At 37.6% G+C, this 230,686-nt stretch carries 183 protein-coding genes, 8 tRNA genes, 3 rRNA genes and 1 riboswitch (2 of these 195 only partly in view); of the genes, 107 read left to right on the forward strand and 87 right to left on the reverse strand.

The genetic code is table 11. The annotated features are described in order from the left end of the window. The 5 genes from OK18_RS12215 to OK18_RS12235 all read left to right on the forward strand — a co-directional run. A protein-coding gene (locus OK18_RS12215) for an efflux RND transporter periplasmic adaptor subunit (protein ID WP_050022410.1) crosses the window boundary here: on the forward strand, positions 1-720 show its 3' portion. It extends 363 nt beyond the left edge of the window; only the last 720 of its 1,083 coding nucleotides appear in the window; its start codon lies beyond the left edge, outside the window; its stop codon occupies positions 718-720. Between the two features lie 21 nt (positions 721-741). Next, entirely contained in the window at positions 742-3,933 is a 3,192-nt protein-coding gene (locus OK18_RS12220; RefSeq protein ID WP_053328166.1) for an efflux RND transporter permease subunit, read from the forward strand. Further along, on the forward strand, positions 3,905-5,362 hold the full coding sequence (locus OK18_RS12225; RefSeq protein ID WP_053328167.1) for a TolC family protein: 1,458 nt from the start codon (positions 3,905-3,907) through the stop codon (positions 5,360-5,362). The genes OK18_RS12220 and OK18_RS12225 overlap by 29 nt, the downstream gene beginning before the upstream one ends. A 215-nt stretch (positions 5,363-5,577) precedes the next feature. Next, entirely contained in the window at positions 5,578-7,110 is a 1,533-nt protein-coding gene (locus OK18_RS12230) for a M20/M25/M40 family metallo-hydrolase (RefSeq protein ID WP_053328168.1), read from the forward strand. A gap of 131 nt (positions 7,111-7,241) precedes the next feature. Further along, positions 7,242-7,937: a hypothetical protein gene (locus tag OK18_RS12235; RefSeq protein WP_050022408.1), complete on the forward strand. Its 696-nt coding sequence runs from the start codon at positions 7,242-7,244 to the stop codon at positions 7,935-7,937. A gap of 250 nt (positions 7,938-8,187) precedes the next feature. Here OK18_RS12235 and OK18_RS12240 read toward each other — a convergent pair whose 3' ends face one another. The 3 genes from OK18_RS12240 to OK18_RS12250 form a co-directional block, all read right to left on the reverse strand. Next, positions 8,188-8,991: a DUF2490 domain-containing protein gene (locus OK18_RS12240; RefSeq protein WP_082129186.1), complete on the reverse strand. Its 804-nt coding sequence runs from the start codon at positions 8,989-8,991 to the stop codon at positions 8,188-8,190. 810 nt (positions 8,992-9,801) lie between these two features. Next, positions 9,802-9,888, reverse strand: a tRNA-Ser gene (locus tag OK18_RS12245). Between the two features lie 55 nt (positions 9,889-9,943). Beyond that, a complete protein-coding gene (locus OK18_RS12250) occupies positions 9,944-10,960 on the reverse strand; it encodes an asparaginase (protein WP_050022406.1) in 1,017 nt (338 codons plus the stop codon). A gap of 159 nt (positions 10,961-11,119) precedes the next feature. On the opposite strand from OK18_RS12250, the gene OK18_RS12255 reads away from it, so the two are divergent. Continuing rightward, on the forward strand, positions 11,120-11,800 hold the full coding sequence (locus OK18_RS12255; protein WP_128572520.1) for a TrmH family RNA methyltransferase: 681 nt from the start codon (positions 11,120-11,122) through the stop codon (positions 11,798-11,800). A 68-nt stretch (positions 11,801-11,868) separates the two neighbouring features. On the opposite strand, the gene OK18_RS12260 is transcribed toward OK18_RS12255, so the two are convergent. Continuing rightward, complete coding sequence (locus OK18_RS12260) at positions 11,869-12,564, reverse strand: RsmE family RNA methyltransferase (RefSeq protein WP_053328170.1); 696 nt, start codon at positions 12,562-12,564, stop codon at positions 11,869-11,871. A gap of 177 nt (positions 12,565-12,741) precedes the next feature. Continuing rightward, complete coding sequence (tsaD, locus tag OK18_RS12265; RefSeq protein WP_053328171.1) at positions 12,742-13,758, reverse strand: tRNA (adenosine(37)-N6)-threonylcarbamoyltransferase complex transferase subunit TsaD; 1,017 nt, start codon at positions 13,756-13,758, stop codon at positions 12,742-12,744. A gap of 4 nt (positions 13,759-13,762) precedes the next feature. Between tsaD and OK18_RS12270 the strand changes: the two genes are divergently transcribed. The 3 genes from OK18_RS12270 (at position 13,763) to OK18_RS12280 (ending at position 19,605) form a co-directional block, all read left to right on the forward strand. Beyond that, positions 13,763-18,553 carry a translocation/assembly module TamB domain-containing protein gene (locus OK18_RS12270; protein ID WP_053328172.1) on the forward strand — a complete coding sequence of 1,597 codons (4,791 nt, stop codon included), beginning with the start codon at positions 13,763-13,765 and terminating at the stop codon, positions 18,551-18,553. A 134-nt stretch (positions 18,554-18,687) separates the two neighbouring features. Beyond that, entirely contained in the window at positions 18,688-19,158 is a 471-nt protein-coding gene (locus tag OK18_RS12275; protein WP_034682046.1) for an Lrp/AsnC family transcriptional regulator, read from the forward strand. A gap of 69 nt (positions 19,159-19,227) precedes the next feature. Next, positions 19,228-19,605 (forward strand): hypothetical protein, encoded by a 378-nt coding sequence (locus tag OK18_RS12280; protein ID WP_053328173.1) that lies wholly within the window; start codon positions 19,228-19,230, stop codon positions 19,603-19,605. A gap of 126 nt (positions 19,606-19,731) precedes the next feature. Here OK18_RS12280 and OK18_RS12285 read toward each other — a convergent pair whose 3' ends face one another. The 4 genes from OK18_RS12285 to OK18_RS12300 form a co-directional block, all read right to left on the reverse strand. Further along, complete coding sequence (locus OK18_RS12285; protein WP_050022402.1) at positions 19,732-20,679, reverse strand: transketolase family protein; 948 nt, start codon at positions 20,677-20,679, stop codon at positions 19,732-19,734. Positions 20,680-20,689: 10 nt separating this feature from the next. Beyond that, positions 20,690-21,820, reverse strand: coding sequence for a hypothetical protein (locus tag OK18_RS12290; protein ID WP_156173278.1), 1,131 nt, complete (start codon positions 21,818-21,820; stop codon positions 20,690-20,692). A gap of 31 nt (positions 21,821-21,851) precedes the next feature. Beyond that, positions 21,852-22,706 (reverse strand): transketolase, encoded by an 855-nt coding sequence (locus OK18_RS12295; RefSeq protein WP_262483586.1) that lies wholly within the window; start codon positions 22,704-22,706, stop codon positions 21,852-21,854. Positions 22,707-22,813: 107 nt separating this feature from the next. Beyond that, positions 22,814-23,335, reverse strand: a complete 522-nt coding sequence (locus OK18_RS12300; protein WP_050022398.1) for a hypothetical protein — start codon at positions 23,333-23,335, stop codon at positions 22,814-22,816. 208 nt (positions 23,336-23,543) lie between these two features. On the opposite strand from OK18_RS12300, the gene OK18_RS12305 reads away from it, so the two are divergent. Then, on the forward strand, positions 23,544-25,772 hold the full coding sequence (locus tag OK18_RS12305) for a reprolysin-like metallopeptidase (protein WP_053328175.1): 2,229 nt from the start codon (positions 23,544-23,546) through the stop codon (positions 25,770-25,772). Between the two features lie 84 nt (positions 25,773-25,856). On the opposite strand, the gene OK18_RS12310 is transcribed toward OK18_RS12305, so the two are convergent. The 14 genes from OK18_RS12310 to OK18_RS12375 all read right to left on the reverse strand — a co-directional run bounded on the left by OK18_RS12310 (position 25,857) and on the right by OK18_RS12375 (position 39,716). Further along, positions 25,857-27,416 carry a sodium:solute symporter gene (locus OK18_RS12310; protein WP_053328176.1) on the reverse strand — a complete coding sequence of 520 codons (1,560 nt, stop codon included), beginning with the start codon at positions 27,414-27,416 and terminating at the stop codon, positions 25,857-25,859. Between the two features lie 112 nt (positions 27,417-27,528). Beyond that, positions 27,529-27,816 (reverse strand): GNAT family N-acetyltransferase, encoded by a 288-nt coding sequence (locus tag OK18_RS12315; RefSeq protein ID WP_228377600.1) that lies wholly within the window; start codon positions 27,814-27,816, stop codon positions 27,529-27,531. A 2-nt stretch (positions 27,817-27,818) separates the two neighbouring features. Next, positions 27,819-28,214, reverse strand: a complete 396-nt coding sequence (locus OK18_RS12320) for an OsmC family protein (RefSeq protein ID WP_050022394.1) — start codon at positions 28,212-28,214, stop codon at positions 27,819-27,821. Then, positions 28,214-28,432, reverse strand: coding sequence for a (4Fe-4S)-binding protein (locus OK18_RS12325; protein ID WP_050022393.1), 219 nt, complete (start codon positions 28,430-28,432; stop codon positions 28,214-28,216). Before OK18_RS12325 ends, OK18_RS12320 begins: the two co-directional genes overlap by 1 nt. Position 28,433: 1 nt before the next feature. Continuing rightward, a complete protein-coding gene (locus OK18_RS12330) occupies positions 28,434-29,012 on the reverse strand; it encodes a TMEM175 family protein (RefSeq protein ID WP_050022392.1) in 579 nt (192 codons plus the stop codon). Next, positions 29,005-29,541: an NADPH-dependent FMN reductase gene (locus OK18_RS12335; RefSeq protein WP_050022391.1), complete on the reverse strand. Its 537-nt coding sequence runs from the start codon at positions 29,539-29,541 to the stop codon at positions 29,005-29,007. The genes OK18_RS12330 and OK18_RS12335 overlap by 8 nt, the downstream gene beginning before the upstream one ends. A gap of 24 nt (positions 29,542-29,565) precedes the next feature. Further along, a complete protein-coding gene (locus tag OK18_RS12340; protein ID WP_053328177.1) occupies positions 29,566-30,462 on the reverse strand; it encodes a pirin family protein in 897 nt (298 codons plus the stop codon). A gap of 47 nt (positions 30,463-30,509) precedes the next feature. Then, positions 30,510-30,821, reverse strand: coding sequence for a GNAT family N-acetyltransferase (locus OK18_RS12345; RefSeq protein ID WP_053328178.1), 312 nt, complete (start codon positions 30,819-30,821; stop codon positions 30,510-30,512). 205 nt (positions 30,822-31,026) lie between these two features. Beyond that, entirely contained in the window at positions 31,027-31,902 is an 876-nt protein-coding gene (locus tag OK18_RS12350; protein ID WP_053328179.1) for a pirin family protein, read from the reverse strand. A 202-nt stretch (positions 31,903-32,104) separates the two neighbouring features. Then, positions 32,105-33,508 carry an MFS transporter gene (locus tag OK18_RS12355; RefSeq protein WP_053328180.1) on the reverse strand — a complete coding sequence of 468 codons (1,404 nt, stop codon included), beginning with the start codon at positions 33,506-33,508 and terminating at the stop codon, positions 32,105-32,107. A gap of 137 nt (positions 33,509-33,645) precedes the next feature. Next, a complete protein-coding gene (locus OK18_RS12360; RefSeq protein WP_228377601.1) occupies positions 33,646-34,488 on the reverse strand; it encodes a hypothetical protein in 843 nt (280 codons plus the stop codon). Positions 34,489-34,671: 183 nt separating this feature from the next. Then, entirely contained in the window at positions 34,672-36,339 is a 1,668-nt protein-coding gene (gene asnB / locus OK18_RS12365; RefSeq protein WP_053328181.1) for an asparagine synthase B, read from the reverse strand. A gap of 320 nt (positions 36,340-36,659) precedes the next feature. Continuing rightward, positions 36,660-38,327 (reverse strand): GLPGLI family protein, encoded by a 1,668-nt coding sequence (locus tag OK18_RS12370; RefSeq protein WP_053328182.1) that lies wholly within the window; start codon positions 38,325-38,327, stop codon positions 36,660-36,662. A gap of 183 nt (positions 38,328-38,510) precedes the next feature. Further along, a complete protein-coding gene (locus OK18_RS12375) occupies positions 38,511-39,716 on the reverse strand; it encodes an RsmB/NOP family class I SAM-dependent RNA methyltransferase (protein WP_053328183.1) in 1,206 nt (401 codons plus the stop codon). Positions 39,717-39,961: 245 nt separating this feature from the next. Here OK18_RS12375 and OK18_RS12380 point away from each other — a divergent pair, with 245 nt between their 5' ends. After that, on the forward strand, positions 39,962-40,306 hold the full coding sequence (locus OK18_RS12380; RefSeq protein WP_050022388.1) for a zinc ribbon domain-containing protein YjdM: 345 nt from the start codon (positions 39,962-39,964) through the stop codon (positions 40,304-40,306). A 308-nt stretch (positions 40,307-40,614) separates the two neighbouring features. Here the strand turns inward: OK18_RS12380 and OK18_RS12385 are convergent, their stop codons facing one another. Further along, positions 40,615-41,550 (reverse strand): sulfate/molybdate ABC transporter ATP-binding protein, encoded by a 936-nt coding sequence (locus OK18_RS12385; RefSeq protein ID WP_050022387.1) that lies wholly within the window; start codon positions 41,548-41,550, stop codon positions 40,615-40,617. A 75-nt stretch (positions 41,551-41,625) separates the two neighbouring features. On the opposite strand from OK18_RS12385, the gene OK18_RS12390 reads away from it, so the two are divergent. Continuing rightward, positions 41,626-42,285 (forward strand): YceI family protein, encoded by a 660-nt coding sequence (locus OK18_RS12390; protein WP_053328184.1) that lies wholly within the window; start codon positions 41,626-41,628, stop codon positions 42,283-42,285. A gap of 132 nt (positions 42,286-42,417) precedes the next feature. Beyond that, complete coding sequence (gene pheS / locus OK18_RS12395; protein WP_050022385.1) at positions 42,418-43,428, forward strand: phenylalanine--tRNA ligase subunit alpha; 1,011 nt, start codon at positions 42,418-42,420, stop codon at positions 43,426-43,428. Between the two features lie 265 nt (positions 43,429-43,693). Here the strand turns inward: pheS and OK18_RS12400 are convergent, their stop codons facing one another. Next, positions 43,694-44,464, reverse strand: coding sequence for a DUF3108 domain-containing protein (locus tag OK18_RS12400; RefSeq protein WP_050022384.1), 771 nt, complete (start codon positions 44,462-44,464; stop codon positions 43,694-43,696). A gap of 151 nt (positions 44,465-44,615) precedes the next feature. Between OK18_RS12400 and OK18_RS12405 the strand changes: the two genes are divergently transcribed. Beyond that, a complete protein-coding gene (locus OK18_RS12405; RefSeq protein WP_053328185.1) occupies positions 44,616-45,671 on the forward strand; it encodes an NAD(P)/FAD-dependent oxidoreductase in 1,056 nt (351 codons plus the stop codon). Positions 45,672-45,683: 12 nt separating this feature from the next. Then, positions 45,684-46,013 carry a 2Fe-2S iron-sulfur cluster-binding family protein gene (locus OK18_RS12410; RefSeq protein ID WP_050022382.1) on the forward strand — a complete coding sequence of 110 codons (330 nt, stop codon included), beginning with the start codon at positions 45,684-45,686 and terminating at the stop codon, positions 46,011-46,013. A gap of 67 nt (positions 46,014-46,080) precedes the next feature. Here the strand turns inward: OK18_RS12410 and OK18_RS12415 are convergent, their stop codons facing one another. From OK18_RS12415 to OK18_RS12435, 5 genes are all read right to left on the reverse strand, one after another. Further along, positions 46,081-48,231: a prolyl oligopeptidase family serine peptidase gene (locus OK18_RS12415; RefSeq protein ID WP_053328186.1), complete on the reverse strand. Its 2,151-nt coding sequence runs from the start codon at positions 48,229-48,231 to the stop codon at positions 46,081-46,083. Positions 48,232-48,346: 115 nt separating this feature from the next. After that, on the reverse strand, positions 48,347-48,928 hold the full coding sequence (locus OK18_RS12420; RefSeq protein WP_053328187.1) for an LOG family protein: 582 nt from the start codon (positions 48,926-48,928) through the stop codon (positions 48,347-48,349). 73 nt (positions 48,929-49,001) lie between these two features. Beyond that, the gene (locus OK18_RS12425) at positions 49,002-50,444 is read right to left on the reverse strand and encodes an aminoacyl-histidine dipeptidase (RefSeq protein WP_053328188.1); all 1,443 of its coding nucleotides are present in this window, start codon (positions 50,442-50,444) and stop codon (positions 49,002-49,004) included. A 145-nt stretch (positions 50,445-50,589) separates the two neighbouring features. Then, complete coding sequence (locus OK18_RS12430; protein WP_053328189.1) at positions 50,590-51,081, reverse strand: hypothetical protein; 492 nt, start codon at positions 51,079-51,081, stop codon at positions 50,590-50,592. A gap of 21 nt (positions 51,082-51,102) precedes the next feature. After that, positions 51,103-51,708, reverse strand: a complete 606-nt coding sequence (locus OK18_RS12435) for an LURP-one-related/scramblase family protein (RefSeq protein ID WP_053328190.1) — start codon at positions 51,706-51,708, stop codon at positions 51,103-51,105. A gap of 251 nt (positions 51,709-51,959) precedes the next feature. Between OK18_RS12435 and recR the strand changes: the two genes are divergently transcribed. Together recR and OK18_RS12445 are read left to right on the forward strand one after the other, a co-directional pair. Beyond that, the gene (gene recR, locus OK18_RS12440; RefSeq protein WP_050022377.1) at positions 51,960-52,571 is read left to right on the forward strand and encodes a recombination mediator RecR; all 612 of its coding nucleotides are present in this window, start codon (positions 51,960-51,962) and stop codon (positions 52,569-52,571) included. Between the two features lies 1 nt (position 52,572). After that, positions 52,573-53,406, forward strand: coding sequence for a glycosyltransferase family 2 protein (locus tag OK18_RS12445; protein WP_053328191.1), 834 nt, complete (start codon positions 52,573-52,575; stop codon positions 53,404-53,406). A gap of 88 nt (positions 53,407-53,494) precedes the next feature. On the opposite strand, the gene secG is transcribed toward OK18_RS12445, so the two are convergent. The 3 genes from secG to OK18_RS12460 all read right to left on the reverse strand — a co-directional run bounded on the left by secG (position 53,495) and on the right by OK18_RS12460 (position 57,402). Beyond that, complete coding sequence (gene secG, locus OK18_RS12450; RefSeq protein WP_050022375.1) at positions 53,495-53,857, reverse strand: preprotein translocase subunit SecG; 363 nt, start codon at positions 53,855-53,857, stop codon at positions 53,495-53,497. 192 nt (positions 53,858-54,049) lie between these two features. Next, the gene (locus OK18_RS12455) at positions 54,050-56,080 is read right to left on the reverse strand and encodes a M16 family metallopeptidase (RefSeq protein WP_053328192.1); all 2,031 of its coding nucleotides are present in this window, start codon (positions 56,078-56,080) and stop codon (positions 54,050-54,052) included. An 8-nt stretch (positions 56,081-56,088) separates the two neighbouring features. After that, on the reverse strand, positions 56,089-57,402 hold the full coding sequence (locus OK18_RS12460; protein WP_050022373.1) for a M16 family metallopeptidase: 1,314 nt from the start codon (positions 57,400-57,402) through the stop codon (positions 56,089-56,091). A 265-nt stretch (positions 57,403-57,667) separates the two neighbouring features. Here OK18_RS12460 and OK18_RS12465 point away from each other — a divergent pair, with 265 nt between their 5' ends. Together OK18_RS12465 and OK18_RS12470 are read left to right on the forward strand one after the other, a co-directional pair. Continuing rightward, positions 57,668-59,998 (forward strand): ATP-dependent helicase, encoded by a 2,331-nt coding sequence (locus tag OK18_RS12465; protein WP_053328193.1) that lies wholly within the window; start codon positions 57,668-57,670, stop codon positions 59,996-59,998. A gap of 216 nt (positions 59,999-60,214) precedes the next feature. Further along, positions 60,215-62,956 (forward strand): TonB-dependent receptor plug domain-containing protein, encoded by a 2,742-nt coding sequence (locus tag OK18_RS12470; RefSeq protein ID WP_228377602.1) that lies wholly within the window; start codon positions 60,215-60,217, stop codon positions 62,954-62,956. Between the two features lie 116 nt (positions 62,957-63,072). On the opposite strand, the gene tenA is transcribed toward OK18_RS12470, so the two are convergent. From tenA to OK18_RS12510, 8 genes are all read right to left on the reverse strand, one after another. Further along, positions 63,073-63,723 carry a thiaminase II gene (tenA, locus tag OK18_RS12475; RefSeq protein WP_053328195.1) on the reverse strand — a complete coding sequence of 217 codons (651 nt, stop codon included), beginning with the start codon at positions 63,721-63,723 and terminating at the stop codon, positions 63,073-63,075. Next, entirely contained in the window at positions 63,710-64,543 is an 834-nt protein-coding gene (thiD, locus tag OK18_RS12480) for a bifunctional hydroxymethylpyrimidine kinase/phosphomethylpyrimidine kinase (RefSeq protein WP_053328196.1), read from the reverse strand. Before thiD ends, tenA begins: the two co-directional genes overlap by 14 nt. Next, positions 64,540-65,175, reverse strand: coding sequence for a thiamine phosphate synthase (thiE, locus tag OK18_RS12485; RefSeq protein ID WP_050022528.1), 636 nt, complete (start codon positions 65,173-65,175; stop codon positions 64,540-64,542). Before thiE ends, thiD begins: the two co-directional genes overlap by 4 nt. Continuing rightward, positions 65,172-65,969: a hydroxyethylthiazole kinase gene (thiM, locus tag OK18_RS12490; protein ID WP_174441957.1), complete on the reverse strand. Its 798-nt coding sequence runs from the start codon at positions 65,967-65,969 to the stop codon at positions 65,172-65,174. Before thiM ends, thiE begins: the two co-directional genes overlap by 4 nt. Positions 65,970-66,028: 59 nt before the next feature. Then, positions 66,029-66,121, reverse strand: a riboswitch (TPP riboswitch). Between the two features lie 50 nt (positions 66,122-66,171). Then, complete coding sequence (locus OK18_RS12495) at positions 66,172-68,013, reverse strand: carbon starvation CstA family protein (protein WP_174441958.1); 1,842 nt, start codon at positions 68,011-68,013, stop codon at positions 66,172-66,174. A 198-nt stretch (positions 68,014-68,211) separates the two neighbouring features. Continuing rightward, a complete protein-coding gene (locus OK18_RS12500) occupies positions 68,212-69,243 on the reverse strand; it encodes an alpha/beta hydrolase (protein WP_053328197.1) in 1,032 nt (343 codons plus the stop codon). A gap of 21 nt (positions 69,244-69,264) precedes the next feature. Then, entirely contained in the window at positions 69,265-69,648 is a 384-nt protein-coding gene (locus OK18_RS12505; RefSeq protein ID WP_050022526.1) for a DUF3037 domain-containing protein, read from the reverse strand. After that, positions 69,635-70,408, reverse strand: coding sequence for a HipA family kinase (locus OK18_RS12510; protein WP_050022525.1), 774 nt, complete (start codon positions 70,406-70,408; stop codon positions 69,635-69,637). Before OK18_RS12510 ends, OK18_RS12505 begins: the two co-directional genes overlap by 14 nt. Positions 70,409-70,480: 72 nt before the next feature. Between OK18_RS12510 and OK18_RS12515 the strand changes: the two genes are divergently transcribed. After that, positions 70,481-71,320, forward strand: a complete 840-nt coding sequence (locus OK18_RS12515; RefSeq protein ID WP_053328198.1) for an alpha/beta hydrolase family protein — start codon at positions 70,481-70,483, stop codon at positions 71,318-71,320. Positions 71,321-71,390: 70 nt separating this feature from the next. Further along, positions 71,391-71,915 (forward strand): hypothetical protein, encoded by a 525-nt coding sequence (locus OK18_RS12520; protein ID WP_053328199.1) that lies wholly within the window; start codon positions 71,391-71,393, stop codon positions 71,913-71,915. Positions 71,916-71,952: 37 nt separating this feature from the next. Here OK18_RS12520 and OK18_RS12525 read toward each other — a convergent pair whose 3' ends face one another. From OK18_RS12525 to OK18_RS12560, 8 genes are all read right to left on the reverse strand, one after another. After that, positions 71,953-72,777: a flavin reductase family protein gene (locus tag OK18_RS12525; protein ID WP_053328200.1), complete on the reverse strand. Its 825-nt coding sequence runs from the start codon at positions 72,775-72,777 to the stop codon at positions 71,953-71,955. 84 nt (positions 72,778-72,861) lie between these two features. Beyond that, a complete protein-coding gene (locus OK18_RS12530) occupies positions 72,862-73,185 on the reverse strand; it encodes a GxxExxY protein (protein ID WP_228377603.1) in 324 nt (107 codons plus the stop codon). A 187-nt stretch (positions 73,186-73,372) separates the two neighbouring features. Continuing rightward, positions 73,373-74,620 (reverse strand): fumarylacetoacetase, encoded by a 1,248-nt coding sequence (fahA, locus tag OK18_RS12535; protein ID WP_053328201.1) that lies wholly within the window; start codon positions 74,618-74,620, stop codon positions 73,373-73,375. A gap of 54 nt (positions 74,621-74,674) precedes the next feature. Next, positions 74,675-75,136 (reverse strand): hypothetical protein, encoded by a 462-nt coding sequence (locus OK18_RS12540; protein WP_053329361.1) that lies wholly within the window; start codon positions 75,134-75,136, stop codon positions 74,675-74,677. A 70-nt stretch (positions 75,137-75,206) separates the two neighbouring features. Then, positions 75,207-76,337: a 4-hydroxyphenylpyruvate dioxygenase gene (hppD, locus tag OK18_RS12545; RefSeq protein ID WP_053328202.1), complete on the reverse strand. Its 1,131-nt coding sequence runs from the start codon at positions 76,335-76,337 to the stop codon at positions 75,207-75,209. A 236-nt stretch (positions 76,338-76,573) separates the two neighbouring features. Then, positions 76,574-77,365, reverse strand: a complete 792-nt coding sequence (locus tag OK18_RS12550; RefSeq protein WP_053328203.1) for a hypothetical protein — start codon at positions 77,363-77,365, stop codon at positions 76,574-76,576. A 131-nt stretch (positions 77,366-77,496) separates the two neighbouring features. Next, positions 77,497-78,771: an acetyl-CoA hydrolase/transferase family protein gene (locus OK18_RS12555; RefSeq protein ID WP_050022520.1), complete on the reverse strand. Its 1,275-nt coding sequence runs from the start codon at positions 78,769-78,771 to the stop codon at positions 77,497-77,499. Positions 78,772-78,835: 64 nt separating this feature from the next. Beyond that, on the reverse strand, positions 78,836-79,987 hold the full coding sequence (locus OK18_RS12560) for a homogentisate 1,2-dioxygenase (protein WP_053328204.1): 1,152 nt from the start codon (positions 79,985-79,987) through the stop codon (positions 78,836-78,838). 122 nt (positions 79,988-80,109) lie between these two features. Between OK18_RS12560 and OK18_RS12565 the strand changes: the two genes are divergently transcribed. Together OK18_RS12565 and OK18_RS12570 are read left to right on the forward strand one after the other, a co-directional pair. Continuing rightward, on the forward strand, positions 80,110-82,179 hold the full coding sequence (locus OK18_RS12565) for a TonB-dependent receptor plug domain-containing protein (RefSeq protein ID WP_053328205.1): 2,070 nt from the start codon (positions 80,110-80,112) through the stop codon (positions 82,177-82,179). A 74-nt stretch (positions 82,180-82,253) separates the two neighbouring features. Beyond that, a complete protein-coding gene (locus tag OK18_RS12570; protein WP_228377604.1) occupies positions 82,254-82,637 on the forward strand; it encodes a thioredoxin family protein in 384 nt (127 codons plus the stop codon). A gap of 164 nt (positions 82,638-82,801) precedes the next feature. On the opposite strand, the gene OK18_RS12575 is transcribed toward OK18_RS12570, so the two are convergent. Then, positions 82,802-83,791 carry an NADP-dependent oxidoreductase gene (locus OK18_RS12575; protein ID WP_053328206.1) on the reverse strand — a complete coding sequence of 330 codons (990 nt, stop codon included), beginning with the start codon at positions 83,789-83,791 and terminating at the stop codon, positions 82,802-82,804. 91 nt (positions 83,792-83,882) lie between these two features. Here OK18_RS12575 and OK18_RS12580 point away from each other — a divergent pair, with 91 nt between their 5' ends. Beyond that, a complete protein-coding gene (locus tag OK18_RS12580; RefSeq protein ID WP_053329362.1) occupies positions 83,883-84,260 on the forward strand; it encodes a winged helix-turn-helix transcriptional regulator in 378 nt (125 codons plus the stop codon). A gap of 72 nt (positions 84,261-84,332) precedes the next feature. On the opposite strand, the gene OK18_RS12585 is transcribed toward OK18_RS12580, so the two are convergent. Further along, positions 84,333-84,698, reverse strand: coding sequence for a DUF1304 domain-containing protein (locus OK18_RS12585; protein WP_053328207.1), 366 nt, complete (start codon positions 84,696-84,698; stop codon positions 84,333-84,335). 64 nt (positions 84,699-84,762) lie between these two features. On the opposite strand from OK18_RS12585, the gene OK18_RS12590 reads away from it, so the two are divergent. From OK18_RS12590 to OK18_RS12600, 3 genes are all read left to right on the forward strand, one after another. Then, on the forward strand, positions 84,763-85,335 hold the full coding sequence (locus OK18_RS12590) for a Crp/Fnr family transcriptional regulator (RefSeq protein ID WP_053328208.1): 573 nt from the start codon (positions 84,763-84,765) through the stop codon (positions 85,333-85,335). 63 nt (positions 85,336-85,398) lie between these two features. Next, complete coding sequence (locus tag OK18_RS12595; protein ID WP_053328209.1) at positions 85,399-85,830, forward strand: DoxX family protein; 432 nt, start codon at positions 85,399-85,401, stop codon at positions 85,828-85,830. Positions 85,831-85,837: 7 nt separating this feature from the next. Further along, positions 85,838-86,281 (forward strand): carboxymuconolactone decarboxylase family protein, encoded by a 444-nt coding sequence (locus OK18_RS12600; RefSeq protein WP_050022515.1) that lies wholly within the window; start codon positions 85,838-85,840, stop codon positions 86,279-86,281. A gap of 191 nt (positions 86,282-86,472) precedes the next feature. Here OK18_RS12600 and OK18_RS12605 read toward each other — a convergent pair whose 3' ends face one another. The 5 genes from OK18_RS12605 to OK18_RS12625 form a co-directional block, all read right to left on the reverse strand. Then, complete coding sequence (locus OK18_RS12605) at positions 86,473-86,961, reverse strand: VOC family protein (RefSeq protein ID WP_053328210.1); 489 nt, start codon at positions 86,959-86,961, stop codon at positions 86,473-86,475. 162 nt (positions 86,962-87,123) lie between these two features. Further along, on the reverse strand, positions 87,124-88,107 hold the full coding sequence (locus OK18_RS12610; protein ID WP_050022513.1) for an aldo/keto reductase: 984 nt from the start codon (positions 88,105-88,107) through the stop codon (positions 87,124-87,126). Between the two features lie 97 nt (positions 88,108-88,204). Beyond that, positions 88,205-88,960, reverse strand: a complete 756-nt coding sequence (locus OK18_RS12615; protein ID WP_228377605.1) for a type 1 glutamine amidotransferase domain-containing protein — start codon at positions 88,958-88,960, stop codon at positions 88,205-88,207. Then, positions 88,960-89,250 (reverse strand): putative quinol monooxygenase, encoded by a 291-nt coding sequence (locus OK18_RS12620; RefSeq protein WP_053328211.1) that lies wholly within the window; start codon positions 89,248-89,250, stop codon positions 88,960-88,962. Before OK18_RS12620 ends, OK18_RS12615 begins: the two co-directional genes overlap by 1 nt. Before the next feature lie 89 nt (positions 89,251-89,339). After that, complete coding sequence (locus tag OK18_RS12625; RefSeq protein ID WP_050022511.1) at positions 89,340-89,957, reverse strand: NAD(P)H-dependent oxidoreductase; 618 nt, start codon at positions 89,955-89,957, stop codon at positions 89,340-89,342. Positions 89,958-90,267: 310 nt separating this feature from the next. Between OK18_RS12625 and OK18_RS12630 the strand changes: the two genes are divergently transcribed. Beyond that, positions 90,268-91,167, forward strand: coding sequence for a LysR family transcriptional regulator (locus OK18_RS12630; protein WP_053328212.1), 900 nt, complete (start codon positions 90,268-90,270; stop codon positions 91,165-91,167). On the opposite strand, the gene OK18_RS12635 is transcribed toward OK18_RS12630, so the two are convergent. Then, positions 91,141-91,608, reverse strand: a complete 468-nt coding sequence (locus OK18_RS12635; RefSeq protein ID WP_053328213.1) for a GNAT family N-acetyltransferase — start codon at positions 91,606-91,608, stop codon at positions 91,141-91,143. The two genes, OK18_RS12630 and OK18_RS12635, sit on opposite strands and share 27 nt — an antisense overlap. Further along, the gene (locus OK18_RS12640) at positions 91,608-92,042 is read right to left on the reverse strand and encodes an acetyltransferase (protein ID WP_053328214.1); all 435 of its coding nucleotides are present in this window, start codon (positions 92,040-92,042) and stop codon (positions 91,608-91,610) included. The genes OK18_RS12635 and OK18_RS12640 overlap by 1 nt, the downstream gene beginning before the upstream one ends. Positions 92,043-92,332: 290 nt before the next feature. Here OK18_RS12640 and OK18_RS12645 point away from each other — a divergent pair, with 290 nt between their 5' ends. Both OK18_RS12645 and OK18_RS12650 read left to right on the forward strand, forming a co-directional pair. Continuing rightward, a complete protein-coding gene (locus OK18_RS12645; protein ID WP_053328215.1) occupies positions 92,333-93,208 on the forward strand; it encodes an aldo/keto reductase in 876 nt (291 codons plus the stop codon). Between the two features lie 382 nt (positions 93,209-93,590). Further along, entirely contained in the window at positions 93,591-94,652 is a 1,062-nt protein-coding gene (locus OK18_RS12650) for an NAD(P)H-dependent flavin oxidoreductase (RefSeq protein ID WP_053328216.1), read from the forward strand. Between the two features lie 132 nt (positions 94,653-94,784). Here OK18_RS12650 and OK18_RS12655 read toward each other — a convergent pair whose 3' ends face one another. The 8 genes from OK18_RS12655 to OK18_RS12690 all read right to left on the reverse strand — a co-directional run bounded on the left by OK18_RS12655 (position 94,785) and on the right by OK18_RS12690 (position 102,080). Then, positions 94,785-96,122 (reverse strand): UDP-N-acetylmuramate--L-alanine ligase, encoded by a 1,338-nt coding sequence (locus tag OK18_RS12655; protein ID WP_050022505.1) that lies wholly within the window; start codon positions 96,120-96,122, stop codon positions 94,785-94,787. 5 nt (positions 96,123-96,127) lie between these two features. Next, complete coding sequence (locus OK18_RS12660) at positions 96,128-96,565, reverse strand: hypothetical protein (protein WP_050022504.1); 438 nt, start codon at positions 96,563-96,565, stop codon at positions 96,128-96,130. A 9-nt stretch (positions 96,566-96,574) separates the two neighbouring features. Beyond that, entirely contained in the window at positions 96,575-97,381 is an 807-nt protein-coding gene (locus tag OK18_RS12665; protein WP_050022503.1) for a lysophospholipid acyltransferase family protein, read from the reverse strand. Between the two features lie 27 nt (positions 97,382-97,408). Then, positions 97,409-98,038, reverse strand: a complete 630-nt coding sequence (locus OK18_RS12670; RefSeq protein ID WP_050022502.1) for an NUDIX hydrolase — start codon at positions 98,036-98,038, stop codon at positions 97,409-97,411. Positions 98,039-98,145: 107 nt separating this feature from the next. Further along, positions 98,146-98,649 carry an OsmC family protein gene (locus OK18_RS12675; protein ID WP_050022501.1) on the reverse strand — a complete coding sequence of 168 codons (504 nt, stop codon included), beginning with the start codon at positions 98,647-98,649 and terminating at the stop codon, positions 98,146-98,148. Between the two features lie 245 nt (positions 98,650-98,894). Continuing rightward, positions 98,895-100,454, reverse strand: a complete 1,560-nt coding sequence (locus OK18_RS12680; RefSeq protein WP_053328218.1) for an Rne/Rng family ribonuclease — start codon at positions 100,452-100,454, stop codon at positions 98,895-98,897. Between the two features lie 366 nt (positions 100,455-100,820). Beyond that, positions 100,821-101,111 carry an HU family DNA-binding protein gene (locus OK18_RS12685; protein WP_002984212.1) on the reverse strand — a complete coding sequence of 97 codons (291 nt, stop codon included), beginning with the start codon at positions 101,109-101,111 and terminating at the stop codon, positions 100,821-100,823. Positions 101,112-101,408: 297 nt separating this feature from the next. After that, positions 101,409-102,080, reverse strand: a complete 672-nt coding sequence (locus OK18_RS12690) for a response regulator transcription factor (protein WP_053328219.1) — start codon at positions 102,078-102,080, stop codon at positions 101,409-101,411. Positions 102,081-102,260: 180 nt separating this feature from the next. Here OK18_RS12690 and tssO point away from each other — a divergent pair, with 180 nt between their 5' ends. The 14 genes from tssO to polA all read left to right on the forward strand — a co-directional run bounded on the left by tssO (position 102,261) and on the right by polA (position 122,201). Then, positions 102,261-102,797, forward strand: a complete 537-nt coding sequence (tssO, locus tag OK18_RS12695) for a type VI secretion system TssO (RefSeq protein ID WP_053328220.1) — start codon at positions 102,261-102,263, stop codon at positions 102,795-102,797. A gap of 12 nt (positions 102,798-102,809) precedes the next feature. Beyond that, positions 102,810-103,334 carry a type VI secretion system transmembrane protein TssO gene (locus OK18_RS12700; protein ID WP_050022500.1) on the forward strand — a complete coding sequence of 175 codons (525 nt, stop codon included), beginning with the start codon at positions 102,810-102,812 and terminating at the stop codon, positions 103,332-103,334. 53 nt (positions 103,335-103,387) lie between these two features. Continuing rightward, on the forward strand, positions 103,388-104,299 hold the full coding sequence (locus OK18_RS12705; RefSeq protein WP_050022499.1) for a PKD domain-containing protein: 912 nt from the start codon (positions 103,388-103,390) through the stop codon (positions 104,297-104,299). Between the two features lie 47 nt (positions 104,300-104,346). Then, on the forward strand, positions 104,347-106,752 hold the full coding sequence (gene tssR / locus OK18_RS12710) for a type VI secretion system protein TssR domain-containing protein (RefSeq protein WP_050022498.1): 2,406 nt from the start codon (positions 104,347-104,349) through the stop codon (positions 106,750-106,752). A gap of 494 nt (positions 106,753-107,246) precedes the next feature. Continuing rightward, entirely contained in the window at positions 107,247-107,654 is a 408-nt protein-coding gene (tssD, locus tag OK18_RS12715; RefSeq protein ID WP_050022497.1) for a type VI secretion system tube protein TssD, read from the forward strand. Between the two features lie 384 nt (positions 107,655-108,038). Then, complete coding sequence (locus OK18_RS12720; protein WP_053328221.1) at positions 108,039-110,534, forward strand: ATP-dependent Clp protease ATP-binding subunit; 2,496 nt, start codon at positions 108,039-108,041, stop codon at positions 110,532-110,534. Between the two features lie 72 nt (positions 110,535-110,606). After that, positions 110,607-111,470, forward strand: coding sequence for a lytic transglycosylase domain-containing protein (locus OK18_RS12725; protein ID WP_053328222.1), 864 nt, complete (start codon positions 110,607-110,609; stop codon positions 111,468-111,470). A 393-nt stretch (positions 111,471-111,863) separates the two neighbouring features. Next, positions 111,864-112,277 (forward strand): type VI secretion system tube protein TssD, encoded by a 414-nt coding sequence (tssD, locus tag OK18_RS12730; RefSeq protein WP_053328223.1) that lies wholly within the window; start codon positions 111,864-111,866, stop codon positions 112,275-112,277. A gap of 210 nt (positions 112,278-112,487) precedes the next feature. Beyond that, positions 112,488-114,671, forward strand: a complete 2,184-nt coding sequence (locus OK18_RS12735; protein WP_053328224.1) for a type VI secretion system Vgr family protein — start codon at positions 112,488-112,490, stop codon at positions 114,669-114,671. Positions 114,672-114,746: 75 nt separating this feature from the next. After that, complete coding sequence (locus OK18_RS12740) at positions 114,747-115,811, forward strand: LysM peptidoglycan-binding domain-containing protein (protein WP_053328225.1); 1,065 nt, start codon at positions 114,747-114,749, stop codon at positions 115,809-115,811. Between the two features lie 31 nt (positions 115,812-115,842). Continuing rightward, on the forward strand, positions 115,843-116,820 hold the full coding sequence (locus tag OK18_RS12745) for a hypothetical protein (protein WP_156173279.1): 978 nt from the start codon (positions 115,843-115,845) through the stop codon (positions 116,818-116,820). Next, positions 116,813-118,096, forward strand: coding sequence for a hypothetical protein (locus tag OK18_RS12750; protein ID WP_053328227.1), 1,284 nt, complete (start codon positions 116,813-116,815; stop codon positions 118,094-118,096). Before OK18_RS12745 ends, OK18_RS12750 begins: the two co-directional genes overlap by 8 nt. Positions 118,097-118,435: 339 nt before the next feature. Continuing rightward, entirely contained in the window at positions 118,436-118,849 is a 414-nt protein-coding gene (tssD, locus tag OK18_RS12755) for a type VI secretion system tube protein TssD (RefSeq protein WP_053328228.1), read from the forward strand. A 517-nt stretch (positions 118,850-119,366) separates the two neighbouring features. Then, positions 119,367-122,201, forward strand: coding sequence for a DNA polymerase I (polA, locus tag OK18_RS12760; protein ID WP_053328229.1), 2,835 nt, complete (start codon positions 119,367-119,369; stop codon positions 122,199-122,201). 75 nt (positions 122,202-122,276) lie between these two features. Here polA and OK18_RS12765 read toward each other — a convergent pair whose 3' ends face one another. Together OK18_RS12765 and OK18_RS12775 are read right to left on the reverse strand one after the other, a co-directional pair. Then, positions 122,277-123,002 carry a hypothetical protein gene (locus tag OK18_RS12765; RefSeq protein WP_053328230.1) on the reverse strand — a complete coding sequence of 242 codons (726 nt, stop codon included), beginning with the start codon at positions 123,000-123,002 and terminating at the stop codon, positions 122,277-122,279. A 551-nt stretch (positions 123,003-123,553) separates the two neighbouring features. Next, the gene (locus tag OK18_RS12775; protein WP_053328232.1) at positions 123,554-123,952 is read right to left on the reverse strand and encodes an immunity 22 family protein; all 399 of its coding nucleotides are present in this window, start codon (positions 123,950-123,952) and stop codon (positions 123,554-123,556) included. A 190-nt stretch (positions 123,953-124,142) separates the two neighbouring features. On the opposite strand from OK18_RS12775, the gene OK18_RS12780 reads away from it, so the two are divergent. Then, on the forward strand, positions 124,143-124,790 hold the full coding sequence (locus tag OK18_RS12780; protein WP_050022486.1) for an MgtC/SapB family protein: 648 nt from the start codon (positions 124,143-124,145) through the stop codon (positions 124,788-124,790). A 37-nt stretch (positions 124,791-124,827) separates the two neighbouring features. On the opposite strand, the gene OK18_RS12785 is transcribed toward OK18_RS12780, so the two are convergent. Beyond that, positions 124,828-125,316, reverse strand: coding sequence for a copper resistance protein NlpE (locus tag OK18_RS12785; RefSeq protein WP_228377606.1), 489 nt, complete (start codon positions 125,314-125,316; stop codon positions 124,828-124,830). A gap of 285 nt (positions 125,317-125,601) precedes the next feature. Here OK18_RS12785 and OK18_RS12790 point away from each other — a divergent pair, with 285 nt between their 5' ends. After that, positions 125,602-127,740 (forward strand): S46 family peptidase, encoded by a 2,139-nt coding sequence (locus OK18_RS12790; RefSeq protein WP_082129187.1) that lies wholly within the window; start codon positions 125,602-125,604, stop codon positions 127,738-127,740. 57 nt (positions 127,741-127,797) lie between these two features. Here the strand turns inward: OK18_RS12790 and OK18_RS12795 are convergent, their stop codons facing one another. Then, complete coding sequence (locus tag OK18_RS12795; RefSeq protein WP_053329365.1) at positions 127,798-130,665, reverse strand: M16 family metallopeptidase; 2,868 nt, start codon at positions 130,663-130,665, stop codon at positions 127,798-127,800. A gap of 892 nt (positions 130,666-131,557) precedes the next feature. On the opposite strand from OK18_RS12795, the gene OK18_RS12805 reads away from it, so the two are divergent. The 13 genes from OK18_RS12805 (at position 131,558) to OK18_RS12865 (ending at position 148,630) form a co-directional block, all read left to right on the forward strand. Then, positions 131,558-133,074, forward strand: a 16S ribosomal RNA gene (locus OK18_RS12805). A 205-nt stretch (positions 133,075-133,279) separates the two neighbouring features. Beyond that, positions 133,280-133,353, forward strand: a tRNA-Ile gene (locus tag OK18_RS12810). 83 nt (positions 133,354-133,436) lie between these two features. Further along, positions 133,437-133,510, forward strand: a tRNA-Ala gene (locus tag OK18_RS12815). Positions 133,511-133,665: 155 nt separating this feature from the next. Beyond that, a 23S ribosomal RNA gene (locus tag OK18_RS12820) occupies positions 133,666-136,421 on the forward strand. 184 nt (positions 136,422-136,605) lie between these two features. After that, positions 136,606-136,713, forward strand: a 5S ribosomal RNA gene (rrf, locus tag OK18_RS12825). The 16S, 23S and 5S rRNA genes sit together here with 2 tRNA genes alongside, the layout of an rRNA operon. A 553-nt stretch (positions 136,714-137,266) precedes the next feature. Next, positions 137,267-138,592: a sigma-54-dependent transcriptional regulator gene (locus OK18_RS12830; protein WP_053328234.1), complete on the forward strand. Its 1,326-nt coding sequence runs from the start codon at positions 137,267-137,269 to the stop codon at positions 138,590-138,592. A 435-nt stretch (positions 138,593-139,027) separates the two neighbouring features. Further along, positions 139,028-140,722 (forward strand): potassium-transporting ATPase subunit KdpA, encoded by a 1,695-nt coding sequence (kdpA, locus tag OK18_RS12835; protein ID WP_053328235.1) that lies wholly within the window; start codon positions 139,028-139,030, stop codon positions 140,720-140,722. Positions 140,723-140,898: 176 nt separating this feature from the next. Beyond that, on the forward strand, positions 140,899-142,938 hold the full coding sequence (gene kdpB, locus OK18_RS12840; RefSeq protein ID WP_050022598.1) for a potassium-transporting ATPase subunit KdpB: 2,040 nt from the start codon (positions 140,899-140,901) through the stop codon (positions 142,936-142,938). An 11-nt stretch (positions 142,939-142,949) separates the two neighbouring features. Next, complete coding sequence (gene kdpC, locus OK18_RS12845; RefSeq protein WP_053328236.1) at positions 142,950-143,507, forward strand: K(+)-transporting ATPase subunit C; 558 nt, start codon at positions 142,950-142,952, stop codon at positions 143,505-143,507. A gap of 92 nt (positions 143,508-143,599) precedes the next feature. Beyond that, positions 143,600-144,661 carry a porin gene (locus OK18_RS12850; RefSeq protein WP_082129188.1) on the forward strand — a complete coding sequence of 354 codons (1,062 nt, stop codon included), beginning with the start codon at positions 143,600-143,602 and terminating at the stop codon, positions 144,659-144,661. 295 nt (positions 144,662-144,956) lie between these two features. Further along, positions 144,957-146,066, forward strand: a complete 1,110-nt coding sequence (locus tag OK18_RS12855) for a histidine kinase (protein ID WP_050022592.1) — start codon at positions 144,957-144,959, stop codon at positions 146,064-146,066. A gap of 92 nt (positions 146,067-146,158) precedes the next feature. Next, entirely contained in the window at positions 146,159-147,874 is a 1,716-nt protein-coding gene (locus tag OK18_RS12860) for an ATP-binding protein (protein ID WP_053328238.1), read from the forward strand. Between the two features lie 291 nt (positions 147,875-148,165). Then, positions 148,166-148,630 (forward strand): hypothetical protein, encoded by a 465-nt coding sequence (locus OK18_RS12865; protein WP_156173280.1) that lies wholly within the window; start codon positions 148,166-148,168, stop codon positions 148,628-148,630. Positions 148,631-148,720: 90 nt separating this feature from the next. Here OK18_RS12865 and OK18_RS12870 read toward each other — a convergent pair whose 3' ends face one another. Beyond that, positions 148,721-151,345 carry a DUF7619 domain-containing protein gene (locus tag OK18_RS12870; RefSeq protein ID WP_053328240.1) on the reverse strand — a complete coding sequence of 875 codons (2,625 nt, stop codon included), beginning with the start codon at positions 151,343-151,345 and terminating at the stop codon, positions 148,721-148,723. A gap of 225 nt (positions 151,346-151,570) precedes the next feature. Beyond that, complete coding sequence (gene ligA / locus OK18_RS12875) at positions 151,571-153,577, reverse strand: NAD-dependent DNA ligase LigA (protein WP_053328241.1); 2,007 nt, start codon at positions 153,575-153,577, stop codon at positions 151,571-151,573. A gap of 432 nt (positions 153,578-154,009) precedes the next feature. Here ligA and OK18_RS12880 point away from each other — a divergent pair, with 432 nt between their 5' ends. From OK18_RS12880 to OK18_RS12945, 14 genes are all read left to right on the forward strand, one after another. Continuing rightward, a complete protein-coding gene (locus OK18_RS12880) occupies positions 154,010-157,099 on the forward strand; it encodes a TonB-dependent receptor (RefSeq protein ID WP_053328242.1) in 3,090 nt (1,029 codons plus the stop codon). A gap of 260 nt (positions 157,100-157,359) precedes the next feature. Continuing rightward, complete coding sequence (locus tag OK18_RS12885; RefSeq protein ID WP_053328243.1) at positions 157,360-158,106, forward strand: glycerophosphodiester phosphodiesterase family protein; 747 nt, start codon at positions 157,360-157,362, stop codon at positions 158,104-158,106. Positions 158,107-158,284: 178 nt separating this feature from the next. Further along, the gene (locus OK18_RS12890; RefSeq protein ID WP_050022584.1) at positions 158,285-158,497 is read left to right on the forward strand and encodes a hypervirulence associated TUDOR domain-containing protein; all 213 of its coding nucleotides are present in this window, start codon (positions 158,285-158,287) and stop codon (positions 158,495-158,497) included. 238 nt (positions 158,498-158,735) lie between these two features. Then, positions 158,736-161,708, forward strand: coding sequence for a SusC/RagA family TonB-linked outer membrane protein (locus OK18_RS12895; protein ID WP_053328244.1), 2,973 nt, complete (start codon positions 158,736-158,738; stop codon positions 161,706-161,708). Between the two features lie 11 nt (positions 161,709-161,719). Next, positions 161,720-163,165: a SusD/RagB family nutrient-binding outer membrane lipoprotein gene (locus OK18_RS12900; protein WP_050022583.1), complete on the forward strand. Its 1,446-nt coding sequence runs from the start codon at positions 161,720-161,722 to the stop codon at positions 163,163-163,165. Between the two features lie 46 nt (positions 163,166-163,211). After that, positions 163,212-164,777, forward strand: a complete 1,566-nt coding sequence (locus OK18_RS12905; protein WP_082129189.1) for a calcineurin-like phosphoesterase C-terminal domain-containing protein — start codon at positions 163,212-163,214, stop codon at positions 164,775-164,777. 189 nt (positions 164,778-164,966) lie between these two features. Further along, positions 164,967-165,680 carry a 3-ketoacyl-ACP reductase gene (locus OK18_RS12910; protein ID WP_050022581.1) on the forward strand — a complete coding sequence of 238 codons (714 nt, stop codon included), beginning with the start codon at positions 164,967-164,969 and terminating at the stop codon, positions 165,678-165,680. Between the two features lie 464 nt (positions 165,681-166,144). Beyond that, positions 166,145-166,972, forward strand: coding sequence for a 50S ribosomal protein L11 methyltransferase (gene prmA, locus OK18_RS12915; protein WP_050022580.1), 828 nt, complete (start codon positions 166,145-166,147; stop codon positions 166,970-166,972). An 8-nt stretch (positions 166,973-166,980) separates the two neighbouring features. Then, on the forward strand, positions 166,981-167,823 hold the full coding sequence (locus OK18_RS12920) for an SH3 domain-containing protein (RefSeq protein ID WP_228377607.1): 843 nt from the start codon (positions 166,981-166,983) through the stop codon (positions 167,821-167,823). Between the two features lie 307 nt (positions 167,824-168,130). Then, positions 168,131-168,634, forward strand: coding sequence for a hypothetical protein (locus OK18_RS12925; RefSeq protein ID WP_050022579.1), 504 nt, complete (start codon positions 168,131-168,133; stop codon positions 168,632-168,634). A gap of 51 nt (positions 168,635-168,685) precedes the next feature. Next, positions 168,686-175,675, forward strand: coding sequence for an RHS repeat-associated core domain-containing protein (locus OK18_RS12930; protein ID WP_053328246.1), 6,990 nt, complete (start codon positions 168,686-168,688; stop codon positions 175,673-175,675). Further along, positions 175,644-176,426 carry a hypothetical protein gene (locus OK18_RS12935; protein ID WP_128572538.1) on the forward strand — a complete coding sequence of 261 codons (783 nt, stop codon included), beginning with the start codon at positions 175,644-175,646 and terminating at the stop codon, positions 176,424-176,426. Before OK18_RS12930 ends, OK18_RS12935 begins: the two co-directional genes overlap by 32 nt. Before the next feature lie 539 nt (positions 176,427-176,965). Then, positions 176,966-177,709, forward strand: a complete 744-nt coding sequence (locus tag OK18_RS12940) for a LytR/AlgR family response regulator transcription factor (protein WP_053328247.1) — start codon at positions 176,966-176,968, stop codon at positions 177,707-177,709. Further along, positions 177,710-179,629, forward strand: a complete 1,920-nt coding sequence (locus tag OK18_RS12945; protein WP_053328248.1) for a histidine kinase — start codon at positions 177,710-177,712, stop codon at positions 179,627-179,629. A 781-nt stretch (positions 179,630-180,410) separates the two neighbouring features. Here the strand turns inward: OK18_RS12945 and OK18_RS12950 are convergent. Beyond that, positions 180,411-180,484, reverse strand: a tRNA-Arg gene (locus OK18_RS12950). Positions 180,485-180,502: 18 nt separating this feature from the next. Next, positions 180,503-180,577: transfer RNA gene (locus OK18_RS12955), tRNA-Pro, on the reverse strand. A 432-nt stretch (positions 180,578-181,009) separates the two neighbouring features. Here OK18_RS12955 and OK18_RS12960 point away from each other — a divergent pair. From OK18_RS12960 to OK18_RS12995, 8 genes are all read left to right on the forward strand, one after another. Further along, on the forward strand, positions 181,010-182,641 hold the full coding sequence (locus OK18_RS12960) for a M1 family metallopeptidase (RefSeq protein WP_053328249.1): 1,632 nt from the start codon (positions 181,010-181,012) through the stop codon (positions 182,639-182,641). 100 nt (positions 182,642-182,741) lie between these two features. Then, complete coding sequence (locus OK18_RS12965; protein WP_228377608.1) at positions 182,742-183,263, forward strand: thermonuclease family protein; 522 nt, start codon at positions 182,742-182,744, stop codon at positions 183,261-183,263. Positions 183,264-183,447: 184 nt separating this feature from the next. After that, the gene (locus OK18_RS12970; RefSeq protein WP_053328250.1) at positions 183,448-184,035 is read left to right on the forward strand and encodes a Crp/Fnr family transcriptional regulator; all 588 of its coding nucleotides are present in this window, start codon (positions 183,448-183,450) and stop codon (positions 184,033-184,035) included. Positions 184,036-184,089: 54 nt separating this feature from the next. Then, positions 184,090-184,773, forward strand: coding sequence for an MBL fold metallo-hydrolase (locus OK18_RS12975; RefSeq protein ID WP_053328251.1), 684 nt, complete (start codon positions 184,090-184,092; stop codon positions 184,771-184,773). 401 nt (positions 184,774-185,174) lie between these two features. Further along, positions 185,175-186,122 (forward strand): NAD-dependent epimerase/dehydratase family protein, encoded by a 948-nt coding sequence (locus tag OK18_RS12980; RefSeq protein ID WP_053328252.1) that lies wholly within the window; start codon positions 185,175-185,177, stop codon positions 186,120-186,122. A gap of 31 nt (positions 186,123-186,153) precedes the next feature. After that, positions 186,154-187,065, forward strand: a complete 912-nt coding sequence (locus OK18_RS12985) for a helix-turn-helix domain-containing protein (protein ID WP_174441959.1) — start codon at positions 186,154-186,156, stop codon at positions 187,063-187,065. A gap of 117 nt (positions 187,066-187,182) precedes the next feature. Beyond that, positions 187,183-187,869, forward strand: a complete 687-nt coding sequence (locus tag OK18_RS12990; protein ID WP_228377609.1) for a type 1 glutamine amidotransferase domain-containing protein — start codon at positions 187,183-187,185, stop codon at positions 187,867-187,869. 59 nt (positions 187,870-187,928) lie between these two features. After that, a complete protein-coding gene (locus tag OK18_RS12995; protein WP_053328255.1) occupies positions 187,929-188,912 on the forward strand; it encodes an alpha/beta hydrolase in 984 nt (327 codons plus the stop codon). 417 nt (positions 188,913-189,329) lie between these two features. On the opposite strand, the gene OK18_RS13000 is transcribed toward OK18_RS12995, so the two are convergent. The 3 genes from OK18_RS13000 to OK18_RS13010 all read right to left on the reverse strand — a co-directional run bounded on the left by OK18_RS13000 (position 189,330) and on the right by OK18_RS13010 (position 189,618). After that, a tRNA-Arg gene (locus tag OK18_RS13000) sits at positions 189,330-189,403 on the reverse strand. A 40-nt stretch (positions 189,404-189,443) separates the two neighbouring features. Continuing rightward, a tRNA-Pro gene (locus OK18_RS13005) sits at positions 189,444-189,518 on the reverse strand. A gap of 15 nt (positions 189,519-189,533) precedes the next feature. Further along, positions 189,534-189,618 (reverse strand) — tRNA-Ser (locus OK18_RS13010). A gap of 136 nt (positions 189,619-189,754) precedes the next feature. On the opposite strand from OK18_RS13010, the gene OK18_RS13015 reads away from it, so the two are divergent. The 4 genes from OK18_RS13015 to OK18_RS13030 all read left to right on the forward strand — a co-directional run bounded on the left by OK18_RS13015 (position 189,755) and on the right by OK18_RS13030 (position 194,342). After that, the gene (locus OK18_RS13015; protein WP_053328256.1) at positions 189,755-190,780 is read left to right on the forward strand and encodes an N-acetylmuramoyl-L-alanine amidase; all 1,026 of its coding nucleotides are present in this window, start codon (positions 189,755-189,757) and stop codon (positions 190,778-190,780) included. Between the two features lie 73 nt (positions 190,781-190,853). Further along, entirely contained in the window at positions 190,854-192,254 is a 1,401-nt protein-coding gene (gene aspA / locus OK18_RS13020; RefSeq protein WP_053328257.1) for an aspartate ammonia-lyase, read from the forward strand. A gap of 78 nt (positions 192,255-192,332) precedes the next feature. Further along, entirely contained in the window at positions 192,333-193,187 is an 855-nt protein-coding gene (locus OK18_RS13025) for a glycosyltransferase (protein ID WP_053328258.1), read from the forward strand. Positions 193,188-193,295: 108 nt separating this feature from the next. After that, positions 193,296-194,342: a hypothetical protein gene (locus tag OK18_RS13030; protein WP_053329367.1), complete on the forward strand. Its 1,047-nt coding sequence runs from the start codon at positions 193,296-193,298 to the stop codon at positions 194,340-194,342. An 80-nt stretch (positions 194,343-194,422) separates the two neighbouring features. Here the strand turns inward: OK18_RS13030 and OK18_RS13035 are convergent, their stop codons facing one another. The 3 genes from OK18_RS13035 to OK18_RS13045 form a co-directional block, all read right to left on the reverse strand. Next, positions 194,423-195,901, reverse strand: a complete 1,479-nt coding sequence (locus OK18_RS13035; protein WP_053328259.1) for a lipopolysaccharide biosynthesis protein — start codon at positions 195,899-195,901, stop codon at positions 194,423-194,425. 9 nt (positions 195,902-195,910) lie between these two features. Continuing rightward, positions 195,911-196,705, reverse strand: a complete 795-nt coding sequence (locus OK18_RS13040) for an FkbM family methyltransferase (RefSeq protein ID WP_053328260.1) — start codon at positions 196,703-196,705, stop codon at positions 195,911-195,913. Between the two features lie 535 nt (positions 196,706-197,240). Beyond that, positions 197,241-197,909 (reverse strand): DUF2461 domain-containing protein, encoded by a 669-nt coding sequence (locus tag OK18_RS13045; protein ID WP_053328261.1) that lies wholly within the window; start codon positions 197,907-197,909, stop codon positions 197,241-197,243. A 347-nt stretch (positions 197,910-198,256) separates the two neighbouring features. Between OK18_RS13045 and OK18_RS13050 the strand changes: the two genes are divergently transcribed. The 17 genes from OK18_RS13050 (at position 198,257) to OK18_RS13135 (ending at position 219,031) form a co-directional block, all read left to right on the forward strand. Then, positions 198,257-199,942 (forward strand): DEAD/DEAH box helicase, encoded by a 1,686-nt coding sequence (locus tag OK18_RS13050; protein WP_050021960.1) that lies wholly within the window; start codon positions 198,257-198,259, stop codon positions 199,940-199,942. 151 nt (positions 199,943-200,093) lie between these two features. Next, positions 200,094-200,732: a DUF47 domain-containing protein gene (locus tag OK18_RS13055; protein WP_002981301.1), complete on the forward strand. Its 639-nt coding sequence runs from the start codon at positions 200,094-200,096 to the stop codon at positions 200,730-200,732. A 17-nt stretch (positions 200,733-200,749) separates the two neighbouring features. Continuing rightward, on the forward strand, positions 200,750-201,892 hold the full coding sequence (locus OK18_RS13060; protein WP_053328262.1) for an inorganic phosphate transporter: 1,143 nt from the start codon (positions 200,750-200,752) through the stop codon (positions 201,890-201,892). A gap of 432 nt (positions 201,893-202,324) precedes the next feature. Beyond that, on the forward strand, positions 202,325-203,161 hold the full coding sequence (locus OK18_RS21555; protein ID WP_050021962.1) for a hypothetical protein: 837 nt from the start codon (positions 202,325-202,327) through the stop codon (positions 203,159-203,161). A 6-nt stretch (positions 203,162-203,167) separates the two neighbouring features. After that, a complete protein-coding gene (locus OK18_RS13070) occupies positions 203,168-203,653 on the forward strand; it encodes a hypothetical protein (RefSeq protein WP_053328263.1) in 486 nt (161 codons plus the stop codon). Between the two features lie 107 nt (positions 203,654-203,760). Further along, positions 203,761-210,486, forward strand: a complete 6,726-nt coding sequence (locus OK18_RS13075) for an FG-GAP-like repeat-containing protein (RefSeq protein ID WP_082129191.1) — start codon at positions 203,761-203,763, stop codon at positions 210,484-210,486. A 20-nt stretch (positions 210,487-210,506) separates the two neighbouring features. Beyond that, positions 210,507-210,764, forward strand: a complete 258-nt coding sequence (locus OK18_RS13080; RefSeq protein ID WP_053329368.1) for a hypothetical protein — start codon at positions 210,507-210,509, stop codon at positions 210,762-210,764. An 8-nt stretch (positions 210,765-210,772) separates the two neighbouring features. After that, entirely contained in the window at positions 210,773-211,069 is a 297-nt protein-coding gene (locus OK18_RS13085) for a hypothetical protein (protein WP_053328265.1), read from the forward strand. Positions 211,070-211,181: 112 nt separating this feature from the next. Then, positions 211,182-211,511, forward strand: a complete 330-nt coding sequence (locus tag OK18_RS13090; protein WP_167336363.1) for a hypothetical protein — start codon at positions 211,182-211,184, stop codon at positions 211,509-211,511. 36 nt (positions 211,512-211,547) lie between these two features. Then, complete coding sequence (locus tag OK18_RS13095; RefSeq protein ID WP_156173283.1) at positions 211,548-212,294, forward strand: hypothetical protein; 747 nt, start codon at positions 211,548-211,550, stop codon at positions 212,292-212,294. A 574-nt stretch (positions 212,295-212,868) separates the two neighbouring features. Continuing rightward, a complete protein-coding gene (locus OK18_RS13105) occupies positions 212,869-213,435 on the forward strand; it encodes a hypothetical protein (RefSeq protein WP_156173284.1) in 567 nt (188 codons plus the stop codon). A 5-nt stretch (positions 213,436-213,440) separates the two neighbouring features. Continuing rightward, entirely contained in the window at positions 213,441-213,797 is a 357-nt protein-coding gene (locus tag OK18_RS13110) for a hypothetical protein (protein WP_053328270.1), read from the forward strand. A 735-nt stretch (positions 213,798-214,532) separates the two neighbouring features. Next, positions 214,533-215,504 carry a polyprenyl synthetase family protein gene (locus OK18_RS13115; protein WP_053328271.1) on the forward strand — a complete coding sequence of 324 codons (972 nt, stop codon included), beginning with the start codon at positions 214,533-214,535 and terminating at the stop codon, positions 215,502-215,504. A 71-nt stretch (positions 215,505-215,575) separates the two neighbouring features. Continuing rightward, complete coding sequence (locus OK18_RS13120; protein WP_053328272.1) at positions 215,576-216,535, forward strand: GSCFA domain-containing protein; 960 nt, start codon at positions 215,576-215,578, stop codon at positions 216,533-216,535. Next, on the forward strand, positions 216,528-217,067 hold the full coding sequence (locus OK18_RS13125; RefSeq protein ID WP_053328273.1) for a DUF4269 domain-containing protein: 540 nt from the start codon (positions 216,528-216,530) through the stop codon (positions 217,065-217,067). The genes OK18_RS13120 and OK18_RS13125 overlap by 8 nt, the downstream gene beginning before the upstream one ends. Continuing rightward, a complete protein-coding gene (locus OK18_RS13130; RefSeq protein WP_053328274.1) occupies positions 217,060-217,827 on the forward strand; it encodes a TatD family hydrolase in 768 nt (255 codons plus the stop codon). The genes OK18_RS13125 and OK18_RS13130 overlap by 8 nt, the downstream gene beginning before the upstream one ends. 67 nt (positions 217,828-217,894) lie before the next feature. Then, complete coding sequence (locus tag OK18_RS13135) at positions 217,895-219,031, forward strand: hypothetical protein (protein WP_156173285.1); 1,137 nt, start codon at positions 217,895-217,897, stop codon at positions 219,029-219,031. A 37-nt stretch (positions 219,032-219,068) separates the two neighbouring features. Here the strand turns inward: OK18_RS13135 and OK18_RS13140 are convergent, their stop codons facing one another. The 6 genes from OK18_RS13140 to OK18_RS13165 form a co-directional block, all read right to left on the reverse strand. Then, on the reverse strand, positions 219,069-220,373 hold the full coding sequence (locus OK18_RS13140) for a DEAD/DEAH box helicase (RefSeq protein WP_050021979.1): 1,305 nt from the start codon (positions 220,371-220,373) through the stop codon (positions 219,069-219,071). Between the two features lie 123 nt (positions 220,374-220,496). Beyond that, entirely contained in the window at positions 220,497-221,120 is a 624-nt protein-coding gene (locus OK18_RS13145) for a porin family protein (protein WP_053328276.1), read from the reverse strand. Between the two features lie 97 nt (positions 221,121-221,217). After that, entirely contained in the window at positions 221,218-221,706 is a 489-nt protein-coding gene (locus OK18_RS13150; RefSeq protein WP_053328277.1) for a DUF6438 domain-containing protein, read from the reverse strand. A 107-nt stretch (positions 221,707-221,813) separates the two neighbouring features. After that, positions 221,814-222,797 carry a GTPase ObgE gene (obgE, locus tag OK18_RS13155; RefSeq protein ID WP_050021981.1) on the reverse strand — a complete coding sequence of 328 codons (984 nt, stop codon included), beginning with the start codon at positions 222,795-222,797 and terminating at the stop codon, positions 221,814-221,816. A 79-nt stretch (positions 222,798-222,876) separates the two neighbouring features. Next, positions 222,877-223,455: an adenylate kinase gene (locus tag OK18_RS13160; protein WP_050021982.1), complete on the reverse strand. Its 579-nt coding sequence runs from the start codon at positions 223,453-223,455 to the stop codon at positions 222,877-222,879. Positions 223,456-223,603: 148 nt separating this feature from the next. Then, positions 223,604-224,158, reverse strand: coding sequence for a phosphoribosyltransferase (locus tag OK18_RS13165; protein ID WP_050021983.1), 555 nt, complete (start codon positions 224,156-224,158; stop codon positions 223,604-223,606). A gap of 196 nt (positions 224,159-224,354) precedes the next feature. Between OK18_RS13165 and OK18_RS13170 the strand changes: the two genes are divergently transcribed. Then, positions 224,355-225,944, forward strand: coding sequence for an ABC-F family ATP-binding cassette domain-containing protein (locus tag OK18_RS13170; RefSeq protein ID WP_053328278.1), 1,590 nt, complete (start codon positions 224,355-224,357; stop codon positions 225,942-225,944). Between the two features lie 79 nt (positions 225,945-226,023). Here the strand turns inward: OK18_RS13170 and OK18_RS13175 are convergent, their stop codons facing one another. Beyond that, complete coding sequence (locus OK18_RS13175) at positions 226,024-226,962, reverse strand: alpha/beta fold hydrolase (RefSeq protein WP_053329369.1); 939 nt, start codon at positions 226,960-226,962, stop codon at positions 226,024-226,026. 264 nt (positions 226,963-227,226) lie between these two features. Between OK18_RS13175 and OK18_RS13180 the strand changes: the two genes are divergently transcribed. The 4 genes from OK18_RS13180 to OK18_RS13195 all read left to right on the forward strand — a co-directional run. Next, positions 227,227-228,513, forward strand: coding sequence for an adenylosuccinate synthase (locus OK18_RS13180; RefSeq protein ID WP_053328279.1), 1,287 nt, complete (start codon positions 227,227-227,229; stop codon positions 228,511-228,513). Between the two features lie 175 nt (positions 228,514-228,688). Further along, a complete protein-coding gene (locus tag OK18_RS13185) occupies positions 228,689-228,976 on the forward strand; it encodes a hypothetical protein (protein ID WP_050021984.1) in 288 nt (95 codons plus the stop codon). Between the two features lie 358 nt (positions 228,977-229,334). Beyond that, positions 229,335-230,186, forward strand: coding sequence for a hypothetical protein (locus tag OK18_RS13190; RefSeq protein ID WP_050021985.1), 852 nt, complete (start codon positions 229,335-229,337; stop codon positions 230,184-230,186). 164 nt (positions 230,187-230,350) lie between these two features. Continuing rightward, positions 230,351-230,686, forward strand: the beginning of a protein-coding gene (locus OK18_RS13195) for a ParA family protein (protein ID WP_053328280.1). 438 nt of this gene lie beyond the right edge of the window; only the first 336 of its 774 coding nucleotides appear in the window; its start codon is at positions 230,351-230,353; its stop codon lies off the right edge, out of view.

Genomic DNA, 230,686 nt, shown 5'->3' on the forward strand with positions numbered 1-230,686 from the left:
ATCGTGTCTAAAAATGAAAAGGCAATGGCGAAAGCCAAATTAGACGCCGCGAATGCAGAAATGAAACTGGCTCAGATTCACTTGTCGTTTACAGATATCAAAGCTCCGTTTTCAGGAATTATCAATAGAATTCCTTTGAAACTGGGAAGCCTGGTAGATGAGGGAGATCTGCTTACTTCTCTTTCTGACAATACCAGTATTTACACTTATTTCAATGTCTCGGAACCGGAATATCTGAGCTACCAGACCCATGCTGCAGACAGAGGAAGTAATGAGGTGTCACTGATTACGGCCAATGGGGAAACCTATTCTCAAAAAGGAATCATTCAAACCATTGAAGGTGAATTTGATAATGAAACCGGGAATATTGCTTTCAGAGCCAAATTTCCTAATCCCGATAAACTTCTTAGAAATGGGGAAACAGGAAAAGTACAAATGGCAATGCCGGTTCATAATGCCCTCATTATTCCGCAAAAAGCTACGTACGAAATCCAGGATCAGAAATATGTATTTGTTATAGACAAAAACGGAACAGCAAAATCCAGAAATATTAAAATTGCCTATGAGCTTCCCGACCTGTATGTGGTTGGGTCAGGACTTTCGAAAGGAGACCGGATTCTTTTGGAAGGAGTTCAGAAAGTAAAAGACGATCAAAAAATAAAAACAAAGTTTCAGGATCCTGAAAAGGTTCTTCAATCATTGAAATTAAAAGCAGAGTAGTATACTCAAAAATGAAACAGTATGTTTAAGAAATTCATTCGCAGACCTGTTCTGTCTATTGTAATCTCATTGATTATTGTATTTTTAGGAGTTTTGTCGCTAGTTAAATTACCGGTGACTCAATTCCCGTCCATTTCTCCGCCTAAAGTAAATATTACGGCAGAATATCCCGGGGCAAACAATGAGCTTTTGATTAAATCCGTTGTTATTCCATTGGAGAGGGGGCTGAACGGGGTGCCGGGTATGAAATATATGACTTCGGATGCCGGAAATGATGGTGAAGCGTCTATTCAGATTGTATTTGACTTGGGAACCGACCCCAATGTAGCTGCAGTAAATGTGCAGAACCGGGTATCTTCAGTCGTGAATAAACTACCTCCCCTGGTAGTACGGGAAGGGGTAAAGATTACCCGTGAAGAACCCAATATGTTGATGTACATTAACCTGTACAGTGATGATCCTAAAGCCGATCAGAAGTTCCTTTTCAACTACGCGGATATTAATGTGATGTCCGAATTGCGAAGGGTGAGTGGTGTAGGCTTTGCCGATATCCTGGGTACGCGGGAATATGCCATGCGGATCTGGCTTAAGCCGGATAGACTTACGGCTTATAATATTTCAGCTGATGAAGTCATGGAATCCCTGAATGAGCAGAGTTTGGAAGCATCTCCCGGTAAAACAGGTGAGAGTTCCGGAAAACGTTCACAGTCTTTCGAATATGTATTAAAATATCCGGGACGTTTCAATAATGAAAAAGATTACGGAAATATTATCCTGAAGGCAAAGCCGGATGGAGAATCTGTGAGGCTGAAAGATGTGGCTGATATAGAATTCGGAAGTTCCATGTATGATATTTATTCCACATTGAACGGAAAGCCTTCCGCTGCGATAACAGTAAAACAGTCATACGGATCTAATGCAAGTGATGTTATCAAAAATGTGAAAGCATTGATGAAGGATCTTGAAAAAAATAATTTCCCGAAAGGAATGCATTACGATATCAGCTATGACGTTTCAAGATTCCTGGATGCTTCCATGGAAAAAGTAATACATACTTTGTTTGAGGCCTTCGTTTTAGTTGCAATAGTGGTGTTCCTGTTCCTGGGAGACTGGCGTTCCACTTTAATTCCTGCCTTGGCGGTTCCGGTTTCACTAGTGGGTACATTTGCTGTAATGTCAGCCTTTGGAATTACCCTGAATATGATTTCCCTCTTTGCTTTGGTAATGGCGATCGGGGTTGTGGTAGATGATGCGATTGTAGTCATTGAAGCCGTTCATGCCAAAATGGAAGAAAAGCATCTTTCACCATTGAAAGCAACGGAAGAAGCAATGCATGAGATCAGCGGGGCTATTATCGCTATTACACTGGTCATGGCATCCGTATTTATTCCGATTGCATTTATGTCTGGTCCTGTTGGTGTGTTTTACCGTCAGTTCTCTATTACAATGGCTTCATCCATTATTTTATCAGGAGTAGTGGCACTTACATTGACACCGGCATTATGTGCCTTGATCTTGAAAAACAATCATGGTAAACCTAAAAAGAAAACTCCGGTTACCCTCTTCCTTGATAAATTCAATAACCTGTTTACAAAAGGAGCTGGCAGATACGAAAAATTGCTGAATAAAACAGTGACGAAAAAAACAATAACATTACCGTTATTGCTGGCATTTTGTGCCTGTACATTCTTTCTGAGTAATTCCCTGCCTTCAGGATTTATTCCGGCAGAAGACCAGGGAATGATTTATGCAATTATCCAGACACCACCGGGATCTACATTGGAAAGAACAAACCAGATCGCCAGGGAACTTTTAAGAGAGTCTGAAGATATTGACGGTGTACAGTCTGTTTCTTCACTGGCAGGATACGAGATTCTGACCGAAGGTACCGGATCCAACTCCGGAACCTGTCTGATCAACCTTAAGAGCTGGGAAGACCGCAAGGAATCTGCTGCGGAAATTATTGAAAAACTGGAAGAAAAGGCTAAAAATATTCCGGGAGCAAATATTGAATTCTTCCAGCCTCCTTCCGTACCGGGATATGGTGCTGCCGGAGGTTTTGAGCTTCGCCTGCTGGATAAAGCCGGAAGCGGGGATTACCATAAAATGGAGCAGGTAAGCAACGACTTTGTGAAGGAGCTGAAAAAACGTCCGGAACTGGGATCGGCATTTACGTTTTATTCTGCAAGTTTCCCACAATATATGCTTAAAATAGATAACGATCTTGCAGAGCAGAAAGGAGTAACAATTGAAAAGGCAATGGATAACCTGTCTACCCTCATTGGTTCCAATTATGAAACGAGTTTTATCCGTTTCGACAGACCCTATAAAGTGATTGTTCAGGCAGGCCCTCAATACCGCGCCTTACCATCTGACCTGTTGAAATTATATGTGAAAAATGATAAAGACCAGATGGTTCCGTATTCAGATTTTATGAGATTGGAAAAGGTATACGGATTATCGGAAATTACCAGACACAATATGTATAACTCTGCAGAGGTGAGCGGAACTCCGGCACCGGGATACAGTAGCGGTCAGGCTATCAAGGCTATCCAGGAAGTTGCAGATAAAACACTTCCGAGAGGTTTTGGTATCGACTGGGCCGGGATTTCCAAAGATGAAGTAAGCCGTGGAAATGAAGCGGTTTTTATCTTCCTGGTGTGTCTGGGTTTTGTCTATCTGATCCTTTCTGCCCAATATGAGAGCTTTATTCTTCCGTTGCCGGTTATTTTATCTCTTCCGGTAGGTATTTTCGGGGCGTTTTTATGTTTAAAACTTTTAGGATTGGAGAATAACATCTATGCACAGGTAGCAATGGTGATGCTGATCGGTCTCTTAGGTAAAAATGCCGTATTGATTGTAGAGTTTGCCGTTCAGAAAAAAGCTGAAGAAGGAATACCGGTAGCAAAAGCCGCTATTGAAGGAGCTGCTATCCGTTTCCGTCCGATTCTGATGACCTCATTTGCTTTTATTGCGGGACTGATTCCGCTGGTTATTGCAACAGGCCCGGGAGCTGTCGGTAACAGGACAATTGGTACTGCGGCGGCAGGAGGGATGCTGATAGGAACCATTTTCGGGTTGATGATTATCCCCGGATTGTACTACATCTTCGGAACGATTGCCGATAAGTCCAGATTGGCAAGATATGAAGAAGAGAATCCTTTAACAGAACAAACAGAACCTTATGAACACGATGGAAAATTCGAAGACTAGAAATATAATAACCGCCATTGCCTTATCACTTGTTTTAGCAAGTTGTAAGGCGCCGATGGCGACCGTCATAAAAGACGAGGTAAAAGAAAATATACCTCAGAATTTCAATCAGGAAGAGCAGGCTGATGAGAATAACAACAGTGGGACTACTCCCTGGAGACAGTTTTTTACCGATCCTAATCTTGTAAGCCTTATTGAAATTGCCCTGAAAAACAACCAGGAGCTTTTGATTACTCTTCAGGAAATAGAAATTGCAAAAAGTGGCGTTTTAGCCAAAAAAGGAAAACTGAGCCCTAGTGTTTCTGCGGGAATCGGAGCCGGGCTAAAGAAAGCAGGACGCTATACCAGTGAAGGAGCAGGGGATGCCAGTACGGAAATGGAGCCGGGGAAAAAGATTCCGGATCCACTGGGAAATTTTGAAGCAGGCTTAAATACCAGCTGGGAAATTGATATCTGGAAAAAGCTAAGGACAGAAAAAGAATCCGCAGTAGCCCATTACCTTTCAACAGTAGAAGGGAAAAATTTTGTATTGTCTAACCTTATCGAAGAAGTTGCTGATCATTACTACGAACTGTTGGCGCTGGATAATCAGCTTGATATTATACAACAATACATCAAGCTCCAGCAAAGAGCCCTGGAAATATCAAAAATCCAGAAGGAAGCTGCAGCTGCAACAGAACTGGCTGTGAAAAAATTTGAAGCCGAGCTGGCCAAGTCAAAGGCTTCGGAATATACGATCCGCCAGGAAATTGTAGAAAAAGAGAATGAAATCAATGCATTGCTGGGAAGATATCCGCAGCCGATTGCCAGAACTAAGGAAAGTTTTATTTCAACAATCCCTCAGACAATATATACAGGGATCCCATCACAATTATTGGCTAACCGGCCGGATATCAAACGGGCAGAACTGGAACTGAAATCTTCAAAACTGGATGTGGAAGCTGCAAGAAAAGAGTTTTATCCTTCCCTTGAAATTTCAGCAACGTTGGGGTTGGAGGCTTTTAAGCCTTCATATCTCGTTAAAATGCCCGAATCTATTGCTTACAATATGGTTGGGGAATTAGCAGGGCCACTTATCAATAAAAGTGCAATAAAAGCTAACTTTCAAACAGCTGATGCCAAGCAAATTCAGGCGCTCTATGAGTATGATAAAACTATTTTGAATGCTTATCTGGATGTAGCTAACCTGATGTCGAAAATTAAAAATATAGATCAGTATTATCAATTGAAATCTCAGGAAACAAAAGCGCTGGATCAATCTATTGATATTGCCAACCAATTGTTCCGGAACTCCAGGGCGGATTATCTTGAAGTGCTTTTAAACCAAAGAGATGCACTGGATGCCAAAATGGAGCTGATAGAAGCTAAGCAGAAACAGCTGAGCACAGTAGTTGATATCTACAAAAGCTTAGGTGGTGGCTGGAAATAAAACATCATAATTCAATCAATAAACAGTTAATGTTTGAGGGTTCATTCTTAGGAGTGGGCCCTTTTTTATTGGAGCAGTATGATGTCTGTCTCATAAAAGCGGTGTCTTTTTTCACCAGAATTACAGTTTCGTCTTTATTGTACGTAAAATAAATTGTTAAAGACTAAATACTTTGCTATATTTATAGAATCAAAGTATCACAAAATTAGCCGATCATGAAAAAAATTCTCTTAGTCATTTTGGGGATTATTGTTATTCTTGCTGCAATATTGCTCATTAAAACCTATACTTATCCCTTTAAGAAGAATATGGCTGATGCAGGAGAAGGATGGAAGCCTGTAAAAAATGATTCTGCAATACTGCGGCTTTCGGGGGGAATAAAGATTCCTACAGTCTCTACAGGAAGTTTGGGAGAATTTGATTATGCACCTTTTGCCCGGTTTAAAGAATATTTAAAAATATCTTATCCATTGGTATATCAGCATGCGGAAAATGTAGAAGTAAATCAATATGGCCTGGTATTCAGGCTCAAAGGAAGTAATCCCGCACTTGAACCCATCTTGTTTCTTGCGCACATGGATGTGGTTCCTCCCGGTGATGCCGATATCAAAAATAAAGAAGACAATATTTTTAAACCGGATGATACACCTTTGTCTCCTGTTACAAAAGTTGCAGAAGATTGGGATTATGCTCCGTTTTCGGGAGCTGTAGCGAATGGCAGGATTTATGGCAGGGGAGCAATTGATATGAAAGGAATGCTTTTCTCTTTGATGGAATCTATGAATAATCTGATCAGAAACAAACAAATTCAGCAACGTGATATTTATCTGGCATTTGGGTTTGATGAAGAGGTTGGAGGACAAAAAGGAGCCATGCAGATTGCCGGTTATTTTAAAAAGAAAGGATTGAAGTTTGATGCTGTTTATGATGAAGGAGGATTGATTATGCGAAAAGGCAATGTAGCAGGAATAGATTCAGATGTTGCTGTAGTAGGCTGTGCTGAAAAAGGCTTTCTTTCAGCAAAAATAAAAGTGAAAGGTCTTGGCGGGCATTCTTCCATGCCTCCTATGGAAAGTGCAATCGGGAAAGCAGCGGTTATTATGAAGCGGCTTGAAGATGATCAGATGAAGCCTATGATAACCCCTTTGATTAAAGAGTTTTTCGATAATATTGGTGGTGCAATGCCTTTTACGAGCAGGCTCGCAATTGCCAATCAATGGCTTTTAAGACCACTGTTGCTATCAAAACTAACTAAAAATAATACCACTAACGCCCTGGTGCGCACCACTACTGCTCTAACGATGATGAAAGGAAGTGATGGGACAAACGTGCTTTCTCCTGAAGTGGAATTTGTAGTGAATTTCCGATTGCTTCCCGGAAATACGGTAAAAGATGTCAGGGAACATATTGCCAGAGCTACCAAAGGTTTTGATGTTGAGGTGGAAGAAATCGATAATACAAGAGAAGCTTCCGGTATTTCCCCAACCCATACAAAAGCTTTTAAAATGATAGAAGCAGGCGTTAAGGAAATTCATCCCGGGGCAATTGTTACTCCTTATCTTACAATGGCAGGTACTGATGCCGGCAAATATGAGATTGTAAGTAAAAATGTATACAGGTTTATGCCTATTAAAATTACTAGCGCAGAACAGCAAAGTATCCATAGCACAAACGAATATCTTAGTATAGAAAACTATATGAAGATGATCCACTACTTTGAATATATCATGAAGAACTATGATAAATAGCTTTCAGCTTTGTGGGCAAATGGGTGAAAGACGTAATATGGATACTTTTTACATTAATACATAAAAAAAAATAACACGTCAAGTTTTGTCGCATTACGGTAATAGCTTTGTCTCATCAAAATTACAGAGCTATGGAATTGCCATTTTACTTAAACTTTAAAGACTTTGAAAACCATTATTATGACAATCTTGAAAAATGGTTTGAAGAATATTATAATACAAGCGAAACAGATTATCTGAAAGCTCTTGCTGATTTATACAGCCCTTATCTCTATTATAATTTTATAGAAGATAAGTTGAAGGCAGATGCTTTTATCGAAATTAAAGACTGTTTTTTTCCTTATCATGATAAGATAGGAATCTCTTTCTGTTCTCATTGCGAAAAAGGGGATGCGCCTCAAAAAGGCTTAAATCAGGTATTTGAATTTAAAAATATCTCAATGATGGAGTATGCACAGCATATCCTCGATAAAATCAATAAATACTGCTCGAAAAATCAGAATGCTCTGGATGGTAGTAAAAATATCCTTGATTATATCAATAATTATGATATTGTCACATCGATGGATGGAGTGGGATATTGTATCAGTTATAATCGCCATCAGAAGGTAATCCCTTTTTTGAAAGCTTATTTACCCTATTATGGGCAAACCGTGAATATGGCGATATACAGGGACTTTATTTTCTCTATTGCGGATATTGCTGAATTTATTGACCAGAAACTTAAAGCAATGCATGCATTTGAACACTCTATATATTGTCAGTCAAAAGCTGAAGCTAAATTCAAAGTGCAGATGAGCCGACAGTTTTTGACGCTATGTAACTAAATTTATTGACCAGAAACTTAAAGCAATGCATGCATTTGAACACTCTATATATTGTCAGTTAAAAGCTGAAGCTAAATTCAAAGTGCAGATGAGCCGACAGTTTTTGACGCTATGTAACTAAAATTTTACACCAAACATTCATAACTTAACTATATTGTAAGAAGACCTTGGGTTTTCTAAACCAATTCCGGCCAGTAATGGCCGGAATTTTTCTATTGAATGATTTTTAAAAATGTTTAAAAATTGAGAACTATTGTTTTTTGTAAGGAATATTCCAGATCAAATCTGCCGCCAGATAGTGTACTCCTCCCTTATGAATACTTTTGCTATCCCGGATAAGATCATCCATATATCCTATATCTACAGTGAAAGGAGAATTGGGAATAGTAAACATATAATAAGCAGCAATACGCATTTCACGGTAACCGAAAGCAGTCCATTGAGAATCAGGTTCGTTAAGGTGGCTGATGGAAAATAATGCTTCAGCACTTAATGCCAGCTTCTGATTATTAACAGGCGATACATTGTAGGTAATCTGACTTTTAATGCGGGTCCTGAATTGGAAATCTTCCTCAACCTGGTGGAAATCCGCATCAAAAAACTTCCTGAACTCCTGACGTACCGTATTTTTTAATTTCCATTTTCTTCCAAGATCAAAAGTATAGGCATACCTGCCATAAACCCTGAACTCCTGTTCCGTACTTTCTTTATTGTAGGGCGCTGAACTTTCGTATTGTGGCTGTCTCCGGTAACTGATTGCATAGCTGTATTGCTGATGAGGTGCGAAGGAATGGTAAACTTCGTGGTTGAGAACAAAGATTGCCTGTTTTGAAAATAAATTATCATTATCCGGGCTGCTTTTACGGCCAATGGCAATATAGCTTAATGCTTGCTTTTTTCCCAGGGAATCCAGCTGGCGCTTCACTCCAAAAGCCGACCAGAATGCGGTGCTGGCATCTCCCAGACCAGGCGGGCTGATCTGTGCTTTTACAAGACTCCCCAAACACCCTGTTATACTTAATAGGATAAGGACTTTTTTAATACCAGACATCATGAAAACTGTTTTATTATTAATGTTAATGTTTGCGAAATCATAAGGTTAGATAAAGTGCCGGTGATACGCAGAACATATATTTTGTCAAAACAAAATTATAAGGCTTTATGAATAGAATGTTTATTCAAAAATCCTCAATACTGTTTAAAAACAAGACAAAATAAGGGTTTGATTTAGGAAAGATTTGGGAATAACAATAATTATTAAGAAAAGATTTGAGTTTATTCAATCTCAATTTTTCTCTTTGACATTGGAAGAAAGAAATAAAGTATTTGATCTGAAATTAAACGCTATTTGATAAGTTAGATCGTTTATTAACGAGGATTTGAAATAAGAATAGATTGAAAGTATGTTTATATCGGATCAGGAGCAAAAGTTGGGGACATAATAAATTGGGTCTGGATATAAAAAATTCTGTTCATTATTGATGAGCGCCAAAATTATTGAGATCGTTTTTCACGCAAAGTTTTAAAAAAATAATGTTCTATTTCAAGTAGGCAAAGAAGGCATTATAGCTGCTGACTAAGCGCATGCAAAGTGTTCGCTTCATCAGAAGCGATTAAAAATCGATCATTTCTTAGCTTACTTAAAATAAAGAGTATCAAAAAGAAACCTTTACGTGAATTTTAAAAATTAAATAGATCTAAATGTTATAAGACCACAACTTTTGCGTTTGATCCCTTTTTTTAATGACCTTATCAAATGGAAACTTTGATGATCCCCCCAAAAACAAAAAAACCTGTAATTCCTAATGAATACAGGTTTTTTGTGTTATAGACCATTTTGAAAGCTTCTGGCTTTCGGTCTTCGCAGAAAGGAAGGGATTCGAACCCTCGATACAGTTACCCGTATACTACCTTTCCAGGGTAGCTCCTTCAACCACTCGGACACCTTTCTTTTTGAGATTGCAAAAATAGTATATTTTCTTTAATATGCAAATTATTATTGCAATTTAATCTGTAATTTCTCCACAGAGGCTTTTGGTGAAGTGTTCAGCAAAGCTTCCCGGATAATTAGGGTTGTCTATTAAGTGCATCGCTTTGGTAATAGCCGTTTCAGCAGTCATATCCCTGCCGCTGATTGCTCCTATTCTGGAGAAAATATTGCTGTTTTCATATTTTCCAAACGATATTCCTCCTGAAATACACTGGCTTACTACTACAATTTCAGTTCCGTTATTTCTGATTTCCTGAAGGGTTTCCTGAGTTCTTTCACTACTGAAAATGGTTCCGGAGCCGAAAACCTGCAAAATAAGGACCTTCATTTTCGGGATTTCCCTGAAATGGCTCAGGTGCATACCCGGGAAAATTCTCCAGAATAAAATATCTTCGGAAATATGTTCATCAACATGAAATTCTATAGTAGGATCGCAGCGGAAGAGATTATCTTTAATAATATTCAGATGGACTCCGGATTGCCCGAGAATAGGATAGTTCGGACTGGCATATGCATCAAAATATTCTGCAGAATATTTCAAGGTTCTGTTTCCTCTCAGCAGTTTGTATTCAAAATAAATAGCAACTTCCTGGATAACGGCTTCATCATTTTCATAAAGACTCGCATAATAAAGACTCGTCAACAAGTTTTCCTTAGCGTCTGTCCTCAGATCACCGATCGGAAGCTGGGAACCGGTCATAATTACAGGCTTCCTTAGTCCTTTTAACATGAAACTCAGCGCAGATGCGGTATAAGACATGGTATCTGTTCCGTGAAGGATCAGAAAGCCATCGTAATCATTATAATTTTTGTAGATATAATTGGCTATGATTTTCCATTCTTCAGGCCCCATATCGGAAGAGTCCAGTGGTTTTGCAAAAGGATGCACAAAAACTTCACATTCCATCAGTTTCATTTCAGGCATCTTTTCGAATATATTACCAAAATCGAAAGCGCGGAGACTTCCGGTTTCATAATCTTTTTCCATTCCGATGGTTCCACCGGTATAGATGAGCAGGACTTTTCGCTTCATGTATTATTTTTGATTAGAATTAGAGCCCGTATAGGATTCATAGCCCAAAATTACGTTAATTTGCAAAGATTTGAAAATGAATAAAACGCTTAGAGTAAAATTTTATAAAAATAAAGTGCTATGATAAGTGTTGATCTGGCTATGGAAAAAAATAACTCAATGAAGATGAAAGGTTTAGTACAAACTTTTGAATATTTAAAACAATTTTTAACAGAAGAAAGGCTGGCAAAAATCGAACATTTTTCCCGGGAAAGTTCTGATTTTGTGCTTCCGGTTGTAGAGGATATTTATCAGTTTCGGAATGCCGCAGCAATTGTACGCTCTGTCGAAGCTTGTGGTTTTCATAAAGTGGTGGCTTTACAGGAAGAGTATAGTTTTGAACCCAACCTTCGCGTAACAAAAGGTGCAGATACCTGGGTGGAAGTTGAAAAGCTTCCCCGTAGTATGGAATCTTTTCAGAAGATTAAAGACAGAGGCTATAAAATTGTAGCTGTTTCCCTCGAAAATAATGCTAAAATGCTGCCTGATTATGAAATTACTGAGCCTATAGCTTTGGTTTTTGGAACCGAAATGGAAGGAGTTTCACAGGAGATCCTCGACTTTGCAGATGAGACGCTGGCAATTCCCATGTATGGCTTTACCCGAAGCTTTAATGTTTCTGTGGCCGCTTCAATCTGTATGTATGAACTGAAGCAAAAGCTGATAAAATCCGATATTGATTATAAATTAAATGAAGAAAAGCTTGTAAGGATGAAAATCCTTTGGGCAGTGAATTCAATAAGAAGCGGACAGCAGATTTTTGACAAATATCTTAAAGAAAACAGTATCGACTGGAAATAAATAAAAAGAAAGGAAGCTTTGTCAGCCTCCTTTCTTCAGCTGGATATTTTTTCTGCTTCCTATTCTGATCAGACCATATTATAATAATTCCACGCTGCTACGAAAACTCCGGCTGTTTCTGTTCTTAACCTTTGATTTCCTAAAGATACAGCCCGAATTTTATTTTCTGCGAGAAAAGAAATCTCCTTTTCGGAAAAATCTCCCTCAGGACCAATTAAAAAAGTAATTTGCTCCATTTCAGGAATGTTCTTAAGTTCCATTCTCTCTAAATTTTCATGACAGTGGGCTACAAAAGTACTTTCGGGATTGGCATTCTTTAAGAAGTCCGATAGTTTTACTATGTCATGGATGACCGGAAAATGAAATCTCAGGCTTTGTTTTGAAGCTGCAATAGCCTGTTTTCTGATCTTGTCAATATTCAGATTTTTGCGTTCCGTTTTTTCAGTTGAGATAATGCTGATTTCAGAAATGCCCATCTCTACTGCCTTTTCTACAAAAAACTCAATGCGGTCTATATTTTTGGTAGGGGCTATGGCAATATGTAATTTTGGATTGAATTCCTCTAAGTTTTCTTTAACCTCCGCCACCTCCATGCCGGCTTTTTTCCCTTCTATAACCAATCTTCCTGATGCAAGTCTCCCTTTTCCATCCGTCACATGAATATCTTCTCCCGATTTCATGCGAAGTACTTTCACGATGTGCTGCTGCTCTTCATCGTTGATGATCACTTTATTTCCGTTGATTTCTCCGTAGAATAATTTCATAATATTGGCAAACTGGTAAAAGGCAACATCGTAAAATAGGAGTGATGTAATGAGGCCTTTTAATATTTAAGTTTATTTAAACCGTTAAGTTGATTTGAAATGCTAATAAAAAAAAATGATAACTTCAATACAGCTAAAATTAGGGAAAGACATTATTTGCCCTTTAGCAATTTTGCCTTATAAATCATATTTCGCTGTCGCGGTTGTCCTCAGATCTGTAAATTCTCCTCTCTCGAATTTCAGTTGCGCTACCATGGCAATCATAGCGGCATTATCTGTTGTATATTCAAATTTTGGGATATAGATGTTCCAGCCCAGTTTTTCTTTGTTGTCTTCCATTGCTTTCCTTAATGCAGAATTTGCGGAGACTCCTCCGGCAATGGCTACTTCTCTGATGCTGAGTTCCTGTGCAGCCTTTTCAAGCTTTTTCATTAAAATTTCTATGATGCATTTTTGTACAGAGGCACAGAGGTCGTTCAGGTTTTCTTTGATGAAATCAGGATTTTTTCTGACTTCTTTCTGGATGAAATATAATACTGAAGTTTTGATGCCACTGAAAGAATAATCGTAGTTTTCTAATTTCGGTTTATTGAATGTAAAAGCATCAGGATTTCCCTCTCTGGCAAGTTTGTCGATAATAGGACCGGCAGGATAATCCAGGTCAAAAATCTTCCCGATTTTATCAAAAGCTTCACCGGCAGCATCGTCGATTGTTTTTCCGATAATTTCCATATCAAAATAATCTTTTACAAGAACAATCATGGTATGTCCTCCACTTACGGTAAGGCATAAAAAAGGAAACTTGGGCGGCACAGGATTTGCATCTTCGATGAAATGGGCTAAAATATGGGCTTGAAGGTGATTAACTTCAATTAAAGGAACATTAAGGCTCATTGCCAATGACTTAGCAAATGATGTTCCTACGAGAAGTGATCCCAAAAGTCCGGGTCCACGTGTAAATCCTATAGCTGAGATTGCATTTTGTTGTATATTTGCTTTAGTAAAAGATTTTTCAACAACGGGAATTATATTTTGTTGATGGGCTCGTGAAGCCAGTTCAGGGACTACACCGCCATATTCCTTATGGATGGCCTGGTTTGCGGCAATGTTCGAAAGAATAGAATTCCCCTTGATGATAGCTGCTGAGGTGTCGTCGCAAGACGATTCAATACCTAAAATTATAGAGTCGCTCATAATAATGGCAAAGTTAGAGAATAATAACGAGAATGAGAATAAAAAATCAGTAGCTGAAAACCTAGGGGATCAGGTACAAAAAACTGTTGAGAATGTTGAGGGAAAAGTCCGGGAAACAGTAAAGGAGGCTTCTGAACTGGCTTCAGATGCCATTCATCATCCTGTAGAAACGGCTGAGGAATTTGGAAAACAGGCAATGAAAGATGTGGTAAGCTACACCTGGTGGGCGAAGCTTCTTTTGATTCTCTTTTGGCTTGGGATTATTCTTGTAGGTGGTGTCCTGATTGCCATTAATCTTCCGGTGACCAAGCAATGGGCAGCAGACCAGGCTCTTAAAATCGTTAACCAGGATTTTAAGGCAGACTTTTCTACAGAAAGTGTAGATGTAAACTATTTTGGGGATGTTACTATAAAAGGGCTGAAAGTTAAAGATTATAAAGGCTTTGATTTTATAAAAGCCCGTGAATTCCGTGCTGATTCAGATTGGATTTCCCTTGCGGTAAATGCTATTTCCGGAAATAGTAATTCTTTAAGCTTCAATGCCCTTACGCTTGTGAATGCTGATATTAAAGTAATCACCTATAAGGGAGACAGTATTGCCAATTTTATAAGATTCACCCAGCTTTTCGATAACGGAAAGAAAAGAGATCCGAATAAGCCTCCTTTTCAATTGGACTCGAGGGTACAGATTATTGATTCCAAAGTATCGATTGTAAACGAGAATTCTCCGGGAGAGGCCGGAAAATGGCTTGTTGCAACCGGATTTAACTTAAAAGCTCCCAACGTAAAAGTTAATGGTCCGAATGTTTCTGCATTGATTAATAATATGTCCTTCGTTACTTCCAGATGGGGAAAATCTCACTTTGTAGACACATTTTCAACGGAACTTTCCTTAACACATCAATTTTTATCATTAAAAGATCTTACTTTAAATACAGACCACACTTTACTTCAGGGAGATATTAAATTCAATCTTCATGACGGTTCATGGTCTGACTTTGCTGATAAGGTACGTTGGGATATGAATATTAAGCAGGGAAGCCAGATGAGTGGGTATGATATCAGCTATTTTGTAACCAATTGGGATAATATTAAACCTTTCAACCTGTCAGGGAAAATGACAGGGCCTTTAAATAAATTCCATCTTGAAAACTTTCTGATCAGAAATCCGGATGTTAATATTGCTACCAAAACCATGAAAGTTGACAATCTGTTGAAAGGACACTTTTCTATTGAAACAAAAGATCTTTCTACAGACTTTACTTATAAAGATTTAAAGGCGATGATGCCTACCTTTATTTCCAGTAAAATGAAAAACTTTGCAGATGATTTCGGGAAGTTAAAATACAACGGAACGGCGAAAGTAGACCCGAATCAGGTTTATGTAGAAAGCGGAAACTTATTGACAGGGATCGGCCAGGCAAAAATCTCTAAGCTTTCTCTTACGGGTTATAGCACTGCAATGCCTAAGTATACTGGGTATCTTGAGGTAAAGGATCTTAATACTTCTGTGATTACCAAAAATAAAACAGTAGGGCTAATTTCCGGTAAGTTCGATCTGAATGGACAGAGCTTTGATGTTAATACCATGCGTCTTACTACGAAATCCCAGATTGCCAGCATTGAAATCATGGATAAGGTAATTAATAATCTTTACCTGGACGGGTTGCTGGATCACAAAAAATATAACGGGCTTATTACTGTCAATGATGAGCAGGCTAAAGCCAATGTTAAAGGGCTTATTGATTTCAGTACCTCTAAAATTGCGATGGATGTGAATGCTGATGTCAGTTACCTGAACATGAATTATTTTACCGGTAAACCGGGCAATCAGATTGTAAGCGGGCAGGTTGTGGGGAAGATGTCCATGTCATCCATTAATGACCTGATATTAGATGTTGATGCCAATAATCTTAATTTTGCTACAGCTACTCAAAAATACACTATTCCTAACGCCAGGCTAAAGACTTTTGTAGATGCAGGAGGAAGAGTAATTGATGTGGATGCTCCGGGAGCTGCCACAGGAAAGATATCCGGAAGATATAGCCTGGCTGATCTTGCCGGAATGGTGGAAAACGGAGTTGGAAAAATACTGGTAGGCCCGCCCCCAAGAAAACTGTACAGAGGACAGAATTTTACTTTGAATTTTGATGTGCAGCAAGGCTTGGTCAATTATTTTCTGCCTGATCTGAGGCTTCCTAAAGGAGCTAAGGTGGAAGGAGAGTATAACGGGGATTCCAATAATCTGATCCTGAATCTTGATGCAGCCGCATTAAAGTATATCATGACCAAAGAAGATGAAATTACAGATGCCGATAAAGCTTTAGCGAGTTCTAATCCCGACTATAAAGTTAATGACAGGAAGAATATCAGCCGGGATAGTGCTCTGATTGACAGTGTTAAAGTAAGAATTAATACTGCCAGCCTAAATCAGCAGCTGTATGCGAAAATATCCAGGCTGGAGTACAATAAAAATGTGATTAAAGATTTCGAACTTAAAGGAAATAACGAAAACAGCACAACCCTGCATTTATCAACTGTATTTAAACATGGAAGTCCTGCGGATGAATCTGAGGATAAACTTAAAGAATATGCAATTAATGTGGATCAGTCTACCAATGCTCAGGGTGATTATGTCTTTAAATTTGAACCTACTGAAGTAAAATTCAACGAGGTGACCTGGGCTATAGATACAAGCCCGGAGCTTAATCATTCTATTACATATCAAAAGAAAACAGGAGATTTTGATATCAGAAATTTACGGATTTACTCAGATAAAAGCGCCTTATTTATTAAAGAAGCCCAATTTAAATCAGCCAAAGATTTTTATGTAGATGCCGATATCAATGATTTTTCTATAGAAAAACTTCTGGAAATGCAATCCGGAGGAAACGGAATGGATATACAGGGCCTTGCCAATGGAAGTGTAAAAATCAAAATGGATAAGAGCACTTTGCAGCCTTTGGTAGACCTTACCATTGATGATATTAAGATGAATGGCAATGATATGGGGGATATTACCATATCTGCTACCAACGGATTCTCGTTAAATGTTTATGATATTGATATCAAAGTACATTCAGCAGGAGCGCTGGGAAATAATTCACTGGATGTGACCGGTACAGTAAATAACAATACTTCTTCTCCTGATATAGATCTGACTGCCCAGATGCGTGACTTTGACCTGGCATTTACACAACAGTTTGTACAATCTATTTTCGGGAACATGAGAGGAAAGGCAACGGGAGATCTTAAAATCAACGGGAAGCTCAAAAACCTTGATTATAACGGAGATATTGCTTTAAAAGATTTTGGTTTAAAATTATTGTTTACAGGAGTAGATTATTCATTTGATGATACAGTCATTCAATTAACCAAAGGGCTTGCGATTCTCAACAACATTGAAGTGCATGATGGAAGATCAAACTCCAAAGGAAATATTTCCGGGGCAATCCAGTTTGAGACGTTATCTTCTATGGGGGTATCCCTGGTAATGAGGGCTGATAACCTGCTAATGCTGAATACAACTCAGAAAGATTACGATTTGTTCTGGGGAAGAGTCTACGGACAGGGAGATCTTTATGTGGACGGTCCGGTTTCAGGCCTAAGCATTACCACTCCTAATATGAAGGCGCTTAACGGAAGTACATTTACTTTCAATTCCAGTTCTACCTCTAATGTTGAAGAGTTTAAAATGCTGAGGTTCCTGAAAGAAGGAAAAGATGGTTTGGTAACGCTGGAAGAGAAGAAAAAAACAGGGGCCAATATGAATGTCGACTTTAACCTGGCGGTAGATAAAGGAACTACCGTGAATGTACTGGTGGGTGATGATGTGGGGAATATCACAGTAAAAGGTACTGCTGATCCTTTGAAATTCCAGATGAACAGACAGGGAAATATTGCAATGAACGGAACCTATAAAGTAGATAACGGAACATTTGTCTCTAAAGCCATCCTTAATAAAACATTCCAGATTGAGAAGAATAGTAGTATCAGATGGGATGGGGATGCTATGAAACCTGCGTTGGATATTAATGCCAATTATGTAAGAATGGTTTCCAACGTGGGAGAATATCTGAGTATGGGTAAACTACAACCGATCAGTATTTTGCTGCAAGCCCACATCAGTCAGTCGTTGGTAGACCCAAAGATTGATCTTGACGTGACCGCTTTAGATGTTTCCAGCCAGGTAAGAGAAACACTGGCTGCTAAAATGAGCCAGGAAGGAGAAAAGGTTCTTCAGTTCGGATCAGTTCTCCTGCTGAGTACCTTCAATGTATCCAATAGCGGAGGGGTAGATGTGAATGTGGGTAACGTGGCAGAATCATCCGGATACAATATGCTTCTGAAACAATTGGGGTCCGTTTTGAATACCATGAGTAATGAATTCCAGATCGACCTGAATTATGTGAAAGGAGATCAGAACTCAAGTATAGGAGACAGGGCCAATGCCGGAGTGAGTGTAGCCCTTTCGCCGAGAATTAATATAAAAACCGGGCTGGGAATTCCTTTGTCCAAAACTGACAATACCCAGAACAATTATCTTTCAGGGGAAGGTTCTGTAGAGTATGACCTTTCTAAAAAGAATGACGGCTCCCTTGTTATAAGGGCCTATTCCAAGCCTACCAATATCGGGATGGTAAGTACAAACGGTTCTGCTAATCAGGCGTATGGAGGGGGGATTGTGTGGAGTAAAAGCTTTAATTCTTTATTTAAAAAGAAGAAAAAAGATAAAAAAGCTTCTGACAATAAAACGGAAATAAAAACAGATTCTACAAAATCGAATGGTAAATAATCGTAATATTTTAATGATTTTTATCATCTGTGTTAATTATTGTTAATATTTGATATAATTTTTTTAGTTAAATTATTTTTTATAAATTTGCAAAAAATACATAGATTTTTTAAGAAAATTGTAATTTAACTAATATGAACTATCAACTGGACGAAATAGACAAGAAGATTCTTGATTTCTTAGTAGAAAACACAAGAATGCCTTTTACTGAAATTGCAAAGCAGATGGATGTTTCTGCTGGAACAATTCACGTAAGAGTGAAAAAGATGGAAGATGCAGGTATTATTTTGGGATCATCTCTTAACATCGATTATGGTAAGCTGGACTATCACTTTACAGCTTTCATCGGAATTCTTTTGACAAAATCAAACCGTACTCAGGAAGTATTGAAAGAATTGTCAACTATTCCTAACGTAATCGAGGCTAGCGTTATTTCCGGGAAATATAATATTTTCTGTAAAGTAAGAGCTAAGAATACAGATGATGCTAAAAGAATTATTTATCAGATCGATGATATTCAGGATGTAATGAGAACTGAAAGTATGATTTCTATGGAAGAGTACCTAAGCGATAAAAACAGACTGATCAACGCTATCTCTATTTAATTCAAATTTTAAACGAATAATTATAAAAGAACTTATGAAATCTCTCATAAGTTCTTTATTTTTGTACCTATGGAAGAATACAGCTATTTTGACGAAGATCCGAAGAAAGGATGGGGTTTTGTATTGGCCTTTGCTGCTTTGATGTTATTTACCATAATGGGATTAGGAATTGACGTGGATGAATATTTGCAGCATGAATACCTGGATATTCCAAGATGGTATTTTTATATTATCTTTTCTATTGATCTGCTGATGATGATAGGATTGGTGTTGATGTTTTTCTACAGGAAAATCGGAATCTTTATGTTTCCGGTTCTTCTGGTACTGCATTTCTTTATGCATAACTATTATCTGTCAACATTTCTGTACACCGATGTCACCAATCTTTTCCTGTTTACAGGATTCGGAATGCTTGCCATCATTCCCAAATGGAAGTTTTTTAAATAAGCAAATTTTAAAGCCCACAAGGGAGCATTACCGGTTATTTTAATAAATTCCGGAAGTTCCTTTAAGATAAAAAACTACGGCTGGTTCGAAGAACCAGCCGTAGTTTTATGTAGATTTATAATTGTCTTAGTTAGCTAAAACCCTTTTTACAGCTTCTTTTACAGCTGCAGCATCAATTTTATATTTCTTCATAAGTTCAGCAGGCGTTGCAGATTCTCCGAAAGTATCATTTACCGCTACGAATTCCTGTCTTGTAGGTCTTCTTCTTGCCAGCATTCCGGCAATGGATTCTCCTAAACCTCCAAGGTAGTTGTGCTCCTCAGCCGTTACAATTTTACCGGTTTTTTCAACAGATTTTAAGATGATTTCCTCATCCAATGGTTTGATGGTGTGAATATTGATCACTTCGCAGGAAATTCCTTCTTTTTCAAGCTCGTCAGCTGCTACAAGAGACTCCCATACAAGGTGTCCGGTTGCAACAATCGTTACGTCGGTACCTTCCTGCAACATAATTCCTTTTCCGATTTCGAAAGGCATATCTTCAGGCATGAATACAGGAACAGTAGGCCTTCCGAATCTTAAATATACAGGACCTTCAAAATCTGCAATAGCAATAGTAGCTGCTTTTGTCTGGTTGTAGTCACAAGGATTGATAACAGTCATTCCCGGAAGCATTTTCATCATACCGATGTCTTCCAAAACCTGGTGAGTAGCTCCATCTTCCCCTAAGGTAAGGCCGGCATGAGACGCACATATTTTTACATTCTTTCCGGAATAAGCAATAGACTGACGAATCTGGTCATACACCCTTGAGGTAGAGAAGTTAGCAAAAGTTCCGGTGAAAGGGATCTTTCCCGTAATGCTAAGACCTGCTGCAAGTCCCATCATGTTGGCTTCAGCAATACCCACCTGGAAGAATCTTTCCGGAGCTTTTTCAATGAATTTCTCCATTTTTAAAGAACCGATAAGGTCTGCACATAATGCTACTACATTGGGATTTTTATCAGCGAGCTCAGCTAATCCGGCTCCGAATCCTGAACGAGTATCCTTTTTTTCTGTATATGTATATTTCATTTTTATTTTTTTAATCGAGATTTTTTAAATAATTGTTTAATTTCTTTTTATCAGAAGCATCAAGTTTTTCATGAATTTCGTTAAGGTAGAGTACCTCACGTCGTATTTCATCTAACGTAATTTTGATTCCCACTGTATGGTAGTTGGATTGTGTAAGGTACATATCACATATTTGCCCCACATAATTTTTTAAATGCCCCTGTAATTCTTTATGATTGAACTTGGGAAGTTCTTTCTCAAAATTTTTACAATGTTGAGGTAATCCCTTCCAGAGTTTAACATTAGACAGAGTATGAATAGCCAGATTTCCATCCTCCTGGTGATTTTTTTTATATTCGGATGCATAGTCCGGGATATAGATGTAATCATCAGAATCTGATACCACGGTAGAATCTGCAGCCACTACAGCCGAGTCTGCCCTATTATTATACTCATCCTGTTGTTTTTTGTAGGCAATCATTATTGAATCATGCTTTCTTTGCTGATCCGTGATGATCTTTTTATGATCAATAAGAACAAAGTCTTTAGAATCCGAAACAGATTTCAACACAAGATATTCTTTATCATAATCCTTTTCCGGGGCCAGTTTTAAAATCAACCCTTTCAAGCTGCTTTTTTCAAGTTTGGGAATACTAAGATACTGTTTCAGCAAGCCGTTAAAAACAGTGAAGCTGTTATAGGGAGAGGCTTCATCAATACAAACTTTCAGAAAATCATTTTCACGCGTAAAAGTTTCTTTCTTTGATCTGAAATTAATAAGATAATGAGTACAAGGCATACCCAATACTGTTTCCCTGGTATTCAGTTTTTTGGATTCTAAAGCATAATCATCTTCTGAATAAGCGGATGATACTGCACCAAAGAAATAGCTTCCTGCCCCATATCCACTAAGGCGGTTGTTCATTTCCATACCTACAGGGCTTGTGGCCAAAGCATCAGTAAAGAAATACATAGGAAAATCCTTAAAACTGACAGTAGAAAGAAATTCATTATTGCTGCTTACATACATTCTTACTAAAGGAGTGGCGGGATTATTGCCTACAACCCGGTAGGTGAACTCTTTTGCAAAAGAGATTCTCTTTTCCTGAGCCATTCCAATAACAAAACTTGTAAGAAGGCAAATAAATATGAACTTTTTCATGAAAATTTAATGGTCTGATTTTTTAAAGATACTAGTAATCAGCAGGGGCTTCTAAATACAATTGTTTGAAAGCTGTTTCCAGTTGCTCGTCGTTAGGAGCTTTTCCGTGCCATGCATGAGATCCCATCATATAATCTACTCCGTAACCCATTTCTGTATGAAGAATAATAGCTACAGGTTTTTCTTTTCCTGTTTCTGCTTTTGCTCTTTCAAGAATACCAATTACTGCTTCCAGGTCATTACCGTTCTTTTCTTCCAAAACAATCCATCCGAATGCCTCAAGTTTGGCATGAAGATCTCCTAAGGTTAATACATCATCAGTATCACCGTCAATCTGGCGTCCGTTGTAATCAATAGTAGAAATAATGTTGTCTACTTTTTTACCGGCAGCATACATTAAAGCTTCCCAGATTTGACCTTCCTGAAGCTCTCCGTCTCCGTGAAGGGAGTACACAAGCGACTTGTCTCCATCCAGTTTTTTTCCCTGAGCAACACCAAGCGCTACAGAAAGTCCTTGTCCAAGAGAACCTGAAGCGATTCTGATTCCCGGAAGACCTTCATGGGTAGTTGGGTGTCCCTGTAATCTCGAATCCAGTTTTCTGAACGTGCTCAGCTCTTCTACCGGAAAGAATCCGAATCTTGCCAGAGTAGAGTAGTACACTGGTGAAATGTGCCCGTTTGATAAATAAAAATGATCTTCATTTTTACCCTCCATGGTAAAAGGAAGATGATAGTTCATCACCTTTCCGTAAAGTGCTGTAAAGAATTCTGTACATCCTAAACTTCCACCCGGGTGTCCTGAATTAACAGCGTGAACCATTCTTAAAATGTCTCTTCTGATCTGCGTAGTAAGAGATTTTAACTCTTCAATACTTTTACTCATTATATCTGATTTATTTGCACGCGAATTTACAATTTTTTAGCGGCTTATGGAAATGCAAAAATCCGGGTTTTAAGACCCGGATTTTGAATGATTGTATTATTTTCTCTTTTTTAACAGCCTTCATTGAGGTAAACAGAAATTTCTGTGACTATATTATTAATAAATTTAAAAGTCAGCTGTGTTCCGGCCTGGCTATCCTCCAGGGTAAAATACCCGGAATCTTTTACAGGTTTCTGCATTTTATCATCCCATTCAGGACGTACGCTGAAGTTAGGATAATTCCGGTAAGCGTTGATAAGGTCATCTCTTGTACTTCCGACCCCTATCCCGCTTTTGGTTTTAAACTTTTTACTGGTGGTAAGCATATAAGTAATCGAGGGTACGCTGGGATTGGCTTCATTAATATAGTTATTAAAAATTTCCACCTGGATAGATTCACCATTGTATTGTACTATATTCTTTTTTTCACCATCTGTAGGCTTTAGCTTTATTCCGGCAATTTTTTCGGCTTCAATTTGCGGCATGAAAACCTTATAGGGCCCGATTCTTAAAGTGGAAACTTCAAAATTTTCCTGGGCATGCATGAGACCGAAAGACAGTGCAAAAATGAAAAAGGAAATAATTTTTTTCATAGTTTTATATTTAATAAGTTATTATGCTTCAAAGATAGTCAGAAAAGATGAATTTTATGAAGAAATCATAATTGCTTTGAATTGGATAATATCCGGATTTTACTATTAATAATTGTATATTTTAAATAAAATTTGCAATTGTTTGTCTTTTAATTCTTTACTTTTTTAAATTTTTCATATCTTTATTTTACAGCTTAATATAATCACTATGAAAATTAAAAAACTATTTTCAGGAATATTCCTCTTATTCTTGTTTTTTGGAAAAGGACAGGATTTTTTTACACCGGTCAGTGAGAGGTCTATTAGAACGGATTCTAAAAACAGAACGGTACAACCCGAAAAGTTCCTTACCTATAAATTGGATGTGGAAAGAATAAGAAATTACTTTGCTTCAGTTCCGGAGTTGGCAGATCATGATTTTAAAAACAATGCACCGGTTATTGTACTTCCTATGCCTGACGGAACAAAAGCAAAATTTAAAATCTGGAAATCCTCAGTAATGGCTCCGAAATTAGCCAGTCAGTTTCCCCAGCTTATTACCTTAACGGGACAGGGAGTGGACGACCGCTATGCTACAGTAAAACTGGATCTGACAGAATTAGGATTTCATGCCCAGATAAAATCCGTGGTGACGGGCGATACCTACATTGATCCTTATGCAAAAACTGATATTAACAATTATATCGTTTATAAAAAAGCTGATCTTATTGATAAAAATCCAAGAACCTGTGGAACGCAGGACGAAGAACATCAATTTGAAAAAAAAAGCGCGCAAAGAAGCGTTACACCAAGCGTAGGAACTCAAATTAGAATTTTCAGACTGGCAGTAGCCTGCACGGGAGAGTATGCAAAGGCAGCTACGGGACTTGCTACACCTACTATTGCACAAACTCTTTCAGCTATTATAACGACCGTAAACAGAGTAAACGGAGTATATGAGCAGGAGGTGGCTTCCAGGCTCATATTGGTAGATAATGAAACCAACGTTATCTTTACCAATTCTGATACCGATCCTTTTACCGGAAATAATAATGCCAATATGTTAATCAATGAAAGCCAGACCCAGATTGATGCTTTGATAGGAAATGCCAATTATGATATAGGACATACATTCAGCACTGGCGGAGGTGGATTAGCCCAATTAGGCTCTATTTGTAACAATGCGAGTAAAGCCAGGGGAATTACCGGTTCATCTAATCCTGTAGGAGATCCTTATGATATTGATTATGTAGCACATGAAGTAGGACACCAGTTTGGAGGCCCTCATACCTTTAATGCGATAACAGGAAACTGTAACGGGAACCGCAGTTCAGCCAATGCTGTAGAACCGGGAAGTGGAATTACCATTATGGCTTACGCGGGAATTTGTGGAGCTACCAATAACCTGGCAGCCAATAGTATTCCTATTTTTCACACCCGTTCATTCCAGTCTATTACGACAAAAGTTCAGTCAACAACATGCCAGGTAACAACGCCTGTTCCTAATACCGCCCCTGTTGTAAATGCAGGAAACAATTATACCATACCAAAAGGTACTCCGTTTAAGCTGACCGGCTCAGCCACTGATGCTGAAAACAACGCACTTACCTATTGCTGGGAGCAGAATGATACCGGTCCTGCCGGAGACTGGAATCTTCCGACTCTGAATGCTCCTTTGTTCAGGTCATTTATGCCTACCACCGTACCTTACAGATATTTTCCGAGACTTACCGATTTAATCGGTACAACCACCCCTAAAGGGGAAATTTTACCATCTTACGGAAGAACTATGGAGTTTAGATTGACAGTAAGAGACAATAATGCCGGCTGTGCCGGGGTTGCCAATGATGATGCTACCATAACGGTTGACGGGAATTCAGGTCCGTTCCAAGTAACAGCACCCGGCTCTGCAGTAAACTGGGCAGGCAACTCATCTCAAACCATTACATGGAACGTAGCGAATACTACCGCTGCTCCCGTAAGTTGTGCCAATGTGAGTATTTTACTTTCCACCGATGGAGGGCTTACATATCCTACCACGATCTTGGCGTCTACTCCCAACGATGGTTCAGAAGTGATCACTATTCCTAATGTGAATACCACACAAGCCAGGATTATGGTGGCCGGAGAGGGAAATGTTTTCTTTAATATTAATCCGGTTAATTTTACCATTAGTCAGGTATTGGCTGTTGATGAAGTAAAAAATAATAAAGACGTATTTGCCATATATCCTAACCCAAGTAAGGGTCTTTTGAATATTAAATTTACCAATTCAAATGAAGTCTATGATATTACAGTGTATGATGTAAGTGGAAAGCTGGTATTCAATCAGCGGAATAATAAGCCGGGGTATGACAGGATAGGATCTTTCAACCTCTCCCAATTGGTGAAAGGAGATTATCTGATCAAGATTAAGTCTGAAAATATAGATAAAACTATAAAATGGATTAAAGAATAGGGTTCAACCCCTCCCTTTACTTAAAAGACCGCTTCCAAACATGAAAGCGGTCTTTTAATTTTAATCTTCTCTTAATGATGTATATTAAACAACCTTTAAATGCTGTTTATCTTTTATCAGCCATAAGCCGATAAATGTCAGCAATCCGTTAAGAACAATCAGTTCTACACCAATCCGGTAGTCTGTATAAGTTGTCACGGCAAGATTGATCAGATACGTAATAACAGGAGCCAGAAGTGTTACTGCAAGAATAGAATGTTTTGTTGAAATCCTGAACCTGGTAAAGATTCCGAAAGCAAAAAGTCCTAAAAGCGGGCCATACGTATAACCGGCAATTTCCATAATAAGATATACAATAGATTTATCATTCAGTGCTTTAAAAACCATGATTAAGATGAAGAAAACAGCTGTAAACGTTAAATGTACCTTCATACGGACGCGTTTTTTTTCTTTTTCTGTTTTGGTTTTATCCTCATTGATATTCAACAGATCTACACAATAAGAACTGGTAACCGCAGTCAAAGCACCATCAGCAGAAGGAAACAGTGCTGAAATTAATCCAATGATAAAAATAATTGAAATAGCCATGGGAAAATATCCCTGAAGAGATAAAGCAGGAAATAAGTCATCCCCCATGATATTTTTAATATTTCCTGAAGCGTCTTTAAATCCGAAAATATGAGCAACCGTTTCAGTGTTTATCGTTCCATACTCAGCTCCGTGTTGTAATGCAAAAAGGTAGAGCAGTCCACCCAGGAATAAGAAAGCAAGATTTACAAAAAGCAATGTTCCTGCAAAAGTCAGCATATTTTTTTTGGAATTTTTAAGGTTGTCAACAGAAATGTTTTTCTGCATCATTTCCTGATCCAGCCCCGTCATGGCAATCGTAATGAAAATTCCTCCTAAGATGGTTTTAAGAAAAAAGGTTTTGGAATTAGGATCAGAATTGATAAAATGGGTATAGTTTTTTTGTTCTAAAATAGTATAAGCCTCACCGAAAGATAAATTCAGGTTGGATAGAATATATACAATACAAGCGACCAGGCTGATAATCATGAACGAAGTTTGCAGCGTATCCGTGATTACGATTGTTTTCACTCCCCCTTCAAAGGTATACAAAAGAACCATCAGTAAAAGAACAAGTGAGGTAACCCAAAACGGAACGCCCAGCCCTTCCAGCAAAAAGATCTGTAAAACATTTACCACCAGATATAATCTCGCCGTTGCACCAATAGCCCTGGAAATGATAAAGAATATAGAGCCTATTTTGTGTGCCTCCACATTAAATCTTTTTCCCAGATAAGTATAAATGGAAGTGAGGTTCATCTTATAATATAGGGGAAGCAATATGGCGGCCACAATAAAATATCCGATAAAAAATCCGATCACCATCATATAATACTCAAATCCTCCATAGATATATTCTGTTCCGGTCATTTTTCCGACCGTTCCGGGAACCGAGATAAAGGTAACTCCACTGAGACTGGTTCCTATCATTCCAAATGCAACGAGCCACCATTTGCTCTTTTTATTGCCGATAAAAAATGATTGATTATCAGAATTTCTGCTGGTGAAATAAGAAATCACCAAAAGACCAATGAAATAGATAAAGACAAATAGCAAAAGGATAGTTCCTGAATTCATGCTGAAATTTTAAATTTTAGCAAATATAGTTTTTTTCTGTTCTGCTGAAAAAGAAAAAAACCTTCCGGAGATCTGCTCTGAAAGGTTTTATATTTTGAGGGTTAAATAAAGGCTAATTCACCAAAACATCCTGAATTGCTGCATCTTTCTGGAAGCTTGCCTTAGCAAACGGACATAAAGGAATGATTTTTTTTCCATTTTTCCGGGCGAAATCTACCGCTGCCAAAAGCATTTCTTTTCCTACACCTTTTCCGTTGTAAGCTTCTTCCACCTCGGTGTGGTCTATAATAAATCTTTCTTCTCCCGCCCAGGTATACGTCATCATGCCTGCACGTCTTCCATCTATGAAAGCTTCAAAACTTCCGTGTTTGTCGTCGTTGTTTTGTTTTACTTCGATCATGTTTATGAGAATTTAGTTAATATTTCTATATCGTTAGTTAATATTTTGTGAACAGGGCATGCATCAGCAATCGTGTGAAGTCTTTTCATCTGCTCATCATCCAGATTTCCATCAAAGGTAATATCCCTTTTAAAGACAGCTCTTTTGGTGAGCGGGTAATTTTCAAGCTCTACCTCTACATTGATGTTTTCTACTTCCCATTCTTTCCTGTCTATATACATTCTTAATGTAGCCGCTGTACAGCTTGCCAGGGAAGTGGCTAAAATTTCAAAGGGATTAAACCCTTTATTCTGACCACCCTTGTCTACCGGCTCATCAGTAATGATTTGATTTTCGCCGGCAGTGACCTCTGTATAATATTTTGTTTTTCCTAAACTTGCTTTTACCGTTACCGCCATTATTTTGTTGTATTGAATGTATAACTTAATGCTCCGGAAGGGCATAGGTCAATTTGTTTTCTGAGTTCTCCGGAGGTTGCATTTTCTGCTTTGATCCAAGGTCTTTCTTTAGGATTGTAGACTTTGGGAAGCGTTTTTACGCAAATAGCCGAATGAATACATTTTTGAGGTTTCCAGATGACTGTGATGTCACCATTGGTATATTCGTGTGTTTCCATATCAATTTTCTTTTAATGATTTTTCGATTCTTTTGTCCGGAATCAGCCATATCAAAGCCACGAGATAATAAAAACCTATGGCAATATAAGGATAAAAAAATGAAGTAGCGATTCCCAGAACATAAAAAATGATCGATATATATTCTTTAAATTTAGAATGTATTGCCTCTTTTAGCTTAGAGTTTTCTCCTTCACAGCGTATGATTACATTTTCCAGGATGGTGTAGGCAATGGCGCTCATAATAAGTCCTATTCCATAAGTGGCAACAGGGTTTTGGGCAAAATGAGAGGTTCCTATCCATTCTGTAGCAATAGGCATCAGGGAAAGCCAGAACAATAAATGAAGGTTGGCCCAAAGAATACTGCCGTTTACTTTTTTCACAGTCTGGAATAAATGATGATGATTGTTCCAATAAATTCCTACGTAAATGAAGCTGAAAATGTACGCCAGGAATCTGGGAAGTATAGGTTGGAGACTTGCCCAGCTGCTGCCCTCCGGAACCTTGAGTTCAAGCACCATGATCGTGATAATGATAGCTAAAACACCATCACTGAACGCTTCTAATCTTCCCTTAGTCATGGGTAATCTGGCTTTTAAAACTTGCTATTTTACTTTTCAGGTCATTCAGCATTTCAGGATTAATTACTCCATTTTCCAGATCAAAATTTTCATAAAATTTCGGAAGTGAAAAAGTTTCTTTAATGTCTGCTGCAAACTGGGGGAAAAATGTTTTGGCAGTGTTCATTACGTTCCCGCCCCCGTAACCTCCAGGAGAAGTGCTCATTAAAAGCATGGGTTTGTTTTGAAAAACTTTTACATTGATCCTTGATGCCCAGTCGAAAATATTTTTAAAAGCGGCGCTGTAAGACCTGTTGTGCTCGGCAAGGGAACAGATGATAACATCGCATTCTTCAATTTCCTTCAGAAACCGGTAAGCTTCATCAGGAAAACCTTTTTTTTCAAGATCTACAGAAAAAACAGGCATTGAAAAATCATTAAGGTCAATAAAATTAAGCTCTTCATTCTGGAAATCCTTCAGGACAAATTTTACCAGTTCCCGGTTAATAGAGGTGGAAGAGGTGCTTCCTGCAAATGCTAATACTTTCATGGTGGTATGATTCTGTACAGGATATTATTTTCTGTTTAAAATAGCTTTGGGAAGGGGAACATATTCCTCTTCATCACCCGGAACCAGAGGGAATGCATCATGATTCTGATCATTCCAGTTTACTTTAGCCTGATCAATGATTTCTTTATCTGAGTTGACAAAATTCCAGAATATAAAGCGTTCCTCATCAAAAGGTTCACCTCCGAAAAGGTATACTGTACCGTTTTCGCTCATGTCAAACTCACACAGTTTAGTATCCTTGGCAATCATCAGTTGTTTGGATCCATAGGAGTTCCCTTCAGTGGTCACCGTTCCATCTAAAACGTACATTGCTGCCTCCCCGTAGAGGTCTTTTCCAATGCTTATTTTCTTAGGCTCTTTTGTTTTAATTTCCAGAAAAAACAGCTTGCTGTGCACTGGTACAGGAGAGGTTCTGCCAAAAGCTTCACCTGCAATAAGCTTATATTGAATGCCGTCTTCCTCCCATACCGGAATCTCATCAGCTTCAACATGGAAAGTAGGCTCCGATTGTTCCAGGTGCTTGGGAAGTCCTACCCAGATCTGGAATCCGTGAAGTCTTTTATCACTGTGTCTTAAATATTCAGGAGTTCTCTCTGAATGTACAACCCCTTTTCCGGCGGTCATCCAATTCACAGCACCCGGTTTTATTTCAACGGCACTTCCGATACTGTCCCTGTGGAAAATAGAGCCTTCCAGCAGGTATGTTAATGTAGACAATCCAATATGGGGATGTGGAGGAACATCAAGATTTTGATAATCCTTTAATTCAGAAGGGCCCATATGATCGATGAAAACAAAAGGTCCTACCGCTCTTTTCTCACGGAAAGGAAGAAGCCTTCCTACCAGGAAATTCCCTATATCTGCTGCTTTCTCCTCTATGATAAGTCCAATATTTGACATAATAAATGACGTATTTTTTAATTTTATTTGAATATTAAGTGATTGATTTAAATTTTATTATAGCCTTCAAATCTTTCATCCACGATACGTTTCCATTCCGGATGCTTCTTAATAAAAGCAAAAACATAAGGACAGAATGGTAAAAGTTTTTTACCGCTCTCTTCTATATAATGTAATGTTTTTTCTACGACTGCGGCTGCTGCTCCAGTTCCTGCCAGCTCCGGTTCAGCTTCCGTGTGAATCAGAGAGACCTGATGCATTGTCTCGCGGTAGTCAATGAATGCATAATGACCGTTAACTTCTATTTCAAATCTTTTATCAGTTTTTACGAGAGGGATGTTTTCAAATTCAGGTTTCATAATTTTTAAGATTAAAAAGTTGTGATATTTAAGGAGTAAAATTTCTATCAGTAATGAAGACTAAACCTTATAGGTTTCAAAAACTATAAGGTTTAGCTCCTGAGATTTATTCTGGTTATTTAGGCATAATAAAATTTACACCTTTGTTAATTATATAAAGTTAATAAAAAAGGAACAATCAAAGATTAAGATAAATTTAATTCTATCAATCTTCAAGGTAACCGAATTTTCCGGTGTTGAAGTCTTCAAATGCCTGCATGATTTCTTCCCGGGAATTCATAACAAAAGGCCCGTGAGGATAGATCGGTTCATTAATAGGCTCTCCACTGATGATCAGGATAATAGCATCTTCTTTTGCCTCAATAGTGAAGGTCTCTCCTTCATTTTTAAACAAAGCGAAATGATCTGTTTTAACGTGTTCTTCTCCATTAATAATAATACTTCCTTCAATCACTAATGCTGCGGTATTAAAGGATGCCGGGAAAGTAAATTCCGCTTTTCCTCCTGCTTTAAGCTTTGCATTCATCATATGAACAGGAGTGAAAGTACTGGCCGGTCCTTTATGACCCTGATATTCTCCTGCGATCACTTCTATTATTCCATTTTCTCCTAAATCTACCCGTTCCATACTGGAGTTTTCAATCGCCTGGTATTTTGGATGGCTCATCTTATCTTTTGCAGGAAGGTTAACCCAAAGCTGAACCATTTGAAAGATTCCTCCTTTTTTTGACCACTCCGTTTCATGATATTCTTTATGAAGAACTCCTTTGGCAGCAGTCATCCATTGTACATCACCTTCTCCTATGATTCCGCCACCACCGGCGCTGTCATGATGTTCTACCTTACCACTGTATGCTATTGTTACTGTTTCAAAACCTCTATGCGGATGAACACCTACACCTCTTGGTGTTTCGGAACCATTAAAATGGAATTTTGAATTATAATCAAGCATAATGAACGGGTCCATTCTTTTCATATCTAATCCATGTACCCCTGGAATAAAATTATGAACTCTAAAACCGTCGCCTACAAAATGTGCAGGTCTTGGAGATACTACGATTTCTACTTTTTTAGTTGCCATAATATTGTTGATTTTATAGATACAAAAATACTATTGCTATATAGGAAAAGCATTGATCTGTGATAAGTTCGTTAAGAGGTGAAGTAAAACAGGTAAGAAGGAAGATGGTAAGTGGACAAGCCTTTTGCCCCCGTTAGGTTGAAGAAAGGTGGATAACAGGCAGGTCAGCAATTTATTATTTGTTCATCTGTCTTTTTCCTGATTATTCGTCCTTCGATTTCATATTCTTCCCATCGGAAATATGGAGTCTTCTAAAAACCAGACCTGATAAAATAGTCAGAATCCCGACGGTGAGAAAAGTATAACGGAAAGCATTGTGAATTTCTCCGTTAATAAGATCTGAATTTTCAAATACTTTCAAAACAATCAATCCGAATGCAATACCAAAACCGATGGCAAGTTGTTGATTGACTGATATCAGTGAATTGCCGCTGCTGGTCTGGAAATTCCGGAGGTCAGCAATGGAAATGGTATTCATGGAGGTAAACTGGATAGAATTGAAGAATCCTAAAACCGCTATGATAGGGACAAACCAATATAAAGAAGTGTGAATATCCGGAATAGCCAATAAGCAGATCAGGGTTCCGATAATGAATGTATTCACCATTAAAGTCTGGCGATATCCGTATTTATCCAGGATTTTGATGACAGAAGATTTTCCGAATATAGCTGTTAGTGCCATAGGAGCAATAATCCAGCCGGAAGTTACCGCAGACTGCTTGTAGGCAATCTGGATCATGAGCGGAAGTAAAAGCGGGACAGAGCTTATTCCTAACCGGGTAGCCAGGTTCCCTACAATTCCTACCCGAAAAGTTCTTACCTGGAAAAGGTTTAATGGGAAAATGGGATTTCCTTCCCGTTTGGCATGCCTGTAATAATAATAGAGAAAGAGAAACCCTAAAATGAATACAAGGAGAACCGGAGTGATATTCTGGATATCCCCGAAAAGTTCGAGTGAAATTGAGAGCAGGAGAGAGGCTGCGGCAAAAATTAAAAAACCTTTCAAATCAAAATCCACATCGGTTGATTTGTAATCAGGCATAAATTTTAAGCCTAAAAGAATTCCTAAAAATCCTATCGGAATATTAATCAGAAATATCCAGTGCCATGAAAGATAATCTACCATATATCCTCCTACTAAAGGCCCCAGTACGGGTCCGATCAGTGCGGGAATAATGGCAAAGTTCATTGCTTTAAGGAGTTCATTTTTATCAAAAGTCTTGATTAAGGCCAATTTACCAACAGGAGTCATTAAACTTCCCCCGACTCCCTGTATTACCCTTGAAATCACCAGGTGGGTGAGGTTCTGGGAAAGAGAGCAGAAAAGTGATCCGAGACTGAATAATACCAGGGAAAATATAAATATTTTTTTGGTTCCGAACCTGTCTGCCAGAAAACCGCTGGCAGGCATGAAAACCGCTAATGTCAGCACGTAGCTGATAATCGCATTCTGCATATTGAGAGGTGACTCATTAAGGTCTTTTGCAATAGAAGGCAAAGAGGTATTCAGGATTGTAGAATCAAGCATCTGCATGAAAATAGCAGTAGCAAGAATCAATGGAAGTATTTTCTTAATGGAAGTTTGTTGTTGGCTGGTATCTGTCATTATATCAAGGCCGGAGCTTTTAAAAATCCCGGGCTTTTTTTGTTTGACGAATGTTTACTTTAAGCTTTTAAATCTTTAGATAAAGAAATCCATATAAAATTAAAAAAGTCCTGCGAAATATCACAGGACTTTTTGATTTATTTTCTTGGCTTTTCTACTCCTTTCCATTCATCACCGGCTTTTCTGTACTGGCTTAGAATAAAAGTTTTGAAATCTTTGGTTTTGTATTCTATATTATCTGTATTCTGTTCAAACGGCATGATGTAGTAGTAATCTACGTCTGTTTTATCAGATTTGTTCCCTTTTTTCACAGAAGGTACATACTTGGAAAATTTATAGTTGGGAAGATATTGTCTTAACCTTGTATAAAATGCTTTGTCCTCTTTTTCGTTAGGAATGATATCAACGATATTCAAATGATCTTTTTTCTTATCGATCCAAAGGTAATACGTTTTTTCTTCCCCTAAATTCCTGTTGACAGAATTGAAGGCGAATAATTCTTTCGGAACCAGTTCTTTGATTTTTTCAGGATCAACCTTAGTATAGTATTGGCCTTTAGAAGGATCAACATAAGTTTCAAGGTTGTACATTAAAACCGAATTATTTTCAAATTTTTTATTTTTAAAATATTGATTTAAAGATAGTTCTGCGGTTGCTCTCAGCTCTTTACTTCTGTCATCCAGCTTTTTCGTTGGGTTCTGAGGATTTACATATTTTACAAATTCATATAAAACAACAGGTTTTATATCCTTAAGGTGGGGATAAGTTTTCAGCTGTTCTGCCATTACAAGCCAGTAATATTGTTGGTAATAGTCATCTTTATCAGCATCTTTCACACTTTTATAGGCTAAAGCAAGCTTTTTTGAATTTAAATATTTACCAAATTTTCCTTGTCCGAAGGCAAAGCTAATGGATAATAAGGCAAATAAAACAGTAAGGTTTCTTCTCATTTTTTTATAATTGATATTTTCGTTTTCCAAATATAATTATTTATTATATATTATTTTTGATTGTCAACGAAATTATGACGATATTATTGTCGTTAATTCAAAAGAAAATCCTGTATTGCTACAGGATTGATAATTATTATTTTAACATTGGATCGCAGAAACATACGAAAGGTAAACCTCAGATCCTGAACGTATCTATTATTCATTTTTCCATTAATAGGATGTTTCATGTACCTTCACTGCTCTTCCACTTGGATCATTCATTTTTTTGAAAGCCTCATCCCATTCCAGTGCAATAGGAGTGGAGCATGCTACCGATGGAACAGACGGAACTGTTGCAGCAGCAGTTTCACTTGGGAAATGCTCCTCAAAAATGCTTCTGTACCGGTATTCTTCTTTATTTTGCGGGGTGTTTACCGGAAACCTGAATCTCGCATTGGCCATCATTTCATCAGAAACTTCTTTTTCAGCAATATCTTTCAGAGTATCGATCCATGAGTAACCTACGCCATCTGAAAACTGTTCTTTTTGTCTCCATGCAATAGAGTCAGGAAGAAGATCTTCAAAAGCTTTTCTCAGTACCCACTTTTCAATCTTTCCTTCGGCGACATTAATCATTTTATCCTTTGGGTTAAGGGACATGGCAATATCCATGAATTCCTTATCTAAAAAAGGAACCCTTCCTTCTATTCCCCAGCTCATGAGCGCCTTGTTGGCCCGTAAACAGTCATACAGGTGAAGTTTTCCGAGTTTTCTTACCGTTTCATCATGAAACTCTTTAGCATCAGGTGCCTTGTGGAAATACAGGTATCCTCCGAATAATTCATCAGAGCCTTCCCCGGATAATACCATTTTGATGCCCATCGATTTGATCACCCTTGCCAGGAGGTACATAGGAGTGGAGGCCCTTATAGTTGTCACATCATATGTTTCCAGATGATAAATAACATCACGGATGGCGTCCAATCCTTCCTGAACAGTGAAATTAACTTCATGGTGAACGGATCCGATGTGCTCTGCTGCTTTTTGGGCGGCTGCAAGGTCAGGGGATCCCACCAGGCCTACCGCAAAACTGTGAAGCCTTGGATACCACGCTTCCTGGGTATCGCCGCTTTCAATCCTCTGTCTTGCAAATTTAGCTGTGATAGCTGATATAACAGACGAATCCAGACCTCCTGAAAGAAGCACGCCATAGGGAACATCACTCATCAGCTGCCTGTGAACAGCATCTTCAAGTCCCTTTCTCAGCTTTGAAATATCGGTTTCATTTTCTTTTACATGATCAAAGCTTTCCCAGTCTCTGGTGTACCATTGCTGAAGCTCACTACCGTCTTTACTGTATAACAGGTGTCCCGGCAAAAATGTTTCAATCTTTTTGCAGACGCCTTCCAGGGCTTTTAATTCGGAAGCAACATAAAAATTCCCGTTCTTGTCCCATCCCTGGTAAAGAGGACAGATTCCCATATGATCACGTGCAATCAGGTACGTGTTATTTTCTGTATCGTATAATGCAAATGCAAAAATGCCATTCAGTTTTTCCACAAAATCTTTTCCATATTTTCTGTAGAGGGACAGAATCACTTCACAGTCTGACTGGGTCTGAAACTCATAATCCGGAAATTCTTCTTTTAATTCCCTGTGGTTGTAGATTTCACCGTTTACGGCTAATACCACCTTTCCGTCTTTTGTAAATAAGGGTTGTTTCCCTGAAGTTGGGTCTACAATGGCGAGCCTTTCATGGGAAAATACTACTTTTTCGTCCTGAAAAACACCGCTCCAATCCGGTCCTCTATGACGGATCTTCTTTGACATTTCCAATACCTGAGGTCTTAATACTTCTGTTTTTTGTTTGGCGTCAAATAAACATACAATTCCACACATTTTTTTATTATTTATGAAACAAAAGTAAAATTGATGTTTAAAAATAACAACAAAAAAAGTTTAAATAAGAAAATTATTAACTTATTTATTTAAAATAAAGAAAAATTTAAAGTATTTGAATAGCTAATCTGTTTTCTGATTAATTTTTTTCACCAGGCTTACATTTTGTATTATCTCTATACGAAATAAAAATGACATATTTATTAATATATGATAATTTATTATACAAATTTTACCCCTTACTTTGTGGCTCGAAATAATTTTTTTTCATCATTTGTGTTTTTACCTTCTTGCAATTCTCATGCAAGAAGGTTTTGTTTTTATTCTATTCCCAACAATGTCCCTGAAACATTCCATGAGCTGAAGCTGGTTCCTTCTGAAGGACCTTGTGGAATTTTAATCTGTATGGTATGTTTTCCGGCCTTCAGGTCTCCAAGAGGAATGAAGTTGGGGTTTGTAACAGTTCCCGGACACCAGTTGGACCTGCTGAGGTCCGATGATGAAAGGCCGTCCTGGAAATTTCCTGAAGCAGGATTATATAAACGGTAAGAACCACAATCTGTTCTCCAAGGCACAAAAGAGAAGACCGGCTTCCCATCCATAAAAATAGAATTGGATTTAGGGACAAACTCATCACCATTTTCCCAACCTCCATGTCCGGTGGTAGTATATCTTAACTGGGCGTTTTTTAAATCTTTCTTTAGGATGAAATCTACCAACAGGCCTTTCTCCTGGCTGAACATGGTGGAGTAGTCCTGTCCGGCCATTTCCATGATATTTAAGGTGTTGAATAAAGGAATAACCGTATTATTTTTATGAACCGCCTGATCACTTTTATGGAGGGTGATCTCAAGACTTACTTTGTGGCCCCCTTTATCATAGTTGCCAATGAAAGTACCTACCCAGAGTTCTTTACCGGATAAAGAAGGCTTTAATTCTGTAATATCTTCTCTATAAGGGCTGATAGTTTGCCAGTTTTTATCTTTTAGCTGGATGTGATTGAACTTCTGGATTCCAAATGCCGTAAAGAACCTCATCATCTCTACAGCCGGATTATAACTTTCTGTGGCAATGACTCCATAATACTGCTTTCCGTTTCCGTTGTCAAAAACAGGAAGCGTTTTGGCCCCTTTTTCCAAACCATCAAAAAATGATTTTTCTTTGTCCTGGGGAATGAAGAATACGGTTCCGGTTCTGTCATAGGCATCTCCATTTGACTGCTGCTTCAATTCGACAAAAATATTTTCCCCTTCCGTAATGACCGGAAACTTGATCTTTTTTAAAATAATGGTTCCGTTAGCATATCTCTTTATAAGATCATCTGATTTTGAAGCATCGGAAAAGTTAATAGTTTCATTTTCAAAAACTTTCAGTGTGGTAAACCTGCTCTTCCAAAGAAGGTCTTTATAGCCAAGCTGATCAGTAGGCTGTATGCTCCCTTTTATGATATTTTCAATCCCTGTATTCTTAATTTTCTTCATGGAGGTAGCAGTAACAAGCGAATTTTTATTTCTTTCCACCTCCAATACCAATCCGAGATTTTGTCCTAATACAGATGGTCCGCCCTGTAATCCAAGATCATGAGTATACCAGATTTCAATCGTATTTGAATTAACTTTGGTCACTGCTTTTTTACAGGTATATCCCAGTATCTTTTTGGTTTCGGAAGTAAATTCAAAATTCTGCTTTCCTATAGATTCGGCATCGGAGGCTGAAATAATATCTCCGGGTTTTAAAAAAGCATAAGAAACAACAGTATTGGATGGTTTTTCCACTTTTGTTAGTTCAAAAGGATAAGGGCTTTTCTGTTCTTTAATAATAGCATTGAGAATAAAATTTTCCTTTTCATTGACCCAAACGATGGTGGAAGGCTGGTCTGAAACCGTTTTTCCGTTATAAGAGCTGGTGTATTGAATTTCATAGGTCTGTGCAGAAATTACACAGAATGAAAAAACTGCAAGAATAAAAAATAGAGTTCTTTTGTACATAATTGATGGATTTGTCTCAAAGTTATAGTAACTTTTCAAAGCTTCAAAACGCTTACTTTCTCAATAGGTAGAGAGTGAAATTGAAATGTTACAAAAAATGTTACAAAAAGTATTTGTTGATGTAAACAAAAAAACTACCCTGGAAAACAGAGCAGTTTTTATAAAGTATTATTAGATCCTGAATTAAGAAATCCTCTCAATCAAAGCCATGTAAAATCCGTCATAACCTTGGCTGGGCATTACTTTTTCATCTTTGATCATTTTGTATCCCGGGTTATTTCTTAAGAATTCTTCTACCTGTTCATTATTTTCAGAGGGTAGGATAGAGCAGGTGGCATATACCATTTTTCCTCCTTTTTTCAGCATTTTGGAATAATCCTGAAGAATTTGCTGCTGCTCCTTTTTGATTCTGTCGATGAAATCCTGATCAATTTTCCATTTACTGTCCGGATTTCTTTTCAATACTCCGAGACCGGAACATGGAGCGTCAATCAGAAGTCTGTCTGCCTTTTCATGAAGACGCTTAATTACTTTGTTATCCGTAATCATACGGGTTTCTATATTGTGGGCTCCGGCTCTCTTGGCGCGGCGTTTCAATTCTGCCAGTTTCCAGTCGAAAATGTCTAAAGCGATGATCTGTCCCTTGTTTTGCATTAATGCAGCTAGGTGAAGTGTTTTTCCTCCGGCACCCGCACAGGCATCTACTACCCGCTGCCCTTCCTTAACATCAAGAAAATATCCGATTTTTTGAGAAGAAGCATCCTGAACTTCAAATAATCCTTCTTTAAAAGCAGTGGTAAGAAAAACGTTCTTTTTTTCTTCCAGCTGAACAGCATCAGGATAATTTTTGATAGGAAAGGAAACTACCCCCTCGTCTGAAAGATCAGAAATCAGTTCTTTTGTTGTAGTTTTCAGTGAATTGGTTCTTAATACTGTAGGAGCCTGCTCGTTTAGTGCAAGCATCTCTTTTTCCCAGCCTGCTCCTAATTCTTTTTCTAAGGTTTCGGCTAGCCATTCTGGAATAGAATGTTCTATCGCTTTCGTAGGAACTGTGTTTTTTTTAAGTTTGGTGAGGATGTCTGCAATTTTGATACCGTCAAACTCTTCAAATTTCTTATAATTGGTCTTGCTCCAAAGAAGATATGCTATGATCAGTTTATAGATATTGTTGGGTTTTACTCCTTCACCCATATAATATTCAAGGCGTTTTTTCCAACGGATGATATTGTAGAAAATCTCAGAAACAACGGCTCTGTCCTGGCTTCCCCATTTTTTATTAGCTTTTAAAAGTCTTTCGATTACTTTATCAGCGTATTTATTTTTCTCGAAAAATGTTTCTTGTAAAGCATCGTGAATTCCGATCGCTAAGTTTCTGTGAATAAGTTCCATAAATTTGCTTCGCTGTTTTGAATCTGCAAAAGTACGACTTTTAATTGAGAGTTGAGAATTTGAACCTGAAGAGTTGAGGGGTAAAAGCGGGTGCGCTTTGAGAAAAATCTTATAACAAGGTTTTAACCGTTTCGAACGATAGTATACCAACATTCTACATCATCAATTTTCGCCCTTTATCATTCGCTTTGTCTCCTTATTGACTCTAACCTCCAAAAAAGCCTACCTTTGTAAAAAATTAAAATATGAGTGATACAGTACTTTGTCCGAAATGCAGTTCAGAATTTACATATCCAAGCGATAATATGATGGTATGTTCCCAGTGTTTCTACGAGTGGAATCCTGAGGAAGCAGCTTCTGAAGCAGCCAATGAAGGAAAAATATTGGATTCAAACGGAAATGAACTCCAGGATGGTGATTCCGTGGTAGTCATTAAAGACCTTCCTGTAAAAGGGGCACCCAAACCGGTAAAAGCAGGAACTAAAGTGAAAAATATCCGTCTAAGACCAGGGAGTGATCACAATATTGATTGCAAAATAGAAGGATTCGGGGCGATGGCTTTAAAATCGGAATTTGTAAAGAAAGCATAGAGGAGCTGGCTTTTAGCTGCCGGCAACTGAATATTTGCCATAAACGCACAAAAAAAGGAAAAAATTGGACAGTGTAATCTTTCAAAAGACTTAATTGCAAGGTTGCTAATGTCCGTCCGAAGGCAGAAAGAGAATTAACCAAAAATTTCCTTATGCTGTGGAAATACAAATGTAAGAAAAAGTTTTATAACAGGTTCTTATGTTTGTATTTTTTTATCCACAAGTTGTTGATAAGTGTTAGATAATGTACAAGTTATAAGAAGAAACTGTAAAATAAAATCGCTTTTCTGTCCTTTGCTTTTTTCGCTTTAAATAAACGAAATAGCAATATTGCCGGTGATTTTCTCATCAGTATACACTATCAGTTCCTTACCCTTTACCCTTACTTTATTCCAGTAATAGTTTCCGGCGAATCTGCTTTCCAGAACTTCCGCTTCCATACCTCCTTCAGTGATTTTTATTTCTTTTGGATAATAGGAAAATTTGGTCAGGCGGAATTCTTCTGTTTCAGCTTCATTGAAGATATTGACTTCTCCGAATAATTTGGCAACATAGGAATTATAGGGTTTCCGGTACGTTTCTTCCGGGCTGTCATTCTGGATGAGCCTGCCATCCTGAAGAATCACAATCTGATCCAGCCATGGCATAATGTCCTGAAGTTCGTGGGTGGATATGATTAACGAAATCCGGTGCTGCTTTACATAACGGAAGAGTCTTTCCCGGAGTTCTATTTTTCTTGGAAAATCCAGGTTACTGAACGGTTCGTCCAGAATAAGTAATTTAGGCAATACGGAAAGAGCCCTTGCAATAGCTACTCTTTGCTGTTGTCCGCCACTTAAATATTTAGGCAATACATTGGCAAATTCCTGAAGTCCTACAACTTCAAGAAGCTCCGTAACGGTCTCTTTTTTTTGGGTTAAATTAATATTAGAAATAAATTTTCCTACATTTTCGGCCACAGTAGCATATGGCATAAGGTCAAAATTCTGTGCCACAAATTTCATATCCGCTTCCCCGGGAACAAGATTTCCCTTAGGTCCCAGAAGCCGGGTCCCGTTAAAGATAATGTCGCCGCTTTCCCAATCCAGAAGACCATAAATCAGACTGAGAAGGGTAGATTTTCCACATCCGCTCTCACCTGCCAGCGCAATGATTTTGCCTTCATCAAACCTGAGATTAAGGTTCTGAAACAGGGGTTTATCCTGCGTGTGAGAGAAAAATAAATTGTTTATTTCTAATAGCATAATACAAATGTAAGGTTTTTATGAAAACATAATTTTTTTTATTATATTAGCGGAAGTAATAAAAATAAATCAAAAATGAGAAAAAAACTGTTTTCGTTAGCTATTCCTGCTTTATTTGCTGCTGTTGTGGTCGTTTCTTGTAAAAAAGACAAACCTCTTACCAGTGAAAGTAATGAGGTAACCACTACTAAAGAAGGTAGCCAGTATACTTTGGATACGCTAAACAGTAAAGTTGAATGGAAAGGATATAAAGTATTTAAATCTGAAAATACAAGCCACTTCGGGACGATCAGATTTGAAAGCGGAGATGTGACGGTGAAAGACGGAAGACTGGAAAGCGGAAAATTCGTTGCTGATATGAATTCACTGACTTCTGTGGATTTAAAAGACAGCCCTGAAGATTTAGGAAAATTAAACGGGCACCTTAAAAGCGGTGATTTCTTTGAAGTAGAAAAATTCCCTACCGCTTCCTATGAGATTACAAAAGTTACTCCTGCTACGGAAGGAGACTACAATACTCTTTTAGATGGTAATTTAACCATTAAAGGAATTACAAAACCGGTTCAGTTCAAAGCTAATGTTTCTGTAAAAGGAGGAGAAGTAAGTGTAGCTACAGAGCCGAAGGACATTAAAAGAGAAGAGTTTGGGGTGAAGTTCCAGGCTCCAGCTGAAAACGGGGTCATTAAAGATGAGGTAACTCTTCAGATCAACGTGAAAGCTTTAGAGAAAAAATAATTTTTTTATTTAAGTGAAATAAGTGATTGAAGTCTGCCTCCCGAAAAAGAGGCAGATTTTTTTATGATGGTTTAGAATAATTATTAAACTTAAAAGTCGTATTTTTGCAAAACATTTTGAAAGGGTAAAATAATGATAGAAAAGATAGAAGAACTACTGATCGAAGTAAACGGCTTCAATGCTACCTCTAAGGAAGATATCGAAAACTTCCGAATCAAGTACAACGGTAAAAAAGGGGTTCTGAATGATTTTTACGAAACATTAAAAGAAATTCCTAACGACCAGAAGAAAGAATTCGGACAGAAGATCAATACTTTGAAACAAGCTGTTGCTGTGAAATTAGAAGATTTGAAAAATGCTTCTGCAACTTCTATTGTCATAGAAAAAGAAGATCTTACCAGACCTGCCTTCCCACTGGAATTGGGTTCAAGACACCCGATCAATCTGGTAAAAAACAGGATTATTGAAATTTTCAAATCCATCGGGTTTGCAGTAGCGGACGGCCCTGAGATTGAAGATGACTGGCATAACTTTACCGCGCTTAACCTTCCGGAATATCACCCGGCAAGGGATATGCAGGATACTTTCTTTATTGAACAGAATCCGGATATCCTGTTGAGAACGCATACCTCTTCCGTACAGACCCGTTATATGGAAGAAAATCAGCCACCTATCAGAATTTTATCTCCGGGAAGAGTGTTCAGGAATGAAGCGATTTCCTCACGTTCTCACTGTATTTTCCATCAGATTGAAGGTCTGTATATTGATGAGAATGTAAGCTTTGCTGATCTGAAGCAGACCATTCAGTTTTTTACCACAGAACTTTTCGGGAAGTCTAAGATCAGAATGAGACCATCTTATTTCCCGTTCACGGAGCCAAGTGCTGAAATTGATGTGTATTGGGGACTTAACTCGGAAACAGACTATAGAATTACCAAAGGAACAGGATGGCTGGAAATTATGGGTTGTGGAATGGTGGATCCTGCCGTTTTGAAAAATGTAAATATTGATGCTGAGAAATATTCAGGATATGCATTCGGAATGGGAATTGAAAGAATTACCATGCTTCTTTACCAGATGAGTGATATCAGGATGTTCTTTGAAAATGACATCAGAACATTAGAACAGTTTAAATCTCTATAAAATAATCAAACCTCCGGAATTCCGGAGGTTTTTTGTTTTTAACTACTGACCTAAGAAACAAAACGTAATTAAAAACTGATTGTATTGAAAAATTTACATGTGTCTTATTTCTTGTTACAGCACTTTGATTAAAAAGATTGCGGCGAAGAAGTGTTCATTAAATGTTTCGCTCTATTGATAAGACAATCTGAATCATAAAAGTATTACACTCAAAATAAAATGCCTGTAAAAAAATTACAGACATTATATGAAAAATTAACTATTATTACTTAGTAAACTTTAAAGGATACTTTACATTTTTAATACCATCAATACTTGCCTTCAGTGATCCAACAGCCAACTCGGCTTTCAGTAACATCGGAATATGATTGGCATCATTGGAAACCCACATGGTAACCCCTTCTTTTTCTTTAAATACTCTTCCGCTTTTTACCGATGGAATGATCTTTAAACAATTGATGGTGCCGAATTTAGTTTTCAGATTTTCGGTTCCTACTACTTTTAACTGGAAGGGAAACATTTCATCATCAATCCATACATTCATATTGATGATGGTACCTACTTTCAGTTCTTCAGGGGTTTTGCTCCTTAAATAGTAAAAGCAGGACAGCATATCCTGGACTCCTTTTACGGATTTGATCACTTTTGAACCATTGGCAGGCTCCTTTTTATCCGTTAATATTAAAGTATTATTATCATGGTTGAAAACGGTTTCAAAATGCTGACGGTAGTTCCCTTCACGTACATTCCGTACATAAAAGCTTGGAAGCCCGGTTTCGATATTAATGAAGCTTTCGTATAAATCTTCTACTTTAAAAAAAGCCTTTACTGCCCCTGTCGTTTGCCCGGTACCTTTAGCATAGAGGTGGGGCACTCCTTTGTAATTGGTTTTCTGGGTGGTAAGATTGGCGGTTCCGGCATTCAGAAATCCGTAATGGATCCTGAAAGTGATTGATTCACCGTCTGCAATATTGCTCAGCTGGGCCGATCCTATAACGAATATAAATATTGCAAAAAGGTTTAAAATTTTCTTCATAATATGACATTTACAAAAATATTGCCAAATTTAAAATCTTAATTGATAGATATTTGACAAATCTCAGGTTTTTATTTAGAATCAATTAAATAGGCTTCGCATTAAAATTAGTAAATTTGCAGTTACATGTATAATTAAATTATCTTAAAGTATGATAACCACTGATATATTGATCATAGGGGCAGGACCTACAGGACTTTTTGCCGTTTTTGAAGCTGGTCTATTAAAAATGAAATGCCATATTATTGACGCACTTCCACAGCCGGGAGGGCAATTGGCAGAACTTTATCCTAAGAAACCTATTTTTGATATTCCGGGATATCCTTCAGTAAATGCCGGAGAGCTGGTAGATAATTTAATGGAACAGATCAAGCAGTTCCAACCTGGTTTTACTTTAGGGGAAACAGCCGTTACTTTAAATAAGGTAGATGATGAGTGGTTTGAAGTAATAACCAACAAAGGAACGGTTCATAGAGCAAAAGCTGTAGCCATTGCAGGTGGTCTGGGTACTTTTGAGCCTAGGAAACCAACGATTGAAAATATCGCTGATTACGAAGAAAAAGGTCTTGAATATTTCGTGAAAGAACCTGAACACTTCAGAAATAAAAGAGTAGTGATTGCAGGAGGTGGAGACTCTGCGCTGGATTGGAGTATTTTCCTTGCCAATGTAGCGAGTGAAGTTACTTTGATTCACAGAAGAAACGAGTTCAGAGGAGCTCTGGACTCAGTGGAAAAAGTTCAGGATCTTAAAAACCAGGGGAAAATCAAATTGATTACTCCGGCTGAGGTAACCGCTATTAAAGGAGACGGTAAGGTAGAAGCCATTACGGTTGAAAAAGATGGTGAGGAAGCATTCGATATTGAAACAGATTACTTTATTCCTTTATTCGGATTGACTCCAAAATTAGGTGATATTGGTAACTGGGGACTGGAAATCGAAAAAAATGCCATTGTAGTGAATAATGCTCTTGATTATCAAACAAACATTGATGGTGTATATGCTATCGGTGATATCAATACATACCCTGGAAAATTGAAATTGATTCTTTGTGGATTCCATGAAGCAACATTGATGTGCCAGAGTGTTTATAACAGGTTAAATCCGGGCAAAAAATTCGTACTGAAATATACAACCGTAAGTGGGGTAGACGGATTTGACGGAAGCCGTAAGGAAGCGGAGAAGGCTGTTGTGAAAAAAATTGACTAATTTTGCAGAATTATGTCAGATATTAATATTAAAATCACCGACAGAGAAGGTGTAACCCACGATGTGATCGCTCCAACGGATATGTCTATGAATCTAATGGAAATTATCCGTTCCTACGAATTGGCAGAAGAAGGTACTATTGGAGTATGTGGAGGAATGGCGATGTGTGCCTCCTGTCAGGTATATGTGATCAATGATCCGGGGCTGGAGCCGATGGGAGCAGAGGAAGATGCCATGCTGGCTGAAGCCTTCCACGTGAAAGATAACAGCAGGCTGGGATGTCAGCTGCACATTGCAGATGAAATGGAAGGACTTGAAGTGGAGATTGCTCCTTATCCTTAGACAATATTTTTTAATCTTAATAAGAAACCCGTCCGGATTATCCGGACGGGTTTTGTTTTTATAGCATTTATTTGTTTGCCGGTTGAAACTTCGGATGTCCTACCTGCCACAAGGCAAAGGCAAAAATATCGGAATATTCTTTGAAGACAACATCCAGGTCGCTTGTGAAATGTCCGTTTTCATAATTCACATACAGCAAAACGGGTTTTCCTGAAGCGGTGCTGTTTTGTAATACCGCTGCAAATTTTGCCGGTTCCCAGGGCGTAATTCTGGAGTCATTCATTCCGGTACGGACAATCACAGCCGGATATTTTACGCCTTTTTTTACCTTACTCTGGGCATCCATTTCGATCAGGTGTTTAGTATCTCCGGGTTCTTTTAAGTTTCCTACTTCCGGAATCTGATTGGCTCCGTTCGCTGAATTCTGAGAACGCAATACATTTGTCATTCCTACTTCGGCAATGGCCACGGCATACAGATCCGGTCTTTCCGTAATGGCTCTTCCGATAAGAACGCCACCCATACTTACCCCGTTACCAATTAACCTGGAAGAAGAAGTATACTTTTGATCAATAAGGTATTCTGAACAAGCAATGAAATCTTTCCAGGTATTAGGCTTTTTAGCTTTCATACCGTCTTTATGCCAGTTTTCACCTTTTTCACCTCCTCCTCTCACGTGGGCAATAGCGAGAACTACTCCTTGTTCCAGTAATACGGACAGCCTGTTTGAAAAGCGTGGTGTGGAAGAGATTCCATACCCTCCATATCCGGTAATATATGCAGGTGTATTGCCATCCATTTTCATGTTTTTAGGGTAAATGATAGAGAGAGGGACCATGGCTCCGTCATGGCTTTTCACTTCTACTTCTTTTACAACATACAGAGCGCTGTAATCCGGATAGCTGGTTTCCCCGTTAAAATTCTTGCTTTTTACAGCTTTACCATTTTCCGGGTTATATTCGTAAAAAGTACCGGGGGTCAGCCAATTGCTGTTATAGCACTGTATATTATCGTTTTCACGGGGGTTAAGAGCACCGGAATTATTAATGCCTTCAGGTAAAGGGACCTTTTTTATCGCCAGGGTTTTAAGATCAATCTGATATTTCTCCTGAGAAATACCATTGTTTAATGCATAGAATAAATAATTTTTAGAATTGTGTATGGAGGTAATTACAGCATTTCCCTCCGGAACAATAATTTTAGCATGATCAAAGTCGGGGTTAGACAGACTGGTTACTCCTATCTTGTAATTCGGTGCATTTTTGTGGCTCAGGAAAAATAACTGATCTCCTTTAATAAAGGTTTGTGTAATATCATCCGAAGCCTTAACAATGGGTTTCCAAGTGATTTTTTTATCTTTCAGAGCAGCGTAAGGCGCATAAAACAGGGGACTCTCTGCTTTGGTAGAGCCGATATTAAGGAGAATGTACTGATAGTCATCAGAAAACTCAATCATTGGGAACTGCTCTGTCAGCATATTAAGTTCGGGGTTCCCTTCCCTTGAAGCCAATTCCACATCTTTATCGGAAGAAGTTCCGATCTGATGCATCATAGCTTTCATTTCTTTCAGGAGCATACTGCTGTTGGGATCTCCGGTACTCATCTTAGTGTAAATAATAGATTTCCCATCAGGGGTAAATTCAAAGTTGAATTCGCTCCACAAAGGGGTAAGCGTATCGTCAAGTATTTTTTTTGTTTTTAAATCTAAAATTTTGAGTTCACAGATTTCACCTCCGGATTTGGAAAGGAGAAGAGCCACTTTGTCCGCCCGGGAGTCTATTGAGAAAAAAGTGATCTGCGCATCTTTTTTATAGGTTTCAGGATCAAAAATCAAGGTTTCTTTTCCTGTAGAAATATCTCTGGTATATAACTTGGAAAGCTTTTCATTTTTTTTGGTTTTCATATAAAAGTAAAGATTCCCCCTTTGTCTTGCATAGCTGTAAGAGTCGCCTCCCATTTCCTGGACCTGCTTCATCCGCTTATAGAGTAGGTCACGGTTGGGAATTTTATCGATGATAGAATGGCTGTAATCTGATTCCGCTTTAAACCATGTCTTTACTTCAGGGCTTTTCAAATCTTCAAGCCATTGGTAGTTATCTGTAATTTTTGTTCCGAAAAAATCATCTGTTGCAGGTTTTTCCGGAGTTTTAGGATAATTATACTGGCCCAAAGCAAGCTGGCTCAAGAGCAGGCCGGTGGATAGGAAAATATATTTCATGGTATTTCTTTTTAGAGTGATAAATTAATCCTGACAAATGTACTAAAACTTAAGCCATCAAATGACAGGTTTATAAAAATAAAGAACATTGATCATTCTATTTCTTTTCCTGTTGTTAAACTTCCTTTCCTGAAATCCATTTTCCAACGGAAGGCGGCTGATAATTTTTCATCTTTTCCAATAGTTCATCAATCGTATCACTGACCAGAAGCATATCTCTGTTTACCTGCTTTAAAAACCCTTTGTCTACCATATGCCGGACCAGCCTGATCAGGTCATCATAAAATCCGTCAATATTCAGAATACCAATGGGCTTTTTATGAAGGCCGAGCTGGGCCCAGGTAATCATTTCAAAAAATTCTTCCAACGTGCCATATCCTCCGGGAAGAACGATGACCCCGTCACACAATTCGTTCATTTTTGTTTTCCGCTCATGCATGGTTTCTACGAGAATAAGCTCTGTCAGATTCTTATGAGCAATTTCTTTGGATTGTAAAAAATAAGGAAGGACTCCTACAACTTTTCCTCCTTCATTCAGTGCGCCGTCTGCAATAGTCCCCATCAGTCCTACATCTGCACCGCCATAGACCAGTTGTATATTTTGTTGAGCTAAAGTTTTACCCAATAAAAAAGCCTGTTCCCTGTAGATATCATCCGATCCGAAACTTGAACCGCAGAATACTGTTATACTTTTCATATGTATATGTTTTTATAAATTAAAATATCCAAAATCACAGGACTTTGGATATTCTATAGAATTGTTTTATTATTTATTTTTGAGGAATATTCGCTAAAATATCCTTCAGGAAGCTCCAGAATTTCTGAGCAGAAGGAATATTCGCTTTTTCATCAGGAGAGTGTGCTCCTCTGATTGTTGGTCCAAAACTTACCATTTCCATTTCCGGATAATTAGCACCGATGATTCCACATTCCAGACCTGCGTGACACGCTACTACATGAGGTTTCTCGCTGAATTTCTCCGTATAGATTTTCTCCATCAATTGAACAATCTCAGAACCTGGTTTTGGTTTCCATCCCGGGTAAGAACCACTGAATTCTACATTCATTCCTGCCAGCTCTGCAACCGATTTCAATTGTTCAGCTGTAGAATATTTAGAAGACTCTACGGAAGATCTTGTAAGGTTCAGGATTGTAAGAGATCCTTCTTTCAATTCAACCCTTGCTACATTGTTGGATGCTTCTACAAGATCCGTTACATCCGGACTCATTCTGTAAACACCGTTATGCAATGCTTTTAAAGTAAGGATTACTTTTCTTGAATCTGTTTCAGAAATCGCCTTGTCGGATGAAGTGGAGTTTTCAATATTGATTTGAAGTCCCGGTTCTACTGAGGCAAATTCTTCCAGGATATCTTTTTTAAGAAGGGTAGCTGTTTCTATAAATTCCTGTGCATTTCTTACGGAAATGATGGCTACGGCTTCTCTTGGAATAGCATTTCTCAATCCACCTCCGTCAATAGAAAGAATTTCAATGTTCTGATTGGCTATACCACTATAAAGCAGTCTTCCCAAAATGATGTTGGAGTTTCCGAATCCTTTGTGGATATCCATTCCGGAATGTCCTCCCTGTAGCCCCTTTACTTCAATTCTTACAACCTGTCCTTTCGGAGCTGCTGTTTCATACTGCTGGGTGATGGTAACATCCACTCCTCCGGCACAGCCTATATCGATTTCATCATCTTCTTCAGTATCCAGGTTCAGTAGGATATCTCCTGTCAGCTGGCCTGGTTTTAAACCTAAAGCTCCGGTCATTCCGGTTTCCTCATCAATAGTGAATAAAGCTTCCAAGGCAGGGTGAGGGATGTCTGAACTTTCAAGGATAGACATAATGGTCGCTACTCCTAATCCGTTATCGGCACCTAGAGTTGTTCCTTTAGCCTTTACCCAATCTCCATCAATTTCCATTTTGATTCCTTCTGTTTCAAAATCAAAATTGACATCATTGTTTTTCTGGCAAACCATATCCAAATGCGATTGTAAAACAACAGACTTACGGTTCTCCATTCCTGCCGTAGCGGGCTTTTTAATAATTACGTTTCCTACTTCATCTACTGAAGTTTCCAGCCCTAAATCTTCACCAAAACCCTTGATGAAAGCAATTACTTTTTCCTCTTTTTTTGATGGTCTCGGAACAGCATTTAATCTGGAGAAATTTTTCCAGATTATTTGCGGTTCTATATTAGATAATTCCATTGAAATTTATTTTTCTCAAATTTACGAAATAAAAAATGCTTCCGTAGGATACAGAAGCATTTTTATGAGCTATAGAAATGCAAAAGGAAGAAATCGTATTGCTTTTCAGCTTTTTTACTTTTTTACCTTTTACAATTTCGCTTGATTAACATCCACATTCTCCGTAGATCGGGGTTGTAACGACAGTACCGTCAGGCCTTTCAATCGTAAGCGTGCCTTCAAATAATAAAGCTTCTTCGTTTTTTATTTTTTTACCCTTTACGGAGATTTTGTAATCATTACTTTCTATTTCTTTGGTCAGTTCCTCATCCACTTCCATGTCACTGGATGAAATAAGGTTCATAGCCAGTCTTTTACCGTCCAGCTTCATATAAGCTGTTTTTCCGGCATCATCTGCATAGATGTATTTTTCCGATTCGAAATCTGCCTTATTTTTAGCAAAATAACATGAGCATTCTTTGATTTCGGAAGGAAAAGGGAAAGTTTCAATAGCAATTTTTCCTGAAGAAAGGTCTGATTTTACAGAATCTTTTACAATTTGTAATGAGTCTGCAGCAGAAGGGCCCGAAAGGGTTTCTTTATCCTTTTTACAGGCTACCAATAGAAATGCTGAAAAGAAAATGATTGCGTATTTCATTGTGTTTGTGATTTTATTTTTTTAACCTCTTGCTCTTTCCAGAAGAGTCATCATTAATAATGAAAGAATGACCAGACTTTCTTCTTCATCATCAATATCAATTAACCGGTCAAGCTGGAATCTTCTTCCGAAGAATGAAGGCATTTTTTTTAATTTAAAATAGGCTTTTCCGTCAATACCTGTTACTGTGTAAGAAGGATTCAGGAAATATCCTGTAAACATTCCGATGATCGGAAGCTCTCCTACAAAGCTATCCCAGAATCTTACCCAGGCACTGTCTTCCTGCACTTTAAACTTCGGTTGATCATTGGCATCAAGAATATCATAGCTTGCTTTCCAGAGAGAACGCATCCCTTTTCTTGCCAGTCTTCCGAAGTTTTTATTGTCGATAAGGTCATTCAAAGAATAAGAAGCATTGAAGTCAATCCACTTATTGGCCCTGATTCTGAAAAGCTCCTTCGACTTGCTCTCGTCATTGAAAACAATAACATCCTCTTTTAATTTAAACATTTTCTGACGTACATAGGCTACATAATTTCCATTTTTATCAGTAATGTTAAAGTCGCTTGCTAATGTAGTGATTTTGAATTTGAAATCCAGAGGATAATTAAGATTGTTAAGTACCATATTAGTTTATTTTTTTCACATTTAATTTAAGCCGCAAATATAGAGGTTTTTTTGTACTTAACAGACAATTCTGTACAGGTTGGTGATGTTAATGTCTACAATTGAGACAAGAGACCAGGAAATAAACGGTAATAAGGATATATAATCGTAAGGTAATCTTTATATTGAAGTCTGAATAATTCTTATGATTATCGTTATAACTCACGATTTATAATTGATAACTCTCAACTTTAATCCTTATTTTTGTCATTATGGATTACCCAAGTAAAGTATTGGCAAAAGCGGTAGATGAAATCTCAGGATTGCCCGGTATCGGTAGAAAAACAGCCTTAAGACTGGCATTGCATCTGCTGAAACAGCCCAATTCCAGGGCAACGAGTCTTGGAAACTCATTGATCAGTCTGGTCAATGAAATAAAATACTGTAAAGAATGTCATAATTTCTCTGATTTTGATATCTGCGAGATTTGCAGCAACGAAAAGAGAAATGGTGAACTGATCTGTATTGTAGAAGATGTAAGAGATGTCATTGCCATTGAAAATACCGGGAAATATACCGGGAAATATTTGATTCTGGGAGGTAAAATTTCTCCGATGGAAGGAGTAGGGCCGGGGCAGCTGAATATTCCGAGTATTGAGAAAAAGTTGAATGAAGGTATTGTCAAGGAATTTATTTTTGCGTTAAGTGCTACTATGGAAGGAGATACTACGGCGTATTATATTTATAAAAAGTTTAAAAATTTCAAGGTTAATTTTTCAAGCATTGCAAGAGGAATTTCGGTAGGGGATGAGCTTGAATATGCTGATGAAATTTCATTAGGAAGGTCTATTATCAACAGGTTGCCGTACAACGAAAAAGACTAATATGAAGCTGTCAGTTATTATCGTTAATTATAATGTTACCCCATTACTCAGAAACTGTCTTTTATCTATTCAGAAATATATACAGGAAGTGGAGTATGAGGTGATTGTAATTGATAATGCTTCTACAGATAGTTCATGGGGAGACCTTATTCCTGAATTTCCGTCTGTACACTTTATGGCTTCCGATACCAACGGAGGATTTTCCAAGGCCAACAATCAAGCAATAAAATCAGCAAAAGGCGAATATCTTTTACTTTTAAATCCTGACACAGAGCTGGAAGGATTTTATATGGACGATCTTCTGGATTTTGCAGATTCCCGGCCCCGTTTTGGATGCCTGGGAGTACGTATGCATGATGCAGAAGGGAATTTCCTGCCGGAGAGCAAACGATCAGTTCCGGATATGTTTAACTCTTTTGAGAAGCTGTTTACCAATTTTAAAAAGAATAATTCAAAATCCTATTACAGAAATGATATTGAGGAAAATGCTGTTGCAGAAGTAGAAGTGGTTACCGGTGCTTTTTTATTGATTAAAAGGGAGGTTTACGAAAAAATAGGCAGATTGGATGAAGCCTATTTTATGTATGGGGAAGATATTGATCTTTGTTATACCCTTCTTCAAAATGGGTATAAAAATTATTACTACGGAAAAGTCTCTCTTCTTCACTTAAAAGGGGAGAGTACGGTAAAAGATGAGGTTTATCTGGAAAGATTTTATGGAGCAATGCAAACCTTTATTGATAAATATTATAAAGGATCAAAGCCCCTGCAATACTCATTTCTGAAAGCAGGCTTAAAGCTAAGGCACCAGATTGAAAAGATAAAACTAAAATAATTGTTGACCAGTATAAGCCAAGATAGGGATTCAATAAAAAAAGCAACTCATTGAGTTGCTTTTTAATGTATAGATAATGATAATCTTCTTACTTTGCCGGTGCAGCAGGGGTCTGTGCCGGAGTTGTCGTTGTAGTTGTACCGGAAGAAGCTGGTGCAGTTTGTTTAGCCGGTGCTTCTTTCTTGGCCGGTTGCGGAGCCGGAGCTACCTGTGATGGTTTTCCTGTGATTACAACGCTTAAAAGGATAAGAACAATGATAGTTCCGCCCAGAGTCCATGTTGCTTTTTCCATGAAATCATTGGTTCTCTGTACCCCGAACTGTGCGGATGATGTTCCGCCAAAAGTACTGGAAAGACCTCCTCCTTTCGGATTTTGAGCCATAACAATGATTACCAGTAAAATACTTGCAATCATAATAAGAACCATCAATAGTGTAAATATAGTATCCATTAATTCTGATATCTTTTTGAATGGGCAAATTTAATCTTTTTTTACTGAACGACAAAAAAAGATGTTGAGAAATATGAATCAACTGTAAAAGTTTAAAAATTAAATAATGATTTTAAGCTAAAATGTTGTGGATAGCTTCGGAAAATAAAAACCATCTCAGAAGTGAGATGGCTTTTATTAAAACATCTGTTTTTATTTAAAATCAGAATCTTTAGCCTCATTAAGCTTATAAGATTGTACGGCCATACTGATATCCATTCCTCCCATATTCTGGATAATGGTGAATGGAAGCTTTACCCCCGAAACATCTTTATAGTCAGCATAGCTTGTCGGGATAGAACCTCCTTCTCCGCCTTTTATTTCTCCTGTTTTTAAGCCTGTTTTCACACTGTAATAATAGGTTTGTTTAGGACCTTTCACTACATATGAATCTTCATTGTTGTATTTTTCAATGCCTGCCAGTTTCAAATCTTTTGAACGGGTAAAAGCTAATTCTGGGAACAGCTCAGGTTCAGTCATATCCGCTTTCTGGCTATCATTCAGAGGGACTTTTTGGCCCTGACCTTCGGCATACCCGTCTTTACCGTCAAAAACAATTTTCTGAACAGTATTCCCCATTACTTTCATCTCCATAAACATTTTACTGCCTTTGGCCTGAATCAGTTTCATCGTCATATCCATATTCTGAACTTTGGTAGTAGCATCCATAGTAATAGACGTTACTTTCTGAACGGCGGCCAAACCTCCTATTGCATTGATATATTTATCAGCAACAGAACCAATAGTGATGTTGGCATCTACTTTTTGAGCAGTGGGTTTACTAACGGGATTAGCCTCTTTATCAAAATATTTTACAGGGTAGCCCAGTTTCTCTAATCCTTCAGAAATATCGGACGCTTTACCGGCAACGAAAATTCTGCTTTGGTTAGGGAGGATGGTGGTTTTTACGGCTTTGGAAACATCTGCTGCTGTTACCTTATCGATAGATTTCAGATAATTGGTGTAAAAATCAGCCGGAAGATCCTGAATTTTTTGGTTCAATGCAAACCTTGCTATGGTTTCAGGCTTTTCCAGGGACATAATAAAAGAACCTTTTAATTTAGCCTTTGCGTTTTCCAATTCTTCAGGTTTTACGGTTGAGATACCGTTAAGTTCGTTCATCAGTTCCTTAATTGCCTTATCGGTAACTTCATTTCTTACGCTTGTTTCAGCGGAGAATTCCGGAGAATATTTGCTGGCACTCATATTGGAATAAGCTCCGTATGTAAACCCGTTTTTCTCTCTAAGGTTCATAAAAAGCCTGGCTTCACCGCCACCACCTAAAATATAATTGGCGATGGTAGCCGGGAAATAATCAGGATCTTTCATCCTGAGGTTATTCAGGTTGCTTACCGATAATACGGATTGTACAGCAGAAGGAACGTCAACTACATTGATTTCTGTTTTGGAAACATTGGAAGCGGGCTCTAACGCTGCAAATTTGGTATTTGATTTTTTCCAGCCCCCGAAAGCTTTTTCCACGAGAGGTTTTACCTGATCAAATTTTACGTCTCCAACAATTACCAGATAAGCATTGTCCGGAGCGTAGTACTTGTTATAAATATTTTGTACATCTGCCAATTGAATTTTATTGATAGATTCAATGGTTTCGAATTCTCCTCTTGAAGTATTCTTACCGTACATCAGGGCATTCGATACTCTTGAAGCAATAGAAGAAGCATTCTTTTCATCAGCTTTTAAGCCTTCAATGGTTCTTTCTTTTGCATTCTGAATTTCTTCCGCAGAGAATTTAGGATTTACAATGGCATCAGCCATCAGTTCCAGTACTTCCGGAAAATATTTTGAAAGTGAATTGGAAGCAGCACCATTCGAACTGAAATTCAGGTTAGCTCCCAGGAAGTCCACCTTTTTATTGAATTCATCCTTGCTTACATTGGTGGTTCCGTTATCAAGCTGGCTTGCCATGATCTCGCTTACCCCGGCAATATCTCCTTCATAGTAAGGAGGTCTGTCCATAGACAGAGTAGTGTTGACTCTTGGAAGTTTGTTGTTTTCCACCACCATTACCGTAAGACCGTTGCTCAGCTGGAATGTTTTGGGTTTTGCAATGTTGATGGCAGGAGTAGGCCCCGGCTTCGGCATTGCATTAAGATCTATTTTCTGTGCAGACAGCATTCCTGCAAATAAAAATGCCGCTGCTATATATGTAAATTGCTTTTTCATTGGTAAAATTATTTTTTCTCAGGAACGTAGTTGATGATGATTCTTTGGTTGGAATTCAAATACTTTTTAGCTGCATTCTGAATGTCCTGTCTCGTGATTGATCTGTAAATATCAATTTCTTTATTGATGAGATTGGTGTCACCCATCAATACATGGTTGGTTGCCAAAGAAGCTGCAATCCCCTGAATGCTGGAATTTTGGTTGACAAACTGGTTCTCAAACTGATTTTGAAGTTTCTGATAATCTTCCTCCGATATCAGGGTAGTCTGCAGTTTTTTGATCTCTGCATCAATATCGGCCTGTAAAGTCTGCTTGGTTGTCTGTCCCATCGGGATGGCGAAGAAAGCAAAAATACTGTAATCTTCAAGCCCCTGATTGAATGCCGCTACCTGAAGTGCTTTTTTCTCCTGGTCTACTAATTTTTTATATAAAACGGAAGATTTACCATTGCTCAGATAAGATGAAAGCATATCCAGAACATAGGCATCTTTTTCTTTATTGGCAGGAGTCCTGTAGGCAAAAACATAGGCAGGAAGCTGAATGTTCGGGTCTGTAGCCGTTACTTCTTTTTCCTGGGTAATCGGAGCATCTTTCGGGAAGTTTTTCGGATACACTGTCCCTTTTGGAATACCACCGTAGTATTCCTGAATCCATTTCTTAGTTTGCTCAGGTTTGATATCGCCTGCTACCACTAAAGTGGCATTATTCGGCACATAAAATTTCTTGTAGAATGCCTGGAATTCTTCAAGTTTTGCAGCATTAAGGTCATCCATGGAACCAATGGTAGGCCAATTATAAGGGTGATTGGTAAACAGGTTTTTCTGAATAGTCGGGAAAAGATTTCCATAAGGCTGGTTATCCATTCTTAGCCTTTTTTCTTCTTTTACCACCTCCCTCTGTGTATCTACCCCAATCTGGTTGATAACGGCATGACGCATCCTTTCGGCTTCCATCCAAAGCCCCAATTGTTCATTGTTCGATGGAAAAGTTTCGTAGTAATACGTTCTGTCGTTAGTGGTATTGGCATTATTTTGTCCTCCGTTTGAAGAAACGATCTTAAACCAGTCACCTCTTTTAATATTAGGAGTTCCTTCAAATAAAAGATGCTCAAAAAAGTGTGCAAAGCCGGTTCTTCCTTTTACTTCATCTTTTGCTCCTACATGGTACATTACTCCTGTTGTAACTACAGGAGCTGAATTGTCCTGATGAAGAATTACATGAAGACCGTTTGGAAGGTCATACTCTTCAAATTTGATTTGCTGCGCATTCAGCATGAGTCCGAAGAAGGCCACGGCTGCAGCAGAAAGAAGTCGTTTTTTCATAAACTTAGAAATTGTTTTGATAAATTAGTAGCAAAAATGCATTAAATGTTACATATATTGTGAAATAAAAGACAGGAAATTAGAAGTTCTGAAACGAAAAGCATTTTTCCGCTCTCTATTTTCGTTTTGATGTTATACTTCAAGTAAAAGCAGCACAGTTTCAGCATTTGAGTACAATTACCAGGCTTTCGGTTTCTAACTTCTGTATGAAAATTTGAAATCTCCCTTGAATACCTTAATTTTGTGTTCCCAAAAAAATTGCAGTATGGACTATCTGAAAGGACTCAATGAATCACAATATGAAGCCGTTACCTCTTTACAGGGGCCTCTCATGGTACTTGCAGGAGCAGGTTCCGGCAAAACACGTGTACTTACCATGCGTATTGCCCATTTGATCAGTAATGGCGTAGATCCTTTCAACATTCTGGCTCTAACCTTTACCAATAAGGCGGCCCGGGAAATGAAAGACCGTATCGCTAAGGTAGTAGGGGATAGCAATGCAAGAAGCCTTTGGATGGGAACTTTTCACTCTGTTTTTGCAAGGATTTTAAGAATAGAAGCCCATTATCTGGGATACCCTTCCAATTTTACCATCTATGACCAGCAGGATGCCCTGAATGTGATTAAAAAGGTTTTAAAAGATATGAATATTGATGCTGATCTTTATAAACCTAAGAAAGTTCAGGCAAGAATTTCAACCTATAAAAACAATCTGATTACCGTTAAAGCCTATTTCAACAATCCTGAACTGATGGAAGCTGATGAAAAGGCCAATATGAAGTTTATCGGCCAGATTTATCAAAGATATGTAGAGGCCTGTTTCAGAAATGGTGCTATGGATTTTGATGACCTATTGTTGAAAACCAATGAGCTGCTGACTCGTTTCCCTGAAGTGCTGGCAAAATATCAGGACCGGTTCAGGTATATCATGGTAGATGAGTACCAGGATACCAACCATTCGCAGTACCTTATTGTGAAGGCATTGGCCTCAAAATTTGAAAATATCTGTGTGGTAGGAGATGACGCCCAGTCTATTTATTCTTTCCGTGGAGCGAATATTTATAATATCCTGAATTTTAAAAAAGATTATCCGGATGCTAAAACAGTATCTTTGGAACAGAATTATCGCTCAACCCAGAATATTGTAAATGCAGCCAATGTGGTGATTGCCAAAAATTTACAGCAATTTAAGAAAAATGTTTTCAGTGATAATGAAGAAGGAGATAAAATCAAAATATACCGTTCCCTTTCCGATGCTGATGAAGCGAATTTTGTTGCCGGAAATATCTGGGAACTTCGCAACAGGGATCAGAGGAAATATAGTGATTTTGCTATTTTATATAGAACGAATTCACAAACCCGGGCTTTTGAAGATGCCTTAAGGCGTAAAAATATACCGTACAAAGTATACGGTGGACTTTCCTTCTACCAAAGGAAAGAAGTGAAGGACCTTATCGGATACCTGCGTCTTTTGATCAATGAAAACGATTCAGAAGCATTGATGAGAATTATCAATTATCCGGCAAGAGGGATTGGAGAAACTACTCAGAACAAACTGATCGTGTTTGCAGATGCACACAATATTTCAGTTTCAAAAGTATTGGATAACCTTCCGATGTATGCCCCACAGCTGGGACTAAATAATGGAGTATTAAACAAACTTAATGATTTCTGGTCCATGATCAAGGCATTCCAGGTGCTGTTGAAAACGGAAACCGCTTACAGTGTTGCTATGGAAGTAGCGAAGCGAAGTGGCCTTATCAAGTTCCTGAAAGATGATCAGACTCCGGAAGGAATTTCCAGGGTAGAAAACGTTCAGGAATTAATGAACTCCATGCAGGGATTCATTGAAGAACAAATGCAGCTGGAAGATGGTGACCCGAGCCTTTCCAATTTCCTGGAAAATATTGCGCTTTCCGCAGATACCCAGGATAAAGATCAGGATGATGACATGGTTTCTTTAATGACCATTCACCTTTCAAAGGGGCTTGAGTTTCCGGTAGTACATCTGGTAGGACTTGAAGAAAACCTTTTCCCGAGCTTTATGAGTTCTGCAACCCGGGAAGATCTGGAAGAAGAAAGACGCCTGTTTTATGTAGCGCTCACAAGAGCTGAGAAACAAGCCTTTTTCTCTTATGCAATTTCTCGTTTTCAGTGGGGAAAAATTACAGATGCGGAACCTTCAAGATTCCTGAGTGAGATTGATGATGAATATATTGAATTCCTTAATCCTGCTATGGAAAAAAGGTTTATTAATAATGCAGGGATCAAATCCAATATTTTTGATGAACATCCTTCTGAAGCAAGAAGCTTTAAAAAAGTTGAGAAAAAGACCATTAACAGGGAAGAACATTCAAAGCCTGCACCGGAACCAAGGAAACTGAAGCCGGTGAGCACGGCAAAAATTATCAACCCCAGTGGAGCCTCTTCACAAGATATTGAAGTGGGTGATAAAGTAAGACATGACCGTTTCGGAATTGGCGAAGTCACTTTTTTGGATGGTACAGATCCACAAAATATCAAAGCAAAAGTAGTTTTCATGCATGAGGGAGAGAAAAACCTAATCCTGAAATATGCAAAACTTACTAAGATTTAGATAAAATTTATTTCATAAACGGATCCAAAGAATTGGATCCGTTTTTTTCTTAAATCTTTATATTTTTAATTTAAAAAAACTTAACTTTAATAAGGGATAGAAAGAAACGATCATAATTTTTTACAAAAACAAAGTCTATTAATTTTGTAGACTAATGAATATATTTTACATTTGCACCTTGTAAAAACATAAATGTTCAATCAAATTTTAAACTATATGAAAAATAAAAAAATTATCCTTTCGGCTTCTGTTTTATTCTTTCTGGGTGCCTTTTCCTATGGACAGGAAAGAGACAGCATCAAAATAAAAAAAGACAGTGTAAAGACCAATAATGTAGAAGAAGTAGTAATATTAGGGTCAAGGGCCGGAGCAAGATCAAAGACTGACAGTCCTGTTCCTGTTGATGTTTTCAATGTAAAAGAATCATCCATCATCCTTCCACAGACCAATATTGGGCAAATCCTGAATGCTGTTGCCCCATCTTTTACCTCAACCATACAAACAAATTCGGATGGAACAGACCATCTGGATCCTGCGCAGCTTAGAGGATTAGGTCCTGATCAGGTATTGGTTTTAGTCAATGGAAAAAGAAGACATACTTCTGCTTTGGTGAATGTAAATGGTACGCCCGGAAGGGGAACAGTAGGAACGGATTTGAATGCTATTCCGTCTTTTGCACTAAACAGGATAGAAGTACTGAGGGATGGAGCAGCTGCACAGTATGGTTCTGATGCCATTGCCGGGGTAATGAACCTGGAGCTTAAAAGGGATACGGGAAAACTGGCCGGGCAAATTAGCTATGGTGGAAACTTAACTCCTGCTGCGAATGACCATACCGGTAATTTTGATGGTCAGAATATTCAGTTAGATTTAAACTACGGTAATAAAATAGGAACAAAAGGCGGCTTTTTTAATATCACCTGGTCTTCCCAGTTCAGAAATCCAACTTCCAGGGCAGGTGCCGAAAGCGGAACAATTTATAATGCATACAATGCTATTGAACAACGTGCTTTGAATGACGGGGTTAATCTTTCTTCTCTATTTAACAATATTAATAATACCCCGAATTCTCAGCAGCTGATTAATTATATACATCAGTATGCTCAGGGAGTTAATTATTTTACGTCTACTTTTCAAAATCAGATCCAGGGAGCTAATACCATCGGAGCGTTACAAGGGCTTTTGGGGGCAGATTTTACTGATCAGGAGTTAGCATACCGGGGGCAGACCAGAAAAGATTTCAACATGCAGGTAGGGCAGTCCAAGCTTAATAACCACCAGCTGTTTATCAATGCTGAAGTTCCAGTCAGCGATAACTGGAAAGTCTATACTTTTGGAGGATATAGTTTAAGACATGGTACTTCAGGAGGATTTTACAGGAAGCCTAACCAGAGCAGAACTTTTACAGGATTATATCCCAACGGCTATTTGCCCCAGATTGGAACTGATATTCAGGACATCTCTCTGGCTGCAGGTATCAAGGGAAAATGGGACGGCTGGAATATTGATTTGAGTAATACTTTCGGACAAAACTCATTCAACTATACTATCAAAAATACCGGCAATACATCTTTACGGTTTGCTTCACCAGGTGAGTTTGATGCCGGCGGTTTAAGATTCACCCAAAACACAATCAACCTGGATTTTTCGAAAAAATATGATGTATGGGAAGGATTAAATGTGGCTTTTGGAGGTGAACACCGTTTTGAAAACTTTAAAATGACACCGGGTGAAGAAGCTTCTTATACGACGTATGATGTTTTCGGGAATGTCTGGAACGGAAACTCCCAGAGACCGACGGATTTCTTTGGAGCAACACTTCCTGGAGGTTCACAGGTGTTTGGTGGTTTCAGACCTGAAAATGCAGTCAATAAAAACAGACAGTCTGTGGCGGCTTACGCAGATGTAGAGTTTAATTTTACCCACTGGCTTTTGGTAGATGCGGCCGCAAGATATGAGAACTACTCTGATTTCGGATCGACATTTAACTACAAGTTAGCATCAAGAGTGAAAGTAGCTCCTGATTTTAATATAAGATTTGCCGGATCTACAGGATTCAGAGCTCCTTCTATTCATCAGATCTATTATAATGTAACCTCTACTTTGTTTACCAATAATCAACTTCTGGAAGTAGGGACCTTTAGTAATGATTCACAAGTCGCCGGATTGCTGGGAATACCAAAATTGAAACAGGAAACTTCAAAATCTGCAAGTGTGGGTTTTACCTATAAAATTCCATCTGTAAATCTGACCTTTACTGCAGACGGATATTTTACGAAAATCGATAACCGGATTATCCTTACAGACCAATTTTTAAAAGCAAATGTACCTGGTGATGCACAGCTGGTCTATGATCAACTGGGCGTGAATGGAGCCCAGTTTTTTACCAATGCTATTGATACGGAAACAAAAGGTCTGGATGTAGTGATTTCACATAATGCCAGATTTTCAGGGGTAAAATTGGACAATAATTTCGCAATTAACCTTAACCAGACCAAGCAGGTAGGGGATATTCACTCTTCAGGACTGTTGCAGTCTCCGCAGCTTGAGAAAGTATATTTTTCTGAAAAGTCCAGAGTATATCTGGAAGAAGCAGTGCCAAGGGTAAAGGCCAGTCTTTCTCATACACTTACCTGGAAAAATGCCAATTTCTATCTTAGAAACACTTATTTCGGAAAGGTAACGGGAGCCGATATTATCGATGTGAATGGTGATGGAGTTATTGATTTTAATGAACATCAGAAAATAGGAGATAAAATTATCACCGATATTTCCGTAGCGTATCAGTTTACCAAAAACGTAGGGCTGACCCTCGGGGTAAATAATTTATTTGATATTTATCCTACTAAGAACCTGCCGGCTTCTACCAATAATGACCAGTTTATCTATTCACGATCTACTTCACAGTTCGGTCAAAACGGGCGATATGTTTTCACCAGACTCAATTTTAATTTTTAATTAAAACGAGACTTATAAAAAACGGAACCTAAAAATGGGTTCCGTTTTTTTTGTTATACTTAGCTTCGTTTAGTACATCACTCTTATACATTCTTTTCAGCGGTTCTGTGAAATATCTATTTCCATTTCTTCAATTCATAAGCAGCTTCCCAGAAATAATACTCCAATCTGGTAGCCATGATAAAAGCTTCCGACATCTTTTCCTTGGTTTCTTGCGTACTGTTTTCAGCTAATCTGTCACATATGGAAATAGCCTGGTCTACCGCTTGGGAAAATTCTTCTCCAGCATACGTGGCAATCCATTTTTCATAGGGATTGTCTACTGTATTCCGGGTTTTGTAAATATAATTTCCTACCTCTCTGTAAATCCAGAAACAAGGAAGTACTGCTGCAACAGCAATTTCTACCGATTCAAGGGCAGCCGTACTCCTCAGAAAATGAATATAATGATGACAGGCAGGTTGTAAAACTCCTTTATCAGTTAGGCCAAAATCTTTAAAATAAGATTCATGCAAAGCATTTTCCACGACAATGGCATTTTCTGCAAACTGCATAAAAGTAAGAACATCCTGAAGATCCGGGATCTTAGCAGCAATTAAAGACAGGCTCCTACCGAAATGTTCCAGGTATAATGAGTCCTGGGCCATGTAAAAACGGAATTTTTCCTGTGGAAGGCTACCATCGGATAATTCTTTGATAAAAGGCATTTCCAGAATAGACTGATACTGGTCTTCTATAGCCAGCCAGTTTTTTTCAGACCATTTCATTTTTAATAAGTTTTTGCGGGTTAAAGAAATGATTAAGTGGACCATTACCTGATCCTGTCTGTACATCCATTCCGTTTTCTATGGCCTGGTAAATATATTGCTGGCCCAAAGAAACAGCATCATATAAAGTTTTCCCCTGGGCGATATACGCGGCTATTGCGGAAGAAAGCGTACAACCGGAGCCATGGGTATTGTTGGTATTCAGTTTTGAAGATTCAAAAGAATGGTAATGTCCATCCTCATCATAAAACAATGAAGTGATGATTGGAGTTTCCTGATGACCGCCTTTTAGAAGGATATTTTTACACCCAAGCTGTTTTATTTTTTTTCCAGCTGTATACAGGTCATCCAGGGATACTACTTTCATATCTGCTAAAATTGCGGCTTCATCCATATTGGGAGTGATAACATCAGCAATAGGAAATAGCTTTTCTGTAATCGCTTTTATGGTTTCTTCTTCAATCAGACGATGGCCGCTCGTTGCAACCATCACCGGATCAAATACAACAGGTATTTTTTTATACCCGGATAAGGTCGAAACAATGGTTTCCACCAGTTGCGGAGTGTGAACCATCCCGATTTTAATGGCATCGGGGACAATATCTTCCAATATGGCTCTGATCTGGTCTTCAACTGCTTCTATGGGAATCGGGTATATTTTTCTTACTCCCCGGGTATTCTGAACGGGTAATGCTGTCAATACTGAAGTGGAAAAACATCCGAGAGCAGAAGTTGTTTTAATATCGGCCTGGATTCCTGCACCTCCGCTTCCGTCAAAGCCTGCAATGGTTAAAACAGATGGATATTTGTATTTTTTCATTTTAAAATCTCATTTTTTAATTCATATGCTGCTTTCTGAGGATCAGCAGCGCTGCATATTGCAGAAACTACAGCAAGACAATCTGCACCTGCGTTGATGACAGCTTTTGCATTTTCAAGATGAATACTGCCGATTGCCACCAAAGGTTTTTCTGTAAGTTGCCTGATTTTGGTAATTCCTTCAAGGCCCCATTCTGTGACCGTATCCGTTTTAGTTCTGGTCTTGAAAACAGGACTGATTCCCAGGTAATCAGATACAGCAGCCTGTTCGTTTTTAAGCTGGGCCAGATATTCAACAGAATAACCAATCATTTTATCCTGAAGATGAGGTCGTTGTCTCAGCTGGGTAGGAGGAGTATCATTATTACCAACATGAATGCCGGCTGCATTTACCTTTTCTGCAACTTCAACACAATCATTAATTATCAATGGAATATTATATTTATGGGTAATTTCAATAAGTTGCTGAGCTTTTCGAAGGAATAGTTCCGTGTTATCATTTTTTTCCCGCAGCTGGATGAGATCTACTCCTCCGAGAATTGCCTGTTCAGCAACGGTCAGAAAATTCTTCCCCATACAGTCGGCTTGTGAAATGACCAGGTATAATTGATAAGGAAAAAAAGCAGTACTCATTTTTGCTCTATTTTTAAATGCGCAGTAAACTCTTCTTCTGTTATATTGTATAATTTATCAATCAGAAGCATTTGCAGACTTCCCGGTCCCGGGCTCTCTTTTGCAGCCAGTTCCCCGGCAATCCCCAATAGACTCATAGCAGATGCCACAGCAAGGGTTTTATCTTCTGCAACACCTGTAAAAGCGCCTATTAATGCAGTAGCAGAGCAGCCTAGCCCTGTTACTTTAGTCATTAGCGGATGTCCGTTTCTAATAAAGAACTGATCTTTTGAATTAAGGATAATATCTGTTTCACCGGATATACAGACAATTGTGTTGTACCGGCCGGCTAATATTTGACCGGCATCAATAGCTTCGTTGCTTTGAGCAGTACTGTCCACACCTTTGGTTACTGTGGTATTGATGTTAGCCAGGGCAATAATTTCAGAAGCATTCCCTCTGATAACAGCAGGGCGATATTGCAAAAGCCGTTGTAAGGTTTGATCACGGAACGAAGTGGCACCGGCACCTACGGGATCCAGAACCCAGGGTTTTTGCATTGTATGAGCTGCTTCGGCAGCGATAAGCATAGATTCAGCCCAGTATTCATCAAGAGTTCCGATATTAATAACTACCGAATGGGCAATATGGGCCATTTCCCTGATTTCAGATCGGGCATGGGCCATAACCGGGGAAGCTCCCACAGCCAAAAGAGCATTGGCGGTATTGTTCATCACTACAAAATTGGTAATGTTGTGAACGAGCGGTGACTTTTGTTTTACAAGCTGGACTTGTTGCCAGAGAGTTTTTTCCATTGTTATCATTTAAAAAAAATAGCTTTAGGAAAAATCCGGAACAAAAGTACATTTACAAGGAATGTAGATTTGCTTTTCCCTACGTCGGTGTAAGCCGTATCAGGTTCGAAGGGACTCTCTCAATTCTTTTCAGAATACCCCTAAAGCAAAACAAATGTATAAAAATTATAACAATGGTAAAAGGAATTTAAAGAAGACCTTACTATCTTTCCACAAGCTCTTTTACCTGTTCACCATAAAAATCGGTTTCCGTAGTCCTGATTTTTAAAAGCTCATACCACTTTCTGAAAGCACCGATAAAGACAATCAACATCAAAACCATTGCGGTAACGGCAAGAGCTGCCAATAAATATTGTTCCTTCGGAATGTAAATGGTCGTTACCTGGATGTAACCAGCCCAAAATGTGATCCCAGCCATGAAGACTCCCGGAATAGCAGCACACAAAGCATATCTGCCCCTGTTCATCCTGATGAGCATCGTAGTGCAAACGATTAGTCCACACGCGGCCAGCAGCTGATTACTGATTCCGAATAACGGCCAGATACTGCTTACATTTCCTGTATACACCAGATATCCCCAGGCAAAAGTGAAAAGAAGACTGCTGATGATAATTCCCGGAATCCAGTTTTTATCATTGAATTTAGGAATAACAGATCCCAGCATTTCCTGTAAAAAAAATCGTCCTACTCTTGTTCCTGCATCTATCGCAGTAAGGATGAATACCGCCTCAAACATGATGGCAAAATTATACCAATAGGCTGTTAACTGATCCATATAAGGAATCTTGTTAAAGATATGAGCCATACCCACAGCCAGGGAAACGGCACCTCCGGTTCTCCCATGCAGATCAATGCCTATTTTTTGCGAGTAATAATCAATATCTACTCCGTGAAGAGCAGGATGAGCAGCAAGGAAAGCATCATAGGATTCTTTAGGAGTATTAATAGCAAAATAATCACCCGGCATTAATGTACAGGCAGCTATTAAAGCCATAAGGGCAACAAAACCTTCTACTAGCATAGCTCCATACCCCACAAAGAGGATTTCTCTCTCTTTATTAAGCATTTTAGGGGTTGTACCCGTAGCAATGACAGCATGAAATCCCGATATGGCACCACACGCAATGACAATGAAGATAAATGGAAGCACAGGACCGCCTATGACTGGACCTCCTCCGTTAATAAATGCTGTAAGGGCAGGCATCTGTATGGTGGGGTGAATAACGATTACTCCTACAGCAAGCATAATGATTGTCCCGATCTTTAAATAGGTTGAAAGATAATCTCTGGGAACAAGCAGCAGCCATACCGGTAATACGGAAGCTAAAAAGCCATATAACGGAATCGCAACTGAAATGGTTTTAATATCCCATGAAAATAAATTGTTCATAGCAGGATTCTGCATCAGGCTATGCCCGCCAATAATCCCGGCAATCAGAAGTATACCTCCCAGAATACTGGCCAATAGGACACTGTTCTTTTTATAACGCATAATCAGGCCCATAATAATGGCAATTGGCATGGTAATGACCACCGTAAACAGCGACCAGGAAGCCTCATGCATGGCATTGATGCAGGCTAATGACAACCCTGCTAATGTGAGAATAAGAATGAACAGAATGGCAAATCCGGCCACAGTACCTGTTGCCTTACCAATTTCTTTTGAAGCAATTGTTGCCAGACTCTGTCCTTTATGTCTTACAGAGGCAAATAAAACCACCATATCATGTACACCGCCTCCCAGAACGCATCCGATCAGGATCCATAAAGCACCGGGAAGATAACCGAACTGAGCAGCTAATACGGGACCTACAAGAGGGCCGGCAGCAGCAATTGCCGCAAAATGATGGCCAAACAGTACATTTTTATTCGTAGCAACATAATCTTTACCGTCTGCAAATTCTACAGCGGGAGTTGTATGCTGATCATTAAGCCGGAGTACTTTATTGGCAATGAAAATTCCGTAAAGACGGTAGGCAATCGCAAAAAGGAGAACAGATGTGAATATCAGCGTTAAAGCATTGATATTATTTAAAAAATCCATATCGTTTGTTTTGGTGATGAATAATTAAAAGGATTGGCTGTATTATTAAAAATAATTTAACATTGCGCCAAGTTAATTATTTTATGCATTAAAACAGTTGATATGTATATCAATTTAGCAAATTTGATACATTGTATAATTGTTTATGATTTATCTGTATGGTTTTTAAGTGTTTATCTGTGGTATTGTGTATACAGATTATTTCTTTTGGGAAATTATAAAATCAACCATTTGATCCGTAAGGTTATCCAGGTAAGCCTTATCAGTTGTATTGAAGCTGTGTACTCCATTATCAACGACAATTAAAGAAGTCTGGATTTTTGCTCTTTTTAATTTCCGGTAGAGCTTTTTTGACTGGCTTAAAGGAACTACTTTATCTTTATTTCCCTGGACAATTAAGGTGGGTACTCCGGCAGAAGTATAGCTGGCAGGAGAGATGGTTTTTAAATATTCAATGGCCCTTTCCTGATCCTTTTTGATATTATAACCGGAAAGTGCTTTTACCAGATTTTGCTGCAGGTTAACAATCTTCTTTGAAATCCGTCCAATCATAAAAACAGGAATTGTGCCTAGTCTTGTATGGAAAAGCTTGTTTAGGTCAACCGGACCGTAATGGTCTATAACGTAGTTTACCTTTGCTGAATAAGAAGAAAGCTCAGGATTTCCTGTAAAAGCTTCATCAGGAGTATAAGCTGCAAGAAGTGACAGGTGCGCTCCGGCAGAAGCCCCGAATAGCCCTATGTTATTGGTGTCAAAATTATATTTTTCCGCATTCTTTCGTACCCATCTTATGGCATCTTTGGTGTCTTCCAACGGGAGTGGGAAGTGGGTGCTGCTATTCAGGAGGGTATAGTTGATGCTGATAACCGCATACTGCCTGGCTATCAGTTTGGCAATAGTTGTTTCCAGATAGTTGTCTGCATATACAATCTTATCACCTTCTACCCATCCTCCTCCGTGAACGTAGATTAAAACAGGGAATTTTTCATTAGAAGCTGTTTTAGGGGCATAAATATCAAGTGAAACAGGAACTCCTTTTTTATTGACTGTATACTCTATATTTTCCGTAACCAATGCTATTTCAGGAAGTAAAGAGCTCTTTATCCGTGGCGCTTCAGGAGCTTGTGAAAAATTTTGTGAAAAAAATAAACTAGAATAGTTTAAAAGAAAAATAAAAAACAAATTTGTAACAAACCTGTAATTTAAAATATTGTTTAGAATTGATTTCATAAAATTTTTTTAAGGAGTGTGTTACTTTACTAACTCCTCAAAAAGCTTACCAAAAGTAGCATTCAGATCTTTGGATTTTCCGGGATGCGGTCTTGAAGTTTGTATTACAGCACTTCTTACAGCCGTAAGCCAGCGGAAACGTTCAGGAATATCCAGCAGAGCAATAGGGCCTCCGTCTCTTTCCCCATTGGCTATTTTCTGAAAGCTTGCCAGGTTCTGGATAATATCTTCATAATCCAGCTTACTGTGCATCAGTTTAAATTTATCCGGACACAGATAAAATTCAACCCGGATGAATTTTTCTTTTTTGGAAAACATTATCAGTCCGATATTGAAAAATTCTTCTCTCTCAACTTTCGGTACCAAGCGTATTACCGCATATTCGTATATTTTATCCTCTTGCATTTTTAGCTTCGTTTACAAAGATTTGAGAATGTTCTAGCCGGGTTTTCATAAACTGAAAATAAATCTCACGGATTTCATCGGGCGTTTCATCAGCGTCATTCCAGTGTAACCAGTCTTCAGGAATTAAATTGACAATTTCCCGGAAAAGATTATCATTCAATACCGTATGGGCAAACTGATCTGCTTCGTCCAGCATTGTGGCTTTTGGAAGAAGTACATGATCCTTCACATATTTGAATGGTGTCTTGGCTGCTGTGTCAAAATTTTGCCATGAATGATGAAAATAGAACGAAGCCCCGTTATCGATGATCCATAGCTCTTTATGCCACATCAGCATATTGGTATTTTTAAAAGTACGGTCAATATTGGTGATAAAAGCATCCAGCCAGACAATTTTTGATGCCAGAAGAGGATCCACACTTACTCCCGGATCATAGGTAATTGATCCGGAAAGGTAATGTAGCCCGAGATTTAAACCTTCTGAAAACTTCAATAGATCCTGGATCTCTTCATCTGCTTCTGTTCTGCCAAAATCTGCATCAAGATTCACAAAAACCAGCTCAGGGATTTTCAGGCCCAGTGCTTCGGCTATTTTTCCTCCTAACAGTTCTGAGATCAGCATTTTTACTCCATGGCCCGCACCACGGAATTTCAGGACATATTTGAAGTCATCATCAGCTTCTGCCAGTGCTGGAAGAGACCCTCCCTCTCTCAGTGGCAGAATGTAACGCATCACGGTTACAGTTCTTAAATTCTGCATGAGGCAAAAATAAGGTTATTTTTTGATAATTTTTTTCATTAATTTCGGTTAAAATTAATTGAGCCTGATATTATGAATCTGACTATTAAAAAGAATATACCTCTTGAAAATCCCGAAACAAAAACATTTTCTGCAGATAGTTTTTATTTGGAGAATGAACAAAAGTTACCATTGGTAATCTTTGTTCACGGATATAAAGGCTATAAAGATTGGGGGGCATGGAATATAATGGGAGAAAAATTGGCAGAAGCAGGTTTTTTCTTTGTGAAGTTCAATTTTTCCCATAACGGGACAACGGTGGAAGATCCTTACCACTTTGCGGATCTTGAAGCATTCGGAAATAATAACTATTCCAGGGAACTCTCAGATCTTGGGGTTGTAATTGATCATTTTATCCGGCATCCGAATGTTGATGAGCAAAAGGTAATTCTGATAGGACACAGCAGGGGAGGGGGAATTTCTATTATTAAAACTTTTGAGGATGAAAGAATCAATGGGCTGATCACTTTAGCCAGTGTAGATACATTGGAGCGTTTTCCTGTGGGGGAGGCTTTTGAAAATTGGAAAAAGAAAGGAGTATATTATGTTCTGAACGGCAGAACCAAACAGGAAATGCCTCATTATTTCCAGTTTTATGAAGATTATGAAAAAAATATACATCGTTTTGATGTGGAAAGAGCGACAGAAATGGCCAAAGCCCATATGCTTATTATTCACGGAACCGGGGATGAAAGTGTAGATCCTAAGCAGGCTGAGCATCTTCATATTCTCAATCCGAATTCAGAATTGTTCTTTGTTGAAAATGCTAATCATACCTTTGGAGCAAAAGAACCCTGGACGGAAAATGAGCTGCCCGGAGACCTGAAACTGGTGACAGAAAAATGTATTGCTTTTATACTTGATAAAATGTAATGGAGGAAGGATTCTGAAATAAAACTATAAAAAATACGTTATTATATCAACCACTATAAAAAAATTAATTATGAAAAAAGTTATGACAGCTGCATTGGCATTATCGTTATTTGCATCGATTATTTCCTGTAAGAAAGAAGTTAAAACCGAAACTTCTGTCACCAGTACGGACTCTTCACATACAACAATGCCCGTGGATTCTTTGGCTGCACCTGCAACAGATTCCGCAACTGTATCATCTCCTGCTGCAACACCCGGAACAACAGATAATATCATCAGTAAAAATGTAGGGAAATATCCTCATGAAATTAAATTCTTTGAAGATAAAAATATAACGGACAGGTTGAAAAAAACAGTAGGTGCCCAGTACGATGAGATGGTCAAATACTTTAATGTGGAAAGCCCTATCACATCGGATAACGGTATCTATAAGTTAAGCGGCTGCAAACAACATGATTGCCCTGGATATTCTACTACAATCTATTATGATGCTAAAAATGATAATCTAAACGTTTCCATAGACAAAAACGGTAAGGTTACTGATTTTGCCGAGAAAGGAAAAATCACCATTTCTGATGCATTAAAAGCTAAATAAATAAAGAAAGAAGCCTGGATTTCAGGCTTCTTTTATTTTATCTTACTGTCAAAAGGGTCCAGGCTTCTTCAATTTTACTTTCAAGAAGTAATTTTTGGGCATCCAAATGAATGCTTTCATCAGCGTGGAAACTTTCGCCGGGTAGTACTTCTGTATTGGCAAGCATTCCCAGATCATTTCCTGTGAACACTTTGCTGTACTTAATGGCATCAGGTAAGAGGTCGAACCCAATTCCTTTGGTTACCAAAGGTTTGGGAACTTCAAAAAGACTGTTTTCATTGCTCCTAGAATACCAGTTACTACCTAAACGTGCCACCATATCCAGTTTTTTCTGATCCAGATTTCCGGATTCATTCAGATACTCTTCCCTGATATGAATCTTCTGAACTTCACAGATGACCAGGTTTCCGGCACCGCCCTGATCTCCCAGTGACTTTACCTCCAATACCTTACACTCAAAGTTTACTGGACACTCTTCTATAAGTTTTGGGCTTACCAGGTCCGCCTCTTTCATGGTCAGTCCGGATTTGATAAATTCGTTTACTCCTGTTTCATATTCTGTAGAAGCCAGAGAAATTTGTTGTACGATCGGAAAATTTACTGTACCGATAACTACTTCCGGAACTTCCAGTACATTTTCCAGAGTATGTTTTGTGGTATTGTCACGCACTCTCCTTGATGGTGAGAAAATCAGGATCGGCGGAACCGTACTGAACATATTGAAAAAACTGAACGGAGATAGATTAATCGCACCATTTTTATCCACTGTAGAAGCCAGGGCAATCGGTCGTGGTGAAATGGCGGTCTGCATAATGGTTTGCAGCTGTACAGAGGTTATTTCGGAGGGGATTACTGTTTTCATATTTTACTTTTTAACACTTAAGTTATTTTAGTTATTTCTGATTACGCTTTATGCAGTACACTTAAGTTCGAAAATCTACGATTTTCATTCTTTTGGAAGTTCTTTAAATATTTTTGATACAAAAGATTCAGTACCTTCATGATAAAGATTTGTAACATTGAAATTGACTAAAATTGAACGGGGTGCTTTTAAAAGATTCATATAATTCATGGTTTGTGCTTTATGGATTTGATGAATTTCAGCCACCGATTTTAATTCTAAAACGATTAATTCCTCAATTAAAAAATCACATTTTACTTTACAATCTATATAATTTCCTTTATAAAAGAATGGGATTTCAAGTTCACTTTGATATTTGAGTCCTAGCAGATTAAATTCTTTCTCTAAACATTGATGGGACTTCTTCATACAAACCCGGGCCTGCAAGCTTATGTACTTCAATACAGGCTCCGATAATTTTGTAAGAAAGATCGTTAATTAATTTTTGAGTAATCATATAAGTAAGAGAATGAAAATCGTAGATTTTCAAAAACTAAAGTGAACTTAATTAATCATATAATACTTAGCTTAAGTAACTAAAGTGTTTAAATTATTGTTAAAGTGTTGGAACAATTTTACCGGATACTTCTCCGAAGCCTACTCTTATGCCGTCTTTTTCAGCCCAGGCTTTCATGGTAACGGTATCGTTGTCTTCGATGAACTTTCTTTCTTCACCGTTGCTTAATGTTATAGGATTTTGCCCTCTCCATGTCAGCTCCAGCATAGATCCGAAAGATTTTGGATCACTTCCTGAAATGGTACCGCTGGCATACATATCACCCACTTCCACGTTACAACCGTTTACGGTGTGATGCGCTAATTGCTGGGTCATATTCCAGTACATGTGTTTGTAGTTGCTTTCGCAGATCAGGTTTTGTTCCCCGTTTTCAGGCTGAATATAGACCTCAAGGTTGATATCATAATTTTTATCGCCTTCAAATTTTAAATAATCGAGAACTTCAGGATCTTGTGCCGGAGAAGCTGTCCTGAAAGGTTCCAGAGCTTCAAGGGTTACAACCCAAGGGGAAATGGATGAGCCAAAATTTTTCGCAAGGAAGGGCCCTAGCGGAACATATTCCCAAGACTGGATATCTCTGGCAGACCAGTCATTGAAAATCACCATTCCGAAGATAGCATCTTCCGCATCTTTTGTAGTGATACTTTCTCCCATCTCTGTATTCTTGTTGATGATGAAAGCCATTTCCAATTCAAAATCCAGCTGCTTACATGGCCCGAATACCGGTTTATCTGCATCAGCAGGTTTCATTTGTCCTTTCGGGCGGTTAATCTCAGTTCCTGAAACGACAATGGAAGATGCTCTTCCGTGATAGCCTACGGGTAAATGTTTCCAGTTGGGCAACAAAGCATTAGCAGGATCGCGGAACATCTTTCCTACATTGGTAGCATGTTCGATGCTGCTGTAAAAATCTGTATAGTTCGGAATATGAACAGGCATCATCATTTTTACCTTGTCCAGGTCATAAAAGGCTTCTTCAATTGTTTTTTGGTCCTTTGACAATATTGAGCCTTCCTGCAATAGTGTTTGTATTTTTGTGCGGACAGCATTGGTAACGGGTTTACCCAGTTCAATGAATTCATTGATGGTATACGCTTCAAAAACGTTATCATCAAGTCCTTCAATATCTTCAAAATAACCAAGATCGTATAGAGTGGCAAGGTCAATAACCTGATCGCCTATTCGTGTGCAGCAGCCGATATATTCTTTGTTAAAAACTGCCACTCCGAATGGAATATTATGTATAGAAAAATCCGAATTTGAGGAATAGTCTACAAATGATTTCATAAGTTTAGATTTAAATTAGATTACTATCATCCTGAGAAATTTCCTCAGGAAGTTTTATTTCGCCGTTTTTGAGTAAGACTCCTCATCAATCCATCTGTCTCTGGTGTTTACGTCTATGAGATACAGAATATTGTCCTGTTTGGTCAATAATAGGGTTTTGGTGACAGGCATCGGAATTTTTTTATTTTCAAGCATATCTGCTCTTAATGAGATAATGTTATTCTTTCTTACAATATCTCCTGTAAAGACATTCGAGCTGCTTTCACCGGTGGCTTTATCATCAAAAACTTCTACATAGGTAGCATTTTTTCCTTTGATGATAATAAAATCTCTTTCCGTATGATCTGCTTCATCTTTAATGAAAATAAATTTTTTGTTGTCAATATTTACACTTTCAAGATGCTGATTGATGCCTTTTCTTTCTTCAAGTCTCCTGAGAATTTCATTTAAAGAACCGTATTGTGCTTTAAGGCCTAATGTTCCAAAGAATAAAATTCCGATAAAAAATTTTCTCATAAGCTGTGTTTTATAAAAAAGTTTTGTCAAGACTTTGCATCCTGACAAAACTTGCTATTTCAATATTAAATTAAAGATTTCCTCTTCTTTCCTGTTCTCTTTCTAATGCCTCGAATAAAGCTTTGAAGTTTCCGGCACCAAAACTTTGCGCGCCATGTCTTTCAATGATTTCGAAGAATAGAGTAGGGCGGTCTTCTACAGGCTTGGTAAAGATCTGTAAAAGATATCCTTCTTCATCATGATCAATAAGTATACCTAACTCTTGTAATTTTTTAAGATCTTCATCAATATGTCCTACTCTTTCAGGAACCATATCGTAATATGCTTCCGGAGGGGCGGAAAGGAATTCTACACCACGTTTTTTTAATTCGCTTACGGTGTGGATAATATCTTTGGTAGCGACAGCAATGTGCTGTACACCTTCACCTTCATAGAAATCTAGGTATTCTTCTACCTGTGATTTCTTTTTACCTTCTGCAGGTTCGTTGATCGGGAATTTTGCATATCCGTTTCCGTTGGACATTACTTTAGACATCAAGGCAGAATATTCAGTATTGATCTGTTTGTCATCAAAAGAAAGGATGTTTACAAATCCCATTACTTTTTCGTACCACTCCACGGTAGGGAGCATTCTGTTCCAGTCTACATTTCCTACGCAATGATCTACGTATAGCAGACCTGCTTCTTCAGGTTGGTAGTCGCTTTCCCATTTTTCATAGCCCGGCATGAAAGCACCGTTATAATTTTTTCTTTCGACAAACATGTGAACGGTTTCTCCATAAGTATAGATTCCGGACATTCTTACTTCACCATGCTCATCAGTTAAAGTGACTGGCTCTAAATACGGTTTCCCGCCTCTTTTAGTAGTTTCTTCGAAAGCTTTATAAGCGTCATCTACCCAAAGAGCCAAAATTTTCACTCCGTCACCATGTTTTTTTACGTGTTCATTGATAGGAGAATCAGATTTAAGTCCGGTAGTTAATACCAATCTGATCTTACCTTGTTGAAGTACATAGGATGCACGATCTCTTACCCCTGTTTCAGGACCTGCATAGGCTACAGATTGAAAACCGAAAGCGGTTTTATAATAATGGGCAGCCTGTTTTGCATTTCCTACATAAAACTCAATATAATCTGTACCGTTGATCGGTAAAAAATTCTCGGCTTGAGCAATTTTTTCGGCAAATGTAAGTGTTGACATATTTTCTTTTTTACTTTTATTTTATTGGTATGCAAAATACGAAAAACTTAGATATAGCGAAAATATTCAGGGATATTCCTTAAATATATTTAACATAAAGTTAAAGAAGAGTTCACTTAAGTATATTTAAGTTTCTTATGTTTAAACAGGGGTACTTACATTTGTAATACAAAAGACAAGTGAAAAAAATATTTCGAACACGAAAGCCGCAGGAATTTCCTGCGGCTTTCTTATCATTATACGTTTTCAATTATTTTGTTTAACCTTCCTGCATCGGGATTATAATTGTCCCAGATCTTCCAGGTATCATTTATTTTACGGATAAAATAAATCTGTGTACTCAATTGGTTGACAAAGTGTTCTTCACCGGTTTCTCCAACTTTGAATAAAAGATTCCAGAATTCCTGTGATTCGAGGATTTTTTTATCCGGTTCGTCAGTTACAATATGAATATCGAAAACCTCATAGTTGGACCGGTTGTTTTTTGTTACCAGTTGGAAATCTTTGTCACATAATTCTTTACTGAACTGTGATACTCTTTCTAAAAATGGAGAATCATCGAATACCAGCTCTTTGAAAAGCTCGGTTTTATGATCGGGAAAGTGCTTACAGAATTCAAAAGCAGTTGCACAGTAATCATACACCATCTGGGTCATAAACGAATTATCATCTGCCTCTTCATCCTCCTGGTTTTTATGCCTTATAAAAAGAATATAATCGTTAAGGTCCTTATACCCCAAAAAAATACAAATCTTGTCTAATGTCTTTAAAAACCTCAGGTCGCTATGCGTTTTGTCCTGATAATCATTTTCAAAGAAACGTTGTAACGTAACATGTGAAATAGTATTACCGATCTCGAATTTTTTTCCTCCTTTTAATTCCTCAGCTTCAGATAATTCTTCTTTAATGATTTCGGAAAGAATAATATAATGGCTTCTCTTCCATTCCTTCACATTCCCCAAAACAGAATTTCTTACTTTTGAATGCTTTACCACCTCTTCCCGTATCGAATTATATATAGTCTTCAATTTCCTTGTTTTTGAATGAGTTTTATCAAAAATACTGCCAAAATGTTAAAGCTTTTTTATCATTTATTTGTCTGGATTAAAATATGCTTTAATTCCCAATAATATAGTAAGAGGATTTTAATAGTTGATTATCAATGTTTAAACCGTTCAAAAGCAGCACGTTCCAGCATTTCCCTGTCATCCGGATGTGCAATACTGATGAGTTCCTGTGCCCTCTGACGCAGATTTTTTCCGTATAGGTAGGCGGTTCCGTATTCAGTGACCACATAATGAATATGTCCTCTTGTGGTAACTACGCCGGCTCCCTGTTTAAGATAAGGAACAATTCTGGAGATTCCTTTTTTGGTTCTGGAGGTAATGGCAATGATGGGCTTTCCGCCTTCTCCTAATGCTGCTCCCCTCATAAAATCCATCTGTCCTCCAATACCGCTGTATTGCATTGTTCCTATAGAATCGGCACAAACCTGACCTGTGAGGTCTATTTCAATGGCAGAATTGATAGCTACCATCTTCTTATTTTTCATAATGTTGATCGGAAAATTAACCTCGCTTACGTCCCTGAACGCAAAGACGGTGTTATCATCCACATAATCATATAATTTTCTGGTTCCGAAACAGAAGCTGGTAATGGTTTTATTGTCGTTATAGCCTTTATACTTGTTGTTGATTACATCATTTTGGATGAGGTCGATCACACCATCACTCAACATTTCGGTATGAATGCCCAGATCTTTGTGGTTATTCAGGCATTTTAAAACGGCATCAGGAATGGTTCCTATTCCCATCTGCAGCGTAGAACGGTCCTCGATAAGTTCAGCTACATTTTTTCCTACAAGCATTTCTTCAGGGCCAACTTTTGATCCGTAATCTACAGTCGGAAGCTCTTCTTCATGCCAGACCAGTTTATGAATTCTGCTGATATGGATCATGCCATCACCGTGGGTTCTGGGCATTCTGGGATTAACGACTGCTACAATGATTTTGGCAGTATCAACTGCTGATCTTGCCACATCCACTGAAGTTCCCAATGTACAGAAACCATGTCTGTCCGGTGGGGAAACAGTTACCAGCGCCACATCCAAAGGAAGAATGTTTTTTCTGAATAAAATCGGGATCTCACTTAAAAAGACAGGCACAAAGTCCCCTCTGTCTGAGTTTACGGCATCGCGCACCGGTGTGGATACAAATAATGAATTGATAAAGAATTTATCTTTGTATTCAGGTTTTGCAATTTCCACATTTCCCTGTTGGGTAATGGAGACCATTTCTACATTATCCAGCCGGTGAGACTGTCTTGCGAGTTCGTCAATCAGGTAGTTTGGGGTGCATGCACTTCCGTGAAAAAATACACGGTTGCCACTTTTTATAGTGTAAATAGCTTCTTCTGCACTAATATAATTGTACATAATGAAATTTTTTATGAAGTAATTTTTATTCCGGTGAATGTTCTTCCATGGTTATATTGTTTTTTTATTCCAGCCAGGAGGTTTTGTAGGAAGGATCTTCTACCTTCATTGCTTCTTCTGTCACTTTTAAAGGGCGGAAAGGGTCTACCATAACGGCATATTCTTCCGTGAATTTTTTCCCGATACTCCTTTCCATAGCACCAGGGTGAGGTCCGTGTACAATTCCGCCAGGATGAAGCGTAAAGTCCATAAGGTCAATGTGGTTACGGCTCATGAAATCTCCTTCGGTATAGAACAATACCTCATCAGAATCAATATTGGAATGGTTGTAAGGAGCAGGAATTGCCAATGGATGATAATCATACATTCTTGCACAGAATGAGCATACAACAAAGTTGTGGCCTTCAAAGTTCTGGTGAACCGGTGGCGGCTGGTGAATTCTTCCCGTAATAGGTTCAAAGTTTTTGATATTGAATTTATAAGGATAAAAATATCCGTCCCAGCCTACAACATCAAAAGGATGTGTTGCATAAATGAAATCTGTGATCTGGTTTTCTTTTTTTACTTTAATTACAAATTCTCCTTTTTCATCTTTAGGTTCTACAAAGGTAGGGGCAATGATGTCTCTTTCGCAGAACGGAGAATGCTCTAAAAGTTGTCCGAATTCATTCCGGTATCTCTTGGGAGTATAGATGGGAGAGTGGCTTTCCAATACAAAGAAAACGGTATCTTCCGATGCCAGTTCTACCTGATAGATAGTGCCTCTGGGAATAATCAGGTAATCACCGGTAACAAATTCCAGGTTTCCAACAAAGGTTTTTAAGATTCCTGTTCCCTGATGAACGAATAAAAGCTCGTCACATTCTGCATTTTTATAGAAATAATCCATCGATTTTCTGGGTTTTGCCAATCCCATTTTAAGGTCATTGTTTACCAAAAGGATTTTGCGGCTGTCCAGAAAGTCATCTTCAGGAGTGACATTCATCCCTTTGAACATTCTTGGAGTGATGTTTTTTTCTACAGCAATTTTAGGTGTTACATCTTTCGGCTGTCCAATCGATTTGATCTGTGTAGGACGGTGAATATGGTATAGCAGAGAAGAGATACCGTGAAAGCCTTCTGTACCAAAAAGCTGTTCATAGTAAAATTGATCTTCCGGAGACTTAAAGATAGTGTGTCTTTTTTGTGGGATGTTTCCCGCTAGATGATATCTCATTTTACTTTTATATGTAGTTTCTCAAATTTAGTCATTTTTCACGAATTGACTGTACCAATATTCTATCATTGTGTTTTGTGTTTCAAAAATAATTGTTAGATTTGTCTAACAATTTTAATTTCATGAAGCGAATATTATTTTCTATTATTTTTTTATCGTCGTATTGTTTTTCACAAGAAACGGATAGTTTACGTCAGAATCTGGATACAAAGCTTGATTCTGCAAGAGTTGTCCCGGAAGACATCAAGACGGGTAATATTGATGATGTGGTGGTTACCGGAACCATAAAACCGGTCAGCAGATCAAAAAGTCCTGTAGCGGTAGAGATCTACAGCCAAAAGTTTTTCCAGAAAAACCCTACTCCGAGTATTTTTGAAGCTATTGCGATGGTGAATGGTGTAAAACCTCAGCTCAACTGTTCGGTTTGTAACACCGGGGATATCCATATCAATGGACTGGAAGGTCCTTATACGATGATTCTGATCGACGGAATGCCCATTGTAAGTTCTCTTTCCACAGTATATGGCTTAAGCGGAATTCCTAATAGCCTGGTGGAAAGAATTGAAGTGGTAAAAGGTCCTGCTTCTTCTATTTATGGCTCGGAAGCTATGGGAGGAGTGATCAATATTATTACCAAAAATGCGCTGACAGCTCCTAAACTGAGTGTTGATCTGATGACAAGTACGTGGGCTGAAAATAATCTTGATCTTTCCACCAAGTTCAATGTAGGGAAAAAAGCCGCGTCATTATTAAGCTTAAATTATTTCAGCTTTCAGGAAAGGGTAGACCAGAATAAAGATAACTTCACGGATGCTGCTTTACAAAGCAGAATTTCTGTTTTCAATAAATGGAATTTTCAGCGAAAAGCTAGCCGGCAGGCAAGTTTCGCGATGAGGTACCTGTATGAAGACCGTTTCGGTGGAGAAATGCAATGGAACAAATCTTTCAGGGGAAGTGATGAAGTGTATGGTGAAAGCATTTATACCAACAGAGCAGAAATTTTCGGATTGTACGAATGGCCAATGAAAGAACATATCGTAACCCAGTTTTCCTATAATTACCATGACCAGAATTCTTTTTATGGAGCCAACCCGTTCAATGCCCTTCAAAAAGTAGCTTTTGTACAGACGTATTGGGATAGAAGCTTTGGTAAGCATGATATGACAGCCGGACTTACTTTTAAAAGAACTTTCTATGATGATAATACCCCCGGAACCTTAGCGGCTGACGGGGTGACCAACGCTCCTATGAAGTCACCGATATGGGGAGCATTTGTCCAGGATCAATGGGAGATTAATGATAAAAATACTTTATTGCTAGGCTACCGGTATGATTATGACAAAGTTCATCATTCCGTACACTCGCCGAGGCTGGCATGGAAATTTTCGCCTAATCCTTACCATACATTGCGTTTCAATTTCGGAACAGGGTTCAGGGTGGTGAATTTATTTACAGAAGACCATGCCGCTTTAACGGGATCGCGTGAAGTGGTGGTAAAATCAGATCTGCAGCCTGAACGATCTGTTAACGGAAACCTGAATTACATTTGGAAAATTCCTGTGGGAACACGTATGCTGCACTTAGATGCTTCTGCATTTTATACCTATTTCAGCAATAAGATTGTAGGCGATTTTGATTCTGACCCCAATAAAATTATTTATGATAACCTTCACGGATACGGTATTTCCAGAGGTGCTTCGTTAAATGTAGATTTTACTTTTCAGTTTCCTTTGAGTGTTAACCTGGGAGTAACCTATCTTGATGTATATCAGAAATACGATAATGAGAATCAAAAAACGCAACAGCTGCATGCGCCAAAGTGGAGCGGTACCTATAATTTAACCTATAAATTTCCTAATAACCTGACTGTTGACTTTACCGGGCAGTTTTACGGACCCATGAGGCTTCCCGTTTTGCCCAATGATTATCGTCCGGAATATTCGCCATTTTATTCACTGGCCAATATCCAGGTTTCAAAGAGTTTCAAATCCGGATTTGAAGTGTATTGCGGTGTGAAAAATTTATTCAACTTTACACCTGAAAATCCTCTGATGAGACCCTTTGACCCGTTTGATAAATACGTTGATGATCCGATCAGCAATCCCAACCACTATACTTTCGATACAGCATATGGTTACGCTCCAATGCAGCGTATCAGAGGATTCCTGGGAGTAAAGTATACACTGAGATGAGAACTTTTGCTTTATTTTTAATGTTAGTGCCTTGTTTTTACCTGTCTCAGATAAAGACAGGCACTTTTTCGGAAATGGAGACTTTGCAGAAAGAAAATTCAAAACCTGTGATTATTCACCTGTACACAGATTGGTGTGCCATCTGCAAAATTGAATTTTTCCGATTGAATAAAGATAAAAACCTGGTCGGAATGATTAATGATCATTTTTATTTTGTCCATTTTGAACCGGAGAAAACGAAGGAGAAAATACATTTCCAGGGGGAGGATTTTTATTATTTATCCAACGGAAATTCCGGGATTCATGAGCTGGCATTGGCTTTATCAAGGAATAAAAATCAACCGGTATATCCGTTATGGATATTTCTGGATAAAAACCGGAACTTAGTTTATTATCAGGAAGGTCAGATGACTCCCGAACAAATGAGGCAAAAACTGTTGGAATTTTTTGCTTTGTAAATATCACCTGCAAAAATACAATGTTTCTTTGATATTCTTTAATTCCACGGCCTTAGCCAAAACTTAAAATTCCATTTATGAATAGACTTTTTTACTGCAGATCTTTGGTAATATCAGATTTTCATATTATCCTGTAACGATGTATTTTGATAATTTGTTCATGTTTAATGTTTCATGACGAGTTTGTGTCCATAAGTCTGATTATTTTTTAGAAGGGCATGGGCCTTTAGAACGGTATCCAGAGAAAGGGTGCCTATTACTTTATGCTGAGGTGGGAGAATGGTTCCTGTTTCGATGAGACTTTTCAGTTCATGTAAACCGTTTTGATAATAATCATATTTTTTAATCATGGTGTAGGTATAATTGGAGATGTTCATGATGAGGGAGCCTTTATTGAAAAGTATTTCATGAGCGTCTGCAGTAAGCAGGGCGGTTACATCTACATAAGTGCCATTGATTTTTAAAGCTTTTGCAACTACTTCTGCCATATAGTTCCCCACCAGATCAACTCCAATATCAAAAAGGCGGTTGTTATTGGCCTTTATAAGAGTTTCAACAAGATTTTCCTGTTTATAATTGATGATTTGGTGATCCTTTACTCCCACATTGAGAAGCATTTGCCTGTTTTCTTCACTTCCTACAGTGACAATGAAATGCTGGATATGATGAGCCAGTAAAATTTTGACAAAAAAGGATCCAACACCTCCGGCTGCACCCGTTATCAGAATGGTTTGTTCCGGTTGCCATTGCAAACGGTGAAAAATCTGTAAAGAAGTAAGCCCTGCAGAAGGAATTGCAGCGGACTGCTCAAAGGAAGTGTTTTTCGGTTTGAGGGAAACAATGGCTTCCGGAACAGAGATGTATTCTGCATAGGTACCATTGCTTCCCATTGAGCCGCTGCCGCAGAATACTTCATCACCGACATTAAATTGAGTAACATCAGTTCCTTTTTCTACAACTATCCCGGATAATTCCCGCCCTAATATGGGAGAACTGATTAATTTTCTTTCCAGCTCATTTTCCAGCATCTGATAATCGATAGGGTTGAAACCACTTGCTTTGATCTGGATTAGTACTTCATTATTGTTGACTTGAGGCTTTTCAGTAAAACCATCTTCAAGCTGAAAATTTTTATTTAAAATTACGGCTTTCATATTGCTATTTTGATGTACAAATGTAAAGTGGAAATAGTTTATATTTGTTACTAGTTAACAATTGGTAACTGGTTACCTTGATGAAACTATTATGGCAAAAATTATTGAAAACGGAACTGAAAGAGAAGCAACCTGCACTGAGGAATTATTCGCAATGCGTGATAGTCTTGATGTGTTGGGCGGAAAATGGAAGTTAATGATTCTGCGGTATTTGACGAACAGAACAGATCAGCAGATTCATTTTAAAAAACTGGAACGTGGAATTGAGGGGATTTCCGCCAAAATGCTGAGTAAAGAACTGAAAGAGCTGGAAATGAATCTTTTGATTACAAGAACAATTCAGGATACAAAACCGATTACAGTTACTTATGCGGTTACTGAATACGGAAAATCGGTGCTTCCGGTAACCGAAACGCTGGTGAACTGGGGATTACTTCATAGAGAGAAGATCAAAGCTTCAATGGGTTAATATAAAATCCTGCACCTTAAAAACGTATCAAAAAAAGTTCGCATCTAAGCGTTTCAGCAAAATTTCGACAAACTATTTCAGTACAACAGCAAGAATAGCCAATATTGCAGGTAATGCCTGAACAAAAAATATTTTCTTGGTAGAGGAAATTGCCCCATAAGTACCAGCCACCGCTACACAGCCTAAGAAGAATAAAGCCACATTGTCCTGCCATTGCGGATCTTTGATCAGAAAAGACCAGATTAGCCCGGCAGCCAGAAAACCATTGTATAATCCCTGATTGGCAGCCAAACCTTTTGTCGGCTTGAACATTTCTGCTGGCAGCGCAGCCTTGAAAACTTCTTTTCCTTTGGTTTCCCATGCAAACATTTCCATCCAGAGAATATACAGGTGTTCCAGTGCAACTACAGCGATCAGAATTTTGGCAATAACTTCCATGATTTACTATTTATGATTGTAAAACTAAAAAAATAAAGTTAAGTTTGAGTATTCAATTCTCAAAATGGATAACTTTAAGGCACATTTAAATAAATTTATTACCGTAACTGATGAAGAATACGTTTCAATTTTTTCATTTTTTGAAGTATCAAAAGTGGAAAAGAAGCAAAATCTGATGCTGGAAGGCGAGATTTGCAGAAATATGTATTTTGTGGTGGAAGGATGTCTTAGAAAATACTTTATTAATGAACGAGGAGTAGAACACACGACCCAGTTTGCGATTGAAAACTGGTGGATTACTGACACGTTCGCCTATGAGAGACAGTTAAAGACGGATTTCAACATTCAGTCTGTAGAAAAATCCACTATCCTTGTCATAGATTTTAAAAGCCAGGAATTATTACTTAAGCAACATCCTGTTATGGAAAAATATTTCAGGATTATTTACCAGAGGGCCTATGCGGCATCTGAAAGGAAACTTCGTTATCTGTCTGAATATTCACGGGAAGAACTGTATGTTCATTTCAGTACGCTTTATCCATGGTTTATTCAGCGGATTCCTCAATATCTTATCGCGTCATTTCTTGGTTTTACTCCGGAATATTTAAGTGAAATCAAGGCAAAATTACGTTCTTAAACCAGTTTAAGTTTTTTACGGACCGGATATCGCAAATTTGTCATGTAATTAAAAGCTAATGCAATGACAGATAAACAAAATCAATTTCCACAGCTGTTTCTAAGATTGGCTCTTTCAGTAACCATACTTTCTGCAGTGGCAGACCGGTTTGGATGGTGGAGCAAAGAAAATTCATCATGGGGGAATATGGCCAGCTTTAAAGAATATACCAGGCAACTGACTTTTTTTTTTCCGGAAAACTTAAGCACTTTTTCAGCATATGCCGCTACTTTTTTGGAAATACTTTTTCCATTGATGCTGATCATAGGATATAAAACTAAGGTAGCAGCGTACGGAACCGGTTTTTTATTATTGATTTTTGCTGTTTCAATGACGCTTGCATCGGGTTTGAAAGCTCCGCTCAATTATTCGGTTTGGGTAGGAAGTGCTTCAGCTTTTTTATTGGCTGTACAACGCCATTATTCTTTTAGTATTGATCAAATAAACCAAAAATAATATCATTATGAGCGCAAGATTAAATATTGCAACAGTAGATTCAGCTGCTTACAAAGCAATGCTGGGATTAGAAGGATATCTTCAGACTATTTCTTTAAATCACATTCAGAAAGAATTAATCAAAATCAGGGCTTCACAGATTAATAAATGTGCATTCTGTCTTGATATGCATACGAAAGATGCCTTAAAATACGGGGAAAATCCTCAAAGAATCTTTATTTTAGATGGTTGGAGAGAAGCGAAAGAATTTTTTACAGAAGATGAGCAGGTACTTTTGGCCATGACAGAAGAAATTACGTTAATCAGCCATGAAGGCCTTACCGAGGAAACATTTCAAAAAGCAAAAGCCATTTTTGACGATAATCAGATCGCGCAGATCATTATGGCTATTGTGACCATTAATGCATGGAACAGGATTGCGATAAGTACCCATACTCCTATCGAAAAATAATGACGAAGGAGGAGAAAATAATATAATGGCTTAAATATGCTATAAAAAGGCTCTTCAACATTGAAAAGCCTTTTTATAGTATTACAGAGCTCAATTAAAACCTCCGTTGGTATTAATTCTAAAAATAAATCTTAATGGGTAATTATTAAGTTTGTTTTTATGAAGGTTGTTTTGGCATTTTTGCTCTTCATTTACGGATTCTTTCTTTTGAATGGTCCTTGAGGAGCTATAATTTCAAGATTGGTTCCATCAGGATCCTGGAAGTAAGCTACAGCAGTTCCATATCCGGATTTTAATCCGTCTGCTTCTTCGAATACGATTGGTTCTCCATCAGGTTCTACACCGATTTCATTTAACCTCTGCATCGCTTCGTCGATATTGTCTACTTCAAAACAAAGGTGCATGGCACTGATCTGGTTATTGGAGTAAGCAGCCTGTTCAGATTCTGGGATGACGTATTCCAGGATATCTAGATTGAGATTATCCAGACGGAGATTGGCAAATTTTATTTTAGTGTCAGTCAGGCCTTGGGTTTTGGCCATTCTTTCTCCACCGATGACATCAATATTGGAAACTTTAGTTCCTGTTAATGCTTCGTAAAAGGCAATAGATTTCTCTAAATTCTTTACAGTAATTCCAACGTGATTAGCACGTGTGAATCCTTTTGTTGTATTTTCCATTGTTTAAATTTTGTAATTACTTTAAATTAACAGACTATAGATTGGCAATACACATAAATGGTTTCTGCATCAACTTTCTTCATAGTCTTGTAATCATTAAAAACAAAAGCTGAAAGTTATCAATCACCTGATAGTACTTCCATCCATCCTCCAGCTTCTATATTAAATCTCGCTTAAAGCAGCATTGATGAAATTCAATTCTTCCTGAGAAAGGTTGATGTCCATTGCTTTTGCATTTTCGATAGCTTGCTGGGCATTTCTTGCCCCTGCCAATACTACTGTAATTGCCGGTTGCAGGGTAGTCCATTTTAATACCAGCTGAGAAAGACTGGCTCCTTTTTCCTGTGCGATAGGTTCAATTTTTTCCAAGAACGTTTTTACTTTATTCAAATCAAATTGAGAAAAATATCCGTTTCTGTGGTCGTTATCCTTTAATTGGGTTTCTCTGAAATATTTACCGGTTAAAAGACCTCTTTCCATAGGGCTGTACACGATGATTCCTGAATTGTTCTCCAAAGAATAAGGAACAAGATCATTTTCGATCGCACGGTTCAGCATGCTGTAAGAAACCTGGTTGCTGGCAAGCTTTAAAGTCCTGTTAGCTTCTTCCATTTGAGACACGCTGTAATTGCTTACTCCTGCTGCACGTATTTTTCCCTGCTGGACCAGTAATTCCATGGCTTCCATTGTTTCGCAGATAGGAGTTGTGCTGTCTGGCCAGTGAAGTTGTAAAAGGTCAATATAATCTGTTCCCAATCTTTGTAAACTTTCCTCAACTTCTTTAATGATGTTTTCTTTGGATGCGAATTTATATACAGGAATTGTTTTTCCCTCATCTTCCGCATCAAAGAAAAATTCTCCTTTTCCGTTGTTGCTTCCATCCCATACCAAACCAAACTTTGTTAACAGCTGGATTTTTGAACGGTCCTTTCCTTTGATAGCTTCACCAATCATTTCCTCGCTCAGCCCGAAACCATAGAATGGTGCGGTATCGATAGAAGTTACTCCATGGTCCAATGATGCGTGAATAGAGTTGATAGAATCCTGCTTTTCATTACCACCCCACATGTTTCCGCCGATAGCAAAAGCACCATGTGTGATTGTCGATAATTCCAAATCTGTATTTCCTAATTTTCTATATTCCATTTTGTTTGTATTGTTATTTATTAAAAAACCCGTCAAATCTTCGATTTGCCACCCCTCCAGAGGAGGTAATTGTTGCATCAATTGACTTTGGGGGCGGTTATTTGTTATTTAATTCCTTTAAAATTGCTTCTCCAACACTCTTTGCTGACTGGGGATTCTGTCCTGTAATCACTCTTTGATCTGCTACCACATGATTTTGCCAAAGCCCTGATTTTTCAAATTCTGCTCCTCTTTCTTTCAGCTTGTCCTCTAATAAAAAAGGAACAACATCTGTTAATTTTACTTCAGCCTCCTCTTCGTTGGTGAAAGCATTGATCTTTTTCCCGTCAACCAGGTATTTCCCATTCTTCAGTTTGATATTCACGAGTCCTGCCGGGCCATGGCATACACCTGCTACTATTCCTCCGTTTTCATAAATTTTTGAGGCGATGTCAGCCAGTTCTTTATTGTCTGCAAAATCCCACATAGCTCCATGACCTCCTGCGTAAAAGATTGCAGAATATTCTTTTGGGTTCACCTGGGATGGCGTCATCGAATGATCAATTCTGTTTTTGTATTCTTTATTTTCCCAGAACTCCTTATTTACAGGATCTTTCAGGTCAAACCCATCTACAGGAGGAGTACCGCCCTTTGGGCTTACAAAGTCAATTTCATAACCTGCTTTGTGAAGGACTTCCCAGGGATGAGAAACTTCTCCGAGGTAATATCCTGTATCTTCGCCTGTACTTCCTTTTTTGTCATGACTGGTTACGACGAATAAAATTTTCTTTTTCATATTCTTTGAATTTTGGGTTTGTGCCTGTACGGATCCTATTGTAAATATGGCAAGCATGAAAAGCGCTAATTTTTTCATTATGAAATAATATGGGTAGTATAAATATGTGGTTTTTCCTGAAGTTTTTCATCTACCAGAGCTCCAAAAGCCTGGATGTAAGGCTGTTGATTATGATACTCCAATCCTTCTTTGCTTTTCCAGATTTCATAGAAAACGAACTGGTTTTTGTCTTCAGTTCCCTGATGAAGGCTGTAAAGTTCACAGGCTTCTTCTTTTCTCGTCTCTTTTACCATATTCTGAAGAACTTCCAATACTTCTGCCTGGTGTTCTTCTTTGGCTTTTATAATGGCTGTAAGGTATATTTTCATTATTAAATAAAATTTTTAATTTTTGTCAAGAAGTTTCTATACGATGCTACCACCTATATATCCGGTGATACCTGTGACCAGTATTTTTTTCATGATGCCAATTCCTGTTTTAATTCTTTTTCAAATACGGATCTCACATGTTCTCTATACAGTTTCATATCACGTTCTATATTGGCATTCTTTTCTACATCATGGAAGTGAAAGCTTTCCATTTTTTCTAAAGAAACAAAAGCGTTCATTCTATGGAAACCAAATAAAGGTCCGTCATCTACACTTCTTTCACTGAAGAATTCACCGGGAAATGTAAAGGCTGTTGCAGGGGCATTCCAGCTTGTGGTAAGCATATATTTTCTTCCACCGAGCATTCCTCCTGTACCGTAATTGATCTCAGGATTGGCAGCATTTCTACCGTCACTCATGTAAATTCCTTTGGCGTGGCCAGCCGTGAAAACTTCATCGATGTATTTTTTCAATCCGTTCGGAAGCTGGAACCACCAGATAGGAGTGTGGTAAATAATATAATCTGCCCAGACAAACTTCTGCACTTCTTCATATTTGTCGTAACTTTCACTTACATTGGTAACCTTTACTTCCAGGTTATCGAATTCTTTAAGAACTGCTAATGTATTTTCTGCAATAGTCTGATTATATTTTCCTCCGGAATGTCCGAAATTTTGTCCGCCGTTGATGATTAATACTTTTTTCATTTTTTTATGATTGTTAAATTTTACTTCGCAAAGTTACGATGACTTATGGTATAATAGAAATAATATAAATTATAATAAAGTATTATAATATTTATAGTTTGTTTGTTGCGATTCAAAAAGTTGCTTGTTGCGGGTCCTATATTTCTTGATTTTCGGTCTGATTTTCTGAGGTATAATCCCCTGAACTATGATGAAGAAATTGTTATTCCTGAATTCATATAATTACCTTATTCGGATTATTATGTAGCTGAAATAATATTAATATTATAATTATTTTGTAATTTTGCATTATAATAGTAATAATTAAGCCATGGTTAATTTAGAATGGTACCGTACTTTTAAAGCAATATATAAAACCGGGACATTGACAGGGGCTGCGGATGCTTTATTTATATCACAGCCGGGAGTAAGCCTGCATCTGAGCTCATTGGAAGCTTATGTAGGGTATAAACTGTTTGACAGAACGGGCAGAAAAATGATCCCGACAGAGCGTGGAAAAGTATTATTCAATGCGGTTGCCGAGCCTATTGCCAAACTTGAAGATGTAGAGAAGAATTTTCAGAAGTCTACCGAGAAACATACTCCTACCATCAGTGTTGGAATGTGTTTTGAGACTTTTCAGACTACATTGGAACAATATGTTTCTACATTGCCTTTTAACCTGATTATCAGTTTCGGAGAATATCCTGAAATGCTGGATCAGCTGGATAAAGGTATATTAGATCTTATTATCACGCCTAAAAAGGGGTCTTCCCCCAATATAGAACATGAAGCTTTCTCTTCGGAGCAAATCATTCTGGTAGGAGGTAATGATGTTGATACTGCGGCTTTCAATAAAATATTGAAAACAAAAGACGCAGAACAGATTGAGAATTGGCTGAAGAATGAAAAATGGTATGGAACTACCGGTGATATGGAGCATCTTTTTCAGTTCTGGACCTTGAATTTTGGACATAAACCGAATTTCCGTCCGAATTATATTGTTCCTAATCTAAATTCTATTATCCGCTGTCTGAAAGGAGGGGCCGGCCTGGCCGTTGTTCCTGATTTTCTATGCAAAAATGAAATCGAAAGCGGTGAAGTAAAACTGATCTGGGAAGGAAAAAGAAAGCTGGAAAATACACTTTATTTCGGGTGCCGGAAAAAGACCAATTACCAAACAGAAATAGACCATATCAAAGATCTATTCCGAAAGGTGATGGGTAAGTAAAATCATGTCTTGCATCTGCAAACCGTTTTCATAAATGGGATCAGGATAATTTTCAATAAAAAAATTTTTACGGATACCTGTTTTCATGAAGCCATTTTTCTCATAAAACCTGATCTGTTGGAAACCTGTATCCGATGTTCCGACAGTCAGGAGTTTATAGTGATTTTCCTTAGCAATTTCTTTTGCTTTATTTATTAATATGCTACCAATACCTTTGCTCCTGTAGCTTTCAATAACAGCAATATTTTTAATTTCCAATTCTGCATCAGAATGTTTGTACAGGGCCATTACAGCAATATCCTGCTGGCTGTCATTGAAAAGATAGATATCGGATTTGAAGATATACCGGTTTATGGCTTCTGTAGTCTCGTCTGCCAATAAAAGTAAACCGTATGGAATCTTTGAATGGGCATCAATTTTTTTTAAGGTGAAATTCTTCATTACAAGCTCATATGAATTAATGGATAATCTTTACCGGAGCCATCTTTTTCCGATCTTCCTGTTTTTTTGAAACCCATTTTTTCATAAAAGCCGATCGCCTGTGGATTTTGTTCGTTAACATCCACTTTGGTAAGCCCTGTTTTCTCTTTCATAAATTGATAAAGTGCTTTTCCATATCCCTTTCCACGGGTATCATTATGAATGAAAAGCATTTCCAGATTATCGTCAGAAACAGAAGCAAACCCTTTAGCCTCATCATTTTCAGTAATTAAATAAACTTCCAGATGGGGAAGATAGTCTTTGGGAATTACTTCTTTGAAATAATTAAAATCCTCTTCAGCAAGAAAATCATGGGTAGCTTTTACTGCCGATTCCCATATTTCCATAATTCTTGGGTAGTCCTCAGCCTTTGCAAGCCTGATATGTTGTGACATGATTTGAAATTTATACAAAAATAGGAAAAATAGGGAATGAACTAGAAGTTACAGCCGTCACAAATATTTTTATTATTTCCTGTTTTTTGGGGAAAACCACAGGGCGCAAGGATGATCATAACGATGAATATTTAGGCAAGAAATTAAAATTTTCAGCAAATATATTTGAGCCATTCGTACTTACATCCAATAACGGTTGTACAAAAACAGTAAAATTGGTAAGCCGGCATTTCAATTTTTTGTCGCAAATTTGTTTAATCACTTTATATTAATAACTAAAATCAAGACTTATGCAAAAGAAAACCTATGCAGGACAGCCTGTGGTCACTTTAAATAATGGAATTGATATTCCGGCGTTAGGATTCGGAGTATGGCAGATGGAAGACCTGCAAGAATGTGAAAAAGCTGTAGTTAAGGCCATACAGACGGGATACAGAATGATTGATACTGCTGCTATTTATCAGAATGAGACCGCGGTAGGAGCAGCTGTAAAAAACAGTGGGGTAGACAGGGATGAGCTGTTTATCACTTCAAAAGTATGGGTTCAGGATCACGGATACGAAAAAACAAAAAGTGCCTTTCAAAGAACCTTGAACAGATTGCAGATGGATTATCTTGATATGTATCTTATTCACTGGCCTTACGGGGATTTTACGGGAACATGGAAAGCTATGGAAGAATTGTATCAGGAAGGACAGATCAAAGCAATCGGGGTTTGTAATTTTACGATGGAGAAGCTGGAAGAATTAAAACTCCATTCAACAGTTGTACCGGTAATCAATCAGATTGAATTACATCCGGTATTCCAACAGAAAGAGCTACAGGTATATAACAGGAAAAATAACATCATCACCCAGCCATGGAGCCCGTTAGGGAACGGCAATGCCAACCTTTTAAATAATACGGAATTGAAAGGGATAGCAGAAAAGCACGGTAAAACTGTTGCGCAGGTGATTTTAAGATGGCATTTACAGGAAGGATTTGTAGTTATCCCCAAATCAGTAACACCGTCAAGAATTGAAGAAAACTTTAATGTATTTGATTTCAGATTGAAAGAAGATGAAATGAATGTTGTCCGTTCTTTAGATACAGGAAAAAGATTATTCTTTGATCCAAAAGATCCGGAATGGGAACAGAAAATGCTAAACTCTGTAGCAGATATTTAAAGCCGATTAAATAACGTCAGTTTGGAATAAGGGTTCTAATTTAATTAGATTTGAAGATGGGAGCTGGAAGATGGAAGTTACGAGGGGGCATAAAGAATAACCACTCGTCTGCTTTTATCTTCTTTACAATAAAATTAATGATGTTGTTGATTGCCGGTAATGATAACTGAAAATAGTTTCCATCCTTTATACTTGTATACTTGCTTCTTAGCCCGGATTCAGTTAAATAATCTCCCGCAGACTTTACAGATAACGATCCGGATTTTGAATCGGTGAAATTTGTGAGATCTGTGGAAATTACTTTTTGTAATGAGGAATATCATACGGGGTTGAAAGTGAAGTGTTTCTTATTTTTTGTACCTTTTAATTAAAATATATTTTTATGTTCTGGCCGGATACAATCAGTAAAAAACTAGGGATAGAATATCCTGTCATTCAGGCTCCCATGTTTGGAGTGAGTACCGTACAGATGGTTGCTGCAGCAACTCGCGCAGGCTGTCTGGGTTCTTTGGCATTGGCAGATCTTTCAGCTGAAGAATCTATTAAGCTGATCAGAGAGACAAGAAAACTAACCGATAAGCCTTTTGCAGCTAATATCTTTGTACATCACATTCCTGAAATAACAGAGCCTTTAAGATTAAAATTTATTAAAACCAGACAATTTTTAAAACAGCTGGCAAAAGACAATGACATTGAAGTAAACTTTCCTGATCTGGAAGACCTTAATGTGAGATCCTATCATGAACTCGTAGATGTGGTCATTAAAGAAAACTGTAAAATTTTAAGCTTTACTTTTGGGAATCTGGATGATCAGAGTATTCAGAAGCTGAAAGAAAACGGGGTAACATTAATTGGTACATGTACTTCTGTAAATGAAGCGCTACTATTAGAAAAATCAGGAATTGATATCATCTGTGTCCAGGGGATAGAAGCCGGCGGTCACAGAGGAACTTTTGATCCGGACCATGTTCTGCAGATTGGAGGATTATCTTTATTATCGCAGGTTTACGATCACGTAAAGGTTCCGCTGATCTATGCTGGTGGAATTTATAACGGGAAAACCCTTCAGGCGGTAAAGGATCTGGGGGCACAGGGATTTCAGGTGGGAAATCTTCTCTTGGCTTCCTGCGAAAGTGCCTTGCAGCCTTTTGAAAAGGAAAGGCTTAAAAAAGCAAAAGAGGACGAAATTATGTTGACGAAAAGCTTCTCAGGCAGATATGCGAGAGGAGTTAAAAACAAATATATTGAAGCAGTTGAAGATTCGGAATATATCTTACCTTACCCTTATCAGAATAAACTGACCAATGCATTGCGTAAAGCTGCCAAATCTAAACAAAATGCAGATTTTGTAGGAATCTGGATAGGACAGTCTTTGCATGATTACAGTGAACTTTCTGCTGAGGAAATTCTGAAAAATCTCATATTTCAGGTAGAGGGAGAATGAAATGAAATTGTAGGATCTTTGGGACTTCAGCAGCTTATTTTTTATGCACCTGATCCTACAATATCCGATAAAATAAAAATTCCTTTCGTAAGTTGAAAGGAATTTTGTTTTATATCAAATTTATAAATTCAATTATTTTGTCAGATCCAGGCCGCCAAAGTTTCCTGAGCTCATCATCAGATAAACGCCATTGGTTTTATCTAGTGTATTCCAATAGGCATGCAGGTCTTCTGCATTGGTGAAAACTTTCAGGTTTTCATTCTTGAATTTTTCTTTAATAAAATCCGGAGATATAGGTTCCATTCTTTTGATTTTTAGGGCATCTTCAGAGTAGAAAACAATTGCTTCATCCAAACCATCCATGGCATGGTCATACTGCTCAAGAAAAGCAGGATTCAGGCTGGAATAGGTGTGGAGCTCAAGGAATCCGTACTTTTTCTCATTCTTAAACTGTTCGTTGAATGCCTTTACAGCTGCTTTTACCTTACTTGGCGCATGGGCAAAGTCTTTATAAAGAGTTCCTTTATCTTCTCTGTCTACTTTTTCAAGACGCTTTGAAGCTCCCTTAAAGCTCATAATGGCTTCGTAAAAATCCTCATCCATGATTCCTAATTGCTGACAGATATGTCTTGCTCCTTCAAGGTTCAACAGATTGTGGGCTCCAAAAACAGAAAGAGGAACATCTCCCATCTCGGTTTTTAAATATACTTTTCCATTGCTTATCTCATATTCCGGAGTTTTGTAAGGGATTTTTCTGAAATAATTTTCAGCATTTTCCACTACTTTTACCACTTCCGGATCTTCTTCGTTATACACCAGAACTCCGCCGGCGGTAATGCTCGCTACAAACTTTCTGAATTGTTCTATATATTCATCAAATGTTTTAAAAACATTGATATGATCCCATGCAATACCGCTCATTAAAGCAATATTGGGCTGGTATAAGAGAAACTTGGAACGCAGATCGATAGGGGAAGAAAGATATTCGTCACCTTCCAATACCATGAAATCATTGTCCTGGGTCAGTTTTACCATACAGTCAAAACCTTCCAGCTGTGCACCCACCATAAAGTCTACATCCTTTTGGTGAAAGTTCAAGACATGAAGGATCATTGAGGTAATGGTCGTTTTACCATGCGAGCCTGCAATTACAACCCGGGTTTTATTTTTGGATTGCTCGTAAAGGAATTCAGGATAAGAGTAAATTTTCAACCCAAGTTCTTTTGCTCTTGCTAATTCAGGATTATCCTGGTGTGCATGCATTCCGAGGATTACCGCATCAATATCCGGAGTGATTTTTTCAGGAAACCAACCCATTTCCTGAGGCAATATTCCTTTTTTCTCCAATCTGGATTTTGAGGGTTCAAAGATCGCATCATCTGAACCTGTAACCTGATATCCTTTATCTTTTAAAGCAATGGCAAGATTGTGCATGGCGCTTCCGCCAATAGCGATGAAGTGGGTTTTCAATGTATTTACTGTTTTTTTACATTAGTATTAATAATCTCCTGGAATGCTCCAAGAATATTATCCCAATTGGTCTGGTAATTGGGAATAATCATGCTGGCATCTGTTTTACTTCCTTCATTAGGACCTTTCTTAACGTTAATAGAAGTAGAAATATTATCGTAAAGTTTTTTATGGTCCTCCTGTATTCTTCTGAAATTATTCTGAGAAAGGACCTGGTCCAGTTTCTTTAAATCTTCATTGGAAATTTTAAAATCCTGTTTGTACTTTTTCCCCTGGCCTTCAAAAGAATAATGTACGTTGTTACCTTTTATAAGAAGATTTTCATATACCGGGGCATAACCACCACTTTTCGAATAGCTGATATCAAAATCCGAATATACTTTTTGGCTATTGCATGAAACTAATACTATGATGGCGAATAAAATTCCTATTATTCTGTTCATAATTTAACTTTAATTATTAGGGTCTTTTTGTTCTAATTTTTTAGCTTTAAGTTCTTCATCATAGGTGTGTAAAACATTGAAATCCTCAGTCTGCTCAATAGCGGTCATAATTTTTAGCAGGATTTCCGGTGCCTTTTCATTATCGTAATCAATATCTAAAGGTGCTTTGAATTCCATGGTAGGCTTTACTCCGGTTACTTTTACACGGAGTCCTTTTTTATCAAAGGCCCTTCTGAATCCGTTTATTTTGATCGGAATTACGATCGGGCGTTGGTTTTTTACTAATTTGGCTGTTCCCCGTCTTCCCTGTGCAAAAGCTGATGTGGTTCCCTGAGGAAAAGTGGCTACCCAGCCATTGTCCAGAGCCTTCATAATATTGTCAACTTCACTCATATCTACCAGTCTGTTGACATTTTTACCTTCTGACCGCCAGGTCCGTTTTACCGTTACCGCTCCTGCAATTTTAAAAATTTTAGGGAGGATTCCCTTATTCATGGTTTCTTCGGCCGCTACATAATAGAAATCGATCTTGGGATTCAGTAAGTAGATCGGATTCTTGATGGTGTTTAAGTATCCGTTATTTACTGCACAGAAAGCATGATACATGGCTGCTACATCTGCAAAGTAGGTTTGATGATTGGATACAAAAAGCACATTGGAATCCGGTAGATCCACAAGATGTTCTGTGCCGGTTATTTTTAGTTTATTAAAGCCATTGAACCTTCTGTAGGATACCAATCCTAAAATAAAAATAACCAACCTTTTTAAAAAATAAGGTGTTCCGAATGCATCGGTGAAAATATTTTTCTTCGCCATCTCTCAATTAAACACGGTAGTGCAAAGTTACATATTTTTCAGCAACTGGCTGAATTCACTTAATATCATTGCTGTGGCTCCCCATATGATATACCCGTTGAAATTAATGACCGGTACTTCTTTACCTCCCGCACTCGGCAGAGCCATGATTTCAGGAGTATCCGACAGGTTCAGGAAGGACGTGACAGGGAATTCAATCACTTCTACCGCTTCAGTTTGCTGAAGGATAAAAAAAGGGTTTTTCGCGGTATATGAAATGTAAGGATATACATAAAAATTGCTTGGCGGGATATATATCGGGGACATCTCCCGGATAATCCTTACATAATGTTTGTCTATCCCAATTTCTTCGGATGTTTCACGGATCGCTGTTTCTGCAAAATCCCGGTCCATTTCCTCACGTTTTCCGCCAGGCAGGGAAATCTGGCCGCTGTGTCTGTCGTGCTCATTAATGGTTCTCTGGATCAAAGGAAAATACCATTCGTTGTCTTTTAAATACAATACGATGTTGACTGCTGCAAATTTTGGATTTTTTGCCAATACCTCTTCATAGGTAAAAACGGGACGATAGGGAGGCGAGAATATTCCGTGGGCATGCTCGCCGGGAAGCTCTATGCTTTTTATTTTTCTCAATAAATCTTTTCCAAAATTTTCCATAGCTCAAATTTAACAATATATCTTGAAGAAACAGGAGTCTTAACATTAATTAACCAATATGGAAAGGGAATCGGAGCATAAATCAGATTTGAATTTAACTGTAGTTTTTAGCGTTTTTCTCGCCGGAGTATACTACTTATGCTTGTTCCCATTTTAATCGTGGGCATATGTTTAATGGAAAAGTTGACAGAGTTGGCAATAAAGCAAAATTGATTGGCTTTGTGATGAAGCTGTTTTGCCTGCTCCATCATAGATTCCTCTGTCACTGTTACCACCGGATGCAGGGTGACCTCAGTGAAATGTCCGCTTCCATCTGCCGTTTCTGCCATTATTCCTGTGGCTTCATCCATATATTCTGTAACAATGACTCCGGCTTCAGAACAAAAATGGAGGTACCAGAGCATATGGCATGAAGATAGTGATGACAAAAACATTTCCTCAGGGTTGTATTTCGTCTTGTCCCCACGAAACGCAGGATCCGATGAGCCTTCAATTGTTGTTTTGTTTTCTACCGAAATGCTGTGGCTTCTTTCATAATCCCTGTATCCGCTGGTACCCTTGCCTTTATTGCCTGTCCACTGAATTGTAGTTTTGTAGTGATGGGTTTTCATAATTATAAAGATAAAAGATAAAAGATAAAAGATAAAAGATCTTGTTGTTAAACAACTATTGTCCTTGTGTATAATCTTAGGATATCAATATCAATAGGGGACGGGCTTTAGCCCGGCCAAATTAAAATAAGCAAAAACCCGGTTTGCTTTAACCAAAACCTATATATACAGTTACATTTTTTATTGAATAATAAGATCGTGTCATAAAAAAACCTTCAGTAAAAACTGAAGGTTTGAATTTTGTCTTAATTAGAGAATTCTATCAATTCTTCTTTTTTGGAATTGTAGATCCTGTATTCTAAATATTTAAAAGAATCCCTTGGTACAATGGTTACCCACTTTTTGTATTTCATAAACCATTTCATCTGGATGCTTTTAATGCCTTTGGTTAGATAGGCTTCAACGAACGGGTGTACGTGCAGATAAATTTTTCCTTTTTCTTTCTGCAGGATATTTCTTAGGGTTTCACCCATCCTTTCCACGATAACAATCGGAGCTACAATTTCTCCGTCTTTGTTCGGGTTTTCTTCTTTGGTTTCGATCTGTTTTTCCGGACGGTTTCTTTGTCTGGTGATCTGGATCAGTCCGAATTTACTTGGAGGAAGTATTTTATGGCGGGCTTTGTCGCGTTTCATTTCCTCTTTCAGGTGTTCGTAAAGATCCCTTCTGTGTTCAGAGTTTGGCATGTCGATGAAATCGATGACGATGATTCCTCCCATATCACGGAGGCGTAGCTGTCTTGCAATCTCTGTAGCTGCCATTTTGTTCACCTTTAGGGCGTGCTCTTTATTGACAGCGGCTCCGGTGGTAATGTTATTCCCGGAGTTGACGTCGATGACGTGTAATGCTTCTGTATGCTCAATGACAAGATAAGCTCCTTTTGAACTTGGAATGTTGACGTGTTTTCCGAAGCTCTGTTTAAGCTGTTTTTCAACATTGTAATATTCCAGGAGTGGAATATGAGAATCATAAAACTGGACAATATTTTTCTTTTCAGGGGCAATTACTTCAATATAATTTTTCATTTCATTAACCATCTGCTCGTCGTCACAGATGATATTTACGAAATCCTGATTAAAATTGTCTCTTAAAATAGCTGAAGCTTTGTCTTCTTCGCTTAAAACTTTAGACGGAACTTTGTTTCTCTGGATGTTTTTGAAAGTGCTTTCCCATTTCTGAATCAGCTGATTCATATCATTGTGAAGGTCGGCTACCTTTTTTCCCTCGGCTACCGTTCTGATAATAACTCCGAAACCTTCAGGCTTAATGCTGTCGATAAGAGTTCTCAGTCTTTCCTTTTCCTCAGTACTTCTGATTTTTTTGGAAATGGAAACCTTATTATCAAAAGGAATTAAAACCAAAAAACGTCCCGTTAATGAAACCTGGGTAGAAATTCTGGGTCCTTTGGTAGAGATAGGTTCTTTGGTAATTTGCAGCAGAACAAGATCGTCTTTTGCAATTACTTTGTCTACCGTTCCGTTTTTGTCTATTTCGGGTTGAATCTCGAAATTTTTTAAGCTTGAAGTGCTTTGTTTTTTAGAAATAGTATCTTTTAAAAACTTTCTGTACGTAAGATATTGAGGCCCCAAATCCTGGTAATGCAGAAATGCATCCTTGTCGTATCCGATATTCACGAAGGCGGCATTCAGATTGGGCGCCAGTTTTTTTACTTTTCCTATAAACAGATCTCCAACTATAAAATCGCTTTTGTCTTCTTGCTCATGAAGTTCACATAGTCTTCCGTCTTCCAGCAGTGCAATCTTTGTAAGATCATCTTCATGCGAAACTATTAGTTCTTTCTTCATTTTGTTATAAGATAAAATTGTTAAGATTATAGGAAACTGGTGTTATTCTTGATTAATTCATCTATTAAATATAAGGAATTAGAATGAAAACCTTTATATGTTTATTAAAATAATATTTGAAATTCTCCACTTTCCGCGGAATCTTATAGTTGCAAACAAAAATATAGTCGGCGAACTTTAAAAAATTAAAACCACCAACTATATCATTATATTGTAAATCTCGATGAGAAGAGATTATTTTTTCTTATGTCTGTTTGCTCTTCTTCTTTTCTTTCTTTTGTGAGTTGCAACCTTGTGTCTTTTTCTTTTCTTTCCGCTTGGCATAATTTTAATTTTTTAGTAACTAGTTAATATTCAGTTAATGTCTTATTTTACTGCAACTTTAGTTTTTACTTTCTCAACAAAAGATTTTGAAGGTTTGAAAGCAGGAATGTTATGAGCAGGAATCTCAATTGCAGTGTTTTTAGAAATATTTCTTCCTGTTTTAGCAGCTCTTGTTTTAATGATAAAAGATCCAAAACCTCTTAGATAAACGTTATCCCCATTATACATAGAAGTTCTGATCTCCTGCATAAAAGCTTCTACAACTTTCTGTGTTTCATTCTTTTCTGTTCCCAACTTATTTGAGATGGTGTTTACCAATTCTGCCTTTGTCATTTCCTTATTTTAATTTTAAATTTTAGGTGTGCAAATTTAGTTAAAAAAATTGAATACTAGCAAATTAGTGGCCAAATATTTTTGTTTAAATAGTTAAGATTGTCATATGTACGCTATATTAAAGCCGGCTGATATTATTTAACAATTTAATAATATAACCCCATAATTCAATAAAAATTCATGGGGTATAGCCCATAAAAAGCCCATTAAACAAGCTTACAGCAATGTTTTTGGCCATAAGTCTGTCTTTCAAAACTTTTCTATACAATAAAATATGAAATTAAAATTCAGAAGATTTTACATACTGGAATTATAGTATCCGTTTTCCACACAAAAACGGATCAGATGAAGTTTGGTTTTCAATCCTAATTTTTCCGTAAGCCTGTTGATATAGGTGTCAATAGTTCTTGTACTTAAATTGAGCTTTTCAGCGATCTCTTTATTGCTGAATCCTTCATAGCAGAATCTCATCAGCTGGATTTCAGCAGAAGAAAGCTCCTCCTGTCCCTTCTTTTGCCTGTCCATGTATTCCTGTACAGCAAGTGGCTGCTGTTCCCATTCCTTGGAATAAGAAGCATAATCAAACTCATCAGAAACAATGCTTCCTTTAATAATGTCTTTGATGATATTGCTCTTTTTCTGGCAGTAATATAGATTAGGTATCCTGGAAAGGATTTCAGCCATATCTTCCTGGTAGGTGCCTGAATAGGTAATTATGGGAGTTTCTGTGTTGTTTTTCCTGATGTATTTAATCGCTTCAATACCACTTAGTACCGGCATGAATAGTTCAATAATGAACACATCCTCCTGCCTTCTGTAGATCCTGTTCACCAGCTCATGGCCGTTATTACAGTCATTCAGAAGCATATAAAAAGGATTTTCCATGAGTGTTTTGATCATTATTTTCTTGAAATAAAAATCGCTGTCAGCTATGGAAAAACGCACAGTATTGGATAATATTTTACTCATTCTTAATATCGATTTGGCGAATGATATTCAAAATTCAGAGGCCTAATTTATGAAAAACTTATGAAAGCTGAAATTAATATTAATTTAATTAGGGTTTTTACGAAACCAGACTGGGGAAAATACGTATTGTGCATAAAATTTTTTTTTTATATTTTCACAGGCCAAACAAATCGCAAATATATGTCTTCGAACAGGGAAAAAAAATTAAACAAATCTGACGTCAGAATGGGCATTTGGAAGTTCATTCTATCTTTTGCCGTCTTGTCGGTAGTCTCTTTTATGTGCCTGTTTTTCTTCTTTAAAAGCTATGATATACAAAGAGAAGGGATCAGCAGAGAAGCAGAGGCTTATAAAGAATTGATGGGACGAAGCGATGTGCTGCGGAATCTTGTTGATGAAATTTACGACAAAATGATTCAGCTTAATATTAATAAGGTGGAAAACGATGTATTCCTCCGGACAAGTATTATGGATAACGTAAGAGATGCTAAAAATATTATGGGAAAAGACAGTACCCAGAATTTTAAGCACTATGCCGTACTGATGAAGCAGATAGAGCCGATGATGACTTTAAAGGCTCAGATCATTGAAGTGGAATACAAAAAGAAAACAGTGAAAAGAGACCTGGATGATTGTATGGGTAAAATAAACAGGGCAAACAGTGAACTCAGAAAAGACCCAACCAGAAATTTCACAGGAAGCAGAAGGAGAAGATAAAAAAGAAAAGATATGCAAGGACAAATCACACTATCTAAAAAGGAAAGGCATTATCAGTTTTTTTATTTAATACTGATGCTGTTGGCAGCCATGATATTTCTTGGAATTATTTTCCTGAAAGGATTTGAATCCCCGTTTTCAGATGAAGATGTAAGAGGTATTCAGAATCTTCAGCAGAAAGCCGAATTCGAGCAACATCAGAAGATTATTTTACCGATCATGGATAGTACCTATGTCAGGATAACCAAACTTAAAGGCGAAGGTCCACAACCTTTTGCAGAAAATAATATCCAGTTGGGCGTGAATGATCTTAACGATTATTTCAACGGAAATAATGTAACTGATATCCGGAAAGATGCCTATCCTCAGATCGCTAAATTTTACAAAATGTATTTTGATGATAAAAAAGTGATTTCTACAACTCTGGAAGACATTAAAATATTTGAGAAACAGGTTGAAGACTGCAGAATCGGGTTTAAAGATAAGCAGAATAAACTCTATGAACGTGAAAATGCTTTAAAAGCAAGAAGTCAGTAACCCATAATGAAAATGCAAGGAACTATATACAAAACACTTCACAATTATTAACTATGAATTATTTTCAAAAGAACAAAAAGAACATTATTATTGGTGTCATCGCAACTTTGCTCATTGCCGCTCTTGTTGCACTGTGGCTGCAGAAAAAAGTGATCCATTCTGCTACTGATATTGTTGGGGTGGTTTATCCGTCTTCATTGGCAGTAGGAGATACACTTTTATTTGAAGATAAAACCCAATTTGCAAAAACCAAGAGATGGAATTTTGGAGATGGTACCACTTCAGATAAAAGCAGTGGTATACACTTCTATAATAAATCCGGTTATTATCAGGTAACTCTCATTGTAGACAATAAGTATACAAAATCTTTCCCGGTAATGGTATCAGAAAGAAGTATCAAGGCTCAAAAAGATACAACTAAAGTGAAAACCACAATTGATGCTCCTATACAAGCAATGCAAAATGAAAATGTACCTTTCCGTGCCGTATCTGAAGCTACGAAGTTTGCCTGGAAATTCGGGGAAACCGGAAATACAGACTCTAAAGATAAATTTACCATTTATTCTTATAAAAAACCGGGTGACTATGTGGTGACTTTATATACTGAAGAAACCCAGGAGCCAATCTACCATCGCATTAAAATTCTGCCAGCTTACGATTCTTTAGCAGAAGAAGAAGTATCAGTAGAAGATTCCTATGCAAAAGTGGATAGCGACTTCAAATACCACTTACAGCAGATTGCCAATGGGAACAGTTTCAATACCCATTACAACTACCTGTTAAGAACCTATCTGTGTAACAATGAAAACACGGTAGTAAAAGTAAATGATAGTAAAGTAAACAATTTTTACATGTATTGCGCAGGTCTTCAGTTTGATAAAAATACTGTGATTCAGACCGTAAAGGTAAATTTAGATGATACACAAAACTGTGTAACTAAAGTAGATATCAATCAAAGTAAATAATATCATCCGGATTTCGGATGCACCAATCATAAAAAAGATAAAATAGGATGAAAAATAAATTTCCTCTAGCAGCATATTATATAGGATTATCAGTATTGTTGACGGGTTGCCAGGTAAAACTGCCATCTAAAAAAACACCCGAACCATCTGTATACGGTAAAATAGATAATTCTCCGGTGGTGAATGGTTTTCCTAAAAAGTCAACCCCATGGATCGTGATTTCAGACCGGTCCAGGAATACCGCTTACCTGGATAAAAATGATGAAAAGTCTTATAAGGAAGTGAAATTTTTGGAACCCCTGATGGTTTTAAAACATAGAGACGGAATGGTAAAAGTTGCAGAATACGTTCCTGATGCTTTAATGAAAAAGGTCTCTTCAAAGTCTGTTAAAACGTATGGCTGGATTCCTGAATCAGACCTTCTCCTATGGAACAATTCTTTAAAAAGCGAAAAAACGGGTTACCCTGTAAGAGTAGCAGTAGTACCAAGTAACAGTGAAGTCATCAAAAGTGCCGAAAGATACTATAAAAATGATTCCATCATGGTGTTTAATTCACCAAGTCTTATCGAAACGGCTAATGTAAAGATTCCTAACGGCCAGATAGTATATGTTTACAAGCAAGCCGAAAATAATAAGAGACTTTTGGTAGGTAAGAAACCATCTGTTGATATAGACAGTATCGGTAAAAGCCTTTACGGATGGGTAAGCTCCAATGTAATCTCTACATGGGGAGAACGTTCTGCCATTAAATTAAAAAATACAACAGGAATTAACGATACCGCATTAGGAATCCATGAAGGGGCTCCGGGAGGATCAGCATCTGACGCTGATAATAAAACGGCTATCCTTCTTACTGATGTCAACAAAAGAAAACCACTGGAAAATATTTACCCGGTAAATTTGACTTTAGAAGAAGCACCAGCTGCCGATACCAAGACTAAATATTTTACCAATATCTTAGACTACAGCAAAAACTTCGTATCCAATGTTTTAGGTGAGCCTATTTACTTTGACCGTTACAGGGAGATTACAGAAAGAGATAAGAATATCAATATTGTTTTTGTATTGGATGTAAGTGCAGCAAATGCTCCTTATGCTCCTATCGTAAAATCATTATTACAGGATTTGCAGCTTAGATTTGAAAAGCCATCCTATTTCAATACGGTAAAATATGGGGCAGTTTTGTATAAAAACAATCCTTGTGGGAACAATACTTCTGTTTCAACATTAAGCACTAACTACAGTAAAATTACCGAGTTTATAGATCAGAAAACCAATGAAATGAACTGTAGCAGCAATAGCGGTTATCAGCCGGTAGGAGAAGCTCTTACTGCAGCCGGAAACCTTCTTTCAAACGTTCCTGATGAAACCAATATTGTTGTAACGGTAGGTACATCTGCCAGCCAGAGCGGTAATATGTATAGTGTGATAAGCTCACTTACCCAGGCACAGGCAAGATTGATCATGTTCCAGACCAGTGCAAGATCTTCTGACAATTATAACGACTTTGTATTGATGGCTGAAAATGTGGTTACCAATACAGCAAAGAATATTGCGGAACTTAAAAAACAAAAGATCATCAACCAAAATGATGTCCTTACAAAAAATAATTTTAGCCTGGTAGAAGGAGATGAAGGATTCTTCTCATTGGATTATCCTAAACAGAGTATGTCACAGGGATTCGTTATTTTCCCTAAAAAAGGTGATATTACAACCCCGGGATTCCTGAAGAAATCAGTAGACAGCCTTATTGCACAGGTTACCTTAGATAACGAAACGGTAGATAAATCATTAAATGAATATTTCCATTCATCCGTAGGAGCAGGAAGAACAGATGTTGATTTGAAATACAAATACCTGTATCCGGGGCTTACCAACCCTGTTTCAGCAGGTATTGCTGCGCAGCTGATCAACTACGGAAATCCGTTCCTGGTAAAAGGATATATCCCGAAAAATCTGAAAGAATATACTCCGGCAATAGAAAAAGGAATCCTTATTTCTGAAGGTGAATACGATAACTTAAAAGCTTTCTATTCCGAAGTATATAGAAATACCCAGGCTGAAAGGGCAGATTTTAACCAGTCTAAAGCCATTAAAGAATATGTAAAACTGCTTAAGAAGTATAACCCAACTATAAAATTCCTGGACAAAGGAGCTCTTTATGAATTACCTATGTTTTATTCGATAGGAATCAGTACAGGGTTTGACCTTTCAGAAGAAGAATTAATGAATAAGTACAAACTTAAAGGCTGGAAGAAGTCTAAAGTTGTCCCTAGGGAAACGGTAAGGAATTATTTCCTTCATTATAAGGAACTTGCAGACAGGATGCTTGCTCACAGAAATAATCCGGCAGTGAAAATTCAGCAGAACGGCCAGACATTCTACTGGCTTAATGAATATTTTACCCCAACAAGGATTCCGACAGAAGCTCCGGAATATACCAAACATTAATCGTTAATTTTTATAATATCCAAAGGCAGAGGTACTATTACTTTTGCCTTTTTTATTGACAACCCGACATTGTATCTCTTAGCTGAATGATGCTCTTGCGGTTTTAAAGAATAAATATTCAGCAAGAACTTTGCGAACACTGTGTCTGAATTTTATCACGCTGCATAAAATTAACAAGTAAAACGAGCTGTCCATTCACAGAATCATTTACCCTGAACAAACCCTGAAGTCCAGCTTTTAAAAATTCCTATTTCTCTTTTGTGTGTAAAATAGCTGTATTTGTTTAAATTTCAGGATGGGTAAAAATCCTTTTATTTAAAAGGGTTATGATGGTATATGTAAATCTATTGTCGTAGAATTACGACATGAAATCGTAGAATTACGACAAAATTTCAGATTTATGTTCAAAAGTTTTTTTTAGAAAAAAAGACCCTATATCTTTGTTTAAACAATCACCGAATCACAAATATTACTAACGACTAAATGTACTCATCATGGCAGAAAGAAATTCAAGAGGAATCTTAAAATTCAATGGAGGAGACGGACAAAAGCTATTGAAACTAAAATATAGCGTTTCCAGATCTACAGACGTTTCAGGACGTGTAGCATCAGACCCTTCTAACGCATTGATTAAGCTTACGGTAGAAGCTACTGAAAAATCTGACATTCTTGAAAGTTTATTGAACGGAAAATACAAACCTACTGTGGGTGAAGTCACTTTCAATAAATCACACGAAGAAGGAACATTAATTACCCTAAGCTGGAAAAACGGATATGTAATCCAACATGAAGTAGACTTTGACGCTATCGACAGCAATAGTATGCTGATCAGTTTCGTGGTGAGCGCAGAAACAATAAACTACGGAACTTCTGAGTATGCAGGGCTTTGGCCAAACAGCTAAACTGTTACACATTATCAACATTCATAACAAAAGACTGTCCTTAGCAAAGACAGTCTTTTTTGCCTGCGATATCACATAAGACAAGATAAGCGGATTATTGATCATGATTCCGTAAATAATAGTATCTTTAAAACAAAAATCCCAATGGATAAAAGTATTTAAAGGAAAGTAAAAAGATGAAAAAGTGCATTATTACTTCTCTAATCGAAGAATTAACTATTTTTATCTCATATGGAATAAAATATTTATTTTTATTGGAATAAAAGAATAAGATTTGATCCCAAACGGTAAAGGAATTAAAGGAATAAAAATGGGACAGATTCTAAATCTGAAAAGAACAGCCAACATCAGAACGCAAATATATTAATATAAGAAAAATTATAAATGGGAGTACTAGTAACCAACGAAACAGTCAAGCAGCTATTTCATATTGCTCAGTCGATAGCAAAAGAAAATTATAACGCTACCTATGGAGGACCACATATTTTACAGGCTTTAATGCACAAAGATATAGGGCTTAACGAGTTTTTGAAAAGCATAGATAAAGATCCCGGCTATTTTTATGAATGGGCAGATGTCCGTATTGAAGAATATCCAAAAACGGCTCATCTTCCGGAAGAAGCAGTACAGGATGAAGCCATAGATACTCTTATAGAAGAAGCCGATGATATTAGGCTGAAACTAGGACTGGATGAGATTACTCCTATCTGTATTTTAACAGCTATCGTGAAACCTCAGGTTGTATTTTCTCTTCAGCAGCTGAAATCTCTTCCTTTAAGAGAGCACGAAATATTCAATCTCTACAGAAAAGATATGCCACTTACGGTATCAGAAAATGGTGATTTTGCATCCTTGTTTTCTAACGGATCAGATTTTACGGATTCTTCTTTTCCATCCCTTAAAAACTATTGTGTGGACCGTACTGCCCAAGCCAGAAAAGGAGAGCTTGAAAATATTATAGGACGTGATAAAGAGCTGAGAATGCTGGTGGAAATCCTTTGCCGCAGAAGCAAACCGAACGTCATTATTATCGGAGAGCCGGGAGTAGGAAAAACTGCCCTGGTAGAAGGCTTCGCTATTGAAATTACAAAGGGAAATGTTCCGGACATGCTTAAAAATGGCACTTTATTAGAATTGGATACCGGTGCCTTACTGGCAGGAACGTCTTACAAAGGAGAAATTGAAGACCGCCTGAAAAAAGTAATCAATGAATGTAAAAAAATTGAAAAAGCCATACTTTTTATTGATGAAATTCACACCTTGTTAGATCCTAAAGGAAGCATTGGAAATGTAGCCAATCTCCTTAAGCCCGAGCTGGCCAGAGGTGAAATTACCGTTATAGGAGCCACTACCCAGGAAGAATACAGGAAAATTATAGAGCCGGAACAGGCATTTAACCGCAGATTTGAAGTCTTAACAGTCAATGAACCGGATGAAAAAACCTGTGTGAAAATGATCGATGTACTTCTTGAAGGATATAAGAAGCATCACGGTATTGAAGTGGAAAAAACAGCACTTCCGGAATGCGTACGCCTGGCCAAAAGATATGCGAAAGGAAAAAAATTACCGGATGCTGCCATTGACCTCCTGGACCGTACGATGGCTGCCATTAAAATGCTGGATGAGCTTTCGGAAAAAGAACTTGAAAGCTGGAAAGAAAGTTATGATACCATTTTAAAAGAAGAATATACAGACAGTAAGGACAAAGCAGATGAACTGATCTGGACTTATAACCTGTTGCGCGATAAAATAAGCCCTATACTATGGGGCTCACTGAGTGAACAGCCTGCCATAGATAATTCTATGCCTGTCGAGCAGATTCAAAAAATTATTGAAGACACCTACGCTGAGCTTTTACAGCATGCAGCCAGGAAAAGAGAGAAAGTAGACAGGCTGGAACTAGCTGCTGTAATGGCTGCCAAAACCAATATCCCAATTGGAAAAATCCAGGCCCAGGAAAAAGAAAAACTCCTGAATATGGAATCTCTTCTGATGAACAGGGTAGTAGGGCAGGATCATGCTTTAAAAATTCTTTCCGATGCTATTGTTGAAAACCGTAGCGGATTGAATAAACCAGGACAGCCAATAGGGTCTTTCTTCCTTCTTGGGCCTACCGGTACCGGAAAAACAGAATTGGCAAAATCTATGGCCGAATTACTGTTTAATGACGAAAAAGCAATGGTGCGTTTCGATATGTCGGAATTTAAAGAAGAGCATTCTGCAGCATTATTGTATGGAGCGCCTCCGGGATACGTCGGGTATGAAGAAGGAGGTATGCTTGTAAATAAAATAAGGCAACAGCCTTATACTGTTGTACTGTTTGATGAGATAGAAAAAGCACATCATTCGGTATTTGATGTATTCCTTCAGATCATGGATGAAGGTAAGGTTCATGATAAATTAGGAAAAGAAGGGGATTTCAGTAACGCCCTGATCCTGTTTACTTCCAATATAGGAAGTGAAGAGATCGTGAAACAGTTTGAAGAAGGAAAAGTTCCTGAATCATCATCTCTGATGCAGATCATGTCCAATTCCGGAAGGTTCAGACCTGAATTTTTAGCAAGGATTACAGAGATTATTCCTTTTGCTCCGATTACAGAATCTATTGCCGAAAGAATTTTCAACATCCAGCTGAAATCACTTCATACCTCACTCACCAGGTTAGGAATGGCATTAAAGATCAGTGACGAGGCAGTGAAAAACCTGGCATTAGGAGGATTCAGCAGCAAATATGGGGCAAGACAGATTTCGGGAGTGATCCGCGCCCAATTAGCAAGACCAATCTCTAAAATGATTGTGAGAGAAGAAGTGAAATCCGGACAGACCATTCATGTAGACTGGAATAAGGAAGAAGAAAAACTGAACTGGAAAGTAGAATAATGGATAAGTGAAAAAAGCAAAAGGCAGCACTGTAGGTTTACTTCTGTCTTTTTGCTTCTTAAATATATTAAAATGAAAACGATTATCAGGAATATTTTTACAGGGGTAATGCTTTTAGGAACTGTAGTCTGGGTAAACGGGCAGTTTCTTTCTGCTTCAGATACTTCGGAAAGCAGTGTGAAAAGATATAAAGGAATTATTAACGCCAATAAAGATCTGGTAGAATTTATTGAACAGCTGCTTCTTCAGAAAGGGCTTCCAAAACATTTAAGAAATCTTGCTTTGATTGAATCTCATTTTAACAAAAATATAACCTCGGGAGCCGGTGCTGTTGGGATCTGGCAGTTGATGACGGCACATGCCAATCAATATGGGCTCACGGAGCAAAATCGTACAGATATTTATAAAAGTACGAAGACAGCTACCATTTCCCTGGCTAATCTTTACAAAAAGTATAACAATTGGGTAACGGTGGTGGCAGCTTATAACTGCGGGGAAGGTAATATAGCCAAAGCAATGCAGACTGCAGGATCCACTCAATATCATGAGTTTTCACAGTATCTTCCTGCGGAAACTATCAATCATGTAAAAAAATACCTGAATGCATGCTATGCAACAGGTGAGCTACAAAGTGTTTTAAATAATTATAACTCTTCAAGAATTAATAAAATCTTTTTCGAAGGAAACAGAAAAACGACAGCAGCAGCACTTGCAGAAACAGAAATCAATGCGGGATTTAATTTAAATGTTGTTGCTGATGAATTAAAAGTAAGTGTTGACGAAATTCTTGCCTGGAATCCGGGGATCGTAGATGAGCTGCAGAAAAAAGGAGAAAGTACACTATACCTGCCTACAGACCTGATGCCTGATTTTCTTTTGAGAAAAAATAAAATTCTTACAAGATCAATTAAAATGGGAGGGAGTTCTCAACAATAAATACCCTAAGAATAATACCATACATCCGGATCCTGAAATACAGAAGTCCGGATTTTTTATGGAGAAAAATTTTTATGAACATATTCTTCGGGTTTAGAGAATTACTAAAGTGTTAAGAAAATCCTAATTTGTAATAATAAATCTTAATATTTCTCATTAAGGTGTAAAATCTCTGTTTTTTTATCAATTTCCTAATGTTTAAAAAACCTTGTATTTCCAGTGATTTAGAGCATGTTGGTAAATCTAATGTCGTAGAATTACGACATAAAGTCGTAGAACTACTACAATTTCTCAATTTTATAATTAAAAGTTTTTTTAGCCAGCGTAGACCCTTTATATTTGCTATACAATCACTGAATCACAAAATATTATTAACGATTAAAATTTACAATCATGGCAGAAAGAAATTCAAGAGGAATCTTAAAATTCAACAACGGGGAAGGACAGAAATTATTAAAAATGAACTACAGCGTATCGAGATCTACAGATGTATCCGGACGTGTAGCATCAGACCCTTCCAATGCATTGATCAAGGTAACGGTAGAAGCTACTGAAAAATCTGATATCCTTGAAAGCTTACTAAACGGAAAATATAAGCCTACAGTAGGAGAAATCACTTTCAACAAATCTCACGAAGAAGGAACACTGATCACTCTGAAATGGGAAAACGGATATGTAATCCAGCACGAAGTAGACTTTGACGCTATTGACAGCAACAGTATGCTGATCAGCTTCGTGGTAAGTGCTGAAACAATTGACTACGGTACTTCTCAGTACGCTGGACTGTGGCCTTCAGCAGGTAAATAAGCCTATTCATCATCTTAGTAAAAATAAAATTGGTACAGAACAGTGCACTCGGAAGAGTATACTGTTCTGTTTTTCCATTTAAGATCGTCATAGAATTTCAGGAATCATTTTTAAATGACCATGTGAAAATAATTGATCCAAAGTCTATATTTTTGATTCTGTATGTTGTAAATATCAGCACTATTAATTATAAACTCAAACACAAGAAGTATGTTTCAAGATGATAAAACAGGAAATCCTGGAAAAGATATAAATACGGAACGGTTGAAAAATACTGCAAAAGAAAATAAAATCCCAAAAGCAGAAGGAAAATTGAATAAGGTGGGGGAAAAAAGCAGGAAAGCAGCTCAAATCAGACAGCAGAGTATACGCGTTGCACAGGGAGCAGATCTGTTTATGAACCAAATGATTGTTCCCAATAATCCTTCCATTGTTGAAAATAAAATGTGGGCCAAACAGCCTACCTCAAAGATACATAATGTAGAATCCATTGCTGAAAGCTTTATTGCAGGGATTAACCGTGTGGTAAAGCTGGATATTATTATTGAAGGAAAAATTATCAGGCATTTCAAGCATTTTAAACTGACTCAAAGTGCTGTAAAGCACCATGAATTTGACCTGATGCTGGCTCATGATACTTTAGGAAATGCGGAAAATCATAACCTTGAAGAAGCACAGGGCTTTTTAGGAAAAAGAATTACAGTAATCTTCAAATACAAGGATCTTGAAAAAGGAGCAGAACGCAATTTTGTAGGAGTCATTACGGAAGTAGGTTTCAGCCAGGAAAAAGGAAGCCTTGGAAATATTATTCTTAAAGGATACAGTCCCACAGTGCTGCTGGATGCGGCGCCTCACATTCAAAGCTTCGGAGGAAGCCAGCCGGTAAGTCTCAACAGCATTGCTGACCAGGTGATCAGGGAAGGACTGGGACAGAATAAATTCGATTTCAGAGTAGATGCCCAGCATGGAAATGTCTCTTATAGCTCCCAATACGAAGAAACACATTATAATTACCTGGCCAGAATGGCGGAAGCCTATGGTGAACAGTTTTATTATGATGGAGAAGTGCTGCATTTCGGAAAGCTCCCGCCACAGGAAAAAGCGATTAAACTTACCTACGGCAGCAGCGTAAGTGATATTGCTGTTAAAATGAAAGCACAACATGTCAATCCGACATTTTATGGATACAACAGCAGCAAAAATGAAAAACTGACAACCGGAAACTCAAAGATCACCCATGCTTCAGATATTGCAAGACGTGCCTACGAAATATCAGAAAAAACCTTTACAACCCCTTCTTTAAGAGTAGCCCCGATAAAAGCTTCATCTTTTATGGACATCGATGCTTCCCAGAAAGGAACGGCCGGAAGTAAAGCTTCAGAAGTTTTCGTTACAGCAGGAACAACAACGGTTCCCTTTTTATATCCCGGATGTACTGCAGATATTGAGATGCGTAAAACAGGAAGCAACCAGACTTCTTATTTTACCAAACTGATGATTATTGAAGTAACCCACGAAGTAGATGCCAGAGGATATTATGATGGCAAATTTGAAGCTATTGCTGCAGATTCAGGTTTTATCCCAAGGCCTGAATTTGAAATGCCAAGAGCTGAAGCTCAATTTGCAAAAGTAATCTCGAATACAGATCCTTTAAACCAAGGGCGTGTTCAGGTACAATTCGATTGGCAAAGCGGACAGGATACATCAGAATTTGTCCGCGTGATGTCACCGGATGCGGGAAGCAGTGATAAAGTCAATAAAAACAGGGGCTTTATGTCTGTTCCTGAAGTAGGGGATCAGGTTATTGTCAACTTTGTACATCAGCATCCGGACCGCCCGTTTGTGATGGGAGGAATGTTCCATGGAAGTATCGGAGGCGGAGGCGGCGTAGGAAATAATATAATGAGCTTTAGCGGGAGAAGTGGTGCCGAACTGAGATACGACAATGGAGCCGGATCTATGAATCTTAAAGATCAGGGTGGAGCCCATATGTTCTTTGACGGTGCCGGAAATGTAGTACACAATGCCAATAATAACAGCAGCAAAACCGTAGGTAATGATAAAACGGATAAAATTGGAAACAACAAGAAGCTCGAAGTAGGATGTGATCATATCGCAGATGTAGGTAATACGCATAAAGTTGAGGTAGGAAAAGGGAAAAGTGTATTTAAAATGGACAATGCCGGAGTTATTGATCTGACCGGAGCACAAAAAATAAGCATAAAAGTAGGCAGCAGCAGCATTGAAATTACAAAAGATACAATAACAGTAAAAGCAGACACCGTAAATATTGAAGGCGTTAGTATTACCAATGTTGGAAAAGCAAAAGGAAATCCGGGAATGGTTGTAGATGGCAATGTTACCATTAAAGGAGGCCAGGTAGACATCAATTAATCGCTTTCAATAACGATCCAGGTTCATAGACTGGAAAATATTTTTAACCATAAATAAAATAATAGAATCCATTGTATGGAATACAGTAAGTACCAGGTAAAAAGAGGAGATACATTAGAATCCATTGCAGAAAAATATCAGATGACCGGAAAAGAGCTGCTGGCTTTTCATAATTCACATTCACCGGTGACTCAGCAGTTTTTTGGAGATTACCTGCCCATTCATATCAATACAGTTATTATACCTCCCCAAAAAAATAAAGAAGAGAAAAGAAATATTGATCATACCGCATTTGAACAAAAAAACAGATACAGAACTGAACAGCTGAATATAACCAGGATTGAAGACGATGTAAAAACCTATTCTCAGCTTAAAAAAGAATATGAAGTAAAAGTAAATTTATCACAACATTGGGTACAGGTTAAGCTTTGTGACTTTTTTTATGAATTTAATCCACCAGGATTGTCACGGGTTTTTGATTTTGTATCTGAAATTGATTATATCAGAAATGACTGTCTGGTGGAAATCGATAAACTTGGAAGGTTCTCTAAAATTGCAGATAAAAATAAATTAAAGAAGAATTGGGAACAGTTTAAAAAGAATAAGCTCAACGAAATTGAATTTGTCAAAGTTATAAAGCAGACTAAGCCCCAGGAATATGTAAAGCTTATTCAGGAAGGGGATTTCCAGTTTTCTGACCAGTATAATGATGAAAAAGATTATAACAGGGATCTGTTTTATCTTACATTATTAGACAGATACCTTTATAATGCGGATGAAAACATGGAAAGAGAAGAATATACCTATCAGTCCCAGCTTTTTCCGGATGTTCTCGTGCCTATGACAGTGAGGTTTGATGTATTGAAAAAAGAAGAAGATCTTGTTACCATAAGAAAAGTCTGGGAAACAGTGCAGTCTGAAGAACTGCTGGAGAAAGTGACCAAAGGCTATGAGAAGTATCACCAGCCTCTCATAAAATATAAATTTTCAGAATACAAACTGGATATGAGAAATCTGTTCACTTATAATCTGAAAACAAGAACCTTAGAAAAAGCAGAACTGTCAATAATTGAAAATATAGAGAATAATATAAAATCTGAATGTATATTTAACCTAAAAAGATTGAATAATGGCGGTTAATAAATTCATATTTCGTGCATACCCTGATTTTTTGAAAAGAACAGTAATTTTAATAGTCGCCATAGCATTATGTGTGCTTCTTTCCTATATCGTTCCGGGATGGGATTATCTGAATACTCATCTGGATTTGCTTGAAAAACATTTCGGGAAAAATGTTCCGGTAAGTATTCTGTTGTTGTTCTATTTATCCCTTTCCTTTATTGTGTATATGGCATTATTCAATAGATTTTCTAAAACTTTCTATATAAGCACAACCAATAATGGTCAGTTTACAATCCATACCGGCGATCAAAATGAGATATTGATTAAAAAGGAGGATTTCCAGTTTACCGGTGAGAAAACTTTCAGGATTAAGAATATTTTGAATTCAACCCTCAGAAAGCATCCCAAAGGAATATCGGTAAAATCTTTTCAGCAATATATAAATGAAACAGGGCCACAACAGGTGTTGGGAAATTCTTTTTCAGGTTCCATACTTCCTATGGCTGTTGTATATACATCCCTGGTGGCAGGGTTCGTGATATATATAGCCTATGCAATTGGTCTCTATAAAATGCTGTTGCCTCATATGGATGCATTGCAGATACTTTTCAGAGCCAGGAGCCCTTTATTGATGATTATGATATCGTTGCCTTTTATGGCTGCTTTCTTTTTGGTAATGTATTATCTGTATCAATGGACTGTATTCAGGAAACACCGGATAAAGATAGATTGGTCAGAAAGCCAGGTAACAGTTTCTGCAGGCAAAAAAAAATATGTGTTTAAAAAAAATGAGGTTAAAACATCTGTTTTCTTTATCAACAGACTTACCCATTTGCCGAAATGGCTTATCGTAGAACAAAAGAAAGGAACACGGTATATGATTTTCAATAAGGATGAAGACCATCAAGCCTTTCAGGACTTCATAGATTCATATGTAAAATATTTTGATATTGATATTGAGAAAGCCACAACTACAGTAGGCTCATCAAGCAGTACATTAATGAAAAAAAAATACACCCATGAGTAAATATCTTCCTCAGGAAACATTTATTGTTTGTTCCCATCAGGTAAACCCTTCACCTGGCAATATTTTAGCAAACCCTAATGTATGGAAGCTGTCTGTAGTCTATAAATCCGAAAAGAAACCACTTTTAACGGAAGCCGATCTGGTCCTTAAAGACGACTTTGAATGTAAATCCAACTGGGGGCAGGCTGTTGGCTGGGGATTCTTTTGGGGAGGTTTGATTACGGGGCTTGCCATTGGCGCTGCAGTAGCATTTTCTGTTATGACTTTTGGAGTAGGAGCTGTCATTATCGGTGTAGTGGCTACAGCTGTTATCGGTACCGGGCTTACATTTGCCCTGAAATCAAATGCTACGAAATGTAACCCTAATCTGGTAGACTGGAAAAATCCGCATCCTTCCGTAGCATTTGAAGGGAAAAAAGCAGTTAATTTATCTTCATTCATGACCTGTTCAATAGGTCCGGGAATTTTGACGCCATTTATAGATGAAGAAGAAGCAAAGTCGGCCGCAAAAAATGTTGCCTTCCGGAATATGGGAGAATTGGGGCTTACAGCTGTTATTTCAGGACTTTTCGGTTTCGGAGTAGGTTTTGCAGCCGGGTCAACAGGAAGTGTTGGAAGTGGATTATTGGCAGGAGGAACTGAAGTTGCAGTGGGAATAGTAGGCGCATATCTCGTGTATCAACCCCTTGCTTATGCAGAAGGAGAAATTATGCAGGGAATATATAGTAGTGATGACAAAAATACTCCTTATGATAAGATGCTGGCTTCCCGCCAGGAAATGTCAAGTCCTTTTACTGTGGATACACCTGACGATCCGTATATAGGAACAGATCAGACGAAAGCCAGCGAGCAGCTGTTGTACCATTCCTATGATAAATACAGACAAAATCAGAATGAAAAGTACATTAAAGAAATTATGAACCTTAAAGGTACCCGGGCAGAACGGGAGGCCAGAATTGCTGAAATAGTTGCTGAAATGAAGAAAACTAAATCAGGAGCTCAGGCGGTGGAGGCAATGAAACGCAAAAATAGCGGGAAAATTCTTCCAAGAGTAAAAACAAGCAATAAAGGTAATAGAGTGATTAACGAGCATAGGGCAGAAACCAATAAAGCAATGAGAGGTGAAGCTTCTAAAGGCTTTGGAGGAATGAGTGGAGTAGGGCTTATACTTCCTTTATTGGTAACTCCTCTTAGTGAATGGACATTTAAAGTATTGGCTGATTCATTTGCCAATCAGTCCGGAGGCGGTTTTTCAATCAATGCAGCACAAAATTAACAGAAATAGACTCCGGGAAAAATTCAAAAACACATTAAAGACCATCCTGGCATGAATTAAAATCTGAACTTAATTTTAACTTAATTGAATGCTTTTATTTAAAATATTTCACGTAAAAGTGCATTAATAAGCTGTTTTTTGTTGTTTTTAAATTTTGGCTAAAATATTTATTAATAAGGAGTTGTGGTTGTAGTCGTAGAATTACGACATGAAATCGTAGAATTACTACAATTTTTCAGATTTATGTTCAAAAGCTTTTTTTTCAAAAACAGTGCGGCTATCTTTGCTATATAATTTTTGAATAACACAATTTATTACTAACGATTAAAATTTACAATCATGGCAGAAAGAAATTCAAGAGGAATCTTAAAATTCAACAACGGGGAAGGACAAAAATTATTAAAAATGAACTACAGCGTATCGAGATCTACAGATGTATCCGGACGTGTAGCATCAGACCCTTCCAATGCATTGATCAAGGTAACGGTAGAAGCTACTGAAAAATCTGATATCCTTGAAAGCTTACTAAACGGAAAATATAAGCCTACAGTAGGAGAAATCACTTTCAACAAATCTCACGAAGAAGGAACACTGATCACTCTGAAATGGGAAAACGGATATGTAATCCAGCACGAAGTAGACTTTGACGCTATTGACAGCAACAGTATGCTGATCAGCTTCGTGGTAAGTGCTGAAACAATTGACTACGGTACTTCTCAGTACGCTGGACTATGGCCTACATCAGGAAAATAAGACCGGTATAACCGAAAAAATAAAACAGTATACTCAGTGGGTATACTGTTTTTGTTTTATTCTGAAGGATACATTTTATTTTGTTACGAAGCTGAAATGTAAACGTTCCTATCCCCAAAGTCCAGAACTCGGATCAGGAGCAAAGTTGGGGACATAATAAATTAGGTCTGAATATAAAAAATTCTGTTCATTATTGATTAGCATCAAATTATTGAGATCGTTTTTCACGTAAAGTTTTAAAAAAATAATGTTCTATTTCAAGTAGGCAAAGAAGGCAGCATAGCTGCTGACTAAGCGCATGCAAAGTCTTCGCTTCATCAGATCGATTAAAAATCTATTCATTTCTTAGCTTACTTAAAATAAAGAGTAATCAAAAAGAAACCTTTACGTGAATTTTAAAATTAATATAGATCTAAATGTTATAAGACCACAACTTTTAGGCCTGATCCCAGAACTCTCCTGATCCAAACTATCAAGATTTATTCCTATTTTATTATCTTTGTTCATTATACAAAATATGGACGCAACACAAGATAAAAGGCTGTTTCTCATCGATGCTTATGCGATGATTTTCAGAGGATATTATGCATTGATCAGAAATCCGAGGTTAACCAGCAAAGGATTAGATACCTCTGCCATCTTTGGATTTACCAATTCTTTAATCGAATTAATCAGAAGAGAAAAGCCTACTCACCTGGCCGTAGTTTTTGATGTGGGACAGGCAAGCGTAAGGACTGAAGATTTTTCGGATTATAAAGCTAACAGAAGCGAAACTCCTGAGGCTATTAAAATTGCTGTTCCATATATTCACAGGATTTTGGAAGCAATGCATATTCCGATTCTGGGAGTTGAAGGGTATGAAGCAGATGATGTAATCGGTACCATTGCATGTAAAGCGGAAAAAGAAGGATATACCACCTACATGGTAACGCCGGATAAGGATTTCGCTCAGCTGGTTACCGACAAAATTAAAATTTACAAGCCAGGCTTGAAGGGCGGTGATATTGAGATTTTAGGAGTAGAAGAGGTAAAGGCAAAATACGAAATCGAAGACCCTAAACAGGTCATTGATTTCCTTGCGATGATGGGAGATGCCGTAGATAATATTCCCGGCCTGGAAGGAGTGGGAGAGAAAACGGCGATGAAGTTCCTTAAAGAATTCGGAAGTATTGAAAACCTGCTGGCCAATACCGATAAATTGAAAGGAAAGCTTAAAGAGAAAGTGGAAGCTTCGGCAGAACGTGGAATCTTATCAAAAAAACTGGCTACTATTATCTGTGACGCTCCTGTAGAATTCCATCAGGAACAATACGATCTCGAAACTCCGGACTTTGAAAAAGTAAAAGAAGTTTTTGAGGAAATTGAATTCAGAAGATTGTACGAAAATCTTTACAGGGCTTTTGCCCCTGCCCCTACAGAAACCATTGTAGTAAGTGAAGTAGAAGTAAAAGAAACCCCGTCCGGTACAGAAATAAAAGGGCAGGTCATGCAGCTTGACCTTTTTGCCAACTTTGAAGAACTGGACCAGGCTACCTCTACAAAATCTACTATTGAACATAATGACCATCTTTACCAGTTTATCAATAATCCAAAGGCTCAGAAAAAATTAGTAGATAACCTGCTGAAACAAAGAGTTGTTTGTTTTGATACAGAAACAACCTCTCTGAATGAGCTGGAGGCAGAGCTGGTAGGAATGAGTTTTTCTTATAAAAAAGGCCTTGCTTATTATATTCCCTTATCAGAAAACAGAGATGAGGTGTTGGAAACATTAGAGATTTTCAGACCGTTTTTTGAGAAAGAAGACCTGCTGAAAGTGGCTCACAATTTAAAATTTGATTATAAAATTTTAAAACAATACGACATCACTGTTAAAGGAGCCATGTTTGATACAATGATTGCCCATTATCTGCTGAACCCTGACGGAAGACACGGAATGGATTATCTTTCAGAAGTATACCTGAACTATAAACCTGTTTCCATTGAAACCATTATCGGGAAAAAAGGAAAGAAACAAGGAAACTTCAGAGATGCAGACCTGAGAACCCAGACAGATTATGCCGCGGAGGATGCGGATATAACTTTCCAGCTGTATGAATTATTTGCGCCACAGCTGAAAAAAGAAAATCTGGAAGAACTTTTCTACAACATAGAAATGCCTTTGATGGAGGTCCTGGCAAAAATGGAGCTGACCGGAATTTCCTTAGATGAAAAATGGCTGGCTCAGGAAAGCATAGACCTTGAAAATGATCTGAGACAATTGGAAGTCAAAATTTTTGAACTTTCAGGAGAAGAGTTTAATATGAACTCCCCAAAACAATTAGGTGAAATCCTGTTTGAGAAAATGCAGCTGGATCCAAAAGCGAAAAAAACTAAAACAGGACAATACGCTACCTCAGAGGATGTTCTTCAGAAACTGGCCTCAAAACATGAGATCATAAAACATATTCTGGAATACAGAACCTATCAGAAATTAAAATCTACTTATGTGGATGCCCTGCCTTCACAGATTGATCAATCCGATAACAGGGTGCATACCAACTTTTCACAGACAACAGCTGCTACAGGACGTCTGGCAAGTGTGAACCCTAATTTACAAAACATTCCGATCAGGACACTGAGAGGGCAGCAGATCCGTGGAGCTTTTGTTTCCGGGGAAGGAAGCAAGATTATTTCAGCCGATTATTCACAGATTGAACTTCGTCTTATTGCTGAAATTTCAGGAGAAGAGAATATGATCAAAGCTTTCCAGGACGGAGAAGATATTCACGCTTCTACGGCTGCAAAATTATTCAAAATTCCTTTGGAAGAAGTTTCCAAAACCCAGAGAAGCCAGGCAAAGACGGTTAATTTTGGAATTATTTATGGACAGGGAGCTTTTGCTTTGGCAGAGCAGACAGGATTATCCCGTACAGAGGCTAAACAAATGATTGAAGCTTACTTTGAAACCTATCCGAAGCTGAAGGAATATATGGCAGAACAGGTGAATAAGGCACGCCAGATGGGATATGTTGAAACTATTCTGGGAAGAAAAAGGCATCTGAAAGATATCAACTCCAATAACTTTGTCGTAAGAGGACATGCAGAAAGAAATGCAGTAAACGCCCCGGTTCAGGGAAGTGCGGCAGATATCGTGAAAATAGCAATGATCAAAATACACAGGGAATTGGAAGAACAGCAGCTAAGAACCAAAATGTTACTTCAGGTACATGACGAATTGGTGTTTGAATCTCCGGTTGATGAAATTGAGGCCGCTTCAGAACTGATTAAAGCCGAAATGGAAAACGCTTTACAAACACAGGTTCCGTTGCTGGTTGAAATCGGGGTGGGGAATAACTGGTTAGAAGCTCATTAATAGAATTACCATAGCATTTACTATATAAGACTTCCGCTGTTACAGGCGGAAGTTTTTATTTATTATTAGTAAATTTTACTCATGGGTTATAGAATCATAAACCTTTCTGATAATGTCATCCGGAGAAGCCTTTTCAAACAGGAAACTTTCTTTTTTTACCTTAAAAGTTTCAGTGGAGGCAGGCATATCTTCTTTCATGGTATTGATGGTTTCCTCTACAACTTTCCCCTTCAATGGCTCATAATATAATGCAGAATGAGACCCGGCGCCCATATTATAGGTTTCAATATAGATAAGGATCAGATTACCGTTTATATATTTGAAGGTACTGAACTGGTTCCCGTAAGGACCAATATCATATAATTTGATATTCAATACTCCTTTTTCAATACTGATATCTTCCGGATCGTGCATTTTATAACCATATTCATTATATTCATCGGGAAGAACAGTTTCGGAGATCTTATCCAGCCGATAGGTTTTATCAGGATTCTTTAAAAGAACCAGCATTTTCCTCTGCGCCAGGGTGTCTGTTTTTTTTCTGAGAACCAAAGCCATATCGGCAAGGCCATCCTGGTTGAGATCGCCCTCAGCGTCATACTGAATTTCGTATTCATTGGAAACAAAATCTGAAGGTTCTTTTCCTGTTTCTGATGCCTTCTGTTGAGTTTTTGAAGGGGCAGACTCTTTTTGTATCGCTTTAGAAGTATTACTTTTTTTGGAATCCGTGGTTTGTTTATCCTTATTACAGGAATAGACAATAAAAAGAGAGGATAGAAGAACAATAATAAAATTTTTCAATGGTATTATCTTTTATAAGGTATAAATCTGGTTTTTATTTCTTTATAATGCAGCAGCAAAAGACATGTACATCCAAGAAGAAGAACCGGAAAAAGGGACTGTGATATTACATAATGGATTTCTGATTCAAAATCATAAGTGCTCCATGCAGATTCCCTATCCACAAAAATAGAATAGTTCATGAAAAACCAGAATAAAATCAATAATAGAAGCTCAGCAATAGTTTTTATAAAAGTCTTTTTAACCGAATAAAATAATGTAAAGATAAGAGATAAAAATACTGATGTAAAGAACGACATCAATACAACCTCTTTAAAAAAGCTACACGTGAGGCATCCGCTCGATATATGATCAGAGAGTCCGCCCATAGACCAATACATCTGTAGCAATGTTATGAAGAAAATAATAGCTATACTCATGGAAAACCTTTTTAAAAACAAAAAGAGTTTTCTGGTTTTAGAAGGGTCTGTATTTTTCAAAATAATTTTAAATTATCAGGTAAAATACCTTGTTATACGCAATTCACCATAACAAGGTACTCTTATCATAGGTTACACCCCGAATTCGATCTCACCGATATAATACAGCTTATTCTCCTCTCCATCTACAGAAACCGGATTGGGAATAACAAATCTGCTGGCAAAAATGATAGCATTAACAGGAGTATCCAGTCCCAGTTCATTAAGTTTTTGTTCAAGTACAGGAAGCCATTGATCTGCATAGGAATACTCTGAAAATTTTTCATAAATTCCCAAACGTTCGTCTTCAAAGCCGTACTCTATAAAATCATCATCAAACCATTTTATATTTTGCGACTCTGCAAATTTTGAAACATACTGATCTTCGGTTTCCTCTTCCAGATAATAGTTTTCATCCTCTTCTACGAAGGCATAAAAGTCTTCTTCATTTTTAAAATACCCCAGCCAGAAGTGTGAAATTTCCTTGTCCATAATGAATTATTAAAATATTTTTTTGATTTTCGACAATATAGGCTACCATTATGGGAGCGTGTCTGCCATAGAAAATGTAATATTACAAAAGTTTTTCCGGTAAACCACTTTTTAAATAGATAAACTGGGCTTCAAAAACGGGTCCACAAATTTTTTTGTTGTAATTTTATTCTAAGTTAAAATTTAAAAGATGGATTTTCTTCAGGATCATTACGTTGTTAAGGACGAACTGCTATTGATTTTCATTTCCGTTATTTTAGGGCTGTTTATTGGTGCAGAGCGCGAATACCGGAATAAATCAGCGGGTTTGCGTACATTTATTCTGGTATGTTTCGGATCTTGTCTGTTTACGATTCTTTCCATTAAAATAGGAGTGGATAATCCTGATCGCCTCGCAGCAAACGTTATTACCGGAATAGGATTTTTGGGGGCAGGAGTCATTTTTAAAGGAGACAATAAAATTGAAGGAATTACAACCGCTACTACAATCTGGGCAACTGCTTCAATAGGTATGGCTGTAGGATCCGGATATGTGTATTTTTCACTTTTGGGAACAGCTTTGGTTCTTTTGGTTTTGAGTGCGCTTACTTACCTTCAACAATTTATAGACAATTACCATAAAATAAGGGATTATCGAATTGCAGTAGAAACATCAGCAGATGTCAGACACTGTGAAGATGTTTTTAAGAATTACCATTTAAAACATTTGATCATCAAACAACAATATACACAAGATAGTTTATCCGTTACCTGGAGGCTTACAGGAAAAAGTATCCACCATGAGGAATTGATGGAATACCTGATGGATGACCCCAGGATTATTGCCTGCCAGTTTTAGAATAGAGCAAAAAAATAAAGGCCGGAGCCTTTATTTTTTATTTTTTCTTTAAAATATATAAATCTTTGTTTGGACCATCAATTTCCTTTCCTTCAGTATCCAGCTGAATAAGAATATTCTCACCAACTTTATATTGAGTAGCGGCATTTTTACCTTTTAAAGTAATGATGCTGCCTGTTTTGTCCCAGGTAAAAGATCCTTTATCTTCATTTTTGGATTTCCTGTCGATATATTCTTCAGTAATCGTGAACGTTTTATCCGTATTTAATGTTAACGAAATTTTGATTCCCGGACAGTCTGCACATGGAATAGTTCCTTCGTATGTTCCATTCCAGTCTAAAGCATTTTCAGAAGTATCACCTAAGGCGCTTGTGGTAGAATGAGTGGCACTGTCTGCCGCTGCGGGCTGAACAGCAGTAGAATCTGTTGCAGATCCGGTAGTTTCAGTTGTTGTTTCTTTTTTAGTACAGGAAGCAAGAAATAAGGCAGCTCCTATTCCAAGGATAAACACTTTGTTTTTCATCATAATAATTAAATGTTTTTATTAATACAAGTAACAACCAGCAAACAAAAATCAAGCCAAAAACGGGGAAAAGATCAGGGTAAACGATTAGGCAAATCTTAGTTTGCATTACCAATGAATGGGTACAGTTTTTTATTCCAATTCTTCCGTATATATGCTGCCGATACCCGAATATTGTAAATATATTTTACTCTGTATAGGAATATAAAAAAGCTTATTCATACTTTTACCTGTGTTTTATGAAGTCTATTCCTATTTTTCTTCGTAAATTGGGGCAAAATTTTGATTATGACAAAAAAGATACTTTTATCTGTATTTCTTTTGCCGGCTGCAATGGCATTTGCACAACAATACGGAGGAATGTGGATTCCTACGGAACTGAATGAAAAGGAAATGAAGGATTTGGGAATGAAAATCTCTGCCAAAGACATTTTCAATACTCAGAAGCCGAGCATAAAAGATGCAGTAGTACAGTTTAATGGCGGATGCACCGCAGAAATCATTTCACCTAAAGGATTACTGTTAACCAACCACCACTGTGGCTATGGACAGATCCAGGCGCATTCTACGGTTCAGAATGACCTTCTTTCCAATGGTTTTTGGGCCAAAAATACAAGTGGTGAGCTTCCAAATCCGGGGGTAAAAGTGGATTTTATTGTAGATATAAAAGAAGTGACCAACCAGATTCTGGAAGGAACAGATAATCTTACAGAACCTGAACTTACCAAAAAAATCAACAATAATATTGAGGTTTATAAGAACTCTCAGAAAATAGAATCTTATCAATCAATCCTGGTAAAGCCTATGTACTATGGAAATAAGTATTATGCTTACACGATTGAAACCTATAAAGACATCCGACTGGTTGGTGCTCCGCCACAAAGCATCGGGAAATTCGGTAGCGATACAGACAACTGGGTTTGGCCGAGGCATACCGGAGATTTTTCTATGTTTAGAATCTATGCAGGAAAAGATAACAAGCCGGCAGAGTATTCAAAAGACAACGTACCTTACGTGCCGAAACATTATCTCCCGGTTTCTATAAAAGATAAAAATGAAAACGATTTTACTTTCGTATTCGGATTTCCGGGAAGAACTACGGAATATCTTCCTTCAGTAGCCGTAGAAAAGATCATGAAAGATATTGATCCTGCCAGAATTGCAGTACGTGATGTTGCCTTAAAAACATTAGACGAAAAAATGCGTGTAGATAATGAAACACGTATTAAATATGCTTCAAAATATGCATCTGTAGCAAATTACTGGAAAAAATGGATTGGAGAAGTGGAAGGATTGAAAAAATCCAACGCTGTTGAGAAAAAAGTAATGTATGAGGGTTCTTTGGTAGCTAAAAATCCAGAGATCAAGACTACTTTAGACCAGCTGAACAAACTCTACAATGATCAGGCTCCTTATGCGTTAAACAATGCTTATTATACAGAAGTGGTAAGAAATGCTGAAACATTAAAACTGGCAGGAGATTACTACGACTTTGTAGCTGCTGTGGAAGCTGGTAGAATGGACGAAAAGGAACTTTCGAAATTAAAAACAAAATTAACTTCTTTCTACAAAGATTACAGCGCAGAGCTTGATGCTAAAGTAACGGCTAAACTATTGGCACTGTACGCCAATAAAACGGCACCACAATTTTTACCGGCAGGATTCAGCAAATACAAAGATGAAAATGCCAATATCCCGGTAGTGGAAGAGATGTCTAAAAACTCAATCGTCACCGGAAGAACAGCAGTAAACGGTGCCGCATTAACGACAGATATTGATAAAGCTTTTTCTAATCAGGACAAATTAATCAAAACATTAAAGAAAGATCCTATTTATCAGTTATATGTTTCCATGAAAGAAACGTATACAAAAACGGCTGATCCGCAATATACTTCCCTTCAGGCAAAAATTGATGCATTGCAGAAGAAGTTTATGGCTCAGCAGATGGCTACCGATAAAGACAGGAAATTCTTCCCGGATGCGAACTCAACACTTCGCGTGACGTACGGAAAAGTAAAAGGATCTACACCAAGGGATGCAGTTTCTTATGGATACCAGACGCACTTAGCCGGTGTAATGGAAAAATATATTCCGGGAGATTATGAATTTGATGTGCCTAAAAAACTGATTGACCTTTATAACAAAAAAGATTTCGGAATCTATAAAGATAAAACCGGTGATGTTCCTGTAGGATTCACTGCAACAAACCACACAACTGGTGGAAATTCAGGAAGTCCGGCTCTTGATGCCAATGGAAACCTGGTGGGACTGAATTTTGACAGACAATGGGAAGGGACTATGAGTGATATTAATTTTGACCCCCGTTTCAGCAGAAATATCATGGTAGATACAAAATATATCTTATTTATCATCGATAAATTTGCCGATTCCAAATGGCTGATTGATGAAATGAAAGTGATCAAGTAAATTACCTGATCTAAAATAAAACCGCTCAGTACAAGCTGCTGAGCGGTTTTTTATTTTTTAATGGCCAAAAATATCTTTCAGGCTTACCTCTTTAAAAGTCCCCATTTTACCCACAGCCTCCATATCGAGGTTCTCTTTTTTCCCGATAATAGCTGTATTAAAATGTACCGATTGAATATTCGTCTTGTAAAACTCTTTGATGTCTTCAAATTTCAAACCTTGAATCTGCTCATAGATATCCTTTCTGAAATCATGCTCAATATTCAGCTTTTTCAGTCTTAAAGTATTAAAGAAAATATTATTTCGGGTAATTCTGGTGGAAGCAATCTGTTTCAGGGCAGCGTTCCTGGCATTCTCAAATTGAATAGGCACTTCTGGAAGCTCATTCATCAGTTCATTCATGGTATCAACGGCAATCATCAGTTTATCAGGCTGTGTTCCTATATAAGTGGTGATATAATCAGGATGTTTTAATTCCGAATTGGCTGCATAAGAAACATATGCGGAATAGGCAAGGCTTTTACTCTCACGGATTTCCTGAAATACAATAGAAGAAAGACCTCTGCCAAAATATTCATTAAACACATTGATTTTACCAAAGTTGGATGGATTTACAGAATAGCCTTTTCCTATTTTGCTCATTTCCATCTGTACCATATCATAATTGATGAAATATACATGGCCGCCGGTTTCAGGTTCCGGATACTTTTTAGGTTCCGGAATCTGAAGACTTTCAGGTTCAATATACTGTTCAATATATCCTTTGAAGTTTTCAAAATTTTTGCCATAGAAAAATATCTGATATGGATATTGGAAGAGCTTCTTCATCCGGTCGGTAAATACTTCAGCCTGGCTATTCTCAAGTTCTTCCTGAGAAATGATATCTGTAAAACGGGAGAACTTACCCAGCTTTGTATAATTCGTTAAGGCAGTCATGATCCGGTTTTTATCATTTTTAACAGCCCGCCGGTTTTCCAGAACGGTATCTACAAACTGATTATAAATTTCCTGGTCAGGTTTTACATCATACATCCAATGCTGGAGAAGTGAAATACCTTTTTCAATATTCTCTTCCAGACCACTTAAAGAGATCAGCAGCTGATCATTGGTTGTTTTAAAATCATTGCTGATCCCGATTTTGAAAAACTCCTTTTTCAAATCTTCAGGAGAAAGCTTATGAGTTCCCAAATATTGAAGTAGCTGGGTAGAGATCCCTAGATCTCTGTCATGATCACTTCCAAATGGAAATATGAAATGCAGTTGTGCAATATCATTATACTTATTTCTGACGAAGCTTATTTTTTTACCTTTAAGAGTATCTGTGGTTATTTCCTTTTGATAATCAATGAATTCCGGCTGTATATCCTCAGTTTTGTCAGCTAAAATCTCTTTCAGAAAATCAGATTGAGTATCCCGGTTGATTTTAACAGGGGTAATGCCTGGATTTTCAACCCTGACCAATTTATCATTTACTCCTTTTTCTTTATTAATTATCACATAATTATCTTTGAAAAAATTTTGGGCAAAACTGATAACGTCTTCCCTGGTAAATCGGGCATATTCTTCCATTTCATTGAGTTCCTGTTCCCAGGTCCTTCCTTTGATATAAGAATCATAAAGAGTTGTAGCCAGCCCCTCAGCGGTCTCAAGACCTTTCATTCTCTGGAGTTTAAAATCATTTATGATAGCGGGTAGCATCCAGTCCGGAAAATCGCCTTTTTTTATAAGTTCAATCTCCTCGAGAACCAGCTCTTTTGCCTCGTCTAAGGTCTGGGTCTCCTTAGGAACGGCAACAATTGAAAAATAGCCATATTGTTTTAATCCTACAGAAAATGCTTGTGCCCAGAGCATTTTTTGGGTCTGGTTGATGTGAAGGTCCAATAATCCTGCTTCACCACGATTACTAAGGATATTGGCAACAATATCTGCAAGCATAGCCTCTCTTGTTCCATAGCTGTCTGTTCTCCAGGCAAGCTGAATCCTTGGTGTAGTAGGACTTTTTACTGTTCTTTTTATAACCTTTGTAATGGGCTTTTCAATAACAGGAGTCTTTTGGGGAAGTTCTTTATAAGGAAGAGTGCCAAAATACTGATCAATTAATTGTATTGTTTTATCAAAATCAAGATCACCAACCAGTACCATTGCATAATTATTAGGAACATAATATTGGTCAAAATATTGATGAATAGCCTTCATAGAAGGGTTCTTAAGATGTTCGGGTTTACCCAGGGTAGTCTGTTGCCCGTTGGGATGAGTAGGAAAAAGAGCATCCATCAGTTCATAATTCACTAACCTTGAATCATTATCCTGTGCCCTGTTGAACTCTTCATATACGGATTCCAACTCCGTATGGAAAAGACGCAGTACAATTTCCGAAAACCTTTCCTTTTCGATTTTCAGCCACTTTTCCAGTTCATTATTCGGAATATTGTTTTTATAAACAGTTTCATCAAACCATGTATGGGCATTGGTTCCGGTAGCTCCCAGAGAAGAAATTGCCTTGTCATATTCATTGGCAATTGCATATTGACTGGCTTCCTGGGAAATTTCATCTATTTTTTTATAGATTTCTTTTTTCTTTTCAGGATCCTGTTCAGCTTTGTGCTCTTCATATAATATGGAAATCTGGTCAAGGAGCTGCTTTTCTTTTTCCCAGTCTTGGGAACCTATTTTAGAAGTTCCCTTGAACATCATATGTTCAAGATAATGGGCCAGTCCTGTATTATCTGCCGGATCATTATTGCTTCCGGTTCTTACCGGAATGAAGGTTTGAATTCTTGGGGCATCAAAATTTTGAGCCAGGAATACTTTCAGTCCGTTTTTCAGAGTATAGATTCTGACGTTATTTTCGTCGTGGGTAATCGTAGTATATTGGTAGTGGTTGATATCAGTGTGAACTGTTTCTTTATATTTCTTGTCAATCATATATAAACTCATTTCATTCTTTACAATTCAGAATGCAATTACAAATGTAAGGAATCGACAAAAATGTTTTCCTCTTTTTATAACTATTACATCTATTATTGTAGTTGAAAGCTTGTATCAAACACGGCGCGTAAATAAAATTGAGTAATGTGCGGGTTATTATAAATAATGTATTATATGTATATTTTGGCTAAAGCCGGTGGAATCTTATGGTTTTTATTGATCCCGGGCTAAAGCCGGGCCTATTGAATAGGTGTATTTATAATATTCTCAAAGCTTAAAAACAATGATTAATTTACCATCCAGTCGTCATTGATAAAAAAAAATTACTCCAACTTTTAATTTTCCAATTGCCCCTTTAAACATTTGTTTATAATTTTTATCGCTAATTGCCAGCCTTTTAGCTTAAAATAGGAATGGAAAATGAATTTTATGTTAACTAGACTTGTTTTGCGTTGTATAAAGTTGTTATCTTTGCCCCACTGAAAACGAGAGAGAGTCAGTAAGCGCAGAAGGGCTTTTAGGTAAGCAAGAACATTATAATACTTCAAAAAGAGACGGACGAAAAAAACTTAAAAACTTTTTGCAAAAAGAGTTGTGGTTTTAAAAAGAGTTTGTATCTTTGCAGTCCGAATAAATCGGAGCGCAGGAGAGGAGTGATTGAGGTTTTGAGAAGAATTAAGGTTACTTAAAAAACTTTAAAATTTTCTTCAGGAACATTTGGTCATTACAAAATAAAGTTTTACTTTTGCACTCGCAAATACGGAGCGGATATAGACAGAAAGATAGCTTCGTTAAAAAGCGGAAGATATAAAGATCATTGACATACAATATAACAACCAAGTAAGGAAAAACTAAAGCGTTAAAAACTTTGAGTGAGTCAGACAAACATACAATGGAGAGTTTGATCCTGGCTCAGGATGAACGCTAGCGGGAGGCCTAACACATGCAAGCCGAGCGGTAGATTGCTTTCGGGCAATTGAGAGCGGCGTACGGGTGCGGAACACGTGTGCAACCTGCCTTTATCTGGGGGATAGCCTTTCGAAAGGAAGATTAATACCCCATAATATAAGAGACGGCATCGTTTTTTATTGAAAACTCCGGTGGATAGAGATGGGCACGCGCAAGATTAGATAGTTGGTGAGGTAACGGCTCACCAAGTCGACGATCTTTAGGGGGCCTGAGAGGGTGATCCCCCACACTGGTACTGAGACACGGACCAGACTCCTACGGGAGGCAGCAGTGAGGAATATTGGACAATGGGTGAAAGCCTGATCCAGCCATCCCGCGTGAAGGACGACGGCCCTATGGGTTGTAAACTTCTTTTGTATAGGGATAAACCTTTCCACGTGTGGAAAGCTGAAGGTACTATACGAATAAGCACCGGCTAACTCCGTGCCAGCAGCCGCGGTAATACGGAGGGTGCAAGCGTTATCCGGATTTATTGGGTTTAAAGGGTCCGTAGGCTGATTTGTAAGTCAGTGGTGAAATCTCACAGCTTAACTGTGAAACTGCCATTGATACTGCAAGTCTTGAGTGTTGTTGAAGTAGCTGGAATAAGTAGTGTAGCGGTGAAATGCATAGATATTACTTAGAACACCAATTGCGAAGGCAGGTTACTAAGCAACAACTGACGCTGATGGACGAAAGCGTGGGGAGCGAACAGGATTAGATACCCTGGTAGTCCACGCCGTAAACGATGCTAACTCGTTTTTGGGATGTAAGTTTCAGAGACTAAGCGAAAGTGATAAGTTAGCCACCTGGGGAGTACGAACGCAAGTTTGAAACTCAAAGGAATTGACGGGGGCCCGCACAAGCGGTGGATTATGTGGTTTAATTCGATGATACGCGAGGAACCTTACCAAGGCTTAAATGGGAAATGACAGGCTTAGAAATAGGCTTTTCTTCGGACATTTTTCAAGGTGCTGCATGGTTGTCGTCAGCTCGTGCCGTGAGGTGTTAGGTTAAGTCCTGCAACGAGCGCAACCCCTGTCACTAGTTGCCATCATTAAGTTGGGGACTCTAGTGAGACTGCCTACGCAAGTAGAGAGGAAGGTGGGGATGACGTCAAATCATCACGGCCCTTACGCCTTGGGCCACACACGTAATACAATGGCCGGTACAGAGGGCAGCTACACAGCGATGTGATGCAAATCTCGAAAGCCGGTCTCAGTTCGGATTGGAGTCTGCAACTCGACTCTATGAAGCTGGAATCGCTAGTAATCGCGCATCAGCCATGGCGCGGTGAATACGTTCCCGGGCCTTGTACACACCGCCCGTCAAGCCATGGAAGTCTGGGGTACCTGAAGTCGGTGACCGTAAAAGGAGCTGCCTAGGGTAAAACAGGTAACTAGGGCTAAGTCGTAACAAGGTAGCCGTACCGGAAGGTGCGGCTGGAACATCTCATTTTAGAGCGTTGAAGAACGTTAAACAAAATTAGTGTCCTAGAGACACAGTACTTACTTAAAGTAAAGCTTTAGTTTTTTGTTTGGTTGGTTATATTATAAATACACAACCCACTAGAAATTAGTAAAGGGATTGGGACAAAGAGGCAAGATAAAAGAAGGAAGCGCAGTCTGATATCTAATATCTGAAATCTGTTAGTCTAACAGACAGTCTCGTAGCTCAGCTGGTTAGAGCGCTACACTGATAATGTAGAGGTCGGCAGTTCGAGCCTGCCCGAGACTACTAATTAAGGCGGCTGGCAAATAGCTTATAGCAGATGGCAAGAAAGCCAAAAGCAAGAAGCAAATCGCTAGAAGCACCTAGAGGGGGAATTAGCTCAGCTGGCTAGAGCGCCTGCCTTGCACGCAGGAGGTCAAGGGTTCGACTCCCTTATTCTCCACATAGTGGATGGTTTAGTTTTAAACAAGCAAATAGAGCCAAAAACAATATTTGCGAATTAAACTTGAAATAGCAATTAAGATCATTGACATTAACGGTAAAGACATCACAAAGAGAAAACCGAGCGCATAAAGCGCTTGAGTAACCAAAAATAGGAAAGAAATCGTTAAGGGCGTATGGCGGATGCCTAGGCTTTCAGAGGCGACGAAGGACGTGGTAAGCTGCGAAAAGCTACGGGGATTGGCACACACGAATTGATCCGTAGATATCCGAATGGGGCAACCCAATACATTGAAGATGTATTACCTCGTAAGAGGGGCAAACCCGGAGAACTGAAACATCTAAGTACCCGGAGGAAAAGAAATCGAAGAGATTCCGTAAGTAGTGGCGAGCGAAAGCGGATTAGCCCAAAAGTCTTTATATATTTAGAAGAATGTTCTGGAAAGAACAGCCATAGACGGTGATAGCCCGGTATTCGAAAGGTATATTTGGATGATAAATGAGTAGGGCGGGACACGTGAAATCCTGTCTGAATATGGGGGGACCATCCTCCAAGGCTAAATACTCCTGAAAGACCGATAGTGAACAAGTACTGTGAAGGAAAGGTGAAAAGCACTTCGAATAGAAGGGTGAAATAGAACCTGAAACCGTACGCCTACAAGCGGTCGGAGCAGCGTAAAGCTGTGACGGCGTGCCTTTTGCATAATGAGCCTACGAGTTAATTTTACTAGCGAGGTTAAGTAATTAAGTTACGGAGCCGGAGCGAAAGCGAGTCTGAATAGGGCGCATAGTTAGTAGGATTAGACGCGAAACCTTGTGATCTACCCATGGGCAGGTTGAAGCTCTGGTAACACAGAGTGGAGGACCGAACCGGTTGACGTTGAAAAGTCTTCGGATGACCTGTGGGTAGGGGTGAAAGGCCAATCAAACTGGGAGATAGCTCGTACTCTCCGAAATGCATTTAGGTGCAGCGTCGCAACAAAGTTTATTAGAGGTAGAGCTACTGATTGGATGCGGGGGTTTCACCGCCTACCAATTCCTGACAAACTCCGAATGCTAATAAATGTTTTGCGGCAGTGAGGGCATGGGTGCTAAGGTCCATGTCCGAGAGGGAAAGAACCCAGACCAACAGCTAAGGTCCCCAAATATATGTTAAGTTGAAGCAACGCGGTTGGACTGCATTGACAGCTAGGATGTTGGCTTGGAAGCAGCCATTCATTTAAAGAGTGCGTAACAGCTCACTAGTCGAGCGGTCCGGCATGGATAATAATCGGGCATAAACATATTACCGAAGCTATGGATTTATATTTTATAATATATCTGGTAGGAGAGCATTCTATTTGCGCCGAAGCAGTACTGTGAGGTATTGTGGAGCGGATAGAAAAGAAAATGTAGGCATAAGTAACGATAAAGGGGGCGAGAAACCCCCTCACCGAAAGACCAAGGCTTCCTCAGCCATGCTAATCAGCTGAGGGTTAGTCGGGACCTAACGCGAACCCGAAAGGGGTAGTGGATGGACACAGGGTTAATATTCCCTGACTTGCTCACGATAAAAGGGGACGGTTGGATGTATCTGCTGGAGACTGACGGAATAGTCAAGGCCTAGCCTTCGGGCGAAGCTGCTGTAGAGTAATCTGATCCAAGAAAAGCCGAAGTGAAGCAACCCGTACCAAAACCGACACAGGTGGTCGAGGAGAGAATCCTAAGGTGCTCGAGTGAGTCGTGGCTAAGGAACTAGGCAAAATAGTCTCGTAACTTCGGAAGAAGAGACGCCTCCCTCCGGGGAGGCCGCAGTGAAGAGGCCCAGGCGACTGTTTATCAAAAACACAGGACTCTGCTAAATCGAAAGATGCTGTATAGGGTCTGACACCTGCCCGGTGCTGGAAGGTTAAGGAAGGTGCTTAGCGTAAGCGAAGGCATTAACTGAAGCCCCAGTAAACGGCGGCCGTAACTATAACGGTCCTAAGGTAGCGAAATTCCTTGTCGGGTAAGTTCCGACCTGCACGAATGGTGTAACGATCTGGGCACTGTCTCAGCCACGAGCTCGGTGAAATTGTAGTATCGGTGAAGATGCCGATTACCCGCAATGGGACGAAAAGACCCTGTGAACCTTTACTATAACTTCGTATTGACTTTGAGTAAGTAATGTGTAGGATAGGTGGGAGGCTTTGAAGCAGGCACGCTAGTGTTTGTGGAGCCGTCGTTGAAATACCACCCTTTACTTACTTGGAGCCTAACTTCCTATGGAAGGACATTGCGTGGTGGGTAGTTTGACTGGGGTGGTCGCCTCCAAAAGAGTAACGGAGGCTTTCAAAGGTACCCTCAGCACGCTTGGTAACCGTGCGTAGAGTGTAATGGCATAAGGGTGCTTGACTGTGAGACCAACAAGTCGATCAGGTGCGAAAGCAGGACATAGTGATCCGGTGGTTCCGTATGGAAGGGCCATCGCTCATAGGATAAAAGGTACTCCGGGGATAACAGGCTAGTCTCCCCCAAGAGCTCACATCGACGGGGAGGTTCGGCACCTCGATGTCGGCTCGTCACATCCTGGGGCTGGAGAAGGTCCCAAGGGTTGGGCTGTTCGCCCATTAAAGTGGCACGCGAGCTGGGTTCAGAACGTCGTGAGACAGTTCGGTCTCTATCTATTGCGGGCGTTAGATGTTTGAGAGGGCTTGATTCTAGTACGAGAGGACCGAATTGAACAAACCTCTGGTGTATCAGTTGTACCGCCAGGTGCACCGCTGAGTAGCTACGTTTGGAAGAGATAAGCACTGAAAGCATATAAGTGCGAAACTCGCCTCAAGATGAGACATCTTTTAAGGGTCGTTGTAGATGACAACGTTGATAGGCTATAGGTGTAAAGGCAGTAATGTCATAGCCGAGTAGTACTAATTACCCGTAGATTTATAGCCTATGGTTGCTATAAAATTATCATATTAAACATATAATAAATGACAAGTACTTTATGCGCAGTAAAGGTTTTGTCTTTGTGAGAGTTTTTATCGCTTAAAACAGATGTCAGATATAAGACATCAGATACCAGACCTTTAAGTCTGAAATCTGAAATCTAAGTTCTGATATCTTATATACCTTCTTTAGGGTGGTTTTAGCGGTGGGGCTCACCTGTTCCCATTCCGAACACAGAAGTTAAGCCCACCAGCGCCGATGGTACTGCTAACGCGGGAGAGTAGGCCGCCGCCAGTTTTTATTTTATTTTAAAAGTCTCATACAGTAATGTGTGAGACTTTTTTTGTTATAGACCCATCCTATCTATATTATATCTATCCCACGCCTATGTACCTGGAACTATCCCTGCACTTATACCGGGTGAAGAGTGAAATGATAGATAACAGATAACAGATAACAGATAACAGATAACAGATCCAGGATAGCGTATAGGTTTTGGCTAAAGCCTGTGGAATTTTATGGTTTTTATTGAGCACGGGCTAAAGCCCGTGGCTATTGAATAGATGTGCTCATCATATCATCTTCTAAACATAAACATTAAAACATATCCCTATATTCCTTGATCTTTTCCCAATCCAAATCTCCACATTCCTCTGTGTCAATCCGTGTAATCCGTGGTGAAATAAAATAGCAATGCTCTTTTCATTATGGGGTTATCACTAATGGCGGGTTTAGCCCGTGGCTAGTGAATATTTACCAGGATTTATCTTTATAAAACAATTTTTTTCTAAGAGCCCATTTACTCAGATAAAATTGATAAGTTTGTATTAGTTTTCCAAAAAGAATTATAATGTCAGGAAATATTCTGATCATCGATGATGAGATCAAACTCCTTAAATTACTAGGAATGATCCTTTCCCAAGAAAATTTTAATGTTAAAGAAGCTTCAACGGCACGTTCAGCAATGACGATGCTGGAGCAGTATGATTTTGATGTCGTTTTAAGTGACGTCCGGCTTCCTGATGCTTTTGGGGTAGAATTGGTAAAGTCAATTAAAACGAAATATCCCCATCTTGAAATTATTCTGATGACTGCGTTTGGAAATATTACAGATGCTGTACAGGCAATGAAAAATGGAGCTTATGACTATCTGGTGAAAGGCGATGATAATGAAAAGATTATTCCGTTGGTATATAAAGCACTGGAAAGGGTGAAGGATAATAAAAGCAAAACGGCTCAGCATATTAATGTAGGGAAAGGTTTTGATCAAATCCTTGGAAATTCTCCTTTGATGCTGCAAGCTAAAAGACTTGCTGAGAAAGTAGCTTTAACAGACGCAGCAGTGCTTTTAACCGGAGAGACGGGCACGGGGAAGGAAGTTTTTGCAAGTGCTATTCATGAAGGGAGTGATAGAAAGAAAAATAATTTTGTTGCCATCAATTGTTCGGCATTCAGTAGGGAAATTCTGGAGAGCGAGCTTTTCGGTCACAAACAAGGTGCTTTTACCGGTGCCTTGAAAGATAAAAAAGGGCTTATAGAGGAAGCCAATGGTGGAACTCTTTTCCTGGATGAAATAGGTGAAATGCCTATAGAACTTCAAGCGAAATTATTGAGGGTTTTAGAAACCAGGGAATTCATTAAAATGGGAGAGACCAAAGTAACAAAATCGGATTTTAGATTGATTGCTGCTACCAACAGAAACTTAGAAGAAGAAATAAAGCAGGGAAATTTCAGAGAAGATTTGTACTTCAGACTGAATGTCTTTGAAATTTCACTTCCACCTTTAAGAGAAAGGAAAGAAGATCTTAAAATATTAGCAAAAAACTTTATTGATTTATTTTCTCATAAATTACATTTATCTTCTGTCCAGGTAATGCCTGATTACTATAAAGCATTGGAGAAGAACGACTGGAAAGGAAATATCCGCGAATTAAGGAATGCTGTAGAGCGTAGCCTTATTCTGATGGATAACAATGTTTTAAGTGAAGAAAGCCTTCCTCATTATTCAGGGAAAGCAATTCCGGAAAGTGACTCTTTAAGTATGAGATCCCTGGAAAAAATTCATATACAAAAAGTATTGCAATACACTAAGGGAAATAAAGCAGAAACCGCCAGATTACTGGAAATTGGTATTGCCACATTATACCGTAAGCTGGAAGAATACGGATTGAAATAAAGATTTTATCATTTTAATAAAGAGCCTATCATTTTGATAGGCTTTTCTGTTTTTATAGAGATTAATTGATGTGTGTAAATCTTTGTTTATCAAATGTTTATGATATTTGTTTCTATAATGGGCCTTCTTTTGGCCTATAGTTTTGAATAAAATATTTAAAAATGACAATTTCAAGAAAAACGTTTAAAAAACGGGAGCATTCCACTTTTAGTCTGCTGATGGTATCCTATGTATTGTTAACCCTTCTAATCTTAATAATAACGATATGATGCTCATAAGTTTGATTCTGCTGTTTGCAGTATTGTTTTGGCTTTTATATAAATCAGTTGAATTTTTTGATAAAATATAATTATGTGGAGTTTATTTTTTCTTTCCATTCTTGCCTTTGTGTACATCTGTTATGTTTTAATGAAACCTGAAAAATTTTAAGCAATCATGAATACAGAGATTTTAGGCATCATAGCCATGTTTGCTATTACGTTAGTGATGGGAATATGTTTAGGTAAATATATTGCTAATGTCTACGGATACAAAAAAACTTTTCCGGATCAGGTTTTTGAAACGATTGAAAAGTTAATTTATAAAATATCGGGTATTAATCCCAACCGCCAGATGAACTGGAAGCAGAATATGTATGCCATGCTGACAATTAACCTGGTTTGGTTTGTTATTGGATTTTTGATCCTGCAGAACCAGTCATGGTTACCTCTGAATCCGGATGGAAATCCCAATATGTCACCGGATTTGGCTTTCAATACAACAATTTCTTTTTTAGTTAATTGCAATCTGCAGCATTATTCCGGAGAAACGGGAGTAAGTTATCTGAGCCAGCTGTATTTGATGTTTTTACAGTTTGTAACTGCAGCGACAGGAATGGCCGCAATGGCGGTACTTTTTAAAGCTTTTAAAGAAAAAACAGCTACGGAATTAGGAAATTTCTATGACTTTTTTACAAGGTCAATGATTAGAATTCTTATCCCTGTAAGTATTATTGTAGCTTTTATTCTTTCTATGAACGGAAGCCCGATGACTTTTGAAGGAAAAGCTCATATGACAACCCTGGAGGGACAAAAAATTGATGTTTCCAGAGGCCCGGTAGCGGCTTTTGTAGCAATCAAGCATCTGGGAACAAATGGAGGCGGTTTTTTTGGAGCAAACTCTGCACATCCGTTTGAAAACCCTAATTATATCACGAATATGACAGAAATGGTCACCCAGATGATCATTCCGTTCGCATTGGTTTTTGCGTTGGGTTTTTATTTGCATAAAAGAAAGCTTTCATGGGTTATTTTTGCTGTAATGACGGTTGGTTTCCTTGCTCTTGCAATTCCTAATATTGTGAATGAAACAGGTGGTAACCCCTTGATTACTCAAATGGGTACAGACAGCAGTCTTGGTGCAATGGAGGGAAAAGAAATCCGTTTCGGAAGTGCAGCGTCAGGATATTGGAGCATTGCCACAACCGTAATTTCTACAGGTTCCGTGAATGCAATGCATGACAGTACGATGCCTCTTTCCGGAATGAATGAGCTTCTGGCAATGATGGTCAACTGCTTTTACGGTGGTTGTGGAGTAGGGATCCTGAACTATTTTATCTTTATCATTCTTGCCGTATTCATCAGTGGGCTAATGGTAGGTAGAACTCCGGAGTTTATGGGAAAAAAGATCGAAGCAAAAGAAATGAAAATTGCAATGATTGTTGCACTATTTCATCCGTTCCTAATTCTTGCAGGAACAGCTTTAACAGCTTATTTACCGGAGTTTGGAGCCAAAACATTGAACAATCCCGGATTCCACGGTTTCAGTGAGATGCTGTATGAGTTTACTTCTTCTTCCGCCAATAACGGATCCGGATTTGAAGGATTGGGAGATAATACCCCATGGTGGAATATTTCAACGGGAATTGTACTGTTGCTATCAAGGTTCATTCCGATTATAGGTCCTGTGGCAATTGCCGGTTTACTGGCACAGAAAAAATATATTCCGGAAAGCTCAGGTACATTAAAAACGGATACTGCTACTTTTGGATTCATGACCCTGGCAGTCATTCTGCTTATCGCAGCTTTATCCTTTTTCCCTGCATTAACGCTTGGTCCTATTGCAGAACAGATACAGTATTTCTCTAAATAATTGTGAATCTTAAAAATTAAAATCAATAATAGACCATTAAGGAAGCTGAAGAGTTCAGAAGCGAGTCTAAAACTTACTGAAACGTTCACTTAAATATTATCCATCTTTATTTCTCATGATTAGCTTGCCTTAATGGTTGTTATTGGTTAATAATGATAAAAACTCTTTCAAAAAAAATGAAAAATCAATCGCAGACATTATTTCAAAGAGATTTGGTAAACGAAGCTATAAAACAGTCCTTCGTAAAACTGAATCCGAAAATTATGTTTAAAAATCCAGTGATGTTTCTGGTAGAGATAGGAACTGTTGTTATGCTTATTGTAAGCTTGTTCAGTTTAACAGGCGACAGATCGCAGGGGGATTTCTCTTATAATTTCTTAGTATTTATTATCTTATTTTTTACTGTCTTATTTGCCAATTTTGCAGAAGCTATTGCAGAAGCCAGAGGGAAAGCGCAGGCAGATACGCTTAGAAAAACCCGTGAGGAAACTCCTGCCAAACTGGTTGTTGAAAACAAACCCGGATTTCAGGTGGAAACTGCTTTGAAAATGTCTGCCGAAATGAAGCTTGGTGATATTTTTCTTTGTGAAGCCGGAGATCAGGTTCCGATGGATGGAGAAATTGTTGAAGGATTGGCAACTATTGATGAATCTGCCATTACCGGGGAAAGTGCACCGGTTATCCGTGAAGCGGGTGGAGATAAAAGTTCTGTAACGGGTGGTACAAAAGTACTTTCAGACAGAATCAAAGTAAAGGTGACCACTAAGCCGGGAGAGTCCTTTCTGGATAAAATGATTGCTCTTGTAGAAGGAGCTTCAAGACAAAAAACCCCCAACGAAATCGCATTAACCATATTATTGGCAGGATTTACCCTGACGTTTATTATTGTTACCCTCACTTTAAAGCCTTTTGCAGACTATGCGCAGACTCCGATTACAATTGCGGCATTTATTTCACTTTTTGTTTGTCTGATTCCCACAACAATCGGAGGGCTGCTTTCTGCAATCGGAATTGCGGGGATGGACAGGGCTTTAAGGGCTAATGTTATTACCAAAAGTGGAAAAGCGGTAGAAACGGCAGGAGATATTGATGTGTTGCTGCTTGATAAAACAGGTACTATTACCATAGGAAACCGTAAAGCGACGCAATTTCACCCTGCGGAAGGAATCAAAATGGAAGACTTTATCAAAGCTTCTGCACTAAGTTCCGTAGCAGATGAAACCCCTGAGGGAAAATCAATTATAGAACTGAGCCAATTAAAACCGGAGGACTTACTTGTACCTGGTCCTACCTATATAGATTTTACAGCAGAAACCAGAACTTCAGGAATTGATTTTGAAGAAACCAGAATCAGGAAAGGCGCATACGACACCATAAAAAAATTAACAGAAAAAACCGGCAATATCTTCCCGCAGGAAACCCAAGATGCCGTAACCAAAATTTCTGAGAATGGCGGAACTCCCTTGGTGGTGGCTGTGAATGAAAAAGTATGGGGAGTAATTGAGCTCCAGGATATCATTAAAACAGGAATTCAGGAACGTTTCCAAAGGCTTAGAAAAATGGGGGTAAAGACGGTAATGGTAACCGGTGATAATCCTTTGACGGCTAAGTTTATCGCAGAAAAGGCAGGGGTAGATGATTTTATTGCAGAAGCAAAACCTGAAGATAAAATGAACTATATCAAAAAAGAGCAACAGGAAGGAAAGCTTGTAGCCATGATGGGAGATGGAACGAATGATGCCCCGGCATTAGCCCAGGCCGATGTAGGAGTAGCAATGAACAGCGGAACACAGGCTGCCAAAGAAGCAGGTAATATGGTGGATCTTGATAATGACCCTACCAAACTGATTGAGATTGTGGAAATCGGGAAACAATTGCTGATGACAAGAGGAACATTAACAACCTTCAGTATTGCTAATGATGTAGCCAAGTATTTTGCTATCATTCCGGCCTTGTTTATTACTTTTATCCCTTCCCTTCAGAAACTGAATATCATGAATCTTCACAGCCCTGAAACAGCTATTTTATCGGCTGTTATTTTCAATGCGGTGATTATTCCCTTCCTTATTCCGTTAGCTTTAAAAGGAGTGGCTTACAAACCCATTGGAGCGAGTGCTTTATTGAGAAGGAATCTTTTGATTTATGGATTGGGAGGGGTGATTGTTCCGTTCATCGGAATTAAAATTATAGACTTACTGATTAGCTTATTCTATTAAAATATAAAGACATGAAAAATCATATTGTTTCAGCATTCAGACTGACTTTGGTAATGCTGGTTGTGGTAAGTGTTTATCTGGGGGTTGTGTACGGAGGCTCTAAAGTATTGCCTACCCAGGGAAATGCAGAAATTATCAATTATAAAGGACAGAAATTCTACACCAATATAGGGCAGGAATTTAAATCTGAAAAATATTTTCACGGTCGTCCTTCTTCCGTCAATTATAATGCTGCGGGAAGCGGGGGAAGTAATAAAGGCCCTGGCAATGAAGAATATCTGGGAACTGTACAAAAGAGAATAGATACGCTAAAATTACTGAATCCGGAAATGGGAAATACTAAAGTACCCGTAGAACTGGTTACGGCAAGTGGCAGCGGACTGGATCCTGATATTTCAGAAGAAGGCGCTTTATATCAGGCAAAAAGAATTGCAAAAGTGAGAAACCTTTCTGTAGACCAGGTTAATAACTTAATTAAAGATCAGACTCAGAAACCGTTTCTAGGCCTTTTCGGACCTTCCAAAGTGAATGTACTAAAGCTTAATATTGCTTTAGATCAATTAAAATAATCTAATAATCCTGAAATAAACCATGTCAAGGTTTCAAACCTTGACATGGTTAATACCTTGCAACTAACGTGAAAAAAATTATTATTATAGGAATGCTATTGGGAACATTTTTCTCGAAAGCACAATCATCAGACTCATTAAAAACAGAGCCTAAATTCACATTTTCGGCTTATGCGGAACTCTTTTATACTTATGATTTTAATGAGCCGGCAGATCATCTCCGCCAGAATTTTTTGTACTCTTACAACAGACATAATGAAGTAAATCTTAATCTGGGACTCATAAAAGCCAATTATCAAAGTGAGAATATTCGGGCCAACCTTGCATTGATGGGTGGAACGTACGCACAGGACAATATGACCGCAGAACAGGAGGCTTTACGGTACATTAACGAAGCGAACGTAGGGATCAAAATATCAAAAAATAAAAACCTATGGATTGATGCCGGTATTATGCCTTCCCATATCGGCTGGGAAAGTGCAATAGGAAAAGATAATATCAATCTGACCAGAAGTTTTGCCGCTGAAAATTCCCCGTATTTTGAAACCGGAGTCAAAGTTTCCTATACTTCAGATAATGGAAAATGGTTTTTAAGCGGGCTTGTTCTCAATGGCTGGCAACGTATTGCCAAACCGGAAGGTAATCAGAGCATTTCCTTCGGACACCAGATCACGTATAAACCGAATGATAAAATTGCGCTGAACAGCAGTTCTTTCATAGGAAATGATAAAGTGAAGACTGAGAAAAAGATGCGGTATTTTCATGATTTATATGGAAACTTCCAGTTGACAGATCAATTTTCTGCCTTATTGGGATTTGATATCGGGGCAGAACAGAAAACGGAAGGAAATGAGCAATACAATATCTGGTATAGCCCGAATGTGCAGGTGAAATACCAGTTTGACAATCAATGGGCCCTGGCGGGAAGATTAGAATATTATAATGATAAGAACGGAGTGATCATCAGTACGAAAAGTCCTAACGGTTTCCAGACTTTCGGATATTCATTGAATGTAGATTATGCGGTATTTAAAAATGTTATTTTTCGTACCGAAGCAAGGGGATTTACTTCTAAGGATACCATTTTTGCGAAAAATGATGTTTTCAGAAAAGGAAACTTCTTTGTAACAACAAGTTTAGCAGTTTGGTTTTAATAAAAATTAAACCGGAAATCAGAATTATAACCACAAAAGTTACAAGCACTTTAGCACACTTAAGTAAGCTGATAATGTTCTGATAAAAGTACACAGAAGGTGAGAATCAAAGGTTTTCAAAAACTTAAGTGATCTTATAATGCAGTTAGTAGTAACTTACAATAACTAAAGTGTTTGTAAAAAAATAATATGTTATAATCTTGAACCTTGCATTGAAAGTGAAAACTTTTCCTACAAAAGTACTAATCTAAGGTTACAGAATGTTTGAAAAAATAATACTAAAAAGTAATAATCAATGTCATCAGCAAAACATTTTCTGGAATTGATCCAGAAATCCCGGAAAGGGAAATTCAAGATTTATATCGGGATGAGTGCAGGCGTAGGGAAAACATTCCGTATGCTTCAGGAGGCGCATTCCCTTTTACGAAATGGCATTGATGTGAAAATCGGCTACATAGAAACTCATGGAAGAGAAGAAACCGAGGCTCTCGTAGAAGGAATACCCGGAATTGAAAGAAAATCGGTCTTCTATAAAGGGAAAAACCTGGAAGAAATGGATCTTCATGCTATTATCAATGAACATCCTGAGGTGGTACTGGTGGATGAACTGGCCCATACCAATATAGAAGGTTCCAAAAATAAGAAAAGGTGGCAGGATGTGTTGGAAATCCTTGATAACGGGATTAATGTAATCAGTGCCATGAATATCCAGCATATTGAAAGTCTGAACGAAGAAGTTAAAAAAATAACGGGAGTGGAAGTGGCGGAAAGAGTACCGGATAAAATTCTGGCTCTTGCCGATGAAGTGGTGAATATAGACCTGACTGCTGATGAGCTGTTAACCCGGTTAAAGGAAGGAAAAATTTATAAAAAAGAAAAGATTCAGACAGCGTTGGGCAATTTCTTTCAGAGCGGTCACATTCTGCAGCTGAGAGAGCTTGCTTTAAAAGAAGTAGCCACCCATGTAGAAAGAAAGGTAGAAACTGAAATCAAAACAGAGAATTTTAAACCCATCAAATTTCTGGCCTGCATCAGCAGTAATGAGAAAATTGCAAAAACGATTATCAGGAAAACAGCCAGATTAGCCAGTTATTACAATAGCCCGTGGACTGTTTTATATATTCAGAAACCTTCTGAAAATCCTGAAAAAATAGCATTGGATAAACAACGGTATTTGATTAATAATTTTAATTTAGCACAGGAATTGGGAGCCAAAGTAGTCCGCATCAAAGAAAGCAGTGTTCATAACGGAATTCTGGAATATGTGATAGATCACAATATCACGACGGTCTGTATAGGTAAACCCCATGCTAAGTTCTGGCATCGACTGTTCGGATACAGCTGGATTTATACTTTAATGAACAGATTGAATGAACGGCAGGTAGATATTATTATTTTATCCTAAAAAGTAATGAGATCACAATGATTTGGAAACACAAATACCGATAAAGATGACGCGATTGCATATGTCTTTTAAAAAACAATAAGTATCATCATATGAAACTTAAAACAAAACTTACGTTAGGTGTAGGTCTTTTATTTTTACTGATTGTGTTGCTTTCAGTAATAGGTTCCGTATACATCAATAAACTAAAGTCTGATACGGAAAAGATCCTCACCGCCAATTATAACAGCCTGGAATTTTCCAAAAATATGCTCCTCGCTTTAGATAATATCGATACCGACAGTGCTATTGCAGTAAAAGATTTTCAAAAATATAATAAACTCCAGGAAAAAAACCTTACTGAATTTGGGGAAAAGGAAGCAACCCAAAACCTGAACCTGCATTTCAACAATTACCTGAAAGGGGCAACCCGTGAGAAAGAAAAGCTGATCAGGGAAGATCTTTCCAGAATTATGTCTTTAAATATGAAAGGCATAGAACGAAAAAGTGATATTGCAATCATTACTGCAGAAAATGCAACATTCTGGATTGTAAGCCTGGGAACTGTATGCTTCCTGATAGCTTTTATATTGCTTTTTAACCTGCCGCAGACAATTGCTGAACCGATTGACCAGCTGACGTTCAGTATCAGACAAATTGCCAATAAGAATTACAGTGAAAGAGTTCACTTTAAAGGAAGTGAGGAGTTTAACAGCCTTGCGGAATCTTTTAATGTGATGGCGGAAAAGCTTCAGGAATACGAAAGCAGCAGCCTTTCAAAGCAGCTGATGGAGAAAAAAAGGATCGAGACATTGGTCAATAATATGCATGATGCTGTTATTGGATTGGATGAGAACCATTTTATATACATGATCAATGATGAAGCGCTGAAAATTACGAATCTTCACAAAGAAGAAATTATCGGAAAAACAGCTCATGAGGTTGCTGTAAATAATGATCTGCTGCGTGAATTGCTGAAAAATATAGATCATCCGGTAAAAGAACCTATGAAAATTGTTCGTGATAATAAGGAAAATTACTTTGAACAGGATATTATCCCCATTAATATTACCAAAACCGGTGAGAAAGAGAAGAAATATATCGGAAAGGTGATCTTATTACGGAATATTACACCATTCAAAGAACTGGACTTTGCCAAAACCAATTTTATTGCCACTATTTCTCATGAGCTTAAAACTCCGATTTCAGCTATAAAAATGGGTGTCCAGCTACTTGGAAACCAGAAATTCGGAGCATTGAATGAGCAGCAGCAGGAATTATTGAAAAGCATTAACGAAGACGGACAGCGCCTGCTGGATATCACCGGAGAGCTTCTTAATCTTTCACAGGTAGAATCCGGAAATATCCGGTTAACAATCGAAAAATGTTCCCCTAAAGAAATCGTACAGGCTGCCGTGAAAAATGTTGAAAAACTGGCAGAACAGAAAAATATTTCCATTCAATCCGAATACGTATTGAGTGAAGAGGATTATGTGACCGCCGATTTTGATAAAACGGTCTGGGTGATGAATAACTTCCTTACCAATGCGGTAAAACATTCTTATCAGGATGAGGCAATCCATATTAAGGTGGAAAAAATGGATTCATTGATTCAGTTTAGTATTACAGATACCGGTTGCGGAATTGATGAAAAATACCATCGCCAGATTTTTGACCGCTATTTCCAGGTGCCGGGTGAACATCAGAACGGAACAGGTCTGGGATTGGCCATCTCAAAAAACTTTATTGAAAAACAAAACGGTGAGATCGGAGTAAAGAGCTCATTGAATCATGGGAGTACTTTCTATTTCAGATTGCCGGCTGCATAAATCTTTATAGTTGTTTTTCAAGGTTAAATAAAATTTTTAAATTTGAATTAAATTCATCTAAGACGACTCCTCAGATTTAAAACTTGTTTAAATAACAAAATCACCAATTAAAAGAAGGCAGAATTGTTGAAGAAATTCAGAAGCTTTTGGATTTTGAATTGGATCAGAATGAATATATTCTTGATGATTCTCAAAAGGATTGCTGAAGCAAGAGAAGAATATAAAAGAAAGGCCTGTCTTACAGAAGATGAAGCAATCAGGATATTGAAGAATGACTAAAGAAATAAATACATGAGAAAAATTGTAGGAATATTGGTATTGCTATTTTTTATTTTATCAACCATCCATATCCCAGCCCAAACCTTTAGTTTAGAACAGTTGAAAAGTTTTAATGCTCTTAGCATGGCTGATTTTAAAAAAGAGATGAAAAAGCTTAATTATACTTTTTATGATAAAGTAGAAAGCAGTGAATACAGCTTATACCAATATGACAGCCCGGGATACCAGTCTAAAATCGGGAAATTTGAATTTACAACAACTAAATCAGAAGATTGTATAGAATATGAGCTGCCTGGTAAAAAAGAATATGAACAGTACCTTAAGCTTGTATTGAAGGAGGGATATAAAGAAGCAGAAAAAGGAAAGATCATTACCAAAGAACCCTATGTAGATTATTACAAAAATAAAGATCATATCAGAATGGTATTGCCTAAACAAGGCGAGACGGCGCCATATATTATCATGGTTTTCAGATAAATGAAATGGAAAGTTAGTGCCGACTGTATAATATTTAGAAATAAAACAGGCTGTGAAAATGACTCACAGCCTGTTTTTTGTGTCACTTAATTAATCTTTCTTAAACTTCTGGGTAAATGTTTTGTCTTTGGTAAACATTTTAATGATATAATTTCCTTTAGTAAGTTCAGAAACGTTTACAGAGTTTCCTTTTGCAGTCGTAGAATTGATAATTCTTCCTGTCAGGTCATAGATTTCGGCTTTAATGATCTCTTCTTTGGATTCGATATATAAAGTATCTTTTGCCGGATTTGGATAGAGCGTAAATTGCTCAGTCTTTCTGTTGGTTTCAGAAATTGCGAGGACTTCTTTATTTTGGACACTCGTTGTGTAAGTATTGGTTATGATCGGGTGGTTATAATCAAAATAGATTTTTGCTGTATTACTGAAACTGTCACCCAGATTAAGGGTAGATTTGGTTTTTATTTTAAATGCAACATAACCGTCGTTATTGGTATCATCGAACGGAAGCTGGATATTTTCAAATATAAATTCCACCACATTAGGCTGGGTAATCTGCGTTACGAAATCATGACTGCCGTTTAATGCTACCAAAGAAGAAATATCAAATTTCGTAGTATCAATTTCATCTTTTACAACAATATTCCGGGCGTTCGCTGTTCCTGTATTTTCGAAGCGGATAAGATAATGTACATAATCTCCTACTTTTGCCTGCGTAATAGAAGCTCCTTCCAGGCAGGTTTTATCATTAGGATCGAAAGCATTAACAACCGTTTGATCCAGCGTGAATGTATTATCTGAAGGAGTTTCGTCTGTAGCTCCATTGATGTGTGCTGTATACTGAAGAAGGTCACCACCATGTAAAGCAGGAGTTTGGGTAGGGGTATTAAGTCTTAAGCTAACAATGATTTCCCTGGTTTCAAAAGGCTGAAGATTGGTGAAGTTCCAATTGATAACTCCGGTAGTCTGACTGTCTGGAGCAAGGGTTGAAGCCTGATAATCCATCAGCGTATCGTCATAGTTAAAAAGTAAAGCTCCGGATTGGGCGGCAGTTCCTTTGTTTTTGTAGATAATTTTATATCGTGAAAGAAAGCCCGGGCTGGCAGCTGTTACAGGAATAATTACTGTTTCCAGATCGTTGTGGGTTCCGTTCGGGGTCATGCAGAAATTTTGACTGAATGGGCTTGCCTGTGTTGGAAAATCTACACTGATACTGGCAGGAGAGATATTGAAATACGCCGGGTTTTCAACAACAGGAGTAATGATACTTGTTCCATCCTGTGCTGCTATTGTATAATTTCCTGAGCTGTTGGCAATGTAGCTGCTTAAGTTTGTTCCATTGGAGATTGTAAACTGTTGGAAAGATTTGGCAGGATCGCTCGCATCGCATCCATTATTATTGACGTCATATTTTGTATTGCCCTGGATAGTATATGTAGTTCCTCCCGGGATGAAGGAGCAATAGCTGTTGACTTCCGCGTTGTTTTGTCCCTGATTAACCAGCATCGCGGAAACCTGCTGGACCTTACTGGTATCGCAGCATACATACTTCAAATTGGGAAGATAAGCGGGCGCAGCAGCATAAAAGTTCATATTGGGATTGCCGTTTTTAATATTGACATTTGTAAGAATATTTCCCTGGATATTTACATATTCCAGGTTAGGATTCTGGCTTACATCAAGACTGCTCATGAGGTTCTCACTTATACTCAGGATTTGTAGCTGTGTAATCGGAGAGGTATCTAAAGAAGTCAGTTTATTGGGCCCTATCGCCATATTAATAATACCCGGAGTTCCGGTAAAATCTACTGAAGTAACCCCATTTCCACCGAAGCTGATGCTTTGCAAATTAGGTTTATTTTGAAGATCTACAGTAGTGACTAATGGGTTGTTCAGGACCAATAAATTATTCAGATTGGTAGTGTTTTGAATATTCAGCGTGTTTAGCAATGAATTGTTATCCACGTATAAGTATTCCAGTTGCGTCCTATTCGAAAGATCTAATGAGGTCAGCTTTGTTCTTTTTATACTAAAATGTTCCAGCTGGCTTAATGGATTTAAAGTAAGTGAGGTAAGGTTGGGTTTATCAATAATAATCTTTTTCAGATTGATATTATTAGACAGGTCTAAGCTTGTAAAATTAGGATTAAGAATACCGGTGTCCCCAATTTCCAGTTCTTCCAACGCCGTAAGATGAGAAATATTTACACTTGCCAGGTGCGCGTTTGTTATAATTGTCAATTTCTTTAATGAAGGATTTTGTAGGAAATCCAGGTTATAGACAAACCCCGCATTGTGGATGAGTTGGAAATTTTCAAGCTGATTACAGCCCTGGGTATTGATCTCATGCAGGCCGCTGCTGTTGATAAATAAGCGTTTAAGATTAACCATATTGCTTACATTGAGCTCATTAAGATGGCTATTTCCCTGTACGGTAAGCTGAGCAAGATTGGTAAAACTCTGAATACCGGTCAAATCCGTAATCTGGGTCTGGTTAAATGTTAAACTGGAAATATTCAAGGCTTCACTCAGCTGGATTTCACCATCATTATTGGTGTCAACAGCAGTAGGAGCCCCGCTTAAATCATTGGCAATATGGTTCCACTGATTGGCACTGACAAGTCTCTGCTTGAAGGCAGGATCAGGGATGTTTACAATTTGCGCGTTGATCGATAAATGTGCCAGTGTAAGCACAAAAAAGTAGAATTTTTTCATAGTTTGGTGATATTAGTTTTTGTAAATTTATTAAAAATATTTATTATTATGTATTTTATTTTAAATATTTTTCGTTTCTAATTGTTTATAATTTAATAATATTCGCTTTTATCGTTGATTAACTGTTATTTTTTTTCTTTTATAGTAAAGTCTTTTCATAAAAAAAACCGTAAAATTTCACGGTTTTACATTATTTTTTGGAGGGGGTTCATTATTTGATTCCGATTACTTTTTCTCAATCAGATCCAGGAATTGTTGTTCATCCAGAATTTCAATAGTTCCGATATCCTGGGCCTTTTTCAGCTTGCTACCTGCTTTTTCACCTACTACAAGATAGTTGAGGTTTTTAGATACGGCAGAAATATTTTTCCCGCCATGTTTTTCTACCATTTCCTCGGCAGCCTCTCTGGTGAACAGGGATAATTTCCCGGTGAAAAGGAAAGTCTTTCCTTCCAGTACATTAGACAATACCTCATTGGTGCTTTCTCCCTTTTCAAGCTGTACCCCATAAGATTTCAGGCGCTCAATCATCAGGATGTTTTCCGGATTGCTAAAGAAGTCAACAATACTCACGGCAATTTTAGCCCCGATGTCTTCTACCTGGCAAAGCTCTTCTATAGTAGCAGCCTTTAGTTCATCAATAGTAGGGAAGTTTTTCACCAGTTTTTTGGCAACGGTTTCCCCTACATGTTTAATCCCGATTCCGTATAATACTTTTTCAAACGGAATTTCTTTGGATTTTTCTATTCCGGTGATGATGTTCTGGGCAGACTTTTCAGCCATTCTTTCCAATGGAAGAAGCTGCTCTTTTGTTAAAACATAAAAGTCGGCTGGATTTTCAATTAATCTTTCCCTGTAAAGCTGCTCGATGGTTTCGCTTCCCAGATTTTCAATATTTAAAGCCTTTCTGGAAACATAATGGATCATTCTTCCTACTACCTGTGGTGGGCAATGAAGTTCATTAGGGCAGAAGTGGATCGCCTGGTCTTCAATTTTTACCAGCTCTGTACCACATTCGGGACAATGTTTAATATATTCTATTTCCTTGCTTTCTTCCGTTCTTTTTTCTGTATTGACTCCAACAATTTTAGGAATAATCTCACCGCCTTTTTCTACATATACAAAATCATGTTCGTGAAGATCCAGTTTTTTGATAATATCTTCATTGTGAAGGGAAGCCCTTTTGACAATGGTTCCGGCAAGCAAGACCGGTTTAAGATTGGCTACCGGAGTAATAGCTCCTGTTCGCCCTACCTGGTAAGAAACACTTTGAAGTTCTGTTTCTACCTTTTCTGCTTTGAATTTATAAGCCATTGCCCAACGGGGAGACTTAGCCGTATATCCAAGCTGTCTTTGCTGCTGTAAAGAATTAACTTTTAAAACAATTCCATCGATTTCAAAAGGAAGGGTATGCCGTTCCGTATCCCAGAAAGTAATAAACTCCTTCACTTCATCAAGGGTTCTGCATAACTTGGCCTGCTGGGAGGTTTTGAAGCCCCAGCTATGGGCTTTCTGAAGCAGCTCCCAGTGGGAGTCTGCCGGAGTTTCGTCAGAGATAAACTGATAGAGCACAGAAGATAAACCACGTTTTCTTACCTCAGCACTGTCCTGCATTTTTAAACTTCCGCTGGCTGTATTTCTGGGATTCATAAAAGGATCTAATCCATCCTCTTCCCGGAGTTTATTGATTTTGTCAAAATTCTTTCTGGTCAGGTAAATTTCTCCACGCATAAAAAAATGAGAAGGAAAATCACCTTTTAAAGTCAAAGGAATATCCGAAATGGTACGGACATTAGGAGTGATTTCATCTCCCTGAAAACCGTCGCCGCGGGTAACCGCCTGCGTCAGTTTTCCGTTTTCATAAAGAATGGAAATAGAAGCTCCGTCATATTTTAGTTCAGCAACAAACTCTACCGGACCTTCAATGGTCTTGATGATTCTCTTTTCCCAGTCTTCCAGATCATCAAAATCATATGAATTATCGAGGGAATACATTCTGAATTTATGCTGAATGGTAGGGAAAACCTTTGTGATTCCACCACCCACACGCATTGTAGGGGAGTTTTCATCATAAAATTCCGGGTGCTTGGCTTCCAGGTCCTGAAGTTCCTGCAGAAGCATATCAAACTCATAATCAGAGATGGTAGGCGTATCCAGAAGATAATAGTTTTCATTGTGCTGGTGAAGCTCTTTACGAAGCTGTTCTATCTTTTGTTGAATGTTTTCAGACATTGCTTTTCTATCTTTTGAGCAAAAATAATTAAAGTAATATAAAGTCGACATGAAAATTTTAAAACACTAAGAATATCCAAGGAATTACCATGGATATTTCCCGAGTATTTTCGCTGGTACGGCCATTTCATTCAGCAGGGTACAATATCACCTCTTAGCTGAGTATTAACGCCTTTTTGACCGTATAAATTTTACAGACTTTAAAAGATTTACGGATCTGCGTGAATAATTTCATTTAAAAAATAACACAATTAAATAGCCCAGGAAAATTAACAATACGTAATACACCTCAACGAACTGGTTGTCTATGGAATAAACAGCAGGTTAAGAATAAATTAACATGATGTTTCAATTTAATTAAAAAAATGTTAAAACTCCCTTAAACAAACAGCTCTTAAAGTCCAAATACCTTTGCACATCTAATTTGAGGAAATGAAAAAAGTAAAGATTGTATTGGGATTATTGTTTTTAGGGCTTGGAACAATGGCTTATGCACAGACTACACAGGCTTCTATTGTAGGAAAAGTTACCGGGCCTGGAAGTACAGCCCAGGAAAAAGTGAAAGTAACCATTGTAAATGAATCTACCGGGTTCAGAACTGAAACGGAGACCAACTCCAAAGGTGAATATATCTTTAAAGAAATCCCTCTGGGTGGTCCTTATACGGTGATTGTAAATGATGATAAAAAAGAAGGCTACAATGTCAACTTTGGTGATCAGGTTACCGTAAACATGGATTTGGGTGGTGAAAAGCATATTGAAGAAGTAAAAATTACCGGAAACCTTAAAAATAAAATCGGAAACTTAGGAGCAGCTACAGCTATTTCAGCCAAGAATATCAGTATGCTTCCTGTAAACGGGAGAAACTTTACCAATCTTACGGAATTATCTCCTTTGAGCGGAAAAGGAGGAAACCTGTCCGGGCAGCTGGGATCTTCTACCAACTTCACCATTGACGGGATGACAGCAAAAAACCCAACTTCTGCAGGATCTACTACCAGCCGGAGCGGGGCGCCTTTTTCAATCTCCATTGAAGCGGTACGTGAATTCAAGATTACTACCAACCAATATGATGTTACGCTCGGAAGAAGTGGCGGTGGAACGGTAAGTGCTGTTACCAAATCGGGAACAAACAAATTTTCAGGAAGTGCCTGGGAATACTTAAGAACCAACTGGCTTTCCAGCCCGTATGATATCAGGGGAAACAAGAGGCAGAATGACTTCTCTACTTCCCAGTTTGGTTTTTCATTGGGTGGTCCGATCATTAAAAATAAATTGCATTTCTTCGTAGCATGGGATCATCAGCTGGATTCAAGACCATTGATTATTGCAGACATCAGATCTCAGGAGGATGAGAAAAGATTCAATATAACCAATGAAACCCTTAATAAGTTTCTGGATATTGCCCGGTCAAAATATGGAGTAGGCAATAGTCCGCAGTTCGGAAGTTTCGATAAGGTAAGAAATTCAGATGCTGCCTTTTTACGTTTAGACTGGCAGATCAATGAAAAGCACTTACTGACGTTAAGAAACAATTTCACCTCCGATCTTAATAAAAACGGACTTGGAGATAATACCAATATCAATTTCTTTGAATCTTACGGAAATGATAAAAACCTTGATAACAGTTTATTACTGACTTTAAGATCCAATCTGAAGCCTAATTTAACCAATGAACTGAAAGCCCAGTATTTATATACTTTCCAGGATAGTTATCAAAATAATGAACTGGGTAAGCCTGTACCTAGGGCTATTGTTGAAAATATTGTTACTCCCGGAATAGGGGCAACCAATATCCAGATCGGTGGACATCGTTTCGCACAGGAAAGTTTTAGAAATAATGTATTCCAGATTGTAGACAATTTATACTACAACACAGATAAAGTAAAATACACTTTCGGTGCAGATTTAATGTACACTACTTCAAAATCTGTGTACGGAAGTGAGGTGAACGGAAAATTCTATTTCAGGGAAGATCCGAAAAAATATGACAGTAACCTTTATAACTTCGATCATCTTGCCCCTTACAGGTTTTACAGGGAAGTGCCTTTAGTAGATGATCCGTCGGTAAGGTCCAATATCTGGAATATCGGTGTTTACGGGCAGTTCCAGACTAAAGTTGCCAAAGGACTTGATTTAATGGCAGGTTTACGATTAGATTACGGAGGGTATCCGAAAGCGGAATTCAATCAAAAGTTGTATGATGAAATGGGAATCAGAACGGATAACAAGATCAAATCATTTGTGATCCAGCCAAGATTCCAGTTTGACTGGAATATTAATGAGCAGAATAAAGATTTCTTAAAGTTCGGAGCAGGGATCTTCTCTTCAGATATCAACAATTATATGATCATCAATAACCTTGTATTCGACGGAAAACACCTGGCTACTGTAGATGTGACCGGTACAGATGTTCCGGTTCCCGATTTCAACAGTTATAGAAATGATTATAATACGGTTCCTGCACTTTCCCAGAAACAGATTCCTACAATCAATTATACAGGAAAAGATGCTAAAATTCCAATCGTCTACAAAGCGAACATTTCCTATACCCACTTCTTTAATGAAAGATTCAGGGCAGGATTGGCAGCCTATATGGCTTTAGGAAGAAACAACTACTATTACTACGACAGAAATATGTATACCAATCCGGTGTTTACATTGGATAATGAAGGTGGAAGAGGGGTATTCGTTCCGACTTCAGCAATAGACGGGGCAAAAGTAGACTGGAAAGAAGGAAGAATCAATAAGAATTTCGGAAGGGTATTGGAGTTGGTAAGTGATGGTAAAGTAAATCAGTTCTCGTTTGTAGTGGATACCAGCTATCGTTACTGGAAAGACGGTGAGATCACGGCAAGTTATACATGGTCGGACATCAAAGACAATACTTCATACAACGGAAACGTAGCTAATTCCGCAACCCTCTCCACGATGATCCAAAGTGATCCGAGAAACCTAAGAATGACGTATTCTGATAACCAGTTCCGAAATAAAGTGGTCATTTATGGTAACTCGCCAACGATCGCAGGATTTACACTTGGAATAAGATATTCAGGAATCGGAGGAACACGTTTTTCAGTAACTGCGGGAGGAAATATCAATGGTGATTTTGTTGATTCAAATGATCTGGCTTATATCTTCCCTAATCTTACCCAGCCGCTTTTAAATGATCCGGAAGTAGGCAAAGCCCTGAAAAACTATATTACTGATTATAACAATCAAATTGCAGAGCGTAATGGGGGTAAGAACGGATTCTATGGAGTTTGGGACGTACGTATTGCCAAGAAAATAAAGTTTGATAAAGTAGGCGCTTTTGAGCTTTCAGTAGATATTTTCAACGTGGCCAACTTGCTGAATAAAGAATGGGGAGTTAATAAGTCTTACGGAAATATGTCCCTGTACAGAATCACAGGGTTTAACCAGGCGACCAGACAGTTTGAATATGAAAAGAATACAAGCGGCTTAGCACCTTTATCAGGAAATCCATACCAGGTCCAGATCGGGGCAAAGTATACTTTTTAATAGTATTATCTGAACCGCAAAGGCACAAAGTTATGATACCAAAATTAACGAGTCCGGATATAGAATTTGTAGGATCAGATCAGGAAGCTCCTGATTAATAGAAATTTCCGGTTTCTATCTCCAGCTTCCAGATTAGATTCATTATTCTGAGCTCAGGTTATAAAAATTAAACTTTTGTGTCTTTTGGGGTTAAAAACTTTTTAAAATAATTACCTTTATCAAAAAGTCTTAGGACTTTGTTTTAATTATTAATTTGTATTATGAAAAATTTTATCTTAGGTTTAGCAGTTGTAAGTACAGTTTTAATGAAAGCACAAACCCAGATTATCGCCCACAGAGGATATTTCCAGGCGCAGCCTCCTACAACGGAAAACTCAATCAAGTCTTTGGAAAATGCTCAGAAGCTGAAAGTCTACGGATCAGAGTTTGATGTGAGAATGACAAAAGACGGGATATTGGTGATCAATCATGATGAACATCATGGGAATATGGAAATCTCTGAAACTTCTTTCAAGGAATTAGAAGCACTGAAATTATCAAACGGAGAAAAGTTTCCTACTTTAAAAGAGTATTTGAAACAAGGAAAGAAAGATTCATCCGTAAAATTGATTGTTGAGATCAAACCGGCTAAAACCCCGGAACTGGAAAATGAAATCACCCGCAAAACCATAAAAATGATTAAGGATATGAAGCTGGAATCTCAAAGTGAGTTTATTTCTTTCAGCTTAAATATCTGCAAAGAGATTAAGAAAGTTGCGCCAACATTTAAGGTACAATACCTGAATGGAGAATTATCTCCGGAGCAGATCAAAAAAGAAGGGTTGGACGGAATGGATTATCACTACAGTGTTTTCCAGAAAAATCCTACCTGGATTTCTGAGGCTAAAACATTAGGACTTATCACAAATTCATGGACGGTAAATGATGTTGCGGTATACGATGAGCTGAAAAAACAGGGAATAGGATTTGTAACCACCAATATCCCTGAACAGCTGAAAAATAAGTAGAAATACGTAAATAAAACCAATAATTTTCCAGAGTCCGTCCTTCCAGGGGCGGGCTTTTTTTGTAAAGGCCAACAAACTTACCAGGATCATAATTCTAAACCATTAATTGTTGTAACTTTATGAATAGCTAAATTCTGTGTTTTAAAAAAAGATTGGTAATCACTTAAATGATAATGATATGGCAGCAAAATTCAAAATAGGAGATAAAGTAAGCTGGAACTCAGAAGCGGGAAAAGTATCCGGAACCATAATCAAAATTCATACTAAAAATTTTGATTATAAAGGATATACGCACCATGCAACTGAAAGTGATCCGCAATATGAAATCAAAAGTGATAAAACGGATCATATTGCCGCTCATAAAGGATCTGCTCTTACCAGAATCAGCTAGGTATTTTTACTTATATTTCAATTATTATCTCAGAGCAAGACAATAAAGATACACTAATAAACAAACATTGGAAATAGTGTTAAAAATTATTAATTCCTTAAGTGTTTGTTAATCAGTGTAATGACTAATATTGTTAAAGAATATTTAATATACTATTCAATAAACATTTAATAAACGTTAAAATGTTGTTAAAACCATACTCATAATGTCGTTTTAATTTTGCGCAAACAAAAAGGATATGCGTAAAGAGACACAAAAGTTGTTGGTTTTGTCGCTGTTAGGATTAATCAGCGTCAACCTGACAGCTCAGCAAAAAGCTAAAAAAGACACTATTAAAGGACTTGATGAGGTAGTGGTAACTGCTTTGGGAATCAAAAGGCAAGACAAGTCTTTAGGGTATTCTACCCAAACGATCAAATCAGGTGAGATTTTGCAGACTCAGAATAACAACTGGGCACAAGCGCTGGAAGGTAAAGTTGCCGGCTTGAAAATCCAGACCGCGGGGGCAGGACCTCTTGGTACGAGCAGGATTACCCTTCGTGGAGATATTTCTATGAATATGGGGAATAATGGTGCACTGATTGTGGTGGATGGTGTTCCTTTGAGTGATAAGAAAACCGGAACCGGGACCAGTGCTTACGGAGCGGGCTCCGGAGGAGATTTACCTATTGATTACGGGGATAGTTTCAACAGTATCAATCCTGAGGATATTGAAAGCGTATCCATCCTTAAGGGGCCTTCTGCGTCTGCATTATATGGTTCCCGGGGCTCCAGAGGAGCTATTATGATTACTACGAAATCAGGAAAAACCAAAAAAGGAAAAATTCAGATTACCTTAAATTCCTATTCGAGCTATGATACCGTATTGAAATGGCCGGATTATCAGTATGAATACGGACAAGGTACCCAGCAGAAAGATAAAAACGGGAATTATTACTATTCCTATGGAGCTTCCCCGGATGGCGTTAATACAGGTTCTACCAGTAGCGCTTTCGGGCCCAAATTTGACGGACAGTATTATTTCCAGTACGATCCTGCCATAGAAGGGCAGAGCCTGACAAGGCAGCTCTGGAAACCTTATAAAAATAACATCAAGGATTTCTGGCGGACAGGAGCTACCTATTCAAACAGTTTATCCGTAGACCATTCTAATGAAAACACATCATTCAGAACATCCCTTTCCTATTTGAAAAACGAATGGATGATGCCTAATACAGGGTTTAACAGACTAAATGCATCGGTATCATTAGATCACAAGCTGAGCAGTAAATTAAAAATCGGAACTAAGGTCAACTTCAGCCAGACAACAAGTGATAACCTCCCTGCAACGGGTTATAATAACCAGTCTATCTCGTATTTCATGATCTTCCAAAACCCGAATGTGGACCTTGAATGGTATAAGCCAATCTGGAAAAAAGGCCAGGAACAGGTAGATCAGATCCACCCTTTCAGTTCTTATATTGATAACCCTTACCTGATTGCTTATGAAAATTTAAATTCTACCAATAAAAAAATCCTTACCGGAAATATCAATATCAGTTACCAGCTGGCAAAAAACTTTGATGTTTATTACAAATCCGGATTGGAGTGGAGTAATGAGGTACGTACTCAAAGAAGACCCTGGAGCTCGGCCAATTATCTGAAAGGCTACTACAGGGAGCAATATATCAGATATATGGATCTCAACAATGATATCTTATTTACTTACAAGAACAGGTTCGGGGACTTTGGAGTAACAGCTTCAGCCGGAGGAAGTATCAGATATTACGAATCTACAATCAGTGATTACAGGGCTATCGGGCTTAATAAGGCGGGACTTTACCAGCTTTCCAATGCGGCATCTTTAGATAACAGGCTTCCGAAACCTAACGATACTCAGGTAAACAGTATGTATGCCCTGGCCAATTTCAGTTATAAAGATATGGTATTTGTAGATGTAACGGCAAGAAATGACTGGAGCAGTACGCTTCCGAGACATAACCGGTCATATTTCTATCCATCCGTTTCATCATCCTTTATTTTATCTGATATTTTTAAAATAAAATCCAATGATTTAAACTTCTGGAAGTTAAGACTATCATGGTCGAAAGTAGGAAATGATACTTATAATTATATGCTTGACAAGTATTATGAAAACAGCGTGTTTTCAGGATCTGTAGAGTCTCCGTTACTATATCCTAATCCGGATCTCAAACCTGAAATGATTACCAATATCGAAGGAGGAATGGATTTTACGATGTTAAAAAACAGGCTGACCTTCAACTTTACAGCATATCAGATCAATTCTAAAAACCAGTCTATTGTAATTCCTGTGCTGTATGAAACGGGATATAATAAAAGAATCATCAATTCCGGGGAGCTAAGAAACAGAGGAATTGAATTGACGTTGAGCGCTTATCCGGTCAAGAACAAAAGTTTCTCATGGAACATCAATGCCAACTGGTCTATGAACAGGAATAAAATTCTTTCTCTTCCGGATGAATTCCAGGGGCAGCCTTATACAATGGCCAGCGTTGGGGGTGTGGTGTATTATAATGCAGTGGTAGGAGGTTCCCTGGGGGATATGTATGGTTACGGGTTGATGTATTCACCTGATGGGCAGGTGATTTATGGAACCGATGGTCTGACGGCCAAACCTACGGAAGTTAAAAAAATAGGAAATGCCTATCCGAAATGGAGAGCGGGGCTTCAGAACGAATTCAGATATAAAAATTTCACAGTTAGCTTCTCATTTGACGGACAGTACAAAGGGATGGCATATTCGCAGTCTCATCACAAGATGTCTGAACAAGGAAAGCTCACTCATACCCTTGCAGGAAGAGATAATCCGGGCGGGCTGATAGTGGGGCAGGGAGTTGTTCAAAATCCTGACGGTACTTTTTCGCCGAATACAAAAGGAATTCCTGTTTCTACCTATTACGGTGATTATTACAGACGGGCCAATGTGGAAACCAATTCATTTGACACATCATTCATTAAGTTAAGAGACGCGAGAATCTCTTACTCTTTCCCGAAATCAGTAACGGAATCTTTAAAGGTGACGGATATTAACCTGGCTTTATTCGGAAGAAATCTTTGGATGTGGACCAAGTTCCCGCTATTTGATCCGGAAGCAGCTACCCTTGATGATTCTACGATTACCCCGGGTGTTGAAATGGGACAGTTACCCACTGCCAGAACAGTCGGGATTCAGTTAAATGTTAAATTCTAAAATCAGAAAAAATGAAAAAATTAATCTATATATGTTCATTCCTGGCTCTGGTGAGTACTGCTGTTTCATGCGACAGAAGCCTTGAAGAAATCAATAAAGATACAAGCCGTATCAATGAACCTGTTGCCAGCTCTTTACTGATCCCGATACAGTATAATATGGCTTCGGTAGGGTATAACAGAGCGAATGACTTTACTTTTGATATCATGCAGGTTTCTTTGGACTTCCCTAACGAAGGGAATTCATTGAGCCGATATTATATTACAGAAAATACCGGAACCGGTTTCTGGAATAATTCTTACCGGTGGCTAAAGCAGGTTGATGACCTTAAAAAAGCAGCAATTTCTGAAGGTGACAAAAACTATCAGGCAATTTCAATGGTGCTGAATGCATGGATTTATTCCAATCTTACCGATACATACGGAGATGTTCCCTATTCTGAGGCTTCACAGCTGGATAACGGGATTTTACAACCTAAATTTGACAAACAAAAAGATATTTATATAGGTCTGCTGGATGATTTAAAAGCTGCAAACGCCCTTTTTGTTACCAATAAAACCCTTTCCGGAGGCGACCTGTTTTATAAGGCTGATACGGATGCTAACGGAATTACCAATTGGAAAAAGTTTTGTAATTCTCTTTCTTTGAGGCTCTTAACAAGGATTTTAAACAGGGATGGAGAAGTAAACGTTAAGGAAAGGATTCAGGAGATTGTAAATAATCCCATCGTTTATCCCATATTTCAAAGCAATGCAGATGGGACCAAGCTGGATATTTCAGGCGTTTCGCCCTTGATGCCACCTATTGCAAGACCACAGGATTTTACCACCGGAAGAGCGGCTTCAGACTTCTTTTTACAAGCTTTAAAAGCCAATAATGATCCGCGTATACCCATGTTTTTCTCACAGGCGAGAGACCTTAATAATGTTAATATAGGATATATGGGTGCGCCATCTGGCTATCCTTTCGGAACAGTGTTTAATTACCAGCCTTCGAATCTTAATCAAAACCTGGCCAAGGCACCACTGAAAATCTTTATTTACCCTTATGCTGAACTTCAGTTTACCCTGGCAGAGCTGGCCCTGAAAGGAATTATTACCGGAAATGCAAAGACTTTCTATGAAAATGGAGTGAAGGCTGCTGTTGAACAATGGGGAGCAGTAGTTCCTGCGAATTATTTTGATAATCAGAATGTGGCTTACCAACCGGATATGAAAAGGATTATGTTGCAGAAGTATATTTCCCTTTTCTTCGTAGATCAGCAGCAATGGTTTGAAAAAAGAAGAACGGGCTTCCCGGAACTTCCAAACAACGGAGGATTGCTTAATAACGGAAATCTTCCTCAAAGGCTAATGTATCCGCCTAATCCTAAAGTATTGAATACGGCCAACTATCAGGCAGCAGTTCAGCAGATGGGTGGAGACAATATCAATGTTAAAATGTGGTGGAATAAATAAGAATAAAATAAAAAGATAAAAAATGAGTACAACTATAAAATTTTTGATGCCATGTATGCTGTTATCTGCGATGGCATTCTCCCAGTCTTCCGTTTCCGGATATGTATATGAAGACAGCAACAAAAACCAAAAAAAAGAAAACCGCGAAAAAGGAATTGAAGGAGTTGCAGTCTCTAATGGAGTTCAGGTTGTTTTAACGGATAAAAACGGAAGATATAGCCTTCCTGTTCAGGAAGATCAGACTATTTTTGTGATCAAGCCTTCCGGGTACCAAACCGCTTTAAACGGTAATAATCTGCCTCAGTTTTATTATCATCACAAACCAAAGGGGTCGCCGTCAGATTTCAAATACAAAGGAACAGCCCCGACAGGAGAACTTCCTAAAGAAGTGAATTTCCCACTGTATAAACAAAATGAAAATAAAAACTTTGACATCCTTGTCTTTGGAGATCCACAGCCTTATACTGAAAAAGAACTGGATTACTTCAAAAGAGGAATTGTGAATGAGGTTAAAAATACGAAGAAAAATGCAGTGTTGGGGATCAGTTTGGGAGACCTGGTAGGAGATAACCTGAGCTTACAGAAACCTTATGCTGATGTAATGAAAGAAATAGGGCTACCTTGGTATAATGTAATGGGAAACCATGATATGAACTACGATGCGAAAGAGGATCATCTTTCGGATGAAACCTTTGAGTCGAATTTCGGTCCTGCCAATTATTCTTTCAATTATGGAAATGTCCATTTTATTATTTTAGACGATATTTTATATCCGGATCCGAGAGATGGTAAAGGGTATTGGGGAGGATTCCGTGAAGATCAGCTTCAGTTTATTGAAAATGATCTGAAACTGGTAGACAAAAATAAGCTGATTGTTGTCTCCTTTCATATTCCTTTGGAACATAAAAATGAGGATAACTTCCGGAATGCGGATCGTCAGAAATTATTCGATTTCCTGAGCCCTTTTCAGAATGTATTGGTATTGTCTGCCCATACCCATATTCAGCAACAGATTTTTTATGGTAAAAAAGAAGGCTGGCAAGGGATGAAAGAGCTGCATGAGTATAATGTGGGAACTACATGTGGAGACTGGTATTCGGGAACACCTGATGAAGCGGGACTTCCTACTTCAACAATGAGAGACGGAACAGCCAAAGGATATTCTTTTATCAGTTTTACAGATAACCAGTATAAAGTAAAGTATAAAACAGCCGGAAAACCTGAAGATTATCAAATCAAACTATATATCCCGAAAGTAATTCCTTTTCCATCAAAAACATCAGCAAAAATATTGGCTAATTTCTTCATGGGAAGCAAAAAAGATAAAGTAGAATACAGAATAGATAATGGAAAATGGGAGGAAATGGAATACGACGAGACCATAGATCCGAATTTTGCACTTTCTGTTTTCAAATGGGATACTACAGAGAATATTTTAGCAGGCAGAAGACCTTCCAACCCTGAAATGTCAAAACATATCTGGGAAGCAGGCTTTCCGAAAAAACTTGCTTTGGGAAAACATACAATAGACGTGAGAGCAACTGATATGTATGGAAATCAATATTCCGCTTCAGAAGAATTTGATGTTCAGAATTCTATTCAGATTCCTTAAGCTTTTTAATTTTTTACTATACTTTTTTTAGATTTTGAAGCCGGTTCAGTGGGAACCGGCTTTTCTATTCCGTCAAATTTAATAAAAATTAGTATGAGCAGATGAAGGTAAAAAATTATTAAAATTGATATTCTGCTGCTCTGTACAAATGTTCTTTTGTAACTTTGTACCACGAAAAGTATTACTACTATGAATATAAACGGAAAAAATGCCATCGTAACAGGTGGTGGACGAGGATTAGGTAAAGCGGTTGCTTTAGCTTTGGCCAATGAAGGAGTGAATGTAGCGATCACGGGAAGAAACGAGGAAAACCTTAAAAATACAGTTGATGAAATCCAGAAATTGGGCGTCAATGCTGCATATGCGGTTTTCAATATTGATAATGAAGCTGCTGTAAAGGCAGGTATTAACACCTTGGCTGAAATGCTTGGCGGAGTAGATATCCTAATCAATAATGCAGGGATCGGAGATTTCGGAACATTAGAAGAAATGCCCTCTGAAACCTGGGAACAGGTGATCAAAACTAATTTGTTCGGAGTGTATTATGCAGCAAAGGCGGTATATCCATTCATGAAGGCAAAAGGAGAAGGAGATATTGTAAATGTAGCATCTACTGCAGGATTGAAAGGAGGGCCTAATATGTCAGCGTATGCAGCATCTAAGGCAGCTGTAATTTCTTTATCACAATCGATGATGGCGGAATGGAGAAAACAAAATATCCGTGTCATTACCTTGACACCAAGTACGATTGCTTCCGATATGAGTATCCAGGGAGGTCTTACAGATGGAAATCCTGATAAAGTATTACAACCTGAAGACTTTGCAGAATGGGTGAGGGATATTTTGAAAATGAACAGGAGAGCGCTGATCGCTAATGGGTCTATTTTCTCTACTAATCCATAATTTCAAATTTAAATTTAAAATTGGTAAAAAATTGACAAGCCATTAAACAGATAATTCAGAGGAAGCGGGCTTTAGCCCGCTTTATTTATGGGTTTTAGCTAAAAAGTATCATCTGTAGCTAACAATTCAACCAAAAGTCACAAAAGTTTTTAACACTTTAGTTTTTTAAGCTAAAATCATTGCGTCGAGAAGAGTACAAAAGTTTAAAAATCAAAGATTTTTATAGTCCGTTATCTGCCATTTATAAACAAAAAAATATCCTCAAACATCTGTGAACATCCGTGTCATCTGTGGTTAAAAAAAATAAACAACAAGATAAAGCCTTTAAGCAATTAGCTTTTAGATTACAAAATATCCATGCACAATTCAACCAAAAAATAAAAATCCTTCGGCTTTAGCCAAAACTTACCCCTTCCATTTTTTTAACAATAATAACATTAGTATTTTTGCAGCAAATTATACACATGCAAAATTATTTAGAATTCAATTTCAAAATTTCCCCATTACAACCCTGGAGTGAAATATTAATGGCAGAGCTTATAGAAATAGGCTTCGATAGTTTTACAGAAGAAATTGACGGAATTTTAGGATATATTCAGACGGACTTATTTAATGAAGAAGCATTGAAGGCATTGCCTCTTTTCGGGAATGAAAATGTAAAGATTGAATATTCTTTCGAAGAAATGCCTAATATCAACTGGAACGAAGAATGGGAAAAGAATTTTGAGCCTATCAATATTGATGATAAAGTATTGATCAGAGCAGAGTTCCATGAATCTGTACCGGGAATGCATGAAATTATTATTCAGCCTAAAATGTCTTTCGGAACGGGACATCATCCTACTACTCATTTGATGATCCAGCAGATGATGGATATTGATTTCCATGGAAAGAAGGTATTGGATATGGGATGCGGAACTTCTGTATTGGCAATTTATGCAAAACAGCAGGGAGCAGGAGATACCAAAGCAATTGATATTGATGAGTGGTCTGTAGAGAATTCCAAAGAAAATGCGGCCAGGAATAATGTAGGGCTGGATATTGAACAGGGTACTGCTGAAAATTTAGGAAAAGAAAACTACGATATTATTTTGGCTAATATCAATAGAAATATCTTGATTTCCGATATTCCGGCGTATGTTTCCGTATTGAATGAAGGGGGACAATTATTGCTTTCCGGGCTATGTTTCTTTGATGTAGATGATATCCTGGAGGTGTGTAAAGAAAACGGTCTTGAACTTAAAAAACAGCTGCAGCGTGAAGAGTGGGTAAGCCTGCTGCTTGAAAAATAATAAATACAATGATGAAGGCTTTATGGACGGCTTTATTTTTACTGACACTGCAGTTTTTTACAGCGCAGGAAAATGAAGTGTATGCAAATGGAATTTTTGGTTTTGAGGAAAATAAAAACCAAAAGGTTTTTACGGACTGGACAAGGGTGAGAAAGGAGCCTGATGTGAGTGCGCAAATTGCAGATTCATTGCAGACTAATTCGCAGGTAATGATCCTTAAAAAAGAAGAAAAGATTTTAAAGTTGGGGGAAAGAAGGGCCAACTGGTATAAAATCTCTTATCAGAAAGGAGGGGTAACTTCTGAAGGATATGTTTGGGGTGGAAACCTTTGTGTAGGGTACCGTAATAAAAATGGTTATGATTTCCTTTTTGGACTCTCAAAAACGATAGATAAAAAAAGCAAGGAATTGAATACTACCGAAAAGCAAAATATAGCCGGAGTGAAAGTGATGCAAGGAAATATGCTGCTTGATGAGGTATATTTTGATACAGGAAGAGAGGAAGAGCTGAGCTATGCAACCTTCGATATTGAAAGCAATCATAAGCTGCAGAATGTTGAACTGACACTGAAAGCAATGGTTTCCGGAGAAGCGTGTGGGATTGCAAGCTATGATCAGTATATCCTCTTTAAAGATAAAAAATTAATTGCGCTGCCTCAGTTGATGAATGTTGGAGATGCAGATGTGTTTTATCATAGCGAAGAGTACATTTTTCCTAATGATAAAGGGGGAATTCCCAATGCTTTTATTTTTAAAACGGAAGAGATGGAAAAAGATGATAAAGACCGTGAAAAAAAGAAACGTTCCTCTAAAATTTATCTTTGGGATGGAAATTCTTATAAGCTAAAATAATAATTGAAGAATTACATTTCGACTTTTAATGAATAACAAAAACCACTAAAATTATCATAGTGGTTTTTTTGTTGAAAAAATTAATTGATTTTAATTTATTATAATGAATATGTTTTCTTGATGACAGTTTTTATTAATTATTTTTATTTAAAAAGGGAATATTTGTAATTTTTTTTAAGATTGTATAGTTGGAAAACCGCATGAAATAAGGGATTATTGAAAATATAATAAAAAATATAAATAAAATTTCTATATATCATAAAAAACGTTAATTTTGATTTGAAAATTTATTTAAAAACTAATAAACATGAAAATTCCGTTATTGCAAATTCTGGCAGTGACCATGAGCCCTATGGCTATTGGCCAGATCATTCCTCAGCCCCAGGCTAAAGCTTATTTTTCCCATGATGAGGCGGGAAATCAAATTTACCGGGGAGACTTACCTTTAATTTTTAGCAGGGTGGCGCCTAAAGACGATGAAATACCTGAAGTAAAAGCTGAACTGGCAACGCTTCAGGAGACTCAGAATAATACAATGTCTGAAAGTCAGTTTTGGAGCCACATCAATGTGTACCCCGTTCCGGTAAAAGATGTTTTAACAATCACCTGGAACGAAAAGGTAAATGACCTTATTGCTGATATTGGCTTGTATGAGCAAAGTACCATCCATTGGGTATTCCAAAATGCAAGGATTTCTTCATTAGACAGAAAAGTTCAGATTGATATGTCTAAACAGTACATGGGAGTATATATTCTCACCTTCACACTCAAAGATGGAAGAAGACTAAGTAAGAACATTACGAAAATCTAAACATCTTTTCACTCTTTAATCATTAACAATTCAATTAAAATAGATCCATATATGAGAAAGATATTACTTTTCATTTTATCAATATGGGCTGTACAGATTTATGCTCAGAACGGTAAATATGTCGGTTCTAAGCTTAAATCCGGTAAATCTGCTTCAAAGTCCGGCAAGTTTTCCCCGGATGCCATTGGAAAGAAAATCCCCATATCAGGGCAGGTTTTTGACCTGCCGGTGACTACAAATAAAACAGAAGTTCAGTTTAATGAATTTCACGATACCAAAGGAAATATAGAGGTCAACAATGGTGGACAGCTGCAATTTACTTTACCCATAGCCCTTCCGCCGGGGGTAAAAAGTGTAGCTCCCCAGGTGAATCTTTTGTATGCCAGTGGTTCAGGAAACGGTGTTGCCGGATACGGATGGAACATCGGAGGAATCACAGCCATAGCAAGAGTAAATAAAAATATAGAAAAAAACAATGAAATCATAGGAATTCAATCGGATTATACGGATTTGTATAGTTTTAACGGACAGCGGCTGATCCTTAAATCCGGTGAATACGGAAAAGACGGTGCTGAGTATGTAACCGAAAAGTATTCCAACCTGAGAATAAAATCCTATGGTGCAGTTGCCGGGAAACCCTGGAGCGGACCATTATACTGGGAAGTGAATTTTGAAGACGGTTCCCAGGCATGGTTTGGTAATATTCCCAATAATCCTGCCGCAACCACAGACCTGCAGTATAACATCATAAAATGGAGAGATACTAAAGGAAATTATATTTCTTATGAATACGACCATGCCGAACTTAACAACAGTAATATCACCCTCATTAAAAGCATAAAATGGGGAGGAAATGAAGTGCTGGGCAAGCCCCATTTTAACTCCATAGAGTTTAATTATATTGACAGGGCGCAAAAGGAAACAGCCTATCACCAGGGAGTTTTACACATTCAGCAGAAAATCCTGAAAGATGTGACAGTGAAAGCAAACCTGGCACAGTTTAAAAAATATGTGATCAATTATATAGATAATGGAACAAGTTATGAATTCGTAGATAAGATTACAGAATATAATGCTGCCAATGAGGCTTCCAATCCTGTTACTTTTGGATATGCCTCCAATTCTACGGGTTCTGAAGAAACTTCGAGCCAGTATAACGTCAATAACTTTAATACGAAGAAGTATGCAGATTTCAATATGGATGGTATTGCAGACTATATTGAATTTGTGTCTGCAGGAGTTATCAATTACAGAAGTTCCGTGTATCTTGGAGTAAACGCCATTTCTTTGCAGTATGACGCTTCGAAGTTTACTGCAAATGATTTCAAAAACGCTGTTCCGGTTACTTTTAAGAAAGACAATTACGTTAAAAATAAAGTAGGGCTTGTCATTCCTGTACCTAAAGCTACGAGTGTATCCTATAAAAAAGATTATGAATTCCAGGTATACTCTATCGATATTCCTAATCAGCAGCTGGTTTTTGAATACTCTAAAACCATTGATTATGATTCTTTTGCTCCTTACCTTGACGAAGGCGGATTTGGTTGTAATAACCCGTCTGTTCCGGCTATCAGTGAAGCATTGAGTTATGATTATAATGGAGATGGGATCTCTGAACTGGTGCTTAAATTCAGGATAAGCCAGCTTTGCAGTAATGGAGATCCGCTTGATCCGGGAATAATTACCAGAACCGTCAGTCAGGATACTCCTGTGGACGAAACGCCCGGAACAATGGGAGAAGATGTGGAACCTCATATAGATGGTACCAATACGGAGTCCGGTGTGCCCCCTGTGGAGGAAGAGCCGGATAATATAGCCCCGGGGCAGACATTAAAGCTGTATACCTCCTATATATTGCTGGATCTTGAGCAGAATCTGGGAATGCCACAGAGTGTCTATCAGTTTAGTGCTACAGTGGGAAATGCTAATAGCCCGATCAAGTTTGCCGACCTGAACGGGGATGGGATCCAGGAAATTATAATGCAGACTAATTCTCAATTTAGCAGTGTTTTCAATATCAAAAGAGACCTTGCTTACAATTACTCTAATGTGAATGTAGGTAATTTTGCAGGGCAGAATTTTGTAGGAACGGTATATACTGCCATGCTATTCGGAGACTTTAATGGAGACTCTAAAATGGATATCCTGGTACCGCAGGCTAACAAATCTTACAACTGGGACCTGTATATTTCAGATGGAAAAAAGTTTAATAAATATTATCTGAATAATTTCATTCTTTATCAAGCCGGAACAGAAACTTTAACATCGGGTGTCCATAATACTTTTTATGAAAGCGGATGTACCTATGGAATGCTGAGAATGTTCCAATACCAGACCAGTGATCTGGATGGTGATGGAAAAACGGAAATCCTGGTTTCCAATGTACTGTTGTACGACCACGAATGGAATGCCCACCGCGACCAGGAATGGACCAATGTAAGTGTTGCTGTTTATTCTGTTAATAAACTGGCAGGAAGCTCTAATAAAAGTATTATTTATAATCCAACACATTCACCGTTCCCTGGGGTAAATATCCCTATGGCTATAAATACGGAGAATACGGTACCGATAGATACCAATAGCGGAATCAGTTTCTTCCGTGCCAAATATTGGCTTAAAGGGTATAATGAAAAGGTTATCCCGTTCAGTACCTTAAGCCTTAACAGGGAGAACCAGCAGATCATCCTTACCGGTAAACCTGTAGATTGTCAGGGAGCAGAATGTGATTATAATTATGTCCTTCATTATAACTATACTTTCCTGCCAACCATTGCGAGAGTAACGCAGATTAAGCAAGGAGAAGTGGTTACCAATATTTTATATAAAGAACTCAATTCAACAACTGATCCTGTTTTTTATAAACCAATTAAAACAGAACCTTATCCGTATATAGAATTAGAGAAAGTTCCGCAGTCTTCTGTTGTTTCTCAGCTGATTCAGGTTAGTCCTACCTCTATCTTATATCAGGATTTCAGATACAGGGGAATGCTTTCCCATTTCCATGGAAGAGGAGTGATTGGATTCAGGCAGTTTGCAAAATCCACCTGGTTTGCCCCTGGTCTTGAAGCTGCTAAATTGTGGATGGGAGCAGAAGTAGATCCTCTTAATGAATCTGTTCCTGTCAAAGAATGGACAATAAGAACCAACGACGAGGCTAAAATCTTCCCGGCTAATCTTTCGGAAACGAATACCGAGCTGCTGGCGCTCAAGAGCACTTCCTATACGACAGATAAAATCTTAAACGGACAGGTTGTGACTTCGGTAGCACCGGATGACAAAGCAAAAATTGTGACCTCCTCGGTTGTAAATCTGTCCAGAACAAAGGATTTCTTAACCAATACGGTTACTGTTAACACTACAGAATATGGAAGTTATTATTTACCGGCCCGGACAATCTCCAATATCAATAACGGATATTCCATTAAAACAGCCGAATTTGATTATTATAACAATCCGGGAGGTGTAAATGCAGATTACTATATAGGCAGAATAAAATCAAAGAACAATATTGTTCAGGCTTATAACGATACCAAATCCGGTAAGGAAGAATTCACTTATGAAAACAACCTGATAAAGACTGCTAAAAACTGGAACAGGGATAATTCAGGATATCTTCAGGAAAGTTATGAATATGATGGTTTTGGGAATGTTACTAAAAAAGTAGTTTCCAATAGCGTGGATTCACAGGTTCAGACTACCCAGAGTGCTTACGATGATAAAGGCCGTTTCATCATTAAGACAATAGATAATCTGGGACTGGAAACCAATATGATCTATAATGACTGGGGGCAGATGACGCAGCAGACTGATCCGTCTGGGAATATTATTTTGAATGTTTATGACAATTGGGGTAAAATCCTTACGATGGCTTCAAGTCTTTCGGGTGCTACCACTTATACTTATGACAAACTGGCGTTGGGGATGGGAATCAGGGTAAAAGAAACTTCTCCTGACGGGAATGAAAAAATGACTTATACCAATGCAATTGGACAAAATTATAAATCAACAGCCAAAGCATTTGGAGTAAGTAAATATGTTACCAAAGATATAGGATATGATGCATTGGGTAGAAAGATTTTCGAAACCCAGCCGTATTTTGAAGGGCAGAGTCCTACCCAGACCAACACCATGTCTTATGATGATAATTTCTTCCCTGCCAAAATTACAGCAATATCCTTCAATGGTAAAGAAAGTATTACCTCTGTTTCCGGATTTACCACAACGGTTAAGGAAGTTAATGGATATGGAAGAACGGTTTCTAAAACAACAGATGCTATTGGAAATGTTGTTTCTTCCACTGATAAAGGAGGTGTGATTCAGTTTAAGTATAACGCTGCCGATGAACAGATTGAAGCAGCTTATGATACCAATAAAGTAATTACAAAATATGATGCCTGGGGAAGACGATCAGAATTTACTGATCCATCTAACGGAACCTACAAATATGAGTATAATGGCTTTGGACAAATTCTGAAGATCACCAGTCCGAAAGGAACCAAACAATATGTTTACAATGCTTTAGGGCAGCTGGTAACACAGACAGAACTGTCTTCCGATGGTGGAGCTTCAACCACCAAAACCATTACTTTTGAATATGATACCAAAGGAAGGCTGGTTTCAAGAGCAGGTTCATCCAATGGAAGAAACTATTCAGTAACAACAACATATGATCCCCAGGGAAGAGTTTCCTCTACTGTAGAAAACAGTAATGGAAAACGTTTTACAAAGAATATTTTCTATAATGATAGATCCAAAGTAAAATCATATGTAAAAACAATCACTTCAGGAACTGTTGTTGTTGAAGCCAATATTATCAATGAATACAATGCATGGAACGGTGAATTGTATCGTTTGAGAGATAAACGTACAGATAAGATTCTGTGGGAATTGCAGGATACAAATGCATCCGGACAGGCTATTTTATCCAAATTAGGAGAGACTACGATTACTAATATGTATGATACCAACGGTTTCCTGTCAAGCACCAACCATTCGTCTGCCGGTCAATCCGGAATACTTCAGGTAGGCTATACTTTTGATGCGATTAAAAATGAGCTGAAAACCAGAACTACGGGAGGTGATTTTAATATTACGGAAACCTTCAGCTATGATGATAACAATCGTCTGATATCCTGGACAAACCCTAAAACAGGACAAAATTCTACCAATGTTTATGATGCAAAGGGAAGGATTATGGAAAATGATCAGGTAGGAACCATCAATTATGAAGATGGCAGCAAAATCTATCAGGCAACCAGCGCAAACCTGAATTCAGCAGGAGTCCAGAATTATAACAATGACCTGATTCAGTATATCAATTATAATGAAAATAATGATCCTACTTATATTAATGGTATTAAAGGAGATGTCTCTTTCCAGTATGGGCTGACTTCTATGCGCCAGGTAGTCAACTATGGAGGAAACTTTAGTCCGAGCCAGGATGGCAGATATAAGAAATTCTATAGTGAAGACGGTAGTTTTGAAGTCATCAGGAGTAACAGCGATAAAAAGGAAAAATATATGATCTATATCGGGGGAAGTCCTTATGAAAGTAATATTGTGCTTATCAAAGGATATAATGAAGCTGTTGGAACATATAAATTTTTACACAAAGATTACTTGGGAAGCATCCTTGCTATAAGCGATGAAGATGGTAAAAGGCTGGAACAGCGACATTTTGATGCGTGGGGGAACCTGACTCATCTGAAAGTGGGAACAGGAGTTGTTACTACAGACAAAAATTCAATCAACGAATATATCCAGAAAGGCTTAATGGTGGTTGAACGTGGGTATACAAGCCACGAATATTTTTCAGAAGTGGGGATTATTCATATGAACGGAAGATTGTATGATCCGTTATTAAGAAGATTCCTGAATGCTGATGAAAATATCCAGGATCCTTACAATACACAGAATTATAACAAATATGGTTATGTATTCAATAATCCTTTGCTGTTCAGTGATCCGAGTGGAGAATATATTTTCGGGATTACAGAGGCTTTTGTAGCGGCTATCGTTATCGGAGCGATGGTAGGTACAGCCAGTTATATTATCAATACGATTATCACCGGACAGAAATTTACGCTGTTAGGTTATTTCAAAGCAGAGTTTTTTGGAGCCCTTTCCGGAGCTGTCACCTATGGTATAGGCAGTATATTTACCACCACGGCCGGGGCGGCAACGCAATTTGCGGCAAGTATCGGTAAAGTGGGATCGGCATTCCTTCAGGCTACAGCACATGGTATTGCGCAGGGAACATTGTCCCTTATGCAGGGAGGAACACACCAGGCTGGTATGATTTCAGGGTTCCTGGGAAGTATGGGAGCTACAATCTTTAAGGAAGTAGCAGGAAGTTTTGCAAAAAGTGCAGAAGGTATGGTTTTGTCAGGAGCCGTAATGGGAGGTATCGGAGCTGAGCTTACAGGAGGAAATTTCTGGCAGGGAGCACTGGTAGGAGGCGTGGTTGCAGGGTTAAATCACTATTTCCACAGCCTTGGCAAGAAATCAACCATAAGATCTTACCTTGAAAGTGCAGATATAGATCCGGATCGCGGTGCAACCTCACAAGATCCTGAATTACTGGTGACTAAAGTACCTGAATTTAAAAGGCTTAATATTAAAGGAGGGGTAACTATCGTAGAGGAATGGACAAGAAGAAGCGTTTATGGAAGTTACGAAGGCGGTAAAGTGATGTTAAACTGTAATGCAGATTTTAACAAAACAGTACTGGATTATGCCATTACACTTTTCCATGAACTTAATCACCATTTTTTCCTAACTTCGGGAATCTATGACAAGATGTTGAATCAGATGCTTGACGGGAAAAGAATAAACTGGAACATTATCAATGATAAGTATGGATTTAATGAGTACCAGGCGGCATTTGCCACTAAGAATGTTGCAGAGGGTGCACGCTATTGGAATGAAGTGGCTTTGAATGGTATCCAGGAGTGCTTTTTAATGGATAACGGCTTTTCAACAAGGTCATTAATGAGATTATACAATGAATATGTTAACGCTTATTGGGCAGGCAAGAAATAAAATCATCCTGCTTTTTGTAATAATTAATATAAACTGCATTAAAGCTCAACAGGTAACTGTTGAGCTTTTAAACCAGAATGTCGTTTATAAGAATGATGATGGGTATCATCCCGTTTCAATACGTTATAAGCTGCTCAATACATCCAGTGATTATGTTTATTTGATTCTTGGTAAAAAAAGCTTTGGAGTTTTTGGGAATCCTGACGAGTATATTTTTGATAAGGAAGGTGCGGAGATACCGAAAGATCAGATGATTTTTAATCCAAGGTTGCTTCTTTTTCAAAGCAAAAATGCTGAAAGTCCTCTTAAGCTCACGAACTTTAAATCTGTTCCGCAGTTTACGCCTGATGAATTTAATAAAAGGAGCCAGCAGGAACTCAGGATTAAGAATGACAGTACAGAGGCTGTGAAAAAATACAAAGATCTTTATTTTAGATCCCAACCCTTAAACTGGGTAGTACGGGCAAAGTACATTAATGATAATATTGTTTTTATAAAACCCGGGGAATCTGTTATAGTCAGTACCGATATAGATTTTGCATTATATGATTATAATCCTTATTTCGAAAATGGAGTAGGATATGCCCTTAAAAATGATGTATACCGGATGATGATAAAAGTGCATAATGATCCGTTATTGATCAGGGAATACCTGGATGAACGTAATACAACTAAAATAAGGAATTTTAAAGCTCAGCCTTTAAAAGAAGACTGTTATTCAGGTAAAATAAATTTAAAGGTGGAAAAATAATCATTTTCTGCTACAACTAACTGTCAGATCAGGCAGCTTATATTAAAATAGCCCTTGCAAGATTTGTAAGGGCTTTTGTATGGTGTAAATTCTATGATATTGCTTCTCAATTTTGTTTTTATACATAAAAATAGGATTGGAAAAACCAATCCTACCAAACATGATTAAGTGTATAGTTGAGCCAATCAATGGCTACAAGGAATTAAAGTGCACAAAAAGATCTTTATTGATGCTTGATCAATATTTCCTTAAAAAATAATTAAAACTAACTTTGAGTAATTGCCGGCTTGTTTACGATGTAAATGTAGGATGAATTGCTGCTTATCAAAACAAAACCTGAGCTGATCCGGCAAAATAAGCTGATGAAACGGAGTTTTTATACAATGAAGCGTATGAACTATTCTTCATGATTCTCTAGGATTTTTATTACTTCATAGAATGTAATTGTAAAATATCCTACGGATGTGAATATTACTGTATAAAAAAACATTGAATTCTGATCAGAATTAATATTTTTACAAAAGAATAATAAAATGCCAATGATAAAGGTTGCAATTATAGAAGATGAGCCTGCCGTATGCAACGAGATTATCTTTTTGTTGCGTAATGAACCGGATTTGGAAATCTTAGGCCTGGCTCATCATGTTGCCGGTGCAGTTAGATTGCTGCAGGAGAAGGAGGTGGATGTGGTGCTGATGGATATTCAACTGGTTGACGGGACAGCCTTCGATGTTTTAAAAAACTTATCTCCTGTTCCTGAAAACATCATCTTTATTACAGCTTATAATCAATTTGCAATAAAAGCGATTAAATATGGTGCGCTGGATTATTTATTGAAACCTATAGATCAGCAGGAGCTCAGGGAAGCCCTGGACCGCTACAGGCAAAAGCAGGAGAAAAATCTTCAATATGCCAAACAGCTAGAATTGGTTCGTAATACATTTGCAGATCAGCAGGCGTTACCACAACAAATTGTACTGAATTCACTCAATAATATGCGGATGATCAATGTCCAGGATATTTTGTACTGTAAAGGAGATGGTCCCTATACTTATTTTCATTTGAAAAATGGTAGAAATGAGCTGGTTTCAAAACCCCTTAAATATTATGAAGATTTGTTACCTTCCCCTTACTTTTTAAGAAGTCACCAATCTTACCTTGTTAACCGGAGCCAGATTACAGGCGTGATCCGTTCAGAATATCTGATCTTACAGAACGAAGAACAGATACCTGTTTCCTCCCGTCGAAAAAGCTATATACTTAACTTATTATCCATTAAATAGATGTATCGTTATCTTTCTTATTTTGGGCTCGTGATTGCCTTGTTTACTCTGATGTATTGTAAAAAATCACAAAAAACTGAAAACAATGAATCTCCCCTTGCCGAACCTATTAAAAAACTGAGTGAGGCAAAATTATCTCCACAAAATAAAGACTCCCTGCTGGCTGCCTGGCGAAGCTTTGAGCGTAATGAACAAGTGCAGCGGGACACGGTTTTATCAACAAGGGTAAATTACGGCCTGGCAAGGATGCATGCCATGTTGGGAAAAGACTCTGTTGAATATTATATTGAAAAGGCACTTACGCTTATTGAATCTACTAAAGATAATTTACCGGATAAAGCGTTGGTATATAACGGAATGGGGAATATTCTGATGGCCAATGGAAAAGAACACCAGGCAGCCTTTTATTATAATAAGGCGGCAGCTATTATTCGTTCGGATGCAGGATTAAAACTATCGGCAGAAGCAAAAACCAGTATGTTGCTCTCCGCAGCCCAGAGTAATAGATATTTATATGATTATGGATTGGCAAAAGAAATGAACCTGGCTGCTCTTAAATTAGTAGATAGCCTGCCGGAGGGGCATGTGAACCGCCAAAGAGCATTGGTGCAGATTATTCATATTCTGGCCTTACAAAAGATGCCTGGTGACAGTATTAAAGTATATCTGGAAAAATTGGAGACCTTACATAAAAAAAATCCGGAAGCTTATCAAAAAAAATACTATTACAACAGTAAAATTAACTTTTTCGAAAATAGCGGCAAAAACGACTCCCTGCTTCACTACCAAAAATTAATGAAAATAGAGGAAGAAAAGATCTTTGAGAGAGATAAAGCCCCATCTGTTGTCAATAATATGTTTTTAGCTCATGCCAATATAGGAGCTATTTTTATTGAAATGAAAAAAGGAGACAGTGCCCGGGCAGCATTAGCGGAGGCTAACAAAGTATTATCTGCCTATAAGGATAAAATAGATACCAGTAATGTCATTATATACAGGACAGACCTTGCAAAGCTGTATGACCTGAAAGGTGACTATAAAAAAGCGGCAAAAGAATTAGACACTATCAGATCTTTACAACAGCAGTATTTTCAAAATAAAAATACCCGGGCAATTGCTGAAATGAACGCTTTGTATCAGATTCAGGCCAAAGATAAATCCATCCGGATGCTGAATGAAGACATTCAGATCAATCAATTGGAATTACAACAAAACCGGTTATGGCTTATTGTTGTAGTTTTGATTGTTGTCCTGCTTTTAGGACTGATTTGCTTCCTGTATTATTATTACCAGCAGCGCAGGAAAAGCCAGGAAAGAGAAAGGTTATTACTGCAGCAGCAATTATTACGGACGCAGATGGAACCTCATTTTATCTTTAATACCCTGGCTGCAGTACAAAGCTTTGTACGTCTGGATCAGAAAGATGCTGCAATTCAGTATCTGAACCGGTTTAGCAGGCTTTTACGAAGCAGCTTAGAACTAAGCCGACAGCAATATGTGCCTCTTGATGAAGAAATTGAAACACTGGATAACTATCTCAGGTTGCAGCAGATGCGGTATGATCACGGATTTTCTTACGAGCTGCAATATCCTGAGGAACAGGATCTTGGTGCGATAATGGTGCCTCCGATGCTTGTACAGCCTTATGTGGAAAATGCTATTGTACACGGGATTAATATTGACAGTGATAAGGCTCTTATTTCCGTTGTTTTTGAACTTCAAAAAGATATTCTTGTCATACGTATTGCCGATACAGGTAAATTACAAAAAGTGTCTAAAACATCCCACCGTTCTTTATCCGGGGCAATCAGTAATGAACGTATTTTGTTATTGGGGAAAAAAGCAAGTGTGGAAACCTCTGTTTCAGAGGCCGGAGGGCGATGTGTTACTTTGCATATCCCTGTTGTTTTTGAAAAATAATATGGTGATTTTTACCTGATGCGGGATAAAATATAAGCGATGTAAAGCGAATTGTAAATGTAGGGATACGAATTGTAAACCAGTTGAGGAAATCTCCCTGAATATTTGTTTCTTGCAGTGAAATTATTAACCAGGGGTAAAAACACACCATGAAAACTTAAGTTATGTACATGACAGAATCATCGATGTCTTGTATGAAGAATAAGAACTTCACAAGCAAGCCATCCCAAGGAGGTAAAGCAGGGATAAATAAATTCAGAAATGTAAAAGAGGGTAAACCTTTTAGGTTGTGGAATTAATACATTATGGATTGAAAATCGTTGAATCTCAAATGTTGATAATGAATGTTTCAAAAGTCTAAGAACTCGTTTCTTAGGCTTTTTTATTGTATAAAGAATGGTGGATCAAGCGGAAAAGTTGGGGGCATATAATATTTAGATCTATTTAATTTTTAAAATTCACGCAAAGATCTTTTGACTACTCTTCATTTTAAGTAAGCTAAGAAATGAATCGATCTTAATCGATTCTGATGAAGCGAACACTTTGCATGCGCTTAGTCAGCAGCTACGCTGCCTTCTTTGTCTACTTGAAATAGAACATTATTTTTTTTAAACTTTGCGTGAAAAACGATCTCAATAAATTTGACGTTAATCAATAATGAACAGAATTTTTTATATTCAGACCCAATTTATTATGTCTCTAATTTTTGAGACTGATTGATCCGTTAAAATAGGATATAAACGAAAAACAAGAAACCTCACCATAAATGATGAGGTTTTTGTGAGCGCGAAAGGATTCGAACCTTTGACCGTCTGCTTAGAAGGCAGATGCTCTATCCAGCTGAGCTACGCACCCTTAAAATTTTGAAAAAAGTCGGGGCGGCAGGATTCGAACCTGCGACCTCCTGGTCCCAAACCAGGCGCGATGACCGGACTACGCTACGCCCCGAGGAGGTCATCAATAACGAATTTTACTTCGTTTTTGCGGTTGCAAAGGTACAATACTTTTTGAAATAAAAAAATAAAATCCGGAATAATTTTTAATTAATTTTTCATGAAAATTTTTTGACAGGTCTTAGTCATTTAAAAACCATTCACTTATGCTGTTGTAATGATGGAAATAAAATTTTTATTTTTTTAACATTCTTTGATTTGATGATAAAAGAGATAATGGATGAAACGTAAAAACCAATAAAGGCAACTTTAAAGAAAGATGGAAGATATTGCTGTTGCAGAGTTAAGCTCTTAGAAGATCTGCCGATATTTGATGATAAAAAGGTGTTTGGGAGTAACTCTGGCTAAATTTTGAATTTTAAACCACGTAATTTTTATATTTGTTTATTAAATATTGAAATTGAGAGCTTTATAAAAACATTTTCTTATGTTTAGAATATTTTTTAGTTTTATTTTTTTGGTCTCTGTTGCTATTGTTGCGCAGCAACCGACAAGAGAGGATTCTTTAGTAGGATCTGTTACTCCTGAAAAAGCATGGTGGGATTTACTGCATTATGATATTACCGTGAAGCCTGATTATCCAACTAAAACGCTTACAGGAAATAATAAAATAAAGTATAAAACACTTTCAGGAGGAAACTCCAAAATGATGCAGATTGATTTAGTGAAGCCCTTGACCATAGATAGTGCTTTTCAGGATAATAAAAAATTAACTTTCCATAATAAAGGCAATATATGGTATATTTCCTTGCCAAAACATAGTAAGAGTAAAAGCTATGAATTAAATATTTACTATTCCGGGAAGCCTGTTGAATCGGTATCACCACCCTGGGATGGAGGAATGGTTTGGGCAAAAGATTCCTTAAACCGTCCATGGATATCGGTGGCTTGTCAGTATAAAGGAGCCAGTTTATGGTATCCATGCAAAAATATGTTATATGATGAGCCTGATGAGGGTGCTTCCATTTCCATCATTGTTCCTGCAGACATGACAGCGGTTGGGAATGGAAGATGGGTAGGCAAAAAATTATCTTCTGACAGAACGGCAAAATATACCTGGAAAGTTGTTAATCCTATCAATCATTATGGAATATCATTTTATGCCGGAAATTATGTAAATATCAGTCAGACTTACCAGGGTAGGAAAGGGAAGCTGGATATGAGTTACTGGATTCTCGATTACAACAGGCAAAAAGCGCTTGATCATATGATTCCTGAGGCTGTTCAGACAATGAAATCCCTGGAACGATGGTTTGGGCCGTATCCATTTTATGAAGACGGATTTAAAATAGTGGAGGCGCCTTATATCGGAATGGAACATCAGAGTGCTATTGCCTATGGCAATAATTATACAAAAGGAACTTTTAAAGGAAAAGATATTTCTAAAACAGGATGGGGGAAAAAAACAGACCGATTGATTGTTCATGAGACGGCACATGAATGGTTTGGAAACAGTATAACCGCTTCCGATATTGCGGATCGCTGGATACAGGAGGGCTTTGCGGGGCTTGCCGAAGAACTGGTTATTGCAGACTTATGCGGGAGAAAAGCGGGAGAGGAATTTCTGGTTGCAAGATATAAGGGAATAGACAACGAAAAACCGATTATTGGCAGGTATGGAATTAATGAAGATAGTAGCTCAGATAATTATATTAAAGGCTGGGCTGTAATCCATATGATTAAAACAATAATGAATGATGATGAGAAGTTCCGTAAAATTTTGCAGGGGGTTACTGCCAGTTTTTATCATAAGGTAACATCAACACAAGAGATTGAAGATTATATTATTACAAAATCTGGGATGAACTTTAAACCACTATTTAACCAATATCTCCGGACAACGCAGATTCCCGAGCTGGAATATTCAATCAAAAATAACGAATTGAGATATCGGTTTACCAATTGTATCGATGGATTTTTTATGCCGGTAAAAATAGATGGGTCAGATGATTGGCTATTCCCGACAGTTTCATGGCAAACCTTTCAGCTGAAAAATAATAACATTACAGAAATAAATACTGATCCTAATTTTTATATAAAAGTGAAAAAAGTAGAATAAGCATTTTGAAAGAAAAAGTCTGTTTTCTTAATTTTAAGTAAAAGTATATTATGGTTGTAAAATATAAATGTTAAGACTTTTTTTAACTTATCTTTACCCCATGAAACGATTAATGCTTGTGTGTTTACTTCTTCCAGTACTGACGTTCTCCCAAACCAGTGGAAAAGTAATAAAAATTTCAGATGGAGATACTATCACAATTCTTCTAAAAGGTAATCAACAAAAGAAACTGAGACTCGCCGAGGTAGATTGTCCTGAAAAAGGACAGGCATTCGGGAAAAATGCTAAGCAATACACATCAGGACAGGTATTTGGTAAAACTATTAATTTTATTGAAACGGATAAAGACCGTTATGGACGCTCTATTGCCAAAGTGTATTACGACAATGGCAAATATCTCTCAAAAGAATTGATAAAAGCAGGAATGGGATGGTGGTATTTCTTTTATTCTAATGATGCTTCCCTGGGAAAACTGCAGGAAAAAGCCCAACAGAAAAAAATAGGCCTCTGGCAGGATAATCAGGCGATTGCTCCCTGGGAATACAGGAAAATAAAAAGAGAAGCAGGAAGCAAAAAAAATGAAGCTTTTAAAGCGAATGGAAAAGCAAAAGAGATCATCTGAATAATGTGAAAATCCTTCATACAGCTTTTGTGCATTTGTTATTAGGATGTTTTATCAAAACGATACTCATGACGTAAGAAATAAACAAATCTCAGCATGAAAGTTTTTGTGTACAATAATTGATAGATTGGATATGTAAACCATAGACGATTAAGATGAAAATAAAAGACGAAAAAGATTGTGAATGACTGACGTATTTGAAAATTATCTATCCTCAACAGGAGGACTAACAGCAGAGGAAATCAACTTTTCTGCACAGTTTTTCAAGCCGGTCCGCTTAAAAAAAGGAGATTTTTTTATTCATGAGAATGAAATCTGCCGTTATATCGGATTTATCACTAATGGCGCAGTAAAAGCATACAATACCGACGAAGAAGGAAAGGAAAATATTACCTGCTTCAAGTTTGAAAATGAATTTGCCACCTCGTTTCAGGAGTTTGTGACGCAGGAAAAGTCCGGAAGAAGTATCAGGGCTATAGAAGATAGTATAATTTACAGGATAAATTACCCGGACTATCAGCATCTTCTTGCTCAGGTAACCGCCTGGAATGGCGTGATAAAATCGATCATGGAGCAAGAGTATATCCAAAAGGAACGTTATCTGCTGAATTACAATAATAAGCCGGCTGTGGATAAATACCGCCATGTTCTATCCAGCCAACCGATGCTTGTTCAGCGGATAACAACACAGGATCTGGCATCATACCTGGGTATCACGCCGCGATCACTTACACGGGCAAAGGGACAAATACATAAACCCAACGTGTTATAGGACAAATGTCCTTATGCAGACCAGATAAGTAATGTAGATTTGCGCAAAAAAGCTATGTTACGTCAAATTGCTCCCGAAGTATTCCAGATTCCACTGATGCCACGAAACAGTATCAACTGCTATATTATCGAAGGTGTATTGGTAGACTCCGGAATACGGAGCTCATATACCACTATAAGGAAAGTTAATGAGAAAATTGCTGTTCATCAACATGTATTGACGCATGCGCATGCAGACCATCAGGGTTGCAGTGACCAGATTTGCGCAGAGTTCAGGATTCCTTTACTCTGCCATCCCAACGAAGTTTTCAGAGCCGAAACAGGTATGGTAACCAACGATTATCCAACTCCGGATCATTGGGTGGCAAAGCTTCAGCAAAAATACTGGGCAGGGCAGGGTCATAAAGTCGATCAGACAATTGTTGAAAACGATAGGATCGGAAACTTTCGGGTGATAGAGACTCCCGGACATTCACCTGGTCATATTTCTTTATTCCGTGAACGGGATGGAGTGCTGATCATCGGAGATGCAGCAACCAATATGAACCTGCTTACTACAGCAACTGGTCTGCGGCTTCCTCCAAATATGTTCACCTCGGATCAGCGGCGTAACATTAAATCGCTCCAAAAGCTGGCAGAGCTGAACCCTTCCGTTATCTGCTTCGGTCACGGACCAGTTTTGCGAAATACAGATCAGAAGTTTGAGCAATTTGTGGCTAAATGCAGTAATGCTCTGTGACCGCAGAAGGTTAGAGCCTTTATCCGTCCCGATCATAATCGGGATATTCTATCCTTGAGTATTGTTAATAGATGGTAAATTATAAAACAACAAAAAACCTCACCAAAAAATGATGAGGTTTTTTGTGAATTTGACAGGATTATCCTCGAACTCTTTGGTTGCTGATCTTAATTGGGTTTTAAGGGTATTTTGTTGATTTTTAGCAACTTGAATTATTTAAAGAAATAGGATTCTGTAAGGACTACAGCAATTATTTCAGTTCTATTTTTTCCAAACTGTTCCTATTTGAGTTGATTGCTGTTAATAAATAACAGAGATTCTGTTACAACTTTCGTTAATTCAGATACTCTGTTTTTAGGCTGGTTGCTGAACTTTGTATAATAATTTAAAAAGCAAAAGAAATGCAAACGATACTAGGAGCCAACGGTCAGATTGGTGAAGAGCTCGCAAGAGAACTCAAAAGAAATTTTACTTCATCTATACGAATTGTCAGTAGAGATGCAAAAAAAGTAAATGATACGGACGAAGTCTTTTCGGCAGATTTATCAATTCGCGAAAAAGCAATCGAGGCGGTAAAAGGCAGTGAAATTGCTTATTTCACATTAGGCCTTCCGATCAGTTCTGATCTCTGGGAGAAACAGTTTCCGCTTATCCTTCGTAATGTAATTGATGCCTGCAAGATTAACCATACAAAACTCGTATTCTTTGATAATACGTATATGTATCCTCAGGATGATCGCATATTGACAGAAGAAACTGCTTTTTCACCTGTGGGAAGAAAAGGAAGAGTCAGAAGAAAAATGGCCGAAATGGTGCTGAAGGAAATCGAATCCGGTGAACTTGAAGCCGTGATCTGTCGTGCCCCGGAATTTTACGGCCCTCGCAAAACGCAGAGCATTACCAATACCTTGATTTTTAACAATATCAAAGAAGGCAAAAAGCTGAAAGTTCCATTGAGTGCAAACAAGAAAAGAAGCCTGATATGGACTCCCGATGCGAGCCGCGCCACTGCTTTGATCGGAAATACTCCTGACGCATTCGGTCAGACCTGGCATCTGCCGGTAGATAAAAGCCATCCTACCTATAAAGAGTTTATCCGAATGGCTTCAGGAATTTACAGCAGAGACCTGAAATATTCTGTTGTTCCCAAATTGATGTTCAAAATAGGCTCATTTTTTAACAAAAGTGTAAAGGAATTACTGGAGCTTCTTCCCAGGTATGAACATGACAATATATTTGACGATTCAAAATTCAGAAAGAAATTTCCGGATTTTCAGGTCACAACATATAAACAAGGGATCAGCATAATAAAAGATGAACAGCTTTCAGGAAACAAAATAATTAAGTAAATTAGTCATGTACAAATCTGAAAATCAGCATATGAAAACTCCGGAAAAAGTATCATCAATAAGTACACTTCATAAGTTCTTGGGGTTAAAGAAACCCGCTAATCCGCTGATCAGTGTATTTAATTTTGATGATGTTAAACTGGAATCGGAGGCTATTCTTAGTGCCATAACCACTGATTTTTATGTTATTGCTTTAAAAAAAGACTGTGCTGGTGGAAAATGCCGGTATGGCCAGCAATATTATGATTTTAATGAGGGTATTATGTATTTTATTGCCCCACATCAGGTCCTTCAGTTTGATGATATACTCCTCAATGGAGTAAAAGGTTTTGTTTTGGTGGTACATCCGGATTTCCTTCATGGATATGGACTGGCATCCGATATTAAAGAATATGGTTATTTTTCCTATACCGCGAATGAAGCATTGCATCTTTCTGAAAAGGAAGAGAAAACTATTTTTGATATAATAGCGAATGTTGAACAGGAAATTGATATCAACATGGATTCCTTTACACAAGACCTACTTGTTTCTAACCTTGATCTTCTGTTAAAATATTGTGATCGTTATTATAACCGCCAATTTTTGACCAGAAAGAAAGTGAATAGTGACCTTCTTTCAAAGCTGGAGCTATTATTGGATGATTATTTCAAAAATGATAAGTTAACAATTAACGGTATACCCTCAGTTCACTTCATTGCTGATCAATTACATCTGAGTGCAAATTATCTGAGTGATATGTTAAGAGTGCAAACAGGGCAAACCACACAGCAGCATATCCAGAACCGATTGATCGAAAAAGCAAAAGAATTACTTTCTACTACCTCAATGTCGGTCTCTGAAATTGCTTATCAGCTTGGATTTGAACATCCGCAATCCTTTCACCGCCTTTTTAAAAGCCGAACATCACTTTCTCCACTGAAATTCAGATCATCATTAAATTAAGGTGCTGTATTTAAAAACTTTTAAATACAGAGATTCGGTTACAACTACCCGTAATTAGGCTACTCCCAGGTAATGGTTTCTTATCAACTTTGTACTATTAAAAGAAAAAATAGGGGCATGATGAAAATCTTAATTATAGTAACCAATATAGGTATGTATGCAAGTGGTAATCTGAAAACCGGTTTGTGGCTTAGTGAACTCACTCATATCTATCATGCGGCTAAAGAGAAAGGTTATGATATTACCATTGCAAGTCCTCAAGGTGGTAACATTCCTGTAGATCCCGAAAGTCTAAAACACTTTACACTAGATAAAATTTCTGAACAATATTGGAATGAGGATGACTTTCGGTTATTGCTTGCAAATAGTGAAAAACTATCTGAGCTTACTCAACAAGAATATGATCTGATCTATTTAGCTGGGGGGCATGGTACAATGTACGATTTTCCAGATGACTCTACTATACAATCAATGGTTAGGAATCAGTTTGAAAAAGAAAAGAAAGTCGCTGCGATCTGTCATGGAGTTGGTGGATTATTAAATGTTAAGCTTAGTAATGGTGAATATCTGATCAAAGCAAAATCAATGACCGGATTTGACTGGTTTGAAGAAACTATTGCCAGAAGAAAGCGGGAAGTACCATTCAATTTGGAAGCTGCTATTAAGGAGCGCGGTGCAGATCTCAAGAAAGCCTTTATTCCAATGACATCTAACGTTGTTGTGGATGGTAATCTGATTACAGGTCAAAATCCATTCAGTTCAAAGGAAATGGCCAAGGTGGTTATTAAAGAACTTGAAAAATAAAGAATTAAATGACTCGAAAGGAACATTATATTCATTTTTAAATCATAAACATATTAATTATGGCAAACAACATTAAAGCTGAGAGCGATCCGCAGATCCTTTCAGGTATCAGGGAATTTTTGAAGGGTTTGAATAATAGCGGTGGTAAACCACTAGAAACATTGACTCCACAGGAAGCCAGACAGGTTTTGGTTGATGCGCAAAATTCTGTTGAGGTAGATTATTCAGGTATTACTGAAGATAAAAGGGAAATTACGCAGGATGGAATTACGGTAAATATCCATATTGTAAAACCTGCCAATGCTTCTTCCGAGAACCTTCCGGTGTTCATGTTTACGCATGGCGGTGGATGGGTATTGGGTGATTATCCAACCCATAGAAGATTGGTCAGGGATTTAGTTGTCCATAGTGGTGCCGCTGCCGTATTTACAGATTATACACCTTCACCGGAAGCACAATATCCAGTTGCAATCAATCAGATATATGCAGCTACAAAGTGGGTATCAGAAAATGGTGCTGAAATTGGTGTTGATGGTAAAAATATGGCGGCTGCCGGAAACAGTGTCGGCGGAAATATGACTGCGGTCCTCTGCCTAATGGCGAAAGATAAAGGAGGCCCTGAAATAAAATTTCAATTGTTATTGTGGCCTGTAACTGATGCAGATTTTTCTCGTGAATCCTGGCAAAAATATGCTGAAGAACGATTCCTTACAGCTCCATTAATGAAATGGATGTGGAATAACTATCTCCCTGATGTCGAAAAGCGCAAGGAATATTATGCTACCCCATTCAATGCACCCTTAGAAAAACTTAAAGGCCTTCCGCCTGCATTGGTTCAGCTGGCCGAAAATGATATTCTCTTCGATGAAGGTTTGGCATATGCAAGAAAACTAGATGAGGCTGGCGTTCCAACGACTATCGAGACCTATAACGGATTTATCCATGATTATGGACTCTTAAATCCGTTAGATCATATTGAAGCAGTAAAGTTTTCATCAGAACAAGGTGCGCTAGCGCTTAAAAAAGCTTTGTTTAAAAAATAATTAGGTAAGCTTTCGAAAAGAAAACATAATCGTTATATAAAAAATCCTGCAAATAGCCAATTTGCAGGATTTATCTATTCTTAATTCTCAGAATTAACTATTAAAATGTTGTTGAAGACTAATGGATAACAGTTTTATGACAGGAGATAAAGACTCGGTAAATTTATGTTAAATGGTTGTTTTTCAGTTTTTTAATTTTGTATAGAAAGTTCGAATCCTGTTTGGTTTATTATGTTTTTAAAGAGTTTTAGCTTCAAAACAAACTGAAAAAGAATAAAATATTTGTTTTTTTAAAGAGATATTTTGTTTTAGAAAATAAAGAAAAAGGGGGTAAAATAAATTAAATAGGCTGATTGATGGGTATTTATAAATAAAATGACACCATTTGGCCTAAATTGTCCTAATGGTGTCATTAAGTGAGCGCGAAAGGATTCGAACCTTTGACCGTCTGCTTAGAAGGCAGATGCTCTATCCAGCTGAGCTACGCACCCTTAAACGTTGATTTGCTTAATGTATAAGCTCATTAAAAAGTCGGGGCGGCAGGATTCGAACCTGCGACCTCCTGGTCCCAAACCAGGCGCGATGACCGGACTACGCTACGCCCCGAATATATTAAGAGAGCGGAGGGTAAGGGATTCGAACCCTTGCGACACTTTCGCGTCGACAGTTTAGCAAACTGCTCCGTTAACCACTCCGGCAACCCTCCTTATTTGTTTATTTTTTAATGATCGTTGTTCTGTTATTGCGAGTGCAAATATAGAACAGATTTCTTTATTTACCAAATAAAATTCAAGAAAAATTTGCGTATTTTTGAAGTAATAAATCATCCAAAAACCAAACTGATGCGTAAAACATTATATATCATCGGATTAAGCACATGTGTTTTTTCATGTACTTCCCAACCGAATGTGAAAAAAAATACATACAAACCGAAAACCCCCGTGGTACAGGCAAAACCAGCAGTTAAACCTGCAACTCCCGAACCTCCGAAACCGAAAATTATTTCCGATCATGGAGTTGAGTTTTTTACCACTAATATAGCAGACCCTACTAAAAATGATAATACGGCAAGTTACGGTTCAATTGTTTCGGCTAAACCTGCCGGATATAAAGTAGTAAAAACCTATTTTCCTGCCATTGCACAAAACTTCAGACAGCGTTACTTAATATTACATTATACAGCACTCCCGGATGATAAGTCGATTACTGTTCTTACACAGCAGGCGGTAAGCGCTCATTACCTGGTTAATAATACCGGAGACAATGAAATCTACCAGCTGGTAGATGAAAACAAAAGATCTTATCATGCAGGGGTAAGCTCATGGAGAAACGATAAGAATCTTAATGATACTTCTATAGGAATCGAAATTGTAAATACCGGTTACACTACGGATGGATCCGGGAAGAGGATATTCGCGGCCTTCAGCGATGAGCAGGTGAGAAAAGTAGCTGCTTTAGCGAAAGATATTATTATAAGATACCAGATTCCTGCCACGAATGTTCTTGCTCATGCAGATATTGCCCCTACAAGGAAACAAGATCCGGGGCCAATGTTCCCCTGGAAGAAATTGTATGACGAGTATCAGATAGGAATGTGGTATGATGAAGCAACAAAACAAAACTTCTTTGATTTGGCACAGTTGGATTTCACTACAAGATATAATGAACCATCCTTTATTTTCCTTATTCAGACTGCATTGCAGAAATTTGGATATGGGGTAGATCCTAGCGGACAATGGGATGATGCAACCAAGAAAACCATTGAGGCTTTCCAATACCATTTCCGCCCTCAGAATTACAGCGGAATTATGGATGCTGAAACATGGGCAATACTACAGGCTTTAAACCAGAAATACCCAATAAAATAATTGAATTAAAAGCGCATCGGTAGATGCGTTTTTGCTATCTTTATACGATCAAAAAAATAGTAAAATATCTGTAATGGAAAATTTCAGAAAAGAAAGTGATCTATTGGGGGAGTTGAATGTTCCGATAGATGCTTATTATGGGGTTCAGACGCAAAGAGCGATAGACAACTTCAAAATTTCAGGACAGCTTTTGTCTTCATATCCGGATTTTATCAAAGGCCTGGCTTTTGTAAAAAAAGCAGCCGCAAAAACCAATTATGAATTGGGACTTCTTGATGAAAACCTGTATTTTAAAATCGCAGAAGCATGTGATGAAATTGTAGCAGGGAAATATCATGACCAGTTTCCGGTAGATATGATCCAGGGGGGTGCAGGGACTTCAATTAATATGAATGCCAATGAAGTAATTGCCAATATTGTATTGGAAAAACTTGGTAAAAATAAAGGAGAATATGAGTTTTGCTCACCTAATGACCACATAAACCTTTCCCAGTCCACGAATGATGCTTATCCTACAGCGATCAAAATGGGATTGCTGCAGATGAATATCGGCCTGGTAGAAAGACTTGAGAAAATTATAGCGGCTTTCCGTGCAAAAGGTCAGGAATTCCAGGATGTCATCAAAATGGGGCGTACACAACTTCAGGATGCTGTTCCGATGACGTTGGGACAGGAATTTGAAGCATATGCCGCGACATTGGAAGAAGATATTTCCAAATTGAATAACAATGCCAGTCTTTTTGTGGAAGTTAATATGGGGGCTACAGCTATCGGAACAGGACTGAATGCCCCGGTAGGATATGCTGCTCTTTGTGCTAAAAACTTAGCTCAGATAACAGGCTTCCCGATTGTTTCAGCGCCGGACCTGGTAGAAGCTACACCGGATACAGGTTCATATGTTATCTATTCTTCAGCAATGAAACGTCTTGCCGTGAAATTATCTAAAATCTGTAACGATTTAAGATTGCTTTCTTCAGGACCAAGAGCCGGACTTTTTGAAATTAATCTTCCTCCTATGCAGCCGGGATCATCAATTATGCCGGGGAAAGTTAACCCTGTTATCCCGGAAGTAGTAAATCAGGTTTGTTTTAAAGTAATAGGAAATGACCTTACCGTGACTTTTGCTGCGGAAGCCGGACAGCTACAGCTTAATGTGATGGAACCGGTACTTTCCCACGCTATCATGGAAAATATCAATTTCCTTTGCAATGCTTTAGATACCCTTCGTGATAAATGTGTGGTAGGAATTACTGCCAACAAGGAAGTGTGCCTGAATATGGTGAAGCACAGCATTGGTATCGTAACAGCACTTAACCCTTATATCGGTTACAAGCAATCTACGCAAATTGCTAAAGAGGCATTGGAAACAGGTAAAAGTGTTTACAATCTTGTTTTGGAGAGAGGAATTCTTTCTCAGGAGAAACTGGACGAAATTCTCGATCCGAAAAATATGCTGAAACCACATAATAAATAATAAAAAACAATAAGTGATAAATGATCCTCTATCTGTGATCATTTTATCACTTATTCATCATCATTTATACTATAATTCGTGAGGTTTTTAATCATAATTCCTGCACATAACGAAGAAACTAACCTTTCATTCACCCTGGATTCTTTACTGCAGCAAAGTCAGAAAGACTTTAAAGTGGTGGTCGTTAATGACGGCTCCACAGATAAAACATCTGAAGTGATCAGGAGGTATACCGCCAGTGATGCACGTTTTGAGACCATTACGCTTCAGAAATCCGAGCATCAGCCAGGATCCAAAGTAGTTCATGCTTTTAAAAGCGGGCTCCAGACACAGGCTATCGATAACTTTGATATCATCTGTAAATTTGATGCAGATATTATCCTTCCTGAAAACTATTTGCAGGCTGTAGAAAATGCTTTTATCAATAATCCGGAATATGGATTGGTAGGAGGATTATTATATGTGGAAAAAGAGGGAAACTGGGTGTACGAGGGTAATTCCAACAAGCACCATGTAAGAGGTCCAATGAAAGCTTACCGGAAAGAATGCTTTCTCCAGATGGGAGGTTTAAGAGAAACATTAGGCTGGGATAATATTGATGCGATACTCTTAAAAAATAAGGGTTGGAAAGAAATTGTTCTCCCTCAGCTGCATGTTAAATTGATGAAAATAAAAGGAGCAGATTATACCATAAAACCGGCCGATTACTATGGCAGGTATTTTTACTTTTTGGGACTGAACAGATTGATGGCCTATATTGCTTCTTCAAAAGAAGCGATGAAAAGTAAGTCCCTCTCATTTTTCTTTGATATTATCAGCTCCTATGAACACTGTAAATCCAGGAAACTGGAACTGAAAATAACAAAAGAAGAACAAAAAGTCATCAACGACCAGCGTTGGAAAATGCTCAAGAAAAAATGGCTGAAGATATAGAATGATATAAGACTAATATTCATCAATACAGCGGGCTTTAGCCCGCTTAATAAAACATAAAATATCCATTGGCTTTAGCCAAATCCTATAAACAACAGATTGAATTCAGTGAAAAAAATAGCCTACATAGAAATAGATACTCACGCCGAGATTGCCCGGGCTTTCATGGATATTATGAGAGGTAGCGAAAACATTACTGTAGACTATTATTTTTCAAAAAAAGTTACAGATCAAATCCATCACGATGAGGAAACTGTATTTTTATCTGACAGCTCGATGATTCCGGATCAGTTAAAGGAAAAAGAATATGATCTCATTATTATCGGAACAGTCCATCGCTTTTTCAATACCTTTTTAACCATTGTAAAAAAGTATAATACCGCAATTATCACTCATAATCTGAATTTTACAAGGGCTTCAAATTCCGGCCTGCTGAAAAGTATTTTTAAGGGGGATATCATTTACAGACTTAAATTATGGTGGAAAGAAGGATTGTTGTATGCTCCCAAAGTATACCAGCAATCGAAATTTCTTTTGGTGCTGGATGAAGCATTAACTTCGGAAAGACATCGGTTTCTGCCTCTGTTTTATACAAAGGATTATATAAAACCTGAAAATAACGACCTGACAGTGGTTATTCCGGGTGGTGTATCACAGAAGAGGAGGGATTATGATTATATTTTTAAAACCATTCAGAAAATACAATCAGATAAAAACTATGAATTTGTATTTCTGGGAAAGGCTAAAGATAATGAACTAAAACAATTGAAAAACCTTTCCGGGAAGTTGCCGGAGAACATCCATATCACTTATTTTTCTGAGAGAGTTTCTTCAGGGGACTTTGAAAAATGGATGCAAAAAGCAGATGTTTTGTGGTGTCCGATCCAGCAGGAAACAGAATTTTTCAGCTTACAGGAAATTTACGGACTTACCAAAATGACGGGAAACCTGGGTGATGCTATTGCTTATGGGAAACTAGCCATTTTTCCTAAGAATTATCCCTCAAAACTGGAATTTATTATTCCTGAAAAAGAAAATATTCCTGAACTATTGGATGAGCTATCCAGTATGCATTTTGATTTTCAACAACACTATAACAGGGAAGATATACAGAAAAGATTAGAGAAACTTTTAAACAGTCTTATTACTGCTTAACGTTAAATCTGGCATTTTTCTTATCTTCCATCTCTCATCTTCAATCTGATTAAGTCAGAAATTCTTATCCCGAAATGACGTTATTTAAATTTAAAAATACTTTTAATAAACGTCATATTCAGATAATCTTCTATCGGGAATATTCTGGTAAAATAATTTCCGATATAGATCAATGCCAAAACTACAGCAGGTTTATAGACCAGGTTGATGAAGTTATTGTCAAAATTAGGAAGAACAATAGCTACCGTGATGGCTAATGTACAGATGATGGAAACGAAGATCATTTCAATCGTCAACGGCGAAACTTTAAATACAATATAATTGAATGCTATTTTAATCACATTATAAATGGTGAGGGAAATAGCTGTTGACATGGCAATTCCAATAAGCTTCAGATTCGTGTTTTTGATAAAATAATAATTCAGGCCAATCGTTAATCCTGCCAATAAAAGCATGATCAGAATATTGAATCTGTAATATTTTGAAAGGGAAATAATGTTTCCGTTGAATCCTGTAGCAAGGTCAATTAAGACTGCGGAGCCCCAAATCCAGACAACAGGCTCATATTCTCTGAGCATGGTTCCGTTTTTCGGCATGAATTGCGTAAGATAGGGGAATCCCACCATAATGCAGGAGAATAAAACAGCGCCTAGAAAATATAAAGTTAAGGATGTTTTTTTATGAAATTTATCCAGTCCTTCCATATCACCATCAGCAAGATGCTTACTGATGATAGGAGCTGAAATATTGAATAGTCCCAATTGGGGAATTGAAATCAATGAGATAAGAGCATATAAAACGGAGTATATACCATTTTCTTCCATTCCCATAAATTCTCCGATCATAAAGCTGTTAATCGCAAGATAATTTCCAAACGTACCTAAAAATCCAAAAAAACTATAGTTGAGAAACTCTTTCCAGAAATTATTTTTCTTAAAATAATCCGTACTGATATCAAACTTGATTTTCTCAAGTTTATTGGTGTAATATATATAGCCGGCAAGCATCAGCGTAAATATTCCGAAGAAGAAGGCAAGGGCTATATTTTGTGACAGTGAAAAATAAAAGAAAAGGCAAAATGCTCCTAAATTGGCTATTTTAGGCAAGAGATTGTCAAAGATATTGGAGACAACAATTCTTTTATAATTGGAAGTGTATTTATTGAAAATAGCACAGAGTGATAAGATTAAAATAAGAGGCAGGATAATTTTTTTTATTTTCCAGGCCTGCGAATGAAGAAACTTTGGATAAAAGTAGGGGAGAATAAAAAAGATGGCGCAAAATATAAGAAAGTTAATCAAAACTGTAACAAGCGATAATGAAAGCATGTTCTGATTTTTACCCTCTTTCTGTAAAGAATGAAAAAACTTTACATTGGCATAAGAAATTCCGAAAACAACAAACGGAACCAGCATTTCCGCCGTTTGCATACTATAGCGAAGCTTTCCATAAAATTCAAAATCATTCGGAAAAATGAATATTGCGGAAACCGTGCCCAGCAAAAAACCAATATAACCGATAATGGAATATTTGAAGCCTTGTCTCGCTACTACGCTCATAAAGTTGTTTTAAGGTTTTTTAGGTATAAAAATAATATTGTTGATGTACTGCGTTTTATTTTTTTCGTCGTTTGTATTTTGTGATAGGATCTCTTCTGTAAGAGCTTCCAGTGTGAAGCTGTTTCTGTTCAGATACCTGGCTTCATATCCCCAGCTTTTTACTTCAGAAATTTCATTCCATATTGGTGTCTGGTGGTGTCTTTGTTCCATCTCAACCATTAATGTCGGAAGGAATTGCCTGATGGTTTCTTTAGCTCCCAGGAGCGTCTTGATTTCATTTCCTTCAACATCTATTTTGATAAAATCCAGTTTGCTGAAGTGTTCTAATGCTGCCCAGTCATCCAGTTTAATCACTTTTACTTTTTCGGTATAGCTTTTTTCTTCGCCTTTTTCCTTATAAGAAGTGTTCAGGGTTCCCCGGGAGGCAATGGTTTTTCCATTGATAACAGGAACTTTAAATTCAGCGGTCATATTTTCATCAGAAAGGGCTAAAGGAAGAATCCTCATGGCAGGGAACAGTCTTTTTAATCTTCGGTAAAGTTTTTTATTGGGTTCAAAAGCATAAATATGCTCATGATCCAGTTTATTTTCCAGTTGATAAAGAAAAGTTCCTACGTTTGCTCCAATGTCCAGTATTACAGCGTTTTTGGGAAGGTATTCCTTGATCCATACCAGTTCCGGTTCTACATTGCGTTCCGAAAAGTTACTCTTATTAAGATTATTTAAGTTTTTAAAATATCTTTTTTTATAAAAATCCGGACTTATATATTGTAGTTTCTCTGCAATTTTCTGGTATAAAGACATCCTTAGCTTTTTGACGAACAGCAAAGATAAACAAAAATGTAAAACTTATCTTAAAAAATGTTAAATATAATAGCTTGAAAATCAGCTGTTAGTGTTTATGGTGTTTTTTAAAAGAAATATATTTTCCATCAACTACAAAACGATTAATTATAAACCATGCAAAAAATTATCCGTAAACATCTGTGAAAATCAGTGTCATCTGTGGTTATGATTAAAACCACAAAAGTCACAAAAGTTTTTAGACACCTTAGTTTTTTAAGTTAAAAGTATTGCGTTGAAAAGAGCACAAAAGTTTAAAAATCAAAGATTTTTGTAAATCTGCGGTATCAGCAGCAATCAAAAAATTATCCGTAAACATCTGTGTTAATTCGTGTTATCTGTGGTTACAATTAAAACCACAAAAGGCACAAAGCTTTTAGACACTTCAGTTTTTTAAGTTAGAAGCATTAAAAATCAGAGATTTTTGTGATGAGCTATACCTGGACTGTCTGTGAGTAAAAATATTCACAAACATCTGTGTGGGTTATTATATAGTTTAATCAAAAAAAGGAGCATTCAGGAAATCATTGAAAGGCTTCATTAGTTTAAAGATTTTTGCCATATTTTTCACTGCGTTTTTATCCAGAACCTCTTCATCTTTTAAGCGATATAGTACAATGAAATTCTTTAGTTTTAAATATTCTGCCATAGGATCTTCTTTTTCAAAACCTTGAGGAATTTTTTTAAGCTTATCATCCTGGTCAAGTTCCGGAAAGTATTTTTTAAACTCTTTATTATTCAGTATTTTGAGAAAATCATCTCCATATAATGATATTTCTTTACGGACCTCTTTCAGAACAGATGATTCAGGCATATAAATTCCGCCAGCCAAAAAAGATTTACCGGGCTCCATATGCAGGTAATAACCGCCTTTCTGGCTTCCTTTTCCCATTCCCAAAGAAGCTCCGAAATTAGTTTTGTAGGGAATTTTGTCTTTTGAAAACCTGGTGTCACGGTAGATCCTGAAAAGTGCTTTTTTGCTGTCGATTTTTGCAAGTTCTTCATCAAAACCGGACATTTCTTTAATCAGATCATCCAGAAAAGCAATAACATTTCCCTGAGCTTCGGTGTATAAAAATTTATTTTCATTAAACCATTCACGGTTATTATTTTTATCTAACTTTTTTAAAAAATCAAATGTTTTAGGAGAAATGCTTGCTGACATATTTGGATGGTTGTTTAGCTTTGTTAATATTCTTGATCGGCTGTTAATTTTCCGTGTGTATAGAGATAGTCAAATTTACATAATTAGCCGGGATATTAAAAGGAGAAAAAAGCATTTGATGATTTTATTTTTGAAAATTCATAAATAATTGAGAAAAAATTAATCCAATTTAATAAAAAAAACTAATGTTTAATAAGTTCTTAATGTAAGGCTTGTTTTTTTAGATTTAATTTTCAAAAAATTAAAGATATATTAAAAGATTCTGAATTTAAGTTTATAAATTTAAAACTTTGTTCAAAAACAAATCAAATATTTATTGTATCTTTGCAAAAATTTTAAAATAGTTAATGAATTTATTTACGGAAACCAATTTAAGTCCTGATATTCTTAAGGCGATTGGCGAAATGGGTTACGAAAGCCCAACAGAAATCCAAAAACAGACTATCCCTTTTATTCTTTCAGATATTCGCGATTTGATCGCACTTGCGCAGACAGGGACAGGCAAAACAGCAGCGTTTTCGCTTCCGATTTTGGATATGATTGACGATACGAGTCGCAAAATCCAATTATTGGTGCTTTGTCCGACACGGGAATTATGTCTTCAGATTGCTAAAGACATAAAGAATTACTCTAAGTATATGAAAGACATCAAAACTACTGCGGTTTATGGTGGAAGTAGTATTGTAGAGCAAATGAGATCTTTAAAGGATAAGCCACAAATCATTGTGGGAACTCCGGGAAGAGTAATTGATCTTATCAACAGAAAGGCGCTTGATTTTTCTGCTATTCATTGGTTGGTATTAGACGAGGCTGATGAAATGCTTTCAATGGGTTTCAAAGATGAATTGGAGACCATTCTAAGTGAAACTCCGGAAACGAAACAAACCTTCTTATTCTCTGCTACGATGAATAAAGAAGTGGAAAGGATTTCCAAAAACTATCTTACCAAACCACACCGTATTTCAGTAGGTTCTATCAATGAAGTGAAAAAGAACATTACTCATGAATATTATGTGGTAGGATACCGCCAGAAAAAAGAAGCATTAAAGCGATTAATTGATGCTAACCCTAACCAGTATTCCATCATCTTCTGCAGAACGAGAATGGAAACCCAGGAAGTAGCTGATTTCTTAATGCAGAACGGCTATGCTGCTGACGCCCTTCACGGGGATCTTTCCCAGGCGCAGAGAGATACGGTAATGAAGAAGTTCAGATTGAAAAATATTGATATCCTTGTAGCGACAGACGTTGCCGCTAGAGGTCTGGATGTCAATTCTCTGACTCACGTTATCCACTACTCCCTGCCTGATGATCCTGAAGTATTCGTTCACCGAAGCGGAAGAACAGGTAGAGCAGGAAAAGATGGTATTTCTATGGCTTTGATCAAGCCTGAAGAAAGCAGAAAACTGAAGCAAATCAAATCTGCTACGAAAATTGAGATTAACGAAAGAACTATTCCTACAGGTGACCAGATTATTAAAGCTCAGGTAGGAGGAGTTTTTGAAAAGCTATTCACGGAACATGAAGATCTTTTTGAATTTGATGACAGTTTAATCCCGGATCTGAGTAACTTTACCAAAGAAGAACTGGTACATCAGTTGCTGCAATTCCAGTTGAAAGACCTTGCTTTATATTACAAAGATAAGCATGACCTTGCTGAGCAGAAATTAAGCACCAGGGATGATGATTATTCCAGAAGAGATCGTGGTCGCGACAGGGACAGGGGAAGAGACAGGGATCGTGGAAGAGATCGGGAACGTGGCGGAAAGCCAAGAAGAAGAGATGAAAATATGGTAAGATTCTTCTTCAATCTTGGAAAGAAAGACCATTTGAAGAAACTTGATGTTTTAGATATTATCAATAAAGCTACTGCCGGAGGAAAGAGTAAGAAAAGAGCTGAAATCGGTGATATTGAAATCCTGGAGAAATTCTCCTTCTTTGAGGTTGAAAAATCGTTTAAAGACAATGTTTTAAGCAATATTCAATCTATGAAATTTAAAGGAAAAGACATGAGGGCTGAAGTAGCCAACTAAGTCTTGCTTATACCATATAAAACCGGCACCAGTGCCGGTTTTTTTGTTTGATAATCAGAGGTTAGGCGAATGTTAACAAAACTTAATGTTAGATAGTTTCAGGTACAATCCTTTTTTAAGAAATTTGCACACGAATTATAAATACTAAAAAATGGGAATTGGTAATATTTTCCACGCTTTTCAACCAAAAGATAAAATCTTCTTTGTACTTTTTGAAAAGGTAACTGAAAATCTAGTTGCAATGTCTGAAGAATTCAACACAGGAATCAAGGATTTCGACCTTAATGATGATTCCATGTTGAAAAAAATGAGCGATTTTGAGCATAAAAATGATGAACTTACTCACGAGATTTTCGTAGAACTGGGAAAAAACTTTATTACACCTTTTGACCGTGAAGATATTCACACTCTGGCAACAGGATTAGACGATATCGCAGATTATATTTACGCCTCTACAAAGTATATTTTCTTATATAAATCTCCTGAGATGAAGGCTTATTCGGATTTCTCTTTATTGATCCACAAGGCATGTCTTGAAATTCAGAATGCAATGAAAAACCTTAAAGGCTTCAAAAACATGGAGCAGGTGAAAGAGGCTTGTATTAAAGTAAACTCTATTGAAAATATTGCAGATGACCTGCTTTCAAATTCTATGGTAGAATTGTTTGAAACTAATGATGCTATCAATATCATTAAAGTTTCATCTGTATTGAACTATCTTGAAGTTGTAACTGATAAAGCAGAAGATGTTGCGAATACCATTGAGAACATCATGATTAAATACGCATAAATAATACATAGCAAAAAATGGAATTTCCGATTTTACTTGTAGTTATTATTGCGCTGGCCCTGATTTTTGATTATATCAATGGTTTTCATGATGCTGCCAACTCAATTGCAACTATAGTTTCTACAAAAGTTTTAACTCCATTCCAGGCTGTACTTTGGGCAGCGCTCTGGAACTTTGCAGCTTTCTTTATTGCTGCCTATATTATTGGAGAATTTAAAATTGGTAATACAATTGCCAAAACCGTTAACGAGAATTTTATCACCCTTGAGGTCATCTTTTCCGGTCTTGTGGCTGCAATTGCATGGAACCTTCTGACCTGGTGGTTTGGTATTCCTTCATCATCTTCACATACATTAATCGGAGGGTTTCTGGGAGCTGCATTGATGCATGCCTTTATGATGGATTACCACGACGTGGCAGCGGCACAGCCGGCGCTTGGGACGTGGGAAACTGTTAAGGAAGCTTTTAGCCAGGTAACCCATCAGAGTGTGGTGAAATTTGATAAAGTGATTCCGATCTTCTTATTCATCTTCATGGCTCCGATTATAGGGATGATCATCTCTATTATTATCACCCTGATTATCGTACACCTTTACAAAAAATCAAACCCGCATAAAGCAGATCAGTCTTTCAAAAGATTACAGCTGGCATCTTCAGCTTTATTCAGCTTAGGGCACGGTTTGAATGATGCACAGAAAGTAATGGGTATCATTGGTGCTGCATTAATTTATTACCACGTTGAGATGCTTCAGGACCCGGTTTATCTGAATATCCCTGCTGCAGAACGTTTTGACTTCTTTGCTGAACATTACCTTTGGGTACCTCTGGTATCTTTCCTTGCTATTGGTTTAGGAACGATGAGTGGAGGCTGGAAGATCATCAAAACAATGGGTACCAAGATTACAAAAGTAACTTCATTGGAAGGGGTGAGTGCAGAAACGGCAGGAGCTATTACTTTATTTATCACAGACCACTTTGGTATCCCTGTATCTACAACACATACGATTACAGGTTCTATCATCGGGGTAGGATTAACAAAAAGGGTTTCCGCCGTGAGATGGGGAATTACGGTAAGCTTACTTTGGGCTTGGGTATTAACAATTCCTATTTCTGCCATTGTAGCGGGGATTACCTACCTTCTGGTAACATTCTTTTCTTAATATACAAAAATCACTTAAGCATATAAAACTTTGTCCGGTTGGGCAAAGTTTTTTTGTTATATACCAGGATGGCAACATCAACAAGAAATTTTTGATCAGCGTACATATATCTCTCCAGCTTATTCAGCGATTTCCTTAGCTTACTTTAGCTCCTACTTTTGAAACTATCCGAATTTGGAATTTATTTTTTTCACCTAATTGTTATTTATTAAGTAATGAAATGCTTGTTTTTTATGATTCTTATTTATGATATTTTATGAAGCTTAATATCTTTGTAAAATGCTTGCTGTAAAAGGTTTTTATGTGTTTTTTAATAGCCGCTTTTATTATCTTTGCCATACTGAAATGATTAAATTTTAAAAAAACACAATTCACTATAGAATAGAGATATTTTGACTATTCAGTCTCAACAAGTTTTTACACGAACACTATATGAAACGAACACTATTATTTATTTTTGCTCTTTCGGCTTCTGCCGTTTCTGCTCAAAGCTGGAATATTACCGGAAATTCAGGAACAAGCTCATCGAACAACTTTATAGGAACAACAGATAATCAGGATTTGGTTATTAAGACTAAGAACATTGAAAGGCTGAGGATTAACTCAGCCGGAAATATGGCTATTGGAGGAATTCCTGATGACCCGTATGTTCCTTTTCAGGTATATGGAAGGGCCCAGTTCAGGTCTAATATCAACAGTGATGGTCTCCAGATAAGTAATGCAGCCCCCAAACTGGATCCGGGACTTGATTTGGTATGGATTAAATACGACCATTATCAGCCTAATGATGTAGGGCTGTTGACGCTTTCCACCCCTTCATTTGACGGGGATTGGCCCAAATCGGTATTTACCGTGAGAACCAATGGTAAAATTTTTATGGGCGGGGTAGATCCTACACCGGGATTCGTCTGCAGCGATTGTAATGATTACAGACTCTTTGTAAAAGACGGAATAAAGGCAGAGAAAGTAAAAGTAGAGGCAGGCCCTGGTGGCTGGGCGGATTATGTATTTAAAAAAGAATATAAGCTCCGTTCTTTGGAAGAGGTAGAGCAGCATATTTCAGAAAAAGGACATTTGCCGAATATTCCTTCTGCTCAGGAAGTGGAGAAAGAGGGAATTAATTTAGGGGAAATGAATACTAAACTCCTCGAAAAAATTGAAGAGCTTACGCTTTATTCCATTGAACAGAATAAGCAATTAAAATCCCAGTCTGAAAAAATTGAGAAACTGGAACAGCAGGTTCAGAAACTTTTATCCACTCAAAAATAACACAATATGAAGAAAAAACTATTTTCTGTATTTTCTTTGTTGGTTGGATTTCTTGGCTATTCACAAACTGAAGTCTATTTTAAATACGATGAAGCCGGAAATCAGCGATACAAGGGAACCAATACGGCGGCCAAAAAAGCTGAAGACCTAATTTCTAAGGAGGTAAAAGTACAGCAACAGGCAAAAACAAGTATTGCCGCATCACAGACACCTGCCATAGATGAAAAAGCATTCTGGAAACAAATCAGGTTATATCCGGTTCCGGTGAACGACTATTTAACCATCGACTGGACTGAAGAGGTGGACAGCCTGATAGAATCTGTTTCACTCTACCAGCATAGTACTGTTCATTGGAAATTCCAGCAACAAAATATTCCCGGGTTAAACCGTCAGGTTAAGATCAATATGACCGGCTATGATTGGGGTGTTTATATTTTGCGTTTTACCCTGAAGGACGGAAGAGTCTTTGGCAGAAATGTTACGAAAAGATAAGAAACAAGGAACAATTTAAAGAGTACAAGATCTCCCAATGCACGAGATTGTTTTTCTGCCCATCTTTATTTATCAATTATCATTAATACAATAACAAATAATTCTATATGAAATTATTTTTATCATTTATATTATCCTTATGTTCAGTGCTGGGGTTTTCACAGACGATACTTAACCAGCCGGAGACCACTACACGGACGGTTCAGGATCCACGTGCAGTGATGCTGGCACGAGGATTTATTGCAAAATCCGGTACCTCCAATCCGTTTATTGCAAAACTAGGTCCCGCGACAGAGAACCCTGGTGGAGGGCCAACGGATTCCAATGCCGGAGCCGATAATCCAAGTGGAACCTCTGCTCCCGCAGGCCAGAGCTTCCATGATACGAAAGGAAATATAGAAGTAAATGGCAGCGGCCAATTACAATTTACCTTACCCATTGCTTTGCCTCCGGGTGTAAAAAATGTGGCTCCACAGGTTAACCTTGTGTATACCAGTGGTTCCGGAAACGGAATTGCAGGATATGGCTGGAATCTGTCGGGAATAACTGCCATTTCAAGAATAGGAAAGACTATTGAAAAAGATGGGGAAGTTAAAGGGGTTCAGTTAGACTATTCAGATTATTACAGCTTCAATGGGCAGAGACTAATTCTCAAATCCGGAGAATATGGAAAGGATGCTGAGTATGTCACTGAAAAGTATTCTAATATTAAAATAAAATCCTCAGGGATAGGGCCGCTCTCTAATCCGGCACAATTTGAAGTTACTTTTGAGGATGGATCACAGGCTTGGTATGGTGCATACAAATCGGGTTTCAGGGATAATCCGGAAGTGACTACCCCTTTGGAATATAATATTGTAAAATGGAGGGATGCCCAGGGAAATGTCATTCATTATAGCTACCGCCAGCAAAATAATGTGGTGGTATTAACTTCCATAACATGGGGAGGAAATGAGGTACTTAACAAGCCGGATTTTAATGAAATCCTGTTTACTTATACAGCAAGAGATCTGGTCGAAAAATCTTATGTCAGTGGTATTGCTTTTACTCAGGATAATTTGTTAAAAGAAATTAAGGTAAACTCGAATGGAAGCCAGTTTAAAAGGTATGGAATAGAATATGCTGACAATGATACAAAATATAAATTTGTCAATAAAATCACAGAATATAATTCTGCTAATGAAGCGACTAATCCAGTGCTTTTTGAAAATGAACAAGATCCTGCTTCGTCAAACTTCTTTAATAATAACAGTAGATTCGATGAGATATATGGAGAGGGCGTTATTTCAGGAGACTTTAATGGTGATGGTAAATTAGATTTTATAAAAGGAACTACATTAATGCTTAGCAGGCTTGACGGAAATTCCACATTTTTTACAGTACAATATACCGGAAATCCAATATCCAGAGGAACTTTTTTAAAAAATGGCAATCTTATTCCAAAAGATGCTCTCTATACATTATCTTCCAGTGAACCTGATGGTAAAACACGATTAAGAATTTATGATTTTAATGGGAGTAACTTTGAAGAAATTACTGCCAAAGAATTGGATTTTTCTTCCTATAGTTTTAACAGTACCGAAGGATATACACCTACATACAGTCCATCCAACCCTTTAGTTGCGAATAATTCTCCATATAAGTTTTTAGAGGGGGATTTCAACGGAGATGGAATATCTGAATTTATTATATCTACATTAAAAGTAGTAAAGGAAGAAATATGGGGATATGATTGGAATGGCTACCCTGAGCTTCAAGGAGCAGCAGATATAGGCTACGAAGTTTTTGATTTTTATTTTGACCCGTTAACTAATACTTTAAAAAAAATAAATCTACCTTTAAGTGATTATAGCAAATATACAGGGCAATATTTATTTACTTCACCACATTATTATAAACCCGTCCCAATAGGGGATTTTGATGGTGATGGTAAAACAGATCTAATCAGCCTTATCAGTGGTACAAAAGTTTATTCTTTAAATGCTGTTACAAAAGAATTTGAGCTGAAAGTGCAATCACCGGCACAAATTTCTGTCAGAGGAGTTGCTTTACTTGGTGATTTTAATGGTGATGGTAAAACTGATGTAATGTCTCCTATCGCTGAAGATTCATCAGATTGGAAAATGTTTATTTCCACAGGTAAAGGTGTAATAGAATATTATTATTCAAATTTAGCTTTATACCAACCTCAACATACAGGAGCTCCTACTAAACGAAGAAATACAATAAGGAACTATTTCGCACCTGATTTGAATAAAGATGGCAAAAGTGATTTTCTTCTTTTCCAATCAGAAGTATGGTTCAGGGAATGGGCTATTAACAATCCGGATTCAAGCTATGGATTTATTTATTTAAGAAATGACGGAGTTGATAATGAAGGTAAGCCTATATTAACCAATGCATATAGTATTGGTACTAAAGAAGCAACCTCTTGGGGAGATGATGATGATGAGGATATTAATTATTCTAAATATGGAGAGCATTATTTACCATTGTTAGGTTCTTTCCGTCTTTCACAGTTAAATACTGATTTTGCAATTATTCATAAGACAAAACTTATCACATGGAACCTGGGAAGTAAGCTTGATAAGATATCAAGAATAAAATCTATTACCCAAGGGGGAATAAAAACGGATATAGAATATTCACCTTTGATTAATGAGGGTAATATTTACAAATCTTATTTAGATACTAATGCTGTAAGTTATCCTTATGTTAATATTAAAGAAAATCTTAATTATTATGTAGTTTCGAAATTAATTCAAGATCAAAGAAGGCAGGAGTTTAGGTACAGAGATTTGATTGGCAATTTACATGGCAGAGGAATTATTGGTTTCAGGCAAGCAGCAAGATCTACATTTTTTGCTAATGGCTTTGAAAATACAAAAATCTGGACAGGTTCAGAAATTAATCCACTGAATGAAGCTTTGCCATATAAAGACTGGTCTATCAGAACAACTGATGAGAACAAGATTTTCCCAGCCGACATTTCATTAAATAATTTGCAATTATTATCATTCAAACAGTATGATTATAAAATTGATAAGCTGCTTAATGGAAATATAGTTACAAGTGTTTTGGATGCAGATAAACCCAAAATAGTTCTTGCGGTTAATCCTTATATAACGACATCAAAAGACTTTTTAAAAAACATAAAAACAGTTCATACTGTTGAGCAGTATAATGAAATATATCTTCCTAATAAATCTGTAACAGTAGTTAATGACGGGGTTGCTGTATCAATATCAGAATTAGAATATTACCCATCTAACCTTATCCCAGGAACTGATTATAGTATTGGTAAACCCAAAGTAAAAACAGAAACAGTTCAGGCTTATGGTGATACCAAATCTGCAAAAGAAGAATACACGTATGAAAACAATTTATTAAAAACTTTAAAAACCTGGAATAGGGATAACACCGGCTATTTATTGGAAACTTATGATTATGATGGCTTCGGGAATATTACCCAAAAGGTAATCAGCAATAGTGTGGATTCCCAAACCCAAACCATCGGATCCTTGTATGACCCTAAAGGAAGATTTGTTATTAAAAAAACAGATAATTTAGGATTAGAGACCAATATTGAATACAATGATTGGGGACAGGTTAAAACGCAGACCGATCCTTTAGGAAATACTCTCGTTAATACCTATGATCCATGGGGTAAGATGTTAACATCCAGGTCCAATCTGGAAGGTACAACCACTTATCGGTATGAAAGAGACAGTAACTCCAATATTATTGTCACCCAGTATGACCCTGATGGTGATATTTCAAAAAAATACACCAATAAACTGGGGCAGGAATATAAGGCTTCCACTAAGGCCTTCGGTCAGGGGCAATTTGTATCCCAGGAAACCCAATATGATGTATTAGGCAGGAAAATTAAGGAATCCGAACCTTATTTTGAAGGTCAGAGCGCGAGCCAATGGAATGTGATGACATATAATGACTCCGTATTTCCGGCAAGGGTAACCGCTACTACATTCAATGGCAAGCAGATGGAAACCTCCGTTTCAGGACTGACTACAACGGTTAAAGAGCTCAACGGCTACGGAAGAACCACCTCGAAAACCACCGATGCATTAGGAAACGTAGTTTCCTCAACCGATAAAGGCGGAACGATACAATTCTCTTACAATGCAGCAGGAGAACAGATAAAAGCACAGTATGCTGAAAATATTGTCACCACAAAATATGATGCTTGGGGCAGAAAATCAGAATTCAATGATCCATCTAACGGATTGTATAAATATGAATATGACGGATTTGGCCAGCCGAAGAAAATTATCAGCCCTAAGGGGACTAAAGAGTTTACCTATAATAATTTAGGGCAATTAATTTCCCGGAAAGAGCTTTCTACCACAGACGGAGGACAGGCCACCAATAAAACGATTTCTTATACTTATGATAATAAAGGAAGAGTTATTGCTAAATCAGGAACCTCCAAAGGGCAGCCATATAGTAATAATGTTTCTTATGACCCACAAGGAAGATTATTATCATCATCTGAAAATAGCAATGGTAAATATTTTATTCAAAAAGGAATTACCTATGATGATAAAGGAAGAGTGATTTCTTACGAAAAACAATTGTATTCTTCGGGAGTCCTTACCAGGATACAGATAGAAAACGTATACAGTGCCTGGAATGGTGAATTGTATCAGGTAAAAGATAAAACATCCGGAAAAGTATTATGGACACTTCTGGAAACCAATGCCAAAGGACAGGTATTGAAATCAAAATTAGGGGCAGCAGATATCAACAATACCTATGATCCCAATGGTTTCTTAACCAATGTCAACCATTCTTCAACGGCAAAACCAGGTATCCTTCAGCTTTCTTACTCATTTGATGCGATAAAGAATGAGCTGAAAAGCAGAACGACGGGAGGAGATTTTAATATTGTTGAATCATTTGATTATGACGACAACAATCGTCTGGTGAACTGGACCAATCCGGTAACAGGTATTAAACCTGCAACCAACCGAAACATTTATGATGTAAAAGGAAGGATCATGGAGAACGATCAGGTAGGAACCATGAAGTATGAAAACTCTGCAAAGATTTACCAGCCGACAGGAATGACCTTAAATGCCGCAGGAACCCAGCATTACAACAATGACCTGATCCAAAGCATTGCTTATAATGAAAATAATGATCCTGTTTTTATTGATGGTGAGAAAGGAGATGCAGCTTTCCAGTATGGCTTAACCTCGATGAGGCAAAGAGTGACCTATGGAGGAAACTTCAATACGGATGGAGAAGGTAAATTCACAAAATATTACAGTGAAGATGGAAGCTATGAAATCGTAAAAGACAATACGACCGGAAAGGAAAAGCATATTTTGTACATCGGCGGAACACCTTATGAATCTAATATTGTATATTTAAAGAACTTTACGGAGAGCAGCGGTTCTTATAAATTTTTACATAAAGATTATATAGGAAGTATTTTAGCCATCAGTGATGAAGCTGGCAATAAATTGGAGCAAAGGCACTTTGATGCCTGGGGTAATTTTACCCATCTGCAAATAGGAAACGGAGCGATTATTACCGATAAGAATATTATTGATACTGCTTCGTTATTAATAGACAGAGGCTATACCAGTCATGAGCATTTTGCAGAGGTGGGAATCATCCACATGAACGGTAGATTGTATGATCCGTTGTTAAGAAGATTTTTAAATGCAGATGAAAATATACAGGATCCTTATAATACCCAAAACTATAACAAGTATGGGTATGTATTCAACAATCCGCTAATGTACAATGATCCAAATGGGGAATTTGTCTGGTTTGTTCCTATCATAGCAGCTGTAGTTTCGGAGTTTTTTACCATGTATTATACACAGACTCCGTTTAATGGTGCCCGTTTTGTAGGAAGTCTTGCGATGTCATACGCAAGTGCTGGAATAGCCGGAGCGATAGGAGATGTATTTAAAATAGCTTCTGTAGCAGAAGCACTTGGTAAATGGGGAACCATTGTAACCAGAGCAGGGGCACATGCTCTTACGCAAGGTATTTTTTCCATAGTACAAGGGGGAAACTTCTGGAGCGGAGCACTAAGTGGAGCTTTTGCCAGTATTTCGGGAGATTTGCTAGGTATGGCAACAGATAATTCAGGAGCTAATAATATTTTAAGGAGTGACGGTTTTGCATTATTTAATGGTGCAGTAAGCGGTGGTATTGGTTCTGTGCTTGGAGGTGGAAACTTCTGGATGGGTGCGGGGCAAGGATTAATTGTGACAGCTTTTAATTACTTAGCACATAAAGAAACTACTGTTATAGAAGATAATAATGATGGCGATTGCCCTACCTGTCCTAAAAATGCCAAAAATTGGCAGACTTATACCGAGAATGATTATACAATATTTGACAAAGAATTCTGGACTTGGGAGAAATCGCCTATAATTAATGGACGAAAGACTTATTACTATTCGTTTGGTGAATGGCATGAAATAAAACCTATAACTGGTGATGTACCTATTGGACCAGGCGGTGGCTTAAAATCATTATCTCAAATTGCTAAGTCAGGTACTAAACTTTGGACATCAACAAATAAAATGAGTTCTATAAAAAATGCTTTTGGGCATTGGAAGAAACATGGAGCAGAATTTCCAGAATTTTTAAATGCCAAACAATATGTAAAAGGAGCTTGGAAGTTTATGCACAAATCCCCAGCAGGTACTCTAATAAAAACAAGAGCTAATGGAGATATCTTAAAATATCATCCGAAAACAAATACATTTGGGGTTATGAATGCGTCAGGGGTTCCAAGGACTATTTTTAGACCTACTGATGGTATGAAATATTGGTTAGGACAATAAATAAATTAATAAATACAGAAATGAACAATCACAATTGCAGAGTTTGCGGATTATATCTTGACACATTACCATGGGGAGAAGATGGTAATTGCCCTACTTACGAGATTTGCCCCTGTTGTGGTGTAGAGTTTGGTAATGAGGATTACACAATCAAATCAACAAAACAATATAGAGAAAAGTGGATAAGTGAAGGTGCTAATTGGTTTGAACCAAAGGAAAAGCCTAAAAATTGGGATAAAGAAGAACAATTTAAAAACATTCCACAAAAGTTTAAATAGTATACTCAATGGAAAATAATAAAATTGAAATCGGAAAAAATGATTTAAAAAAAATTCTTTATGCTTTGATTAATGAATTAGATAAGTCTCAAAAGAATTCTTTTCTTTTAGATAAGGATTTATATTGGAATATTCCCTTTGAAGAATTATTTAATGTATATGAGGAGCCGAAAGATATTACAATTGGAAGTATAGCTGAAGATTGGGAGTTTTTACAAAAAGTAAATAATGGTAGAGAAGTTCTTAGTTATGACTTTATTAAAGTATCTAATATCTTAAAACTATTAGCAGGAGCAATTCAGTAGGTAATCTTAAATTAATATTGTAGTAAGCGGTGGTATTGGCTCTGTATTGGGAGGTGGAAACTTCTGGGTGGGTGCGGGGCAAGGACTTATTGTGACATCGTTTAATTATTTGATGCATCAACAAATATCTAGACAACAATCATTAGAGGCAATTAAAAAGAAGCATCCTAGATTTTATGAGGTTCTTTCTAGCTTGCCAGATTATCTTAAGGATAATCCCCAAATATTAGAACAACTCTCTATAGATTCAGGAGCGGATAAGGCTAAGATACTAAGTTATATGGATGTTAAAAACACTGAAGGGCAAGTAATTTTATTAAAAAATTTCTCAAAATCACACAGATATGGAGAATCGGGATATAGTAGCAAATATGGGCGTGTAAGTTATATTTCTGCTAGCCTTGTTAAAGGATTAGATATGCTTCCTTGCAAAGTACGATAAATGCTACTTCATTCTTATTAGCAACAACTGTACTGCATGAATTTGTACACTGGGGGAGAGCAAGTCTTATACTTCCTTCTTTTGCTCCTAATAATAAATGGGGTAAATCTGATTATGGAAGCTATTGGGAACTTAGAACATTTGGTAATGAGATATTTAAAAGTAATGCATATGAGATGTCAGTTAAATATAATTGGAAATTTTAAAATATTATTTTCTATTCTTCTGTTTTTTACATTTTTTTCTTGTTATAATGAAGATACAAATGTGAAAATAGGAAGAGAAATTATTAATGAAAATATTAATGAATTTATTAATAATTCATATGGAATAACTACTAAAAATAAAGTTCATTTCATTGTAAGAAAAAAAGTTAGTGATGAAAATTTTATTATTGAAAACTGTAAAAATATAATTGACATAGAAGGCTTTAACTTAAGTGAAAACTGTCAACAAGATTACTTTAATTTGATAAATAATGAAGGCTACAATATAGATAAAAACTCAAAATATGTATCTTTTAATATTGATAATCTCTCAGTTGATATGAATAGTTACAGTTTAGAATTAGTAACAAAGCAAACGCAGATAAACTATAAAGAATATGTTGAATTGCAATTTTGTAACTTATTTATTAATGAAAAAAAAGAAAAAGCATTTATAATAGTACAAGAAAATGATATGAGCATAAAAAAGAATGGAGGAAAAACAGATATTTATTTTTTAAAAAAAATTGATAATAAATGGAAGATTATAAAAAAACAAATGCTAGAAACCTCATAATACAGAGTTTATTAGAGTTATTTGCTTGAGTTTCAGGACGATGCGGTTTTTTTGAAAATAAAGTCTATAGCAGCTTTTTGATGATTAAGAGGATGGCTTTACTTTGTTTAATGATGCTGTTAGTGAAGGTATTAGCACGACTAGCTACGGCAGATGTTCAAAAAGGTTTTGCTACGGTTTCGGAAAGCGGAGGAACACGAGATTTTGGCGTGAATATTAAATTAGATAAGAGACTCCCCGCTTTGCAAAGTCTCCAGACTTTGAGCTAATAAATAATAGTAATTTTAAAAGAATTTTCCAAAGTCGGAAACTTTGGAGGGCAGGAGCACATGCTATTACACAAGGAGTTTTATATTATGTACAGGGCGGAAAGTTTTGGAGTGGCGCGTTAAGTGGTGCATTCGCAAGTGCTTCGAGTGATCTATTAGACTTAGCAACAAGCAATGTAGGAGAAAACAACATATTAAGGAGTGACGGCTTTGCTCTGTTTAATGGTGCAATAAGCGGTGGTATTGGTTCTGTATTGGGAGGTGGAAACTTCTGGATGGGTGCGGGGCAAGGATTGATAGTAACAATGTTTAATCATTTGGCGCATTTGGAAGATATGCAGCCGGATAATGGTTACGATGAAAATGGTAAGAAAATAAATGATGTTGGTGGAGATAAGACAGATTATATTCTACGAAAAACTCAATTTGGAGGAGAGGATGTTTATGTAATATTAGAAAGCACAGAAGTAAAACATACTTATAGTCCGTACGGAAATCACGAAGGTTATGGATATAGAATGCATAACCAGTTGCAAAGTCCAGCTCTATATGACCCAAGTTTTGACGTTGCTATAACTCAAATTGGGGGAGGATTGGCTTTAAAAGGAATAGGATTGGGAGGAAAGTATTTGATCAGTAATTTTAATCGAGCGACAGGAGGATTGAAACAATGGATTAGAACAGGTTCATCATATAGTATAGAAGGAGGTTTTAAAACCTATAGTACTAGATGGGGTGCAGGAGGAAAACATTGGAAAAAAATTGGAAATACTACTTTGCAAAATTGGAATAAAACATTTAGACAAACCAAACTACCTGGAAATAATTGGAGAGTTAAAGATCCGGGACATTTTCATTGGTGGAAGAAATAGAGAATATGAAATATTTAAAATTTAATTTGCCTATTAGAGCTAATAAGAAAGGAAGTAATTTTTTTCAGAAAATAGTCAGTAGAACACTTAAAATAATTTTACCTGTAAGTAATCCTGATTTCGAAAATAAGATAGATGATGTTAAATATTGGCTAGTAGAATTTGATGAAGAGAATATTCCTAACAGAGAAATAGGATTAGACGAAAATGATAATGTGATTTTAAAAATGCCATATAAAAAGAACTATGGTTTTTGGACCGATAATGAATTATTGTATGATGATTTTATTAGTAGATTTTCAGCGATAGAAGTTGACAGTATAACTTTTAATACAAAATGGAATAGTTTTGATTTAAAATAATTTCTTTCAACTCTCTCTCAGTAAAAATCCGGGTAATAGTAGAAGCGTGACAGTAAATGTTAATGTCGTTATTGGGGCAAGTGGTGGATATACTAAAATGAGCATCTACGATATATCTACTCATCGGTATTTAAGTGGAGGACAAATTGTAAATAGATAAAAAATGAAAATTAAATTCTACCATTCAATATCTATATTAATTTTTTGGTTATTACGAATATTTTATAAGGTGTCTGTCCAAAATTTATCTTACAATTTGAAAGTAATTTTTAATATAAATTTTCCTGAAATTAAATTGTTAACATATTTTTATTTTGGAATATCAATAATTTTAAATATTTTTTTAATAAAGAAAACTAAAAGTAATATTATTATTTATTACTTATTATTATCATTAAATATACTGATAATAGTTTTCTGCTTTAAAGTAATGTAGAAATTAACCATTAGAATTACTAGCGAGAGAGAGTTTTAATACAAAAAAATGAAAAATATGATTTAGAAATATGTCTTAATAAAAACAGTAATCCTCAACTCAGAAATTTTTTTAAAAAAAAGAACATTTATAAGGCATCTGTAGTAATCTAGTAAAATTAGTTTTTGTGAAGACCAATTATTCTAATGAATAATGTATCCTCCGTTAAACCACAACTTCAAAAGCCGGATTGAAACGATAAGGTTTTTGTTTTTATAAAGCCTCGAAAAATCGTATTTTTGTTCAAATTATAAGATTTTATGGAATTTTTAGACAGATACCAGCAGATTGTTGGCGACGCCATTGATAAATACACTTTTAAAGATAAACCTACGGAGCTGTATGATCCGATGAATTACATTATTTCCCATGGAGGGAAACGTCTTCGTCCTATTATGGTGCTGATGGCATGTGATCTGTTTGGCGGAGATCTGAAGCAGGCAATAAAACCTGCATTGGCAATTGAATTTTTCCATAACTTCACGCTGATCCATGATGATATTATGGATGAGGCACCGCTAAGAAGAAATAAACCTACCATCCATACTTTACACGGAATTAATGTAGGGATCCTTTCAGGAGACGGGTTGATGCTGAAAGCGTATAAGTTTTTTGAAGACCTTGAGCCGGAAATTTTTAAAGCATGTATCAGAATTTTTACCCATACAGGGCTTCTGTTATGTGAAGGGCAGCAGTATGATATCAATTTTGAGACCCAGGAGAACGTTACCTTTGATGATTACATCAGAATGATTACCTATAAAACCGGAGTGTTAAGCGCTTCCTCTTTCGAGATCGGGGCTTTAATTGCAAGGGCGGATTTTAAAGATGCCAAAGCAATTTTCAACTTCGGAAAACACATTGGAATTGCCTTCCAGATCATGGATGACTATCTTGATGTATTCGGAGATCAGGCGCAATTCGGGAAAAAGCATGCCGGAGATATCTACGAAAACAAAAAAACAGTTCTGTACCTGTTGGCAAGAGAGCATGCTACGGATGAGGAAAGAAAGGAATTAGACTACTGGTATTCCAAAAAGACCGATAATATCGATAAAATCTACGGTGTTGAAAAGATCTTCAGAAGAACAAAAGTAGATGAAAAAGCGCTTCGTTTAATTGAAAAGCATAATGAAATCGGGCAGAGCTACCTTAAGAAAATTGATATTCCCGAAGAAAAGAAAAAACCTTTCATTGAACTGGCCAATTATTTATTGAGAAGAGAAAGCTAAATATTAGAGAAGGGATGGGCAGCAGGAGCAATATGTACTGAAGCCTGTCCTGTCACCTCGAGATTCATACAATGAAATTCAGAACCGAAGTTGATATTCCTGCATCTCAAAAAAAGATTGAGATCGAAGATAAAATATTTTCGATAGGATCATGTTTTGCCTCTGAAATGACAGATCTGCTGCAGCAGGGGCAGCTTCAGACCCTTAATAATCCCTTCGGAACAATTTTTAATCCTTTTTCGATTCATCATGAAGTCAGGGTTCTTCATGATTCAGCATTTTATCAAGAAGAAGATTTGATCACTTACAATGACGAATACATCTCTTTGGACCATCATACCCATTTTGATACCCGGTACATCCATCAGACCTTAGATAAGATTAATGGGGCCATTGAAGCGGGAAATGCTTTTCTTCAGGAGGCCGACTGGATTATTGTGACGTACGGAACATCATTTATTTATGAATTTCTACCCAGGAAAAAACTGGTGGCGAACTGCCATAAAATCCCGCAGAAGTTTTTCTCTAAAAGACTGCTCTCTCACCAGGAGCTTACGAACTCTATTTACAATACGATTTTAGATCTTAAAGATATCTGTAAAGAGGGAGTGCAGATATTATTTAGTGTTTCGCCGGTCCGGCATACCAAAGATGGAATGGTAGAAAATCAGCTCAGCAAATCCAAATTGATTACAGCTATTCATGAATCCATTTCCATGTTTGATGATTGCCACTACCTTCCGGTATATGAAATTTTGATGGATGACCTCCGGGATTACCGTTTCTATAAGGAAGATATGATTCATCCAAGCACCCAGGCCGTTAATTATATTTTTGACAAATTTGGAAACTCTTACTTCTCAGACGAAACCAAAGATTTTATTAAAGAAAATTTTAAAATCATAAAAGCCCTGGAACATAAAACCAGTGATAAAAAAGATCCGAAATTTATTGAGTTTCGGGAAAAACTCGAACAGAGAATAGAGAATCAGCGTAAAAAAGTAAAACATAAAATTTTTTCAAATGATTGATTTTACAAAGATTGACTATTTGAAAGAAGGAAATAAAAGGCAGAAAAGAGCGTTTGAAGTTCTTACCCGGTATAAAGTTTTTGAAAAATTGAGTAGCTATTCTCCGGTGCTGGCAGGAACTGTTCCTATTGAAATTGATATCGAAGGAAGCGACCTTGACATTATCTGTGAAGTAGACCTTAGGTTTGAGGAAGATTTTTTAGATGATATCATGTTCAGTAAACTGATTCCAGTTGAAACAGAAATTAAGGTTGAAAATATTGTGGTAAACGGGATACCAAGTATTGTCCTGAACTTTATGCTGGAAGAATTCCCCATTGAAATTTTTGGACAGAACAAACCTGTTACCCAACAGAATGCATACCGGCATATGATCACCGAATACAGGATACTCCAGGAGAAAGGAGAAGAATTTAAACAGAAAATAATAGAACTGAAGAAACAGGGTATAAAGACAGAGCCGGCCTTCGGAATGCTGTTGAACCTTGAAAACCCTTATGAAGACCTGCTAAAACGATACAATAATGATTGATACACATACCCATTTATACGCGGAAGAATTTGATGAAGACAGAAAAGAAACCATTCAGAGAGCCTTAGATAAGGGAATTGCTAAGTTTTACCTTCCGGCAATTGATTCAGAATCCCATGAAAAAATGTTGGAACTGGAAGCGGAATATCCGGGACAGGTTTTTTCAATGATGGGATTACATCCTTGCTATGTAAAACCCGAATCCTGGGAAAAAGAACTGGAAATTGTAAAGAATTACCTTGAACAGAGGCATTTTCCTGCAATAGGTGAAATCGGGATAGATCTTTATTGGGATAAAACCACTTTAGACATCCAGGTCAAAGCATTTGAACAGCAAATTGACTGGGCCATAGAAAAAGACCTTCCGATTGTGATTCATACCAGAGAAAGCTTTGATGAAACCTTCGAGGTCCTGGAGAGGAAAAAACATCCGAAACTGAGAGGAATCTTCCATTGCTTTTCAGGAAACCTGGAACAGGCAAAACATGCTATTGATCTGAATTTTATCCTGGGAATCGGTGGAGTAGTGACCTTTAAAAACGGAAAAATTGATCAGTTTTTACACGAAATTCCTTTAGAAAAAATTGTGCTGGAAACAGATTCGCCATACCTGGCTCCGGTTCCGCACAGGGGAAAAAGAAACGAAAGTTCATATCTTGATCTGGTAGCCGGAAAACTCGTTAACATTTACGGAAAAGACTTTTCTGAAATAGACAGAATCACCACAGAAAATGCACAGGCCTTATTTGCTGCAAAGTAATGTAATGGATAACCATCATTTTTATTAGTGATAGGAAAATGATAAATTGAAGGGTAAAGAAGAATATATGATAAAGATATCAAAAGATATACAATTTTATGGTTATACAGGATTTCTTATCATTGTTTTAGCCTATTGTATCGTTCAATTGTATATTAAATCGCATCTTCCTGAGCTTGGCTGGACGGTTTCGGACTGGTTGATCAATTATGAAGACGGTGGGTTTAAAAGGAGAGGCTTATCCGGAAGTATTTTATTCTTCATTCAGGACAGTTTCGGGATTCCGCTGAATACACAGATATTTTTTATCCAGTCATTATTTTTTATCATTATTTTTTACTTTTTCATCCGTCTGGTCATCTCCAAAAAAGTAAACTGGGATATCCTGATACTGGCATGTTCACCATTATGCCTCTTATTTATTCCCGTAAGTATTTTTAACTCGGGCAGGAAAGAAATTATTGTAATTGCCCTGATGGTGTATTTTGTCACCGGAAGAATAACCGGGCTGAAAAAATATGTGCTTTTTATAGGATTTATCATAGGACTGTTTTTACATGAGCTGTTTTATTTTTATTTACCCTTTCTAATGGCAGCCTCTATAGTAAAAACCAATAAGATAGATTTTAAATACCTGGGAGGCCTGTTTGTAACTTCTACGGCAGTAATGTTAATACTGTTCTTCTACGGTGGGGAAATTAACCAGGGGCAAAGCCTGGAGCTTTTGAAGCAGCGGGGAATAGAGTTGGGTACATTTAATATTTTCACCTATAATGTAGTTGAGGAAAGAAAATCAATGATTGAGGCTTATCAGTCTTATATTCTGTTTGGGGCGGAACTTATATTGATGGTGCTTTTGTTTTTTATTTTTGTGAAAAAATATATACCTCAAAAACTTAAGGCCTTCAAAATCTTTACCCTGATTTCTTTACTATGGGTATCTCCGCTTTATTTCTTGGGGGCAGACTGGTTCAGATGGAACCATATCTATTCAGTATTACTCATGGTCCTGATTATTGCAGCGATGCCGGATAATGATCAGAAGACCGTTTCAATAGAAGGAAGGTTCAATACTCCGTTACTGATGATCATGATTCTCTTTTTCATTGTTTTTTACCTTCATATCCAATATGACAGTTCCGGAAATTCAGAAGAATATTTGTTGCAGTATATACAGGATAAAATTTCTTTTTTAAAGATATAGGATAAAAAAAGTTTCTCATCATTGAGAAACTTTTTTGTTATTTTTTTCTGGTAAAATTCTTATTCTTGGGCTTTTTATAACCGAGTGATGGGGTAGCAGATGAACTGTTTTTACTTTTTTTAGGTCGTGATCCTGAAGGCTTCTGAGAAGGCTTTTTTTCTGCTCCGGCGGGTACCGGTTTGTTGTTGGAATCTCTTTTCTGAGCCACAAGATCATCCGTGTGGAACGGGTGGTTTTTAATCACCGGGATTTTTTTTCCGATAAGCTTTTCCGTATTCTTTAAATTAAGAAGGTCAAGCCCGTCAACGAAAGAAATGGAATTCCCTTCAGCCCCTGCTCTTCCCGTTCTTCCGATCCGGTGTACATAAGTTTCTGAAACATCGGAGAGTTCAAAATTAATAACAAATTTTAATTCATCAATATCAATCCCCCTGGCAGCAATATCTGTAGCAACAAGAACCCTGGTTTTTCCTGATTTAAAATTATTCAGGGCATTCTGTCTGGCATTCTGGGATTTATTTCCATGAATGGCTTCTGCAGAAATATTGTCTTTCTGAAGTTTTCGGGCAATCTTATCCGCGCCATGCTTTGTTCTTGAAAAAACCAATACAGAATCTGAAATGTCGTTTTTAAGAATATGAACAAGTAAGTTCAGTTTGTTTTCTTTTTCTACAAAGTACACGGATTGTTTAATGGTATCCGCGGTAGAAGAAACGGGAGTAACCTCTACTTTCACAGGATTATTCAGGATAGAATTTGCCAGTTTCTGAATTTCCCCCGGCATAGTTGCCGAGAAAAACAAAGTCTGTCTTTTCTGTGGCAAAAGCTTAATGATTCTTTTAACATCGTGTACAAAGCCCATATCAAGCATCCTGTCTGCTTCATCAAGAACAAATATTTCAAGATTTTTCAGGCTGATAATTCCCTGGGCAATAAAATCAAGAAGTCTTCCGGGAGTAGCCACCAGAATATCAACTCCTTTTTTCAATGCGGCCTCCTGGTTTCCCTGCTTTACTCCTCCAAAAATAACAAGCTGCTTTAAAGGAAGATACTTTCCGTAAGCATTGATGTTTTCCTCAATCTGGATCGCCAGTTCGCGGGTGGGAGTAAGAATTAAAGCTTTAATATGATGATTGCTTACTTTATTCTTTGATAAATTCTGTAGAATAGGAATGGAAAAGGCCGCAGTCTTTCCTGTTCCGGTCTGCGCACAGCCTAAAAAATCTCTGCCTTCTAAAATCTCAGGAATAGATCTTTCCTGAATGGGAGTAGGTTGGGTATATCCCTGTTCCTGAATTGCTTTTGCAATAGGTTCTATTAAGTGTAGGTCTGTAAAATTCAAATAAATTATTTTAAAATTAAATAAAAAATTCTTTCCGTCTGAAAGAATTACTTTTTGCAAAGGTAATCTAAAAAAAATTAAAAGTTTTTTATTCCCTCCGGCTGCTTTACTTTCAAATAAATATTATTTAAACCTGTATCCCACACCTGCCTGTAAAAAACCAATCTTGGTAGGAACGGTATTTTTTTTACTCACTTCGATAAAATTGAAATTATACCTGGCATCAACAAAAAAACTGGAGCTGATCTTATACTCTGCCCCAACAAAAGGAAAGAGGTTTAATGTTTTTGCTCCGTTGGAGTTACCTTTGTATTCACCAGCATAAGGGTTGACAGTCGTAAGTTTCGTAGAAATATTGAATCCCAGGTTCATCCCCACAGAAGCAGATAAATCAGGAATGAAATAATACTTTACAGAAACAGGAACCTGGATCTGATGGAACTGATACGTAAAATCCATGTTTCCCACTTCAACAATTTCTGTACCCACCTGTTCGGTCCAGGGATATGAATCTTTTCCCCCTAATTGTGTATACAATAACTCGGCCTGTATCGCCAGTTGAGAGGATACAGGCTGTTCTGTCAGAATACCTGCATAGAAATAGGACTTTGAGCCCAGTTTTTCATCAAAAAATTTCATATTGGACAATGTATACCCTCCTTTAACTCCAAAACTCACAGATGAGTTTTGAGCGGTCAGAATACCTGATACGGCCAATAGTAATGTAAAAAAAATGTTCTTTTTCATGATTGTTCTTTGAGTTATATGGCTATAGTTTTTATAAGAAAATTCCCTCTGTAGAGAAGGAATTGTTTTACAAAGATAATCTAAAATTTGAAAAGCTTTATTTTACCCGGGTCCACTGTTGGCTTTTTCGTAAATTTTCAAAAAATTTGTATACCTCGGAAAGTTTTTCGCTTCCTTGTTTTCCGTAATCTTCTATATTTTTTGAAGTCCCGTCTGCAAAGTCAATTCTTAGATAAGAAGTCGGCAGATCCGTGATCTCTCTCTTTCCATACTTGTCATGTAAACTTTTTACATCCAATGCATCCAGCAATCCGATCAGCTGGTTATAATCCGCTTCTTTGATCGTTCCTTTAAAGGTTCCTTCACGGGGTTTTGAAAACTCATCTTTTGAAGGATGATCATTGAAGTTAAAATGTTCGGCTTCAAAAACAGCAGTTCTGTCCGGGCTGATAGTCATTTTGAAGACAGGGCAGAACCCGAAACAGGGAGTCGCTTCATATTCAATTTTAGAATATTTAGTATTGTTCTTTTGAACAGTACATGAAAATAATAATATAAATGCACAAAGGCCTAGTAAATATTTCATAGTTCAGATTTTAGAAAATCGCTCAATAATTATTCCAAAAGATCATAATAAAAAAGAAACCCCGGAGAAGCTGTCCGGGGTTGTATATTGTAACAGGAAGTTTTTTACTATCCGTGTAATTGTTTCCAGATGGCGTCTTTCAGTTCCACCAAACCTTCTCCGGTAACTCCGGAAAAAAACAGGGGCTGTTTGTTCTCTGGGAATTCTGCTGCAATTTCCTTTTTAAGCTCATCATCCAGAAGATCAGATTTTGAGATGGAAATAATAAAATCTTTATCCAGCAATTCAGGGTTATATTCCTTCAATTCATTCTCAAGGATCTTAAATTCCTGAAAATGATCTTCAGAATCTGCCGGGATCAAAAACAACAGGATCGAGTTTCTTTCGATATGCCTCAGGAATCTGTGCCCTAAGCCTTTACCTTCTGCTGCTCCTTCGATAATTCCCGGAATATCAGCCATTACAAATGATTTGTAATTTCTGTAATCTACAATTCCAAGATTAGGAGTAAGGGTGGTAAAAGCATAATCTGCAATTTTAGGCTTTGCTGCAGAAACAGCTGACAAAAGGGTAGACTTTCCTGCATTAGGGAATCCGACCAATCCTACATCTGCCAAAATTTTAAGCTCAAAAACAATATAACCTTCTTCACCCGGAAGACCTGGCTGTGCATATCTTGGAGTTTGATTGGTAGAGGATTTGAAATGCTCATTTCCTAAACCGCCTTTTCCACCATGCATCAGGATAATTTCCTGTCCGTCTTCCAGAATTTCACCGATGATTTCACCTTCTTCATTTTTGGCAATCGTTCCTACAGGAACATCAATATAAACATCAGCACCGAAAGCACCGGTCAGCTGGTTTTTTCCACCGTTCTCACCACGTTCAGCTTTTACGTGACGGGTGTACCGGAGGGGAAGTAAAGTCCATTCATTGCCATTTCCTCTCATGATGATATGACCACCACGACCTCCGTCGCCGCCGTCAGGACCTCCCTTCGGAATATATTTTTCACGGCGAAGGTGGGCAGAACCTGCACCTCCGTGTCCGCTTTTACAATGAATCTTTACGTAATCTACAAAGTTTGACATAATTTTTAGGGTTTAGGCCTCAGGGATTAGGGAATAGATATTTAACTATGCTAAATCCTAATCCCTAAATCCTAAATCCTTATTTGATTTTTTCTACTTCAGCAAAAAGCTTTTGTGAAATTTCATCAATTTCTCCTACACCGTTTACCTCTACATATTTACCTTGCTGCTTGTATAGTTCGGCTACTTCTGCTGTTTTAGCATAATATTCTTTAATTCTGTTTTCGATGATCTCTACATTGCTGTCATCAGTCCTTCCGCTGGTTTCTCCTCTTTTTAAAAGTCTTTCAACCAGGATTTTGTCCTCTACCACCAAAGCAAGACAGATATCAATCTCATCATTCAGTTCTTCTTTAACGATTTTTTCCAGAGCTTCCGTCTGAGCCGTTGTTCTCGGATATCCGTCAAAAATAAAACCATTGGTATCTGTAGGTTTTCTGATCTCGTCAATCAGCATATCTGTTGTCACCTGATCCGGAACCAATTCTCCTTTATCGATGTAAGATTTAGCCAGTTTTCCAAGCTCCGTATCATTTTTCATGTTGTATCTGAAAAGATCACCGGTTGAAACCTGCTTTAAATTGAATTTCTCGATTAGATTTTGTGCTTGAGTTCCTTTTCCACTTCCTGGAGGGCCAAACAGAACAATGTTTATCATAATGTTGATTCGCTTCCGGCAATCGGCATTAGGCTTCCGGCTTTTGTCTGCCTGCTTTCTTGCTTTTAGCTTTTGTTTAGTTAATAATTACTTTTTTAGATATTTATTGAAAAGCTAATAGCCAGAAGCTAGAAGCTAATAGCCATTTTTAATGGTTGATCTGTCCGTCTGCTAATTGATACAGATTAGGTAAATTTCTTCCCAGTTCATCATAATCCAATCCATACCCAAGAACAAACTTATTAGGAATTTCCTTCCCGATATAATCCAGTTTGAAGTCCTTTTTGTAAATCTCCGGTTTCAGTAAGAAACTTGCCAGTTTTACAGATTTAGGACGCTGTGTTTCTTTAAAATATTTGAAAAGACTTTCAACCGTATTTCCGGTATCAACAATATCTTCTACAAGAATGATATGACGGTCCTTCACATCTTTGGTCAGTTCCATTTTCTGGTACACAATCCCTGTAGATTCAGTTCCTACATAAGAACTCATTTGAATGAAAGCGATTTCACATTCACCCGGGTAATATTTTAAAAGGTCTGAGAAGAACATGACCACTCCATTCAAAACACCAATGAAAACAGGAACTTCATCTTTGTAATCTTCATAAATCCTTAACGCGGTCTCTTTGACAATCTCCTGAATTTCGGCGTCCTTCAGATAAGGAACAAAAGTTTTGTCGTGAACTTTAATACTTTCCATAAAAAATTTTAGTAGGAGGCAAAGTTACGGATTTTTGATTTTTGATTAAAATCTTTTTGTGTTTAATCCCGGATTTGTACTATATTTGTTCTTTCAAAACCCCAAAATACAGACATGTAGGATATAATTTCTTTCAGATTCAATAAAACGGTAGCCCAGATGCTACTGGTGTTTAACCATTCTTAAGAAAGAAATCATGATTTTACTGCAAAATATATCCTTTGGGTTTCCGGGAGGAGATCTACTATTTAATCATATCAATGTAACAATACCGTCTCAAACCAAATCTGCTTTGGTAGGGAATAATGGCATGGGAAAATCTACCCTGCTGAAAATAATAGCGGATGAAATACAACCGTTAAGCGGAAATATTAATATTCAGGGAGATATTTTCTATGTTCCGCAGATGTTCGGGAATTTTAATCATTTTACAATAGCAGAATGTCTAAGGATAGACCAAAAGCTGCATGCACTTCTTAAAATAACAAACGGAGAGGTAGATGAAGAATATTTCGAAATTTTAAATGATGACTGGGAGATTGAAGAACGCTGCCAGAATGCTTTACAGTACTGGGGACTTCAGAATTTTAAACTGACTCAAAAGCTTGGAGAGCTAAGCGGAGGGCAAAAAACCAAAGTTTTCCTGGCCGGAATTCAGATTAACCAACCGGACATTATTATCCTGGATGAACCCACCAACCATCTGGATAATGAAGGTAGGAAATTATTATATGACCTGATCGGTAAAACCAGTGCTACGATTATGATTGTAAGTCATGACAGGACTTTACTGAACCTTGTTGATACCATATTTGAACTAAGCAACCAGGGAATTTCAGCCTATGGAGGCAACTTTGATTTTTATGCAGAGCAAAAAGAGATAGAAGAAGAAGCCTTGCATCATGACATCCATGCAAAGGAAAAGGCTTTAAAGAAAGCAAAAGAAAAAGAACGGGAAACTCTGGAACGTAAGCAGAAACTGGATGCGAGGGGAAAACAAAAGCAAGAAAAATCCGGGGTTGCACGGATTATGATGAATACCCTCAGGAATAACGCAGAAAAAAATACATCAAAATTAAAAAGTGTGCATACAGAGAAAATCAGTGGTATTTCGGGAGACCTTCGTGATCTTCGCTCATCCCTGAAAAATTTTGAGCAGATGAAAGTGAATTTTAATGATTCCAATCTGCATTCAGGCAAAATTTTAATAACAGCTGAGAATCTCAATTTCAGTTATGGAAAAGAAAAACTCTGGAAAGAGAATCTCAGCCTTGAAATCCGGAGTGGGGACAGGATCTGTATTAAAGGTTCAAACGGATCCGGTAAAACAACCCTGATAAAGCTCTTGTTGAAAAATATTGCACCTTTTACGGGAAATGTCAGAACATCAGAATTCAACAGTATTTACATCGATCAGGAATATTCTTTGATTAACCATAACTCTACGATTTACGAGTTTGTTCAGACTTTTAATGATAATGCAATGCCGGAATCTGAAGTCAAAACTTTATTATCAAGGTTTTTGTTTGGTAAAGATACCTGGGAAAAAACAGCCGGAGTATTGAGTGGAGGGGAGCGTTTACGGTTACTTTTGTGCGGTCTTTCCATCAGCAATAAAGCTCCGGATATGATTATTCTTGATGAGCCCACCAATAACCTCGATTTGCAGAACGTGGAGATTCTGACCCAGTCTATTAAAGATTATCATGGCACACTGCTGGTGATTTCACATGATGAGGTTTTCCTGCAGGAAATCGGTATAGACAGGGAAGTGGTATTAAATTAGAAATTTCACACAGATCAAGGCAGATTAATTATAAGATCAGCCTTGATCGCTCTTTTACTAAACTACAATAAGCCGGAAATTAACCACAGTGTCTGAATATCCATTCATGAATCCCGGTCAAAACGTCTTCCCGTATTTCTTCATTTAAAATTTCATGACGCATTTCCGGATAGATTGTATATTCTATATCCTTAAAGCCGTCATGCTTTAAATGATCAATAGTTAGCATTACGCCTTTACCGAAATCACCAATCGGATCATCCTGTCCGCTTACAAACAAAAAAGGAAAGGAGAGGGGGATAGTGGCAGCCCAGTTTCTGGAAGTTGCCCTTTTGTAAATCGTAAATAAAGTATAAAAGGCATTGTTTGAAAACGGAACCCCGCAAAGCTCATCCTTAGCAAAATGTTCCCTGTTAACCGGGTTCAGGCTAAGCCAGCTTGTACTGTTGTAATTTTTTTCTTTCCTGAAATGCTTATTGTTAACCATTGTAAAAACAGAATTTAATACAGTACGATGGCGGGGAGCAATGATATTTGCTAATGATAAATAGCCTTTTAATAAACCGATCCCTGGTAATGGGCCTCCGGTGCCTGTAATAATAGCCCCTGTAAATTGGTTGTTTGCTTTTTGAAGAAGACATCGGGTGATAAAAGATCCCATAGAATGCCCGAGAATAAAATGGGGAACATCCGGGTACTGTTCGCTCAGATATTCATTCATCATTTCTGCGTCTGAAATAAGCCTTTTATCAGGTTTATGGAGCTGAAAGAAACCCATATGCCTTTTTTCCCTTACGGACCTTCCGTGTCCCAGGTGATCATACGTCAGTACAGCGACTCCAAGGCCTGCAAAATATTCCGCAATCTCAGCATACCTTCCACTGTGTTCCTGCATACCATGAACAATCAGAAGAGTAGCTTTAAGAGGGATGTTCTCAGGAGAAAATAACGTGTAGTAGAGCTTTGACCTGTTGCTTAGGTCGGAAGATAGGTATGCTGATTTTTGTGTTGTGGCCATGCGATTTCCTATTTCAGATGATACCCAAAGATAGGAATAAAACATTTAACTCTAATATCTTATATAAAAAATGGGCTCGCCGGTTTTTATATTGATTAAAAATTTTTGTTAAAAAATTAATGTTTATTGATAAATGAATTAATCTCAGAATTTTTAAGCTTAATCTCATGATTTTCATCCCAACCGCAAATAAATTTACACTATAATTTGGCCGTCATTTTTTTTAAAAGTAATTTTGCACGAATCTTAAAACAAAAGTAAAATATGTCAACTTATGTAGTTGTAGGTCTTCAGTATGGAGATGAAGGCAAAGGAAAAATCACGGATGTTTTATCGGCAAAATCGGACTATGTGGTGCGTTTCCAGGGAGGAGACAACGCTGGTCACACGGTTTATGTGGGTGATGAAAAATTCGTTCTACACCTTCTTCCTTCAGGAGTTCTTCAATGCAAAGGGAAATGTATCATTGCGAACGGAGTAGTGGTAAACCCTAAATCTTTCATTAAAGAAGTGAATCAGATTGAAAGCAAAGGCTTGAGAACAGATCACATTTTTATCAGCAGAAGAGCGCATGTCATCATGCCTTACCACATCCTTTTGGATACTTACCGTGAAGAGGAACACGGAGGAACTCAGATCGGTACCACCAAAAAAGGAATCGGACCTTGCTATGAAGACAAAATAGCAAGAGTAGGAATCAGAATGGTAGACCTTTTAAACCCTGAGATTTTAAGAGAAAAAATTGAGAAAAACCTGAAAGTTAAAAACTCTCTTTTCGAAAAATATTACGGAAAACCTGTTTTGGATGTTGAAGAGATCTACAATGAATTTTTGGAAATCGGAAAACAACTGCAAGACAGAATCGTTGATACTGAATTAGAACTGAATGAAGCGATCCACGAAGGTAAAAATGTGCTGTTTGAGGGAGCTCAGGCATTAATGCTGGATATCGATTTCGGTACTTATCCATATGTGACTTCATCCTCTCCGTCTACAGGAGGTGTTTGTACGGGGGCAGGAGTGCCGCCAACTTCACTTCAGAATCTTATCGGAGTAGCAAAAGCGTATTGTACAAGAGTTGGAAACGGTCCTTTTCCATCTGAGCTAGACAACGAGCTGGGTGAAAAAATCAGACAGATCGGTGGAGAATTCGGGGCTACCACAGGAAGACCAAGAAGAACAGGCTGGCTGGACCTTGTGTCTTTAAAGCATGCTTGTATGATTAACGGAATCAATAACCTGGTAATTACAAAATTAGACGTTCTTACAGGAATTGAAAACCTTAAGATCGTTACCCATTACAAAACAGAAGACGGAAAAATCATTGATTATTTTACTTCTTCTACTACAAAATTATATGACTACGAACCAATTTACCAGGATTTACCGGGTTGGAAAGAAGACATTACAAAAGCAAGAAGCTATGATGAGCTTCCTGAAAACGCCCAGAAATATATTGAATTTATAGAGAAATACCTGGGAATCAATGTATATCTTGTTTCTGTAGGACCTGAAAGAAGCCAGAACATTATCAGAAAAGAATTGTTCTAGTAACATTCACGATACATATTAAAAAGACTATCATTTTTGGTAGTCTTTTTCTATAGCTATTCCACAATATGCTGAAATGCATTAGCGTTTAGGAAATCTATATAACGGACAGTTTATTTTATTAAAACGGGGTTGATATTATGAATATTCCTATATTTAAGCATAATTTTTATCCATGGAAAGTCATCATATATCTGAAGAGCTTCAGAAAAACATCTTTATAAGTTTAGCGTTCACAATTGCCTATGCCGTTTTATTGGCTGTTTATGAAGATATTCCCATAAACCAGGCCTCGGACTTTCTGATTGTATTGTTTATGGTCTGCAGCTTAATATTGAGTACAAGTGCTATTTATTTTGCAGGTAAAAGCTACCGGAAAACAAAAATGAGTTCGGTTGTGCTGATTATTATTAATTCTATAGGATTATTATTGCCGCTAATCATTCTTCTGTTGCTTATTTAACCTGAGTCCGGATTAAGAAAATTAAGTATAAAGGCTATAATGACCGGTACCCAGCGCTACCATGAATAGTTATTCTTTATGGGGCTATGACTTCCATCTTCCATCTTCCAATCTGATTAAATCAGAATTTCATCCCGGACTGGTGTTATTTAATTCAGTTATTTTTTTAGGGAACCAGGCGGGTTTCTGTTGGCAATTTTCTATTTTAAAATGTTAAATTTTAGATATTGTCATAATTTTTTTTAAAATACTGCTGTTTTGACAAAATTATGGCAGATATTTTGATATTGAAACATTGCTTATCGATAAGAACTAATGAAACTAATAATCGCTTTTTAACAGTTTAAATAGTATAGTGATGAAACACCAGAACCAAAACCAGGAATTTCGCTTCAACGAAGTTCTTTTTGAGCACCGCAATAAAGAATATGGTGCCTATGTATTAAGAAACGAATCAGATAGAATATTAACCAAAGCACTTTTTATCGGAGCCAGCTTAATGGCGGCTGTGTCGATTACGCCATTCGTAATCTCTGCATTTAAAACAGATGTAGTAGATCACAGACCTCATGATGATGGCAGGAGAATTATTAAAATAGTAGAACCACCAGAAATAAAGCCACCTGTAAAAATTATCAAACCTGTACAGCCTGTTGCTCCACCTGATGTGAAAACATATAACAGTATACCTCCTATACCATCACGAGATGCTCAGGATAACGTGAAGAAGGATCCTGTCCCTGATGACGCTGTAGCTGGATTAGTAAATAATTTTAAAGGAGATGTGGTAGCGCCCAATACACATGTACCTACAACAATACCTGTGGCAACAGGTCCGGTAGTTAATACGGCACCGCCAACAATTCCGGAGCCTGCAGTAGATAAAAATAAAATTGCTGAACCCGGAGAACTGGGTTCCGAAGCCAGTTTTACAGGTGGAATAGATGCATTCAGAAATAAAGTGATGAACAGCTTTGATGGATCAGGTTTTGAATCAGATGATGTCATGAAAACTACCATTACTTTTATTGTGGAAATGGATGGTACCATTTCAGGAATCAAAGCTAACGGTGCTAACGCGGATTTTAACAATGAAGCGATCAGAACCATCAGATCCATTAAAGGAAAATGGACACCTGCAAAAAATAAAAAAGGGGAATTCGTAAGAAGCTATTTTAAATTTCCGATTTCCATGAAGTTTGAGAATTAATCCCTAAAAAGATATTTTAAATAGTTATCCACAAAGATTTTTTTTTGTGGATAATTTTTTTAATTGTTAAATTGCTTATTAACAATATTTTAACTCGATTTTGCTTTTAGGCATTCATTGGGAGCAAAGAAAAAAGTGTATTTTTGAAACTTAAAGTTCTAACAATGGCAAAAATCATAGGTATTGCTAATCAAAAAGGAGGAGTCGGAAAGACTACTACCGCTGTAAATTTGGCAGCAGCATTAGGAGTATTGGAAAAAAGAATATTAATCATTGACGCTGACCCCCAGGCTAACGCTACTTCGGGGCTGGGTGTGGAAGATGTTCAGTATTCTACATATAACCTGCTGGAGCACAGTGCAGATACTAGAGTTTGTATCAAAAGGACTGCTACTCCGAATCTGGATATTATTCCGTCACATATAGACCTGGTAGCGGCTGAAATTGAATTGGTAGATAAAGAAGATCGTGAGTATATGCTGAAAAAAGCATTGGCAAGC

Origin of the sequence: Chryseobacterium gallinarum, assembly GCF_001021975.1 — a bacterium.
Lineage (GTDB): Bacteria > Bacteroidota > Bacteroidia > Flavobacteriales > Weeksellaceae > Chryseobacterium > Chryseobacterium gallinarum.

Bases quoted from the DNA above. Each gene is read 5' to 3' on its own strand.
- OK18_RS12255 (WP_128572520.1), top strand. From the start codon at position 11,120: ATGAAGATGAAAGGTTTAGTACAAACTTTTGAATATTTAAAACAATTT.
- thiE (WP_050022528.1), bottom strand. From the start codon at position 65,175: ATGAGTACTGCTTTTTTTCCTTATCAATTATACCTGGTCATTTCACAA.
- ligA (WP_053328241.1), bottom strand. From the start codon at position 153,577: ATGTCTGAAAACATTCAACAAAAGATAGAACAGCTTCGTAAAGAGCTT.
- OK18_RS12420 (WP_053328187.1), bottom strand. From the start codon at position 48,928: ATGAAAAGTATAACAGTATTCTGCGGTTCAAGTTTCGGATCGGATGAT.
- OK18_RS12780 (WP_050022486.1), top strand. From the start codon at position 124,143: ATGGATTTTCTTCAGGATCATTACGTTGTTAAGGACGAACTGCTATTG.
- OK18_RS12940 (WP_053328247.1), top strand. From the start codon at position 176,966: ATGATAAAGGTTGCAATTATAGAAGATGAGCCTGCCGTATGCAACGAG.
- OK18_RS13095 (WP_156173283.1), top strand. From the start codon at position 211,548: ATGAATTTGTACACTGGGGGAGAGCAAGTCTTATACTTCCTTCTTTTG.
- OK18_RS12640 (WP_053328214.1), bottom strand. From the start codon at position 92,042: ATGTCACAACATATCAGGCTTGCAAAGGCTGAGGACTACCCAAGAATT.
- OK18_RS12555 (WP_050022520.1), bottom strand. From the start codon at position 78,771: ATGTACAATTATATTAGTGCAGAAGAAGCTATTTACACTATAAAAAGT.
- OK18_RS12600 (WP_050022515.1), top strand. From the start codon at position 85,838: ATGAGCGCAAGATTAAATATTGCAACAGTAGATTCAGCTGCTTACAAA.
- OK18_RS12375 (WP_053328183.1), bottom strand. From the start codon at position 39,716: ATGGAACTTATTCACAGAAACTTAGCGATCGGAATTCACGATGCTTTA.
- OK18_RS13110 (WP_053328270.1), top strand. From the start codon at position 213,441: ATGAAATATTTAAAATTTAATTTGCCTATTAGAGCTAATAAGAAAGGA.
- kdpC (WP_053328236.1), top strand. From the start codon at position 142,950: ATGAAAAATCATATTGTTTCAGCATTCAGACTGACTTTGGTAATGCTG.
- OK18_RS12335 (WP_050022391.1), bottom strand. From the start codon at position 29,541: ATGAAAGTATTAGCATTTGCAGGAAGCACCTCTTCCACCTCTATTAAC.
- OK18_RS13190 (WP_050021985.1), top strand. From the start codon at position 229,335: ATGAAACACCAGAACCAAAACCAGGAATTTCGCTTCAACGAAGTTCTT.
- OK18_RS12505 (WP_050022526.1), bottom strand. From the start codon at position 69,648: ATGCAAGAGGATAAAATATACGAATATGCGGTAATACGCTTGGTACCG.
- tsaD (WP_053328171.1), bottom strand. From the start codon at position 13,758: ATGAGCGACTCTATAATTTTAGGTATTGAATCGTCTTGCGACGACACC.
- OK18_RS12425 (WP_053328188.1), bottom strand. From the start codon at position 50,444: ATGGAATTATCTAATATAGAACCGCAAATAATCTGGAAAAATTTCTCC.
- OK18_RS12610 (WP_050022513.1), bottom strand. From the start codon at position 88,107: ATGGAATATAGAAAATTAGGAAATACAGATTTGGAATTATCGACAATC.
- OK18_RS12595 (WP_053328209.1), top strand. From the start codon at position 85,399: ATGACAGATAAACAAAATCAATTTCCACAGCTGTTTCTAAGATTGGCT.
- OK18_RS13060 (WP_053328262.1), top strand. From the start codon at position 200,750: ATGGAATTTCCGATTTTACTTGTAGTTATTATTGCGCTGGCCCTGATT.
- OK18_RS12650 (WP_053328216.1), top strand. From the start codon at position 93,591: ATGTTCTGGCCGGATACAATCAGTAAAAAACTAGGGATAGAATATCCT.
- OK18_RS12645 (WP_053328215.1), top strand. From the start codon at position 92,333: ATGCAAAAGAAAACCTATGCAGGACAGCCTGTGGTCACTTTAAATAAT.
- OK18_RS12920 (WP_228377607.1), top strand. From the start codon at position 166,981: ATGATGAAGGCTTTATGGACGGCTTTATTTTTACTGACACTGCAGTTT.
- OK18_RS12735 (WP_053328224.1), top strand. From the start codon at position 112,488: ATGTTTCAAGATGATAAAACAGGAAATCCTGGAAAAGATATAAATACG.
- OK18_RS12890 (WP_050022584.1), top strand. From the start codon at position 158,285: ATGGCAGCAAAATTCAAAATAGGAGATAAAGTAAGCTGGAACTCAGAA.
- OK18_RS12775 (WP_053328232.1), bottom strand. From the start codon at position 123,952: ATGGACAAGGAAATTTCACACTTCTGGCTGGGGTATTTTAAAAATGAA.
- OK18_RS12625 (WP_050022511.1), bottom strand. From the start codon at position 89,957: ATGAAAAAAGTATTAATCATCAACGGCGGACAAAATTTCGGACATTCC.
- OK18_RS13090 (WP_167336363.1), top strand. From the start codon at position 211,182: ATGCATCAACAAATATCTAGACAACAATCATTAGAGGCAATTAAAAAG.
- OK18_RS12620 (WP_053328211.1), bottom strand. From the start codon at position 89,250: ATGAAAATATACCTTACAGCCATTATAAAAGCCAAAGAAGAACACCAG.
- OK18_RS12895 (WP_053328244.1), top strand. From the start codon at position 158,736: ATGCGTAAAGAGACACAAAAGTTGTTGGTTTTGTCGCTGTTAGGATTA.
- OK18_RS12380 (WP_050022388.1), top strand. From the start codon at position 39,962: ATGAGTGATACAGTACTTTGTCCGAAATGCAGTTCAGAATTTACATAT.
- OK18_RS12795 (WP_053329365.1), bottom strand. From the start codon at position 130,665: ATGATTGACAAGAAATATAAAGAAACAGTTCACACTGATATCAACCAC.
- OK18_RS12290 (WP_156173278.1), bottom strand. From the start codon at position 21,820: ATGAAAAAGTTCATATTTATTTGCCTTCTTACAAGTTTTGTTATTGGA.
- OK18_RS13050 (WP_050021960.1), top strand. From the start codon at position 198,257: ATGAATTTATTTACGGAAACCAATTTAAGTCCTGATATTCTTAAGGCG.
- OK18_RS12605 (WP_053328210.1), bottom strand. From the start codon at position 86,961: ATGGAAAATACAACAAAAGGATTCACACGTGCTAATCACGTTGGAATT.
- OK18_RS12415 (WP_053328186.1), bottom strand. From the start codon at position 48,231: ATGAAATATATTTTCCTATCCACCGGCCTGCTCTTGAGCCAGCTTGCT.
- OK18_RS12525 (WP_053328200.1), bottom strand. From the start codon at position 72,777: ATGAAAACAGTAATCCCCTCCGAAATAACCTCTGTACAGCTGCAAACC.
- OK18_RS13120 (WP_053328272.1), top strand. From the start codon at position 215,576: ATGAAATTCAGAACCGAAGTTGATATTCCTGCATCTCAAAAAAAGATT.
- OK18_RS12390 (WP_053328184.1), top strand. From the start codon at position 41,626: ATGAGAAAAAAACTGTTTTCGTTAGCTATTCCTGCTTTATTTGCTGCT.
- OK18_RS12670 (WP_050022502.1), bottom strand. From the start codon at position 98,038: ATGGAAAATTTTGGAAAAGATTTATTGAGAAAAATAAAAAGCATAGAG.
- OK18_RS12405 (WP_053328185.1), top strand. From the start codon at position 44,616: ATGATAACCACTGATATATTGATCATAGGGGCAGGACCTACAGGACTT.
- hppD (WP_053328202.1), bottom strand. From the start codon at position 76,337: ATGTCAACACTTACATTTGCCGAAAAAATTGCTCAAGCCGAGAATTTT.
- OK18_RS12240 (WP_082129186.1), bottom strand. From the start codon at position 8,991: ATGATGTCTGGTATTAAAAAAGTCCTTATCCTATTAAGTATAACAGGG.
- OK18_RS13150 (WP_053328277.1), bottom strand. From the start codon at position 221,706: ATGAAATATTTACTAGGCCTTTGTGCATTTATATTATTATTTTCATGT.
- tssD (WP_053328223.1), top strand. From the start codon at position 111,864: ATGGCAGAAAGAAATTCAAGAGGAATCTTAAAATTCAACAACGGGGAA.
- OK18_RS12925 (WP_050022579.1), top strand. From the start codon at position 168,131: ATGAAAATTCCGTTATTGCAAATTCTGGCAGTGACCATGAGCCCTATG.
- OK18_RS13125 (WP_053328273.1), top strand. From the start codon at position 216,528: ATGATTGATTTTACAAAGATTGACTATTTGAAAGAAGGAAATAAAAGG.
- prmA (WP_050022580.1), top strand. From the start codon at position 166,145: ATGCAAAATTATTTAGAATTCAATTTCAAAATTTCCCCATTACAACCC.
- OK18_RS13160 (WP_050021982.1), bottom strand. From the start codon at position 223,455: ATGATAAACATTGTTCTGTTTGGCCCTCCAGGAAGTGGAAAAGGAACT.
- OK18_RS13180 (WP_053328279.1), top strand. From the start codon at position 227,227: ATGTCAACTTATGTAGTTGTAGGTCTTCAGTATGGAGATGAAGGCAAA.
- OK18_RS12260 (WP_053328170.1), bottom strand. From the start codon at position 12,564: ATGAAATTATTCTACGGAGAAATCAACGGAAATAAAGTGATCATCAAC.
- OK18_RS12990 (WP_228377609.1), top strand. From the start codon at position 187,183: ATGATGAAAATCTTAATTATAGTAACCAATATAGGTATGTATGCAAGT.
- OK18_RS12790 (WP_082129187.1), top strand. From the start codon at position 125,602: ATGACAAAAAAGATACTTTTATCTGTATTTCTTTTGCCGGCTGCAATG.
- OK18_RS12905 (WP_082129189.1), top strand. From the start codon at position 163,212: ATGCCATGTATGCTGTTATCTGCGATGGCATTCTCCCAGTCTTCCGTT.
- OK18_RS12355 (WP_053328180.1), bottom strand. From the start codon at position 33,508: ATGACAGATACCAGCCAACAACAAACTTCCATTAAGAAAATACTTCCA.
- OK18_RS12575 (WP_053328206.1), bottom strand. From the start codon at position 83,791: ATGAAAGCCGTAATTTTAAATAAAAATTTTCAGCTTGAAGATGGTTTT.
- OK18_RS12705 (WP_050022499.1), top strand. From the start codon at position 103,388: ATGAATTATTTTCAAAAGAACAAAAAGAACATTATTATTGGTGTCATC.
- secG (WP_050022375.1), bottom strand. From the start codon at position 53,857: ATGGATACTATATTTACACTATTGATGGTTCTTATTATGATTGCAAGT.
- OK18_RS12630 (WP_053328212.1), top strand. From the start codon at position 90,268: ATGGTTAATTTAGAATGGTACCGTACTTTTAAAGCAATATATAAAACC.
- OK18_RS12220 (WP_053328166.1), top strand. From the start codon at position 742: ATGTTTAAGAAATTCATTCGCAGACCTGTTCTGTCTATTGTAATCTCA.
- OK18_RS12665 (WP_050022503.1), bottom strand. From the start codon at position 97,381: ATGGCGAAGAAAAATATTTTCACCGATGCATTCGGAACACCTTATTTT.
- OK18_RS13170 (WP_053328278.1), top strand. From the start codon at position 224,355: ATGATTTTACTGCAAAATATATCCTTTGGGTTTCCGGGAGGAGATCTA.
- OK18_RS12680 (WP_053328218.1), bottom strand. From the start codon at position 100,454: ATGAAGAAAGAACTAATAGTTTCGCATGAAGATGATCTTACAAAGATT.
- OK18_RS12340 (WP_053328177.1), bottom strand. From the start codon at position 30,462: ATGTCAAATATTGGACTTATCATAGAGGAGAAAGCAGCAGATATAGGG.
- OK18_RS12565 (WP_053328205.1), top strand. From the start codon at position 80,110: ATGAAGCGAATATTATTTTCTATTATTTTTTTATCGTCGTATTGTTTT.
- OK18_RS12320 (WP_050022394.1), bottom strand. From the start codon at position 28,214: ATGGCGGTAACGGTAAAAGCAAGTTTAGGAAAAACAAAATATTATACA.
- recR (WP_050022377.1), top strand. From the start codon at position 51,960: ATGGATTACCCAAGTAAAGTATTGGCAAAAGCGGTAGATGAAATCTCA.
- OK18_RS12370 (WP_053328182.1), bottom strand. From the start codon at position 38,327: ATGTACAAAAGAACTCTATTTTTTATTCTTGCAGTTTTTTCATTCTGT.
- OK18_RS12870 (WP_053328240.1), bottom strand. From the start codon at position 151,345: ATGAAAAAATTCTACTTTTTTGTGCTTACACTGGCACATTTATCGATC.
- OK18_RS12985 (WP_174441959.1), top strand. From the start codon at position 186,154: ATGAAAACTCCGGAAAAAGTATCATCAATAAGTACACTTCATAAGTTC.
- obgE (WP_050021981.1), bottom strand. From the start codon at position 222,797: ATGTCAAACTTTGTAGATTACGTAAAGATTCATTGTAAAAGCGGACAC.
- OK18_RS13040 (WP_053328260.1), bottom strand. From the start codon at position 196,705: ATGTCTTTATACCAGAAAATTGCAGAGAAACTACAATATATAAGTCCG.
- OK18_RS13085 (WP_053328265.1), top strand. From the start codon at position 210,773: ATGGAAAATAATAAAATTGAAATCGGAAAAAATGATTTAAAAAAAATT.
- OK18_RS12850 (WP_082129188.1), top strand. From the start codon at position 143,600: ATGCTATTGGGAACATTTTTCTCGAAAGCACAATCATCAGACTCATTA.
- OK18_RS12865 (WP_156173280.1), top strand. From the start codon at position 148,166: ATGAGAAAAATTGTAGGAATATTGGTATTGCTATTTTTTATTTTATCA.
- OK18_RS12935 (WP_128572538.1), top strand. From the start codon at position 175,644: ATGTTAACGCTTATTGGGCAGGCAAGAAATAAAATCATCCTGCTTTTT.
- OK18_RS12250 (WP_050022406.1), bottom strand. From the start codon at position 10,960: ATGAAGCGAAAAGTCCTGCTCATCTATACCGGTGGAACCATCGGAATG.
- OK18_RS12460 (WP_050022373.1), bottom strand. From the start codon at position 57,402: ATGAAAAAACGACTTCTTTCTGCTGCAGCCGTGGCCTTCTTCGGACTC.
- OK18_RS12750 (WP_053328227.1), top strand. From the start codon at position 116,813: ATGAGTAAATATCTTCCTCAGGAAACATTTATTGTTTGTTCCCATCAG.
- OK18_RS12350 (WP_053328179.1), bottom strand. From the start codon at position 31,902: ATGGCAACTAAAAAAGTAGAAATCGTAGTATCTCCAAGACCTGCACAT.
- OK18_RS12995 (WP_053328255.1), top strand. From the start codon at position 187,929: ATGGCAAACAACATTAAAGCTGAGAGCGATCCGCAGATCCTTTCAGGT.
- OK18_RS12880 (WP_053328242.1), top strand. From the start codon at position 154,010: ATGAAAAAAGTAAAGATTGTATTGGGATTATTGTTTTTAGGGCTTGGA.
- OK18_RS12530 (WP_228377603.1), bottom strand. From the start codon at position 73,185: ATGAAGAAGTCCCATCAATGTTTAGAGAAAGAATTTAATCTGCTAGGA.
- OK18_RS12590 (WP_053328208.1), top strand. From the start codon at position 84,763: ATGGATAACTTTAAGGCACATTTAAATAAATTTATTACCGTAACTGAT.
- OK18_RS12515 (WP_053328198.1), top strand. From the start codon at position 70,481: ATGAATCTGACTATTAAAAAGAATATACCTCTTGAAAATCCCGAAACA.
- OK18_RS12970 (WP_053328250.1), top strand. From the start codon at position 183,448: ATGACTGACGTATTTGAAAATTATCTATCCTCAACAGGAGGACTAACA.
- OK18_RS12230 (WP_053328168.1), top strand. From the start codon at position 5,578: ATGAAAAAAATTCTCTTAGTCATTTTGGGGATTATTGTTATTCTTGCT.
- asnB (WP_053328181.1), bottom strand. From the start codon at position 36,339: ATGTGTGGAATTGTATGTTTATTTGACGCCAAACAAAAAACAGAAGTA.
- OK18_RS13015 (WP_053328256.1), top strand. From the start codon at position 189,755: ATGCGTAAAACATTATATATCATCGGATTAAGCACATGTGTTTTTTCA.
- OK18_RS12690 (WP_053328219.1), bottom strand. From the start codon at position 102,080: ATGAGTAAAATATTATCCAATACTGTGCGTTTTTCCATAGCTGACAGC.
- OK18_RS12830 (WP_053328234.1), top strand. From the start codon at position 137,267: ATGTCAGGAAATATTCTGATCATCGATGATGAGATCAAACTCCTTAAA.
- OK18_RS12325 (WP_050022393.1), bottom strand. From the start codon at position 28,432: ATGGAAACACACGAATATACCAATGGTGACATCACAGTCATCTGGAAA.
- OK18_RS12300 (WP_050022398.1), bottom strand. From the start codon at position 23,335: ATGAAAAAAATTATTTCCTTTTTCATTTTTGCACTGTCTTTCGGTCTC.
- OK18_RS12400 (WP_050022384.1), bottom strand. From the start codon at position 44,464: ATGAAGAAAATTTTAAACCTTTTTGCAATATTTATATTCGTTATAGGA.
- OK18_RS13055 (WP_002981301.1), top strand. From the start codon at position 200,094: ATGGGAATTGGTAATATTTTCCACGCTTTTCAACCAAAAGATAAAATC.
- tssD (WP_053328228.1), top strand. From the start codon at position 118,436: ATGGCAGAAAGAAATTCAAGAGGAATCTTAAAATTCAACAACGGGGAA.
- OK18_RS13035 (WP_053328259.1), bottom strand. From the start codon at position 195,901: ATGAGCGTAGTAGCGAGACAAGGCTTCAAATATTCCATTATCGGTTAT.
- kdpB (WP_050022598.1), top strand. From the start codon at position 140,899: ATGAAAAATCAATCGCAGACATTATTTCAAAGAGATTTGGTAAACGAA.
- tenA (WP_053328195.1), bottom strand. From the start codon at position 63,723: ATGAAATGGTCTGAAAAAAACTGGCTGGCTATAGAAGACCAGTATCAG.
- OK18_RS12900 (WP_050022583.1), top strand. From the start codon at position 161,720: ATGAAAAAATTAATCTATATATGTTCATTCCTGGCTCTGGTGAGTACT.
- OK18_RS12285 (WP_050022402.1), bottom strand. From the start codon at position 20,679: ATGAAATATACATATACAGAAAAAAAGGATACTCGTTCAGGATTCGGA.
- OK18_RS13115 (WP_053328271.1), top strand. From the start codon at position 214,533: ATGGAATTTTTAGACAGATACCAGCAGATTGTTGGCGACGCCATTGAT.
- OK18_RS12330 (WP_050022392.1), bottom strand. From the start codon at position 29,012: ATGACTAAGGGAAGATTAGAAGCGTTCAGTGATGGTGTTTTAGCTATC.
- OK18_RS12465 (WP_053328193.1), top strand. From the start codon at position 57,668: ATGGACTATCTGAAAGGACTCAATGAATCACAATATGAAGCCGTTACC.
- OK18_RS12455 (WP_053328192.1), bottom strand. From the start codon at position 56,080: ATGAAAAAGCAATTTACATATATAGCAGCGGCATTTTTATTTGCAGGA.
- OK18_RS12570 (WP_228377604.1), top strand. From the start codon at position 82,254: ATGGAGACTTTGCAGAAAGAAAATTCAAAACCTGTGATTATTCACCTG.
- aspA (WP_053328257.1), top strand. From the start codon at position 190,854: ATGGAAAATTTCAGAAAAGAAAGTGATCTATTGGGGGAGTTGAATGTT.
- OK18_RS12885 (WP_053328243.1), top strand. From the start codon at position 157,360: ATGAAAAATTTTATCTTAGGTTTAGCAGTTGTAAGTACAGTTTTAATG.
- OK18_RS12560 (WP_053328204.1), bottom strand. From the start codon at position 79,987: ATGAGATATCATCTAGCGGGAAACATCCCACAAAAAAGACACACTATC.
- OK18_RS12510 (WP_050022525.1), bottom strand. From the start codon at position 70,408: ATGCAGAATTTAAGAACTGTAACCGTGATGCGTTACATTCTGCCACTG.
- OK18_RS12860 (WP_053328238.1), top strand. From the start codon at position 146,159: ATGAAACTTAAAACAAAACTTACGTTAGGTGTAGGTCTTTTATTTTTA.
- OK18_RS12960 (WP_053328249.1), top strand. From the start codon at position 181,010: ATGTTTAGAATATTTTTTAGTTTTATTTTTTTGGTCTCTGTTGCTATT.
- OK18_RS12615 (WP_228377605.1), bottom strand. From the start codon at position 88,960: ATGAAAAAATTAGCGCTTTTCATGCTTGCCATATTTACAATAGGATCC.
- thiM (WP_174441957.1), bottom strand. From the start codon at position 65,969: ATGGAAAAAACTCTCTGGCAACAAGTCCAGCTTGTAAAACAAAAGTCA.
- OK18_RS12275 (WP_034682046.1), top strand. From the start codon at position 18,688: ATGAACTATCAACTGGACGAAATAGACAAGAAGATTCTTGATTTCTTA.
- OK18_RS12635 (WP_053328213.1), bottom strand. From the start codon at position 91,608: ATGAAGAATTTCACCTTAAAAAAAATTGATGCCCATTCAAAGATTCCA.
- tssR (WP_050022498.1), top strand. From the start codon at position 104,347: ATGAAAAATAAATTTCCTCTAGCAGCATATTATATAGGATTATCAGTA.
- OK18_RS12445 (WP_053328191.1), top strand. From the start codon at position 52,573: ATGAAGCTGTCAGTTATTATCGTTAATTATAATGTTACCCCATTACTC.
- OK18_RS12305 (WP_053328175.1), top strand. From the start codon at position 23,544: ATGAAAATTAAAAAACTATTTTCAGGAATATTCCTCTTATTCTTGTTT.
- pheS (WP_050022385.1), top strand. From the start codon at position 42,418: ATGATAGAAAAGATAGAAGAACTACTGATCGAAGTAAACGGCTTCAAT.
- OK18_RS12785 (WP_228377606.1), bottom strand. From the start codon at position 125,316: ATGATGAAAAACAAAGTGTTTATCCTTGGAATAGGAGCTGCCTTATTT.
- OK18_RS13175 (WP_053329369.1), bottom strand. From the start codon at position 226,962: ATGGCCACAACACAAAAATCAGCATACCTATCTTCCGACCTAAGCAAC.
- OK18_RS12945 (WP_053328248.1), top strand. From the start codon at position 177,710: ATGTATCGTTATCTTTCTTATTTTGGGCTCGTGATTGCCTTGTTTACT.
- OK18_RS13165 (WP_050021983.1), bottom strand. From the start codon at position 224,158: ATGGAAAGTATTAAAGTTCACGACAAAACTTTTGTTCCTTATCTGAAG.
- OK18_RS13080 (WP_053329368.1), top strand. From the start codon at position 210,507: ATGAACAATCACAATTGCAGAGTTTGCGGATTATATCTTGACACATTA.
- kdpA (WP_053328235.1), top strand. From the start codon at position 139,028: ATGAATACAGAGATTTTAGGCATCATAGCCATGTTTGCTATTACGTTA.
- tssD (WP_050022497.1), top strand. From the start codon at position 107,247: ATGGCAGAAAGAAATTCAAGAGGAATCTTAAAATTCAATGGAGGAGAC.
- OK18_RS13070 (WP_053328263.1), top strand. From the start codon at position 203,168: ATGAAGAAAAAACTATTTTCTGTATTTTCTTTGTTGGTTGGATTTCTT.
- OK18_RS12720 (WP_053328221.1), top strand. From the start codon at position 108,039: ATGGGAGTACTAGTAACCAACGAAACAGTCAAGCAGCTATTTCATATT.
- OK18_RS21555 (WP_050021962.1), top strand. From the start codon at position 202,325: ATGAAACGAACACTATTATTTATTTTTGCTCTTTCGGCTTCTGCCGTT.
- OK18_RS12430 (WP_053328189.1), bottom strand. From the start codon at position 51,081: ATGAAATACGCAATCATTTTCTTTTCAGCATTTCTATTGGTAGCCTGT.
- OK18_RS12470 (WP_228377602.1), top strand. From the start codon at position 60,215: ATGAAAAATAAAAAAATTATCCTTTCGGCTTCTGTTTTATTCTTTCTG.
- OK18_RS12435 (WP_053328190.1), bottom strand. From the start codon at position 51,708: ATGGTACTTAACAATCTTAATTATCCTCTGGATTTCAAATTCAAAATC.
- thiD (WP_053328196.1), bottom strand. From the start codon at position 64,543: ATGAAAAAATACAAATATCCATCTGTTTTAACCATTGCAGGCTTTGAC.
- OK18_RS12540 (WP_053329361.1), bottom strand. From the start codon at position 75,136: ATGAGAAAATTTTTTATCGGAATTTTATTCTTTGGAACATTAGGCCTT.
- OK18_RS12685 (WP_002984212.1), bottom strand. From the start codon at position 101,111: ATGACAAAGGCAGAATTGGTAAACACCATCTCAAATAAGTTGGGAACA.
- tssO (WP_053328220.1), top strand. From the start codon at position 102,261: ATGTCTTCGAACAGGGAAAAAAAATTAAACAAATCTGACGTCAGAATG.
- OK18_RS12585 (WP_053328207.1), bottom strand. From the start codon at position 84,698: ATGGAAGTTATTGCCAAAATTCTGATCGCTGTAGTTGCACTGGAACAC.
- OK18_RS13135 (WP_156173285.1), top strand. From the start codon at position 217,895: ATGATAAAGATATCAAAAGATATACAATTTTATGGTTATACAGGATTT.
- OK18_RS13130 (WP_053328274.1), top strand. From the start codon at position 217,060: ATGATTGATACACATACCCATTTATACGCGGAAGAATTTGATGAAGAC.
- OK18_RS12385 (WP_050022387.1), bottom strand. From the start codon at position 41,550: ATGCTATTAGAAATAAACAATTTATTTTTCTCTCACACGCAGGATAAA.
- OK18_RS12975 (WP_053328251.1), top strand. From the start codon at position 184,090: ATGTTACGTCAAATTGCTCCCGAAGTATTCCAGATTCCACTGATGCCA.
- OK18_RS12235 (WP_050022408.1), top strand. From the start codon at position 7,242: ATGGAATTGCCATTTTACTTAAACTTTAAAGACTTTGAAAACCATTAT.
- OK18_RS12410 (WP_050022382.1), top strand. From the start codon at position 45,684: ATGTCAGATATTAATATTAAAATCACCGACAGAGAAGGTGTAACCCAC.
- OK18_RS12345 (WP_053328178.1), bottom strand. From the start codon at position 30,821: ATGAAACCTGAATTTGAAAACATCCCTCTCGTAAAAACTGATAAAAGA.
- fahA (WP_053328201.1), bottom strand. From the start codon at position 74,620: ATGAAATCATTTGTAGACTATTCCTCAAATTCGGATTTTTCTATACAT.
- OK18_RS12280 (WP_053328173.1), top strand. From the start codon at position 19,228: ATGGAAGAATACAGCTATTTTGACGAAGATCCGAAGAAAGGATGGGGT.
- OK18_RS13185 (WP_050021984.1), top strand. From the start codon at position 228,689: ATGGAAAGTCATCATATATCTGAAGAGCTTCAGAAAAACATCTTTATA.
- OK18_RS12580 (WP_053329362.1), top strand. From the start codon at position 83,883: ATGGCAAAAATTATTGAAAACGGAACTGAAAGAGAAGCAACCTGCACT.
- OK18_RS12310 (WP_053328176.1), bottom strand. From the start codon at position 27,416: ATGAATTCAGGAACTATCCTTTTGCTATTTGTCTTTATCTATTTCATT.
- OK18_RS12725 (WP_053328222.1), top strand. From the start codon at position 110,607: ATGAAAACGATTATCAGGAATATTTTTACAGGGGTAATGCTTTTAGGA.
- OK18_RS12660 (WP_050022504.1), bottom strand. From the start codon at position 96,565: ATGAACAGAATAATAGGAATTTTATTCGCCATCATAGTATTAGTTTCA.
- OK18_RS12980 (WP_053328252.1), top strand. From the start codon at position 185,175: ATGCAAACGATACTAGGAGCCAACGGTCAGATTGGTGAAGAGCTCGCA.
- OK18_RS12700 (WP_050022500.1), top strand. From the start codon at position 102,810: ATGCAAGGACAAATCACACTATCTAAAAAGGAAAGGCATTATCAGTTT.
- OK18_RS12520 (WP_053328199.1), top strand. From the start codon at position 71,391: ATGAAAAAAGTTATGACAGCTGCATTGGCATTATCGTTATTTGCATCG.
- OK18_RS12495 (WP_174441958.1), bottom strand. From the start codon at position 68,013: ATGGATTTTTTAAATAATATCAATGCTTTAACGCTGATATTCACATCT.
- OK18_RS13045 (WP_053328261.1), bottom strand. From the start codon at position 197,909: ATGTCAGCAAGCATTTCTCCTAAAACATTTGATTTTTTAAAAAAGTTA.
- OK18_RS12500 (WP_053328197.1), bottom strand. From the start codon at position 69,243: ATGAAATCAATTCTAAACAATATTTTAAATTACAGGTTTGTTACAAAT.
- OK18_RS12930 (WP_053328246.1), top strand. From the start codon at position 168,686: ATGAGAAAGATATTACTTTTCATTTTATCAATATGGGCTGTACAGATT.
- OK18_RS12855 (WP_050022592.1), top strand. From the start codon at position 144,957: ATGTCATCAGCAAAACATTTTCTGGAATTGATCCAGAAATCCCGGAAA.
- OK18_RS12740 (WP_053328225.1), top strand. From the start codon at position 114,747: ATGGAATACAGTAAGTACCAGGTAAAAAGAGGAGATACATTAGAATCC.
- OK18_RS13075 (WP_082129191.1), top strand. From the start codon at position 203,761: ATGAAATTATTTTTATCATTTATATTATCCTTATGTTCAGTGCTGGGG.
- OK18_RS12315 (WP_228377600.1), bottom strand. From the start codon at position 27,816: ATGATCGAAGTAAAACAAAACAACGACGACAAACACGGAAGTTTTGAA.
- OK18_RS13145 (WP_053328276.1), bottom strand. From the start codon at position 221,120: ATGAAAAAGAACATTTTTTTTACATTACTATTGGCCGTATCAGGTATT.
- OK18_RS12270 (WP_053328172.1), top strand. From the start codon at position 13,763: ATGGCAAAGTTAGAGAATAATAACGAGAATGAGAATAAAAAATCAGTA.
- OK18_RS12675 (WP_050022501.1), bottom strand. From the start codon at position 98,649: ATGAAAACCCATCACTACAAAACTACAATTCAGTGGACAGGCAATAAA.
- OK18_RS12965 (WP_228377608.1), top strand. From the start codon at position 182,742: ATGAAACGATTAATGCTTGTGTGTTTACTTCTTCCAGTACTGACGTTC.
- OK18_RS13105 (WP_156173284.1), top strand. From the start codon at position 212,869: ATGTTTAATCATTTGGCGCATTTGGAAGATATGCAGCCGGATAATGGT.
- OK18_RS12910 (WP_050022581.1), top strand. From the start codon at position 164,967: ATGAATATAAACGGAAAAAATGCCATCGTAACAGGTGGTGGACGAGGA.
- OK18_RS12225 (WP_053328167.1), top strand. From the start codon at position 3,905: ATGAACACGATGGAAAATTCGAAGACTAGAAATATAATAACCGCCATT.
- polA (WP_053328229.1), top strand. From the start codon at position 119,367: ATGGACGCAACACAAGATAAAAGGCTGTTTCTCATCGATGCTTATGCG.